Source organism: Parasphingomonas frigoris (assembly GCF_036663815.1).
In the GTDB taxonomy this organism is placed as follows: domain Bacteria; phylum Pseudomonadota; class Alphaproteobacteria; order Sphingomonadales; family Sphingomonadaceae; genus Sphingomonas.
The window spans coordinates 742,903-972,577 of sequence record NZ_JAXOJQ010000001.1; the positions used below are offsets into that span (position 1 = coordinate 742,903).

Sequence of the window (229,675 nt, forward strand, 5' to 3'; positions counted from 1 at the left end):
ACCGACGGTGACTTCGCCCTCGGGATTGGTCACCCGGTCCATGATGTCGGTCCAGCGCGACAGGTCGGGCGCGCTGCCCGGCAGGATGCCGAACGCGTTGAGCACGGCATTGTCGAGGCCCTGCTCGTGATACTGCACCGGCACGGCATAGATGCTCTTGGCGTCGAGCGCCGGGATCACGGCTTCCTTGGGCACGTTGCAGAACAGCGCGATCTTCGCGCGATCGCTGTCAGGCAAAGGCTGCTCGCAACGGCACACCAGCACATCGGGCTGAACGCCCAGCGCAGCAAGCTCGCGCACCGAATGCTGCGTCGGCTTGGTCTTCAACTCGCCGGCCGCGGCGATGTAGGGCACGAGCGTAACGTGGATGCTGACCGAATTGCCGCGGCCCAGATCGTTACGGAGTTGGCGAATCGCTTCGATGAACGGCAGCGACTCGATGTCACCGACGGTGCCGCCGATCTCGCACAGCACGAAATCGAGGTCCTCGATCTCGGTCTGGGCAAACTCCTTGATCGCGTCGGTGACGTGCGGAATGACCTGCACGGTCGCGCCGAGATAGTCGCCGCGCCGTTCGCGCGTGATGATCTGCTGATAGATCCGCCCGCTCGTTACATTGTCGGTCTGGCGCGAGGCGACGCCGGTAAAGCGTTCATAATGCCCGAGATCGAGGTCGGTTTCGGCACCGTCGTCGGTCACATAGACTTCGCCATGCTGGTACGGCGACATCGTGCCGGGATCGACGTTGAGATAGGGATCGAACTTGCGGATCCGCACGCGATAGCCGCGTGCCTGGAGCAAAGCAGCGAGGCTCGCTGCCATAAGACCCTTGCCAAGCGACGAGACCACGCCGCCGGTGATAAAGATAAACCGCGCCATGGGAGAAAAGGCCTAGCGTCAAACGGGGTGGCGCGGCAAGCGCGCGACTCCGACAATGTTGGTAAAGTGCGCGGCCGGTCGCACGACGCGACGTGGCCGCACGCGACTTATTGAGCGAGCGGGACTGCGCTGTTGCCGACCGGCGCGGCGCTGTTCGGCGCGGGCTGGAGCGCGTTGCGCGCGCCCGAGGCGAACGGCACGTTCGGGTCGACCGGGGCCGACTGCGGCTGGATCGGCGCGGTGACCGCAGCGGGCTTGGCGCCCGCATCGACCTTCACCGACTTACCCTGCGCCGCCAGCACCGCGAGCAGGATGCTCAACGCGATGAACAGGCCGCCGAGGATCGAAGTTGCCCGCGTCAGGAAATCGGCGGCACCGCGCGCCGACATCAGCCCCGACGGGCTGCCGCCCATGCCGAGCCCGCCGCCCTCGGAGCGCTGCATCAAAACGACCGTCACCAGCCCGAGGGCGATGACGAAATGGACCACGAGGAGGAACTGGAACAGAAACATGAAGCGGGCTGATTCCTTGAGGACGCTTTGGCAGCGAAGCCGGGCACATAGGCGAGGTAAGCCCGACGATCAACAGGCGCGCGTCGTCACCAACCGTCAACATTTCGCCATCGAACTGAAACCTGTTTCCGTGCGGGACGTTAAGCACCCAGGAATATCCCCAATCCTGGGGATTTGCCGAGTTATTTGCGGACACTTGCCGTGGCTTTACACACAGATCATGCGCTCGCCGAATGGATGCAGACGCTGGTCGATTATGTTCGGTCGGGTGAACCCGACCTGACCAATCGGCAGATGGCGTTGCTGCTCGTCGTCTACCTCAAACCAGGGCCGCATACGGTGCGCGGTTTGGCCGCGATGCTCAATGTATCGAAGCCTGTCGTCACGCGCGCCTTGAACAGGCTCGGTACCCTGGGCTATCTGCGCCGCCAACGGGACGATAATGACAAGCGTAACATCTTTGTTGCGCGCACGTCCGAGGGGGCAAGTTTTCTTGACGAGTTCGGCCAATTCATCGGCGACAGTACGCCCCAGCCCGCACGCCAGCGGCTCGTCCGACACGCCTCCGCGTAAGAGTTTCGCGCTGTCGGGCCATTCGGTTGCGCTCGATCCGCGGACCTGTGCGGTGCGGCGCGATCTCGCCGACATCCGCCTCGCCGATCGCGTATTCGCGCCGCATTACGCGTCGTGCGTGCAACGCGTGTTGATCGCTGCTACCGGATTGCGCGAAGGCGCTGATCAGGAGTCCGCCGTGCTGACCGAGCTCAATCAAGGAGACGTGTTCGAGGTGCTCGAATTCGTCAAAGGCCGGGCCTGGGGGCGTGCCCCCGGCGCCGGACTGGTCGGCTATGTCGATGCCGCCGCCTTGTCGTGGCCGGCGGAATGAGCGTCTCGGTCTTCATCGACGGCGCTGCCGGCACCACCGGCCTCGAGATTCGCGAGCGGCTCGCCGGGCGCGACGACATCAGCCTGGTGCTGCTCGACGATGCCCGCCGCAAGGATCCGCGCGCCCGCGCGGAAGCGCTCAACGACAGCGATTTCGTGATCCTGTGCCTGCCCGACGACGCTGCGCGCGAGGCGGTCGGCCTGATCGCCAACGATCGCACCCGCGTCATCGACGCTTCGACCGCGTATCGCACCGCCGATAGCTGGAGCTATGGCTTTGCCGAACTCGAGCCGGGGCAGCACGCCGCGATCGCCGAGGCCAAGCGCGTGACCAATCCCGGCTGCTACCCGACCGGTTTCCTCGCGCTCGTCCGCCCGCTGGTCCGCGCCGGGTTGCTGCCGGTCGATTGGGGCGTCAGCGTCAATGCGGTGTCGGGCTATTCCGGCGGCGGCAAGGCGATGATCGCCGACTATGAAGGCGTCAATCCGCCCCCGGCGACGCGCGCCTATGCGCTCGGGCTCGCGCACAAGCACGTCCCCGAGATGCAGAAGCATGCCCGGCTCGAACATCCGCCGATCTTCACCCCGGCGGTCGCCAACACCTATCGCGGGATGATCGTCGAGGTGCCGCTCGCTCTGCATCTCTTTCCACGGCGGCCATCGCTCCACGTCTGCGAGGCCGTGCTGCGCGAAGCCTATCCCGAAGGCGGGCTGATCCAGGTCGCCGACGGGCAGGTCGACAGCGTGCAGATCGAGGACGATGCTGGCACCGACCGCCTCACGCTGCGTGTCTGCGGGAATCCCGATCGGGGCCAGGCGCGCCTGATCGCGACGCTCGACAATCTCGGCAAGGGGGCGGCGGGCGCGGCGGTGCAGAACCTCAATATCATGGCGGGATTCGATCCGCTCGCCGGATTGACGGTCTAGCATAGCAATTCATCTTGGCGGCGCGCGCGTCGCTCAGTAGGGGGTGCGCTTCCCCCCAGGAGCTCGATTTTCGCATGGTCAACCGCACGCCCGTCGGCAAACTCCTTCTGTTCGGTGCGACCGGCGACCTTGCGCAACGCATGCTGTTGCCGTCGCTCTATGGCCTGCATGCCGACGGTTTGCTGCCCGAGGGGCTGACGATCACCGGCACTGCGCGCTCGGAGAATAGCGACGAGAGCTACCGCAAGTTCGCCAAGGAAGCGCTCGAGAAGTTCGTTCCCAAGGACCGGATGGACGCCAAGGCGATCAAGACGTTCCTCGAGCGCGTTCAGTACCAGGCGCTCGATGCCACCGACATGGCGCACTACAAGGAGCTCGCGGCCAAGGTGGGCGATGTGGCCGGCGGCCTCGCGATCTTCCTGTCGACGGCGCCGTCCTTGTTCGAGCCCGTCATCCGCGGGCTCGAATCGGCCGGCCTCGCCGGCGACACGGTCCGCATCGGGCTGGAGAAGCCGCTCGGCTACGATCTCGCCTCGAGCCGCGAGATCAACGACACCGTCGCGACCGCATTCCCCGAGGAGCGGACCTTCCGGATCGATCACTATCTCGGCAAGGAGACGGTGCAGAACATCCTGGCCTTGCGCTTCGGCAATTCCTTCTTCGAGCCGGTGTGGAACGCGCGCGGGATCGACAACGTCCAGATCACGATCTCGGAAACGGTCGGGCTCGAGGAGCGTGCGGCCTATTATGACGGCGCGGGCGCGTTGCGCGACATGGTCGCCAATCACATGCTCCAGTTGCTCGCCCTGATTGCGATGGAACCCCCTGCCCGCTTCGACGGCAATGCGATCCGTGACGAGAAGGCCAAGGTGTTCCGTTCGCTGCGTACGATCCAGCCCGAGGAGGCGCCCCGCGACACCGTCACCGGCCAATATGGCGCGGGCGCGAGCGGCGGCGAGATCGTCAAGGGCTATATCGACGAGCTCGAGAAGCCTTCGACCACCGAGACCTTCGTCGCGATCAAGGCGCATGTCGACAATTGGCGCTGGCAGGGCGTGCCCTTCTACCTGCGCACCGGCAAGCGCATGCCGACGCGGCGCTCCGAGATCGCGATCCAGTTCAAGCCCGTGCCGCATTCGATGTTCTCGAACCGCGGCGGGCTGCTCCAGCCGAACGTCTTGGTGATCCGGTTGCAGCCCGAGGAATATGTCCAGCTGCTGGTGATGGCGAAGGAGCCGGGGCTCGACCGCGACGGGATCCGATTGCGCGAAGTGCCGCTGAACCTCAGCCTCGACGCCGAATTCGCGGGCTCGCGCCGGCGGATCGCGTATGAGCGGCTGCTGCTCGATCTGATCGAGGGCGACCAGACGCTGTTCGTGCGCCGCGACGAGGTCGAGGCGCAGTGGACCTGGATCGACGCGATCCGCGCGGGTTGGGTTGCGAATGACATGAAGCCGAAGAGCTATGCTTCGGGCAGCTGGGGCCCGAGCGCGGCGATCGCGCTGACCGAGCGCGACGGGGTGACCTGGCTGGACGAATAGAGAATCTCCCTCTCCCGCTTGCGGGAGAGGGCAAGCGAGCGCAGCGAAGCGAGGGAGAGGGCAGTGACGCGGACGCTGGTTCGTGTGGCACGCCCCTCTCCCCGACCCTCTCCCGCAAGCGGGAGAGGGAGAAGGAAAAGAAAGAAAAGACATGAGCGACGAACACGAAATCGAATGGTGGGACTATGAAGACGCCGAGGAGATGGCTGCTGCCGTCGCCGGCGATATCGGATTCATCATCGACAGCGCGATCGATGCGCGCGGCGCTGCCGTCATCGCGCTGTCGGGCGGCAAGACGCCGATCCCGATCTACGCCAAGCTCGCCGCCGCCAAGCACGACTGGAAGCGCGTGACGATCGTCCCCGTCGACGAGCGCATCGTGCCGCTGGGCGATCCGCTGTCGAACGTCACGATGATCGCCAAGGCGTTCCTCCCCAAGGGCGCGCGCGTGATGCCGATCGTCCCGACCGCGACCGCCGACTACAAGGCCGCCGGCCGCTCGGCCGATGCGCTGATGCAGGATCTGCACTGGCCGCTCGACCTGTGCCTGCTCGGCGTCGGCGCCGACGGCCATACCGCCTCGATCTTCCCCGGCCCCGATTATGACGAAGCGCTGTCGGGCCCGAACGAACGCCGCGCGCTCGGCGTGATGCCCGATCCCCTCCCCCCGGAAGCCCCGGTTGCCCGCGTCACGCTCAGCCGCGCCGCGATCGTCTCGGCGCGTGCGCTGATCATCGCAGTGACGGGCGACGCCAAGAAATCGGTGATCGAGGCCGCGATCAAGCAGGGGCCGTCGTCGAAATATCCGATCGGACGCGTGCTTGCCGATGCCGAGCTGCCGGTGGATATTCACTGGGCCGCCGAATGATCTCCAACCCCTCCCCGGGAAGATTGTCGTGACCCTCCATCCTGAAATCGCCGCGGTCACCGACCGCATCATCACCCGCTCCAAGCCGACGCGCGACGCCTATCTGTCGCTGATCGGCCGGGCGCGCGACACGCATATCGAGCGGCCCGCGATGGGCTGCGCCAACGCCGCGCATGCCTATGCCGGCACCGAGGAGGATCGCCCCGCGCTCACCGCCGCCAAGGCGATGAACATCGGGATCGTCACCTCGTATAACGACATGCTCTCGGCACATGCGCCTTACTATCGCTACCCCGAGCAGATGAAGATCTGGGCGCGCGAAGCCGGGGCGACCGCGCAGGTCGCCGGCGGCGTGCCGGCGATGTGCGACGGCGTGACGCAGGGCTATGCCGGCATGGAGCTGTCGCTGTTCAGCCGCGACACGATCGCGCTCTCGACCGCCATCGCGCTCAGCCACGGCATGTTCGAAGGCGCGGCGCTGCTCGGCATCTGCGACAAGATCGTGCCCGGCCTGCTGATGGGAGCGCTGCGCTTCGGTCATTTGCCGATGGTGCTGATTCCAGCAGGGCCGATGCCCTCGGGCCTCGCCAACAAGGCCAAGGTCGAGGTCCGGGAAGCCTATGCCGAGGGCAAGGTCGGCCGCGACGCATTGCTCGAGGCCGAGATCGGCGCCTACCATTCGAAGGGCACCTGCACCTTCTTCGGCACCGCCAATTCGAACCAGATGATGATGGAGATGATGGGCCTGCACATGCCCGGCGCCGCCTTCATCAATCCCGGTACCAAGCTGCGCCAGGAGCTCACGCGCGCGGCTGTCCACCGCGTCACGCAGATCGGCTGGCACGGCGACAGCTATCGCCCGATCGGCCTGTGCGTCGATGAGAAAGCGATCGTCAACGCGGCGATCGGCCTGCTCGCGACCGGCGGATCGACCAATCATCTGCTGCATTTGCCGGCGATCGCCGCCTGCGCCGGGATCGTCATCGACTGGGAGGATTTCGATCGCCTGTCGAAGGCCGTCCCGCTCGTCGCGCGCGTCTATCCCAATGGCGCGGCCGACGTGAACGGCTTCGAGGATGCCGGCGGCATGCCCTACGTCATCCGCGAACTCGCCGATGCCGGCCTGCTCCACCGCGACCTGATGACCGTCGCGAGCGCGGACATGACCGATTACGGCCGCAAGCCGCAGCTCGACGACGCTGGTACGCTCAACTGGGTCGATCCCGGTCCGAGCGGCGACGAGACGATCGTGCGCACCCCTGCGGCGCCGTTCGCGCCCGAGGGCGGCTTCCGCATCCTCACCGGTAATCTCGGCCGCGCGTGCATCAAGGTGTCGGCGGTCGAGCGCGATCGCTGGACGATCGAGGCCCCCGCCGCGGTGTTCCACGACCAGGCTGCGGTGATCGCCGCATTCCAGGCGGGCGAACTGACGCGCGACGTCGTCGTGGTGATGCGCTTCCAGGGCCCGCGCGCCAACGGCATGCCCGAACTGCACAAGCTCACGCCGGCGCTCGGCGTGCTGCAGAACCGCGGCTTCCGGGTGGCGCTCGTCACCGACGGGCGGATGTCGGGCGCGAGCGGCAAGGTGCCCGCGGCGATCCATTGCTCGCCCGAGGCTTTGGGCGACGGCCCGCTGTCGCGCGTGCAGGACGGCGACATCATACGGCTCGATGCCGAGGCGGGTGTGCTCGAGGCTTTGGTCGATCCGGTGGAGTGGGCCGCGCGTGTTCCAGCGACCGCTCCGCCCGAGGCCGATGGCATGGGCCGCGAACTCTTCGGCCTGTTCCGCGCCAACGCCAACGAGGCCGAACGCGGCGCGTCGCCCTTGCTGACGGGCATGGGGTGGTAAAGGTCGATGCCCTTCTAAAGCTCCTCCCCTAAAAGGGGAGGGGCGTAATCTGGTCGCCGGTCACGCGCGCCTTGACGGAGAGAGATAGAATGGAAGTCGTTTCGGTCGATATTGGCGGCACCCACGCACGCTTCGCGATTGCCGAGGTCGAAGGCGGCCGGGTGGTCGAGCTCGGCGAACCAGTGACGCTCAAGACCGCGGAATATGCCGGTTTCCAGACCGCGTGGGAGGCGTTCGGCGCGCAATCGGGCCGTGACCTGCCGCGCGCCGCCGCGATCGCGGTCGCCTCGCCGATCAGCGGGGACGTGATCAAGCTGACCAACAATCCGTGGGTGATCCGCCCGCCGCTGATCAAGGAACGGCTGCACGTCGACAGTTTCGTGCTGATCAACGATTTCGGCGCGGTCGGCCAGGCGGTCGCGCAGGTCGATCATGGCGACTTCCTGCATCTGTGCGGCCCCGACGTGCCCTTCCCCGATCACGGCGTGATCACGGTCTGCGGTCCGGGCACCGGGCTCGGCGTGGCGCAGGTGCTGCGCACGGCCGAGCGTTACCATGTGCTCGAGACCGAGGGTGGGCATATCGATTTCGCGCCGCTCGACGGGATCGAGGATGCCTTGGTTAAGCGCCTGCGCCAGAATTACACGCGCGTCTCGGCCGAGCGGATCGTCTCGGGCCCCGGCATCGTCGCGATCTACGAAACGCTCGCCGATATCGAGCATCGTTCGATCACCCGGCTCGACGACAAGGCGATCTGGTCCGCCGCGCTGGAGGATGGCGACAGCCTCGCCGTCACCGCGCTCGACCGCTTCTGCCTGAGCCTCGGCGCGGTGGCGGGCGATCTCGCGCTGGCGCACGGCGCCAACGGCGTGGTGATCGCCGGCGGCCTCGGGCTGCGGCTCAAGGACCATTTCCGCAAGTCGGGCTTTGCCGAGCGCTTCGCGGCCAAGGGGCGCTTCCAGAACCGCATGTCGACGATCCCCGTCAAACTCATCACCTATCCGCAGCCCGGCCTCTTCGGCGCAGCGGCCGCTTATGCGCAGGAGTATACACGATGACCGCTGTCCCCACGATTACCGATATCATGCAGACCAGTGCCGTCATCCCGGTGCTGGTGATCGACGATGCCGCAACCGCGCGTCCGCTCGCCGAGGCGCTGGTCGCCGGCGGGCTCAAGGTGCTCGAGGTCACGCTGCGCACCCCCGCCGCGCTCGACGCGATCCGCGAGATGAAGAAAGTCCCGGGCGCGATCGTCGGCGCTGGCACGGTGGTCAATCCCGACCAGTTCGCCCAGGCGGTCGAAGCCGGCGCGGAGTTCATCGTCTCGCCCGGGCTAACCGAGCGCCTTGCGCGGCCGATCATCGCGAGCGGCGTCCCGTTCCTGCCCGGGATTGCCAATGCCGCCGACATCATGCTCGGCCTGGATCTGGGGCTGACCCACTTCAAATTCTTCCCGGCCGAAGCGAATGGCGGGCTCAAGGCGCTCAAGGCGCTGGCCGCTCCTTTCTACCAGTGCCGCTTCTGCCCGACTGGCGGGATCAGCGAAGCGAGCGCGCCGGAATGGCTCGGCTTTGCGCCGGTGCTGTGCGTCGGTGGCAGCTGGATCACCCCCAAGGGCGCGTCGATGGCCGAGGTCGAGACGCTCGCGCGGGCGGCGAACGGCTTGCGCGGCTGAACCGCTCTTTCCGCCTTCCCGCCGTGGTGTCAGGCGGGAGGGCGCCGGCCCGTCTTCATCGCGACGCGCGGTGGCACGGTGCGAAGTACCCTACCGGCTTCCTCGGCCTCGGCGAGGGAGCGGAAGGTGACGTCGAGCCAGCGATCCTCCAGTGGCGAATACAGTCCCCATTGTGCGCCACGCTCGCCGTTCGCGCGCGACGCCGCGATAAAGTTTTCATGCCCCGTCATGAATGTGCAATATCATCAAACCTCGGGGCGCACCATCGACCCGCTAGCCGTGGCCCAGCAGCGCCGGCTCGGCCGGATGCAGCTTCTCGAAGAACAGCGACAAGGCCCCCGCGATCGCGGTCGCGCTCTGCTCGACCTGGCTGGCATCCGAGCGGACGTGTCGCGCCCAGCCCTCGACCGCGACTGCCGCGGCGGACACATCGGCGACCCGCCCGCTGACGACATCGAGATCGGACGCCGCCCCGGTGACGTTGCGATTGATGATGGACCCGCTTTGCGCCTGCTCGTCGATCGTCACCGCCAGGACGTTCGAGCCGTGCGCGATCTCGGCGATCCGCTCGCCGATCCGGGCAAGACCCTCGCTTGCGTCGTGCGCGGCGCCCTGCATCGTCGCGATCTTCTCGGCGATCTCGTCCGCGGCGCGCGCTGACTTGCCGGCGAGCATCTTGACCTCGCCCGCCACGACCGAGAAACCCCTGCCGGCGTCCCCGACGCGCGCCGCCTCGATCGTCGCGTTGAGTGCGAGCAGATTGGTCTGTTTGGCAATGCCGCCGATCACGTCGACGATGTTGCCGACCGTCATCGCATTGCGCTGCACCAGCGCCATCTGTTCGGCCAGCAGTGCCACGTCGGCGGTCGCCTCGGCGGTGAGTTCGGCCGATTGGCGCGTGCTCTTGCTCGACTGGCCGAGTGCGGTCATAAATTGCGTCGTCGCGACCGCTATGTCGGTCGCGCCATCGACCGCGCGGGTCACCGCCGCGCGGACTTCGCCGAGTTCGCTGCTGGCGCGCGCCGAATGCCCTGTCAGTTCGCTCGAAGTGTCGAGCAGTTGCGCGGCGGACGAGCGCAGTCCCTCGAGCGCTTCGGCGATCTGGCGTTCCAGATGCTTGGCCGAAAGCCCGATCGTGCGATTGCGCAGCGCCTCGGCCGCTTCCGCTTGCCGTTCGGCCTGTGCGCGGTCGAGCGCGGCGCGCGCGTCGCGGCCGGCCTGCGCCGCGTTCTGCGCCTGCAGCCGGGAACGTTCGAGGACCGAGGCGCGAAACACTTCGATCGCGCGTGCCATCCGGCCAATCTCGTCCTGCCGATCGACATGCGGGGTACGCCCCTCGGTGTCGCCCGCGGCAATTCGCCCCATGTCTGCCTCGATATCCGCCAGCGGTCGCACGACGGTCCGGCGGACAATCATGAAGGTCGTCGTCGCGGCCAGGCCAAAGAGGCTGATGCTGGCGATGAGACTGACAATCTGGTCCTGCCGCTCGAGATAGCGGCTACGCGCCAGCAGTCGCTTCACGAGCTGCTCCTGATCGATGATCAAGGCATCGGCGATGGTCGAGGCGGCGCGTTCGTTGGGCCGGACCTGCTTGCGAAAATCGTCCAGCGCCTGCGCGGTGTCGCCGCGGGCAGCCGCGGTCGCCACTGCCGAAAGCCAATCGAGCACGATCGCCTGGCTCCGCAGATAGGCTGCCCGCTGATTGCCGTGGCCGAACGCGGGGTTGCGCACCAGCGTGCCGAGCAAGTCCCGCATCTGCGTCGATCGATGACCGAACTTGCCCTGGATGACGCGGAGCTCGCCGCGATCCCGCTCGATCAGCAGGTTGAGCGCGTCGCGTTGCAGCGACCGGCTGAGCGAGCGCACCTCGATCAGCCCGACATGGACAGTTTCGCTGCGGTCGAGCGCTTCGCGTGCCGCCTCGAGCCGCTGCCCCGTGCCGAGGCTGATCAGCCCCAGCAGGCCGACGAGGCAGAGCATCAGGAAAACAGGAACCATCAGCCGAGCGACCATGCTCTGCGACCAGAGTGTTAGGGGATGTTTAGCCATACCGCGAGCCGGTACCGGCTGCTTCTTAACCGCATATGACAGTTGAGAAATTTGTCGCGGCTCCGCCGCTAGATCCCGTGCGCTGCGCGATAGGCGCGCCATTTGGCGACGTTGGCGTTATGCTGTTCCAGCGTGTCGGCGAAGACATGACCGCCCGATCCGTCCGCGACGAAATAGAGCGCATTGGATGCGGCCGGATTGAGCACCGCGTCGATCGATGCGCGCCCGGGATTGCAGATCGGCCCGGCGGGTAGACCGACCATCGCATAGGTGTTGTAGGCATTCACGGCATGCACCTCGGACAGCAGGATCTTGCGCCCGAGCGGCCGGCCCTTGGTGATCGGATAGATGATCGTCGGATCGGCCTGCAGCATCATACCGCGCTTCAACCGGTTCGAATAGACCGCCGCGACCATCGCGCGCTCGCTCGGCTTGCCGGTTTCCTTCTCGACGATCGAGGCGAGGATCAGCGCCTGTTCGGGGGTCGTTACCGCAAGCCCCGGCGCGCGCTTCGCCCAGGCGGCGGCGAGGTAGCGTTTGCGCACGCTCTGCATCCGCTTGAGGATGAAGCTGCGCTCGTCGCCGCGCTGGAAGGCGTAGCTGTCGGGCAGCACGCTGCCTTCCTCGGGAATGGCGACGGTGCCCTTCAGTTCGGTCGCACGGTCGAGCGCGTCCTTGACCATCACTGACGGCCACCCTTCCGGGATCGTCACGAAGCGCTGGATCGTCTTGGTGCCCTGCAGCACCTTGAGGATATCGGCCTGGCTGAGATGCGCGGGAATGCGATATTCGCCCGCCTTGATCGGTGCGTCGGCGCCGAACAGCTTGGCGAACAGGCGAAAGCGGGTCGCCGACGCGATCGCGCCCGATTTCTCGAGTACGACAGATGCGCCTGCCAGGCTCGTACCGGGCGTGATCTGCACGCTGATCGGGCGCTTGAGCTGGCCGCGCCCGCCCCACATCTGCACGACGACGAGCAGCGCGCCGATTGCGGCAAGGCCAAGGAGCAGTCCGATGCATCCAACCTTGCGCATGCCGCTATCCTTGCTTCGCGTCGAGCGGCGGACCGGACGCCGTGCGCCATGCTTCGGTGAGCGCACGGCGCGCCCTCACATCGCGCGCATGACGAGGCTGGCATTCGTCCCGCCGAAGCCGAACGAATTGTTGAGCACCGCTTTGACCGAACGCTTCTTGGCGACATGCGGCACGAGGTCCACGCCGACGCAATTGGGGCTCGGATTGTCGAGGTTGAGCGTTGGCGGCACGATCTGGTCGCGCATCGCGAGAATGCAGAAGATGCTCTCGACCGCGCCCGCCCCGCCGAGCAAATGCCCGATCGCCGACTTGGTCGAACTCATCGACATCGTCTGGATGTTGTCGCCGAACAGGCGGCGCACCGCGTTCAGTTCGAGCTCGTCGCCGAGCGGGGTCGAGGTGCCGTGCGCGTTGATATAATCTATGTCGGAAAGTTGCAGCCCCGACTTGCGCAGTGCCATCTCCATCGAGCGGAACGCGCCCGAACCCTCGGGATGCGGTGCGGTGACGTGATAGGCATCGCCCGACAGGCCGTAGCCGATCACTTCGGCATAGATCTTGGCGCCGCGCGCCTTGGCATGCTCATATTCCTCGAGGCAGACGACGCCCGCGCCCTCGCCCATCACGAAGCCATCACGGTCCTTGTCATAGGGTCGGCTGCCCTTTTCGGGGGTCGCATTGAAGTTGGTCGAGAGCGCGCGCGCCTGCGAGAAGCCGGCGATGCCCAAGGGGCAGATCGCGCCTTCGGCACCGCCCGCCAGCATCACGTCGGCATCGTCCATCGCGATCATGCGCGCGGCATCGCCGATCGAATGCGCGCCGGTCGAGCAAGCGGTGACGACGGCGTGGTTGGGCCCCATCAGGCCGTATTTGATCTGCACCTGGCCGGTGATCAGGTTGATCAGGCGACCGTGGACGAAGTGCGGGGAAACGCGACGTGGCCCCTTTTCGTGCAGCACGATCGATTCGCTGGCGATTCCCGGCAGGCCGCCGATGCCGGCGCCGATCGAGCAGCCGGCGCGATATTTCTGCTCCTGCGTCATGTCGAGCAGGCCGGCGTCTTCGAGCGCCTGGCCGGCCGCATCGATCCCGTAGATGATGAAGGGATCGACCTGACGCTGGACCTTGTGGTCGACGCGCTTGTTCGGGTCGAAGCCGTAGGGATGGTCGGCGGGCTTAACCTCGCACGCGATGGTGCAGGCATAATCGGTCGCGTCGAAGCGCGTGATCGTCCCCGCGCCCGATTTAGCCGCAAGGATATTCGCCCAGGCGGTTTCGACATCGGCGCCGAGCGGCGTCACGAGCCCCAGTCCGGTTACGACAACACGCCGCATGGCCATCTCCGTGTAAATTCTTGGTCTTCGTAAATGGGAACGGCCCCCAGCCCCCGGTCATTGCCCTGGGACGGGGAGCCGCTCCTGTAGATCAGCCATGCGGCCGCGCTAAAAGCGCTGGGCTCAGCTCTTGTGCTCGTCGATGAAGGTGATCGCGTCCTTGACGGTCGTGATCTTCTCGGCAGCATCGTCGGGGATTTCGACTTCGAATTCTTCTTCGAAAGCCATCACGAGCTCGACGATGTCGAGGCTGTCCGCGCCCAGATCGTCGATGAAGCTCGCATCCTCGGTCACCTTGTCGGCTTCGACGCCGAGATGCTCGACGACGATTTTCTTAACGCGGTCTGCGGTCTCGCTCATTGTATCGTCCCTCTATCGATGGGGGTGTTGGAATTTCCTGAACGCACGTAGAACGCGCGTCCCAGGCTTGCAAGTAGGGACGCTCAGATCATCGCCATGCCGCCATTGACGTGCAACGTCTGACCCGTGACGTAGCCCGCCTCACGGCTGGAGAGATAGACGACGGCGGCGCCAATGTCTGCCCCCGCGCCCATTTTTCCCATCGGAATACGCGCGTTGAGCGCCTCTTTCTGCGCATCGGGCAGCGTTTCGGTCATCGGCGAGGCGATGAAGCCGGGCGCGACGCAATTGACGGTGATCCCGCGGCTGGCGAGTTCCTGCGCGAGTGCCTTCGACATCGCGGTGAGCGCACCCTTGGAGGCGGCGTAATTGGCCTGTCCCGGGTTTCCCGTCGTTCCGACGACCGATGTGATCGACACGATTCGCCCGAAGCGCGCCTTCATCATCGGACGTGCCGAGGCGCGCGCGAGCCGGAACGCGGCTTCGAGGTTGACGCGGATCACTTGGTCCCATTCGTCATCCTTCATCCGCATGACGAGATTGTCGCGCGTGATGCCTCCATTGTTGACGAGAATGTCGAGCTTGCCGCCGAGCGCCTCGACCGCGGCCGGCACGAGCGCATCGACCGCTGCGCCATCCGACAGGTCGCACGGCAGCGCGACGTGATCGCCGCCGAGGCTGTCGCGGAACGCCTCGAGCTTGGCGACATTGGACCCGGAAACCGCCAACCGCGCGCCCTGCGCGGCGAGCGCCTGCGCGATTGCCGAGCCGATCCCGCCGGAGGCTCCGGTCACGAGCGCGGTCATGCCTGTAAGGTCGAACATCAGTCTCTCTCCTTCTTGCCTGCCACCACCGGGGGCGGCCGGGCGATCACATCGCTTTGATCGCGGCCTCGATCTCGTCCATCGTCACGAGACTGACCCCATCGATCTCGGGCGCGATGCGCTTGACCATCGGGGTGAGCGCCTTGCGTCCGAATTCGACGGTCTGCTCGACCCCCGCCGCTGCCATCGCCAGCACCGACTCGCGCCAGCGCACCATCCCGGTGACCTGCTCGACCAACAGTCGGCGGATCGTATCGGGATCGCTCACCGGCGCCGCGGTGACGTTGGCGAAGATCGGCAGAAGCGGCGCATCGACGCGCGCACTGGCCAGTGCGGCTTCCATCGCCTCTGCCGCCGGACGCATCAGCGGGCAATGAAATGGCGCCGATACGTTCAGCACGACCGCGCGCTTGGCGCCCATGTCCTTGGCCAGTCCGACGGCGCGCTCGATCGCGCCCCGGTGCCCCGAAATCACCACCTGCGAGGGATCGTTGTCGTTGGCGACGGTGCAGACCTCGCCCTCGGCGGCAGCCGCGGCGATAGCTCGTGCGATATCGACGTCGGCCCCGAGCAAGGCCGCCATTGCGCCCATCCCGACCGGCACTGCCGCCTGCATCGCCTGCCCGCGCAGCTTGAGCAACTTGGCGGTGGTCGTCAGGTCGATCGCGCCGGCTGCGCACAAGGCGCTATATTCACCCAGCGAATGGCCCGCGACATAATCGGCCTTGTCTGCGAGGCGCAGATTGCCCTCCGCCTCGAACACGCGCAGCGTCGCCAGAGCGTTGGCCATGATCGCCGGTTGGGCGTTCTCGGTCAGTTGGAGTTCCTCTTCCGGTCCCTCGCGCATCAGGCGGAAGAGATTCTGCCCGAGCGCGTCGTCGACTTCCTGAAACACCGCGCGCGCGACCGCGCTGGCTTCGGCCAGCGCCTTGCCCATGCCGACCGACTGACTTCCCTGTCCGGGAAAAATGAACGCACGCATCTTCATACTCCTTATGGGGTGCGCGGTTAGGCGCTCGGCCGAAGCCGCGTCAAGCAGCAGGCCGACCCGGCCAAGCTGAACGAGACCGTTCCGGCCGGGACATTTTGCGACCGTTTCGGGTTCTGAACGCCACGGATGCGCGACAAACGCTTCCTAGATTGTGTTCGACGCCGGGAGTTAAGGCGCCGTCCGAAACAAGGAGTTCTATCGTGAACAAGTTCATTCTCGCCGCATTGGCGGCATCGTCGATGCTCAGCCCGCTTGCCGCCACCGGCGCATCGGCCCAGCAGCGCGACGAACGCCGCACCACAGTGATCCGCCAGCAGCCCAACGGGCGCACCGTCGTCACCGAGCGTCGCGTGGTTCGGCCGCAGCAGGGTCGTCGCTGGGCACGCGGCCAGCGCTTCGATCGCCGCTATGCCAGCAACTATCAGGAAGTCCGCGATTGGCGCCAGTATCGCGGCCGGCGCCTCTACGCCCCGCCGCGCGGCTATCACTGGGTCCGCTCGGGTAACGATGCCGTCTTGGTCGCGCTCAGCGGCGGCCTGATCGGCGCAGTGCTCGGCGGCGCGTTCAACTAAGACCCGCGAACCGGCGCGGAAGGCTTGCCTTCCGCGCCGATTTCGCTATGGCACGCCGATCGGGGTGGAGAGCGCACGCTTTCCGCCCCGGTTGCCATTGAGATGGCAGACGTGACGACGATAGCCGGAGGGGCGTTTCGCATGGTGCGGGCGTCAGCGATCGGCCAAGAATGAAAGACGAGACACATGGCTCTATACGAGCACGTGTTCCTTGCGCGCCAGGATCTGGCACAGGCGCAGGTGGACGCTCTGGCGGAAATCGCCACCAAGATTGTCAACGACAATGAAGGTCGGGTCGTCAAGACCGAGAATTGGGGTCTGCGTAGCCTCGCGTACAAGATCGCGAAGAACCGCAAGGCGCACTACGTCATGCTCGAGATCGATGCCCCGGGCAACGTGATCGCCGAGCTGGAGCGCCAGACGCAGATCAACGAAGACATCATCCGCTACATGACCGTCAAGATCGATGCCTCGGAAGAAGGCCCGAGCGTCATGATGCGCAAGTCGGACCGCGACCGTGAGCGTCGTGGTGATCGCGAAGGCGGCCGTGAAGGTCGTGGCGATCGTCCCGACCGCGGCGATCGTGAAGATCGCCCCCGCCGCAGCTTCGACGGCGAATAAGGGAGTTATAGACAATGGCACGCCCATTTTTCCGCCGCCGCAAGTCCTGCCCGTTCTCGGCCAAAGACGCCCCCCGGATCGACTATAAGGACGTCCGGTTGCTCCAGGGCTTCGTGTCCGAGCGTGGCAAGATCGTTCCCAGCCGCATCACTTCGGTGAGCGGCAAGAAGCAGCGTGAGCTCGCCCAGGCGATCAAGCGTTCGCGCCATCTGGGCCTGCTGCCCTACATCGTTAAGTAAGGGGCCCAACAGATGGATATCATCCTGCTGGAACGCGTCGAGAAGCTCGGCAACATCGGCGACGTCGTCAAGGTGAAGGACGGGTTCGCCCGCAACTTCCTCCTGCCGAACAAGAAGGCGCTCCGGTCTAACGAAGCCAACCGCAAGGTCTTCGAGAAGAACCGTGAGAAGATCGTCGCCGACAACGCTGCAAAGCGTGGCGAGGCCGAGGTCGAAGCCAAGACGATCGACGGCATCACGCTGACGCTGATCCGCCAGTCGTCGAACACCGGTCAGCTCTACGGTTCGGTCGCAGTGCGCGATCTGATCGACGGGCTCGAGGCCGAAGGCCACAAGGTGCCGAAGTCGTCGATCGTGCTCAACAAGCCGATCAAGGCGATTGGCCTCTATGAGGTCAAGGTTTCGCTGCACCCGGAAGTGTCGGTGACGATCAAGGTCAATATCGCACGTTCGCCGGAAGAGGCGAAGATGCAGGCCGAGGGCGTCAACGTCATGGAAGCGATGTTCGAGAAGGACGAGGCCGGTTTCGTCGAGGATTACGATCCCAACGCCGAGCCTGGTGCGACTGCCGAAGTCGCTGCAGACGAGCCGGAAGCGCCCGCGCAAGCGTAAGCGTTTCGATCGAATGCAACAGAAAAGGGCCGTCCGGAGAAATCCGGGCGGCCCTTTTCGTATGTTCTGCCCCGCCGCTTGCGAGGACGGGGCGGATGGAACGTCTAGCCGGTGACCGCGCAAGCGCCGACGAGTGCGGCGAACGGGATCAGGGCGAGGAAAACCGGGAGAACTTTAGCCATCGGATCGGTCGCTTTGCTGTACGGTGCTGCAGGGGGATACCGCTAAAATGCGCGGCTCCGCCAAAGGTTCAGCTTGCCGAAAGCTTTTCTGGTTTTCACCCCTCGGCCGACGCGCCGCCGGGCTCGCCTTTGGCCAGGACCCAGCGCAACGCCTCGTCATAGGTCGAGACGAAATGCGCGAAGGGCTGCGAGAAGACGCGCCGGACCTGCAGTCGCGCGAGCATCGTTCCGGTAACAATGGCAACACCGCGTGCGCGCTGCATCCGCGTCAGATGCTGCGCCATCGCGCCGATCATGTCCTGCGACTGCACCGGGCACTGCGAGACATCGATGATCAGCGCATAGGAGTCGAACCGCGCTTCGGTGACCTGCGCGATGAGATCGGAGACGAGCCGCGCGGTATCGGCGACCTCGAGCATGCCATGCATGTCGATCTTGACCAGCGCATGCCCGCGGTCGACGGTGATCTTGTACATTGGCGCCTCCGCGACGAGCCGTAGCCGGCCAGGCCTTGAAAAGCCGTTGATGCGGGCACCGGGGGAAACCCCTATTTACGACCGAACAGCTTCTCGATGTCGCCATGCGCCAGCTTCACCCAGGTCGGCCGGCCATGGTTGCACTGCCCCGAATGCGGGGTGACCTCCATCTCGCGGAGCAGCGCGTTCATCTCGGCGACCGACAGGATCCGCCCGGCGCGGACCGAGCCGTGGCATGCCATCGTCGCGGCGACATGGTCGAGACGTTCGCGCAGCGACAGCGCCTCGTCGAAGGCGGCGAGCTCGTCGGCAAGATCGGTGACGAGGCCGGTGACGTCACTTTGCCCGAGCATTGCGGGTACGCCGCGCACCAGCATCGCGCGCGGGCCGAAGCGGTCGAGGTCGAGGCCGAACTCGCTGAGCTCGGCGGCGCGCGCCTCGAGCCGGTCGCAGGCGGGTTCGTCGAGCTCGATCACTTCGGGAAGCAGCAGCGCCTGGCTGGCGACTCCGCCGCTCGCCATCGCCTTGCGCATCCGTTCGAGCACGAGCCGTTCGTGCGCGGCATGCTGGTCGACGAGGATCAGGCCGTCGGGGCTTTCGGCGACGATGTAGGTTTTCGCGACCTGGCCGCGCGCGACGCCGAGCGGGAATTCGGTCGTCTCGGGCGGCGGCGCGTAGGCCGGCTCGGCGCGGGCTTGCGGCGGCGGGGTGAAGAAGCTGCGGCGGTCGTTTAACGCGTACGAGCGCTGATCGAGGGCAAGCCCCTCCCTTTCAGGGGAGGGGTTGGGGTGGGGCCGTGCCGAGAACGCTAGCCCTGACTCGCGGAATGGCCCCACCCCCAACCCCTCCCCTGAAGGAGAGGGGCTTTGCTCCTGCGTCCACGCCGCGAGCGCACTTTGCGGCGCCGATTGGCTCCGGTGACCGGCTTCGTCCAACGCCCGCCGCAGCCCGCTGACGATCAGCCCGCGCACCAGCGCCGGCTCGCGAAAGCGCACCTCGGTCTTGGCGGGGTGGACGTTGACGTCGACCGCATCGGGCGGAACGTCGAGGAACAATGCCACCACGGCATGCCGGTCGCGCGGCATCATCTCGGCATAGGCGCCGCGGATCGCGCCGATCAGCAGCCGGTCCTTCACCGGGCGGCCGTTGACGAACAGATATTGATGGTCCGCCACGCCGCGGTTGAAGGTCGGCAGCCCGGCGATCCCGCCCAGCCCGATCCCTTCGCGGACGAAGTCGATCCCGACGCCATTGTCGACCAGCCCACGATCGGTCAGCGCGGCGACGCGGTCGGGCAAGGTCTCGCCCGCGCTGACGCTGAGCGAACGCCGCCCGTCATGCTCGACCGAGAAGCCGATGTCGGGCCGCGCCATCGCGAGCCGCTTGACGACGTCGAGGCACGCCGCGAACTCGCTGCGGGGCGAGCGCAGGAACTTGCGCCGCGCCGGCACCCGCTCGAACAGCCCCTCTACCCGCACCCGCGTGCCCGGTGGAATCGCGGCGGGCGATTCGGACACCACCACGCCATTGTCGACCACCCGCGCCCAGCCCTCATGCCCCCGCACCCGGCTCTCGAGCGTCATCCGCGCGACGCTTGCGATCGAGGGCAACGCCTCGCCGCGAAAGCCGAGCGTGCTGACGTTTTCGATCGCCTCGTCGGGCAGCTTCGAGGTGGCGTGCCGCTCGAGCGCCAGCGCCATGTCGGCCGGCGTCATGCCGCAGCCGTCGTCGGTCACCTCGACCAGGTCGGTTCCGCCGCCCGCCAGGCGTACCGCGATGCGCGTCGCGCCTGCGTCGACCGCATTTTCGACCAGTTCCTTCAACGCGCTGGCGGGCCTTTCGACCACTTCACCGGCAGCGATGCGATTGACGAGATGTTCAGGCAGGCGGCGTATTGACATGGCCTAGGCTCTAGCCCAATCGCAGGCCTCCCGCGACCCGCATTCCACCACGTAACAGAGCGGTTTCACCGCCGCCCTGAACGCCTTGGTTGTAAGCGACGTCACGATATTGTGCGACCTGTCGGCAGTTCACTAAGTCCGGCGTGAAACGGAACGATCCATGGGCTTTTTCTCGAATCTCTTCCGCTTTTCCTCCCATGACATGGCGATCGATCTGGGGACCGCCAACACGGTGGTCTATCTGCGCGGCAAGGGCATCGTGCTCAACGAACCGTCGGTCGTCGCGGTCGAGACCTTGAACGGCGTCAAGCGCGTCAAGGCGGTCGGCGACGACGCCAAGCTGATGATGGGCAAGACCCCCGACAGCATCCAGGCGATCCGCCCGCTGCGCGATGGCGTCATCGCCGACATCGACGTCGCCGAGCAGATGATCAAGCACTTCATCCATAAGGTGCATGGCGGCCAACGCCGCTTCATGCGCTGGCCGCAGATCGTGATCTGCGTGCCGTCGGGTTCGACCTCGGTCGAGCGCCGCGCGATCCGCGATGCCGCGTCGAACGCCGGCGCCTCACAGGTCTGGCTGATCGAGGAGCCGATGGCCGCCGCGATCGGCGCCGACATGCCCGTTACCGAGCCGATCGGTTCGATGGTCGTCGATATCGGCGGCGGCACGACCGAAGTCGCGGTGCTCTCGCTGCGCGGCCTTGCCTACACCACGTCGGTGCGCGTCGGTGGCGACAAGATGGACGAGGCGATCGTCTCCTACGTCCGCCGCAACCACAACCTCCTGATTGGCGACGCCACGGCCGAGCGGATCAAGCAGGAAGTCGGCGTCGCCAAGCCGCCGGCGGACGGCATCGGGCTCACGATCCACGTCAAGGGTCGCGATCTCGTCAATGGCGTGCCCAAGGAAATCCAGATCAACCAGGGCCAGATCGCGGAAGCGCTCAGTGAGCCGGTTGGCCAGATCGTCGAGGGCGTCCGCATCGCGCTCGAGAATACCGCGCCCGAGCTCGCTGCCGACATCGTCGACCAGGGCATCGTGCTCACCGGCGGCGGCGCGCTGCTCAAGGGAATCGACGAAGTGCTCCGCGACGAGACCGGCCTGCCCGTCACGATCGCCGACGATCCCCTCACCTGCGTCGCGCTCGGCACGGGTCGCGCGCTCGAGGATCCGGTCTTCCGGGGCGTCCTGCACAGCGCCTGACGCGCTGAAATGACGCGTCGCGCGGCCTGGATGGTGGGATATCCCCTACTCAGGCCGCGTCAGTTCGCGTAAGGCGAACGCAGTTTTCATAGCTGGCCCTCGGGCTTTTGGATGGGGGTAAAATGGCGCCGCCTCGCAATCGGCGTCCGGGTTTTTCGCGGCGGGCGCAATACAGCCTTTTTGCAGGATATGTCGTCGCCGTGGCGGGTGCGCTCGTCGGGGCGGTGCTGCTCGCGCTGTCGACGCTCGATCCGGTCGCCTTCGCCGTGCTGCGCGCCAGTGTCGCAGAAGTGACGACGCCGGTATCCTCGGGAATTTCGGGCGTGGGCCGCTGGTTCGGCGGCATTCCCGGCGCGATCGGCGATTATATCGCGGTGCGTGGCGAAAATGCGGTGCTGCGCAAGCGACTGTCCGACCAACATGCGCTGTTCATGCGCGCACGCACGCTCAATTATGACAACCGCCGCCTGCTCGCCTTGCTCCACGTGCGCGAGGGGATCACAGAGCCGGTGGTTGCCGCCCGCATCGTCAGTTCGTCGGCGTCAAGCACGCGCCGCTTCGGCATCCTCAACGCCGGATCGTGGCAGGGCATCGCCTCGGGCCAGCCGGTGCGCGGACCCGAAGGCTTGATCGGGCGAGTCGTCGAAACAGGGCCGAACACCGCACGCGTGCTGTTGCTGACCGATCCCGAGAGCGTCGTGCCGGTGCGCCGCACCCGCGACGGCATTCCCGCGCTCGCCACCGGGCGCGGCGACGGGCTGATCGACGTGAAGTCGGTCGCGCTCACCGCCACCGATTTCGGCCCGGGCGACGTGTTCGTGACGACTGGCGTCGGCGGCATCTATCCGCCCAACGTGCCCGTCGCACGCGTCCAGCGGCGCGGCCGCGACGCCGCGATCGCGCGCAGCTTCGCGCAGCCCGACACGGTCGACTATGCGCTGGTGCAGCGCGCCTTCATGCCGCCGCCCCCGCCGATCGCGGTCCCTGCCCCACCGCCCAAGCCCGCCGCCAAGCCGCCGGTGGCGAAGAAGAAGCCGTGAGCGCGTGATGAGGCAGGTCCGCGGCCCGTTCGACGAAGCGCCCGACCGGAGCTTCCAGCGCTTCGTGCCCGCGCTGTCGGTGCTCGTCGGTTCGTCGCTGACACTGTGGCCCGTGGTGGCGAGCTTTCCGTTCCTTCCGCCGTTCGGCCTGCTGATGCTGCTCGGCTGGCGGCTGGTGCGGCCCGAAAGCCTGCGCATCTGGGCGCCGCTGCCGCTCGGCCTGTTCGACGATCTCGTCAGCGGCCAGCCGCTCGGCAGCGCAATGCTGTTCTGGACGCTGTCCTTCTTCATGATCGACCTCGTCGACCAGCGGGTCGTCTATCGCGACTTCTGGCAGGATTGGCTCGTCGCGGCCGGGTCGATCAGCTTCTGCCTGATTCTCGGACGGCTCGTCGCGACCCCGCTCGCCGCGCATGTCGACACCACGCTGCTGCTGCAGATCGCGGTGTCGGTGTTGCTGTTCCCGCTTGCGGCCCGTATCTGTGCGATGCTGGCGGGAGAGGAAGACGAGGCATGAGCGGCGCCGCCTTCAAGCCGACGACCCGGATGGCGACCGAGGCCTCGCAAAGTTACAGTTTTTCGCGGCGCACGGTCCTGCTCGGCGCCGCGCAAGGAACGCTGGGGCTGGTGCTCGCCGGGCGCATGGCGTGGCTCGCGGTGGTCGAGAACGAGCAATATACGCTCAAATCGGAGAGCAACCGCGTCAACATGACGCTGGTGCCGCCACGGCGCGGCTGGATCGTCGATCGCCACGGCGCGCCGATCGCCAACAATCGCACCGATTTCCGCGTCGACATCATCCCCGACCGGCTCGAGAATAAGGACCATGTCCTCGCGCTGCTGCGCGACCTGCTAAAGCTGCCGCCCGAGGAGATGGACCGGCTCGTCGCCGATCTCGAGCATGCCGCCGGGTTCCAGCCAGTCCAGGTCGCCGAGAATCTCGACTGGGAGCGTTTCGCAGCGGTCAGCGTCCGGCTGCCCGAACTTCCCGGCGTCGCGCCCACGCGCGGTTTCTCGCGCAGCTATCCGGCGGGCGCGGCGGTCGCGCATCTCACCGGCTATGTCGGCGCCGCCTCGGCCGAGCAATATAAGAAGACGCGCGACCCGCTGATGGTCACGCCCGGCTTCAAGCTCGGCAAGGATGGGCTCGAAAAGACGCTCGAGAAGGAATTGCGCGGCGTCGCCGGGCAGAAGCGCGTCGAGGTCACCGCGCGCGGCAAGCTCGTCGCCGAGCTCGCCACCAAGCCCGACCAGCCCGGCGCCAATGCGCGGCTGACGATCGACGTCGGCCTCCAGGACTATGCCGCGCGCCGGCTCGGCACCCAGTCGGGGTCGGTTGTCGTGATCGACGTCGCGACCGGCGAGATGCTGGCGATGGTGTCGATGCCCGCCTACGATCCGAACAGCTTCTCCGACGGGATCAGCCATCTCGAATGGAAGATGCTGTCGGAAAACGACCATGTGCCGTTGATGAACAAGGTGCTGCAGGGGCTCTATCCGCCGGGCTCGACGGTCAAGCCGATGAACGGGCTCGCCTTGCTCGGAGCGGGCGTCCCGGCGTCCGACCGGGTTGTCTGCTCGGGCGCGCTGCGCGTCGGCACCGGCATCTTCCATTGCCACAAGAAGAGCGGGCACGGTGCGCTCGACCTCAAGAATGCGATCATGCAAAGCTGCGACATCTATTTCTACGAGATGATCCGGCGGCTCGGTTACGATCATGTCGCCCCCGTCGCGCGCTCGCTCGGGCTCGGGCAGAAGTTCGAGCTGCCGTTCAACAGCCAGCGCTACGGGACCGTGCCCGACACCGCGTGGAAGCTGCGTCGCTACAAGCAGCAATGGACCGTCGCCGATTCGCTCAATGCCTCGATCGGCCAGGGCTATGTGCTGAGCAATCCGCTCCAGCTCGCGGTGATGGCGTCGCGCCTGGCCTCGGGCCGCGCACTCCAGCCGACGATCCTCGCGGCCCACGTCCGGCGCGACGTCCCCAACCTGCCCTTTCAGCCAGATCATCTGCAGACGATCCACGAGGCGATGTGGGGCGTGGTCAATGGCGGCGGCACCGGCGGTGCGGCGCGGATGCTGATCCCGGGCGTCGCGCTGGCGGGCAAGACCGGCACCGCGCAGGTCCGCCGCATCACGATGGCCGAGCGCGCCGGCGGCGTCCTCAAGAATGGCGCCCTGCCGTTCAAGATGCGCGACCACGCCCTGTTCCAGGGCTTTGCGCCGCATGACAAGCCGCGTTACGCCATCGCCGTGGTGCTCGAACATGGCGGCCACACCGTGCGCAACCTCGATACGCCGGCAATCGCGCGCGACGTCATGACCTATCTGTTCGATCGCGAGCGCGCGATGGCCTCGCTCGTCGAAGGCGAAGCGACCTGGGGCGGCGATATCCGCACGCGGATGGCGGCGGAGAATGCCGCCTACCGCGCCGCGGCCAACGCTCCGCCGCTCGCAGTCGGCGCGCAGACCGAACGTGACGCGACCGCACCGACCGAAGCGCCGGCGGTCACCGCCGCCGCCGCTGCCGACGTCGCGACTGCGGAGGCTCTCGCCAACAGCCAGGCGACCGGCAACACCGTCGCCGAGGACGGCACGACCGAGCGAGACTTGCCATGAGTGGCCTCAACTTCGTCCCCGCTCCGCTGGCGCAACTGCCGTGGAAGATCCTGCTGCTGGTGCTCACGATCGGCTGCTTCGACCTGCTCGTACTCTATTCGGCCGCTGGCGGCAGTGTCCGGCCGTGGGCGCTTTCCCAGGGCATCCGTTTTTTCGTGTTCCTGGCGGGCGCGATGGTCTTGTCGCGCATCCCCGAGCGCTATTGGAGCGGGGGCGCGATCCCCGCCTATGTCGTGCTGTGCATCATGCTCGTGCTGGTCGAGCTGGTCGGCGCGATCCGCGGTGGCGGGCAGCGCTGGCTCGATCTCGGGATCGGCTTCCGCCTGCAGCCGTCCGAGCTGATGAAGCCGTGCATCGTGCTCGCCTGCGCCAAATTCTACGATCTGCTCCCGCCCAACGAGACGCGACGCTTCGGGGCGATCTGGCCGGCGGCATTGCTGATCCTGGTGCCCGCGGCGTTGGTGATGAAGCAGCCCGATCTCGGCACCGCGCTGATGATCATGATTGGCGGCGTGACGGTGATGTTCCTCGCCGGGGTGCCGCTGCGGCTGTTCATTGGCGGCGCGCTGGGGCTGAGCGTGGCGATCCCGTTCGCGGTCAATTTCGTGCTGCACGGCTATCAGCGCAACCGCATCCTGGTGTTCCTCGATCCGGAAAGCGATCCGCTCGGAATCGGCTACCACATCAGCCAGTCGAAGATCGCGATCGGTTCCGGCGGGGTGTTCGGCAAGGGCTTCCTCAACGGCACCCAGAGCCATCTCGACTATCTCCCCGAGGGGCATACCGATTTCGCGCTGGCGACGATGATGGAGGAATGGGGCCTGATCGGCGGGGTGTTGCTGATCATTGCCTTCCTGCTAATCGTCCGCTGGGGCCTGTCGGCGGCGCTGCAGGCGCAATCGCGCTTCGCCAAGCTGGCCGCGGCGGGGCTCGCCGCGACGATTTTCTATTATGTCGCGATCAACATGGCGATGGTGATGGGGCTCGCCCCGGTGGTCGGCGTGCCCCTCCCGCTGATCAGCAACGGCGGATCGAGCCAGATGACCTTCATGATCTGCTTGGGCATCCTCATGTCGATCGATCGCACCAACCGCAAGGCGCCGACGCGCTGGTGACGCCGTGTGCTCGAGGTCCTCGGGCGGCGAATGAAGTTTTTTGCTGCACTCGCGCAAAAAGGGTTTGCATCCCGCCGCGACGCTGCTAATCGACCGCCTCCCGCAGCGGCGGCGCCACCAAGCGCCCTTGAAATCGCCGGGACTTTGGACGCATAGCTCAGTTGGTAGAGCAGCTGACTCTTAATCAGCGGGTCCTTGGTTCGAGCCCAAGTGCGTCCACCATTTCTCATTGTCGCAGCCCCCGATGTGCGCAACGGTCTTCTGTTGCGGTAGCGGGTGTCATGCGACGTTACGAGACGTCTTGGCGCTAGACCACCCAAGCGCTCGAAGCGCTCCGATCAGGCGATCCGTCCTGGCGGGGCTCAGCCCGCCTTGGTCTCGCGCTTGTATGCATCGAGGTAATGGTCGAGCCGCTCTTCCTTGGCCTTGTCCCAGATGCCGTTGAGCCGCTTGGGCGAATCGTAGGAGAAGGTGAAGCCGTAGCGCCCGGGATAGTCGATCTGGAGCTCGAACCCGCCGAGCACGTCGCCCGCCGCCTTGCGCTGCGTGTAGAGCGCGACGATCGCCGCCTGCGCCTCTGCGCTGAGCGAGAATTGCGGATCGCTCAGTTCGCCGTCGGCATCGCGCGTTACCGCGAACGCGACGGTGTCGAACTGATAGCCGTCGTCCGCCTCGGCTATCTCGACATCGGCGACGATCCGCTCCCACTGCGCAACCGGGGCGCCGCGGGCGATCTCGGTGACGATCCGGTCCTGCAGAGCGGTCATGTCCATGGCTGGTCCCTCATTTGTTGACGAAGCTCTGCTCGCGCCATTTGCCGCCGTTGACGCGATACGAGCCGATGATCTGATCGGGCCGATTGGTCGCGTTGCTATCGCCATACTCGGCCCGGATCTTCACTTCCACCCGATTGCCCGGCTGGGCAGCGATATCGGCGACAGTGTTCTCGAAGCGTTTGTACGCGCCGGTATTGAGATTGGGGAGCCCGTCGCCGATCGGTTTGCCGTTGCCCGGCACCACGTTGAGCCGATTGGTCTGCGCCCCGAAGCGGTCGGCGATGAGGTGGAAGCCGACATCGGTCGGCTTGCCCTCGTGCCCGATCTGCGTCTGCAGCGCGTTGTCGTTGCGGCCGGCGGGGGCGAGGCTGATCTGGCCCTCGGCGCTGCTGACCCGACCGCCTGCGTCGGTGGTATAGGCATAGCTGCCGAATTCGTAGCGCGTATTGGGCAGCGCGTGGTTCGCGGCGGCGTTGAAGTCGGCGGCGCTGGTGAAGCTGCGCACCGCGACCTTCTCGCCGGCGCGGGCCACGTCGTCGCCATGCTTGGCGGTGGCGCGTGCGATGTCGCCGCCGGCGTCGGCAACCTTCTCGCCGCCGCGCAGCAGCCCCTTCGCGGCATCGCCGACGCCCGGGATGATACCGATCGCGGAGGTGGCGAGATTGGCCCAGCCGCCCGATTTGCCCTGCACGATCTGCCCGACCGCGGCGCCCATGTCGCGGACATCGGCGATCTGCCCCGCGACGGGAACGAACCCCATCACGACCTGCCCTGCGGTCTTCGACCAGCTGTCGTTGCTGCTGAGGTCGCCCGCGAACGCGCCCTCGAAGAACGACCCGATTCCCTCTTGCGAAGGTGGAGGCGTCGGTGCGGGGTCGGTGGCATGTAGCGCGGCGGCGAATTGTCCGCGCTCGACCGGGCTCATCGCGGCATCGAGCGCCGTCGTCAGCCGTGCGGTTTCGGCGGGGTCGCTCGCCGCCTGCGCCGTCACCGCGGCGGCAAGGCTCACTGTATCGAGCGCGCCGCGCATGCGGTTGGCCGCGAGGAGCGCGCCGGCGATATCCGGCGGCGCTGCGCCGCGCGCCGCGCCGGTGGCGCCACCCGCGCCGGTTGCTTCCACACCCATGATGGTCTCCTGTCCGCGCCGGCCCGCCGCAGCGAAGCCGTTCGACGCCGCGACAAGACCAGATCGCGCGTGGGCGCGCCCTCCCCGTTTCGACTATGCGCGCTAGTCGATGCGACTAGCGCGCAGTCGGCGCCGCCACGCTACTCCCACCGCAGCAGGTTTTCCGAAAGGCGTCGCGATGCTCCAGTCCGTAACGGCCGCTCAAGCGATCCGCCCGACGTCGGTCAGCGGAACAGCGCCCGATGACCCTCCCGGCGCATCCTATCTCCGCGACTGGCGCAGCGGGCCGGCTACACTTCCGCCGGCGCTGCTGCGCGCTCCGCCACCGACCGCCGCAAACGACACCGGGCTGGCGACGCGCGCGCGGGAAAACGCGCTGCTCTCGGCCGACGTCTACCGCGCGACTCCGACGCCGCCACCGGGCTTTCATGTCGCGGACGCCGCGGCGCTCGACAAGCTCGGCCTGACCCCGACGATGCTCGAGCAGCCCGGCTCGAGCTTTCGCGCGCGCGTCTATGTCGCTGGCGACGGCGCCGACCAGCGCTATGTCGTCGCGTTTCGCGGGTCGCAGGACGGCGAGGACTGGAAGAACAATGCCGAGCAGGCGCTCGGCCTCAATTCGGTCGCCTATGGCAAGGCGCTGCAGATCGGCCGGGTGCTCGCACGCAGCGATGCCGCGGTGACGCTGACCGGCCATTCGCTCGGCGGTGGCCTCGCCTCGGCCGCGGCGATCGCTGCGGGCCGCGACGCCGACACATTTAACGCCGCCGGGCTGACCGACAAGACGATCGCCAGCGCGCGCAGCGCCGGCCCGGCGACCGCCGCGCAGGTCCAGGCCTATCATGTCCCCGGCGAGATCCTGACGACGCTCCAGCAGGGCGGCGATCGCGCGCTGGCGGGCGTGGTGTTCGGGCCGCTCGGCGCGGCGCTGGGCGACCTGCCCGAGGCTTACGGCGTCGAGCATACGCTGCCCAACGTCCGCCCGGCGGGCGCGAGCTTCGTCGACGGGCTCAACCCGGTCGCACGTCACGGCATGGACTGGGTCCTTGCCGGGACCGGCGCGTTACGTGATTGACGGGGCCGGAGGTTCGGGCCGGAGGTTCAGGGATGCCGAAGCATGGACGGTTTACGCTCTTCCCCTTGCTCGCCGCGGCCGCGCTGATGGCCGGATGCAGCGAGAGCGCGGCGCGCTGTTTCGCGCCTGACACGGTGCTGCCGCAGCGCGCGGCGACGCTCGCCGACCCGCGCCTCGGCCAATCGGCGCGCGATCTCGCCGAGGCGCTGTTCGATCGCGACCTGCCGCGCGCGACGCGCCTGCTCGACCGCGATCCGGCGCTCGCCAAGGTCGGTTTCGGCGCGCATTTCGACATGCTGGTGGTCGCGCTGTCGACCTGCGATCACCAGGCGGTAGACCTCCTGCTCGCCAAGGGGGCCGCGCCCGATGGCGTGACGCCGGGGATACCGCTGGTCTATGCGCTGCGTGCCGAAGCGCCGTGGTTTGCGGAGCGGCTGTTGCGCGCGGGCGCGGCGGCGACCCCGGCGCGCGACGCGACCGGGCCGATCAACACCGCCATCGCGCTCAATTCGCTCGACGGTGTGCGGATGCTGCTCGATTTCCACGCCGACCCCAATGTCGCCGAGCGCACCGGCAACCGCCCGCTGCATACCGCGCTCGACATGGAGCGCTTCCGCATCGCCGAACTGCTGCTCGATCGCGGCGGCGACCCCTGGGCGATCGACGTCGGCGGTGCGAACCTCGCGACTTCGACGCACACGCCAATGCTCACGGCCGACGCCGCCGAGGCTGCGGCGCAACGTCGGCTTGCATCGCGCGTGACCAAACTCGGCTGGCCCGACCCCGCGCCTAGCCCGCGCGAGATCCGCGTGCTCGCGCTCGCGGGCAAATGGCCCCCCGCCGCTGCGCGGGCCAAGGGGGCGGCGGCGGTGCCGGCGCGTGTGCTCGAGACGATCCGGCCGAATACCGCGCCGGGGGCGAAGCCTCAGCCCTGATCGGGCGCGACGCTCAGCGCGCCGACCTCGAGCCCGCGATCCGCAAAGCCCTGGCGCAATGCGTCGAGCGCCCCGTCCGACGGCGCGCGCTGCGCGCCGACATAGAGCTCGACATCGAGCGTCCCCGCGGGGTTCTGCACCAGCCGCGCGCCGGTCGTCGGCCAGGTCGCGGGGCCGAACTGGACGCGGACTTCCTTCGATCCCTTGCCGTGCTCGCGCGCCCACAGCTGCGTCATCAATTGCGCGAACGCCGATGGATCGACCTGCGGCGGCGGCGGGCTCGGCAGCGGCACCGCGACCGGCGCGCCCGACTGGCCGAGCAGCGCCAACCCATCGCCGTGCTGCTGCGCCAGTTCGCGATCGAACTGGAGCGCATCGCGCAGCGGATCGCCCGCGAGCGCCGCCGTCCGCGGCGCGTTGGCAGCGACTTCGGCGGCAACTCCGGCGGGCAGCTTGCCCTGCTTGCCCGTCTGCCCGCCCGCCGTGTCCTGGCGCCGCGCGCGCGCGAAGGCGTCGGCCATGGCGCGGACGTCATGTGCGTTGGCCTCCGGGCGGGCCTGGGTCGGGCTCCGCGACGGGTTCGCCGCGGGCGGGCGGCTGCTGCTCGATACGCTGGTCATCGCTTGCTCCTGTCGTCTTCGGCGTCGCGCAGCGTGCGCTCCTCGGCGCGATACGCCGCGCGGCGTTCGAGCGCGCCGACATGCTCGGCCAGCCGATCATGACGCGCCTGTGCGAGGATCAAGGCACGACGCCGCTCGGCTTCGGTCTCGGCGCAGTGCGCGAGCGCATCGGCGGCTTCGTTCGCCGCAGTCCGCGCCAGCGCGTGCGCAAAGAGCGAGCGATCGACCAGAGCGAGACGCAGCTCCGCCGCCGCCGGATCGCGCACCAGATCGGCATGCGCCGTGACGAGCGTCGCGCCGGCGACCTGCGCATCGGCCTCGGCAGTCGCGCAGTCGGCGTCGGCCTGCGCCGTCGCGCGCCGCGCTTCGGCGAGCGCGGTCGCGCTGTGCGCCATGCGCGCCGCGCGCAGCCGCACGAGCATCCGCGCCTGGTCGGCCGCGCTCACCCGGCGACCCCGCGCAATTGCAGCACCGCGGTCGCGAAGGGTTCGGTGACGTGCGTTTCCTGGCGGAGCAGCGCGTCGATCTCGGGCTTGGCGGCGATCGCCTTGTCGGCGAGCGGATCGCAGCCAGGCTTATACTCGCCGACCTGGACGAGGAATTCGATGTCGCGATGCTTGGCGAGCAGCGCGCGCACGCGCAGCGCGGCGGCGTGGTGCTCGGGCGACACCAGCCGCGGGAACAACCGGCTGAGGCTGTCGAGCACTTCGATCGCCGGATAATGCCCCGCCGCGCCGAGCTTGCGCGACAGCACGATATGCCCGTCGAGGATCGAGCGCACTTCCTCGCCGACGGGATCGCCGCCCTCCTCATCCTCGAGCAGCACGGTGTAGACCCCGGTGATCGAGCCGACCGCATCGGTCCCGGCGCGCTCAAACAGCCGCGGCAGCTCGGCGAAGACCGACGGCGGGAAGCCGCGCCGCACCGACGGCTCGCCCGCGGCGAGCCCGATCTCGCGCAGCGCGCGCGCAAAGCGCGTCGCCGAATCCATCAGCAGCAGCACCGATCGGCCCTCGGAGCGGAAGCCCTCGGCGATCGCGGTGGCATGGTGCGCGGCGCGGACGCGCTCCATCGCCGGCCGGTCGGAGGTGGCGCAGACGATCACCGCGCGCGCGAGGCCGTCGGGGCCGAGGCTGTCCTCGATGAACTCGCGGACTTCGCGCCCGCGCTCGCCGATCATCGCGATCACGATGACATCGGCGTTCGAGAAGCGCGCGAGCATCCCGAGCAGCGTCGACTTGCCGCCGCCCGCCGCCGCGAACACGCCGATGCGCTGCCCCGCGCCGATCGTCAGCAGCGTGTCGATCGCGCGGACGCCGGTGGCGAGCGGGGTGTCGATCAGCGCGCGCTCCATCGGCTGCGGCGCGACCGCATGGAGCGGGCGGCGCTTCATCCCGCGCGCGACGGGGCCCTTGCCGTCGATCGGCTGGCCGCGCCCGTCGAGCACGCGGCCGAGCAGCGCGTCGCCGTACGGCACGCTGTCCTCGCCCGCGCGGACGATCACCTCGGCATCAACCGACAGGCCGCGCACGTCGCCGAGCGGGGTGAGGATCGCGGCGGTGCCGATGATGCCGACGACTTCGGCCGCGACGACGAGGCCGGTGGCGGGTTCGATGATCTCGCACGCCTGCCCGATCCGCGCGTCGATCCCGGTGACCTTGAGCGTCGTGCCGATCGCCTCGACCAGCCGCCCGCGACGCTCGACTGTGGTCGCGCGACGGAGATTGTCGAGCAGATGGTCGACGCCCTGTGCGCCGCGCTCGGCCTGCTCGCCCGGCAGCTCAGCGTTCATGCCGCGCCTCCGCCCAAGCCTTGTCAATCTGCGCCAATTGCGTCTCGAGGCCGGCATGCGTCCGGCCGAGCGGCGTCTCGACGATGCAATCGCCGGGCGCGAGCGTCGCATCGGCCTCGACCGCGAGCGCGCTGCGCTCGCTCAGCCGCGCGCGCACCGCCTCGGCATCGCGCGGCGCGACCTTGACGATCGCGGCGGTGTCGGCGGCGAGCGAGGCGGTGGCGCGATCGGCGATCGCGGCGACGAACGCTTCCTCGCCGATATCGGCGGCGATCCGCCGCACGACCTCGATCGCAAGCGTGGCGATCTCGTCACGGCGCGTGGCACGCTGCTCGGCATCGCGCACGACGAGGCGGAACAGCTCGGCGCGGGTCTCGGCCTCGGCGGCGGCGCGCCCTTCCTGCCGCCCGCGCTCGAAGCCCTCGGCATGTCCGGCTTCGTCCGCCTGCGCCGCCCGTCGCGCGCTGTCATCGTACAGCGCACCCGCGCGGGTGAGCAGAGCGAGCGCGCTCGCGAAGGCGGGGACGTCGCTCGCCGCAACGATCGGGTCGTCGGCCAATGCAGTGGTGGCGGCATCGGCATGGAGAATGAGGTAGGTCATACGGTCTCCGGCGCGCTCAGCGCGCGGGCGACGCACGCCAGCGCAATCGCAGGCGCAACGTCGTCCAAGCGATCGCCCGATGGCACGACCAGCCCGCGCAGCGCCACTGGCAGGCTCGCGCGGAGCAGCGAAGCGCCGCGCGCGGCAAGATGGTCGGCGTCGACGATCGGCAGGACCATCGTCGGATCGACGATTTCGCCGATCGCCCAGTCGACGGCCGCCTCACCCGCAACCGTCGCGATCCCCCCGAGCCATGCGCCGTCGATCGACTTCGCGAGATGCGGGGCGATCGACACCAGCGCCGCGAGCCGCCCGATCCGCCGCTGCGCCGCACGCGGCAGCCGGAGCCACGCAGGCGCGAGCGCAAGGTCGCTGATCGCCACCGCCGCCTCGTCGGTGCCGTCGAGACGGCGCAGCAACGCCGCGCCGCGCCGTGCCGCGGGTCCGCCGTCGCGCGCCGCCAGATCGGTGGCGATCGCGCTGATCTGGCGCCGCGCGAGCGCGCTCACGATCCGCTCTCCTGCTCGACGATCGCGCGCCGCCGCCGCCGCTGATGCCAGCGGCGGAACCCGGGATAGCCGATCAGCCCGCCGAGCAGCAGCACGCCGCCGATCGCGATCGGCAGCAAATTGCCCGAGCCGGGATCGGCCTGCACCGCCGAGATCGGCAGCGGCTGCGCCGGGAAGGTCTCGACGGAGACGTTCTCGTATTTCAGCCCCTCGATCGAGGTGACGACGAGCGCCTTGATCTTGCCGACCTGCGCCTCGACGTTGGTGCCGGGGCGATATTTGACGAAGACCGAGGCCGACGACGGCTGCTTGGCGTCGGCCAGCGGCTGCGCCTCGGGCAAAGCGAGATGGACCCGCGCCTGGACGACGCCGTCGATCTCCGAAATCGTGTGGGCGAGTTCCTGGCTCAGCCCGAAGGCGAGCCGCGCGCGCTCCTCGGTCGGCGAGGAGACGAACCCTTCCTTCTTGAACACCGTGCCGAGCGTCGCGAAATCGTCGCGCGGATAGCCCTGCGACTGGAGCACCGCGACGGCGCGACCGAAATCGCCCTCGGCGGTCTCGATCGACCAGCCGGTTTCGCCTTTCTCCTGTTTCGAAGCGCTGATCCCGGCGCGTTGCAGCGCGGCGACCATCTCGTTCGCCTGCGCTTCGGTGAGCTTGCTGTAGAGCTCCTGGCGACCGCACCCCGCCAGCGCGAGCGACAGCGCGATCAGCAGCCCGGTGGCCCTGCCCCATGATCGCACTGTCATGTCGTCGCTCCTCGAAATGCGGCCGCAGGCAGGGTCACGATTGCTGGCGGAACAGCTGTTGCACGCCGTCCGACGTGCGATTGGCGATGTTCGAGGTCAGCTGGCAGTGGAACATGAATTCATGACACTGCATCGTCAGCTTGACGACTTCGCCCGGGGTCATCGTCGATCCCGCCGCGGTGGCCTTGTTGGCGTAATCGGACACCGACTTGGCCTCGCCATTCACCTTTTCGAGCTGCGAGAACATCTTCTGCAGCATCGGCGACGTGGCATCCGGACCAGAGACGGGGCTGACGCCGGCGGCGGAGGTGAGCGAGCCCTGGAAGCTCGTCGCATCCGCCACCGACACGTTGGGGCCGGCCTGGATCGTTTCGGTCATGGGGGGCAGCGGTGCCGCGCCGGCCCCCGCTGCGATGGCTTCGATCGACATCGTCGCTCTCCCTTAACCCTTGCGTGCCATCGTCTCGAGCGCCTTGCCGACGCTGTCGATCGAGCTCGACGAGCTGTTCGCCATGAAGCTCATGCGCATCGTCTCGGCGGTCAGCTTGGTGATCGCGGAGGGATTGTCGGCGCCGTCGCCGATCCCGCTCGACATCTGCTCGATCTTCGCCGCCTCGCCGTCGAGCGTCTTGCCCCACGCCTGCGACAGCGCCTCGAACCAGGTGCCGCTGCTGTCGTCGCCGCTGCTCGAGCGGTTGCTCGTCACCGGGGCTGCGGCCATCATGCTCAGGCCGCTGGATACTGGAATGCTCGTCATCGCGTCGTTCCTTCTCTCTTGCGTTGGCGTTCAAAAGGACAGGCGGGTCTGCCTGCCGTTCTTCTCCAGGAGCACGGTCTGCGCCTGAATTCCGACGAGTCGGTGTCCGCTCGGCATCATCGCGCCGGGAAAGTAACGGGCTCCGTCGTTGGTTTGGATATAGGCCGGGTCGCCCGCGACGACGGTCGAGACCGTCTTCGTGGCGTCGGCGACGGTGCGCAGCGGCGCCTCGTCGTCGGGGATGAGATCGTCCTGCAGGCGGATCTTCTGCACCGCAGGCACGTCGCTGCGCACCGCCGAGATCAGCTTGACGCGCTGATCGCGCGTCAACTGCGTGGTGTGCAGCTCGATGTCGCTGAGCCCGAGCGGCCGGGCGGTCGCCTTGACGCCGTGGATCCGCGCGATGTCGGCGGTGGCGGTCGCGAGATCCTGCGCGGTCTGGACATCGACGCTGCCGCCGGTACGCAGATCGGCGAGCACGTCCTGCGCCTTGGTCCGATCGGTCTCGGCGCCGACCACGCCGCGCACGAGGACGCCGCCGGTCGCGCTGTCGTTGCTCGTCCGCAATTGCGGCAGGCCCACGCGCGCGAGCGCCCGGTCGACGCGCGTCGCCGGATCGCTGCGCAAGCCGAGCGCGACGAGCGTCCCCGGCCCGAGCGCGCCGGCGACCAGCAACAGCGCGGCGACCGCGGCGATCGCGCCGAGCCGCCAGCCGTGGAAGGTATCGCCGAGCCGGTCGCCGACGCGCTCGACCAGCGCCATCGCCTGATCGCGCGAACTCTCGGCGGGTGCGGGGAGCGACGGGACCGCATTGGCGAGATCGGACGCCTCGCCCCAGCGCGGGCTTTCCGCCTCGCCCCAGGCAATCGCCACGCCGCCGATCGAAAACGGGATATAGGCGGGCAGCGGCGCGGTCTGCCCCGCGGCTAGCGTCGAGCCGAGCAACGCCGCCTCGCCGCTCAGGATCGTGATCTGCACGCCGGTCGCGGCGATCACCAGATCGATCGCGATCCCCTTTGTCGCGGGATCGCGAATGACGACGTCCTGCCAGAACTGATACCCGATCGAAATCGTGCCTTCGGCAGGCAGCGTCTTACTGGTCCCGGTCAGTCGGCCGTTCAGGATGCGCAGGACCGGATCGCTCGTATCGCTCATTTGGGTCGCCCCTCATTTGCTAGAGACTTCAACACGCTAGGGTCGGCAACGGTTCCGGATCCGGACAAGATCGCTTGCGCCGGCACCGCGCTGGTCGAGACCGCGGTCGGTCCGACGCGTTGCGACAACGTCACGACGCGCGGGGTGATCAGGAACATCCGCTCGGTGCGCCCGCGATCGCGGTAGCGCGTCTTGAACAGTTCGCCGAGCAGCGGAATGTCGCCGACCAGCGGCACCTTCGTGACGCGATCGGTATCGGCATCGACCGTCATCCCGCCGAGCAGCAGGCTTTCGCCGTCGAGCACCATCGCCTGGGTCGACACGCTCGCGCGTTCGACGATCGGGATGTTCTCGACCACCGAGGTCGGGCTGATCGACCCATCCTCGATATTGACGAGCACGCGGATCCGCGTCTGGTTGTGATCGCGGAAGACGTGCGGGTTGACGCGCAGCGTGGTCCCCGCGGTGACGTTGAACAGGTCGACCTCCTCGCGCCCGGCGACGCGGACGTAGAAGGTGCGCGTCCGGTCGAACACCGCCTCGACGTTGGACAGCGTCATCACCTGCGGGCGCGAGACGACGCGTGCGGCGCCCTTCTGCTCGAGCGCAGTGATGCGGCCGAGGAACTCGCGCTGGCTGCCGATGATCGTCGAGATCGTGCCGCCTGCCGCCCGCGGGGTGATCGCGTTGAGATTGTCGCGCAGCGACTGGTTGGTCGGCGACAGCGCGAGATCGCCCGAGGTGCCGTCGCCGAGCAGCGCGCCGAACCCACCCGCAGCGAAGCGCCAGTTGATCCCGAGCTGGCGCATCTTGTCGGTGTTGATGTCGATGATCGTCGCCTCGATCTCGATCAGCTGCGGCTCGACGTCGAGCGCGCTGATCAGCGAATCGTACGAGGCGATCCGCTCGGGCACGTCGCGCACGATCAGCGCGTTGAGATAGGGGTTGGCCTCGATCCGCACGATGTCCTGCGACAGCGGCGCGCCGCCGCCATCGTCGACGGTGCCGGATTCGCTTGGCAGGCCGAGCACCGGGGTCTGCGCATAGTTGGGCGCGACCGCATCGAGCCCCTGCCCCTTGAGCCGCGGCTGGCTCTGCCGGATCGGGCGCGAGCCGTAGCCGCCATTGGCGCTCGTCTGGCGCCGGTCGAGCACGAGGTTCTGGACGATCGTGGCGAGCCCCGGCACACGCACTTCGCGGCCGCCGGCCGATACCGTGGTGTCCTCGGCGCGGGCATATTTGAGGTAATAGACGCGGAATTCGAGCGGTACGACGCCCTCGCCGCTGATCGTCGGATTGCCCGGCGACGGTGGCACGCCGTTCGCGGCGCGCGCTTCGCCACCGGCGGCGAGCGCGGTGATCTGTTCGATGAAGCGCGGGACGCCGCTCACCACCAGGCTGCCGTCGGCCGACGGGCGCAGGACATTGCGCGCATCGGGCAGCCGCTGCTGCCCCGCCTGGCGCACGACGCGCGCCGCGACCGCCGGCGTGAGGTTGAGCGTCGTCTGCGTCAGTTCGCTCGTCGCATAGACGTAGATCGCAGTGCCGTCATAATAGCCGATCAGGCCGAACGCCTTGGCGACATCGCCGAACACCTTGTCGATCTGGCCGGTGAAGGTGCCGTTGATCGTCCCGGTCAGCTTGGGGCTGGTCACGACCGGCCGGCCGATCCGGCCAAACAGATCGCGGATGAAGGCGCCAATCGGCTGTTCGCGCGCGGCGATCGAAACGTCGCTCTGCGCGGCGGGCAGGCGTTGCGCGACCGCGGCGCCGCCGCCGGTAGTGGCGAGCGCTGCGACGAGGGCGGCAAATACGGGGGCTTTTTCGAACTTCACAAAGATCCTTCCCTGTTCAGGCCGCGGCTGCGGCGGCGTCGTCTTGGGCGGCGTCGGAAAGATGAGCGCGCGGGGTGTCGGTAAGCACCGGCTGCGGCAGGCCGAGCTGGCCGCGCACGTCGAGCCGAACGGTCGGCGACAATTCGTTGAAGGCGAGCACCGGCAGGTCGAACAATGCGGGCTCGACCAGCTTGCGCAGTGCGCGGCGCGCCTCGATCGCGGTGACGAGGACGCGGGCGCCGGTTTCGTCGATCGTCGCGGCGATCGTTTCGAGCAGGTCGCGCACCACTTCTGGCTGCAACGCGAGCCGCTCGACGCCGTCGATGATCCGCGTCGCCTCGCGCACCATCGTCTCGAGCTCGGGCGAGACGACCAGCGCCGCGAGCACGCCGTCGCGCGCATATTGGTCGAGCAGGTAGCGTTTCAGCGCAACACGGGTGAGGTCGGCGATCCGCGGCACTTCGCGCTCCTGCGCGGCGGCCTCGGTCAGCCCTTCGAGCACGTCGCGCATGTTGCGCAACGGCACTTCCTCCTCGGCGAGGCGGCGCAGCACTTCGGCGATCTTGGCGGCGGGCACCGCGCGCACCGCTTCCTTGACGACTTCGGGGTAATCGTCGCCGGTCCGGTTGAGCAGGCCGACCGCTTCCTGCACGCCGAGAAACAGCGCGAGGTGACGGCGCAGCAGCCGCTCGACGGCGGCGACGATCGCCGCCTGATCGGCGGCGTGGCCGCTGCCGATCGGGACCTCGAAGGCGAGCAGCTGCCATGCGTCGGTCTCGGGTTGCGCGACGAAATGGATCGCCAGCTTGGGCAACGGCACGCCGCTGCGATGCTGGAGGTCGTCGAGCATCGCCGTCAGCCGCTCGGTCAGCGCACGCGCGTCGGCGTCGGCGAGCGGACGGCTGCCGAGTTCGAGCAGCAGCGGCACGACCGGGCGCGGCGCGCGCGGCTCGGCGAGCAGCGTCTGCGCGCGCGGCTCCTCCTTGCCGCGCAGCAGCACAGTGCGCAGCGGCCCGGCGTAGCGCAGCACATACGGCCGCGAGCGCGGGTGCATCGTCGCCCCGGCGACGCCCGCCGCGGTCCCGAGCAGGAGGAAGACCGTGCTCGGAAAGCCCGGCACCAGTGCCATCAGGAAGCAGATCACCCCGACGAAGATCAGCACGCGCGGATTGGCGGAGAGCTGCTTGTGGATCGCCTCGCCGAGATTGGCGCCATCCTCCTCGTCGGTCGAGCGCGTGACGATCAGCCCGGCCGCCATCGCGCCGAGCAAGGCGGGAATCTGCGCGACCAGGCCTTCGCCGATCGTCAGGATCGAATATTTCGAGGTGGCCGCGCCGATATCGAGCCCTTGCTGGAGCACGCCGATCGCGAGGCCGCCGATCAAATTGACGACGACGATGACGATCGACGCCATCGCGTCGCCCTTCACGAACTTCATCGCACCGTCGAGGCTGCCGTGGAGCTTGCTTTCCTGCTCGAGGATGCGGCGGCGGCGGCGGGCATCGTCCTTGTCGATCAGCCCCGAGCGCAAGTCACTGTCGATCGACAATTGCTTGCCCGGCATCGAATCGAGGCTGAAGCGCGCCGCGACCTCGGCAACGCGCTCGGCGCCCTTGGCGATAACGATGAACTGCACGACGGTGATGATCAGAAACACGACCAGCCCGACGACGAGATTGCCCCCCGCGACGAGCTTGCCGAAGGTCTGGATGATGTCGCCGGCATGGCCGTGCGTCAGGATCATCCGCGTCGTGGCGATCGACAGCGCAAGGCGGAACAGCGTCGAGACGAGCAGGATCGAGGGAAAGGCCGAAAAGTCGAGCGGTGTGCGGATGTAGAGCGTCGTCAGCAGCAGCATCACGCCGAAGGTGATGTTGAGCCCGACCAGGGTGTCGATCACGAAGGTCGGCATCGGCAGGATCATCAGCGCGACGATCGCGATCACGCCACCCACCACCGACAGCTCGGCGGCGCGCGCCGACAGACCGACCTTGGTCACGGCCTCGTTCGAGGCGAGATACGACTGGATGCTCATCGCGGCCTCTAGCGCTGTGCGCGACTGGCGGCGTAGCGACCGAGCACCGTGCGGACATACCCTTGCGTCTCGCGATAGCGCGGCACGCGGCGCCCCGCCTTGAGCACCGCGCCGGGGCCGGCGTTGTACGCGGCAACGACAAGCGGGACATCGTTCCCGAGCCGCGACTGGAGATGCTTGAGGTAGCGCGCGCCGGTGGTCAGCGCGAGGCCGGGGTTGGTCAGCATCGCGCGCGGTTCGGCGACGCCCATGCCGCGCGCGGTGGCGGGCATCACCTGCATCAGCCCCAGCGCGCCCTTGGACGAGATCGCCCCGGCACGGCCGCGCGATTCAGCATGGACGATCGCCGCGAGCAGATTGGGATCGACGCGGTAACGATAGCCGACCGCCTGGACCATCCGGTCGGGCGCGGCATAGCCTGCGGCGGCGCGGTAAAGCGCAATCGGCGCGGGCCGGATGCGCATCCCGCGGATCGTAACAGCGGCGGTCTGCGGCGCGTCGTCATCCGACAGCGGAGCAACCGTGGGCGACGCCATTGCTGCAGCGGCTACGGGATCGCACAGTTGCGCCGCTTCGCTAAACTTGTCGGCGACACGTCCTGTTGCACAGTCCTTCGCAACCGCAGGAACTGCCATAAAACTGTAAAGAAATACCGCGCCGCAGCAAAAGGGATAACAAGACGTTATCGAAGTCGGCAGCTTACGCATCGTTCCGCTCCTTGCATTCTTGCGACCCGTGCAGCGTGCATGGGTCCCTCCAATGGTGTCGCGGTCCTGCGAATCCGTTCGTCTCCGTCCGGTGCGTCATATGTGGACTGTCCGTCGCCACAATGCAGCCATGATTCTTTTCGGTTGATCGTGAAAATCGTCCGGCTCGTCACGCTAGACCTGCAGTTGGTCGTACTGCGTTGCAATCGGGCAATATTCCGGCGCGCCCGGAGATCCGTGGGTTTCGGCCCGATTACGAAATCTTATCCTACTTTATATGACTCGCTCAAGACACCGGCCCACCCGGACCTCGGGTTGACTTAGGTTGCACACATTGGGAAAATTGCCGCGGTTCGAAGCGGTTGGTCCTGCGGTCGAATCATTCGGCGCCCGGGGTTCCCCCGGAATCGGCGTCTTACGTCTCCGTCCGTCGCACGGTCGCACGCGCCTTTCCTGGCGCGGGCAGCCGAACCGGGAGCTGTGTATGGCGGACAAGAACCAGGGCGGTGAGAAGACCGAACAGCCGACACAAAAGCGGCTCGAGGACGCGCGCAAGAAGGGCGACATCGCCAAGTCGAAGGACGTCACCGGCACGGCCGTGCTGTTCGTATGGCTGCTCGTGCTCGTCTTCGGCGCAGGCTTTGCCGGGGCGCGGATCACTGCGCTGTTCGACACCGCCTTTGCGATGATCGCGCGCGGCGAGCCGTTTGCGGCCGCAGTCGGATCGCTCGGCTGGAGCGCGCTGGCGGCGCTGTTGTTGCTGACGGCGATCGCGCTGGTCCCCGCCGCGGTGACCGGGGTGCTCGCCGAATTCCTCCAGGCCGGCGGCATCTTTAGCGTCAAGAAGCTCACCCCGTCGTTCGACAAGATGAATCCCGCCGAAGGGATCAAGCGCATGTTCAGCGCAGACAATCTGGTCGAGCTCGCCAAGACACTGGTCAAGGCGACGCTGATCCTGTGCGTCTGCTGGCTGGTGCTGCGCGGGTCGCTCGCCAACATCATCGACAATAGCGGCCCGATCCTCGCGCCGGCGCCCGGCGAGGACGGCCGCGCCGCCGCCGCCGCGGTGCTCGGCTCGAACGGCGTTATGCTGCGCACGATTCTGCTGTGGACGTTCGGCATCTTCCTGCTCGTCGCAGTGATCGATTTCGCGTGGCAGCGGCATTCGTACATCAAGAAGATGATGATGAGCCTGCGCGACATCCGCGACGAGCATAAGGAAAACGAAGGCGACCCGATGATCAAGGCGCAGCGCCGTGCGCTGCACGAGGAATGGTCGAGCCAGAATGCGGTTGGCGCCGCGCGCGGTGCGAGCGTGCTGGTGGTCAACCCGACGCATATCGCGATCGCGATCGACTATGATCCGCAGAGCTGCCCGGTGCCGATCATGACCGGCAAGGGCGAAGGCCCGCTTGCCCAGGCGATGCGCGCCGCGGCCGAGGAGGCCGAGGTACCGATCGTCCGCTATGTCAGCGTCGCGCGCCGGCTCTACGAGGATGGCGTCGTGGACGACGTGATCCCGCGCAGCATGTTCGATGCGATCGCGCAGATCGTGCTGTGGGCGCAGAAGGTCCGCACCGAGGGCGGCGCGCGTGTCACCGAAATGGACAGCGAGCCGACTGGCCGCAGCGCGGGAGCACAATGATGGATTCGACAATCGGCACCGCGCTTTCGGGGCTTGTCGGGACGGTCGTCGCGCTGGCGATCGTGCTGGGGCTCGCCTGGATCTCGCTCAAGGCGCTGCGCCAGTGGCAGGATCGCGGGCTCGGCGGCAACGCCCCCGATCCCGGGCAGCAGCTGCGCTTCATCCGCGCGCTCCCGGTCGGGCAGCGCGAGCGCGTGATGCTGATCGAGGCGCGCGGCGAAGTGATGCTGATCGGCGTCTCCGGCGGCGCGGTGACGCTGCTGCGCAATTGGGGCGAGACGGGCTCCCCGCCGACGCTCGAGGACGACCCGATGCCCACCGATGCGCGGCCCCAGCCAGCGATCGTGGCGGGACCGGCGGCATGATCAGCCCGACCTCCGCCCGCGCCAATCTGCGCCGGATCGAGCCCGACCGCGCGCGGACGCAATCGGCGCTGATCGGCGCGTTCAACAATCGCCATGTCGCCGAGCTGCGGCTGTCGGCGCGGATCGCGCACGAGCGCGACCGGCACGCCGCCGACCGCTGGATCGGCTTCGAGACACGTGCGGGCGCGGTGGCGGTCGCCCCTTTGCTCGTCGACGGCACGCTCGCCCGGATGACGGTGCGCGGCGGCGAGCCCGACGGCGTTGCCGCAGCGACCACGCTCGGGCGGATCGAACCGCTCGTCGCCGCCGCCGAAACGGTGCTGGGCGCCGAACTCCATCCCGACGCCTTGCTCGCCAGCGCCGCCGATGACGCGGTGACGGTGTGCCTCGACGCGCACGATGCGCGCGGGCTGATCGTCCACCGCGTGCTGCTCGCGGTGCCGAGCGGCGCCACGATCCGGCCGCTCGACGCGCCGGCGCTGCTGCCGTCGATCGGCATGCGGCTGCGGCTGCGCTGGAGCGCACGGATCGCGCTCCCCGCAGTACGCGCGGCGCGCCTCGCCACGCTGGCGCGCGGCGATTTGATCCTTGCCGGCATCGGCGCGCCGGTCGCGCAGCTGTCACTGCCCGCGCGGCGCGGCGAGTGGCGCGCGACGCTCGATTGGCGCGCCCGAAGCTTCGTCCTGGAACGACATCCGCAACAAGGGGATACATCTGTGATCAGTGGGTTGGACGAACACATACCGCAGCCGGCGGCGGGGGGCGATGCCGCCGCGGCCGATTGGGGCGATCTGCGCATCCCCCTCGCGATGGAGTTCGACGGCGGCGGGATGACCGCGGCAGACCTGGCGGCGCTGGGGCAAGGCAGCGTCCTGCCGCTGCCGTCGCACGGCGGGACGCTCGCGGTGCGCGTCGTCGCGGGCGAGCAGATCATCGCCGATGGCGAGCTGGTCGCGCTCGGCGAAGGGTTCGGCGTGCTGATCACCGGGCTTCGCGCCCCCGTCGCGGCCTAGACCCGTGGATCTCTCCACCTTCACGCCGGGCTCGGCGCTGGTCGTCGTCGTCGCGCTCGCGCTCGCGCCGTTCTTCGCGGTGATGGTGACGTCGTTCACCAAGATCGTCGTCACGCTCAGCCTGTTGCGCAATGCGCTGGGCCTCCAGCAAGTGCCGCCCAACATCGTGCTCAACGGTCTCGCGCTGATCCTGACCTTCTACGTCATGTACCCGGTCGTCGAGCAGATGCAGGACGCGATGGCGAAACCGGCCGGCGTCACCGCCCCTGCCCCGACCAATTCGACCGCGACGATGCTAGCCGCGGTCGAGGCGGGCAAGGAACCGCTGCGCGCCTTCCTGCTCAAACATAGCGATCCGCGCGAACGCGTCTTCTTCCTGAAGACCGCGCAGCGCGTCGGCAATCCGAACCGCGCCTCGGCGCTGACTGAGCGCGACTTTTTGATCGTCGTCCCGGCCTTCGTCGTGAAGGAATTGTCGCTCGCCTTCCAGATCGGCTTTTTGATCTTCCTGCCGTTCCTGGTGATCGACCTGGTGATCTCGAACATCCTGCTCGCGATGGGCATGATGATGCTCTCGCCCACGACGATATCGCTACCCTTCAAGCTGCTGCTGTTCGTGCTGGTCGATGGCTGGGTGAAGATCGCGCACGGGCTGGTGCTGTCCTATGTGTAAAGGGGCCCCGCGATGAACGGCGATTTCGTCAGCCTCACCAACGATGCGCTATGGCTCGTGCTGATCCTGTCGGCGCCGCCGATCATCGTCGCCTCGGTCGCCGGGCTGCTCGTCGCGATCGTCCAGGCGGCGACGCAGGCCCAGGAACAGACGCTGCAATATACCGTCAAGTTCTTCGCGATCGTGCTGACGCTGTTCCTCACCGCGTCGCTGCTGGCGTCGTCGCTGTATCGCTTCAGCGACCGCATCTTCAGCGAATTTCCCGCGATGATCCACGGCTAGGACGTGGAAAGCTGGACCGGCCCCCTGCTCCTGCTCGGCGTATCGACCGCGCGGATTGCGATCGCCTTTTTGCTGCTGCCGATGTTCTCCTCTGACACGGTGCCGACTCTGGTGCGCAATTCGATCTTCGTCGCGCTCGGACTGGTGTCGATCACGCTCCAGCCGCCGCTCGACATCGCGCAGATCAGCGCCGCCGGCTGGGCCGGGATCTTCGCCAAGGAAGCCTTTGTCGGGCTGCTGATCGGCTTCTTCTTCGGCTCGGTACTGTGGGCGCTCGAGGCGGCGGGGCAGATCATCGACACCAAGGTCGGCGCGACGATGGCGCAGATCGTCGATCCGCTGTCGGGGCACCAGACCTCGCTCAACGGCGCGCTGATGGCGCGGCTCGCCAATATCGTGTTCATCTCGACCGGCGGGCTCGCGCTGGTCGTCCAGGTGATCATGGAAAGCTACGCGATCTGGCCGATCGCGGCGCCGCTGCCGCGGCTCGATGGCGGTGGGCTGCAGCTGTTCGAGGGCGAATTCGGGCGGCTGATGGTGCTGGCGACGCTGTTCGCCGCGCCGGTGCTGACCGTGCTGTTCCTGATCGACGCCGCGCTCGGGCTGATCAACCGCTTCGCGCAACAGCTCAACGTCTTCACGCTGTCGATGTCGATCAAGGCGTTCGCCGCTACCGCGCTGATCCTGATGCTGCTCGGCTCCTACACCACCGCGATCGTTCGCGACGTCGCGAGCCGCCCCAATTACATCCTGCAACTGCTGAAAGCGGCACAACGGTGATCCCCGCCGCGGCGCCTTCGGACGAGGAGCGGCTCGTCGCGCTCGCCGCGCTGCTGCGGCGCGCCGATGCGCTGCCCTCGGCGCCTTCGCCCGTCGCGCTCGGCGAGCATATGGTCGAGGCGGCGCGCGTACCCGCGCGGCACCGCGAGACGCTGCTGCGCCTGACCCCGACCGAATTGACGGTGATCCGCTTTCTCGGCTGGGGCCGGTCGAACGGCGACATCGCGACGCTGATGCTGATCTCCGAAAACACCGTGCGCGTCCATTTGTCGAACGTCAGCCGCAAGCTCGAGCTCGACGGGATGCGCGAGCTCGCGGCGCTCGCCGGCATGCTGTTCTACCCGGCGGACTGACCCCGCGCGAGGCGCTAGTCTTTTCGACTAGCCCGCCTAGTCGGAACGCTGAGCGCGGTGTGCGACACGGCGTGCTTTAAGATCGGGTGTCGGGAGGATGGCTCTCGTCGAGGATCACCCGCGAAGGCCGGATCGTCCGGCCCCTCGCACCAGGAGAATGACCATGAGCATCTTCAGCGGTATCACCAATGTCGTCAATCCCGCCAACATCCTGCTGGCGGCATCGGGCCCGGCGGGTTGGGCGACCATCGCGGCGCGCTCGCTGATGGCGAGCGTCGGCCAGGCGGTCATCCAGGGGCTGGCCGAAAAGCTCGGCCTGCCGCAGACGACGATCGATCTCGCGCAGGGCGCGTTCTCCGGCTCGATCGGCGATTTCCAGGGCGCCGCGCAGAACCTCTCCGACGCCGCGTCGGGCTTCGCCGCCGCCGCCGGCGGCTCGCCCGCCGAGCAGGGCGATTTCTCGCGCGAAGTCGACGACGCGGTGAACCAGCTGGTCAGCCAGCTCGCCGACGGTGACGACGCCAAGGCGGCGCGCTGTGGCGGCAAGGGCGGCGGCGGCAGCTGGCTGATGGCGCTCGCCGAGGCGCTCGGCCACAAGCTCGACAAGATGGCGAACGAGATGTCCAACATGGCCGACCAGATCACCGACAAGACCCCGTCGGCGACCGCCAAGTTCGGCGCGAAGACGCAGGAATTTAGCATCCTGATGAATGCCGCGACCAACGCGATCAAGACCGTCGGCGAAGCCGAGGCGAATACCGCGCGCAAGGGCTAACGCCGCGCGCAACCGCCACCCCCGCGTTCGCGTTGGGGTGGCAAGCCGGCAGGGGAAGGCGTTTGCCCTCCCCTGCCGGACGCTGTTTGGACCGAACGAAGAGGAGACTCCCGATGACCCGGTATCGATTGCGCGCCACGCTGCTGCTCTGCCTTGCGAGCGCCCCCGCCGCCCCCGCGGCGGCGCAGGTTACCGGGGTGTTCGACATGGGACAGCTGACGGGCAGTTTGAGCATGGACGCCGTGACCCTCGCCGAGGAGAGACGGTCGGGCACGGGGCGCTATGCGCATTCCGCGCCGCGTCGCGCTGGCCCGGTCGCGCGGGCGAACCTGACCTATCGGCCAAACGCCGCACTTCGCCAGAAGCATTTCGCGCAGTTCGTCGCCAAGGCGCGGCGACAGGATCCAGCCGGCGCGGCCAAGCTGCAGCAGGTGCTCGCCACCGAGAACGTGATCGGCAAGGTCCAGGCGGGGATCGCGCCTTATGGCATGTCGACCAACAACGTCGCCGATGCGTCGGCGGTCTATCTCGCTTATGCCTGGATGGCGACGCGCGCCGACGATCGCGACCCGACGCGCGCGCAGATGCTCGGCCTGCGCAACCAGCTCGCCACCGCAATGGCGAACAATCCCGGCTTCGCGCGCGCGAGCGACGCGACCAAGCAGGAGGTCGCCGACGCCAATCTGGTGCAGGGCCTGATGGCGGGCCAGCTGGCGGCGCTCGCCAAGCGCGATCCGGCGGCGCGGGGTCGCATCCGCAGCGCGGTCGCCCAGGGCGCGCGGACGACCTACGGCCTCGATCTGTTGTCGCTCGATCTGACAGCGCAAGGTCTGAGGCCCTGACGCCCGGTCGCGCCGCGCGTGGCTAATCGTTGCGATTATGGTGTCGCGGCGCGCGGTACGGCAGGAAGGCTGTAGAACCCCCCCCCGGGGTATTCCCACGAAGGAAGCAGGCGATGAGCATCGCGATTGGAGTGACCACAGGACTGGGCAAGAGCGTCGCGCTCGAGATCGCGAGCCCGTCCGAGCGCCGCACCGATTCGGCCTGCGCCGCGCAGGACGCCGCGACCGAAACCCAGTCGCAGAGCGCGCCGCGCACGCACGGCGGACAGCGTTCGGCACTCGACGCGCTGCTCGACACGCCGGGTCCGCTCGATCGCTTCGCCCCCGCACAGGATCGGACATGACCATGATCAGCGGAATCGACCGGATCGGCGCGGTCCCCGCGCTCGGCGGCTTCGGCGCCAACCCGCCGCGCGACGCGCAGAGCATTGCCGCGAGCGCGATCGGCGAGATCGGCCAGCGCGTGCTGGCCTGGGTCGGCGCGAGCGGCGGCAGTGCCGACGCCGCCGGACTGCTCGGCGACGCTACCGGTGTCGCGGCGCGCTTCAGCCCCGAAGTGGCGGCGCTCGCGCGCGGCGGCGACATCTACGGCCTCGGCGCGCTCGCCGGCGAGATCACCGCGCAGCTCGGCGCGACGCCGACGCAGGAGGGCGATCTGTGCCGCGCGCTGCAGGATTTCACGCGCGCCGCGGTCGTGCAGGTCGCTGGGCTGTCGGGGGCCGCAGGGGATCGCCAGATCGGGGGGATCCGCGACGCGTTCGCCGCCGCGATCGCGCACGATGCTGTCGGCGGCATCGACGGCGTGGTGGCGCGGCTCGATACCGCGGCGGGCGTGCTCACCCGCCAGAACGGCTAGCGCAGGTGGCGATCGCGGCATCCTCGAGCCGGTCGTTCGACCGATCGGCGGAGGCGGCGACGCTTGCCGCGCGCGAGGATCGCGCCGCAGCCGAGGGCGCCAACAGCACGCTCGGCGCGTTGCTCGGGCGCGTTTCGCCGCTCGACCGGTTGCTCGCCGATGCCGGGCCGCTCGGCAAGTTCCGCGCCGATCGCAACTATACCTTGCCCGCGGGGACATCGGCGCTGACGGTGCGGATCGCCGATGCGATCGACCATGCCGCCGCGACAATCGGACGGCCCGCCGAACGGATGTACGGAGCCGCGCCGATTGGCCCTGCCGCGATCGTGCCCGCGCGCGCGATAGATCCGAGCGCCGTGCCAGCGGATCATACTCACGCCGCGTCATCGGTCGCCAACGTGCGGATCGTCGATCCGCGCCCGGCGGTGATGACCGACGCCTGTTCCCCTCCATCGCACGATGCGCCGCGGAACCAGCCCGGGCGTGACGCGTAGGATCAGCACCCAACAAGGCGAAACGACCATGCGGCAATTCCTGCGCTTGATCCTCCTGCCCGTCATCGCCGCCGCGGTGCCCGCTGGCGCGCAAAGCGCGAAGCGCGCGACTACGGCGCTCACCGTCGTGCCGCTCGGCAGCGAACAGGCGCTGCAACTCGGCAAGGCGGTGATCGCGCGGCCGTTCGGCGCACAACTCGTCGACCGGATCGAGATCGTCGGCAGCTATGCGGCAGGGCGCACGCACTATTATCTCGTCCGCGGCGACGGCGGGACCGAATGCCCGGCGCGCTATCTCGTCGTCGCGGCGGCGCGCGGCGAGACGCCCGTGACCTCGTCGCCGTTCGGCACTTGCAGCGGCGGCGCGACCGGTCGGCTGGCGAGCGGCCGCTTGACCGTCACCTTGCCCTCCGCCCCCGGTGCGCGCACGCTGGTGCGCTTCGGCTATATGCGCGGCATCATGCGGCCGCTTGACCCGATCCTGGTTGGGGATCGCAACGAAGCTGGTCCGGTCGCGCGGTGCGGCGTTCCCGCCGCCGACGCGATTGATCCGGTCGGCGACGGCCTCGACCGCGACTTTCCCGATGTGTTTCGCCGGACGGGGGAGTTGCGCAAGGTGGTGATCACGCCGCTCGAGATGCGCGACATCGTCGCCAATCTCGCGTGCCTGTCGGCACTGCCCGGCGCCGAGCCGCGCGTGCCGCAAGCCGCAACCGCGTTGTTCGCCAGCCGTACGCATGGCGCGCTCGCCTTCACCACGCTCGATACGATCGCGCGCTCGGCCGAGGCCGATCCGGGCCTGCGCGCGTCGGTGCGCAGCTTCGGCTCGCAGATGCGCTACTTCGTCGGCCGGCGCGAGCCGCTATAGGGCACCGCGCGAAGCACCAAGTGGTTGAACCAGGCGATCGACCTTGCTCAGACCCTGTCCGCGTGCGTTTGACGCTAGCGCGCGCTGCTCAACTCGGCCGAGTCGGGCACGACTTTCGGCCCTTTCGGATTGTCCGCATCGCTGACGACATCGAACAGCAGCGTCGCGGGTCGGCCGCGCTGCCACCCCGTAAGCTCGGTTGCGTGACCGTCGCCGAACGCCTGCCCGGTGCGCGCGCCCTTGGCGGGAACGAAGCGGGGCTTGCGATCCACCGCGATCACGCCGTCCCCCATCCGCACGACAGCCGTGCGATCGGTGGCATCACTCGAGCCCGACCCATACTGGTTGATCGTGACCAGCAGGCGCCCACCGTCGGGGGACAGGCAATCGGCCTTGCCGGTGTTGGGAAGGCTCAGCGCGTGGTCTTCGCGTCCGACATTCCAGGTCCAGAGCAGGCGGCCGTCCTTCGCGAACCGCCGCAGCCGCGTGAAGGGACGCACGCTGGCGGCCCACCCACACGGGCCCGACCGCGCCTGCGAGCGGGAGAGGATCGATTGCTCCGAGCGTTTTCGGTCCGCGTCGTCGACCATCCGGTCAGCGACGATCCGCCCCCCGGACTTCACGATGCCGGTCAGCGAGGTAATCGCCCCAGGCGTCCCCTCGACCTTCCACACCGAGGTCGACGGGGCGACCGCCGCGGCAGCCAACAGAAGCAGCGCGAGCCCCATCAGCGCGTGCCGACGAACGAGCCGGGCGCAGCGCTGAGCGTGGAGCCCTGACCGACGATGCGGTCGTAGCGTTCGATCGGGGCCGTCATCTTGGACGCCTCGCGCTGTGCCTGATACGCGCTCATGATCTTCGGCTCATACTCCACGCGCTGGTCCGCCGTCCATTGCGCCGGATCGGCGGGAGCCTTGGGGTTGGCGGCGTAGAAGGTGTCGAGCGCCTTGCCGAAGCTGCTTGCGACCCGGCTCGGCCGGTTGACGCTCTGGTCGAGCACCAGCGCCGCGCCCTGCTCGGAGGTGAGATAGTCGGAGATCGGGCGGGTGTAGGGCGTACCGCCCTTGACCGCCTTATAGGCCGTTCCCGTCGGAACCACCGCGATCGCGGTATCGAGACGGCGCTTGAAGTCGCCGATCTGTTGCGCCTGGAAGGCAGGGTCGCGCCCGGCCTGGAGCAGCGGTACCAGCGCGGCGTTCCAATGGTCGGGTGCCGAGCGGTCCTTGATATAGGCGCGGGTCTCGGCGGGAGTTTTCGGTGTGCCGTCGGGGCTGAAGGTCATCGTATAATCGTCGGCGGTCGTGCCCTTGCCGGTGTGCGCGACGCTCCAGCCCGTGTCGGTGAACAGCGCTTTGTACTTGGCGGGATCGACCTGCGAGAAATCATAGACCTGCTTGGCGAGCTCGCCGGTGCCGCTCGCGTTCACCGTCTTCTGCATCGCGCCGACCGATACCGTTTCGCTGTCATAGGCCTGGACCGAATCGAGCTTGCCCTCGTTCGCCGCCATGCGGCCGATGACGCGCTGTTCCGACGGCGTCACCGTGCCGGCCTGCACCAGGCCCGGCCAGGCGGGGCTCGAGCCGACCGCGTTGGTCGGGTCCGACTGGGCGCGCAGGGTGAAGGTCGGACCGTCGCCATAGGGGCTGGTGGTCCAGTGGGGCAGCTCGTACTTGAGCGTCTGCGCGACGCGCGACAGGTCGCCGGTTCGGCTTGCCTTGACCATCTCGTGCTCGATTGCCTTGCGATCGGCCGGATGCGCCTGGATGTGGAGCGCGATCGCGTCGACGTCGCCGGTGCGCGCCAGCGTCTTGAGGTCCGGCGGCGGGCTGGCCGCAACGGATGCGCCCTTGCCGAGCGTCGCGCCGTTCGCGGGCGAAGTGGTGATCCCGAACATGGTGCGACCTCCCGTGCGTTCTTGCGAGGGATACGAGTCATGCAGCGGGCGGGAAATAGTCGCTATGACTAGACCGTCGCCCCTGACAGGCCGCCAATCCGCGACACGCGCCCGCGATCAATGCCCTTCCGGCGCGCTGGCAACAAACGTGCTGGACGCTGTATCACGACCCAGCTTACCGGTGGGCCGATCAGCCACCAGCCCGCTCGAAGAGGATGACCGTCACCGGCCGCTTCGCCGCGGCCGCGAGCGGCGGCTGTACGATGACGGCGAAACCCTGACCCGGCCTACCAAAGCCGAACGCGTCCCCCCCAGCCCCCAAGCCATCCCGCGCGATCGGCAGCGCGGACAAACCGGTCGCCTTCGCCTGCTCGGCATAATAGTCGCGCACCTGCGCCCCGTCGAGCTGCGCCGGGGCCAGATAGGTTGTCTCGCTCAGCGACTTGCCCGAAGCCGGGCCGACCTGCCGCAAGACGCGACCGATCATCCGATCGCGCGCAACCGCGGCGGCGGTGCCCAACGGATCCTCGGCGGGCTGTTCGAAGCTCGTCGGGGGTGGCGGCACGCGCATGGCTTTCTCCTCGCTGCATCCGGTCAGCGCGACCAGCGCCAAGACCGCGGCGGCACGCGCTATCACGGATTGGCAAGCCGCTGGACACGGCTCAGCGTCGTGTTGAACGCGTTGGCAATGTCGTCGCCGACACCGAGCTCGGCCGTCGCCGGATTGGTCGGCAGCGCGGCGCGCTCGAGCTGCGTCGCGGCACTGCTGCCGGGATCCTGGATCGCCGCCCGGACCGCGAACTGGACCCATTCCTTGGCGACGCTCGCGGTGGTGCCGACCGCGAGCGCGGCTGGGCCGCCGACCTTGGCCTTGTCGACCACCGTCAGCGCCGATTTGAGAACTGCGGTGACCATTTCCTGCTGCGCCTTCACGTCCTTCGAAATCGATGCGGTGGCACTATACGTGCTGCCCACGAAATAGCCCAGCGCGCCGGCGTTTTCGCGTCGCTCCTGTCCGTTCGATCCGGGGACGGTGGTGACGACATCGAGCCGCCCGACGGCGTTCTCGTTGAGACCGTTCCCCAATTGCAGACGCGCCATCTGACGGCCGAGCGTGTCGGTCTGACCGCTGTTGAGCAACTGCTTGGCATAGGCGGCGAGATCCGATCCGTCGGCGGTTTCCTGATTGTAGGCGAGCTCGCGCACCACGCCGCTGGTGTCGCTGTCGATCAGCTTGGTCAGGCCGCTGGTGATCTCGCTCAACGCCGCATCCTTGCCGACCACCGTCAGGCCCCCGAACACGCTGTTCGAATCGCGCACCGACCGCATCGTATCGACGCCGGCGTCGAACAGCCGCGCCTTGAGATCGGCATTGCCGATGCTCGATGCGGCCCCCAGCACGCCGCGCAGGCCCGCCGTATCCCAGGACAGCGAATTGGCCGATCCCGCCGACGATGCGGTGCTGTTGAGCGTGGCATCGACCCCGGCGCGCATCACCGCACGGGTTTGCGCCGGGTCGAGCGCGCGAAACCCCGCCTCGGCCTGCGCCCCGCGCAAGCTGCCGAGGACGGTCGCCACACCCGCCGCCTCGGCATCGCTGTCATGGCTCACCGAACCGCCGAAGCCGGCGCTCGAATAACCCGTGCTGTCGGTCGTGCGACTTGCCTCGGCGCGGATATAGTCGACCTTGGCCGCCGCGCTGGCGTGGCTGGCGATCGCGCTGGCGAATTCGCCGACCCGGGCGTGCCCATCCGCGCCGTTCGCATCAGTGCTTGCTAATGCGTTGCTGACGCGCGCGAGGCTGGTACCGTCGAGCTTGGCGGCAAGATCGTTGAACACGTCCTTGCGTTCGCTGGCCGACCAGCCGCCATTGCCGAACCAGCTGCCATCGGTTCCTTCGCGCGCCAGTGTGTCGAGCTGTCCGGTGCGTGACAATTCGTCGATCACCGCATCGGTGTCCGTCGCCGAGAGGCCCTTCAGCCGGGCGGCGATGTCGTTGACCTCGTCATGCGTGACAGTGTTGAATACGCCACTCGAATCGAGCTTGGCGCGGATGTCATTGACGGCGGATTGTTGGACTGGCGTAACCATCGCTCTCTCTCCCAGGCGATAAACCCTGTGCCGACCCTATCGCCCAGTTCGCCGGACAAGGCTCTACGCGTTTCGACTATTCGCGCGGCTAGAGTGGCGCGCGCAGGCTCGCATAGCGGCGCCCCTGCGACCAGAAGCTGCACATCGAAGCGCGGCACGGCTGCGACCGGAACACGCGGCTCTGCCCCCGACAGCGCGTACAGGCACGCGAGATTGGCAACGATCCGCGGCATCTTGACCGGCGCGATCGACACCTGGCGCACTGTCCCCGAACGCAGCAACGCCTCAGGGAAATCCGGGTCGAGCGGGCGCCGATCGCGTTGATCGCGTCGACCGCGGGAATGCCGAGCGCGCCGCATTGCCGACTTCGCTGCGCACACCACCGACCACCGGGCCGAGGGGCTGCATCACACCGCGACGATAGTTGAAGCGCACCAGCGCGCGTCCGGCAGGGCCCGCGGCGTGACCATCCAGCAACGCGATGTCTGTCGCTGTCGCATAGAGGACCCATAAAGCGACATTCGGCCCGCTTTCGCGCTCGCGAACTGCGGACGCCCTCTGTGGATGGCTCCCGCGTTGCAAGTGTAATTCGACGATCTGACTTAGGGTCGGGTGCAGTTCTCTGTTCGGCCTGCTGGTGCAGCCGTTGAAGGCCTGCTGGCCCTGATAGGGTCCGCGAGCTAGGACCCATTTCGTTCAACAGGCTATGACGCCTTGGACGTCCGTTGGGTTGTCCCCGCCCCCAGTCTGACCGGTTCGGCATCCCATCGCATAGCGCTTACAACATCGCGAAGCTGGTCTCCTTTGTCTCGGCGGTTTCCAGCTAATCGTCATGCCGCTAGCCTGGCGGATGCCGGGCTTGGTATGCCTCCCCGCGAACCATGTTCGCCCAGACCACCCGGGCGGTGTGGTTCGCCATGGCGACGGTGGCTACCCGTACGGGCTTGCGCGCAAACAAGGCCACGAGCCGCGGGTCGGCTGTCTCCGGCTTACGCTTCAAGCGTTTGATGAGCGCGGCAAGCGCCGTTGCCCCGATTGGACAGATGCCGGGGATCGACATGAGACGGCAGGCTGTATCGTTCGCCCGCTGCCAGGCGAGTAGATCCAGGTCAATCTCCCGAACCTAGGCATGGGTGTCGAGTGCCTGCTGCGACAAAGGTCCGGCGATCTTTGCTCCCTCCTTCGCAGCTTGGCCGGATGGTCGCCGCCAACCAATGGTGGTCTATCGAGACGTTCTCGATGGCCGAGCGCGCAACTGGCGCCGCTTCCGATATCATTGAACGACGGTGTCGGGCTCTCCTCGGCAAGCATGCCGATTTTCATTCAAAACTCAGCTTGCGCGTTGATGGAGCGGCACTTCACGGCGCTGGCCGTACGAGCTTGCCCATGTAGCTCGTCGTCGGACGACACTTCGTTTATGAATGGATAAGACGCGGCGACCGAAGCCCTTCAGGCCTAAATGATGCGCCATCGTGGCCAATTAAGCGGAAGCCGCGCAAGGAGGGCGGCTTCCGCTTAAATGGTGATCGGTGACTAGAAGGCGTAATCCAGGCGTACGCCGACAGTGCGACGCCCCTCGCCGGCCACCGTCTGCAGATAGCTGCCGGTCGGACCGAACGGCAGCGGCCTGAGGCGGGCGATGAACAGCTGGTCGGTCAGGTTGCGCCCATAGACGCTGATCCGCATCCGCCCGTCCAGCGCGCCGACGCCAAGCGTGCCGTTGAGCAGACCATAAGCCGGCATACGCGTGCCGGGATCCCCGGCAACGCTCAGCGTGCTCGCGCGGTGTGACCAGTTCAGGCTGCTGAACAGCTTTAGCGTCTCGGTCAGCCGCGGCTCGTAATTGACGCCGAGATTGTAGACGACACGCGGCGCGAGGATCACGTCGGTATCGGTCGCATCGTTGATCGTCGTCGCGCCCTGGCGGTAGCAGCCCGGGCCCGCCGCGGCGTTGATCGGCTGGTTCGCGTAGCAGCCGACCAGGAAGCCCTTATATTGCGAGTGGTTGTACGTCATGTTCGCGCTGAGCGTGAGATCACGCGTCGCCCGGAAGTTGGTGCTGAGCTCAAACCCGCGCGCCTCGACTTTCGGCGCGTTGCCGAGCAGACCGAGATAGTCGCCGCTCGGCTGCAGGATGAAGGTGTTGGCCTGGAAATTGTAGAAGTTAGTGATGTAGCCCGTCAGATTGACCGTCAGGCGTCGATTGAGGAACTGCGACTTGATGCCTGCCTCGAACGAGTCGACGTTCTCCTGCTGGACAGGGCGCAGCACACCCCGGCTGGTGCCGATAGCGGGCGCCTTGTAGCCGCGCGCATAGGTCGCATAGACCATGATGTCGCGGGTCGGCTTGTACTGGATCGTGCCCTTGCCGGTGAAGGCAGTCGCCTTGGCCGACCCGCCGACCGCAGGGGGGATGGTGCCGAGATAGGTGTAGGGGGCGTCGGTCGTCGGGGCGTAATCGCCGCGCACATCGTCATGCGTCAGGCGGAAGCCGCCGATCAGCGTCAGTTCCTTGCTGAGGTGCAGATTGCCTTCGCCGAACGCCGCATAGCTGCGCTGCTCCGAGCCGTACGCCGACCCCGAACCGACCGGATTGATATAGGTCAGCGCCGGCAGATCGGTGCGATTGCGCTTGCCGGCCTGCGCCTCGAACGCCGTCGCGTTCTGGCGGTAATAGAACAGGCCGAGGATGTAGTCGAAGGTCTTGCCCTTGGGCGAGTTCAGCCGCAGTTCCTGCGAGAACTGGTTCGCCTTCAGCCGGTTGCGGTTGAGCGTGTAGAAATCGGTGGCAGTATAATCGGGATCGTTGAAATTGCCGCTGCGCTGTTCCTTGTACGCAGTGATCGAAGTCAGCGTGTAGTCGCCAAGCGAGGCGGTGATGTTCTCCGAAATGCCCTTCTGCTCGACATAGCCGTACCACGGATTGTTGGCGAGATAGGTCTGGTTCCCGGTTCCGGCCGCAAAGCCGTATTGCGCGAACAGCGTCGCATAATCGAGGTTGGTCTGCGAGGTCGGCGACGGCGGCGTCGCGTAGGCGGTCAGGCTGCGGACGTTCTCGATGATGTTGTAGCCATCGTCCTTATGGTCGAAATATTCGGCAGTGGTGATCGCCTGGATGTCGGGCGTCGGCTGCCACAGCAGCTTGCCGCGCAGCGCAACGTCGCGATAGCCGCCTTCCTTGGTCTTGGTGAAGGCGTTGAACAGATAGCCGTCGCGCTTCTGATAGGTGCCCGAAAAGCGCGCCGCGAGCGTCTCGCTGATCGGCAAATTGACGGTGTTCTCGATCTGAGTCTCGTTGTCGGTGCCGTAGCGCACCGAGCCCTTGACGCTGGTCACGCCGAGCTGCGGCTTGCCGGTCACGACGAACACGACGCCCGCCGATGCGTTCTTGCCGAACAGCGTGCCCTGCGGCCCCTCGAGCACTTCGACGCGCTCGACATCGGCGAAGGTGTTGAAGCCGATCGAGCGCGGCAGGCCCTGCACGACGTCGTCGAGAACCACCGAGACCGACTTTTCGAGATTGTAGTCGAAGCTCTGGCTGCCGAAACCGCGGATCGAGAAGCCTGCCCCTTGCGAATTGTTGAAGGTTAGCGAGGGCACGACATATTGCAGATCGGACGCCGAGGTGTAGCCCGACTTGGCAAGCGCTTCGCCGCTGACCGCGGTGATCGCGACCGCGACATCCTGCAGGCGCTCGGCGCGGCGCGTGCCGGTGACGATGATGTCGGCGCCGGCCGCATCGGGCGCGACGGGGCCTGCGGTCGCGGCCTCGGGGGCGGCGACGACGGGATCCTGCGTTGCGGGCGGGATCAGCGTCTGTGCGGTCGCGATCGACGCCAGGCCGGTGGTACCGAGCAGAGCCGCGGCGAAGCCGGTGCGGACGATCGAAGTGCGGGTCATCATGTCGTGTTCCTCTCCTGAGGTTTCTGTTTTTGGACGCAAGTTTAGATCTCCGGGATCGCGTGCGCGCGACCCCGGCAGTGCGGTGATTTTCGACGAGGGGGCGGTGCCGACCGCGCGGGGCTCAGACGCGATCCACGCGATGCGGATGCGAAAAAAGCCTGTGCCGGTGTCGGTGCGGTGTCGGTCCGTCTCCCCTGGCGACCGGCCTCCACGGGCTGGTCTTCGCGGTCATCTCTATTGAACGGGCGGCATGTGTCAATCTGAAATTTCAGATCAGACCTGACAAATTTCTCCCGCCCGGGGGAGGATTCAGGCGCCCCTACACTCGAAGCTTACCAGTGCCACAACGTCCCGTCCTCGAGGCGCGCCACGTCGAGATAGGCGCGCTTGTAGGGATAGCGCGCTGCCAGCTCTTCGTTGAACTCGACACCGTGGCCCGGCTTTTCCCCGCTCAGCAGATAGCCGTCCTCGAGCCGCCATTCGTGCGGGAACACCTCCTGCGCCTCGGGCGGATGGAAGGCATATTCCTGGATGCCGAAATTGGGCACCCAGCGGTCGAGATGCAGCGCCGCGCCCATCGTGATCGGCGACATGTCGGCCGCGCCGTGGCTGCCGAGCCGGACATGATGCAGCCCGGCGAGATCGGCGATACGGCGGACGTGGGTGATCCCGCCGGCATGGACCGGCGTGGTCCGAATGAAGTCGATCAGCCCTTCCTCGAGCAGCGTACGGCAATCGTGGATCGAGTTGAACACCTCACCCACCGCAAGCGGCGTCGTGCTGTGCTGGCGGATCATGCGGAACGCCTCCTGATTTTCCGCGGCGACGAGATCCTCGAGCCAGAAAAGGTCGAACTCCTCGACCGACTTGGCGAGCCGGGCGGCCTCCTGCGGGGTCAGTCGATGGTGCGCGTCGTGCAGCAGATGCAGATCTTCGCCAACCACGTTGCGGACATGGTCGAGCAAGCGCGGCATGTGGCGAAGATAGCGCGGGGTGTCCCACAGCGTCTCGCGCGGGCGCTCATACGCCTGCGGTGCAACGCCGACCTTGTCGACGCCGTAGGTGACCGGCATGCCGGGGATCGCGCTCTGCACGCGGACCGCCTTGAAGCCGCGCTGGGTCAGCGCGACGACCTTGTCGGCGGTTTCCTCGATCGTCTCGCCCGCGGCATGGCTGTAGCTCAGCATCTTCTCGCGGCTAGCACCGCCGAGCAGCTGGTAGAGCGGCATGTTGGCGGCCTTGGCCTTGATGTCCCACAAGGCGACGTCGATCGCGGCGATCGCTGCCATACCGATCGGCCCGCGACGCCAATACGCGCCGCGATAGAAATACTGCCACGTGTCCTCGATCGCGCTGGCATCGCGCCCTATCAATGCGGGGACAAGGTGGTCGGTCAGGTACGAGGCCACCGCCAGTTCGCGCCCGTTGACGGTCGCGTCGCCGATGCCGGTGATGCCGGCGTCGGTCTCGATCTTGAGCGTGACGAAGTTGCGGCCAGGCGAACAGACGAACACCTGCGCATTGGTGATTTTCATCGGAAGAAGGATCCTGAGGTCAGAGAGGTTTTGGGGTTGGATTGGAAGCCGGCTCGGGAATCGGCGCGACGCTTCCCATGACGACGGTGAAGAAGAACACGCCGACCGCGAGCACGCCGCCCGCAAGCAGGAAGGCGCCGCTGAACGAGTGCGTCGTGGCGACGATCAGGCCGGTCGCGGCAGGGGCAACGATGCCGCTGATGCTGTTCATGAAGTTCATGATCCCGCCGATCGTCCCTGCCCCGCCGCGCGGCGCGATCAACGATGGCAGCGACCAGCTCGCCGGTGCTGCGGCGGCGAGACCGCTCAGCGACAGGGTGATCCACGCGATCGCCCAATAGGGATCGTGCGTCAGCCCCGCCCCGACAACCGACAGACCGGTCACCATACCCGCGACGATGATCGACTTGCGGACCTTGGTCTCGTTCCAGCCGCGCCCGACGAGATGGTCGATCAGCCAGCCGCCGACCACCAGATCGGACACCGTCGCGAACAGCCACGGCACGATCGTGAAGCCCGCCGACGACAGCAGATCCATCTTCATTTCCTGAACGAGATACCCCGGCAACCAGAAGATGAAGAAGGCGAAGGCATAGCCGTAACAGGCGAAGCCGATGCTCAGCCCCCAGATCTTCCGGCGCCGCAGAAGGTAGCCGAGCAGCGACAGGCCGCCGGCGCTCGCTTGCCCCTCTTCGGTGGCGCCACCAGCAACGATGTAGCGGCGCTCCTCGGCGCTCAGCCGGGTGTCTTCGCCAGGCTCGCGATACAGTCGGCGGAAGAGCAGGAAATAGAGCAACGAGAGGAATCCGGTGGCGATGAACGCCCCGCGCCAGCCGAGCGTGACGACCAGCAGCGCCACCACCGGGATGGCGATGACATTGGAGAATTTGGCGGCGGCATCGAACATCGCGGTCGCGAAACTGCGCTCGCTGCGCGGAAACCAATAGCCGACCGCCTTGGCATTGGCGGGGAACGCCGGCGCCTCCGCGATGCCGAGTAGCAACCGCGCGACGAACAGGCTGCCGACGCCGATCGCGGCGCTGGTGACGAACGAGGCAAGCCCCCACAGCACGATGCTGATCGTCATCACCCGACGCACGCCATAGCGATCGAGCAGCAACCCGACCGGGATCTGCAGCGCGCCATAGGTCCAGCCGAACGCGCCAAGCAGCAGCCCGACGGTCAGGCTGTCGATTGCAAAATCCTTCTGGATCGCGGGCGCCGCGACGGTGAGGATCACGCGGTCGAAATAATTGACGATGACGCCGACGCCGAGCAGCGACGCAATCATCCAACGACGTTTACCTGCCGGTTTCAGGGTCGCCAGCGTGGCCGTTGCCATCTTCCGAATCTCTCCCATCACGTGCATCGTTGGTCTGAAATTTCAGTTTGGATAGGAGTACACCGCTTGGCTGTAAAGCCCGGATGCGCCAAAAGGCACGACAGATTGCGCCTGAGCTGGTGGGCGACGGGGAATTCGGCGTTGCAGAACTTGAGTCTATCGCAACAGGCCTATGACCGCCTAGAAGCGCTGATCGTCACCACCGACCTTGCGCCGGGCGCACGCACGACGCTGGGCGAACTCGAACGCCTGTCCGGTTTCGGCCGCACCCCCGTCCACGATGCGGTCAAGCGCCTCTCGACCGCGCGACTGGTCCATGTCCAGCCGCGCTCGGGACTGCGCATCGCACCGCTGGACCTTGAGGAGGAGCGACTGTTGCTGCCGGTGCGAATCGAAATGGAAGCAATCGCCTGCAAACTCGCCGCGCAACGCGCCGATGCCGATCATATCGCACAATTGTCGGCGGCCGCGGAAACGCTTCGCACCGGTCGCGATGGCATGACGCTCGCCGAGTTTAATCTGGTCGACAGCGAGCTGAATGCGATAATCCTAGCAGCCTCGGGCGAGATGATGCTCGGCAACACCTTGCAGCCACTACAGACGCTCTACCGGCGCTCGGGCTGGCTTTTCCAGACCTTTGTCGCGCCTGACGGCGCGATCGCCGACATCGTCACCGCGCACCTCGACCTGCTCGACATCATCATCAGCCGCGACCCGGTCGCCGCCGAGCATATGGTGCGCGCCATGCTGTCGGAGGTCTACTCCTCCCTGCAAAAGCTACAGAAATTCAAAATTGCTGAACGGTATGTCTGACGCGCTACCGCTGCGCTTCGGCGCGGCCTGCATTTCAGGGCGTCCTTTCCCTCTCTTTAGAAGTGCAAGGAACTCTCGCTGCTCCGTGCACACTGTAACGGCGACTGCCGCCCTACATTGACGAAAGATCTGACCCAATCATGGACGCTCGGCGCCATCCTTGCGCTTCCCAACTCGGGACACGCATCCATCAGTTCGCGATCACCCTGCAGCGGCGCTGAAATGTCGAGCTTTGGGACAAAGCTGTCGTTCGCAAGGCCGATAGCCAATCCCTGCTCCCGGCAGGAGCGGACTTTCGCGGGTCTCGAGCATCTGCATGGGGATGCTCCGGATTAGGTTTATCGAATGTCGCCCGAAACGGTGCTAAGCGCAGCGGATGACCAACGACGCGCTCGCGGACTGCCTCCCTACGTCGAACGCTCCAAGGTGGACCGACGAACAGCGCGAAGCTGCGCTACGGGCGTACGACATTCTCGACACACCAATCGAAAGCGATTTCGACGACATCGCGAAACTGGCATCGGAGGCGCTGAACGCGCCGATCGCGGTGGTGAACCTGATTTCGAACGATCGACAATGGTTCAAAGCAGAAGTCGGGATCGGCGCCCGCGAGCTCCCGATGGACGTGTCGATCTGCAAGTACGCGCTCCTCGAAGACGATCTGCTGGTTATCCCGGACACGCGCTTGGATCCTCGTGTGGATCGCAACCCATTGGTCACTCCGGACGATGGGCTGAGGTTCTACGCTGGTGCCTTGCTCAGAACGCCCGCGGGCATTCCAATCGGGACGGTGTGCGTTCTCGACCGATCGCCTCGCCCGAAAGGGATTACCGCGTTCCAGCGTCTGACGCTTGAGGTTCTCGCACGGCAGGTGATGACGCAGCTGGAACTACGCCGCGCACTGACCCACCAGCGCAAGACTGATCAACGCCACCGCCTGATCGTCGACAGCGCCATCGATTACGGCATCATAACGATGGACTTGCATGGGCTTATTACGAGCTGGAACATCGGTGCCTGCCGCTTGATGGGCTGGGAAGAGATCGAGATGGTCGGACGCCCGTGCGGCGACTTCTTCACGCCGGAAGACCGCGAACATGGTGTGCCGGCCAAGGAAATGGGTTCGGCGCTCACCAATGGCCGCGGAGTCGACGAGCGCTGGCACATGAGGAAGGACGACAGCCAGTTCTGGGCAAGCGGCGAAATGATGCCGCTGACCGATGATGACGACAAGCCTATCGGCTTCCTCAAGATACTGCGTGATCGCACGGTTCAGCGGGAAGCGCACGAAGCGCTTGAAGATAGCGAGATCCGAACCCGTTTGGCGCTCGAGGCTGGAGGCCTTGGTGCTTGGCAATCGTCGCCGAGCTTGCGTGAAATGACGTGGGACGCCCGCACACGCGAACTCCTTGGGCACAGCGCGGAAGAGCCGCTGGACTATGAAACGTCGTTCCTCGCGCGGGTACATCCTAGCGATCGGGCGCATGTGGTTGCCGCGAATGCCGCGGCCGTTGCCCCTGATGGCGATGGCACGACGGACATAGAATATCGCACGATCAGCGCGGTCGACGGCAAAGAGAGATGGGTCAACGCCAGAGGCGCGCTCGTAAGAGGCCCTGACGGAGGCAAGAGATTTGTCGGCACCGTCCGCGACATAACAACCGAAAAAGAGGCTGAAGCCCATCGCGTCTTGCTGACCGGCGAACTGCAGCACCGCATCAAAAATACGATGGCGGTCGTGCAGTCGATCGTCAGCCAGTCGCTGCGGAATGTCTCGACGCCAGAGGAGGCGCGGGATGCCATCAGCGAGCGATTGACGACCCTGGGGCACGCTCATGATCTGCTCGTCCAGTCGAGCTGGACGGCAGCGCCAATGGCGATGATCGTAGAAGGAGCGACGCGCCTGCACGGTGCGAAGCCTGGCCGAATCCTGATTTCGGGCCCTGAAATTCAGTTGAACGCAAAAGCTGCGCTCGCCTTCTCGATGTCGCTTCATGAACTCTCGACGAACGCCGCGAAGTACGGCGCGTTGTCGAACGAGGTGGGGCACGTCGAGCTAGGGTGGACGACGATCGAGCTGGAAGATGGGGAGAGCGCGCTGCTAGTGCGGTGGCAGGAATACGGCGGGCCGCCGGTAAATCTTCCGACGAGTACTGGCTTCGGCTCCCGTCTCATGCGTGGTCTGGCCAGGGACATGGGAGGCGTCGCAAAGCTCGAATACGAGCCCGAGGGCGTGGTCTGGACACTGGATTCCAATCTGGCAGCGATAACAGGCCCGATTGACGACTAATGCCAGACGTTGCCGAACGCCGCACAAACGGCACGGGCGTTGATCGGCTTGCTCAGTACAACGCCGGGAGGATCACAGCGCATCTGGCAGCGCTGGTACGACCATCAGCCGGACAAGCACGCCGCGTTGCGCGAGATGCTGATGCAGCGCGACCCAGTCGCCATCCTTGCTGCGGGACGCTTCCAATCGCGCTGATCGCCCCGATCGTAGTTTGGCAAAGGCAAGTGGGGAGTGCGAAACCGCGGCGACGACCCATTAGCCGCGAGGCGGCCAGGCAGCATTCTCTCCGTAGCGGCCGATCGCACTAATTTAGCGGCCCCTTTGGTAGCTGACATTCGAAGCGATCAGAGAACGGGCTCACCGACTTGCGCAGCGAAGTCGATCAGGTACATTTGCTCTGATTTCCGGGGGGAAACGATGCCGTACCGTCATGCACATTGGTGGGTGTTGGCCCTCTTCCCGCTGATCGGTGTCGCTTTTTGGCCGGGCTATCTGGGCCAATTTGCTCACGCGCCCTTCGCGCTTCATGCACATGGCCTGACGGCGACTGCGTGGCTTGTTCTGCTAGCGGTGCAGAGCTGGTCGATCCATGCACGCAAACCCGGGTGGCACAGAGCAACGGGTCTCGCCACATTCGTCATATTGCCGCTATTTGCTGCGGCTGGGCCGTTGGCGCTGCAGGGCATGGCAATCCTCTGGCGAACGAGCGCCGACCCGTTCCACGCCGCTTATGGCGCGCAGCTTGTCATCGCGGATATGATAGCCGGGCCCTCGGTCGTCATGATGGTTGCCTATGCCTTCGTGCAGCGGCGACACGTTGGCGCGCACGCCGCAGCGATGCTTGCGACTGCTCTGCTGGTCTTGCCGCCGATAATCGGACGCATCTTTCCTGACGTTCCAGGATTTCCGCATGGAGGTTGGGCGGGATTCGCAGGGTTCCGGCTGGCGTTTCAGCTCGCTGAAGGGTTGACGCTCCTGATCGCTGTCCGGCTGGCCAGCCGCAGGCCTGCTGGACGCGTGGGGTTCGGTCTCGCAGCTGCCTCGACCGCTGCGCAAATGATCGGGTTTGAGACAATAGCCAGAACCAAGATTTGGGACCGCTGGGTAGTTGCGCTCACCGAAATTCCGACCGCACCCATGGCTTTGGCAGCAGGGCTTATAACGGCTGCGCTCCTATGGTGGGCTTGGCGGAAGGCGCGTTCGCAGACAAGGCGACCAATAAGCAATTCAGGTGCGGGTGAGGCCGTCTAAGCGGCACATCGCCGGACCGAGATGCAAAGGCGGCCCTGGGGAATCGGGTACGCGCGCTCGTGCCGATGGATCTCGTCCGCCTGCGCGACATCGGGCCGGTCGATCCTACCCAGCAATATGTCGGCTTGTTCACCGTTTCGCCCGAAGGCCAGAGAGCGGCCTTCCAGCTTCGCCTGGTGGCCCCGCGACCAACAGCTTCTGCGTGGCGATGCTGGTGGTCGAGCTCCGCACAAGGGGAAGAGTACAGTTGGTTGACCGTGGTGGCGGCCTTGGCGCTGGTCTCGCAACGTCAGTGCGTGACCGCCGAATTGAGCTGATGCGATAGCGTCCAGAGACGATCTGCATTGCCGGGATCGAGCGCGTATGCGGCGTAACCACCGGAGAAGTCGGTCGGACACCTCGCGACCTGCTCGGCTTCGTTGCAATCCTCGAAATAGCGACCGCTGATGCCGTCCAACAGCGGCGACCCCGCCAACGACACGCTTGTTGCGGCCCCCTGCTCAGGTGCCCGTCGACGCACGACGGGCGTTTTAGCCGGCCGGTATGCTTCTGCAGCATGATTGCTCCTGGAACGATATGAGGCGCGTGACTCACCACTCGATCAATGCCGAGACGATGTCGCGTAAGACGGTGTTCGATCGCGAGTAATTGCCGCGAAGCGATCATACCCTGCCTGACCAACGTTTGGTCGAAGACCATTCGGTCGATGCACGACCCCGCCGTGCCTGGCTCTCACTTTTGCTAACGGCAACTCTCTCCGCAACGCCCCGCGCCCGCGCTAATGAATGCTAACATCGCGGATGCAAATGGGCGTCCCGGCCTCAGCGCCGAACGAGCGCTGGGATGTCGTCGACGGCAACTCCACGTGAGGACACGGATCATGCGGACGCTCAGGATCGAAGCGCAGGTGGAATACCCGAACACCTCATGGCCACATCGAGCGCGTCTTCCCCTTTCAAGGATCATCCTGCTGGGTGCCACCGTTAGCCTGATCGCGGTCACCAGCAGCGCGTCTTCTTTTCCTGCGACGCGGGCGTCCGAGAATATTCCGGTCGAACGGCTTCACTTCTATCAGTCCAAGGAAGGGCTGACTTTCGCCAAAGCCTGGGGCGATCCTGCCGCCGGGCCGCACAGCAACTACATCATGCTCCCCGGCAGCTACGCCAGCCCGCTGCACGTGCATACGTCGGACTATTATGGCGTCGTCGTGTCGGGCGTCGTGACGAACGAACGTCGCGCTCAGCCAGATCGGCCGCTGCGGCCGGGCTCCTACTGGTTTCAACGCGGTGGCGAGCCCCACACGACGAAATGCCTGTCCCGGGAAGAGTGCCTGATCTTCGTTACATCGCACGGTAGTTTCGACATCCGGGTGGTTCCCGATCCCGCGCCAGCAGGGCAAACCCCCGCTCGCAAGCCATGAGATCGTTCGGCGCTCCAGCGCGGCGGTCGCGTCGCGCGGCACTCAAGGACTGCTGGGCGACAGAGGCGCCCGCCCCCCGGCCAAAGCCAAGGTATTTCGAATATCTTCCGGTCGGCTTCTTCGGCTCGGTCATGGGTCTGACCGGTCTCAGCATCGCGTGGAAGCTGGCGTCACAAGCCTATCAGGTGTCGGAATGGATTTCGGGCGGCATCGCCCTGTTGGCAATGGTGTGGTTCATCGTGCTGGCGACCGCCTATGGCATCAAGGCGCTCACCGCCTTCGATGTGGTGCGCGGCGAATTCCGCCATCCGGTCGCGGGAAACCTGTTCGGCACGATCCTCGTCAGCCTGCTGCTGCTGCCCATCGTGCTGGCGCCCGTCTTTCGGTCGGCGGCCCAGATTATTTGGTGCGTCGGCGCAGTGGGCATGGTGGGATTCGCCTGGCTGATGGTCGATCGCTGGATGGGCGAGCGCCAGCAAGTCGCGCAGGCCACCCCCGCGTGGATCGTCCCGGTCGTCGGGCTGATCGACGTGCCGCTCGCCGTCCCGAGCCTGAACCTGCCCGCGGCACATGGCGTGACAGTCGCCTGCATGGCGATTGGCCTGTTCTTCGCCATTCCGCTCTTCACGATCCTGTTTTCTCGGTTGCTGTTCGAGGAGCCCCTGTTGTTGCCGCTCCAGCCGATGTTGCTGATCCTGGTTGCGCCGTTCGCGGTCGGATTCTCCTCCTACGTCGCGACCAACGGACAGGTCGACCTCTTCGCCGAGGGGCTGTACTGGATCATGCTGTTCCTGCTCGCGGTCCTGCTGGGCAGGCTGCGCCAGCTTTTGCACTGCTGCCCGTTCCGTGTCGCTTGGTGGTCCGTCAGTTTCCCGCTCGCCGCCGCTGCCGCGAGCGCAGTTCGCTTCGCCATGGCCCGGCCGAGTCTCGTCGCAGATTCGATCGCCTGGGGGTTGCTGGCGTTGGCCACTACCGTGATCGCCGCGCTCGCCATCCGGACCGTCGTCGGCATCGCTCGAGGCGAACTGAAGGCTCTCAGCCAATGATGCCGAAAAATGATCGATCGTGACCGCAGGCGATTCCGGGAAGTGGCGACGCTTTCGATCGGCGCGGCGCCGCTGGGCGTTACTGCCGACACCGCCGCCTTCACTCCCGATCCCGCACATCTACCGGCATCGGAAACGCCGGCACCGTTCGCCGAATCGCGAAGGCTCACGATGGAGGGCGACGCTAATCACCCGCCGCACGCGAACGACCGAGCTTACCTGTTTCTTATAGATTGCCCGCAACACATCACGCCACGCTTTACCGACGTCGAACTCGAGGAAGCCTTGGCACCGTTACGGCAGAAGATGCAGGCGCTCAAAGCCGAGGTCACAATGCTGCGAGCCCGTACCGATTAGACGAAGCCGGCGTGGTCGAGTGAGCCCGCGCTCCGATCGTTCAAGCCGGCGGATGCGCGGCGACGGCATCGAGCGTCCGCGTGGAGTAGATGATCGCCGCTCCGGCGTTGATCGCGACCGCGACACCGAGCGCTTCCGCGATTTCCTCGCGCGTCGCCCCGAGCTTGAGCGCGGCATCGACATGGCTGGTGATGCATCCGTCGCACCGCAGGCTGATGGCGACGGCGATAGCGATGAGCTCGCGCGTCTTCGCATCGAGATGGCCGGTCTTGGCACCCGCGCCGCTCAGCGTCCCGTAGCCGCGGACCGTATCCGGGCTGAGCTTCGCGAGATCGCCGACACCGGCGATGATCTGTTCGCGGTACATGTTCCAGTCGAGCATCGGCATCATACGATCCTTTATCGGAGCCCCCGCACGCCGTTCCGACCGTGGCGGCGTGCGGGTTGGCAGCTTCAGCGTTTGGTGACGTTGCGATCGAGGAAATCGTGGATCAACGGCGCCATTTCATCGAGCTTGTCCTCGAGCGCGAAGTGCCCCGAATCGATCATATGCAGCTCTGCCTTCGGCAAGTCGCGGAGGTAGGGCGTTGCGCCAGTTGCCGGGAAGATCTTGTCGTTTTTCCCCCAGACAATGATCGTCGGCGGCTTATACTGGCGGAAAAAGGCCTGGAATTGCGGATAGAGCGGCACGTTGGTACCGTAATCCTTGAACAGGTCGAGCTGGATGTCGAGATTGCCTGGCCGATCGAGCAAGGCCTGGTCGTGGCTCCAATTATCCGGGTCGATGTGAGACAGGTCGCTCATGCCGTCGGTATATTGGAACTTGGTCGTCTTGAGCGTCATCAGCCCTTCGAGCGCCTTCCGGTGCTCGGGCGTGTCGCCGCCCCAATAGGCCTTGATCGGATTCCAGAACAGGCCGAGCCCCTCTTCATAAGCATTGCCGTTCTGGACTATCAGCGCGCTGACGCGCTCGGGATGCTTCAGCGCGAGCCGATAGCCGACCGGCGCGCCGTAATCCATGACGTAGAGCGCGTAGCGCTTGATCCCCTTCTGCGCGAGCAAGCCGTCGACGATCTCGGCGTAATGCGCGAAGGTATAGGCGAATGCCTTGTGGTCGGGTGCCCCGCTCTCGCCGTAGCCGGGATAGTCGGGCGCGATCACATGATATTTGTCGGCGAGCAGCGGGATCAAGTTGCGGAACATGTGCGACGACGTCGGGAAGCCGTGCAGGAGCAACACGACCGGCGCGTTCGCGGGCCCCGCCTCGCGATAGAAGACGTCGACGCCATCGACTTTGGTAGTGTGATACTTGGTCATGACGACCGGCGCCATGCTTGCCGTGGCGGTGGGCCTTGCCTGCGCGGCGGGAGCGAACGGCGCGGCGCCGGAAACCAGCAGCGCAACGGCACTGATCGCCAAGCCGGGATATCGTAGATTTTTCATGACAAGTCTCTCTTTCGTTCTAGCTTGAGGGAAGGCGCAGGACGCCAAACGAGCCGAATTTCAAAGCCGGGGGCAGTGGGCTGGGCCGCGCGAAAGACGTTCGCGAAGCATCGCCTGGCCGGTGGCTAGAGGATAGGCATGATGCCGAAGTGGCGCCCGTGAGCACCAGCCAGCGGTCGTTAGATGTCGCGAGCGTCGTTGACGGGACGGGCGTGCCGGTACGCCCTCTGGCAACACGGCGGTCGCGGAGGGGCGATTTACTTTAGGGCTTTCAGAGCCGAAGCCGGAAGATCAGACTGTCTCGATCGGGGAATGCATAGCCCGGCGGCAAATCCGCTCGTGCGCACGGCTCGAACCCAGCCCGGCGGTAAAAGGCATGCGAACGCGTTGCGATTGACGGCGTATCGAGAAAGATGTCCTCATAATCCCGCGCGATGGCTGCGCCAAGGAGCGCATCAAACAAGGCCTTTGCTGGTCCGCCCGCCCCCCGGTGACTTTTCGATACGAAAAATTTCTTCAATGCCCCCCGCCGGCCGTGATCGAGTAACCCGATGGTGCCAACCACTTTGCCGTCGCAAAGTGCGATCCAGAACCCGCCACTGCGATACGAGGTCGCGACGTCGAGGAGGTCCGGCTGGTCCGCGATAGAGAGGTCGAGCCCCGCCTCGTAGTTTTGAATCGAGAGGATAAGCGCGGCAATCTCGTGGTCGCGACCGCCGAAATATCCTAGAATTTCGTACATCAAACCCCCGCCTGCAACTCGCGTCGATGCTCAAGCCCGGGTAGCGACCGAGACACGGAAGCTGTCCTCGAACATCAGAAAATGGGAAATTCGACGGTCGGAAACTGTGAGGACAATCGCGAACTGCGTCTCGATAAGGTGATCGGTTGCGCTGACGACACTTGCCAGCGCTCCGAGGATCACAGCCTTGCTGCCGTTTGTGACAATGTCGCGCACTTCGAACTGCCGGGGTTTCAGCAATCGGCGGCTTTCATCGATGAATTGGCGGACGGCACTGAGCCCGACCTTCCGGCCGATCCAAGGCAGCGCATCATCGTCGCCAGGGACCTCGAATATGACGTCGTGATGAAACATCTCTGCAATCGCATCGGCGGACGCACCCGTCCCGATCGCAGTCAGCAAATCCTCGGCAACGGTACGAATCTCGTCGGTCATCCTGTCTGTCCTCTGGCTTGGGTCGCGGCCAAGCTAGGCCCAAGAAAGCGAGGTGGGGCGAGAGAAGATGCGTGAGGCGTCGTTAGAAGATGCGCGCTGCACGAGCGCCCATCGCTCGCGAGTTACGCTTTCACGGCACCGCGGCTTGGCCCGGATCTACGCGATTTGCCGTCGGCTCATATCCTCTAACAAGACGCCGCTGGGCGCTGCGGCCATATCGGGGCCACCGCTGCGGCTGGCCAGCCACGCTACCAGACCATGCTCACCAAAAGGAATCGACCGATGCGCCCTTGGCTAATGACAGTGTCCCTTATCGCCATGCTTTCGATGCAGGCCACCGCACCGGCGTTGGCAGCCGAGAAGGAGACGGGCTCCAAACCGACGATCGTGCTCGTGCATGGTGCGTTTGCGGGATCGTCGAGCTGGAACGGCGTGGTCGCCGACCTCAAGCGCGACCATTACCCGGTCATCGCCGCCGCCAATCCGCTGCGCAGCGTGAAAGGTGATGCAGAATATGTCGCGATGATCGTCGCGAACGTCAAAGGGCCGGTGGTGCTGGTCGGTCACTCGTACGGCGGCGAAGTCATCTCGGTGGCGGCGGCCGGGCGGCCCAACGTAAAGGCGCTGGTGTTCGTGGCCGGTTACGCGCCCGAGGTAGGGGAAAGCGGGGTTTCGCTCAGCACCAAATTTCCAACCGGCACGTTGGGCGAGACCCTTGCCCCGCCGGTCAAGCTGGCGGACGGAACCAGCGACTTGTACAGCGATCAAAGCCGCTACTGGAAGCAATTCGCCGCCGACGTCCCCCAGGCCGATGCGGTCGCCATGGCGGTGACCCAGCGCCCCGTGACGCAGGAGGCGCTTGGCGAGCCGGTCGCGGCGCGGTCCTGGCGCGACGTGCCGTCATGGTTCGTGTGGGGAGCGCTCGATCGCAATATTCCGGCTGCGCTCCATGCCTTCATGGCGAAGCGCGCTAGCGCCCGCGAAGCCGTCGAAATTGCCGGCGCGTCGCACGTTGTGATGATCTCGCATCCGCATGAGGTCGCGAAAATGATCGAACGGGCGGCCGAAGCGCAGTAATCAGCCGAGGCGCCGTCGACACTACATTCGGCGGCCGCTTGATTTCGACGCGGCCGACCAGTGCGCGAGATGCATCGGACCGGCGCCCTTGACGAGCCTGAGCACGCGCAAAGAAGCTACAGGTCGATAATGCCGCGTCTGAGTGCCTCCATCACGGCCCGCGTTCGATCGTCGACGCCAAGCTTGCCGAAGATGCTGCGCATGTGCGTTTTCACAGTGTCCTCAGTGATCGACAATTGCCAGGCGATCGCCTTGTTCGCATTACCTTCCGCCGCAAGGCGCAGCACCGCGGTTTCACGCTCGGTCAAGGACTCTTCGCCGGCGCGAAGCGCCATTTCCTGCGCAATTTCGGCAGAGATATAACGCCTGCCGACATGGACGGCGCGGATCGCAGCAAGCAGTTCGGTGCGAAGCGAGCTCTTCAGAAGATAGGCCATCGCGCCAGATTTGATCGCGCGTGCCGCCTGGACATCGCCCTGATAGGTCGTGAGCACGATGATCCGCGCGTCGCGCCAACCGGCGCGGATCGCGTTAATCGCCTCGAGCCCGCCCATCCCCGGCATTTGCAGATCCATCAACGTCACATGCGGCCGCAATCGCTCGAACGCCTCGATCGCCTCGGTCCCGCTCGAGGCCTCCCCCACCATCTCCATGTCGCTTTCCAGCTCGACGATCGCGGCGATACCCTGGCGCAACGCCGGATGATCATCGACGCTGAGGATGCGGATCAGATCGGCTGTGGAGGTGTTCACGATGATCCTTTCTCAACGCCAGAAGGCGAGAGCCCATCGCCGCCGCGGCCGAGAATAAGCGGTCTTTGCCGGCACCGATACCAGCACCTCGGTCCCGTCGCCTTCGCGGCTAACCACCGAGAAAGTACCGCCGATGCGACGCGCACGCTCGCGCATGCCGACAAGGCCGTAATGGCCCGGCCGTTTGCCCTGCGACGCGACCTCACGCGACAAGCCGACGCCGTTGTCGCGTATGCCGAGCCGGATAAGATTCGCACGATAGCTGACGATAATTTCAATCACCGAGGCATGGGCGTGCTCGAACGCATTGCGCAATGCCTCGTCGCCAAGCCGCTGGAGTTCGTCCTGCGCCAGCGCATGGAGCGCCCGCGGCCTTCCCTCCACGGTCAGCTTGAAACGGGTTGCGCGCGATGCACCGAGCTTGTCCGCCAGTGCCACCCAGCCCTCTGTAAAATCCTCGTCAGGATTGTCGATCCGCAGTTCGCGAACCCGGTTACGCCCCTCGACCAGCGCGCCATCGGCACTCGAAAGCGCGCGCTCCAAGACGGCGCGCGCGGTGTCCCCGGGTGTCATTCGGTTGGCGGCGGCCTGAAACTGCAGGACCAACCCTTGAAAGGTTTGCAGCAATGTGTCGTGCAACTCGCGCGCAATGCGCTCTCGCTCGGCTAGCCGCACGCCCATCGTGGTTTGCATTCGCGCGGTCAGCTGCTGGACTCTAACCCTGTAGGCCCACCACAACAGGATTAAGCCAAGCAACAGGCAAAGCGCCTTGAACCATCCTGTCTGGTAGAAGGCCGGCGCAACGGTGATGAGCAAGGTCGCACCCTTGCGGCTCCATACGCCGTCGGTGTTGGCCGCGATCACGGTGAAGCGATATTGGCCGGGCGCGAGGTTGCCGTAGACGGCTTCGCGGCGCCGGCCCGGGTCGACCCAATTGTCGTCATAGCCCTCGAGTTTGTAGCGAAAGCGCACGCGCTCTGCGACCGACACGCCGGGTGCGGAATAGTCGATCGTGATATTCGCGCGCCCCGCTGGAAGATCGATAGCGACCGGGTCGAAATATTTGGTGGCGCCGCTTGTCAGCGAAGAAATGACGACTGGCGGCGGCGTATTGCTACGCTTAATCTCCTTCGGATCGATTACTACCACGCCGTCACTGGTGAGGAACCGAATGACACCGTCGCCCCCTTCTAAGATCTGTTGGCCCCAGATTCCGTTCTTTTGCCCTTTGCCCACCAATCCCTCGGCGGCGTCAATCAAGTCATAGGGGAGTTGTGCGGCTGAATCTTCAAACGCATGGTCGAGGTCGCTGGTCCTGACGCGAACGATGCCCGCGGGTGACTGCATCCACGTATCACCGCTGCGAGTCTGCGCGAGCGCTCGCAGCTTTGTCAGCCACGGGAAGCGACTGGCATCGATCGTCCGGAGCGCGTTTCCACGAACCCTAGCCAGGCCGCGCGACCCGCTGATGAGCAGGTCCCGTGTGCCACTGTTGACGCTGTAAATTGTACCGACGCGAAAGGCCGAGGCCTTTAGCATTGTCAGTTTTTGCGGATCGAGCAGCATGAGCCCTGTGCCACCAAGCCGGAGGATGGCAACGCCCCAAGGGGTGGAGCTGATACCACCCGGCGTCAATGGCGGACCGGGAACCGTCTTATCGTGCCATCCGACATCGTCTCGCCAAGACAGGCTGTTACTATATGTCCACAAGCGGCCCCGTGCATCACCGGCACAGCCGCCAAGCTCCCCTTTGGGGGCCAGCCCAAAGGGCGTCACACGGTTCGGCCCAAGCCGCAGCAAAGTCCCGGGTATCATGGTGATCACCGAACCATCGAACCGTCGACAAGGAGGAGTGATTTCGCCGGAAAGCTTCGAGATTTGCTTGACCTTGCCGTCGGGCCCGATCGCGTGAATCCCGATATCGTCTTCGATAAAGGTGGTGCCACCCGCATCGGTTTCACCGCCATACCCAGACGAGAGCGGACCCAACCCGCCTTGCGTCCGCACGACGGCCTTGCGCATCTTGTCCAGGCCGCCATTCGTCCCGACCCACACATTGTCTTCCCGATCGACCAGAATCGCGACCGTGGAGTCAGATGTCAGGCCGTCGGCGGCCTCATAAGAAGCGAGATGCGAGCGCGCAGATGGGTCGTTCAACTGTGTTGCCGAGACCTTGAAGATGCCTCGCAAGGCGCTCAATCCCCAAAAATTACCGCTCTGATCGAACGAAAACCGCGGTGATCTTCCGGTGCTCGCTCCGCCGAGCGGTCTCGCTGGGTCGGTTGCGCCGCCGGGATAATCTGGCAGGGGGCGCAAACCCAATTGATCACTCAGCCAGCGTCGTCCGTCCGGACCTTGCCCGATCCGGTACCGGCCGGGCGCTACGATGGCGGGGGTCGGTATGAAGCGCTGGCTACCAAGCGGACGGTATGAAATCCGGCCCTCTTGGGCAATCCAGGTTATGCCCTGCCGATCGACGAACAAGTGGAAGATTTGCCCGCGGACTCCCTGCTCTTCCCCGACCTCCTGCCATTTGCCGGCCTTGTATAGCGACAGCGCTTGCGTGCTGCGCCCGCTTACAACCCACATGCCGCCCCTACGATCCTCGGTAATGGCGGTGACAAATTCGGGGGGATTGGGCATGTGCAGATCGTAAAGCCGCCCCTTTCGATACAGCGCGACGGCACCGGGGCGATAGCCGATCCACACGTCGCCATTGGGCGAAGCATGCACGATCAGCGGTTCGAATTCGCCGAGTTCAGGATCGCTCAGGGCCGGCATTTTTTCAAAAGAGATGCCGTCGAAACGGTACAAGCCATCGACGCCGGTCATCCAGATGAAGCCATCGGACGATTGTGCTAAACTCCGTACAGACGATGGGGCACCGTCGTCCACTGTCCAGCTGCTGTGTTTGTATCCCTCGATCTTTTGCGCGTGGACCGACGCCGACATCAGCAGAGCGCTGCACATAGCGACCATACGATAGGCCAGTAGTATCAGACGCATATCGCTCGGCACCCTCCCACACATGTCTATCTGCTGGGAGGCTTGTCGCGTGTCGCCCCCGAAAGGGTGAGCGCGCGCTACCTCTTTGGCAGTTTACGAAAGCGATGCCGCATGGAGTAGCGGATGGGGATGAAACACATCCTTTTCGCCTTTCCCGCCGGTGCCGCTGGCGTGGCGCTCGTGTTGTTTCGCCTATCGGCCGCAGTGTGCATCGCTTCGGCGGGTGCCAAAATGCCGCACGACGATACAAAAGTCGCCGCGTTGGCGTATCTCATATCGCTCGGCATGATGGCGGGATTTCCGATGCGCCTGATTGCGGTCGCGTGCGCGATCCTCGCCGCCGTCATCGCCTCGAGCGTGCAAATCTATCCGATCGCGTACTCGGTGGCGTTCATCCTGAGCATGCTGGCATTGGCGTTGATCGGACCCGGGGCCTATTCGGTCGATGCCTTCTTATTCGGGCGGCGAACGGTCCATCTGCCGGGCTGACCCGCTCCCGGCGCTAGGATGTGCCGGATAGCGGGTTGATCCTACAAAGCGAGCATCGCCTGCGCGAACGCCTCACGCCAACATATTCTAAATTCTTGTTCGTCGCGGCCAAAAGCGGCGATGAAGGATGGGTGGCGACGGGCCACCGCGGGCATGGCCTAAGGGGCCATAGGATGCGCTTGGGGCGGGCATATCCGGCGTTTCCTTGCTCACCATTGCTGTGGCGCTATGGGTTGCGCCGTGTACGGCACAATCGACGACGTCGCCTCAAGCCGAAAGCACCATCCGAAGCAGCCGGCCCGTAGCCGTGAGCGCGATCTACACCGGCGATGCCAATGCCGATATCAGCGGCGGAGCAGCGACCGGAACCGCCTATCTGCATCGGATTGGACTGATCGGCGATATCGACGTGCAATCCGCGTTCGGCTGGCGCGGCGCGCGCGCGCATGTCAGCGTGCATTCGATCATCGGCACTGGGCCGTCGGCGTATCGCGTCGGCAATGTTCTGACCGTCAGCGGGATCGATGCAGAGCCCGCCCTGCGGCTGTTCAACCTGTGGATCGACCAGAAACCAGGCGACCGGATGACGCTTCGCGTGGGGCAGTTCAACGCCGATCAAAGCTTTGCGATCAGCGCCACCGCCAGCCTGTTCGTCAAATCCAGCTTCGGCTGGCCGGGCAGCTTCGCGGCCGACTTGTCGAGCGGCGGGCCGGCCTATCCGCTTGCCGCCCCAGGCGCGTCGCTGTCGGTGACCGTCGCCAAGCACACGGCCATGCGCCTGGCGGCGTTCGTGGGAGACCCGGCCGGGCCGGGGGACGGCGATCCGCAACGGCGCGATCTGCACGGCTTCGCGCGCGTCGCGGCAAGCCCCGGGAACCGCAACGTGATCGATCTGTACGGCGATGCCGGGCTGACTTTGACGGGCGCGCTGCGCTCGCGCCCTGACGACATCGTCGGGGTGGGAATTGCGGTTGCGCGCCTGTCTCCCGACCTGCGCGCCTTGCATCTGGATAGCTGTGCGATCGCAGGGGTTTCCTGCCATGCGCCGGCGGCTGAAGACCGCGATCATCCCGTCGGCGGTCATGGCCGCGACTGTGGTCACGCTATGTATTCGTCGGCGAAGCGCGCTTCCACGTCGGCCATCTTCATCGCCAGATAGGTCGGCGTAAAGAAGTCCTTGGTGAATAAAATATTAGCGAAAGCGACGATCCATCGGTCGTAATAGGCTGGCTTCTTCGACGCCGCCGATTCTGCGGAGATGCCTTCCCATGATCCAGTAAGTTGCCGTGTGTCGCCGCAAGCCTATGCGAGGTGAGAAGATGGGCCGGAACGGCGGCGTCCGCCCGCGCTCCAATCGGCCCGACACCATCTCGCATCGCCTAACGGATGCTCATTCGCCTCGCTGCGTCGATCGTGGCGATAGGTGAATCCACCGTCAGATCTGGAGATGATGATGCACGACCGCCCCCCACTTCCGCCTTTCACGACCGTCGAGGATGCGGAGCAGAAAGTGCGCCTTGCCGAGGACGCCTGGAACACGCGTGACCCCGAGTTCGTGGCGACCGCGTACACGCCGGACTCCCATTGGCGGAACCGGACCGAGTTTCTCACCGGCCGTCCGGCGATCATCGCGTTCCTCGCGCGCAAATGGGAGACCGAACATCAGTATCGACTGATCAAGGAGCTGTGGGGCTATCACGGCAATCGGATGGCAGTGCGCTTCGCCTATGAATGGCAAGATGCCGACGGGGCCTGGTCACGATCGTACGGCAACGAGCTTTGGGAATTCGACGAGCACGGCCTGATGCGTCGGCGCCACGCCAGCATCAACGATCTCGCCATTAGCGAGCGCGAACGGCTTTTCGATTGGCCGCTCGGCCGGCGGCCCGACTATTACCCGGGCCTGACCGCCTTGAACCTTTGACCCATAGCGGCATGCCCCTGTCCCCGCTCGATGGCGTTGCGCATGTGGTTCAGCTCGCGCTAACGCCGGTGTTTCTGCTCAGTGGCTTGGCGACGATGCTCAACGTGTTCACCACGCGGCTGGGCCGAGTGGCGGATCGTGCCGACCTGCCCGCTGACGATTCCACGCAGCGGCAGTTGCAGCGATTGCGACTAAGGTCACGAATCCTCGACGCCGCCGTGTTGCTAGCGGCACTTGCCGGTGTTTTGACGTGTTGCGCGGCGCTGACGCTATTCCTGGGGGCCCTGCGCAACGCTGGCGATGGCAAGCTGCTGTTCGGCTTGTTCGGCGGCGCGTTGGCCTGCTTGATCCTGGCGCTCACCGCATTCTCGGTCGAAACGATCCTGTCCGGGCGCTCCGTTCGCGAGCAGACAAAACGCAGGCCGTGAGGGCGAACGCGTCAGAAGTGCCCGATCGGAGCGCCGTTGTGGGTGCCCCGCAAGCGTCAGTCGAACAGGTTTGATGCGGCAGGGTCGCTGGCCGAAAATGTCTCCTCGAGCGCTTCGTCCAAAGCGGCCTCCGCCCGCGCGTCGCCTTCGACCTGGGCTGGATCGAGCCCGGGCGTTTCGGCATCGGACGGCACAATTTCTGGTGAGGGCATGCCAGCCGTTCCTATTGCTAATCATCGCGCCGAGCATAGGGCAAATCGCTCATAATCGGCATGAATTGTTACCAGATTCCGGCAGTAAATCGGGACTGGCCCCTTCTAACGACCGCTCACGACGCTTCACTGTAACAGAGGCGACCCTCGACCTTACTGTCGTGGCCGAACAATTTCGGCAGACAGGAGGATCTTTATGAAAACGACCTCGCAATCGTCGGTAGGAAAAGCGTTGGCCGTATTGGCGGCCACGACACTCACCTCCGCCGCAGTCTGGGCCAGCCCCTATTCGATGATCAATGCCGCTGCGGCTGCCGACCCGATCGTCACGACGAAGCTGCGCGGGGGCATGTCGATGCTATCGGGATCGGGGGGGAATATCACTGTTCTGACCGGGCCTAGGGGAATGCTCCTGGTCGATGCCGGGATTGCCGTGTCCAAGCCCAAGATCGAGGCCGCACTGCGCAGGGCCGGCAAGGGGCCGGTCCGCTATGTCATCAATACGCATTGGCATTGGGACCATACCGACGGCAACGCCTGGCTGCGCCGCGCCGGCGCGACGATCATCGCCGACCGACAGGCGCGCCATCGCTTGACCGAGACGCTTCGAGTGGTGGAATGGGAACACACCTTCACCCCGATCGCGCCGGCCGATTTGCCCAGCCATATCCTCTCGCGTGATACGGTGCTGCGCTTCGGCACCGAAAGCATCGCGATCCGCCAGTACGGCCTAGGGCATACCGATGACGACATGTCGGTCTACTTCCGGCGCGCCGACGTCTTGTCGACCGGCGACACGTTCTGGAACGGCATCTATCCCTTCATCGATTATGTCGGCGGCGGCAGCATCGACGGCGCGATCCGCGCGGCGAATGCAAATCTCGTGCTTTCCAAGCCCGGTACACAGGTCGTCCCCGGACACGGTCCGCTCGGCAACCACGCGCAATTGATCGCCTTTCGCGACATGCTGGTGACGGTCCGCGCCAAGGTCGCCGCGCTCAAGAAGCGCGGGTTGTCGGAAGACCAAACGGTCGCCGCACGGCCGACCGCGGCGCTCGACGCGAAATGGGGCGGCGGGGTCATCAACGGCGCGCTTTTCACGCGGTTGGTGTACCACGGGGTTTGACGAGCGCTGCAGTGGAGAGCGAAAGTGACCGACCCCGTCATGCTGGCGCACGTCAAAGGCGGGGCCGGGATATTCGCCGCGCTCGATCAAAGCGGCGGGTCCACGGCCGGCGCGCTCGAGGCTTACGGATTAGCGGCGGGCAGTTGGTCGGGCGACGAGGACATGTTCGCGCTGATCCACGCAATGCGCGTGCGCATCATGACCGCACCGAGCTTCGACGGCCGCCACGTGCTGGGCGCGATCCTGTTCGAACGCACGATGGACGGGCTCGCTGAGGGCCAGCCTATCCCGGCATATTTGCGCAATCGCGGGGTCGTGCCGTTCCTCAAGATCGACCAAGGGCTCGAGCTTGAAGCCGATGGCGTCCGCTTGATGAAGCCGATCCCCGGACTTGCCGATCTGCTCGCTCGCGCCAAATCGCTCGGCGTGTTCGGAACCAAAATGCGATCGGTCGTCAATCGAGCGGAAACAGCCGGGATCGCCGCGATCGTCGCCCAGCAATTCCAGCTCGCCCGACAGGTCGCCGAAGCTGGGCTGATGCCGATCCTCGAGCCCGAGATATCGATCGACGCGCTCGACCGTACTGCAGCCGAGCGAAGCTTGATGGCCGAGATCACCAGGCACCTCGAAACGTTGACCGCTGACCAACAGGTGATGCTGAAACTGACCATTCCGGCAATCCCCGACACCTATGCACCGCTGGTCGGCCATCACCGCGTCGCCCGCGTCGTCGCATTGTCGGGCGGCCTGTCGCGCGACGAAGCTTGCGAGCGCCTGGCGCACAACCACGGCGTCATTGCGAGCTTCTCACGCGCGCTGCTCGAAGATCTCGATCACGGGATGGACGACTCAGCGTTCGACGGTGCGCTGGGTGCCGCGATCGATCAGATCTACGCCGCATCGACGGTAAAGCGCGCGCCTTAGGGTAGGCCGCCGCTCGACCTCGCAGCAACTCACGGCTGCTGGTGGCGTCTTCCTGTCGCACCGCCCTCGCCCGGCATAATCTCCAGGTAATGGCTGACCGACCAGTCGTCGATGGAGTTGCTCATGGCACCCGACCCGCGCGCCTTTCCGGCGACATCTCGTAAACGGGCATTGGTCGGCGCGACCGGCCTGCTCGCCATGGGTGCGCTCGATATCGTGTCGCAAGCCTATAGCGCCGCAACAGCGGCCCCGCGCTCGGCCCTTCCCATCAGCCGGCCGGTGGAGGCCGCTTCGCCCGCGACCGTGAAGGCATGACCAGGTCGTTACCCTCCGCTCTGATCGCGATCGACGACGAGCCGGCGCCGCGGCTGATCATCGATCCGCCGCTCGCCGCACCCCTCGCCGAGGGACGCGTGTTCATCCAGTATCGCGCCGAACATCTGCGCGTCGTGCCCGTGTTCGGCGTCGGCGCGCTGGATGTGTCGCCGCGGATCGGCCATGTCCACGTGACGGTCGACGAGGCGCCCTGGCACTTCATCGATGCGAGCGGCGAGACGATCGTCGTGGTCGGCCTGGCACCCGGCGAGCATCAGGTGCTGGTAGAACTTGCCGACCCGACCCACCGAGTCATTGATCGTCAGCTCGTCCGCTTCCGCGTTCCCGGGCGACCGACCATCCCACGCCACTGATCACATCAAGAGTGAAGGAAGACCCATGCCTACAGTGACCACCAACGACGGTGCCGAGATCTTCTACAAGGATTGGGGTCAGGGCCCGGTCGTGATGTTTTCGCATGGATGGCCGCTCAGCGCAGACGCGTGGGAGGACCAGCTCTTCACCCTCGCCTCGCACGGCTACCGCGCGATCGCGCATGACCGTCGCGGTCATGGCCGGTCGAGCCAGACGTGGGACGGGAACGACATGGACACCTATGCCGACGACATGGCGGCGGTAGTGCAAACACTCGATCTGCACGACGTGACGCATGTCGGCCATTCGACCGGCGGCGGCGAAGTGACGCGCTATATCGGCCGGCACGGGACGGCGCGCGTCAAGGCGGCGGTGCTGGTCTCGGCGATCCCGCCGACGATGCTCAAGACCGAGCGCAACCCCGGGGGCTTGCCGATCGGCGTGTTCGATGACATCCGCAAAGGTGTAGCCACCGACCGCTCGCAATTCTATCGCGACCTCGCCGAGCCGTTCTTCAGCGCCAACCGCCCCGGCTCGACCGTGACGCAAGGAATCAAGGACGCGTTCTGGCTGCAATCGATGCAGGCCGGACTGAAGGGGTCGTATGACTGCGTCAAGCAGTTCTCCGAAAGCGTGTTCTACGACGACCTGGCGAAGTTCGACGTGCCGACGTTGATCATCCACGGCGACGACGACCAGATCGTGCCGATCGACGATGCCGGGCGCATGACGGTCGACCTCGTTAAGGGTGCGGTGCTGAAGGTTTATCCCGGCGCCCCGCACGGCCTGATGGTCACGCACCGTGACCGCTTCAATGCCGATTTGCTCGAGTTCCTGAAGGGCTGATCCAGCCGCCGCGCCGTCGGGTAGCCCCAGGCGGCGCGGCGCGCACGCGATAGCGCAATTGATGAGGAGACCGCGTGTGGGTGACTCTATCCAAGTCTCGACGCCGGACGGTGCGTTCGCTGCGTATCGCGCCGCGCCCGCGAATTTGCCGGCGCCCGCCGTGGTGGTGCTGCACGAGGTGTTCGGCGTGAACGCCGACATCCGACAAACCTGCGACGAGCTCGCAACGCATGGCTTCCTCGCGATCGCCCCGGATCTATTCTGGCGACAGCAGCCCGACGTCGATCTGGACGTCCGTTCGGAAGCCGACTGGAACACCGGCCTCGCGCTATACCGAGCCTATGATCGCGATCTCGGCGTCGGCGATATCGCCGCTACGATACGCGTCGCTGCGTCGATCGATGGCGCGTCAGGCAAGGTCGGCGTGCTTGGATATTGCCTGGGCGGGTTGATGACCTTCCTTGCCGCAGCGCGTACGCACGTCGATGCAGCGGTCGCCTTCCACGGCGCCGAGACCGAGAAATATCTCGACGAAGCCCCCGCCATCACCGCGCCGATGCTGCTTCACCTGGCGGGCGAGGATGAGTTCATGCCCGAATCGGCGCGACAAGCGATTGCGTCCGCGCTGGCGATGCACGCCAACGTGCGCGTGTTCACCTATACGGGGAGCCACAATGCGTTTTCGCGCCACAACGGCGCGCATTACGACGCGAAAGCCGCCGCGCTTGCCAATCAACGGACATGGTCGTTCCTGTCCGCCATGCTCCAGGGCACGGCCGCGCCGCCCGCCTGAGGCGATTATTTGGGCAAGGGATCGAAGAACAGAAAGAGCGAGGCGATCCGGCCATCCTCCACCACGACAAAGTCGGTACCGGCGTAAACCGGCGCTTGGCCGGGCGGGCCCGACACCCAACTAATGCGGCCGGCCGCGCCGTTCAGCGTCGCCGGCTCGGCAATCTCCGCGTAGCGATAGTCGGGATGCGTGGCGCGGACGTCGCCGGCGACACGGTCGATCGCGTCGCGGCCCGAATAGACTCCGTCGGGCGCCTGAAAAACGGCATTCTCGGTATAAAGCTCGGCGATCGCCGCGCGGCGCCGGACCGGGTCGCCTTCGCCGAACACCTCGTGGAGATTGCGTCGCAGAAGGTCTGCAATGCTATCGGGCATGATCTCGTCCTCTGGGTTGGCGGCCATCAGCCGACTAGGATGGCATGTCGAGCGCCTGCGCGCCGGAGATGAAGAAGATCGAACCCGAACGCGCGACGATTCGCAAGGCCAGTGCCTCGCTGAGCACGGCTTGGAAGGCATCGCTGCGGAAATGCTCGTCGAGTGCTTCCTGGCTGGCCCATCCCTCGGTGAGGTGAAAGATGTTCGGGTCGGCAACGTCGCGTGCGGCGTTGAGAAAGACGTTGCCCGGGCGACGCTTCGCTTGTTCGGCCATGCGCGCCGCAATCCGCTGGAAGGCTTCGGCGTCGGCGGGATCGAGGACATAATTCGCGACGATCAGAAAGGCGGGCGTTGCATTAGCGTCGACCATGGTCAGATCCCTTCTCGGTCCAGCGTGGGCTGTCCTCCCGCGCCTCGGCATGCCTAGGCGGCGGCCAGTCGGGCTGGGGCGACCGTAAACGCCGCCACTTCCTCGACCGACTTGAAGCTGAGCACGCTGATCTTCAAAGCGCGCAACAGCGTGGTCATCGCGTTGCGCTCCGCGGCATCCGGCTCGACGATGAAAATGAAACTTGCCGCTGTCGCGCCCAGCGTCGATTCAGGCGCAACGGCGATCCTCTTCTGCGGCAAGGTCGGCGCCAGCAGGGCATCCTCGTCATCGGCGAAGATGTAGCCCCGGCCAGGAATGGTCTTTATCCGGTCACGTTCGGGTCCGAGTGCCTTGCGCAGCACGCCCATTTGGAAGCGCAGGTTGCTCTCGTCGACGAAGGTGGACGGCCACACTTCTCGAACGATCTCCTCTTTGGTGACGAGCTTGCCGCGCGAGCGAAGCAGGACGACCAGCAGATCGAACGCCCGGCTGCCGAGCGGCACAGCGGTTAAACCAAGTTTCAAGGCGCGCGCTCCAGGACACACGGTGAAGGCGCCGAACTGCATTGTTCGCGCTTCAGCGGTGTCGACGAAATCCTCCGTGGGTCGCACGGCCGGTGGGATGGTGTCGAAGTCAACGCCGTCGATCGCTACCTGTGCCATCTGCTTGCTCCTGCCTGATGTGGCAAAAGATGGCCAATGATCCGTAATGGAGAAAGTCTATCGGGGGGACACACCCGCTACACTTTCGTGCGGGTCGAGCCGCCGGGGTGGGGCAACGCGCTTGCTCTCCAATCCGCCGTCCACCGCGCGAAATGCCCGTCACTAGGGAAGATTTTGCCGATCCACTTGCAAGGCGCAAGCAAATCCAGTGGATTTCAACGCCATTTGGGCTAGGTGTACATAGTCCATTTGGGGGCTGCGAGTTTACCCTCGCGACTTAACGTCATCACCTGACAGGCTTAAGAGAAGGGTGGTAATGCGGATTGGACGGGTCTTGACCACGTTCATTGCAGTGTTTGGGATGGCCTCCGTCATGCCCTCGCGTTCGCTTGGCGGCGATTTGCTCGTCTCGCAATACAAACATACGCGCTGGACTGTCGACGACGGCGCGCCGTCGCCGATCAACGCCCTTGCCCAGGGCCGAGACGGCTACCTTTATATCGGCGCGGGTGAGGGCCTGTACCGCTTCGACGGCAACAGCTTCGAGATGATCCCTCCGGACAAAGAGCATCGCGACCGCGGCAGCGTCATGGCGTTGCTCGCCGCGAAGGACGGGAGCATTTGGGTCGGTTATGGCGCTGGCGGCGTCGCACGCTATGCGGCGGGAGCGTTGCGCGACACCAATGTCCCGCACCCGATCGACGTGATGCGACTGGCGCAGACCAGTGACGGCGCGATCTGGGCGCTTCTCGGCCGAACCGAGCGGCCCCTGGTACGGTTTTTCCGGGGACGATGGGCCGAAATCGGTCGCGATTGGGGACTACCGGATAAGCAAGGAGCAGATTTAATGACTGCCCGCGACGGCTCGCTTTGGATCAGTTCGCCCAAAGCGATCTATTTTCTGCGTACGGGCACGACCAGATTCGTCGAAGCATCCTTCCATCCTGTTGGGTACGGGGCCCTGGCACAGGACCGCGATGGTAGGATTTGGGTCTCGGACCAAACAACGGCGCGCGCGCTATCGAGTCCGATTTCGACGCGGCATTTCTATCCCGTCCCCTATGGTCCACGCAGGCGGCATGCATTGTTTGACCGCGAAGGTGCTTTGTGGGGCAACACGTCGGTCGGTGGCATCTACAAGGTAAGCTCGCCAAATGTGGTCGGGGAAAGCTCGTCGCAGGCGGCCGCCTCGCGACTGGACCGCTTCAGAGAAAAGGATTCGCTGACTTCGGACCAAGCTAACGCGATTCTGGAAGATCGCGAAGGCAGTCTGTGGGTCGGCACGCAAGTCGGGCTCGACCGCTTTCGATCGGTCCCGATCGTGTCGGAAGCGCTGCTGACGCTGGTTCCCCAATGGGGTGATGTGCTGCTGGGTGCGGCCAATGGCGACGTCTATTTAGGCCAGCACGACGGCGTTTACCGTGCCCGCCCCGGGGAAAAGCCGGAACCGGTACTGCTCGGTGCGGGCGAAGCGGAAGCGATGTGCCAAGGGGAGGACGGAATGCTGTGGTTTGTCATGCAGCAGCGGATCGTCCGTTTCGGCACGCGGCCGTTGGAAAACATTCGCAAACCTGCCAGCCGACAAGCGCTGATCGACTGCGCGGTCGACCATCGCGGCCATCTGTACGTCACCTCGGCAGAAGGAGCTTTTGAACGGACAAGGGGTGGATGGCGACTATTTGCGGCCGATCGGGGCGACCTCACCGACGGAGCGATGCCCATCATCTCGAGGACAGACGGCAAATTGCTGACCTACGTCTCGAACCGATCGCTCAGGCTCTACGATCCGCCGAACATGACCGACATCGTGTTGCACAGGCCCGCGGCACTCCGCAATCTCAAGACACTTTATCAGCGACCGGATGCGATCCTGTTGGGCGGCGCATTCGGCTTGGCCAAGTGGCACGGGAAACGCTTCGATTTCCTGACGAGTCGGCGTGTCCCAGCGCTCAGAAACGTCTTCGGCATCGCCCCCACGCCCGATGGCTACACCTGGTTGATGGCGCGCCGCCATATCGTCCGAATTGCCACCGCCGACCTTGACCACGCGTTCGCTGACCCAAACTGGATCCCTCCGGTCCTTGCGCTCGATTATTTCGATGGGCTGCCGGGTATCGGCGTTCGCGACGGGAAGCGCGACGCGGTGCGCGGCGGGGACGGCCGCATCTGGTTCTCGACGACCGCCGGGATCGTTTGGATTGATCCAGCCCGCTTGCCGCACAACCCGCGGCCGCCGCCCGTTGCGATCAGTGCGGTACATGTTGACGGTCGGACATATCACGATCCGCAGTCGGTCGAAATTCGCCCCGGTATCAAGCGCCTGACCCTCGACTTCAGCGCGCTGAGCCTGAGCATTCCGCAACGGGTGCGCGTTCGCTATCACTTGGAAGGCGCCGATGCCGGATGGGTCGAGGCCGGCAAGCTGCGGAATGCGACCTACACCAATCTTCGCCCAGGTCAGTACCGTTTCCATGTGATCGCCGCCAATGAAGACGGCGTTTGGAATCAAAGGGGAGCGACGCTTAAACTGGTCGTCCTGCCGACCTTCTTCGAATCGCAAATCTTTACGGCACTTTGCGTCGCTGCGGGATTATGCCTCCTGTGGCTGGCATACGTCATTCGCACGCGCCAGTTGACAGCCCGTGTGCGCGACAGACTGGCGGTTCAGCTGAACGAGCGCGAACGGATCGCGCGCGAGCTTCATGACACACTGCTCCAAGGATTTCAGGGTCTGGTCCTCCGTTTCCAAGCCGTGGCAAATCGCATGTCATCCGACAGCGCCTTGCGAGCATCGATTGATGACGCGCTGCAGCACGCGGAAACCATCATCACGGAGGGTCGAAACCGTGTGATCGACTTGCGCTTTGCGGACAATGATGCAGATTTGGCGAGTGAGATCGTTGAGGCCACTTCGCAGCCTGCAGGGGGCCCCGCCCCGCCCATTTCTGTCATGATAAAGGGACGGGTCCGCCCGCTGGTTTCAATCGTTCGCGAGGAATTGTTGCGAATTTCGCAGGAGGCGGTCCGCAACGCAGTCCAGCATTCCAGCGCGTCGCGCATCGAGGTCGCGGTCCAATATGGCCGCCAAGTCCAGTTGAGCGTGAAGGACAACGGCAGGGGCCTGCCGGCGGAAGTCGCCACCGCGGGCAGCCGCCCGGGCCATTTCGGCTTGGTCGGCATGCGTGAACGCGCGGAACGGACCGGCGGCAAGTTCACGATCGTCAGCCTACCGCGCCAGGGCACCGAAGTTTATGTGACCGTGCCGGGGCGGCTCGCCTATCATGCCCGCCGTACCCGAGAGTAGCGCAACCATGCCGACCAGTCTGCAGATGCGCCCCATCCGGGTCATGACGGTCGATGATCATCCGGCCTTGCGCGACGGTGTCGCGACGATGCTGCAGCATGAGACGGACATGGTCGTCGTCGCGGAGGCGGAGAACGGCGCCGAGGGGGTCGCAATGTTCGAGGAAGCGCGACCCGACGTGACGCTTATGGACCTCCAGATGCCCGTCATGGACGGGGTCGAGGCGATCCGGCGAATTCGTGCATTGGCTCCGACCGCCCGGATCATCGTCCTCACGACCTATGCCGGTGACGTGCAGGCGGTGCAGGCGTTGAAAGCCGGGGCTGCAAGCTACCTGCTGAAAAGCACTTTACGACGCGAGCTGCTGGATGCGATCCGCGCGGTGCACGCCGGGCGGCGATATCTGCCAGACCACATCGCCCAGGAGATCGCGTTGCATTCGGCCGACAATGTGCTGACGCAACGTGAATTGGGCGTCCTGCAACTCGTCGCCGAGGGTAAATCGAACAAGGTCATCGCTTGGGAGCTGGCCATCTCTGACGACACCGTCAAAGCACATCTCCGCAGCATCTTTGCGAAACTCGACGTAAATGACCGAACACATGCGGTGACCGTGGCCCTTCGGCGCGGCGCGATCCACCTCCGCTGACGAAGCGACGGCAGCGTCATCAGGCCGTCCAGCCGTATGCTGGCATCGTCAAATGTCTTCTAACGACAGCTACCTTCGGCCGGTAGAAGGTCTGCCCTAAATTGCATCTTTCCACCCCTGATCCCGGCGAGCGCTCGGCTTGCGCGGGCCAAAGAAGGAACGCTCCAATGCCCGATCGTCTCAACGGCAAGGTCGCGGTGATTACCGGCGCGTCGACCGGTATCGGCCTCGCCACCGCGAAGGTATTTGCGGCCGAGGGCGCACGGATTTTCATCACCGGTCGACGCAAAGCGGCGCTCGATCGCGCGGTCGATGAAATTGGTCACAACGCGACGAGTATTCAAGCCGACTCTGCCAACCTCGACGATCTGGACCGACTGTACGGTCGCGTGAAAGCGGAGGTGGGCCGCATCGACATCCTGTTCGCCAATGCCGGCGGCGGCGGTCTGCTTCCGCTCGGCCAGATCACCGAGGAACAAGTCGATGATACTTTCGGCCGCAACGTTAAGGGCGTGATCTTCACCGTCCAAAAGGCACTGCCGTTGATGGGCGAAGGTGGCTCAATCCTCCTGACCGGCTCGACTGCGGGATCGGGTGGCACGGCCGCCTTCAGCGTCTACTCGGCATCGAAGGCGGCGGTCCGCAATTTGGCGCGCAGTTGGGCACTCGATCTCAAGGGCAGCGGGATCCGCGTCAACGTTATCAGCCCCGGCCCGGTGCGGACTCCTGGCCTGGTTGAGCTCGCTGGCGAGGATGCCGCGCGCCAGCAGGATTTGCTCGATCATTTCGCAACGCTCATCCCGCTGGGGCGAGTTGGTGAAGCTGAGGAGATCGCAAAGGCTGCCCTCTTCCTCGCTTCGGACGATGCAAGCTTCGTGAACGGCGCCGAGCTGTTCGCGGATGGCGGGGCGGCCCAGGTCTGATCCCCGCGCGCACGCGACTGAGGCCGCCACCCACTCGGTCGGGCGTCTATATCCATCGCCATCGAACGACCGAGCCTGACCCGTTCAAGGAGTATTGATATGAGAGCGTCTCACAAATGGCTCGCAGCGGTCGCAGCGACGATTGTGCTGACAGGCGCTATAACCGGCGCGGCTTCGACCGCGTCATCGCAGGCACCTAGGAATGTGTCGCCCGTGTTCGGCGTTTCGTTGCCGGCTGGGTACCGCCAATGGCAAGTGGTCAGCGTCGCCCATGAGGCCGGTGGCCTGAACGATGTCCGCGTGATCCTTGGCAACGACGTGGCGATGAAGGCCTTTCGGGAAGGCCGACGGCCCTTCCCGGACGGAACGACGATCGCGCGCGTGGCGTGGAAACTCGTTGCGTCCGATCGCAACAACGCGATCTTCGGAAAGCCGCAGTCGTTCGTCGCTGGCGATGCGACCAACGTTCAAATCGTCGTCAAGAATTCAAGGAAGTATGCGGCGACCGGCGGCTGGGGCTATGGCCAGTTCGAAAACGGAAAGGCCAATCCCGACATGGCCCTGATGCGAACGTGTTTCGCCTGCCACACTAAATTGCCACGGTCAGAGGATTTTATTTTCACCGACTATTCCCGCTGACGCCCTTTGGGGACGCAGACATCGAAGGAATCGCGCTGCCCTGCTTGCCCGTTTTACCTATGTCAGTGGCCCGCATCGATGCCGAACCTGCTTGATGGCGCCCGGCAAGCGGATCGTAACGACGGTACCCGCACCGACGCGGCTTTGGAGTTCGGCCGATCCGCCAGCCTCGCGGGCGAACTCGGCGACCATTGCCAGACCAAGGCCTGAGCTCTGCCCCGGCGCGCCTGTCGTGAATCTCGGCTCGAACGCCCTCGCCGCAATTTCAGGGGACATGCCACACCCACTGTCGACGATCCGAAGAACGGCCCATGGGAGATCGTGCAGAGTCTGGGCGTCGCGCGTGGCGCTGATCCGAATGAGCCCGCCACTTGGCATCGCTCGCTTTGCATTTACGATGATGTTCAAGATGGCGTCGTCTAGGGCATCCGGATCGCAATAAACGTCCGGCACGTCTTCGGCGACGCGATGCTCGATGACGATGTTGGAGCCGGCCGACAACAAGGCTGGACCAGACAGCATGGCAAGCTGTTCGGCGATCGACACTAGACGTTCCGTCACTTCCCGATGCGTTTTAGTATCCACGATCGCACGGCTTAGGCGGCTTGCGCGTTCGACCGCTAATATTGCGTAGCCGAAAACCTCATCTAGCCGTGTTGCGGTATCGCCTTGGATAGAACGGCGAATGACGTTCAAGGCGCTTTCGACCACTTGAAGTTGATTGCATAAGTCATGCGCTGCATGGCCAGCGGCCCCATGCTTGCGCCGCAGATGTCCGCTTTGAGATTGGTATCCGGCCCGGTCGCTCATCACATCATCTCGCTTGAAGCTTAGGGGATGATGCTTGGCTACCGCCGCCAGTTGCGCCGCGCGAGTTAGATCGCATGAGGCGCGGCGAGGATCAGAGACAGTCGCAGAAGGTCAGAGGTTGATGATACCCCGCTTGATCGCGATCGTGAGGGCGTGTGTGCGGTCGGTGACGCCAAGCTTGCCAGAGATGCTACGCATATGCGCCTTTACGGTGTCTTCGGAGATGGCGAGGGTTGAGCTGAGCGCATTCCTTGCGCCGGGCGTTTCGATGCTACCTGCGGGCGGGCCGGCTGCGGTCGACATCTGGTCGTGGGCGGACGGGCTGCTTTCATGGTCATTCGGGTAGAAAGCGGCTGGTCTGCTTTGGGACGGGGGATTGCGGGAAGCGGACGTTCGTTGTTGCAATTTAAAGCGGCAGCCAAGAATCTGCGGCCTACCTCGGGCGCTGGACTAGTGCGGCTACTTGGAGTGATCCCGGAGTAGATCAATGAACGCCCGCATTCCCGCTCTCATATGGCGGGACGGGGGGTAGTAGAAGTAGAGGCCTGGATATTCCGGCGTCCACTGGTCAAGGAGTTGGATAAGTCGTCCGTCGCGCAGCGCCTCGCGAGCATTCCATTCGTTAACATAGGCGATGCCAGCGCCGGCCACGACTGCACGCAGGATCAGCCGGTCGCTCGTCAGCGTGAGCGGACCTTCAACTTCTACGGTCACGACCTCCTGGTGGCGTTCGAACTCCCACCGATAGAGTGTTCCGCCCGGAAGACGGTATCGAATGCAGCTATGCTCCTTAAGATCAGAGGGAGACTTTGGTGGCGACCTTCCTTCCAAATAAGTCGGTGCCGCGACCACGACGTGTCGCTGAGCCGGCCCGACAGGAACTGCGATCATGTCCTGTGGCACCATGTCGCGCAGCCGCAAACCTGCGTCGAACCCATCGGACACGATATCCACCAGTCGTCCATCGGTGACGATCTCGACACGCATCTCGGGATACTGTCGCATGAAGGCGAGGACTATTGGCTCGATTATCTGCTCCCCTGCTCCCTCCGACGTGTTGATCCGAAGCAAGCCCGTTGGCCGACTACGCTGATCATTGGCCTCTGCCATCGCGTCGGCAATCTCGCGCATCGCGGGAATGATGCGGGTCAGGAATTGCTGGCCTGCATCCGTGGTCGACACGCTCCTCGTCGTGCGGTTGAACAGCCGGACGCCGAGACGCTGCTCCAGGCCCGCCACAGCATGGCTAAGCGCGGATGCCGATACGCCCAACTCCCGGGCCGCCGCCCGAAAGTTCTTGTGCGTCGCTACCGCCGCTACTGCGTTTAGCTCGGTCAATCCTGCCGTCGACATTGTTCGATCTCGCTCACCAGATCATGCAACAACAGACATGTTATCATTACAATCCAGGGAATTATATCGTCATCATCGCGGCGCAAAATCGCGTCAACGCAATCAGCTTACGAGGAAGTCATGCAGCGTCTCATCACACCCTTCGGATTTCATTCGACCGCTGCGGAAGTCGCCGGTGACGTCGACCTTATGGGGAAGCGGATCGTGATTACCGGCGGCGCGGCCGGGATCGGCCTTGAAACAGCTCGCGTGCTCGCGCTGGCCGGCGCCGAGATAACGTTGGCGGTGCGGCGCCCATCCGCAGCAGAGCGTGTCGCTGAAGACCTGCGTCAGCAAACCGGTAATGTGGCGATCGCCGTACGACCGCTCGATGTGTCCGATCTCCGCTCGGTCCGCGACTTCGTGGAGGGCTGGGATGGCCCGCTCCATGTCCTTATTAACAATGCAGGTATCATGGCCGTCCCGGAACTCGAGCGAACGCCGCAAGGGTTCGAACTTCAATTCGGCACGAACTATCTGGGCCACTTCGCGCTGGCACTTGGGTTACACCGCTCTCTGGCTGCGGCGAAAGGCTCGCGGGTGGTCTCCGTCAGCTCCAGTGGGCACTTCTTCTCCCCGGTCATTTTCGATGATCTGGGCTTCGACTTTGTGCCTTACACCCCGATCGGCGCTTACGGACAATCCAAGTCGGCGGCCGCGCTGCTGTCGGTCGGTATCACCCAGCATTGGGCCAACGATGGCATCCTTTCGAACGCACTTAACCCTGGTGCCATTGCGACGGGGTTACAGAAACACACCGGGGGCCTAAAAACGCCCGTGGAGCGCCGTAAAACGGTCGAACAAGGGGCCGCGACGACCGTGCTGCTCGCCGCTTCTCCACTCCTGCATGATGTAGGCGGCCGCTATTTCGAGGACTGCAACGAAGCGGAGCGAGTTGCCAAACGTCCAACCGACTTCACCGGCGGATATGCCGGTTACGCGCTCGATACAGACAATGCCGCAAGACTATGGCGTGTTTCCCAGCGCCTGATCGAGGACGCGCGCCGATGAACGGGGACGTGGTGCATCGGGTCGGTTTCGTCGGATTGGGCGACCAAGGTGGTCCAATGGCGGTAGCGATCACCGGAGCTGGCTTCTCGCTCCATGCCTGGGCAAGAAGCCCGCGCTCCTACGACGCTATCTCCGACGTCCCATTCGAACGGCATGCCGATCTCGCATCACTGGCGGCCAACGTGGATGTGCTGGCGCTGTGCCTACGCGACGATCAGGACATCGACGATCTGATCGAGCACAACCGATTGGTCGAGGCGGTTCGGCCAGGTTCGGTCGTCGTAAATCACGGTACCGGCGATCCAAAGCAGAACGAACGTTTTGGCGTGTTATTTGCTGGGCGAGATGTGGCCTATCTCGATGCACCGGTCAGTGGCGGGCGGCTCGGTGCCATAGCGCACGCACTGACGACGATCGTAGGTGGCGACCAGGCGGCATTCGAACGATGCAAACCGGTCTTCGAAAGCTTCTCCCGCAAGGTAGCCCACATGGGGCCGGTCGGAACTGGTCAACTTACAAAGCTGCTAAACAACGCCCTCACGATGACGAATCTCAAAAATGCAGCAGACGTCTTCGATCTTGCGCGCCGGCTCGGGATCGATCTTCCCTTGTTTCAGGATGTGATCGCCGTGAGCAGCGGCTCAAGCGCCATCCTTCAAGCGATCGGCACGCAAATCGATACGCACGCGGCGGGGCATCTCCGGGGTCTAATGCGTAAAGACATCCAGCATTTCGCGGATGCCGTCCGCGACCGGGGGCTCGATCCATCTGCACTGTTCAACAGAGGTCTGAGCGGTGCGGACAACGTGGTGGATCTCGTCACTAAACTTCAACGCCCCTTGTCCAGCGCCGCTTAAGTGGACGCGGCGGTTTGCGATCCTGTTGAGCGAGGAGAGGCGAGGCTGTGCGATATCAAGCGATACGAAGATGGGCGGGATGCTGAAATCGCGGCATTGATTTTCTCATCCGTGGCACGAGCGAACGCCTGAAGTTGTGCTTCTGCCGGGAGCTGCCGTCTCAGGGCGCCGACTTGATTGGCGGCTAAGTCCCAAAGCCGGTCGTCCCAGACGTGGATGTGGATGCAACATGAGCTCATGACAGCCAGTTGCGATGGAGCTATTTTGGGCCGGCGTTAGTTGGGTTTACCCGTCGCTTAAGCTGCTTAGTTGTTTATAATGATCGAACGCGAATGCAAATAAGTGTTCTATTTTGTTAGTATAATGACGCACTCTTAATCAGCGGGTCTTTGGTTCGAGGCCAAGTGCATCCACCATTTTCCTCTTCGTATGCCAGTGCCTTGCGGGGCATATTTCACCACATACCGCGTGGGTTTACCCGGCCGTGCGGGTGATTTTGTGTCGTTGATTTCGGACGCATTCTGCGCCTTCTCTTGAGGCCCCGGATGCGGCCTGAAAATCAGCTGAGCGGCATAAGGCGAGAGGTGTTTCACCGACATTTGGGCATAGCGGAAGGATCGCTCGCGCCAGCTCGGAATACCGAGCTTCTCGAAGAGGATGGTTGATCAAGAACGTGGCAGCTCCCCCACATACCGATCGTTAATCGAGATACGGGCAAAAGCGCGCCTCTTTGAGGAGCGCCCTAGTCACGCCGCATTGTAGCCAGCTTGTTCGAAAAGAACTGGACCACGGCGTTATCAAAGCTCTCGTGAAATGCTGCCCGGTCGAACCCCGATCCGCTTACGCAGATCTGCGGCATTGAGCCAGGATCGGCACAGGGTGCCAGGAAGTCGAAGTGACCGGCGCCCGGTACGGCATGGAACTCGGGCCGGTTCGGCAATGCTGCCTTGACCGCATCCGCATAGAATGGCGCCGGGAGAATATGATCATCGTCAGCGCGCCAAAGCTGGACCGGCATTCGAATGGCGGCGAGGCCGGCATGGTCGAAGGCAAAGCCAAGGGCAGGAGCGGCAACGACAATAGCCTTTAGGCGCGCATCCCGTAGGTCCGGCCACGGCGCGGTAACCCGGCGTGGCTGTGCCTTTAAAAGCGTACAATCGAAGAAGTTCGGATGTGCGGCGCAATGATCGGAGAGGCGGCTTAGGTCCGGGCGCCCACCGGCCGCGGCCAGCACCGTGAAACCACCGGATGAAAAACCGAACGCACCGATACGACCCGGGTCGATCGCGGCATGACCCGGCCATGCCCGTACCATGTAGGAGATCGTGGCGCTAAGTGCGGCGGGGCGTTCCTCGATACGGGTCGCCCTGCTGTTGTCGCGCCAGTTATCGCCGGGGTGGGTTAAAGCCGCAACGATGAAGCCGGCACGAGCGAGCGCCACGGCGGTATCGACGTGGCCGGCGAAATCGCCACCGGTTCCGTGCGATATGACCACTAACGGATATTTGCCGACCGGCACGGGAGCCCCGATCACTACGTTTTGAGTGTAGAGGCCCAGCCGTTGATGAGAGGATGTGCCCGATGCGGGATACCAGACGCCAACCTCGTTGCCGTCCGAGGTCACCACGCGCTCGAAACCAGCTTGTGTCGATTGGGCCTCCGCTGCCGGCGCTGCGGCGGTGAGACAAAGTGCGGCAAAGACTAGACGTAAAGACATGGCGGACTCCGTGGTGGATTGGGTTCTGATGATCTGACCCAAGCTCCGCTGGAAGCCGGCTTTCGCCAATGGGCGAACGGGTTCGCCAGTCGGCAAATGGGCTTCGCTCGCGAGCGTCCTCGCGGTAAGAGAGGACGTGACGCGCTCCATTCCCTTCCTTCGCGCGATCAGCGACCGGGCAATGCCGACGGTGCGCTGGATCGGCCCAACCGTCGCCGTTGGTGGTCTGCTGGCTGTTCTGGGACCGTTCGGCAGCTACATGAACGGCGGTCCCGGCCGACTTTTTTGCTACTGGATCGGCGCCACGCTGCTCGGCCTGCTGCTGTATGGCTCGGCATACAGGATCGTCAGTACCGCAACGCGGCCACGGTCCGGGCAATGGTTGATGGCCTTGATCGGGGCAACGCTGCTCGCCAGCGTTCCCGAAGCCTTGGCGACGCGGGTTGCGGCATTCTGGCTGTGGCCCGATCTGGCGCGTTTTAACCTGCCGCTGCCACTGTGGTTCGCGCAGACGACAGCGATCGGCCTCATTGCCATGGCTGGCGTGAGCATAGTTCTGCGTAGCGCCAAATACGTGTCAGAAGATGACCCTGTGCCGTCATCGGCCGTCGCGACAATCTCGGCAGCTGCAACGGTTGCGACGCCGTTGGGCGGAGATGTGTTGGCGCTACAAATGGAAGACCATTACGTCCGCGTGCATCGGCTCGGCGGCTCAGAGCTGATCCTGATGCCCTTGGCTCGTGCGATCGAGTCGGTGCATGCGCAAGGCCTGCGAACGCATCGGTCGTGGTGGGTCGCGAGCCATGCCGTCGCGGCCGTGGAGGGTAACGCTCGTTCCATGCGCCTCTTGCTATCGAACGGTGTGGTCGCACCTGTCGCCCGATCCGCCATTACGCACCTCAAGGCTGCGGGATGGATTGCAGCGGCGCAGGGTAGCGACCGCTCGCCGACGTGAACACGATCGGCTCAAGCATATCATGAGCACGTAGGTCGGCTTTCCCGAACAGAGCCCATAGCGGGACAGTTGCCCTCATAGGTCGTTCTAGCAGCCGTCAGAAATATCCACTTGCCTGAAATTGCCGCTCAGAGAGCTCGTTCTGCTGCTTGGGCTGGGGCGGTTTGGATCGAGCATCTTTTGCGGACAGGCGCCGAGCGCGAGGAGCGCCTGCACTTCTTCAGCGAGCTCAACGACCGACTATTGCGGTCGTCAGACACCTGGCATGCGATGCGCGTGCCTCGGAACTGCGCGGGCGCACTCTGGACCGTAGCGCTGCGCCTACGCCTACGCCTACGCCTACGCGGACGTCGATCGCGACGGCGACCGTAGAGCTTTGGCTTCCGGTGAGGGCGGAGGAAACGCCGGTCGACATGGTCGTCGAGAAGGCCGTTTCGCAGTAGGCAAGCGCGGGCGAAGCGGCGATGCGATCGATCGGCGAGGGCTTTCGATTCGATGTGCTCGTGACGGACCACCTGATGCCGGGGATCACGGCCACCGAACTCGCTTACGCAGTGCGAGACCAAGCCCCCGAGCGTGCCGTGCTCACCGTGTCGGGCTACGCGGAAACAACGGGATCGACGCCACCCTTCCCCGGCTGACGAAACCGTTCCGTAGGGACGAGCTTGCCGTGAGCCTGAGCCGGCTGCGAGGCTGACAGGCGCGGCTCGACCCACAAGGCGACATTCGCGCCCCTCCAGCGCAGGCGAACGTGGCGAATTGAGTAGCCGTCGCCAAAACCGCCCCCATCTAAGCCGCCCCGAAAAGCAAAAACGTGGCTGGAAAAGGCAACCTTCAATCAATGCCGCCGAGCACGCGGCTGATCCGCCGATCCGGGATCAGCCACAAGGCGATGACCGCGACGTACAGTCCAATCGCAAGCCAACGGCTGACGAAGGCCAACGGCACCGCCAGCGCATAGAGCGCGATGCTCCCCCACCCCTTCCAGTCGGAACCGATCGCCCTTGCGACCGCGGAGCTTTTGCCGTTGCAAGCGATGATTGCCCGTTCGGTCAGCGAATAACCGATAGCGGCGAGCCCGAGGACGATTCCATAGGCGGCGGTCGCACCGGCGGCGAACTCGCTCTCGTCGAGCCAGCGGATGACGAACGGCACCAGGCTCAGCCAGAACAACAGGAACAAATTGGCCCACAACACCCGACCGTCGATGCGCTCGACCGCATGGAACATGTGGTGATGGTTGTTCCAATAGAGCCCGACGTTCACGAAGCTCAGCAGATACGCCAGCAGGATGGGTGCGCTCCCCGCCAGCGCGCTCAGATCGCCCGTTTCGGGGACTTTCAGCTCAAGCACCATGATCGTGATGATGATCGCCACGACGCCATCGGTAAAAGCCTCGAGCCTTGCCGGTCCCATGCGACGTACGCCCATATTCGCTCCCTGCCGATCTTGGTGATGCGAACCGCATAACAGCTCGATTTTCGGAAGTCCCACCGGCGGCGGACCACCCCGTCCGAATATGTTCGTTCTGCACAAATAGCGTTTCGGTTCGCCAATCGCGCCAGAAGCAGGGCGTCCATTCCCCATCGTTGCAACCTCCCCTGTCGCAACCGCAAAGGATTAGGACCAGTCCATGCCAGACATGATGCGCGATGTTTCGCGGCGAGCTGTCGTCATCGGCACGGCAACCGCGGCTGCGGCAAGCCTGCTGCCAGCCACGGCCTTTGCCCGATCCTCGCAAGCCCCCCACCCCAACGGAGTATTCAAAATGAGCAGCGGATTCATCAAGACCAAGGACGGCATCGACATCTTCTACAAGGACTGGGGTCCCAAGACCGCCCAGCCGATCGTGTTTCACCATGGCTGGCCGTTATCGTCGGACGACTGGGACACGCAGATGCTGTTCTTTCTTGCCGAGGGCTACCGCGTCGTCGCGCACGATCGCCGCGGCCATGGTCGCTCGTTGCAGGCCGATACCGGCAACGACATGGACCATTACGCCGCCGATGCCTCTGCCGTGGCCGAGCATCTCGACCTGAAGAACGCAGTGCATATCGGCCATTCGACGGGGGGCGGCGAAGTTGCGCGCTATGTCGCGCAGTATGGCCAGCCGCAGGGGCGCGTCGCCAAGGCGGTGCTGGTCAGCGCGGTTCCGCCGATGATGCTCAAGACCGCGAGCAATCCGGGCGGCCTGCCGATCTCGGTATTCGACGGGCTGCGCAAGGCGCTCGCCGCGAACCGCTCGCAATTCTATCTCGATCTCGCCTCGGGGCCGTTTTACGGCTTCAACCGGCCGAGCGAGACCGTGTCGCCGGGCATCGTCCAGAATTGGTGGCGTCAGGGGATGATGGGCGGTGCGCTGGCGCACTATGACGGCATCAAGGCTTTTTCCGAAACCGACCAGACCGCCGACCTCAAGGCGATCACCGTGCCGACGCTCGTGCTGCAGGGCGACGACGACCAGATTGTGCCCTACGAAAACGCTGCGGTGTTGCAGGCCAAGCTGCTCAAGAACGCCACGCTGAAAATCTACAAGGGCTATCCGCACGGCATGCTGACGACGCATGCCGATGTCATCAATCCCGATTTGCTGACGTTCGTGAAGGGCTGATCGCCTCGATCGGACGCGCGGGAGGGACGATCGTCGCCCTCCCGCTCAGCGAAACGCGACGCGCGCCGGGATCGTCAGCTTGATCTGCGTGCCGGAGCCCGGGTCGGACTGTATCACCAGCGCCCCACCAAGCGCCGAGGCTCGCTCGCGCATGCCGACCAGCCCGTAATGTCCCGGGCGGTGGCCCGTTTCGCGGACGTCGGACGGGAGACCCACACCGTCGTCGGACACGGTAATGAGGAGCTTGTCGGAGCTCGATCGGATCGCGACGATCAGATGATCGGCAGACGCATGCCGCACCGCATTGGCGAGCGCTTCGCGGACGATCTGGGCGATCTCGTCCGCCACCGGCGCGCATACCGGACTCAAGCCACCGTCTACGTCGACAGTCCAGGCCAGCGGCGGAGGCACGATGGTCTCGGCGATCGCGGTGAGCACGGCAGGCAGTACGACCGGCTCCATCGTCTCGCGCAGCGATCGGACACGATCGCGGCCGTCCACCAGCACATCGTCGGCACGTTCCAGCGCGCCTTCGAGGCTTGTCCTCGCGCGGTCCCCATGCGGCAGCAGTTCGACCACCGTCTGGAACCGCAGCATCAGGCCCTGGAATCCTTGCAGCAATGTATCGTGCAGCTCGCGGGCGATCCGCTCGCGCTCGGCCAGCTGGACCTCGAAGCGACCGCGTGCCCGATCGGCGATGGCTCGAACGCGGCGGCGATACAGCAGCCACAGCAGGACCAAGGCAATCGCGATGCAGACGAACAGAAACGCATGGGTTTGGTAAAGATGTGGTGCGATCTTGAAGGTGAGCGTGTCGCCCTCGCGATTCCAGACGCCGTCATTGTTGGCGGCTATCACGTGGAACCGATACGAGCCGGGGCCAAGGTTGGTGTAGAGCGCCTCGCGCGCTGCGCCGGCGTCGATCCAGTCGCGATCGACACCCTCCATCCGGTAGCGAAAGCGGTTGGCGGTCGCGTTGGTGAGGCTGAGCGCAGTGTAGCGGATCCGGACATGATTGGTGCCCGGCGGGAACACCAGCGCCCGCTTACCCGGTGCGTGTTCCTGCCCACCCGCGTCGAGCGAACGGATCTGAACCGTCGGCGGCAACCGGTTTCGCGACAGATGGCCAGGGTCGATGATCGCCAGACCTTTGTTGGTCGCGAACCAGAGCCGTCCCGCGGCGTCCTGGCCGATATCGTTCGTCTCGACCATGTTCGAGCGGGCGCGGAAATCCTCCTGATAGCCGAACCGCTCGTAGGCGATCGGCACGCCGGGATGCGCAAACGCCCGATCGAGCGACACGGTCGACATCCGGATGATGCCGTCCGCCCCGATCACCCAGGTCGATCCGTCCGCCGTTTGCACGAGCCCGGTCAGGCCGGCCAGAAACGGATAGGTTCTGTCCCGAAGCGACGCGAGCCGCCGGCCGTCATACCGCGCCAGCCCCTGATCGCCGACCACCAGCAACCCCTTGCGACTGGGTATCCATGTCGCGGTCCTCCCGGTGACCTGGTCCTTGCTGCGCCACAGCAGCGTCTCGACGCCGTCGCGCAGGCGGGAAACCCCTTGCGCGATCCGCCCGAAGATGACGCCGCCCGCGCCATCCGACCGGATGCGGTGGATCGATCCGCCGGGCGTTCCGGGCGGTGCTGGGACCGTCTGCAACCGCGATCCGACAAGGCGATAGAGCTGGTCGAACCCCGTCTGGAACACGCCAGCAGTGTCCAGAGTGCAGGTGATCGACAGCGGGCCCGAGACCGGACTCGCCTTTGCGAGCTTGCCCGCCGGATCGAGGTCGAGCAGATATTTGCCTTGCATTCCGATGACGAGCAGGCGGCGATCGTCGCCGCACAGCACGCCGATATCGGGCTCGCGAAAGATCAGGTCGGGTGTCCCGGCTCGGCCGATCCGGTACACGCCGGAAAGCCCGGCCACGAACAGATTGCGAGACTTGGCGCTTCCGACGAAACCCGAAACGATCGCCTCGGTCTGCGCGGGCTGGACGATGTTGCTCGGCGAGAACCGGTCGAGCCCCGACTCGGTCCCGATCCAGATATTGCCTTCGCGATCCTCGAGCACTGCCATCGTCAGGGCCGCGGTCAGGCCCTGCTTGGCGGTGAACAGTTCGACGCTGTCGGTTGCCGCGGGGCGCTGCAACGCCGCAGCCGATATGCGACCCAATCCCGCATCCTGCCCGGTGATCCAGAGGTTACCGCCGTGATCGAAGATCGCACGCTCGACAATATAGGGCGTCGTTACCCTGCCGAGCGGGAATGCGGATTTGTGGTGACCGACCGATCCGATCTGCGTGCCCGAGCGAACCCACACCCCGCCCGCGCGATCCTGCGAAAGCGTGCTGGACCCGGCGATCGCCACGCCGGTATCCTCGAAGCGGGTGCCGCCCGGTCTGAGGCGCAGCAGTCGGGGAACGAGCGACAGATAAATGCCGCCAGGCGTGCTGAGAATATCGCCCATCGCGCTTGGCGGCACGCCCTGCTTGGGGCCGAACGCGGTCCATTTGCCCGCCAGCAATCGATTGAGGACCAGCTTCCCCATCGAATCCGACGCCACCCAGATCGCCCCGTCCTGCCCCTCGACGATGCTGTTGACGCCACCCACGGGCGCCCAGGGGTTCGCATCCTGCAAAACGCCGCCGCGGACCACGGAAATGCCCCCGAAGTCATAGCCGACCCAGATATCGCCGTTGCGCGCCGCCAGCAGCGCGGTGACCTGGGGCGAACGATAGCGGTTCTGGTCGATCGGCACGATGCGTTCGAAAACGATCCCGTCGAACCGGCACAGACCCGTCGCCGTCCCGAGCCAGAGATAGCCGTCATGGCCCTGCACGATCGCACGGATATTGCCCGGAGCACCGTCGCCGAGGGTCCAGCGCGAATGCCGCATCTGCGCGATGCCGCTAGCCGGATTGAGCGCAGATGCGCTGCTGACGATCAGGAAACAGCACAGCATGCCAAACAGCGTGCGGGCGACCGCTCGGCCGCTCGCGAAGCGGAGCAGGCCCGAATGCACGATCACGGAGACTTTACTCAGCAGAGCCATGTCGATCACCGTTGCGCCTGGGAAACGTTTAAATGCAAGCGCTCATCGCCTCGCTACCTGCCAGCCGGCCTCTCGGCATGCGAACGGGTCGAGACGTGGAGCCGTAAACGTCGCAATAGTCCAAATTCTGTCAGCCCTGTCCACGAGACATCGCCAGGATTGTGATAGCCGCTGGCGTAGGTCCGCATCGGATCCACGGGAGAACAGGATGCCGCCGATGGACAGCCGTGCCGACGACGCGGCGACGATCGGGGTTTGGCGGGGTGTCCGCATCGACGTTGCGCCGCGCGATGCGGTGAGCGTCGATGTGGCGATCGCCAGCGCGGGGGTCTTCATGCGCGAGATCGGGCGCACCCGGCCCGATGGCGGGCTGGGAAATCTCGATACAGCGCTGGGCGGCGCAATCACGCGGTTGCGCGCGGACGGGATCTTCCGCGGCGACCTGGGCGAGGTGCTCACCCTTTCGGCGCCGGCGCACCCTATTCATGCGACGACCGTGCTCGCCATCGGCCTCGGCGATCCCGCACTCTGGATGCCCGCGACGATGCGCCACGCGGTGGCGACCGCAGTGCGCGAAGCGATCCGGCTCGAGGCGGCATCGGCGGCCTTTGCGCCGAGCCTGCTCGACAGCGGCCTAGCTCCGGACGGCCTCGCCGGAACGCCCGATGCCATGCTCGCTGGCCTTCTCGATGCGCTGGCCGACGATCGGCCGCAGGTTCTTTCACGCTGGGTTTTTTGCGTCGGCGCGGCGCGGTTCGAGGCGATGTCCGAGACGTTTCGAACAGCGTACGAACGGCTTAGCTTGCCCTGACGCAGGGCGCGCTTGCCATCCGCAGTGCCCGCGGCGCAGGGTAGCAGCACTCCGTCCCGTCACCTTCAGGAGTTCGCCTTGCAACCCTCCCCGCCAATCCGGATCATGATCGTCGACGATCATCCCTTCCTCCGCGAAGGCGTCAAAGCCGTGATCGAAACGCAGGCCGATCTGGCGGTCGTCGCCGAGGCCGAGTCTGGCGAACAGGCGCTTGCGCTTTATCCAACGCATTTTCCCGATATCGTCCTGATGGATTTGCAGATGCCGGGCATCGGCGGCGTCGACACGATCGCCGCGATGCGGAGCAACTGGCCCCAGGCGCGGATCGTCGTGCTGACGACGTATTCGGGCGACGCGCAGGCGTTGCGCGCGCTCCGCGCGGGGGCAGCCGGCTATCTGCTCAAGAGCACGTTGCGCAAGGAATTGCTCGACACGATCCGCTCGGTACATGCCGGCGGCAAGCATATGAACGCGCAGGTTGCGTCGAGCATCGCGTTCCACGTCGTCGAGGACGCACTCACAGAACGCGAGATCGGCGTACTGTCGCTGGCGGCAGCGGGCAATTCGAACAAGCAGATCGCCGCCAAGCTGGCCGTCACGGAGGAAACCGTGAAGGGCCACATGAAGCTGATCTTTGCAAAACTCGGCGCTTCCGATCGCACGCATGCGGTGACGATCGCAGCCAAGCGCGGGATCATCGAGCTCTGATCGGAAGCGCAAGGCCGCCCCACTAAAGAGGGGGCGCCAACCGCCCCGGCCGGGGCGCAGCCGATTGATACGCTTCCGTTATGCTCCTTCGCACAGACTGCGACGGAGACCCCAGGCGATGCTGCATACCCTTCCTCCGGCGACCGCCGTCACGCGCGGATTCGTGCCAACCGTCGCTGCCAGCCTGCTCGCCAACGCGGTCAGCACGCTCGATCATAACCCGGATGTGGCGCGACAGTATCTCGAGCGGCTTGCGGCGATGTTTGCGTACGATCCCGCGCCTGGCGCCCACACCCCGGTCCCGAACGCGGCGCCGGTCAAGGGCGGGCTCGCCGCATGGCAGCTTCGCGGCGTTGTCCAGCATATCGACGCTCACCTGGGTTCGACGATCGGGGTGGATGCGCTCGCCGACGTCGCGCGACTCAGCACCGGGCATTTCTGCCGCGCCTTCAAGGTGACGACGGGCGAGACCCCGCACGCATTCCTGATCCGCCAGCGTGTCCGCCGCGCACAGACGCTGATGCTGCAGACCGACGATACGCTCAGCCATATCGCCTACGCCTGCGGGCTTACCGACCAGGCGCACCTGAGCCGGCTGTTCCGCCGCGTGGTCGGCGTGACCCCGCTCACCTGGCGCCGCACCTGGCAGGCGCGCTGACCGATTTTTCCAACGGGAGACTGACCATGACTATCACTGCCGCCGCGACACCGGGTGCGTCGCTGCTGTCGCCAACCGATCACCTGCTCGTGCTGATAGATTTCCAGTCGCAGATGGCGTTTGCGACCAAGTCGATCTCGACCGAATTGCTGCGCAACAATGCAGCGCTGATCAGCCATGCCGCGGCGGTGTTCGACGTGCCGACGATCCTGACGACGGTCGCGGTCGACAGCTTTTCCGGGCCGATGTTCAGCGAAATCACCGACGCTTTCCCGGGCGAGCCGCTGCTCGACCGCACTTCGATGAACACCTGGGAAGACGCCGCGGTGATCGCCGAGGTGAACAAGATCGGCAAGGCGCGGATCGTGTTCGCGGGGCTGTGGACTGGCGTGTGCATCGTCGGCCCGGTCGCGTCGGCGATCGCGCAGGGGTTCGAGGCGTATTTCATCGCCGATGCGTGCGGCGACGTCTCGGTCGAGGCGCATGAGCGCGCGGTGCAGCGGATGATCCAGCTCGGTGCGGTGCCGATGACATCGATCCAGTATCTGCTCGAGTTGCAGCGCGATTGGGCGCGGACCGAAACCTACGACTCGGTGACCGGGATCGCGCGCAAGTTCGGCGGTGCTTATGGGCTCGGTATTACCTACGCCAAGACGATGTTCGGCGCCTCCGAAGGCGGGCATTGAGGTCGTGCGGCCGTATCTGATCTCGCTCGCCGCCGGCCTGTTCGTCGGCGTGATCTATGCGCTGTTGAAGGTACGGTCGCCGGCCCCGCCGACGATCGCGCTGATCGGGCTCGCCGGCATATTGCTCGGCGAGCAGGCGGTGCCGCTTGCGAAAAGCCTTTGGGCGAGCCGCGACAAGGCCGCCGCGATCCGGGCGGCGTGCACCGACCATGTGTTCGGGATGCTGCCCGGCCACCAGCACGACGACGCGGCGTGATCCTCGCATGATCCTTGACCGCCGCACGACCATCCTCGGCGGGGCAGCCGCAACGCTCGCCCCGCTGCTTGCCGGCAACCGGAGACCCAGCATGTCCGACCTGATTATCCTCAATGCGAAGGTGACGACGCTCGACCGCGAGAACCCGCAAGCGCAGGCCGTCGCCATCCGCAACGGCGCGTTCCTCGCGGTCGGATCCGAGCAGGAGGTTCGCGCCGCCGCTCCCGATGCGACGATCATCGATGCCGGCGGGCGGCGGGTGATTCCGGGGCTGATCGACAGCCACATGCACATCATCCGCGGCGGGCTGAACTATAATCTCGAGCTGCGCTGGGACGGCGTGCCAAGCCTCGCCGATGCGATGGCGATGCTCAAGCGGCAGGTCGACAATACCCCTGCCCCGCAATGGGTGCGCGTGGTGGGAGGCTTCACCGAGCACCAGTTCGCCGAGAAGCGCCTGCCGACGATCGCCGAGCTCAACGCGGTCGCGCCCGACACGCCGGTGTTCATCCTGCATTTGTACGATCGCGCGCTGCTCAACGCCGCGGCCTTGCGGGTCGTCGGCTATACCAAGGACACGCCCAACCCGCCCGGTGGCGAGATCGTCCGCGATGCGGCGGGTAATCCGACCGGGCTGCTGCTCGCGCATCCCAACGCGACGATCCTCTATGCGACGCTTGCCAAGGGGCCGAAGCTGCCGCCCGAGTACCAGCTCAATTCGACGCGCCACTTCATGCGCGAGATGAATTCGCTCGGTGTTACCGGCGTGATCGATGCCGGTGGCGGGTTCCAGAACTATCCCGATGATTACGAGATCATCGAGAAGTTGCACGCCGACGACCAGCTGACGCTGCGGATCAGCTACAACCTCTTCACGCAGAAGCCGAAGGAGGAGCTCGCCGACTTCCAGGGCTGGGTGAAGCAGGTCACGCCGGGCCAGGGCGACGATACGTATCGCCACAACGGTGCGGGCGAGATGCTCGTCTATTCCGCCGCCGACTTCGAGGATTTCCGGGTCGAGCGCCCCGATATGCCACCGAGCATGGAGGGCGATCTCGAACCCGTCATCCGGCTGCTGGCTGAGCATAAATGGCCGTGGCGGCTGCACGCGACCTACGACCAGACGATCGGCCGCGCGCTCGATGTGTACGAGAAGGTCGCGAAGGACATTCCGTTCGACGGGATCAACTGGTTCTTCGACCATGCCGAGACGATCAGCGACCGCAACATCGACCGGATCGCAGCGCTCGGCGGCGGCATCGCGGTGCAGCACCGCATGGCCTATCAGGGCGAGGATTTCGTCGAGCGCTATGGCGCCAAAGCGGCCGAACGCACGCCGCCGATCGCCAAGATGCTCGCTGCCGGGCTGCATGTCGGCGCCGGCACCGATGCGACGCGTGTCGCGAGCTACAATCCGTGGGTCTCGCTCAACTGGCTGGTGACGGGCAAGACCGTCGGCGGCCTTGGCCTCTACCCCGGCGCGAACCGCGTCAGCCGCGAGAAGGCGCTGGCGATGTGGACACACCAGAACACCTGGTTCTCGAACGAGGTCGGCAAGAAGGGGCGGATCAAGGCAGGGCAACTCGCCGATCTCGCCATCCTGTCGGGCGACTATCTGAGCGTCCCCGAAAGCGAGATTCCGCATCTGCGCTCGGTCCTCACGCTGCTCGGTGGAAAGGTGGTGTTCGGCGAGGGCGACTATGCGCCGCTTGCCCCGTCGCTGCCCAAGCCGATGCCCGACTGGTCGCCGGTCGCGACGTTCGGCGGCTACCACCGCACGCCCGAGGCCTCGGCCAAGCTCGCCGCGGCCTGTGGCTGCGCCAGCGGCTGCTCGGTCCACGGCCACGACCATGCCGCCGCGCTCGGCCGCGAGGTGCCGGTCGCCGATGTGCAGAGCTTCTGGGGTGCGTTCGGCTGCGGCTGCTGGGCGGTGTGATCATGAAAGGGAGAACAACGATGCGACGTTTCGCGATACTGTTTGCAGCGGCGCTGGTCGCCGCGGCGCCTGCCGGCGCGCGCCAGGCACCCGCCAGCACCGACCAAGCCGTCGGCCCGCAATATGACACCACGCACGTCTATGTCGCGCCGGAGGATTTCGACCGTTTCGTGGCGAGCTTCGTCGCGACATTCGGCGGCACGACCAGCAAGCAGGGTGTGTTCCAGGTGACGCCGACGCCAAGCCAGACGATGTCGCAACTGATCCTCACGCCCGCCGGCACCGTATCGGTGTTCGGGTTCAAGACGTCGATCCCCTACCCCTTCGGGCATGAGCGGACGGGCTATCTCGTGCGCGATCTGGATGTCGCCACCGCCGCCGCGCGCAAGCATGGCGCGACCCGGCTTGTGTCGGTCTTCCCCGACCCGATCGGTCGCGATGTGCTCGTGCAGTGGCCGGGGGGCGTCAACATGCAGCTCTATTGGCACACCGCGACGCCGAACTATCCGGCGCTTGCAACAGTGCCGGAAAACCGCATCTATCTTACCCCGGACGCCGCAGACGCGTTCGTGAAGGCGTGGCTCGGTTATTCCAAAGGCCGGATCGTCTCCGACGACACGACCGCGCCTGGCGCTGCGATCGGCCAGCTGGCGAAGTCGTATCGCCGCATCCGGATCGCATCGGGCTATGGCAAGATGGCGGTGATCGTCTCGGACGGGCAACTGCCCTGGCCCTATGGCCACGACATGACCGGCTACGAGGTCGCCGACCTGAGCGCGACGCTGGCCAAGGCGAGTGCTGCGGGTGCGGAAACGCTGGTCCCCACGCACCCCGACGGCGACCGGCAGGCCGCGATCGTGCGCTTCCCGGGCGGCTATATCGCCGAGATCCACGGCAGCGCGGCCCGCTAGCCGGATGCGCACCCCCTCCCCCGCCTTCGTGACCGCCATCCTGAACTGGCGCTGGACGAGCCTGGTTGCGCGCCTTGCGCTGGTGAGTGCGTATCTCCTGGGGGCCGTCGTGAAGCTCGGCGACTGGCCGGGCGCGGTCGCCGAGCAAGCGCATTTCGGGCTGCATCCGCCCGCGCTCTGGGCGGGCATAACGATCGCGGTCGAGCTCGTCGGCGCGGTCCTGATCCTGTCGGGCCGGTGCGTCTGGCTGGGCGCGGGAATGTTGGGCATCTTCACGCTGCTCGCGGCGATCACCGCCAACGCCTTCTGGGGGATGCCCGCGGGACCGGACCGCTTCATGGCGACGAACGCCTTCTTCGAGCATCTCGGGCTGATCGCCGGCTTCGTGCTCGTCGCGCGCCCCGCGCCTTTGCCCGGTGCGTAGATGGAGCCTCGCCCTCGCGCTCACCGCTGCGCCGGCGGCGGCGCAGGACGGCGAACCGTGGCAGCCGCCGACGCTCACCACGACCCGCTACGACGAACAATGGTCGACGCTCGCGGATCCCGCAGAGCGTACCGGGCGATGGACCGAACGGTTCAAATATATCCCGCTCGCGCCCGACGCCTATCTCACCACGGGGATCGAACTGCGCCTGCGCAACGAGGACTATCGGGCGAACCTGTGGGGCGCCGCCGCCGCGCCAGACGACGGCTATCTGTGGGCGCGCGCGGTGCCCTATGCCGATCTCCACGTCGGCCGGGTTCGCGGGTTCGTGCAAGCCATCGCCGCCTATGCCGTCGGCGTGCGTCCGTCCGCCGGCCCGATCGACCAGACCGGCGCCGACCTGCTCCAGGGATTTGCCGACATCCGCCTGGGCGATGCGGAGACGGGATCCTTTACGGGGACCGGCGTGACGCTGCGCGGTGGCCGGCAAATGCTTTCGCTCGGGAGCGAACGGCTGGTCGGTACGCGCTACGGCCCGAACGTGCCGCTCGCCTTCGACGGCTTTCGCGCGCTGGCGACCATCAACGGAGCGACCATCAGTCTGCTTGCGGTCAAGCCCGTCCAGCCCGGCCTCGCCTCGCTCGACGATCGCATCTCGCGCACCAAGTCGCTCTGGGGGATGTACCTGACGCGACCCGGGCTCGACCTCTATTATCTCGGGTATCGCAACAGCGCCGCGCATTTCGGCCTGCGGACCGGACGCGAGCGGCGGCACAGCCTGGGCGTTCGCAGCTTCGGCAGTGCGGCCGACTGGCATTGGAACGTCGAGGGCGTTGCGCAATTCGGCAGCTTCGCCGGCGGACCGATCGCGGCGTGGACGCTCGGCGCCGAACTCGGTCGCCGCTTTCCGCACACGCCACTCGCCCCCGACGCGGTCCTGCGCGTCAATGTCGTCAGCGGCGATCGCCACCCCGACGACACCCGGCTCGGCACGTTCAACGCGCTGTTCCCCAAAGGCAAATATTTCGGCGAGCTGTCCCCCGTCGGCCCCTACAACATCATCAGCGCCAATCCGCGCGTTGCCGTCGCGCTCGGCAAGACGGTCTCCGCCAGCCTCGCCGCGATGGCCTATTGGCGCTATTCGCGCGGCGACGGCGTGTACGACATTCCCGGAAACCTCCTGCGCGCGCCCGGCACTTCGCGCGCCAGCTTCATCGGCAAGGAAGTCGAGGCCACGCTGGCCTGGCAAGCAACGCCCGAACTCGAGCTGTCGACCTCGCTCTCGGCGTTCGGACCCGGCGGTTTCATCCGCGACACCGGCCCCGCCAGAACCATTGCGCTGCTCGGCCTCGAAGCTAATTTCCGTTTCTGATCCGCATCATGGAGCCCCAGATGGCAGATACGCCGACACCTCTTCGCGATCCTCGCGTGCCCTTGCTCCTGCTGCTGTCGGTCACGACCGGGCTGGTCGACGCCGCCAGCGTGCTCGGGCTCGGCAAGGTCTTCACCGCCAACATGACCGGCAATGTTGTGTTTTTAGGGTTCGCGGCATCGGGCGCGCCGGGATTTCGGGTGGCGCCCTTCGTCGTGGCGCTGGCGAGCTTCATGCTGGGCGCCGCCATCGCGGGTCGGATCGGCCGGCCTGATACCCGCGGCTCCGAACGCCGCTGGTTGATGACCTCGGCGATAATCGAGACGCTCTTGTTGTGGCTCGCCGCAGCGGCCGCGATCGGGTTCGATATCGCGACGCAATCACCCGAACCACGGCTGTTCGCGATCATCGCGCTCACCGGCCTCGCGATGGGCTATCGCAACGCCACCATCCGGCAATTGAAGGTCGCCGATCTCACGACCACGGTCCTCACGCTCACGCTGACGGGCCTTGGTGCGGATTCGAGTCCAGCGGGCGGGGGTAATGCGAATTGGCGACGACGGATCGGTGCCGTTGTAGCGGTCTTCACCGGTGCCGCGATCGGCGCCTATCTCCTGTCGCATAGCGGGCTCGCCGCCCCGCTCGCTCTAGCCGGTAGCTTGGTGCTTCTATCGACGCTCGCCCACGCGTGGCGCTTCGGCCAGCGGGCGTCCGGCCGAGTATAGGCTGCCCTGTCTTGCTCGCGTGCCGCCGGCACACGAAAAGTTAGCCACTTCCATCGGCATACTTGCTGTATTATGCCACTAGTACGGTTGTAATCTGAGGGACGATATATGGTGCGGTTATGGAGGTTGGCGGCGATGATCGCTGCGGTCGCAGGCGCGTCGACCGCAACGGCTCAAGCCTATCGTCCGTTTGATACGGGCCGGCTGAAGGGGCCGCATTCCGGACCGCAAAACCAGTTGCTGGTGCTCGGCAGCATGCATCTATCGGGTATGCCCGCGGCCTTCCGGCCCGAACAACTAGACCCTGTCCTCGACAAGCTGACGGCCTGGCGCCCCCAGGCGATCGCCATCGAGGCAGTGTCCGGCTCGCAATGCGATTTCATGCGGCACTACCCCGACCACTACAAGGACAGCGTCGAAAGCTACTGCTGGGACCCCGCCCCCGCCGCCAAGGCGACGGGGCTCGACGTGCCGTCGGCGACAGCCGCCTGGAGCCGCCTGCTCGCCGCCTGGCCCGCGACGCCGTCGGCGGCCGACCGTCGACGCCTCGCCGCATTGTTCCTCGCCGGCGGCGAAGGGGCTAGCGCGCTGGTCCAATGGCTGCGCCTCCCGGAGAACGAACGCCATGTCGGCGAGGGCCTGGATGCGACCCTGGTCGCACGGCTTGAGCGGCTACGCACGCGGAATGACGAAAGCCTGTCGATCGCAGCCGCATTGGCCGCCCGGCTCGGACTCGAACGCGTTTACGCGATGGACGACCACACCGCCGACGCGCCCGTTACCGATGAAAAAGGCTACGAAGCCGTGATCACGAAGGCCTGGGACAATCCCGCCAGCGCCAAGCGCAAGGCAATGGATGCAGCGCTGACCGCCAGGCTCGGGCAACCGGGCACCATGCTTGCCATGTACCGCGCCTTCAATCGCGCCGACCAGGCGAAGCAGATTTTCGCCAGCGACTTCGGTGCCGCGCTGGAAGAATCGTCGAAGGAACGCTTCGGCCGTGGCTATGTTGGTTATTGGGAGACGCGCAACTTGCGTATGGCGTCGAACATCCGCGATATGTTCGGAGTGCAACCAGGCATTCGTGGCCTCGTGGTCGTCGGCGCCTCGCACAAGCCGTATCTCGAAAACTATTTAAACCAGATGCACGACATGACGGTAGTCGACGCGGAGGCCGTGCTCCGCTGATCACCCACGCTTGAGCACAAAAGCAGACGCTCGTGGTGGCTGACGTGAACGACCGCGTCTGGGAATGGAGGTTCCACGGGCGTTGCGATCCTCGAAAGCAGGCTTGCCAATCCTCGTCCTGACTGCTCGCGACGCTATAGCGGATCGAGTTCGAGGCCTTGATGAAGGCGCCGACGATTATCTATCGAAACCGTTCGACGGGGCCGAGTCGAGAGCGCGAGTGCGCGCGTGGCTGGTCAGGTAGTGCCACGGGAACGCCTGGCGGGGTTCGGAGCAGATAACGATTGCGCTGACACACCATCATCGCCTGCAAAAATGTTTTGTATTTGTTCCCATGATGGACATGACCCCACTATTTGGCGCCGGCAGGCGCTATCGGGCCGGCTGAGCGGCTTGGCTGTGCGGTCTCAACCGAGCCTCGCCGAGGTCCGGGTCGCCGAGCCCGCAGCGACGATGTCGGTGCCAACTGTCGTCCATCCTTTTTTCGATCGAATAAGGATCGAGCTGCCGTCCGGCGTCCTTCCGCGATGATCCCACTTGCCCCTTCGACGCGGATATTGCTGAGGTGCGGCACCACGGATATGCGCAAGCGGTTCGACGGCCCGGCGGTGCTGGTACATCCGACATTGCAGCAGAACCGTTCATATCGGCAATGCAACCCTGAACCGACCACCGCCCGCCTCGTTTGCAATGCAGCGCACGTCGCCACCGTGTTGCCGTGCAATCTGACGGACGAGGCTGAGACCGAGGCCATATCCGCCATCAGACTCGCTGGCCCCGCATACCCTGTAGAACGGCGCGAAGATGGCCTCACATTCGCTCGGCGGGACGCCTGCACCACTATCGCGGACCTCGAGCGCGATCTCCGTTGCAGAGGCGCTCAGCGTGACGTGGATCGGCGTCCCTCCGCCGTGGCGCTGCGCGTTTTCGAGGAGATTGCGGACCATCCGCCGGAGGAGAACCGTGTCGCCGGACATCTCCAGCCGCTCTCCAGCGAACTGCGCGCTTGCCCGCGCGCACTCTTCGGCAACGAGCGCGGTCAGGTCCACGGCCGTTGGCCGATGCTCCCGGTGTGACATGCCATCGAGGCGGCTTGCCAGCAGGACTTCCTCGACCAACTGGTCGAGCTCTACCACGTTGCGCGCCAGCTCGGCGCGGACTGCGGCGGACGGTGCCTCGGCCAACAGCTCGATCGCCATGCGGATCCGCGCCAGCGGAGATCGCAGTTCGTGGGAGGCATTGGCCAGCAAGATCCGCTGTGCGCGCATCAACGCCTCGATACGCCCAGCCGATTGGTTGAAGCTCATGGCCAGTTGCGCAACCTCGTCGCGCCCCTCGACGGCGACCCGGCTCGATAGGTCACCCGCCCCCCAAGCATCGACGCTGGCCTGAAGCCGCTCCAGCCGGCGGGTGAGCCGGCGCACCACGGGGAACGCAGCGACCGCCACGACCACCGCAATCGCCAGCAGCAACGCTAGCATGGCGAGATGGCCGCGGAAGCCCAGCATGGCCGCCGGCGCCGCGCCGTAGCGCAGGTGCGCCAGTCCAAAGAGAATAGCCGCCACGGTGAGGCTCGCCAGCAGCGCGAGATAGATCCGCCAATACAGGCGCTGCATCAGGCGGGGGCGGCCGTTGCTACCATGCAGCCCGTCAGACTCAACCATCCTGCACCCGTGCGAAAACGTAGCCCGACCCGCGCACGGTGATGATCCGCCGGGGCTGCCTGGGATCATCTTCGATGGCGGCACGCAGCCGTCCGATATGAACATCGATCGATCGGTCGAATGGCTCATGGCTGCCACCCTTCAGCGCGTCGATAAGCTGGTCGCGCGACAGTACGCGACCGGCGCGTTCGGCGAGCACCGCAAGCAGATCGAACTGATAGCCGGTCAGCATGCACCGCTGGCCATCCAGCTGCGCCAAGCGCGCATCGCGGTCTATCTCGAGCCTCCCGAACCGCAACCGCGGCAGACTGTCCGCGGCCGCCAAAGCCGGTCGGCGCAGCACCGCGCGCAGCCTGGCCAGTAGCTCGCGCGGTTCGAACGGTTTGGGAAGATAGTCATCAGCGCCCAATTCCAGGCCGATCACGCGGTCAAACGGATCGCCCTTGGCCGTGAGCATCACGATCGGCACCGCGCCTACCGGCGACGGGAGTGCGCGAACGCGCCGGCAGATGTCGAGCCCGTCGCTGTCGGGGAGCATCAGGTCCAGCAGAACTGCCGCGAACTCGTCACGCTCGCGATCGCGCAAGGCGGCCAACCCGGCCGCCCCGGTCGGGGCGTGCGCGACGACATAGCCGTGCTGGGCGAGATAGGTCTCCACCATCGCCGCCAGGCGGTGATCGTCTTCGATCATCAGGATGTGCTGAAAAATGGCCTTGGCCTTGAGGATGATGCAAAAGTCCAGCAGACCATACAGGCTTCGCGCACCGCGCGAAGCCTGAAGGCCAGGTCCGGCGATTGATTGCCGTCAGCGACCCGCGTCGACCGAGAGGTAAGCGATCTCAACCGCTTTTGTCGCATGGGCGGCGGCAATCCGGTCGATTTGCGCTGCCGCGCGGGCGATCGCCCTTCGATTGCAGCGCATAGCGTCCAGCTTCACCGCCAATGACGGAACACCTTGGGTGTCGCATACCCGACGCGCTGCCGCGCGGATGCGCCGCTGAAGCGTTGCCTTGCCGGCTTGGCCGAGCAGGTCGAGATCGGCAAAGCTAACGCGTTCTATCGAGGTTTGGCTGGGCGAAAGCTTCAGCGGAGCGGCACTGGCTTGGGCCGAAACAGCCAGGATGCACACCCCGACCGAGAAGGGGCTCACAGTCCCGCGCCCGTGTTACGGGCCGCGAGATGAGCGGCCAATCGGACGCGCTGTGCTGGTGTCAGCACGTCGGCGGCGTCGGCCAGCCCCCGGACGATCCGTTGCGAGACACGGTCCGCCTGCTGCATCTGCTCCTGGCGCAGCACCTCCAACCCGGCGCGATCGACCGTCGACTGCATCAACAGGACGTGTGCCCGTTTGTGTGCAGTCCGGAACTGCGCATGGAAGGTGCCGAGATCGGTATGGACCGAATGTGCGATGACCTTCAGCTGGGCCCTTTGCTTAGGCGTGCCGTCGGGCAAGATTTCCGTGAAGAGTTTGTCGAAATGCGCCTCGATGACCGCAGGATCCGCTGTCGCCGAATGGCCATGCAATCCGTGTAGGGCCGGCCCCGCCCAGGCGAGACCAGCACCGGTGATCGCTGCGGCGCCGGCCGCGGTGGCCAGCAGCCCAGCAAGTATCGGGCGTTGGTTGAAATATCGGTTCATCGTGCTGCGCTCCATCCAAGTCGGCCGACGAAATTTTCGTCGGCCGCTCTGCAATGGCGACGCGCCTTGGTTCCAGGATGTGCGCCGGGTAAAGTTTTGCAAAGTTCAAGCGCCAGCGAGTGGCGATCCAAGATCCTTCCTGGCGCGCCGCCAGACATTAGCGCTGTCGAACTATGAGGCCGAAAAGAACCGCCGATCGCAACCGTCTCCAGGTCACGGTCATCGGATCTTAGGATACCTGTCGGGTTCCACGGCACCTTGCCATAACGCACGCATGCGAGACGGCTACGCGCCGATCGTCTGTTTCTCAGCCCGTTGGCGCGTCTGGAAGGCGGATCCAATGCATTGGGGGAGCGACGATACCTCACAACCCGTGCCCGGACGTTGCGCTACCAATCGTCGTCCCTGCCCGCGTCGCCGACCAGCGGCTGGCCGATCTATCGCCCGCCGCGGTGATCTGATCGGCTTTTCTGGTCGCAGAAGTTACCGAACCAGCCCCTCACGCGGTTCGACGAGCAGTGGGCTAAGTGCGCTACCCATAAGCTTGGCGTCGACCTGAGCGGGGCAGCCTGTGCGATCAGCCACGAGCAGGATCGGCTACTCTCCTGCGAACCTGCGCTTCGGTCCGCCGAGGATTGGCACCAGCACGCGCAACACCTTCAGCCTGATGGTGGGGAGCATCGCAGCGCCGCCGCGATGCTCCATTGCCGTTACCAGAGTTTGGCGCTGATGCCGGCGCGGAGGGTGCGACCCCAGGAGTTGTAGTACCAGGGATAGGTGTTCTGGAACGCGGTGGTGTCCCTGGCCCCCTGACCGATGATCGGCGGGTCCTTGTCGAACAGGTTCTGGGTGTTGAACCACACGCGCACGCGATCGGTGACCGGATAGCTGATCGACAGGTCGAACAGGCTCTGTGCGGCCAGGCGCGGAATCAGCGGATAGGTGTCCGTGGTGCCCGAGTCCGGCTTGGGGCCCAGCACTGGATTGCTCGAGAGCTTGGCGTTCTTCGTCGGCGCGGCATAGCGCCACGCCAGGCTGATCGTTCCTTTCCACGGCATGTCCCAGCCGATGTTCGCGAAGTGGCGGTACCTGGGGGTCAGGTCGCGGCAGAAGAATCCGAAATAGCCGAGGCAGGAGTAGACCTGGGTACCCGGCGCGAACTGCCGGTCGTTCGCGAGGTTGAAGGTGCCGTTCAGCCCGAGGTTGAGACGGCCCAGCTCCATGCCGAATATGCGCTTCGACAGATGGATCGGATAATAAAGCGAGAAATCGATGCCCTGGGTCTTGAGGAAGCCTGAATTGTTGTAGCGGGCATTAATCTCGGTGACCCTCCCCGACGTCGGATCACGGGTGATCAGGCCACAGAAAAAGGCCGTCTGCTGGTTGAAGCACTGATCCGCGATCAGGTCGGTGCGGACCCATTCGAACGCGCCGTCTATCTTGATCGAGAAATAATCGACCGACGCGTTGAAGCCGGGGAGGAACTTAGGCTGCATCACCACGCCGGCGGTGATGCTGGTCGATGTCTCCGGCTTGAGATCCGGATTGCCGCCGGGGCGGAACTGGGTCTGGCAGTAGCCGGCCGCGTCACAATTGCCCGGGACGGCAAGATTGTCATACTGCGTCCGGGTCATCCCGGTCCCGGCGCATTGCTCGAAGCTCAGTCGTTCGCGGCGCGGGTCGCCGTTGCTCGGCGTGGCGGCCGTAGCGCAGCGATCCTCGAATCCCATCTGATACGGCACAGACCCCTGCAGTCGTTCCAGGTAGCCGCGGCGGACCGCACGATTGACGCTCGCCCGGAAGCCGAGGCCGGCGTAGGGCCGATAGACGATATCGGCCTTCCAGGTCTTCACCAGATCGTCCAGCGAACGGTAGCGCGACAGGCGATAGGCGCCGCTGATCGTCAGGTCCTCCAGCAACGGCTTTTTCTGGACGATCGGCACCGACAGCTCGCCGCCCAATTCGTCGACGACGTCGGTGCCCGCATATTTGGACCACCAGGCAAACGCGCCGGAGCCCTGCTCGGTAATACGGTTCCAGCGGTGCTCCACCACGAGGGCGACGCCGATGCCCTCCTCCGCCCACGGGCTCTTGATGCCGTAGCGCGCGAGCGATCCCGAAACCGAGGCATTGGCGACGATCTGTTCCTGCAACACTCGGCTCTCACCGGTCGACGTCAGATAGGACCATACCGCCGGATTGGGGCCCTTGGAGCTGAAGCCGTCGAGCGGGACGCAGCTCGGATCGGTACCGTCGACGACCGATTGGCAGGTCGGCACGCCGTTGACGCTTACGACCTGCATCGCCCGCTTGAACAGCTCGGTCTTGCCGCCGTCGAAGATGTTGGTGCCGGTATATTTCTCGACGCGCTTTGAGCGCTGCAAGCCTATGTCGAAATGCAGGTCATCGACCAGCGTGCCGGACAGATGGCCCGCCGCGCGCCAGGTGTTGGTCTGGTAGCGATACTCGCCGGTATTGTCCGGCCGATAGACGTTCATCCACATCTGAGCCGATTTGCCGGCCACGCCCGCATCGGCACCGCAAGCGAGCTGCTGTTGTTGCGCGCTCATGAACGGGTTGTCGCAAGGCATCTGGAAGTCAGGCGAGTAGAACCAGTCGTTGAACTGCACCTCGCCGCCCGACTGGTCGTAACTGTAGAGGAAGCTGCTGTCGAACTTCACCGTCGGGGCGATATCGAAGCTGAAGAACCCGCCCGTGTTTACCCGGCGGACATCGCGCTGCAGCCAATCCTTCTGCGGTGTGCGCTTGATGTCAGCAGTGTCATAGGGACGCCAGTTGCGAGAGCCGTCCTTGGCGTTGGTATATTCGCCGCCGTTGACGAAGAACCAATTGTACGGGTTCGCTTCGTTAAAACCGCACGACCACTGGTCGTTGGTCTGGAAGCCCGAGGCGGGCTGTGGGTTCTGGAACATCGGGCAAGCGGTGTGGTCGAACATCCCGATCTCAATGGGCTGCAGACGGTTATAGGTCGCAAAGACGCTGATGTTGCCGCGGCCCGCGGCGAAATTCTGACCTGCCGCCAGGCTTCCGAAATAGGCCTCGCCGCCGAACACGTGGCGCGGTGGACGCGCATAGCCGGCCTCGTCGAGCAGGTTGAGCATGAACGTGTTGTCGTTCGTGCTCTGCTGCGCGCTTGCTTCGAAATTGAGCTGGATGCCCGTGAAGCGCCGCTTCACGATGTAGTTGACGACACCGGCCACCGCGTCCGACCCGTAGACCGCTGAGGCGCCGCCGGTGAGGACATCGACACGCTCGATCAACGGGGCTGGAATGACGTTGGCATCATTGTCCATGCGATCGCCGTTGAGCAGCACCAGCGTTCTGCCCGAGCCGAGCCCACGCAGGCTGATCCGGGCAGGTCCGGCGCGCGGATCGCTGCTGCTGCCGCGGTCGCCGATCATCGGTGTGATCTGCGGCATCGCGCTCAGTGTATCGCTCAGGCGTCCGAGGCCGCGCTCGCCGATCATGTCCTTGTCGATCACCGCGATCGGGGCGGCGGTCGTCATGTTCGTGCGGCGGATCCGCGAACCGGTAACGAGGATGACTTCGGGAAGCTGCGGGGGAACCCTATCGTCAGCGACGGTGACGATGTCTGGCCGTTCCTTTGACGTCGTCTTCTGCGCGTCCGACGCATCGCTTACACTGGATTGTGACCACGCCGGCGTGCTGGTCATGATCGCCAATACGCTGACACCTATGCCCCACATGGATCGCATAACACCCCCCTTTTTTCCCACAGTATTCGGTATACGATACTTTTTATCGGGCGGCTGTAAAGTGTTACGTAATAGAAAATTGTAGCTGATCTACGTTTGGCAAAAGATTGCGACTTGCTGGAGGCATCTGACTCGACAGAGGGCGATCAGAGGCGTGCGGGCCAAAACTGCTCAAGAACGAGTGTTAGTCGTTCGATCCTCATTGTTTGGCTGGAATGGAAATCCCGCGGATAAACGCGTCTCGAACCAGTATACAAGGCATCGGTCGGCCGTCGACGTGGGACCATTAGAATCATCTGAACGTCGCGCCGGCTTTGAAACCGAACCTGGCACATACCCTCTGCTCGCTTGGTCACGTGACGCTCAGAACAGAACCGTCGTATGTGGGCGAAAATAAGCTGGCTTGGCAGGTACACGGGCATTTAGGGGACGGATCGTAGGTACTTCCGGCAAGATTATCTAAAGGATCGTCCACCTTTGCCCGTTGCACGCCAAAAGCGGCTGCCCATCACGGCCCACCACAGCCACCGAGGGGACCTGAACCAACGTCCGGTTCGGGGAGGCGGCTTATCCGCCGTAAATATCTGAAATCGGGCGGTATCAGCCATGAAGCGGCCGAGCCGCTCGCGTCCAAGCGCGGACATCCTTGCGATGGAGTTACGATATCAGCGGCCTGCGCACAGGGAGCAGGTTATTTTGCATCGGCCGATCTCCGGTTTCGCTGCCGTTCTCTTGCCATGCAAACCCGTGAATTCCGCATCATGATTGCGCGAAAATGGCCGTACTATCTGACCTACCAAGTTGCAGCAGCCCCCCCTCCCGAGATGGGCCACTGAATAAATATATTCTGGCAATACAAGTGAATGGCCGATCGCCCTTCTAGGATAGGGATATGCAAAGGGCGAGCGATGAAGCTCCTGCAGGTCACTCAGGGGTATTTTCATGACGCGACTCTTTAATTCGGCCTGCCATCTTGCGATCATCGTTTCCGGTTTTGCAGCTGTACAAGCCCATGCAGAAGCTCGGGCCTCGGAAACCGTTTCAACTCCCGTCAAGCTTCCGGCAACTGAGTCTGTTGTTGCAGACGACGGACCTGGGGGATTGATGGTCGCAGCGCAAAAACGATCCGAGCCGCTTGAAAAGGTGCCGGTCGCGATCACCGTCGTCCGCAGCGATGCCATGACACGTCTGTCGACCAATACTATCGAAGACACACAAAAGCTCATCGCGGCGTTGACGTACGTCAAGGGCGCTACCAGCCTCAATTCCGCACTGTTTCTGCGCGGGCTTGGTACGGTCAGCAGCTCGATTGCCGCCGAACCGAGCGTGACCACCGTGGTCGACGGCGTCGTGCTTGCGCGTGCCGGTGAAAGCTTCGGCGATCTGTATGATCTGGACCGGATCGAGGTCCTGCGTGGGCCGCAGGGTACGCTGTTCGGCAAGAATGCGTCTGCGGGAGCGCTCAACATCGTGACCAGAGAACCCGGCAAGACGTTTGGTGGCTATGGTGAGGTGGGCGCGTTCCAGGGCGGAGAGTATAAGACAAAGGCCAGTATCGGTGGCCCGATCGGCGACAATTGGCGGGCCGGTGTCAGCGGGTTCTTTAGCGATTATAAGGGCAACATCTCGGACAAGACCGTCGGCGGCAAGATCAATGGCTACACGCATTATGGCGCGCGTGCTATGGTGATCGGCGATGTTACCGAGAAGCTGCACGTCAAGCTGATCGCGGACTATCGCAGGGCTGACGACGATTGCTGCGGGTTCGTCATCGGCGCGCTCAACGCTGCCCCATCGGCCTCCCAAGCGGCGGTGCAAAGCATTCTAGCCCCTGCACTCGGGGGAGCTACCCGCGAAAGCGTTCAGGTGACGCCCAATCGAACCAAGGAGGTGACCTATGGCGCTTCGTTGCAGGCTGATCTGACCGTTGGCGCGCATACACTGACGTCTATCACGTCGGGGCGCCAGTGGAACAACACGGAAGTCCGCAACGGCGATTGGGTCGACCAACTGTACCTCAATGTGCCGCTGATCCGCGACCTGGGTCCGCAACGCTCGAAGACGTTCACGCAGGAATTGCGCCTGACCTCCCCCACCGGTGGCTTCATCGATTACGTGGTCGGCGCATTCTATTATCAGGCGGTCGCAGACCGTACCTATACCCGCTCCAACACCTATTGCACCGCTACAACCGCCATTCGGCAGGCGAACGGCCTGACGCCGTGTCCGACCGATCAATCGACGATCCTCAACCCCGTCGGTGTCGCTGCGTTCGGCTCTAAGTTTTACAACGCAGCCGCGTACGGCCAGGCGAACTGGCATTTCACCCCGCGGCTACATGCGGTCACGGGTCTGCGCTACACTTATGACAAGGTGGAAGCCTATCATACGCGGACCAATAACTACAGCGGCAGCAGCTTTCCCGGTGTCGGCGTCCCGGCAGGAATCGGCAGCAGTTTCGATGCGAATGTCGCCACCGGTGGGGTGTTCAATGGCACGCCGTGGACCGGCAAGACGAGCGCAAAGAACCTTTCGGGTAAGGCAGCGCTGCAATATTACGTGACGCCTGGCAACATGCTCTACGGAAGTTTCGGACTTGGCTACAAAGGCCCCGCGTTCAATACCTTTTTCAACATGAGCGCTGGCAATACCGCGCCGATATCGCCTGAAACGTCAAAGGCTTTCGAGGTAGGGCTCAAGAGCAACTTCAATAACGGTCGTCTCATTTTCTACGTTGATGGATTTTATACCAAGGTCAAAAACTACCAGGCGAATTACCCGACCACATTCAATGGTGCCGTCATCTCCACGATCATCAATGCAGGTGATGTCTCTACGCGCGGAGCAGAGATCGGCTTGTTGTACCGGCCGAATCGCCAACTGACCATCAGCGGCGGATACAGCTATACCGACGCCCAGGTGGACCAGTTTCTAGTGCCGCCAGCGGCGCAGGCAGCCAATACCATCACATCCGGTACGCCACTGGCGTTTGCCCCCAAGAACAAGGGGAATTTTGGGGCGACCTATACCGCCCTGCCCCGAAACCTGCCGTTCGCGCTCGAATTCAGCGGACTGGTATCCTACACCGACAAGCAGGTTTCGACGTTGGCGCCGAGAAATACCGCTGCCCAGATGGTGGCATTCGAGAACCTCACTCTCAGACCCCATACCCAGGTCGATATCACCCTGGCGGCGGTTGATCTGGCCAAGCGCTATCGCCTCGGGTTCGTCGTCACCAACTTGCTCGACGCGCACTATGCCTCGACGATCGTTGCCGGCGGGCCGGGCGGATCGTACCTTTACCAGATCCCACGCGATTCCGATCGCTACTTGGGAGTCGTTCTCCGCCGCAACTTCTGATCGCACGCGTGTTCTGGCCCCTGTACATTATGGGGCCACAGAGTCCGGTAGGCTTTTGTAGACCGGTTGCCGTACGGGTTCAGGGCAACCGGTTTATGAAAGCCAGGAACGGAACGTCCCTGTCACCGTTTTGGTTAGCTATCGAACCGAACTCCCGGCCCCACCTTACCGTTAGCGAGGTTGCACTGGGAGCAGCCGGATACGGACCATCGCCAAGCGATCGTCCGGAATAATGCCGAGACGTTCATCGCCGTTGATGATCCGAGTCGCTTGCCAGTGCGCATCGATGAAGCTTCCCTCTTCGACGTGATCTACTTCTGAAAGGTGGCCGTTCTTCGAAAAATCGGCGGTGAACCCCTTGCCCACCAAGAGGAAGGTGTCGTTGCCCTCATAGATGACGAGCCCGAACGGCCGTGCGTCACCGGGAGCGGGACGGCTCGAAGGGCCTTCCGTTTCACTCGGCAGTGGCTGAGGCGGGGGCGGTGGCTGCAGACCAACATCCAGCAGCATTCGCTTCAGCAGCGACTGCGTCTGCTGGACAATGATCGAATACCCGCCGAGCTTGATCTCGGACGGCTTGCCGTCGTCCAGAAGAACACCCGCGATACGTCCCTCGGACTGCGCCTTGGTAATGACGGCGTCCATCGGGTTGAGGAGCGCCAGTGCCTGGGATAATTGCCCATCGACCCGCCCATCTTCGATTCCGAAGATCGAGTAGCCGAGCGCGCGATGCGCACCCACCGCCCAGAACAGGTCGCCGGTCTTGAACTGGCTTTCCGGAACGAACAGTGGGTTGCCGGCGTGATCATAATCGGCAAGCGGTCCCTTTGCGTCGGGGACGTAGATATCGGGCGCGAGCATGTCGATCGACGGCGCGGCCGCCTTCCAGACGTCGAGAACACGCTTTGCAGGGCCGCCGCTTGGATAAAGACCGGCACGATCCTGATTCTGCTGCGGGCCGAGCCACGCGTTGACATACATGGGGAGATTGAGCGCTTGTTTTCCCGCGCCGGCCAAAGCCTCCATATACTGTCCGAAATGCCACGCCATGAAGACCTCGTCGGCCTCCCAATCGGTGCCGAAGACTTCCGCCCAGCTTCCCGCCGAGCGATTGCCGCCGCGCGCCCACAGTGCGGCGAGCTCGGGTTTGAGGTCGGCCTTGTGGGCGGACAAGTACCGCATCAGCGCCGAGGGGACCGGTTGCTTCCACGCCGCTTGCGCCAACGGCGATCGATCCCGACTGTCGCGCAGCAGCCCGCTTTCGTTGTTCACCTGCACCATGACAACACGGTGATCGGTGTCGACCTTCGCCAGATGCGCCATCAGCGCGACGAACGCGGTGCGATCGGCCTTCATCAAATCGGGTGAGAAAACCGACAGCACCGGCTTCGGCATCGCTCCTTCATAAGTGAAGGCCTCCTTCATCTGCGCGTTGGCGATCGCACGCGGGAACCGACTCGTGTCGCGTCGCACCCATATCGGAGCATAGGTCGAACTGGCGTTCTTGAACGCCCCGAACCAGATCAGCACCAGGCGCATGTCGTGGCGGCGCGCTTGGGCGATCTGGGCGTCGACCGCGGTGTAATCAAATCGGCCTTCGCTCGGTTCAAAGTCCTCCCAGCTGACCGTTCCGATCACGGTCCGGACATGCATACGCTGAAGCTTGTCCCAGATCGGTTCCATATAGGCGACGCTGGAAGCGCTAGAGTTATGCAACTCCCCACCAAGCGCCAGATAGGGTTTCCCGTCGACGATGAGCTGCCGATTCTTGATGACCGGAAGGTCGCCTGCGGCAGCGGGTGAAGCGGCCGCAAGAGCCCACAAAAGCAGGCTGGAGCGTTTCGGGATGCTCGTCATAAAGCTTTCACTTTCGTAGTCCGGTCAAGCAGCGGTGCCGCCGCTCTTCACCCTATGGCGATCTATCTGCTTTCGCGCGCGACGATGCGGGTCAGGACGCTCGCGCTCGGCTTCGGCGTTCTTCGGAATGTAGCGCGATCAACGGCAACCAAGCCAAACCTCGCTTTATCGCTGCCACCCCACTCGTAATTGTCGAGCAGGGACCAGTGGATGTAGCCCTCGACCGGAATGCCGTCGGCGATGGCGGCCCGCAGGTGCGTCAACGCCGCGGGGATGAGGTTTGCGCGCAGGCGATCGTCGGTCGTCCCTAGCCCGTGTTCGGTCACGAGGATCGGGAGATTGGTCTGCGCATGGACGTAGCGGACTGCGTTGGCCAACGATGCGGGATAGATTTCCGCGCCGCCATAGGTGCGCGGAGTACCGCTGGGCGACGGCAGCTTGCCGTGACCATCCCACACCGCGCGTTCGTAATTCTGGACACCGACATAGTCGTCGTTGCGGGCCGCCCTGAGCCAAGGACCGTAAAACGTCTCGCGCCGCGCGTCGCGCACGCTGTCGACCCCGACCGCCTGATCGTCGAGCACCGCCAATGTGACCCCGACCCGAAGGCTCGGCCGAAGTGCCTTGATCGCGTCCCGCCCGAGTTTGTGCGCAGCGAGCAGACCTTGCGTTATCGACGCGACGTCTTCGGGCAGTACGGTATTGCCGACAGTGAAACGCTCGGTGCCGCTCGCTTTGGCGCAGGCCTGCAGGCTCGCGCGGAGCGCTGCCCAAAAGGGGGCTGGCAATACCGATTGCAGCAACAGCGCGTTATTGGGCTCGTTCAAGGTCGCGACATAGCGGAGGCCGTCGCCCAGATGTCGGATCGCACGGTCGCAATAGCGGGCGAACAGCGCAGGGGCGTCGGGGTTCAGCCAACCGCCTCGCGCCGCGAACCAACGCGGCGTGGTGAAATGGGACAGCGTCACCACCGGGCTCAACCCGCGCACGTGGCACCCTTCGATCATCGCTTTGTAATGGTCGAGCATCGCCAGCGAGAACTGCCCGTCTTCGGGCTCGATGCGCGGCCATTCGATCGAGAAGCGATAGCTGTTGAGGCCGAGGCTTTTGACGAGATCGAGATCGGTTCGCCACAGCTCGAAGCTGTTGCACGCGTCCCCCGAAGGCGCCGCCGCCAGCGACGGCTTGACGGTTTCGAGCAGCCATTGGTCGGCGTTGACATTGTTGCCTTCGACCTGGTGCCCGGCGGTGGCGGCGCCCCAGAGAAACCCCGCCGGGAAGCGTGCGACGCCGGCCGCAAGGGATTCGGCTCGGACCGCCGAGGTCGCCAGCGTAGCAAGCGATGCCGAGATCGCCGTCCGACGATTGATCATTGATGCCGACCCTTGCGATTGCGATCCGCCGGCGCGACGCCGCGTGCGGGCACGCCGCGCCAGCGGTAATGAAGCGGATACAGCGGCGCGCGCGAATCCGCCGGTCTGCCTGGGTCCTGCGTTTCGACCGCGGCCATGCTCGATGGCAATTCGAACGGCAGCCGGCCTTCCGCGCGGACCTTGCCGCTCAGCACGTCGAGCAATGCCGCGTCCGATGTCCCGAAACTCGCGAAGAGCGTGACGCCCAGATCACCCAACGGCGCGAGAATCGCCGGACGGTCGAGATAGACGTCGACAATCGTCGGCTTCTTCGACGCGGCGGCGCGCACCGTTGCGAGGTCGGCGGAATCAGCCGGGAAAGCAAGACTGCCCTCGTGCTGCATGCTCCCGAAGAAATAGCCGGGATGCAGTGTCTGATAGGGGGCAGCGAGACGGATCACGGCGACATCGGCATCCTCGATACGCGACACCACCTCGAACCCGGCAGTGCGAGCGGCGTTTGCTTCCATCCCCCGAAGGAACAGCCGCGTTCGGCCCGGGATCAGCCGGACTGGCGAGCGATCCTCTAGCATCACCATCGAGCGCGCCTGGGCGCGGCGCCCGGCAACGTGGCTCGCGGGCGCGCCCGCGATGCGCTCGGCGTCGGCGACGTCGACGAACGGGCGTTCGAACAGCCCGAGCTCGAACCGCTGGATGAGGATACGCGTCACCGCCGTGTCGATGCGACGCACGGGCACGAGCCCCTGCTCGACCGCCGCGACGATCGGCGCCGGATCGGGCTCGCCGCCGATCTGATCGACGCCCGCGAGGATCGTCTTGGCGAACCGCTGCGGACGCGTCAGCCGCTCGACACCCCACGCAGTCGAGATGCTCTCGACGCCGGGGCGCTGACCGGCGGGATAGCCGTCATGGCACAAGGCGGCGCAGTCGGCGGTGATCGCCCAATCGGACAGCACTACCCCGTCGAAGCGGTGCTGCAGCCGCAACAACCCATCGATCATGACGTCGCTGAAACCTGCGCCGAACGCGCCCGCGGGGCGTCCGCCGATCTTCAGATCGCTGAAGATCGAATAGGCTGGCATCACACCCGACACATGGACGGCAAAGGCGGCCTCGAACGGCCTTACGTGCGTGGCGAGTTCGCTCGGTTTGAGGGCCGAGAAGCGACCGTAGTAATTGTGTGAATCCAGCCCGTCGCGTTGCGCGCCATAGCCGACCCAATGCTTGACGACGCTTGCGACGCCGTCCTTCGTGACGCCGCTCGCACTCCCCTGCACGCCGGTGATATAGGCCGCCACCATCGCCGATGCTGTGGCCGGATCCTCCCCGAACGTGCCGTTGATGCGCGGCCAGCGCGGCTCGGTGGCGAGATCGGCCTGGGGCGACAGCGCCAGCGCGAAGCCTACCGCGCGATAATCGCGGCGGACGATGTCGCCATATTCCCGCACAACCGCGGGATCGCCGAGCGCGCCGAGCCCGGTAAAGTCGGGCCACTGGCTAAAGCCGCCGGTGCCGACGCTGGCACCGAAGGTCTTCTGGAAGCCGTGGCGCGGATCGGTGACGATCAGCGCGGGGATGCCGAGCCGGCTGGCCTCGGTCTCCCGCTGCAGCGCGTTGGCGGATTCGGCCAAATCATGGATCGACATCGCCGTCATCGCGCTGAATGCCGAGACGTGCTTGGCGGTCACGAAGGCGTGCGCCGCCAGCATGTCGTAGCCGGTCGAGATCTGCCCGAACGGCGCATTGCCCGCCAATACGGGGATGACCATCAGCCCGGCCTTTTCGGCGAGCGTCATGCGCGTTACCAGATCCGCGGCGCGCACCGACGGCGCGAGGCGCCAATCCTCATACGGATGGAGCCGGCCGTTGCGGTCGAGGTCGCGGAAGCTGCGACCATCGACCTGCAGTAGCGGGACGCCCTGCGACGACAGTTTCGGCTGGTCCGGCGCTGCCGACATCGCTGCGCTAGACGCCACGCCGGCAAGGCACGTCGCCAGTAGCAGCAACCGAGCATGGGACGATCTCAGCACGTCGCGCCTCATGCGAGGGCACGATAGCGAAAGGATCGGAAACGGACCTCCCCCGCGCCCGCCGAATAAAGCGCCGGCCGCAGCTGCGCGAGATCATCGACGGTATTGGCCTGATAGCCCGAGACTTCGCTGCGAACGCCGTGGCGCGTCCAGGTCGCGCCATCAAGACTGTAAGAGAAGGTGACGATGTGCCGATCGTTGACGATGCGAAGATGCAGCCGACGCGTGGCCGGCGCGGGCTCCTGCCAATAGCTCGCCTTGCCGCCACGCCAGCTCGTCATCCGCATGCCGTCGATTCCCATGCCGAGAAACAGGCGATCGTCGAAGAAGAGCAGCAGCCCACCCTGCGCCGCCCCGACGATCTCGCAGTCGACGGCGATCTCATACGCGTGATCGCCGACGATCTGCGTGAGTGGCGCGCAATCGCGCGGGTCGCTCCCTTTCCCCGTGATGACGAGCGCTCCCGCATCCAGCCGCGCGCGCGCGACATTTTCGGGTGCGCCATAGAAGGTCCAGCGCGTGCCGAGCGCCAACGTGCGGAAGTCGTCCGAGCCGGGGAGGCCATGCGGCACGGCGAGTGCGCGCGGGCGCGGCAAGGGGCGCGCGAGATCGCCGCCCGTTGCGCGGAACCAGCCGTCGTCGGTCCATTCGATCGGGTCGAGCAGCGTCTGCCGGCCAAGCCCGGGAAAGCCGTTCTCATAGCCGTGATAGACCAGATACCATTGCCCGCCGGGTCCCTCGACTGCAGTAGCATGTCCGCGCGACCACCAGCGCTCGCGCGCGTCGGCGGTGCGGACGATCGGATTGTGCGGGCAGTTCTCCCACGGCCCATTCACTGACCGCGAGCGCGCGACGATCACCATATGTCCGGTCGGCGGGCCGCCGGTCCCGCCGACCGCGCTCACCAGATAGAAATAGTCGCCGCGCCGAACCAGTTTAGGCCCCTCGAGCGCATAGCTCTCGACGATCCAGTCGTCGGGATAGCGCCACCCGCCATAGACTTTCTCGATCGGCCCCGCGGTGGCGAGACCATCAGCGCGGAGCTTGACCCGATTGATCCCCGACAGGAAGAGATATCGCACGCCATCCTCGCCGACGACATGGCCGGGATCGATCAACCCGCCAATGCCGAGGTCGATCGGCTCGCTCCACGGCCCCAGCATCGACTCCGCATGGATCACATAGATGTTGGCGAAGCTCTTGAGGTCTCGTGACCACGGCGCCTTCATGAACGGGATGTAGATGTAATAGCGCCCGGCATGCTTAACGAGATCGACCGCGAAGACCGTACCGAGCGGTTTCATCAGCGCGGGACCGACCGGGCGCCAGTTCACCAGATCGCGCGAGTGCCAGATGAGCAGCCCGGGGGCGGCATCGAACGAAGAGTGCGTCATCCAATAATCGTCGCCATCCTTGAGGATGGTCGGATCGGGATGGTCCCCCGCGAGGATCGGGTTGAGGAAGGTGCCGTCCCCGCGATCGGCCTTGCGCTGGCCCTCGAGACCCTTGGGCCAAGACAGGCCCGCCCGAGCGACGACCGGCAGCACTGCGCTCCCGGCCAACAACGCCCGGCGCGTCGTCATGCCGCGAGGCTCAGCGTCTTCGCATCGGTGTTGATCGCCGGGAACGGCAGATATGACACGCGCAGCCGTTGGGATAGAGTCACGGCATGCTCGCCCGCACCGAGTGCGTCGGGCCAGACGACCGAAATCGTCGCCACCGCACCAAAGTTCCAGCGGCGCTCGAACGCCTGCTCCATTTGGTCGAGCGTCAGCGGGCCGCCGCCTTCGTCGAAGCGCACCGCCTCGCGCGGGACGGGCGTGTCGTCGATCGTGATCGCCAGATCCTCGACCATCGAAAGCCCGAGACCGCGATAATAGCCGAGCCTTGCATCGAAGGCGAAACCATCCGGGGTCGCGCGAAGACTGTCGTCAACGATCAGATATTTGTCGAACATGTCAGCGCTCCCCGCCGTTGGCGATCAATCTCGTGAACATGGCGTGCTGGCGGCGGACCTGCTCGCGGCTGTCGACCGGCATGACGTCCTGGATCCAGCGATTGCCCTCATATTCGCTCGACAGATAACCAGACCAGCCGGCCTTCTGAAGCACCGGAATGACCTCGTCATAGGCGATCGACGGATCGGTCGCGTCGGCATTCATCTCGTAGAACTTGGCCTGGATGTGCCGGAAATAGGGCGCATATTCCGCCAGCCGCTTGGGGTTGGCGTAGGGCGCGTGGCGCAGCGTCTCGGCCATCGCGATCTCGGCCTTGTTGCCGCCCATCTTCACCGCGACTTCGTAGATCGTGTATTCCGCCATGATCTTCTGGTCGTGCTGATCAACGATGAACTGCGTGACCTCAGGCCGCGCGCCCTGACGTTCGAACCGGCCACGGAACACCGGGGGGTAGTGCTTCATGAAGATGCCCATGTCGGGCAGGATGCCGAGATGCTTGGTGCCAAGCTTGTCGGCGACATCGATCGTGCGCAGGATCCAGGCATGTTCGAGGTGCCACGGCGCATGGACCTCGACCCCCATATGCACGTCGAGGTCCTCGGCGTAGGGCACGCAGCGTTCGAGGATGTCGGGGCGCACGAACACCAGGATGCGCATGTTGCGGATGCCGAGCCGGTGGCACAGCGTCAGGTCGCGACGGATCGACTCGACCTGCTCGTCGTCGGTCATCATGCGGTCCTTGCGCCGCTTGGTGTCGAGGAACATGTCGTAGCAGCTGAGCTCGCAGCTGTGCTTGGCGGCAGTCTCCTGCCACCAGGCGACTTCGGCGTCGGTGACATTGGGGAAGCTCGGCATGTTCTGCTCGGGCAGCACCTCGATGCCCGTCGCGCCGATCGAGGCAGCGAAGGCGATCGCGTCCTCGACCGTCATCTGCTTGAGAAACAACTCCTCCTGGAAGCTGTAGAGGCTGACGCCCCGTTTGATCGTGCCTGGCATTATGCGTTCGCCTTTCGGTGGTTCTGATGTGGTGCCGCGTCGCGATCGGCGAGGATCAGCTCGGCGGCGCGCCAGCCCAGCATCATCGCCGGGCCGTTGGTGTTGCCCGATGGCGGCGTCGGCATCGCCGAGCAATCGACGACGCGAAGCCCCGCGACGCCCCGCACGCGCAGCCGCGTGTCGAGCACGGCGTCGTCGCCCGTACCCATCCGGCACGTGCCGGTCGCGTGGACGCCGGGGCTGACCAGCCGCTTCAGCGCCTCGCCGATCTCCTCGTCGCTCTGGCAGTCTTCGCCGGGCACGACCTCATGCTCGATGAAATGGCTGAGCGCAGGCTGCGCGGCAAAACGCCGCATCAAGCGCAACATCTCGACGAGCAACACGCGATCGCCCGGATCACCCCACCAGTTCGCGTCGATATGCACCGGATCGGCGATGTCGCCCGAGGTGATCGCTACGCTGCCGCGCGTCTTGGGCCGAAGATAATAGCCGTTGAGCGTGAGTCCCGGCTTGTCCTCGAGCGCACCGCGGCCGGGGTCGGCCTTGATCTCGGCGCTCGAGCGCATCGAGAACGGGCCGACGCCGAACTGCACGTCGGGCCAGTCGGCCGGCGCTTGCATCGATACCAAAGCGGTCAGTTCGGGCGAGGTGTAGGCCATCAGCCCGGTCCGCGTGGTGTAATATTGCGCGACATGGCGCATCAGCCGCCAGCCGTGGAACTCGTGGTTGAAGCCGCGATCGTTCTTCATCCGGAACGAGATCGAGAACATCACGTGATCGACCATGTTGCGCCCGACCGCAGGCGACTCGGCGACCAGCGGAACGCCCGCCGCGGCCAGGACGTCGGCTGGGCCGACGCCCGACACCTGGAGCAGCTTTGGGCTCTGCAGGACGCCGGCGGAGACGATCGTCTCGTTTGCGGTTGCTTCGTGCACGACATCGTCGATGCGATAGCGCACCCCCGTCGCGCGGCGCCCGTCGAACAGGATGCGCTCGACCAGCGCGTCGGTCAGCACCGTCAGGTTCGCACGCCGCATCGCTGGCTTGAGGAACGCGCGATAGGCCGAGGCGCGGCGTCCGCGGCGATCGACCGTCGCCTGGGTATAGCCGATGCCCTGCGTGCCCGGCGTGTTGATATCGGGCAGCACCGGGATGCCCATCTCGACCGCCGCCTTGAGCGAAGCGTCGAGCACAGGCGTGCGATACGGCAGTTCGGTGATCTGGAGCGGCCCCCCGCGCCCGCGTGATCGATCCGCATGGCGGTAGCGATAGCTTTCCATCTCGCCATAGCAGCGCTCGACTTCGCTCCACGACCACTCGGCAAGTCCGAGGTCGCGCCACGAATCGTAATCCGCGGGCATCCCGCGCAGATACCAAGTGCCGTTGGTAGAACTCGATCCGCCGAGCCCGCGCCCGTAGGACCAGACTTCGTTGGCGGGGCGATCGTCCTGCGCCTTGACCGGGAAGTGCCAGAAATAGCCAGGCTTGCCCCACATCTTCATGAAGGCGCGCGGCATGTTGACGAGTTCGGTGTCATTGCGACCGCCCGCCTCAATCAGCAGGACGCGGCTGCGGCCGTCGGCGCTAAGCCGGTCGGCGAGCACGCAGCCCGACGAGCCGGCGCCGACGATGATATAGTCGAAATGGGTCGTGTCGGATGTCGTCATGTACTCAAACCTGTGCTGGACGCGGCGCGCGAGCGCCCATCGCCGGGAGAAGCGTCACGGCGAACATCGCCAGGGTGATGATGCCCACCACGACCATCGCCGGCTGGAGCCCGCCGCTCACCTGCGACAGCGCGGTGATGAGCGGCGGGCAGAGGAAGGTGCCGGCAAAGAAGGCGGTGACCCAGATGCCAAGGCCGCGTCCACGCTGTTCGGGCGGCAGGATCGCCTGGCCCCAGGCGAGCAGCGAAGGGATGATGATGCCCGCGCCGAATTGCTGGATCGTGGCACCGAGCGCGACCATGCCATAGCCCTGCGCCAGCCCGATCACGACCTGGCCCGCACCGATGAATGCGGCGGCGATGCCGAGATGTCGTGCGATCGGCAGGCGGTGCAGGCGGCGATAAGCGATCGCGCCGAAGATGAAGGCGATGCTCGTCGCCGACTGGATGATCCCGACCCGCGTCGCGGACCCCGCGCCGCGATCGGTCAGGACCTGTGCGACGTGCAGCGGTTCGGCATAATAGAGCACCGACGTGACGAGTGTCACCGCGCCGATCAGCAGCGCCTGCCGCACGGGATACCCCAGACGCGGCGCCGCCGCGTCGTCTCCGTGCCGCAGGACGGCAGGTTCGTCGATGAACAGCATCGCCATGATCAGGCCCGGGATCGCCGCCGCGTAGATGAAGAACGGACCACGCCAGCCGATGTCGGCCAGCGCACCGCCCGCCGCGATCAGCACAGTTCCCGCGATCGAAATCGAGACGCCGACCCAGGCCACCCAGCGGTGACGCTGCTCGCCGAAATAATCGCCGATCAGCGCGCTTGAGACGGTGACGACGAACGCCTCGGCGATGCCGAGCACCGCGCGACTGGCGACGATCAGCGTAAGGTCGGTGACGATAACCGGCACCATGCCGGCCAGCACGTAGAGCAGCATGCCGCCCTGGAAAGTACGACGGCGCCCGATACGGTCGGCCAGAGCCCCGGCAAAGGGCGAGGTCAGCGCGACCATCAGCGCCGGGATCGTGACGATCATCGGAACGAGCCACGCGGCATTGGGCACGCCGCCGAACTGCGCAAACAGCTTTGGGATCGCGGGAAATAGCGAGACGATCGCCATCACCGGCAGGATCTGCGCGTAGACGAGCGTGATGCCTTTGGCGGTGGTGCCATAGCCGCGGGTCGCGCTCATGCCGAAATCTTCATATCGATTCCCATCAGCCGTGCATTGAGCGCACGATCGCTGCTCGCCGCGGCGAAATCGTCGAATGCGTGATCGGTCACGCGGATGATGTGCCGATCGATGAACGGCGCTCCCTCGGCGGCGCCCTGTTCGGGATGCTTCAGCGCGCATTCCCATTCGAGCACGGCCCACCCGGCGAAGTCATATTGCGCCATCTTCGAGAAGATCTGCGCGAAATCGACCTGCCCGTCGCCAAGCGAGCGAAAGCGCCCCGGGCGATCGACCCACGACTGATACCCGCCATACACCCCCGAGCGCCCGTTCGGCCGGTATTCAGCGTCCTTGACGTGGAAGCAGCGGATTCGCGCGTGATAGATGTCGAGAAAGGCGAGATAGTCGAGCTGTTGCAGGACCAAATGGCTCGGATCGTACAGCATCGTCGCGCGAGCGTGGCCATCCACCGCATCGATGAAGCGCTCGAACGTCACGCCGTCGTGCAGATCCTCGCCCGGATGGATTTCATAGGCGAGATCGACGCCATTTTCTTCGAATGTGTCCAGGATCGGCCGCCAGCGTCGCGCCAGTTCGGCGAACGCATCCTCGACCAGTCCGGTCGGGCGCTGCGGCCACGGGTACAGATACGGCCAGGCGAGCGCGCCCGAAAAAGTCGCATGCGCGGCCAGTCCGAGGTGGCGGCTGGCGCGCGCGGCGAACCTGAGCTGATCGACCGCCCACGCCTGACGCGCCGCAGGATTGCCGCGAACCTCGGGGGCGGCAAAGGCGTCGAACTGCGCGTCATAGGCGGGATGGACCGCGACCAACTGGCCCTGGAGGTGCGTCGAAAGCTCGGTGACCGCCAGTCCCTTTTCGGCGAGCATCCCGGCGATATCGTCGCAATACGCCTTGCTGTCGGCGGCGCGTGCGAGATCGAACAGGCGCGCGTCCCAGGTCGGAATTTGCACGCCCTTATAACCGAGCCCCGCCGCCCAATCGGCCATCGCGGCGAGCGAATTAAACGGCGCGGCGTCGCCGGCGAACTGCGCCAGGAAGATGCCCGGGCCCTTGATCGTGCGCATGTGTGTCAGACCTCGAATTCGATCCAACCGGCGTTTGCACGGCTGGAGGTGACGGCCAGATGGATCAGCGCCATGCCGCGCATGCCGTCGGCTATGCCCGGCAGCAAGCTACCGCGCTCGCCCCGCAACTCGCGCGCGAAATCGCGATACAGGTTGGCGAAGGCCTCGAGATATCCCTCGGGATGACCACCCGGCGTGCGCGTCGCGGAGCGTGCGTCTGGCCCGAGCGTCGCGTCGCCCGCCTGGACGAGCTCGGTCCGGCCATCAGCGTGATGCAGCGTCAGGGTGTTGGGCCGCTCCTGCGCCCAATCGAGCGCGCCGCGATCGCCATAGACGCGCAGCCGAAGCCCGTTGCGTTCGCCCAGCATGACCTGCGAGGCGAGCAGAAGCCCGCGCGCGCCATTGTCGAACCCGAGCAGGATTTGACAATCGTCGTCGAGCAAACGCCCCGGCACCACGCTCGCCAGATCCGCCAGCAGCCGCACGACGCGCAAGCCGGTGACGAATTCCGCGAGGTGGAAGGCATGAACCCCGATATCGGCGATCGCCCCGCCCTCGCCCGCACGCGCCGGATCGACACGCCACTCGGCCTGCTTGCCAGTCGCTTCACCCGCGAGCCATCCTTGCGGATATTCGACGACCACCTTGCGGATCGTGCCGAGCGCGCCAGCCGCCACGCGCGCGCGTGCCTCGCGGACCAGCGGGTACCCCGAATAGGTATAGGTCAGCCCGAACGGCCGATTGCACGCCGCGACAACGCCCGCGAGCTCGCGCGCTTCCGCGAAGGTCGCCGTCGCGGGCTTGTCGCAGATCACCGCGATACCGGCTTCGAGCGCGGCGCGCGCGGCCGGAAGATGGTGATGATTGGGCGAACAGATGGTGACGAAGTCGATCCCGTCGGCGCGTGCGCGCTCCCCGGCCAGCATCGTCGCGACGTCGGGGTAAGCGCGAGACGAGTCGATGCGATACGCCTCCCCCGCCGCGCGCGAACGCGCCGCATCACGGCTGAACGCCCCCGCGACAAGCTCGATCTCGCGGTCGAGCTCGGCGGCGATGCGGTGGACGGGGCCGATGAACGCCCCCGGCCCGCCGCCGACCATGCCCATTCTCAAGCGGCGCATGATGCGACCTCACATCGCGGGTCCGAAGGCGTGGACGACCCGAGCATTCAGAAGTTGAAGCCGAAGCGCGCGCCGATCGTGCGGACCGAATTATAGCCGAACTGCTGGATGTAGGAGGCAATTCCGACGGTGGCATCGCCGGCCTCGAGATCCTTGTAGTTCGGGTAAACGACGTTCGTGCAGTTCTTGCAGAAGATCGCCGCGTTCCAGTGATCCCCGCGAACGCCGATGCTGCCGCCGAGCAGATCGATCGCCGCAGTGCCCGCGCCGGGGGCGCCGCTCACGGTGAAGTTGATCGACGAGCGGTGATAGTAATTGCCCTCGATGAACGCCGAAAGCCCGTTAGCGATCGGCCGCTGCAACGTCGCGCCGGCGGTCGCCGAAAATTTCGGCGAACTGGGGGTCGTCAGCCCGCCAGCGTTGAACGTCCCGTCCGCGCCGCAATTCGCCTGACCGGGATAGCATTGCGCCCCGGCGAAGGAGTCGAACTGCGAATCGAGGAAGGTCGCCGACCCGTTGAGCGTGAGCGCCGGGACAGGACGCGCGACAGCGGTCACTTCGACGCCTTGATTAGTCACGCTCGCCGCATTCTTCGTCAAGAAGGTGCGCAGCACCGTATCGAACGCCTGCGCCTGATAGTTACGCAACTTGTTGCGGAACGCGCTGATGTTAAGCGTGAGCTTGCGGTCGAACAGCGTCGACTTCACACCCGCCTCGAAGCTGCCCGATGTTTCGGGCCGGATCGTCAGGTCCGACGTCACAGTTGGCGGCGTGTCGTTGAACCCGGGGCCCTTGTAGCCTCGCGCATAGGTCGCATACAGCATGATCTGCTGGGTAGGATTGTACTGCACCCCGCCGCGCCAGCTGAAATTGGTGTTGCTATACTCCTGCGCGAAGCGGCCGGATGCACCGAACGCGAAGAAATAGGACCGCTGGTTCTGCAGCAGGTCGATCGTCACCTTGTCGTGCGTCACGCGGCCGCCGGCGATCAGCCGCAAGCCGTTGGTCACTTCGTAGGTCAGCTGCCCGAAGCCGGCGTAGCTCGTCGTCCCGAGCGAATATTGCTTGTCGGTGCCCAGGAAATAGGCGTTGTTCACCGAGCAATTCGGCGGCCCGCCCGGCCGCACCGTAGCGCCGACGCAGAACGGGAATTGCGGCAACAAGAAGCCAGGCAGGAAGTTCGAGCCCCCGCGGGCGGCGGTGCCATCGACGGTCGAGCGGAAGAAGAACAGACCCGCCTGGCCGCTGAGCCGCGACCCGCTCGGCAACGCCACGCGAAGCTCGTTCGAATATTGATTGTACTTCGAGGTGCTGGTGTTCTGGTTGAGACCATCGGCACCGGTCGAATCACCGTCGGCCTGGAGCGCAAAATTGTAGAAGCGCCACGCTGCGATGTTCGAGATCTCGACCCCGCCGTCGGTGGTAAAGCTGACCTTGCCCTGCGCGCCGCCGTTCCGCAGATCGCGATATCCCGCGGCATCCGAGCCGACGTCGAAATTGTTGCGGCCCGGCTTGATGCCGTCCGCCGCGAGCGCGGGCGCATCGGTACTGCCTGGCGCCAGCGTGGCATAGCTCGCGTCGGAGAAACCCGAAACGCCATGCTGCTCGTTATAATCGCCGATGAGATAGATCGAGAGGTTGTTGGTCGGCTTGAGCAGATATTTGGCGCGCACGCCATATTGCCGCACATCGTCCTCGTAGCGGCCGGTGGCGACGTCGACGTGGCGCGTCAGCGAATCCTGATAATTGTACAACCCGCTCACGCGGAGCGCGGAATTCTCCGACACCGGCAGGTTAAGTGTCGTGCGGACGATCGCCCCCTGCCCCGAGCGCGGCCGGGAATCGAGCTCGACGTCGAAATCGGCGCCGACATGGTTGAGTTCGGGCGCGCGCGTCGTGATGTTGATGAGACCCGCGGACGCATTCTTGCCGAACAGCAGACCTTGCGGTCCGTTGAGCACTTCGACCTGCGCCACGTCGAGGAAGCTATTACCCCCGGCAAGCGGGCGGCCGATGTTCACCTCATCGATCGCAGTCGCAACGCTCGGATCGATCGTCGTCGAGAAGGCGAGCGTCCCGATGCCGCGGATCGCGAAGCTGTTTTCCTTGCCGAGCTGCAAGCTCGGAGTCGCGATGGTGATCTGCGTCGCGTCGTTGAGCGCCTGGCTGCGCAGCGTATCACCGCCGAGCACCGTCACGCTGACCGGAACGTTCTGCAACCGCTCGGGGCGACGCTGCGCGGTGACGACGATATCCTGAACCGCGCCTTCCGCCTGCGCCGTCGCTTCGGGTGCGTTGGCAACGGGCGGTGCGGCCGGGGAGGTAGTCGCCTGCGCCCAGCCGGGGGACGCCGATACCGCGCACAACACGCTCGCGGATGCCAGGAAAAATGCTTTCATTCCAACCCCTCCATGGGAATCGCCGATGCTCTGGGCCGCAGCGTTATTGACGAATTTATGAGAGCGTGAGCAATAACGGAAATTGAACCTTTTGATCCTCGATCATCAATCTGATGAATGGATCCCCGCTCGCCGCACGCTATCGTTGATGGGCCCGCGTGACGCGCTGGTCGATTATGCCGAACAGGTCGCTATCCGCCTGCCGCGCGGTCATCCGCACCGTGTCGCCGAACCGCAGGAACGGCGTGATGTCGCGCGCGGCGATCCGGTCGATCGCGCGCCGCTCGGACAGACAGGTCGAACCGACTGTCTCATGGTCTTCATTGGACACCGTGCCGGATCCGATGATCGTCCCCGCCGGCAGATCACGCGTGCGCGCGGCATGCGCGATCAGGTCGTGGAAGCCGTAGGCCATCGCATCGCCGACCGGGCTGCCGAACCACGCGCCGTTCACCGCGACCGTGAGCGGCAGGCAAACCCGGCCATCGCGCCACGCGTCGCCGAGTGCGTCGGGCGTGACGGCGAACGGCGCCATGCTGCACGCGGGCTTGGCGTTGATCCAGCCGAACCCCGTCTTCATCTCGACCGGCGCGATCGCGCGGAGCGACCAGTCGTTGATCAGCACGATGAGCCGGACGTGGGCGAGCGCATCGTCGGGCGAACACCCCATCGGCACGTCGCCCGTGATGACGCCGAACTCGCCTTCGAAGTCGATACCGTCCGCCTCGGACGCGAACGGCACGTCGGCGGTCGCCGCCAGGAAGCGATGCGACATGCCCTGATACATCAAGGGACGATCGCTTTCGATCGGCGGCAAGCCGAACGCCTGCTGCATCAGCGCGCCATGCGTCGGGAAGGCCGATCCGTCGAGCCACTGCCACGCCCGCGGGAGCGGCGCGGCGAGCGAACCCGCGGCGAACGTATCGCCCTGACCGGCCTCGAGACGATGGGACAAGGCCCGCAGCGCCGGCTCGACCGCGTCCCACGCATCGAGCGCGGCTTGCAGGGTCGGTGCGATCTCGCTCGCGCGCAGCAGACGCCGTCCATCACGCGAAATAACGACGAGCCTGCCGTCGCGGCTGCCGTCCTCATAGCTCGCAAGCTTCATGCGTCGTCCTCGAACAGCGCGACCGCGCGGGTCCAGCCTGCCGACCCGCGCTTGATCTTCGCGGGGAAACACGAGACGGTGAAGCCGAAGTCGGGCAGCTGGTCGAGGTTGGTCAGCTTCTCCATATGGCAATAGCCGATATCGCGACCCGCCTTGTGCCCCTCCCAGATCAGCGACGTGTCCCCGGTCTCCGCGACCTTGCGCGCGGTGTGCGCGAACGGCGCGTCCCAGCTCCACGCGTCGGTTCCGGAGACGCGCACGCCGCGGCTGGTCAGCCACATCGTCGCTTCATAGCCGATCCCGCACCCGCGCCCGAGGAAATCGGGGCCGCCGAGCGCCGCGCCGGCGGCGGTGTTGACCAGAACGATGTCGAGCGGCTGGAGCGTATAGCCGATCCGGTCGAATTCGGCGGCCATTTCCGCGGCGGTCACGACATGGCCGTCGGGCGCATCGCGGAAATCGAGCTTCACGCCCGGCCGAAAGCACCAGTCGAGCGGCACCTCGTCGATCGTGATCGCAGGTTTGCCGCCGTCCATCGTCGGATGATAATGCCACGGCGCGTCGAGGTGCGTGCCGTTGTGCGTGGTGAGCGTCAGCGTTTCGGACGCTGCGAAGCCCAGGCCGCCGGGCACTTGCTCCGCCGTCACCCCGGGGAAGAAGGTCTGCAGTTCGGCGACGGTCTGGCCATGCGTCTGGTACGCGATCGTGGGGCGCATGAACGGCGGATCGGTCACCACATCGGGATCGAGCGTGATCGAGAGATCGAGGAACCGACGGGTCATGCGGCATGCCCTCCGAGGGTTTCGGCGAACCAGTCGGAAAGGAGGTCGCGCCCATAGGCCATGTTGTCCGCGCCGACATGTTCGACGCCGCCCTCGCGCGCAGTGAAGATCACCTTTTCGCGGCGCGGCGAATTGACCAGTTGGTCGTAGAGATCGTCGGCATATTTCGGGCTGATCTGCCGGTCGTTGGCACCGTGCGTCACGAGAAAGGGCACGCGGATGCGGTCGATATGGCCGTTGAGGTTCATCTCCGCCGAGCGCGCCAGGAAATCGTCCTGATCCTTCGCGCCGAACGCCCAGTGCACGTGCGCCCAATAATGCGGGATTGGATTTTCGCCCTCGCGCGCCATGCGCTTGTCCTGCACCTCGCGCCAATTGTGGTTCGCGCCCCACACCGCGCCGCTCGCGAAGCGCGGCTCATAGGCGACCGCGCGCGGCGCGAAATGGCCGCCGAGCGAAATGCCGGTCATGCCGATCCGCGCTGGATCGACCGCGTCCTGCTGTTCGAGCCAGTCGACCGCGGCGCTCGCCCAGCTCTCGCTGTGCGGATCGACCGGGAGATGCTGCAGCCGCAGCGCCTCGCCCGATCCGGGCTGGTCGACGGACAAGGTGGAGATGCCGCGGCGCGCGAGTTCATGCGGGAGCCGCGTCCACCACAGCAGCTCCTTGCAGCTGTCGAGCCCGTTGCAGAACACCACCGCGGGCTTGCGGCCGGCACCCGGCGCGCGCGTCCACAAGGCCGGCATCGTGCCCTGCGCCAACGGCACCTCCACGCGTTCGCGATTGAGCCCGCCGAGCGCAGTCGAGCGATCGAAGGTCTCGCGCGCCCGCGCATAGGTCTTGGCCCGATCGGGCGCACCGTGCCCCTGCATCCGCTCGGCGGTGAACAGATAGAGCGCGGCCCGCTCGAGCTTGTTCGACGCGGACAAGGACCGCCCCTTGGCGAGGTCCTCCTCGGCCAGCGCGACGAGCTTCTCGCCCATCGCCGCCCATTGCTTCATGAACTGCGGCGTATTCGCGTCGGCCCCCGATGCCGCGGCATCGCGGATCGGCTGGCACATGTCGATGATCTCGCCGATCTGCCCGCCCGATTCCATCGCGATCGCGACCGAAAGGTTCCAGATGTAGTTCGGAAAATATTCGAAGAGCGCCATCGCTCAGGCGTCCGCTGGCTGGAACAGCCCGGCATCGGCCTTGGGATGCGGCATCGTCTGCGGGCCGCCGACGCCGATACCCCATTGGTCCATCGTGCCGGGCCCCGGCGCATGCACCTTGTCCACATGCGTCTCGAAATCGACCTCTTCGACCTCGGAGGTATATTCGACCGCGAAGCCGCCCGGCGTAGTGAAATAGCTGAACGTGTTGTTGCCGGCGGTGTGGCGGCCGGGCCCCCAGCGCAGGTCGGTCCCCGCCGCCTTAAGCCGACGGATGCCCGCCATCATGTCGTCCACCGTCAGCATGTCATAGGCCACATGGTTGAGGCAGGGCGGCCCCGGCAGGATCGCGAGGCGATGATGCACCGTATTGCAGCGCAGGAAGCACATGAAGTCGCCGAGCCAGTCGGACACCTTGAACCCGAGCACCTCGACGAAGAACCGCACCATCGCCTTATGATCGGGCGAATGCAGCACGATATGGCTGATCTTCTGCGGAATGCCTTCCCAGCGGACGAGCGTGCGCGGTTCACGGCGCTCGACCCCGGCCGAAATCTCGAACGGAAGGCCATCGGGCGAGAAGAAGCGGAAGCCATAGCCGCCGCCCAGGCTGCTGAGCGCGCGCGGGGCGAAGATGATGCGACAACCGGCCGCGACGACCTTGTCGTGCAGCGCATCGACATCGCCATCGCTGTCGGCGGCGAGCGCGATCACGTCGATCCGCTCGACCGCATTCTCGCGCAACCGCACGACATAGCGCTCGTCATGGCCGGCCGCGGCGAAATGGACCATTCCGTCGGCATCGGCGACTTCGACCAGCTTCCAGTCGTCGCGATAGAAAGCGCGCTCGGCAGCAAGGTCGGGGACGCCGTAGCCGACGTAGCGGATTTCGGTCACTCTGCTCATTGGGATTCTCCTGAAATTCTACGTGTGGCTCAGATCGGCTGCGAAACTTCGACGAACATCGCGCGCGTCGCGGCGGCATTGTCCATCAGCGGACCCTTGCCGATCTGGCCGAGGCAGATCGCGAGCGACGCCTCGACGATGTAGCGGCAGCGATCGAGACGGCGGTCCTCGAACGCCTCAAACGCCGCGACCGGATCATCGGCCGCGACCAGCTCCTCCGACAGCACGATCGCATCCTCGATCGCCATGCCGGCGCCCTGTCCGAGATGCGGCGTGGTCGCGTGGACGGCATCGCCGATCAGGACGATACGGCCCTTGTGCCACGGCCCGTCGATGAACAGCCACTCGAGCGGCTTGTACACCACCGCCGCATCGTCGGTGATATGCTCGACCAGCGCGCGCAGGTCGGGCGCCGGGATCTTGGCGAGACGCTCGCGCATCGCCGCGGCGAGCCCTTCGGTGTCGAGCCACGGATTGTCGGGTTCGGGCGTGGTGACGTACATGTACATCAGCGCGTCCGACAGCGGCACGAGACCCACGCCGGTCGGCCCCTCATATGCCCATAGTCCGGCGACGTCAGGGTGCCGCGGCAGATTGTAGCGCCATACCGCCTGACCGGTGAAGACCGGCACCGGAGCGTCTGGAAAGATCGACTGGCGGGTCTGCGAATAGAGCCCGTCGGCGCCGACGACGAGATCGTAGCGCCCGGTCGTCCCGTCGCTGAATGTGGCATCGACGCCTGCGCCATCATCGACAAGGCTGGTCGCGGTCACCCCGAGCCGGACGGTCGCCCCGGCGCCGATCGTGCGGTCGCCGAGCACCTTGTGCAACGCGGGACGCCCGATCCCGACATTGGGGGGATAGCCCGGGACCAACCCCGGCGTCGGAATACGCGCGACCTCGACCCCGGTCGGGATCCGTACCGATACGTGATCGAAGCCAAACCCCGCCGCGACATAGTCGTCGAGCAGATCGAGCTGCTTCATCGCCCGCACGACGTTCGACTGCTGGATAATGCCGACGCCATAGACCGACCAGGTCGCATCGCGCTCGATCACGTCGACCTCGAAGCCCTTGCCGCGCAGAGCTATCGCGGCGGTCAGGCCCCCGATCCCACCGCCGATCACAAGGATATGCGCGCTCTTCACGCGAGCGCCCGACACGCTGCGATCGATCCGGCAACCGCGGTCGCGCCGGCGCCCTGGTCTTGGCGAAACCCTGCCACACATTCTCTCCCGTTTACGCCGCTAGCGGGCGCGAGAAGAGAATTGACACACGCGGACCATAAATAGAAATCACTTGATTTGATATAAAATCAGTTGCGTGGTGAATGGATGAGACTGGAACGCTTCGACCTGAACCTGCTCGTCGCCCTCAACGTCTTGCTCGAGGAAAACAGCGTGACGCGCGCTGCGCAGCGGCTTAGCCTCACCCAGCCGGCGATGAGCGCGGCGTTGCGGCGGCTGCGCGAGTCGTTCAACGACGACCTGCTGGTCGCCAACGGCAAGCGCATGGTGCCGACTCCGCACGCGCAAAGCCTGGCACCGATGGTTGCCCAGCTCATCGTCGCGGCGCAGGCCCTGATCTCAAGCTCGACCCTGTTCGACCCGGTGACCTCGCACCGCGTATTCCGTATCGCCGCTTCGGACTATATCACCGCGATCGTCCTGCGGCCGCTGCTCAGCGAGCTCGCCGATGTAGCACCGCACGTCCGCATCCAGATCGTGCCGCTCGGCCCGGGGGTCGAAGCCGAAATGGACCGCGGTGCGATCGACTGCGTCATCTCGCCCGAACAGTTTCAGAGCCAAGGACAACCGCAGGAACTTCTCTTTACCGAACGCCACGTGCTGCTCGGCTGGTCACGCAACCCGATCTTCGCCGCGCCGATCACGCAGGAAGCCTATGATCAGGCCGGCCACGTTACGGTCGAATTGTCGAATGCGCGTGCGTTTGTCGAGGAACAGGTGCGGGCATTGGGCGATCATCGTCGAATCGAGGTCGTCGCCTCGTCCTTCACGATTGTGCCGTGGCTTCTCCCGGGCACCAACCGCATCGCGCTAGTGCACGAGCGACTGGCGCGCTTGTTCGTCGATAAGCTCGAACTGGCGATTGCCGACCCGCCCTTCGCAATCCCGCCGATGCGCGAACTCTTGCAAACGCACCGATCCCGTGCCGCCGACGGCGGATTGGTGTGGTTGCGGGAGCGCCTCCATTTCCATGCCGCTTCCTAGCGGCTCCGCGCTTGGAGCGTTTCTCTCGGCATCTTCGTCCTAAGATTTTGAATAGCGGCCATAATCGTTGGGCGATATGCCCCGCGTGCCGACGCTCTTCTGATCTATCGTGCTTTTGACGTCCCTCCGGTTTTTTCCTCCAGTTTGAGCGAGAGTTTTCCGGCCCTTTAGAGCCTGCGGGCGAGGAGCTGGATATGAGGACGTCGACGTATACTGATGAGCAGATTGCCTTCGCATTGAAGCAGGCGAACGCCGGCACGCCGGTGCCATCATGCCGCGATCCCATGGCGGCCGTCGTGGCGACACTTCAGGTGTACGCAATTGGCACACGTCCGGAACGGACATTCCTTGCAAAAGGCTTAACCGAGGATCAACCTGCCTGAAAATAATAATTGAGGGGTCAGCCATGAACGAATCGAACGACGCTTTCGAGTTTCCAATGCTGCGAAAAGGCATCGATTTTACGGTCGTCGTTCCACGCGAAGCGATCGAAGGCACGACCGGGCGGGCAATGCAGCTCGAAGATCGCAAGCGCTGGCTCAACGACAACATGGATCTCGTGTCGATGACCGCAGACCGGATCCGGCCATTGCGGACCCCGCGCGGCGCCCGAGTGATTGTGGAGAGCAGGCACGTCATCGCGCAGGGCGTCCCGATAGGCGCGTAGCCGCGCACCATCGGCTCCAATTTTCACCCTCCCAGCTCCTGCAGCACCCAGGTGGGTACGCCGTTTGCCAGAGCGACCTAGCCCAGGCATGCCGCAGGTGGTGCCAGCGAACGTTGGTGGTCCCTGCAAGTGTGAGTGCAGCTCGCCAGTGTTTCGTGTTCACCTACCCGATCCTCGGCGCCACCCTTCTGCGGCGCGTCGATGACAAATCGGGGAGCACTCGACCTGACGGCAGCAGGCAAAATCGGGGAAGGATACACCTGGTCCACTGTGTCCGGATCGACCGAGCGGGCGACGCCTCCGAGCGTAAAGCTTGGCGGCGAAAGCGGAAATTCGAGATCGGCATAGGCCGCCATTTTTTGCGTCCGCACATTGGCCTCAGCCCGCAAAACGCCAGCACGCCGACACGGATGATATCCGCCAGTGCGGGCATCCGGTCCTCGCGCCAGATTGGGTGTTCCGACACTACCGCGCGCAGCGGCTCGATAACAAATGTCATTTTTTTCATGTGCTTATAAATTAGAAGCCAGTATTGGAGGCTGTGCGGTGGCTTGAGGCAGACCCACGGTTTTCGAAGACCAGACGCCCGATCGTAGATCGAGATGCTCGAGCTTTGCGGACCGCACGACAGGGCCATATCAACCGGCGTTTCGACAGGGATATGGCGCGGTAAGCGCGCGTCATCGGGGAGCAGTTATGAAGCGTTGGATCGTGGTGGGCGCGCTGATCGGCATCGTGGGTCGGGCGCAGGCGTCCGAAACGCCATCGTACCAACCTGCCCCGGCATGGGTGAAGCCTGCGCCGACGCCGACCATCGCCGCCTCGGGGGAGGACGCACCCGTGCTGCTGATCGCGGATAACCAGCAGCGGTTCGCCGATGGCACGGTGTGGGACTATCGGGAAATCGCAAGCCGCGCGATTTCCGCCCAGGCGCTGGCGCAGATCGGCACGGTGAAGCTGACGTGGCTGCCTGACCATGGCGATCTCGTCGTCCACCGCGTCGACATCCTGCGGAATGGCGCGCGGATCGATGTACTCAAGGGGGGCAGCCGCTTCACCGTGCTGCGCCGCGAGCAGCAACTCGAGCAGATGCAGATCAACGGCCTGCTCACCGCTACCATGGCCGTCGAAGGCCTGCAGATCGGCGACGTGCTCGACGTCGCCTATTCGGTCACGACCCGCGATCCGTCGCTGCGCGGCAATGTACAGACGGTGGCGCCGGTGATCAGCCAGCCGGTCAAGGTCGGCTTCGCCCGCACGCGCTTGCTCTGGCCCGCTGGCGCGCCGGTCCATTGGAAGGCGTATCCGGTCGGGGCTGATCCTACCGTGAGCACTGCGGGCGGCTGGACCGAGCTGGTCTTCGCACTGCCGTTGCCCAAGCAGCCCGAGCTGCCGCGCGATGTGCCGGCGCGCTACATCCACCCGCCGATCGTCGAGGCCAGCAGCTTCACGGATTGGGCCGCGGTATCGCGCGTCATGGCGCCGCTCTACGCCACCGGCGGACTGGTCGCCCCCGGCAGCGCGCTGGCCGGTGAAATCGCCGCCATCGCCTCCGCCGATGCCGATCCAATGCGTCGCGCGACGCTCGCGCTCGCGTTGGTGCAGGGCAAGGTGCGCTACCTGTTCCGCGGCATGGACAACGGCAACTATGTCCCGCAATCGCCGGCACGGACCTGGGAGCTGCGCTATGGCGACTGCAAGGCGAAGACGCTGCTGCTCCTCGCCGTGCTGCGCGGGCTCGGCATCGAAGCGGAACCGGTGCTGGCGAACCTCGGCGCGGGCGGCCTGATCGCCGAGCGGCTGCCCTCGGCCGGTGCGTTCAATCATGTGCTGGTGCGCGCGACGATCGCCGGTCGCACGCTATGGCTCGACGGAACCGGGCGCGGCACGACGAGCGAAGACATCGCCGATGTGCCGGCTCTCCACTGGGTCCTGCCGGTGCGCGCCGGAGGGTCGGATCTCTTGCCCGTGCCCGCCGTCGCACATGCGCGTGCCGACCAGACGGCCACGCTCGACCTCGATGCGAGCGCCGGCATCGACCTGCCCGCGCCCTTCACGACGACCATCACCTTTCACGGCGGGCTCGCCGACGCACTCCGCACCGCGGTCGCGCAAGCTGCCAAGGAGAACCGCGACAAATTGCTCGACGGAATGGCCGGCAAGGTGCCCGGGGTCCGGATCGTAGCCACCCACCGGTTTACTTTCGATCAGGCGACAGGATCCGCGACGGTGACGCTCGAGGGCGTCGCGGTGCCGCAATGGCGCCGCGAGGATCGTCTTTACCGATTGAATCTCGTCGATGGGGTCGGGAACGTCGAATTCGCCCCTGATCGCTCGCGCCCTGCCTGGCGTGATCTGCCGGCTTCCACGGGCGAGCCCAACACGCAGCTCAGCACCTTCCGGCTCCGCTTGCCCGACGGCGGCAAGCCGTTCACGCTCGAAGGGGACCAGGCGGTCGATCTCGACATTGCCGGACGTCAAATCCACGGACAGGCCACGCTGGCGGGTGGCACGGTGCTCGTCGAGCGGAGAGTCGCCTCGTCGGGCGCGGAGATTGCGGCCAAGGACATTCCGGCCACGCGCGCGCGGCTCGCGGTGGCGCAAAACCGAGCGCTGCGGGTCAGCACAGCGCAAGACTATCCCGCGCCATGGGCGGCGGTGGAAGCATCCAGGCGCGGGCACCGGTTCGACCGGGCCGAGGCGCTGTACGCCACCTATGTCGCCGACCGGCCCGACGAGGCCGGCCGCTATGTCGCGCGCGCGGCGTTCTTCGCCTCGATCTTCGAGCGATCAAAAGCGCTGGCGGATCTCGACAAGGCGATCGGCATCGAGGCATCGGGCCCTTCGTATCGCATGCGCGCCTTCGTGCGCGAGCAGCTCGGGCAGGACACGGAGGCCGTCTCCGACCTTCGGGCGGCGCTCGAACTCGACCCCGGATCGCATCCGATCGTCGCGCAACTGGCGCGACTGCTGTCCCAACACGGTGGCAAGGATCAAGCGCTTCAGCTGGTGCAGGAGCATATCGACCAGGGCGGCGTGGAGAAGCCCGACTTCCTGGAAACCAAGGCCGAGATCCTCGCGAACAGCGGCGACAAGGCTGGCGCGATCGCACTGATGGATGCGGCAATCGCGATCAAGCCCGCCAGCGCGCCGTTCTTCAATCAGCGATGCTGGATCAAAGGAACGCTCAACACCGCGCTCGACACCGGATTGGCAGACTGTACGCGGTCAATCGAGCTCAGCGGTGCCGATACCGGGACGGCGCTCGACAGCCGCGCGATGATCTACTTCCGCCTGTCGCGCTTCGACGCGGCGCTGGCCGATCTCGACGCCGCGCTTGCCCTGCGTCCGGCGGCGGCCGCGAGTCTGTTCATGCGCAGCGTGGTGCGGGCCCGATTGGGCAATCGCGCGGGCGCCGCCAGCGATCTTGCGGCCGCCCGTCTGCTGGCCCCGCGTATCGACGAAACCTATGCCAGGTACGGGATCAAGCCTGCCTGATCCCGCCGTGCTGATAGCCCCGAGGAGAGCCGTATGGTTCGACACAAAACCGCAATCCTTTTGAGCTGCCTCGCCGTCGGTCCCCCTCTTGCAGCGCCGCCTGCCGCCGCCCAGACCCCAACGGCCTCCGCTGAGGTTCCCATCCGCGAGGTCGATCTATCCGACGGAACGCGGCGCTACGTGGTCGCGATCGAGGTGGATGCGCATCCCATCGACGCTGGTCTCGATACCGGCTCGGTTGGCCTGCGCGTGCTGCCCGGCGTTGTCGATCCTGCCGCGACGAAGGAAGTGGGACCGGTCCAACGATATGGTTACGGCGTTGGCACGACCCTCGAGGGTCCCGTGGTTCGCACAGAGGTTTCGGTCGGCGGCCTGCGCGCAGCCGGCCGCTGGCAAGCGATACGTGCGATCGGATGTAGTGCTGCCCGTCCCGATTGCCCTGCTGCGCACGTCGATCGGCGCAGGTTCGGGATCCAGGGCAATGGCCTCCCCGGCGAGGGGTTTCGCGCCATACTCGGTGTCGGCTTGGGACGCGCCGACGTGCCCAATCCCTTCCAGGAGATTGGCGCGCACCGCTGGATTATCGAACTTCCCAGACCGGGGGAGCCGTCGAGCGGGCGCTTGATCCTCAATCCGAGCGACGAACAGAGTGTCGGGTTCGCGCCGCTCGCGTTGGCGGACACGCACCGAACACGAGTAAATGATGCCGTGCGAGCCTGTTTGCAGCACGATGGCGGAAAGCCCATTTGCGCGCCGACGCTGATCGACAGCGGGGCGCCAGGGCTCGAACTCGTCAATCACAGCGCCGACCGCGGCTGGACCGAGGGCACGGCCGCGCAGCTGACCTTTGGGGACACTGCCGATACGGAGTCGATGGGAGTCCGCTTCACCGTCGGTCGCCGGACGCAAGCATCCCGGTTCTCTGCCGTAACCGATCCGCGGGTGGATGGGGTGCGGATCCGATCGGGCCTGCTGACCTATTTCGCCTATGACATTCTCTATGATGCCGATCACGGCACACTCGCGATCAAGGCGCGTCCGGCATATCGGGATGGTGTCATCGCGGTCGATAGCGGGCACGCACATTGACCCAACCCCGGCTGTTCTCGCGGCCGTCGAGCGAACCTCAGGAGAATGCTGTGCGAAGCGGATTCTCGTCGATGCTGCCGCCTCGGCTCAATGACAACTTCCGACAGAAGCCGGCGTTCGCAATCAGGGCGTTCAACGGCGTTGCCGGCTCGGGGCGCTCGACGCCTTAGCTGCCTCGTACACCTTGAGAGCCGTTGGCAGAATGGCTCAGCCAGGCCCCGCACACATCGCCCTAGCTCAACCCCGCCGCGCCGCGACGATCGGACCGCCGCGGCCCGCCTGGAGCAGCAGTGCGACGTTCGTCCCCGCGACGGTGGGCGGCAGCCGGAAGCGCGCGGCGGTGCCGGTCCATGTTCCAAGCGGGATCAGCTCGCGAACGATGTTGCGGTGGGGCAACGTCCGCCCGCCATTCTCGCCCGCGCGGATCGCAACCTGGATCGTCCGCGGATCGTAGCGGACGAGCCATAGTGTGGCAGGCGCCGCGACCTTGCCCGCCGGAATCGTGACGTTTGCCCCATCGATCAGGATCGCCGGACCGCTTGGCGCCGCGTGTGCGCGGGCGATCACCGCATCGACTTCGGCGGCGCGGCTGCCCACGATCGCAGTCCGGCCGCCGACGATCATCTGCGGGGTCGAGACGTTGGAGCGCCCGCCACTGCGCGCATACTCCCACTGCCGTGCGGTGAAGGCTGGCTTGGCGAACGTGTCTTTCCAGCCGAGCTGATCCCAATAGGTCACCGCGAAGTTGAGCGCGATCACGTCCGGGCGCGCGGCCAGTGCGTTGAGCACGACGTCGGCCGCTGGGCATGACGAACAACCCTGGCTTTGGAACAGTTCGACCACCACCGGCGGTTGTTGAGGCGCTGCTGCGAGTGTCGGCGACGCGAGCACGAGTCCGCAGAGCGGCAGTATCATACGCATGGCATATCCTTTGTCGTGACGTGAGCAATCAATCCGTCGGCGAACCATCGGCGGAGCGTCGCGCCGGCCTGCGCGCTACCACGTCCATCGCTTCGTGCGTGTAGGGTGCGAGTGCGCACGGAACAGTCTCCGAAAGGTCGTGGCCGGAAGCGGCTCTCAATCCATTCGGGCGGGCTCTGCGCGCGGTTACATCGCGCCCGAATACATTACCAGCGCAGCAAGCGCGGCCCCGTCAGCGCACCGATCGCCGTGGCGACGAGCATGCCGAGCGAATACCAGATCAGGACGAACAACGCCGAGACCTCGGGACAATGCAGACCGTACAGCGTCGCCGCCCAGCCACCCGCTGCAAGCCCCGCGACGGCGCCGGTCAAGCGCAGCCGCGTCGGCGCAAGCTGGCGGAAGGCGACGATCAGTCCGGCAAACACTGGCGCCGAAAGGATCGTTATGTTGCGCGTGCAGACGTGCCAGCTCTGCCCCTGCCACAGCGCTGTCCAGTCGCCGCCCGGGGTGGTGGCGAGTTCGATCATCGCCAGCATCGCGAGAAGTCCCACTAGCGGCGCCAACCATGCCAGCCAGCGCGGTCGCGTCGCCTCGGGATGCGCGAGATGCAAAATTGCCAGCACGGCGATCGCGCCGATCGCGATCGTGTATCCCGCCTTCATCCAGAAAGCGAAGCCGTGTATCGCACCGCCCAGATCGGGCCTCAGCCCGAGCCAGCCCGCCACCAGCGCCATCGTGATGATTGCCCCACCGGCAATGCCCAACCCGACCCGGCGCGCCGCGGCGCCCCGCGGTACCGCACGAAGATTGCCCGAAAGCGATGCAATGAGGTCCTCGGTGCGCATCAGTTGCTGCCCTTGAGGCGCTTGGCTAGCGCCAGCAAGCCGCGATGTACCGAAACCTTCACGTCAGACTCGCCAATCGCGCCGCGCTCGGCCGCTTCGGTGACACTCAAGCCCTCGAGCTTCGTCTGGCGGATGATCCGCGCCTGCTTGGGCGAGAGTTCGCGGAGCAGACGATCGACATCCATCCGCGCTGAGATCACCGCCTCGAACCCTTCGCTGACGAGAATGTCCTCGAGCCCCTCGAGCGGCACGGTAGCGCGCGTCCGGCGGAAATGGTCGATCATCTTGTAGCGCGCGATCGCATAGGCCCAGGCCGTGAAGACACGGTCCCGGTCATAGCTCGCGCGGCGGGTGTGGAGCGCTATCATCGTATCTTGCACCAGATCCTCGACGTCGGCGTCGGCACCGCGAAGGCGCCGCGAGAAAAACGAGCGCAACATCGGTACGAGCGCTTCGAGCAAGGCGGCATAGGCCCGGGAATCTCCATCGAGCCCCCCGATCATCCATGTCCTGAGCTGATCTTCGCTCGCCCTCACGTGCACTCCCGAACAGGCATTCGTGGCGATCGCGCGATTGGTTACACCGAGCAGTGCCGGCGTCCCAAAGACAGAAGATCGGAACGCTGCTGTAACCGTGTCGCGATCGTCGGCGAACCTTAATTCGTGACCCGCCCTCATCGGCTCCCAGGGTCACCGTGCGGCGGCCGCCCCTCGGACCGCCGCACGTCGGGGCCGATATTCGCCGATATTCGAAGGACCACGCGATGACCAAGAGCACCGCCACGCTCGCCGCCGCGCTCGCGCTTAGCATCCCTTCCGTGATATGTCCGTTTGAGATTGGCAGGATTGACCCATAGGCGGTCAGTCCGAGCGCATTTCTCGCTCCCCAACCTCGGCCACTCGTTTATCCGCGGCGGCGGCCGATTGCCCTGGTCAGGCGCAGCTGATGGACTGGCAGGGGCCGCGAAAAGCTCTGCGCGGCCTGAAGGTCATCGGATAGCAGGCTTCTGTTCCGTTCCGCGTCCTGTTAGCACTGCACCTTCTTCGCGAAAGGCACTTCATGCGTCCTACCCCTGCCCTGCTCGCCCTGATGCTCGTCGCCGGCTCCGGTGCTGCCGCTCAGCCTGCATCGACGCCAGCCCTGACAGCAGCAGTCAAGGCGTCGACGCGCTCGCCTGCCAACATCGCGCGCGATCGCTATCGCCACCCCGTCGAAACGCTGGGCTTCTTCCGCGTCAAGCCGACGGACACGGTGGTCGAGATCTGGCCGAGCGGTGGCTGGTACACCGAGATCCTCGGTCCCTATCTGGCCGCGCGCGGGACGCTCTATGCGGCCGGGCCGAACGACAAGGGGCTCGCTGCCGTCAAGGCCAAGCAGTCTGCCTCGCCGGCTGCTTACCGCTCCCTGAAGTTCGCCACCTTCCCAGCCGGGCCGGGCACGACCCCGGTGCCCGCCGGCAGCGCCGACGTCGTCCTGACCTTTCGCAACGTCCATAACTGGCGCTTCGGCGCGACCGACCAGACACAGGCGGCTTTCGACCAGATGTTCGCGATGCTCAAACCCGGCGGCACGCTGGGCGTTGTCGAACATCATTTGCCCGAGGCGTCCGGCGCGATCGAGGAAGCCCGCAGCGGTTACATGAAACGGTCGTCGGTCATCGCCTATGCCACCAAAGCCGGCTTCAGGCTTGCCGGCGAGAGCGCGATCAACGCCAATTCGCGGGACACGCACAACTACCCCAAGGGGGTGTGGACACTGCCCCCGGGCTTCGCGGAGGGGGATAAAGATCGGGCGCGTTACGCTGCCATCGGCGAGAGCGACAGGATGACCCTGAAGTTCATCAAGCCAAAGTGACCACCTGGCCCAAGAGATAAGTCGCTACGATCGAGGCACCGTAAGGTGGATCGCAACGCGACCATCCGCCGGTTGAAGGTCACCGTTCTCCCGACCACCCTCCTCACGCGCCCGCCGATGGGCCTTGGTGCGGATTCGCGTTCAGCGGGCGGCGTCACCGCCAATTGGCAGCGACGGATCGGTGCAACCGTAGCGGTCTTCACCGGTGTCGCGACCGGCGCCGATCTTCTGTCGCCTCTTGGGCTGGCCGCTCCGCTCGGTCCAGCCGGTCGCTTGGTGCTTCTGGCGACGCTCGCCCACGCTTGGCGCTTTCCGTGACGCGTGACCCCGCCGCACTTTCTCAATCCGACGGGGTGTCCCGGCCTACAGTGTCAAAAGCGCCCGGACAGGACGCCACGAGCAGCCTAAGGAGGCTGACGACTATGATACTGCTTAATTACCAGAAACTAAATCTAGGTTTACTGGAAATTGACGAGTAGGGTCGCCAATCAGGGGAAACAAAATGACCGATGTATTGGCCGAGTCCGAAGCCCAAAAAGATGGCGAAGAAGCGGTCGACGTATTTCGGCAGAATCTTGGCCCGTTCGTCGTTGCCGCCGAAAAGACTCGTATGCCGATGGTTTTTACAGACGAAGAGCCGGGCCATCCCATCATCTTCGCAAATGACGCCTTTCTATTGCTCACGGGCTACGCCCGCGAGGAGTTGCTCGGCAAGAGCTTTCAATCGCTGCTGGCCGCATGTGTCGATGCGGAAACCATGCCGATCATAGAATCGGCCTTTCGCGGTGAGTGCGAAGGTCAACCCGAAATTCACTACAAGCGCAAAGATGACAGTGAGTTCTGGGCCTCGCTGTTCATCAGCCCGGTGTGCAACGAAAGCGGAACCGTTGTGCAGCAATTCGTTTCGCTGGTCGACCTGACCAAACACCGACAAGATAACGCGCGGTGCAAAATGTTGATCGATGAACTTAATCATCGGGTGAAGAACACGCTGTCCACGGTACAATCAATTGTTACACAGGCACTCCGCAAGCCAGCCGACCCTGCCGCGATTGGCGAAGCGATCGAGTTGCGCGTCCTCGCATTGTCAAGGTCCCATGACCTGCTCACAAGTGCCAATTGGGAAGGTGCTGGCCTGCTTGATCTGGTCAACACGGCTCTCCATCCGTTCGAGGTCGTTGCCGGACACGCCGAGCGTTTCACGATCAGCGGCGAGAACGTCCATCTTTCGCCAAAGGCCACGCTCTCCCTGGCCATCGCCTTTCACGAGCTTGCCACCAACGCTGTCAAATATGGTGCCTTCTCGAACGACGCAGGGAAGGTCGATATTTCCTGGACTGTGACACCAGCGGCCAAAGGGAAACGACTTTTGCTTCGATGGCGGGAATGCGACGGACCGGAGGTGAGCCCGCCAGCCCATAGAGGGTTTGGGTCTTGGGTGATCGAGCGTGGATTAGCGCACGAGCTGGGTGGCGAAGTGACCCTCGACTATCTGCGCCACGGCGTGGCGTGTACAATCGACATCCCCATGCCAGCGGCTGTGGACGAATGACGGACCTCCTCACCGGTCGACGCATCCTGGCGGTGGAGGACGAGATGCTCGTCCTCATGAACATAGAGACCGCGCTCAAGGATTTCGGCTGCTCGACAATCTGCTCCGCCAGCAGCGTCGTCGAGGCGCTCGCACTCCTCGCGAGACAAAGCTTTGACGCGGCGATCCTCGACGTCAATTTGGGCGGGGAGAAAAGCTATCAGGTCGCTGATGCGCTGGTCCGGCTTGGCGTGCCTTTCGTCTTCTCGACCGGTTACAGCGATCATGGCGTTCGTATCGATCTTGAAGACCGTCCCGTGCTTCGAAAGCCCTACACCCGAGCGGCGCTGTACGCTGCGTTCGCGCGGTTGATCCCCGACGCACCATTGCCGGCGGCGGCATAAGTCTCGAGAAAAGTGTATCCAATGACCTTACCCGCGGCGTTGATCATGGTTTCTTCCTGGCTGGCTGGGACTGATGTGTCGGGCCAGTCAGGGGAACGCGATCTCCTGCGCCAGCAGGAGATCCTTGCCGAGTTTGGTGAACTGGCGTTGCGATCAGAGAGCCTTGATCAGATCCTGACCGAGGCATGCAGGCTAGTCGGCGAGGCGCTCGAAACCGACCTTGCGAAAGTGATGGAGCTACAAGCAGGCGGCGAAACGCTCCTCGTGCGGGCCGGCGTCGGTTGGAAATCGGACGTGATTGGCCAGGTGATCGTCGAGGCTTCGCCAGGCTCATCGGAAGGGTTCGCGCTGAGCACCGGCCATCCGGCCATTTCCGATGACATCGCAACCGAAACGCGGTTCGAATACGCAGATTTCATCAAAAACAACGGCGTGAGGGCCATCGTCAGCGTCATCATTCTTGGCGCCGAGAACAAGCCACCGTTCGGCATTCTCCAAGTCGACAGCAAGGTGCCGCGGCATTTCAGCGAACGGGATACCCGTTTCCTGCGTGGCTACGCGAACTTGATCGCGGCCGCGGTCGACCGCCTGCGCGTGGCAGGTGAAACGCACGTGACACAGGCCACGCTCGTGTCCAGAGAGGCCGAACTGTATGCTTTGAATGAGACGCTTGAGGAGCGTGTCGCGCTCCGTACCGCCGCGCTGGCCGCTGAGCAGGCGTCGAGGCAAGAAGCGCAGGAGGAACTGAGACAGCTCAACCGCGACTTGGACATACGCGTCAACGAACGAACCGCGCGGTTACGGGAGAGTAACGAGCGCCTGCAACTGCTAGACCAGATAACGCAGGCAATCGGCCAGCGCCAGGATGTCGAGAGCATTCTTCAGGTGGTGGTGCTCACGCTCCAGGATCGGTTGCCCGCCGACTTCGTGTGCGTTTGCCGTTACGACCGAGTGAGAAAATTGCTCACCGTTTCTCATATCGGCTCCAAGAGTAATTTTTCCAGCAATCAGCTTGAAGTCGCCGAAGGTGCTTCCATTGCCGTCGATCATAGCGACCTGTCCCGCTGCGTAGCAGGCGAAGTGGTTTATCAGCCAGATATCTCGGATGTTGATTTCCCGTTCGCGACACTCCTTTCGCGAAAAGGGCTGCGATCCATGGTGTTGGCGCCGCTGATGAATGAAGGGACTGTGTTTGGGATTTTGGTGGTGGCGCGCCGTAAGAGTGACGACCTTCTCGGCGTCGATTGCGAGTTTTTACGGCAGGTCGGTGAACATGTCGGCTTGGCCGCCCATCAGTCCCAGCTCCATGACAGTCTTCAACAGGCTTATGATGACCTGAAACAATCGCAGCAAATGGTGGTCGAGCGGGAGCGGCTGCGGGCGATCGGACAAATGGCGAGTGGCATTGCGCACGACATCAACAATGCGATCTCACCCGTTTCGATCTACAATCACTTGCTGCTGGAAGATGAGGCCGAGCTTGCGCCGAAGGTGCGCGATCACCTTCAGCTGGTCGGACGAGTCATCAAGGACATTTCGGCGACCGTCGGTCGTCTTCGCGAATTCTACCGTCCGGAAGATGCTGCGGCCGAGCTGGAGTTGGTCGATTTAAACGCATTGGTGCCTCAGGTCGTCGAACTGACCAGGGCACGCTGGAGTGACATGCCCCAGCAGCGCGGCGCCGTGATCAAAGTCTCGACCGCGCTCGAAACTGATCTGCCCCCGATCATGGGGAATCCTTCGGAATTGCGTGAGGCGATGACGAACTTGATCTTCAACGCCGTTGACGCGCTACCCGAAGGCGGCACCATCACGATCCGAACCGAAGCGTTACGTCCTGCGGTTGGCGCGAAACCGATGGTGCGGCTCGAGATCGGCGACACTGGCGTTGGAATGGACGCAGAGACCCGCACGCGCTGCCTAGAGGCCTTCTTCACCACCAAGGGCGAACGCGGCACGGGACTGGGGCTCGCAATGGTCCAGCACGCAGCACAGCGCCATAAGGCGCGGCTCGATATCATCACGACGCCCGGCGCTGGCACGCGCATACAGCTCGACTTTTTTGCCGCAGCTGAAGGAAGTGCCGGCAAGGCGTCCGCTCCGCCGCGGGCAGAAACGAGACCGTTACGCCTCCTGCTGATTGACGACGATCCCGCCGTGCTCTCCGCGACAGCGACCATCCTCGGGCTTTATGGTCACGCCATTACCGTGGCCGATGGCGGCCAAGCGGGTATCGATGCGCTGCGCAGCGCTTTGAAAGCCGGTGAGTGCTTCGATGTGATCGTCACCGATCTCGGCATGCCCTATGTCGGGGGCAACCAGGTCGCGCTTGCCGCCAAGGAGATATTTCCCGATACGCCGGTCGTGCTGTTGACCGGATGGGGACAGCGCATGGCGACCGGTGACCAGAACCCCGCGCACGTCGATTACGTGCTGTCCAAGCCGGCGGACCTTGACGAGTTGCGGGAGGTTTTCGCCCAGCTCACGAATCCCAAGCTCGAAAGCGGTAAGCGCGCCTAACCGCTCCGAGCGTCGATCAGCCGCGCAGGCGATGCAAACTCCACGATCCCAGATATCTTGCCATTCTCCACGCGATCCGCGCTACGGCACTTCAGCGCTCGTGACGTTGGCTGAGCGCTATCCACGCCGCAATGCCGTCAAGACCCCGAAAGTCGTCTACGCTACGCACGTCGACCAGCGGATAGGCCACCCGCACCATATCGGCGAGCGCGGTTCCCGGACCGAGTTCGAGAACCCGGCGGACTCCGCGTTCGATCAGCGCCTCCAATGTCGCCGCCCAATCGATCGTCGTGTCGATCTGCGCCGCGAGGCCGGGCACGCCGCGGCCACCGCTGACGATCGACGCGTCGGCTGCGCCGATGACGGTTCGGCCCGGCTGGGGGCGCCCTGGCGTCGATACATCCAACGCCGCGCGGAACGGCGCGACCGCGCGCGACAGGCGCGGCGTGTGCGATGCGACGTGCACGGCGATCGGTCGCGCGGCCAGCGCACCGTGTTCCAGCGCCGCGTCGCAGCAGCGTGCGACATCGCCGCGCGCACCGCCGAAGACGAACAGCAAGCCCGGATTGACGATCGCGATGGCGCAATCGCATTGGTCCACCAGCGCCTCCACCTGACCGCGCGACAGGCCGCGCACGAAGCCAAGGCCGTCATCGCTGCCGCCCGCCGCATTCATGGCTTCGGCGCGAACGGCGGTGAGCAGCAACGTGCGTTGCGCCGGCCAGATTCCGGCCACGCCCCACGCGGTCATCTCGCCGACGCTGTACCCCGCGATCAGCATCGCTTCGATCGGCGGAAGGCACGCGGCGGCGGCCAGCCCGCGCGCGACGCACAGGATCTGGCTCGTCCGGTTGTCGTACAGCGCGGCGTCGTCGACGGTGCGCGGGAGGGTCCGGACGTCCCCTCCCAACAGCGCACTGGCCTCAGCAAGGATCGGGGCGGCGGCCGGCCGATCGACGAACAGGTCGAACATAGTGCGATCCTGGCGCCCCTGTCCGGAACACAGCAGCGCGAGCGTCATCGACGAGCCTCGACGAACAGCGCCATCGCCAGCAGGTCCGCGCAACCACCCGGGCTCAGCCGACGCTCGACGAATGCACGGTGAACCGCGATCGCCCGCGCGCGCCAGTCAGTGGTCTGAACACTTCCGGCATCCAAGAACGCGCGCGCCGCCGCCTGCGCAAACGCCAGTCCATCCGCGCCGCCACGATAGAGGAGATTGGTGTCGTCCACGCCGACGATCAGCGCCATCAAGGCATGGACGCGCTGGGCCTCCGGGACGTCGGTCAGATGACGCGCCGCCGCCAGTGCCGGCAACGCTGTGCTGTAGAGCGACGGGAAGCCAGCCGCCGCCTCGGCGCGCGCACCGCCGGTCGCATGACGGCGCGCGACGGTGCTGCCATGGCTGTGCAGCGGCACCGGTCCGCGCAGGATCGCCGTGCCCCAGCGATGCGCGACGATCCCGCCCAGCGTGCCGGCGACGCCATAGCGCGCGTGGAACCCGGCGGCCGCGCAGAGCAACCCCATCCCGAAGATCGCGCCGCGATGCGTATTCACGCCGCCGGTCGCCGCCATCATCGCGTGTTCGGCAGCGATTCCGATCGCGCGCAGGCGGTCCATGTCCGCGCCCGCCGCGCCCGCCTCCGCCAAGTCCGCAAGGAACGGTCGCAGCGCATCCGCGCTGTGGTTCATCATCGCGGCGTCCATATCGTCATGCGCACCGCTGTCGACCGGGCTGACGAGGCCAGGCTTTGGATAGGTCGCGATCTCGAGCTTGAGGCAGGCGGTGGCGACGTGGGCGATCTCCGCGCCTAATGCGACCGATGCCGGACGGACGAGCGCGATCATGCGAACACCGCCGCACGCGCGATGATCCGGTGGCCGTCCATCGCCTTGACCAGCAGTTCGGGTCCGCCCGCCCCCCACTCGCGCCACTGGATCGCGAGGCCGGCCGGCGTGACGAACTCACCATCCAGCCGCATCGGCGCTGCCGCGTCGATCTGCGCGATCGGTGCCAGCCGCGCGGCGGCCCTTGCATCGGCCACCTCCCACAGCAGGTCGAGATCCGATGTCGCAGAGAGATAGGAGAGACCCGTAAGATACGCCCACGCGAGGCTGCCGAAGCATCGCGTCGCGTGGTCGAGCGCGACGATTTCCGCGATTGCTGATTGCCACTCGGCCGGCGCGTGTGCGGCCGCATCGACCAGCAGGGGCGGCGGACCGTCGGACAAGATCGCCGCGGGCGGCACGGCGAACGCCAGGCGCTGTTTGCCGAGCGATGGCGGCAGCGGCAGGCCAAGCGGCACCAATCCTGCGCCGTCGTCGCATAGCGGACGGCGCGCGATCAGCGGACGCCCCGCCGCGATCCAATCGACGATCTCCGGGACCTTATCCCACACGAGATGCGCCGCGAGAATGTCCGGCCAGTGCGCTGCGTCGAGATAGACCAAGCGGTGGCGATCGAGGCGCATCAGCGATCCGCGATCGCGAGAACCTCGCCGGCGATCACCGCCGCCTTGGACCGCCCCTGCCGCGCCGCGCCCAGCGTGGCGCGGTCGTCGCCGGTGCGCGGGGTCGCCAGCAGCACCGTCAGCTGGTCGCTCAGGCTCCGCCCGGGGTCCCAGACCTCGGCGATACCGCCGACGCTGACGAGATTGTCGAGGCCCGGCGCGAAGACCGGCGTCGCCTTCGCCTTTTCCTCCAGTAATTCTATCGGCAGCTTCGTGACGCGCGCCATCGAGGGCAGGTCCATGACCTCGGGATTCGCGCCGGGCAGTGCGACGAGCGTGCCGCAGGCGAGCGCGGTCGCGATGAACGCGCCCGCCGCGCTGCCGCCGTACAATAGCCCGACCGTGCGGTGGCCCTGCGCCTCGGCGAGCAACAGCGACTTGGCGAGATGCGCAAGATATTCGCTGAGGCCGAGCAGTTCGTCGCGCCGGCTCATTCGCTGACTGGCGGTGTCGACGAGGAACAGGATCGGCGCCGCATCGTCGGTCGCCGCAATCTCGAGCACTGCGGCAGACAGCCGGATCGCCTGGTCGATACCGATCGGCGCGCCTCCGGTCGCGCCGATGACGTGCACAATACCGCCCTCCAGCGTACCACGCCCGAACAGCAGGTCGCCTTCCGCTGTGACAGCGTGGCCAGCGGGGAACAGCGAAGTGAGACTCTCAGCGGGCGTCATCGGCGCTCTCCCGATATATGGCGGCCAGCGCCTCGAAGCTGGCGGCGGACATGTCGGGGATCGCCTGCCAATCGTCGATGCCGAGCGCCTGCCAGATGTCGGTCGCATCAGGCGCCTCGCCGAACCGCGCGATCCGGCGTTCGAGCCGGGCCTGTTCGGCCATCAGCGTGTCCGCGTCGAGCCTTGCCGGACGCGCCAGCGCCGAAAGCGCAGCAGCGCGGAACGCCGCGGCATCGTCGTCGACGAACACGTCCGCGCCGCCGATCAGCGTGCGGTGCTTGCCCCCCATCGTCCGCCACACGAAACCACGGTCGCGCGAATCGAATTCCTCGACACCCTTGTTGGTCTCGATCACCTCGGGCCCGCTGACGCTGATCCGCCCCTGTTCCGACACGATCAGTGTCGAACAGCAGCCCGCGATCAGTCCGCCGCCGCCATAGCAGCCGGCGCGCCCGCCGATCAGCCCGACGACGCGCACCCCTGCCATACGCGCCTCCGCAACCGCGCGCATGATCTCGGCGATCGCGATCTCGCCGGCATTGGCCTCCTGCAACCGAACGCCGCCGGTATCGAACGCGATCACGACGTCGCGCTGCAACGCCTTGGCGGCGCGGAGCAGCCCGGTCAGCTTTGCGCCGTGCACCTCGCCGAACGCGCCGCCCATGAAGCGGCCCTCCTGCGCGGCGACCAGCACGGGCGTACCGTCGATCGTCGCTGCGCCGACCACGATGCCGTCGTCGAACTGCGCGGGCAGGTCGAAGATGCTCAGATGCGGGCTGATCTCGCGGCGTTCGGGGCCGATGAACTCGGCGAAGCTCGCAGCGTCGACCAGCGCGGCGATCCGCTCGCGCGCACTGGCTTCATACCAGCTTTGGCGGGCGTTGCTCATGCCTCGGGCTCCTCGATCATCCGCACGCCCTGCGCCAGACGCAGCGACACCGTGTCGGGCCGCGCGCCGCCATCGTTAATCGCGATCCGCAAGCCGCCCGCGGCACGCCGCGCGACGAAATCCGCGGTGACCGCATCCCACAGATCGCGAAAGCCGTGCGCCGCGGTGGTGACCTCGATGACGCACCGGTCGCTCACGTCGCTGCGTTCGAGCAAAACCTCGAGATTGCCCGAGGCGACGACGCCGACCAGCGCCATTGCGCGCGTGCCGATCGCCGGCGTCGGCGCGGCGATATCGAAATGGAGAATTTCCATGGGCTAGTCTCCTTACCAGTTCCGGAACCGGCTCGGCGGCCGGTACAGCCCGCCAGACGCGAGCATGAGATCCTTGATCGAGCGCGCCGCCAGCATGTTGCGGTTCGCGTCGAGCGGATCGATGCCGAGATCCTCGGGCCGCTGGATGATTTTCCGCGCGCGCAACCGCTCGACCATTGCCTTGTCGCGTCCGCGGCCGATCTCGGTGAACCCGGCGACCCCGCGGATCGCCTGTTCGCGCTCGTCCGCAGTGCGACACAGCAGCAGGTTGGCGATGCCTTCCTCGGTCACGATGTGCGTGGTGTCGTCGGCATAGACCATGATCGGCGCCAGATCGAGATCGAGCTTTTCGGCCAGTTCGAGCGCGCCGAGCTTCTCGACGAACAGCGGGGCATTACCCTCGCCGAAGGTCTCGCCGATCTGCACGACGAGCTTGCGTCCGCGCCGGAGCGGTGCGGGTGTGTCGGGGTCGGCTTCTGCGCCCGCCTGCAGCCACGGCGCGCTCGGGTGGCGCCGACCGCGCGCATCGGACCCCATGTTGGGCGCGCCGCCAAAGCCCGCAATGCGGTTTGCGGTGATCGTCGAGCTATGGCCCGCCAGGTCGATCTGCAGCGTCGAGCCGATGAACATGTCGCATGCGTACAGCCCGGCGGTCTGGCTGAAGGCGCGGTTCGAGCGCAGCGATCCATCGGGGCCGGTAAAGAAGATATCGGGCCGCGCGGCGAGATAATCCTCCATCCCGACCTCGGACCCGAAGCAGTGCACTTGCTCGACCCACCCCGCCTCGATCGCGGGGATCAGCGTCGGGTGCGGGTTGAGCGCCCAATGCGTGCAGATCTTGCCCTTGAGCCCGAGCTTTTCGCCATAGGTCGGCAGCAGCAGCTCGATTGCCGCGGTATTGAAGCCGATCCCGTGGTTGAGGCGGCGCACGCCGTAAGGTTCGTACAACCCCTTGATCGCCATCATCGCGGTCAGGATCTGCGTTTCGGTCATCGCGGCGGGGTCGCGCGTGAACAGCGGCTCGACATAGAAGGGCCGCCCCGCGTCGAGCACGAAATGGACCTGGTCGCCGGGGATATCGATGCGCGGGAGCGTATCGACGATCTCGCCGACCTGCGCGATCACGAGGCCGCTGCCGAAGCTCGTCGCCTCGACCACAGTCGGCGTGTCCTCGGTATTGGGGCCCGTATAGAGATTGCCGTGGCGATCGGCGCTGACCGCGGCGATCAGCGCGACCTGCGGCGTCAGGTCGACGAAATAGCGTGCGAACAGCTCGAGGTAGGTGTGGATCGCGCCGAGCTCGATCTTGCCGCCGAACAGCATCTTGGCGATCCGCGCCGATTGCGGCCCCGAATAGGAGAAGTCGAGCCGCTTCGCGATGCCGCTTTCGAAGATGTCGAGATGTTCGGGCAGCACGACGCCCGACTGCACCATGTGGAGATCATGGATCCGCGCCGGATCGACGGCAGCAAGGCCACGCGCGAGCACGTCGGCCTGTTTCTGGTTGTCGCCCTCGATGCAGACGCGGTCGCTCGGTCGCAGTATGGCCTCGAGGAAATCGACGAGACGCGCTGGGTCGATCGTCTTGCCCGTGGCGAAGGCGCTGCCGGCCGCGATCCGCTCCTCGCGCAGCGTCTTGCGCGTATTCCACTGCCGCATCGCAACGCCTCCTGATCCGCATTCTTTGGGCTTCTTGTATTCGCTATTGCCCTGAATGCAAGCGTGTGCATACTTAGCACATGAAACGGCGATAGACCGAATACATTGAGAGGATCCGCAATGGCCGCCCCGCTACCCTCTTCCCGCGCCGCAACGGATGGCGGCGCATGATCGCCGGCGTAGCCTTGCTCGCGATCTGCACGCTGATCGGCCAGCTGCTCGGCGAATGGTTCGGCGTACTACTGGGCGTAAAGGCCAATGTCGGAGGCGTCGGTATCGCGATGATCCTGCTCATCGTCGCGCGGATGTGGCTGAAGAGCCGTGGCCGGTATCAGGACGGCGTGTCGCGCGGCATCGGCTTCTGGGCCGCGCTCTATATCCCGATCGTCGTCGCGATGGCGGCGCAACAGGATGTCGTCGCCGCCGTCGAAGGCGGGCCGGTCGTCCTCATCGCCGGCGTCGGTGCGCTGCTCGTCTGCTTCAGCGCGGTCGCGCTGATCAGCCGGATGTCGGGCCCATCGGAAACGATGGACGAGATCGAGGCGCGCGAAGCCCGCGAGGCCGAGCTTGCCGCGGTCGCAGTCGCCCCCGCCCCCGCCCCGCAGCGCTGAGGACCACGCCATGGACATGATCACCAAGGTCCTCACCGCCAATGCGCTGGTCACCGCGTTTGCGGTCATCGGCATCGTCATGTGGCTGTCGAACCAGCTCTCGGCCAAACTCACGATGGGGCGCGTCCACGGGTCGGCGATCGCGATCCTGATCGGTCTCGCGCTCGCCTTCTGGGGCGGCTTGGCGACGGGCGGACACAAGGGGCTGGCGGATCTGCCGATGCTCGCCGGGATCGGCCTGATGGGCGGCGCGATGCTGCGCGACTTCGCGATCGTGGCGACGGCGTGCGAGGTGGACGTCGCGCAGGCGAAGAAAGCCGGCCTGATCGGTATCGTCGCGTTGCTGCTCGGCACGCTGTTGCCGTTCATCGTCGGCGCGGTCGTCGCAGCCGCGTTCGGCTATACCGACGCCGTTTCGATGACGACGATCGGCGCCGGTGCCGTGACCTATATCGTCGGCCCCGTGACGGGCGCGGCGATCGGGGCGTCGTCGCCGGTCATCGCGCTGTCGATCGCGACCGGCGTGTTCAAGGCGGTGATGGTGATGGTCGGCACGCCGCTCGTTGCGGGGCTGATCGGGCTCAACAACCCGCGCAGCGCGATGGTGTTCGGCGGCCTGATGGGCACCGTCAGCGGCGTGTCGGGCGGGCTTGCCGCGACCGATCGCCGGCTGGTGCCGTACGGCGCGCTGACCGCGACCTTCCATACCGGGCTCGGATGCCTGATCGCGCCGTCGCTGCTATACTTGATCGTCCGTGCAATCGTCGGGGGCTGAGCATGGCTGACACCGACCTCGACGATACCGGATTGCTTTCCGACCGGATCCGCAACGCGCTGACCGACGCGATTTCGTCGGGCGAGCTTGCCCCCGGCACGATGCTCGACGAGCAGCAGCTCGCCGCCCGCTACGGCGCGTCGCGCACCCCGGTGCGCGAAGCGCTGCGCCAGCTCGCGACGAGCGGGATGGTCGAAGTCCGCCCGCGCCGCGGGGTCATCGTCCGCCACGTCACGTCGGACGAGGTGATGGACATGTTCGAGACGATGGCCGAGCTGGAGGCGACGTGCGTGCGCCTCGCGACCTACCGCATCACCCCGCTCGAGCGCAGCCGGTTGCTGCGCATCCACGAAGCCAGCGAGGCCGCGGTCGAGAGCGGCGATGTCGATGCCTATGACGCGCTCAACCGCGAGTTTCACGAAGCGATCTACCGCGCCGCGCATAACGACTTCCTCGCCGAACAGACGATGGCGGTGCGCACCCGGCTCAACGCCTTCCGTCGCATGCAGTTGCGCCAGGCGCGTCGCCTCTCGGTTTCGCGCGACGAGCATGACGCGGTGATGCATGCGATCGCGCAAGGCGATGGCGACGAAGCCGCGCGCCGGATGCGCGCACACATGCTCAACGCCGCCAGCGCGCTCGACAGCTATATCGCGCAGCAGGACGCGGCACTTTGCAACCCCGTAAAGCCCTGAGGCTTGCACGACCATCGTAGCGCCCACGACCGACCAGGACTGCGCGGGCTGATCAAGGAAGACGGTGCCGGCGCAGGGTGCCACGGCCTGCGCGGCCAAGGCGATCATGGGCATCGGTGAACCAGGCGCAAGATGGCTCAAAGCCCGTATTGAGGACATGCTTGGGCGATGCGACGGCCCTCGCGTGGGAGAAGCAGCGCGTGCAGGATTCGCCCATTTCAGGTCATGCGACACCGTGTGTTGCGGCCTGGACCCTGCCCACCTCGAGGAACAGACATGACACATACGACCCATGACATCGTCGATACCGCCGTAGCCGCAGGTTCCTTCAAGACGCTGGTCGCGGCCGTCACGGCCGCCGGCCTGGTCGATACGCTGAAGGGCGACGGGCCGTTCACCGTGTTCGCGCCGTCGGACGACGCGTTCGCAGCGTTGCCCGCGGGCACCGTCGACAATTTGGTGAAGCCAGAGAATAAGGACAAGCTGACCGCAATCCTGCTGCTGCACGTGCTTCCGGGCAAGGTGATGGCAGCCGATGTCGCGGGCAAGGTGCTCGACCCCGCCACCGCCGGCGGCGCGACGGTGCATGTCGACGGCACCGACGGTGTCACCGTCGATGGTGCCAAGGTCTTGACCGCGGACATCGACTGCACGAACGGCGTCATCCACGTCATCGACACCGTGCTGCTGCCCAAGGGTTGATCTCGGAGCCCAGCGACCGGGGGAAGCAACGCCCCCGGTCGCTGGCAAGGTCGCCATCGAACCGAACTGGACTACGCATGATCACCCCCGCCATGAGGATCGGCATCGTCGGCGCAGGGATTGCAGGGCTTTCCTGCGCCGAGCTGCTCCAGGTCGCGGGCCACGCGGTCAGGGTATTCGACAAGGGCCGCGGGCCTGGCGGGCGGATGGCGACGCGGCGTGTCGCATCGCCCTCCGGCGACGTCGCGTTCGACCATGGCGCACAATATTTCACGGCGCGCGACCCGGGCTTCGCGGCGGCGGTGACGGGCTGGCAAGCGTCCGGGGTCGTGGCCCGCTGGCCAAGCGCAGGGGACGACGCCTGGGTTGGAACGCCGGGAATGAGCACGGTCGTAAAAGCGCTGTCGCAGCCGTTGGATATCCAGTGGAACACTCGCGTCGACGCGCTGCGCCGCTCCGACCGCGCATGGTTCCTCGATTCCGTCGCCGACGATCCATTCGACGCGCTGATCGTCGCGACCCCAGCCGAGCAGGCGGCGCCGTTGCTGGTGGCGCACGACCCGGCAATGGCCGCGATGGCGCAAGCGTCTCCGTCTGCGCCATGCTGGACGGCAATGGTCGCGTTCGACGAACGGATCGCCATTACCGAGGATATCCTGCGCGACACCGGCATCATCGGCTGGGCGGCGCGCAACAGCGCCAAACCCGGCCGAAGTGGTACCGAGGCGTGGGTCATCCAGGCAACGGCGGACTGGTCGCGCGAGCATCTCGAAGACGACGAGACCAGCGTGGTCGATGCGCTGCTCTCAGCCTTGGCGGCGCACGCGACGCGGGCGCTGCCCGCGCCCGTCGTGCGGATCGGCCATCGCTGGCGCTATGCGCGCGTGAAAGCCACGCAGCACGGCGTGCTGTGGAACGATGCCACGCGGATCGGCGCGGTCGGCGACTGGCTGCTCGCCCCGCGGATCGAAAGCGCATGGCTGTCCGGACGGATGCTGGCCGACCGGATCCTCTCGGCCGGTCGTTAGGCGGGCATCCCCGCGACGATCCGCGGATCGACGGCATAGTCGCGCGCGATTTCGCGGGCGGTCATCTTGGCCGACATCATCACTGACGGCGTCCCCCCGCCCGGCTGCGTCCCCTGCCCGACGAGGTACAGGTTGGTGATATCCTCGCTGCGGTTGTGCGGACGGAAGAAGGCGGTCTGCGTCAGTCGCGGCTCGACCCCGAAGCCGTTGCCGGCATAGGCGCCGAGCGTCTGCTCGAAATAGTCGGGGGTGACGAAGCTGCGATAGACCAGCCGCTCGCGCAGGCCCGGAATATAGCCGCGGTCATCGAGGAAATTGAGCACCTTCTCGGCAAACCCTTCGCCGACCGCATCCCAGTCGATGTCGCCCAGCGTGTTGGGCACCGGGATCAGCGTATAGGCGGCGTGATACCCTTCAGGGGCCAGGCTCGGGTCGGTCAGCGTCGGGACATGCAGATATTGCGAGAAGTCCTCGGCGAGGATCTTGCGTTCGAAGATGTCGGTCAGCAGTTCCTCGTAGCGCGGCCCGAGGATGATGTTGTGGTGCCGGACGTCGGGGTCGCCCTCGCGCTTCTCATAGCCGAAATAGATGACCATCAGCGACATGCTCTGCTTGCGGAACTTGACCACGGCATCGCGATTGATCCGGCGGTGCGCCGTGTCGATCAGCTTGAGATAGGTCGTCGCATAATCGGCGTTCGAGACGACGAGATCGGCTTTCAGCGTCTCGCCCGATTCGAGCGTCACGCCGGTCGCGACGCGCTGACGCCCGCGCTTCTCGACATCGATCCGCGCGACCTTTGCACCCAGCTGCACCGTGCCGCCCAGTTCCTCGAACTTGACGACCAGCGCCTTCACCAGCGCGCCGGTGCCGCCCATCGCGTAATGGACGCCCCAGGTCTTCTCGACGAAGTGGATCATCGCATAGATGGCGGGCACCTTGAGCGGATTGCCGCCGATCAGCAGCGGCTCGAAACTGAACACCTGCCGCATCTTGTCGCTCTTGAAATAGGTCTTGATGAGCGAGAAGAGCGGCTGGACGGCGCCGAGCTTGAGCAGGTCGGGCACCACCTTGAGCATCGACCCGAGGCTGCCGAAATAGGTATACCCCAGCTCGAGGAACCCGCGCTGGAAGATCGCGCGCGCCGCCTCGTGGAAGCGGTCGTAGCCGTCGAGGTCCTCGGGCGCGAGCCGCGCGATCTGCGCGCGCACGTTCACCGGGTCGGCGTCGTAATCGAAGAAGGTGCCGTCGTCGAAATAGATGCGGTAGAAGGGCAGCACCGGGACGATGTCGAGATAGCGGCTGGTATTGGGCCCGCCGCTGATGCCCGACACGATCCGCTGGCCATCGCCCAGCACGTCGTCGGGGAAATCGGGCGCGGTCAGCATCGCCACGTCGCGCTCGAGCGAGAACAGTTCCTCGATGAAATGCGGCACGGTCAGCACCGTCGGCCCCATGTCGAAGGTGAACCCCTCGGCGCGCCGGACGTAGGCGCGCCCGCCGACATCGTCGAGCTGCTCGACGATGCGGGTGTCGAAGCCGAGGCTCTGCAAGCGGATCGCGCAGGCGATGCCGCCGATGCCGGAGCCGATCACGATGGCGGTACGTCGGGTCATGGGATCAGGGTCTCTTCTTGAGTGAAAGCAACGGCAGGCAGCCGTCCTTCGAGCCAGTGCGAGAGCATCAAATGCGGCACCGCGACCGATGCCAACAGCTGAAAAGCTTCGGCCACGAGTATTGGCGCGACGCTCGACGGCGCCATCGATCGCACCGCCCACCAGCCGAGAATGGCGAGGCCCGACAGCAGCGCACCGGTGCCAAGCCACTGCCCGAGGGGCATGTCGCGCAACATCGCGCGGGTCTGCTTGAGGTGCCGCGGCGAATGCAGGAAAACAAAGAACAGCGCGAAGCCCGCCACCGGCGGCAAAACCAGCAACAGACCGAAGCACAGTGCCATAGCCAGCGCCCAGTGCCGGCTCCCATTGCGCCACGCAGCCGCAATCCCCACCGCGGTCACCAGCAACGCAACAGGTGCCGCCGCGACGATGATCTGCGCGATCACGGTCGCGCGCGGATCGCTCATCGCGACGAACAGCTCCGATACCTCAGCGGGGTGGCCGATCGCGGTGGCCGCGATCACCGCCGCTCCCGCTGCGAACCGCAGCAGCGGCTCCTCGAGCATCTGCCAATCCTCGCCGAAATGCACTGCGGCGACCGCCAAGAAAAGGATCAGTGCCACCAGCGGCACGGTCAACCATAGCAACGCCATCAGCAGCGCGATCGAAGCATAGCCACAGACCGCGAGTCCGACGCCCAATCCGCCAAGCGCGACCGAACGCCGCAACAGCGCGATGTCATACGCCCCGTGCGGCAGCCCGCCGCCGATGAACACGAGTGTCGCGGCCGCCACAGCCGCCGGCTGCCCGAGGGGCACCCCGAGCAGCGCCGCGACGATCAGCGCCGTCGCCGCGAGCCAATAGGCCGGATACACGACATCGCCGCGCCCCACAGGGACACGGCGACGCAGGGGCGCTGGGTGGTAGGTAAGCGCAGTCATCGTATCAGGCGGCATAGCCCTTATGGCCGTCGGTCTCGGCTTCGGACTTGCGGACCGCGATCAGGAAGATCAGGATTCCGAGGCCGGCCTTGGCGACGATATCAGCGATCGTATAACCGATCTGGATCGTCGTGGACGCGGTGCCGCCGGTCAGCCCGGCATAGGGCGCCATATAGACGATCGGGTAGAAACCCCACGACGCGAAGGTCAGCAAGCGTGCCTTCCGCACGAGGTCCTGCGCGCCCGCAGGCTGCTGCTTGATCGACGCACCGAGGCCGCTGAACAATTCCCACACGATGTAGAGGAACGGGATCGCCGACAGCGTACCCCAGATCGCGCGCGTCGGAATGTCGCTGGCGATTTCACCGGGGTAGCCGAGCACGATCATCAGCGCTGCCGCCGACCCGAGGCGGATCGCCTTGGACGACGTCTCCTCGCGCGACAGCCGCATCACGAGCACCAGCTCGATCAGCAGCAGCGGAACGGTCAACAGCCAGTCGACGTAGCGATAGGCATCGTTGAACGCGAAACCCGTCGCGGTGACAACACCATCCTTGAAGGTATAGGCAGCGTTCCAGCTCTCGAAGATCCGGAAGTAGTGATAAGCGGCGATCCCGGTGACCAGCCCCGAGATGGTGAGCGCAGTCCGATAGGCAGGGGCAACCTGTCCGCGACTGAGCCAGAGGAAGGCAGTGGCGGCGCCCATCGCCGCGAAGGTGAAGGAAAACGCATTGTAGACGAGCGAGAATTGGAAGGGCGTGACGATATCCATCGAAGTCTCCGTCGCATTGATCCGCGGCACGAATGCGCCGGGCAGGGAAGATCCGGTCCCTCGCTCAAATCCGCTGAGACGGACCTGTATCTCCCCGAATATGTCGCCACAGCAGCACCAGAAGGGCGAGGGTGAGCCTAACCGCACGCGAATGGCTGAAGACGTACGGCAATGCCGCTGTGGCGACCCCTACCTTCTAGGCTGACGCCGGTTTTCCGCCGATACGGGCTTTGGGCCGTATCGAAGTCGTGGGCCTTTATAGGCCGGCTTCGACGGCGAGCCGGATAAGGTCGGCGGTCGTATTGAGCTCGAGGCGGCTCATCAGGATAGCCCGGTGCATCTTGACGGTCTTTTCCGAGAGGTTGAGCTCGGCCGCGATCTGCTTGTTGAGCAGGCCGTTCGCGACGAGCTTCAGCACCTGCCCCTGGCGTGGCGACAACGCCTTGACCATCTCCGCCGCGCGAATGCGGCGCATGCTCGACGGCGTCGCCGCGGCGGTATCGATCTCGATCTGCGATCCCAGGAAATACAGCAATGCGTCATTCTCGTCGTAGATCGGCGCGACGAGAACGGCATTGCGAAACGGCTGGCCGTTGCGCTTGTAGTTCAAGATCTCGACCAAAACCGGACGATGCTCGCGCACGCCACGCCGGATCTCCTCGGTCAGCCAAGGTTCGGTCGCCGGCCCCGACAGGAAGCGACAGTTGCGCCCGACGACATCCTCGACCGGATACCCGGTAAGCTCACAGAACGCATCGTTGCACGCGACGATCGGATTGTCGGGCAACCGCGGATCGCTGATTACCGAAGGGATTGGGCTATCGGCGACCAAACGCAGATGACGGTCCCGCGAGGGAAGGAAATCGGTCTGTTGTGCCATGTCAGCTGCGAGTCTGATCCATATCGACCTGCATACCGGCGGCGCGATGGTGTGGCACTCGAATTGTTGACCATGACCTACGAACGCAAACCGTTGCTTCACCGGTCCAATCTATTCAAGCCGGACCGTGGCATCGCGCGATGTCAAGCATGAGACATGGAACGGTCCCAAGTTGGGCTGGTTTGCGATCCGGCCGCCAGCTGAGAGTGACTTCGCCACGCGACGACCCAAGAACCGACGCTCGGAAGGACCGGCTCGCCCCACGATAGCGGCCATGCGGCCCCGTTGAAGATTCTGCTTTGTTTCGCCGTCTGCTGGAGGCAGGTTGAGCGCATGGATTGTAAGCCGACGCTAAGGACCGCTCGGTCTCACCGCGGTTCGTGGGATGCAAGCGCTCGCTGATGGAGACGGAGACGGAGACGCTGGCATCCCGTACGCCCCAGCCTACGGTACGGCGCCGTGTCTGTCTGCTCGGTGCGACCGGTACAATCGGTCGCGCGACTGCCGCCGCCCTCGTGAAGCAGGGGCACGATGTGGTTGCTTTCGTCCGTGCCAAAAGCCGCGACCGGACGCTTGCTTCAGCAGACCGCGCCAGCTCGTTCGATGGCGTCACGGTGAGGATCGTGGACTACGCCAATCCCGCATCGCTGTTTCATGCCGGGTTTGGCGGCGAGCAATTCGACGCAGTGGTGTCGTGCATGGCCTCGCGCACAGGCGAGCCCAACGACGCCTGGGCGATCGATCATCGCGCACATCTGACCGCCCTGGAGGCGGCGCAGCAGGCCGGCGTCACCCACTTCGTGCTGCTGTCGGCCATTTGCGTGCAAAAGCCGCTACTTGCTTTCCAGAATGCCAAGTTGGCATTCGAAGCGGCGCTGATCGAATCCGGCCTGCGCTATTCGATCGTGCGGCCCACCGCCTATTTCAAATCCCTGTCGGGCCAGATCGAACGCGTGCGCAATGGGCGGCCCTTTCTGATCTTCGGCGACGGCACTCTGACGGCCTGCAAGCCGATCAGCGACCAAGATTTGGGCGCCTACATCGCGGCGTGCCTGGAGGTCGAGGAGCGCTGGAACCGGATACTGCCGATCGGTGGCCCGGGCGACGCGATCACGCCGCGGCAGCAAGGCGAGGCGCTGTTCGCGCTGCTCGGGCGCACGCCCCGCTTTCGCTCGGTTCCCGTCACGTTGCTCGACGCTATTGTCGGCGGCCTGTCCGCGATTGGCCGCGTTGCCCCGCCGGTCGCGGCCAAGGCCGAGCTGGCCCGGATCGGGCGATATTACGCGACCGAATCCATGCTGGTGCTGGATTCCGCGACCGGCCGATACGACCCAGCGGCCACGCCATCGACCGGCAGCCAGACCTTGTTCGACTATTACCGCGCAGTGTTGGATGGCGAGGCCGCGCCGGAACGCGGCGATCACGCTGTGTTCTGAGACGACGTTGAGGGCGTTTCTCTTGTCAATGTGCGGGGCACGGTAATCCTCGAGACGAGCGTCGGCTAAACATCTAGCGAGGCCGATCGTGGCGGCGCCGCGAAAGTATGCGCACACGATATCGGCCGCTTGAGCCGACGGCTGAGACCATCCTTCCGGCAATGCCGGTACGCCACAGCATCGACGCACCGCTGTCGACCTTTCCTAGCGAAGGCCGTTCGCGCCGTTTGTGAGAACAGAAACAGCGCGCGCCATCTCCGCCCCTTCCTGCGACGCCAAGATCCGTACGACGACAGGTCCGTTTGTGACGGCAGAATCCAGCGAAACACCCGCCCAACCGAGGTCCGCGCAGATCATGGAGCGGACGACGGCGTCGTTTTCACCAATCCCGCCGGTGAAGACGATCATGTCCGCGCCGCCCAAGGAGGCGATCATAGCGGCAATCTGCTTTGCAACCGAGCGGCAGAAAGCGGCGATCGCCAAGGCTGCATCGGCGTTGGTCGCGGCGACAGCGTGCAGCTCGCGCAGGTCGCCCGACACGTTGGAGATACCGAGCAACCCCGAGTGGCGATCGACCATATCCTCGATGCCGACCGCATCCATGCCCCGCTCGCGCATCAGATACAGCAGCAGGCCAGGGTCGAGATCCCCGGAACGCGTCGCCATGACGATGCCGCCCGACGGCGTCAGGCCCATGCTGGTATCGATCGATCTCCCGGACCGGACGGCGGTTATGCTGGCACCGCTTCCGAGGTGAGCAATGACAAGCCGCTCGGGCAGCTCCCGCCCGAGCTGGTGGACGATCGATTGGCAGGACAGGCCATGGAAGCCATAGCGCCGTACGCCACTCGCCCGGAACATCTTCGGGATCGGCAGAACTGCGGCAACCGCCTCCAGCCCCTTGTGGAAGCCGGTGTCGAAACAGGCGATCTGCGGTACGTCCGGATACCGTGCCTGGGCCGCGCGGATCAGCGCAAGCGCCGCCGGGCCGTGCAGCGGCGCGAACGCCGTTGCCCGCTCCAGCCGTGCGAGGACGTCGGCATCGATCGCGACAGGATCGAACAGGTCCGTCCCACCATGGACGATGCGGTGCCCGATCGCCGTGGGCCGCGCGCCGTCCAGAGCGGCATCGATCCGCTCGACCATATCGGTGGGCTGCGCACCCTCCACTTCCCCCGACGTGCGCTCCTCGACCCCGTCCGGTCCGGCCGCGTAGAAGCCGAACTTGAGCGAGGAAGACCCCTCGTTGAGCGTGAGGATGCCGGTCCGCCCCATGCCCTCCACCGCGCTCACCGCCGCCATTGCCAGTCGCGGATCTCCGGCAGGTCGTCTCCCGCTTCATAGACATGCAGCTTGTGCCGTTCGATCAGCGCCCAATAGCGTGCCGTCTCATCAGGCACGCGGTCGCGCAACCGGGGGATGCGCTCGATCGCGTCGAGCGCCAGGCGGTAGCGGTCGAGATCGTTGAGCACGACCATGTCGAACGGCGTCGTTGTCGTACCCTCGTCCTTGTACCCGCGAACATGGATGTTGTGATGGTTGGTCCGGCGGTACGTGAGTTTGTGGATCAGCGCGGGATAGCCGTGGAAGGCGAAGATCACCGGCTTGTCGGTCGTGAACAGCGCATCGAACGCGCGCTCGTCGAGCCCATGCGGATGCTCGGACCGCGGCTGGAGCACCATCAGATCGACGACGTTGACCACGCGGATGCGGATATCGGGCGCGTAGGTGCGCAGCAGCATCACCGCCGCCATCGTCTCCAGCGTCGGCACGTCGCCAGAACAGGCCATCACGACATCGGGCTCGCCTTCATCGCTGGCCCATTCCCAGATCCCGGCACCGGCGGTGCAGTGGCGGATGGCATCATCGATGCCCAGCCAATTTGCCTCGGGCTGCTTGCCGGCCACGATCACGTTCACGTAATTCCGGCTGCGCAGGCAGTGATCCGCCACCGACAACAAGCAATTGGCGTCGGGTGGCAGGTAGATCCGCACCACGTCGGCCTTCTTGCTCGCGACATGGTCGAGGAAGCCGGGGTCCTGGTGCGACAGGCCGTTGTGGTCCTGCCGCCAGACATGCGAGGTCAGCAGATAATTGAGCGACGCGATCGGCTTGCGCCACGCGATGGTGCGCGTGACCTTCAGCCACTTCGCGTGCTGGTTGAACATCGAGTCGACGATGTGCACGAACGCCTCGTAACACGAGAACAGGCCGTGACGGCCGGTGAGCAGATAGCCCTCGAGCCAGCCCTGGCAAAGATGCTCGCTCAACACCTCCATCACGCGGCCTTCGCGGCTGAGATCGGTGTCGTTCGGCTGCGTGTCGGCCATCCACGCCTTGCCCGTCACTTCATACACCGCCTGCAAGCGGTTCGACGCAGTCTCGTCGGGGCCGAACAGGCGGAAATTGCCGGCGTCGGCGTTGAGCGCCATGACGTCGCGCAGATACCCGCCCAACGCTGCGGTCGCCGCGGCCTTCACCGTGCCCGGCGCCGACTGTGCAATCGCGTAATCTCGAAAATCCGGCAGCGAGAGCGGCCGCATCATCTCGCCGCCATTGGCATGCGGGTTCGATCCCATGCGCCGATGGCCCGTCGGCGCGAGCGTGGCAAATTCCTCGCGGAACTTGCCGGCCGCATCGAACAGCTCTTCGGGGCGGTAGCTGCGCATCCATGCTTCGAGCTTGTGGAGATGCTCGGGATCCTTGAAGTCCGCGATCGGCACCTGATGCGCCCGCCACGTGCCCTCGACGGGCTTGCCATCGACCACCTTCGGTCCGGTCCAGCCCTTGGGTGTCTTCAGCACGATCATCGGCCAGCGCGGTCGCCCGCCGACTTCCCCGCCCGCTCGCGCCGCGGACTGGATCGCAGCGATGCGATCGAACACCGTGTCGAGCGTAGCGGCCAGCAGCTGATGCACCTCGGCCGGATCGTCGCCCTCGACGTAGTGCGGCTCATAACCATAGCCGCGCATCAGGTCGGTCAATTCCTCGCGACCGATCCGCGCCAACACAGTGGGATTGGCGATCTTGAAGCCGTTGAGATGCAGGATCGGCAGCACCGCGCCGTCGCGCGCGGGATTGAGGAACTTGTTGCTGTGCCAGCTGGTCGCCAGCGCGCCGGTTTCCGCCTCGCCGTCACCAACCACGCAGGCGGCAATCAACCCCGGATTGTCGAACACCGCGCCAAACGCGTGGGCGAGCGAATAGCCGAGTTCGCCGCCCTCGTGGATCGATCCCGGCGTTTCGGGGGCGACGTGGCTGGGGATGCCCCCCGGCCAGGAGAATTGCCGGAAGAGCCGGTTCATCCCGCCGCGGCTGCGTTCGATCGCAGGATAGCGCTCGGTGTAGGACCCTTCGAGATAGGTGTTGGCAACCAGCCCCGGACCGCCATGCCCCGGGCCGATGATCGCGATCATATCGAGGTCGCGTTCGACAATCACCCGGTTGAGGTGGACGTAGAGCATATTCAGCCCCGGCGTCGTACCCCAATGGCCAAGCAGCCGGGCCTTCACGTGGTCGATCGCGAGCGGTTCATCGAGCAGCGGATTGCTGCGCAGATAAATCTGTCCGACCGACAAATAGTTCGCCGCTCGCCAGTACCCATCCATTCGACGGAGCATGTCCTCGGAAAGTGGACGCTCAATTGCCATCGCCGAAACCGTCGCGGTGGGAGGATCAGCCGGGCGTGATGCACCGTTCGTCATAGCGATTGTCCTCCGCGCGTGTTTTGCGCGACAACCGGCGTAGCAGAAATGCGGATCGTATGTGGGTTTCTCTTGTGCGCCTAGCCCGGCAGACGGCCGCCTCGTCTGACTTTACTCCTAGAGTTCGGTGGCGCGACGCGCGCGAAGATGGGCTGGGGGTCCGCTCAGCTTGCTCGCGAGCGCGTCGCGGTCTTCGGCATGCAAGCAGTGGAATACGGTGCGCGCCTCCCTGGAGCCAGACCGGCACCGGACCCGCGCGGGGACAGCTGTCGATGCCGCGGTCGCTCGCCTCGTAAATCTACGTAAAGCCCAACCGTCACGCGCGCTGCATGCTTTCCGACAGGAGGAGGTAGGCATGATCAAGACAATTCTCGCGATCGTCGAAGGCCCGGTTCGCGGTACCGGCTTTATCGATGCGGTCCTCGGCCTCGCCGAATATCGCCAGGCGCATGTGATATTCGATATCCTGACCGCAGCGCCCCTGCTGTCGGCAAACCTTGCCCCGCTCGGCACACTCTACACATTGCCGGGCGAGCTCCGGCAGTTGACCCGCGAGCATGCCAGCAGCCTCCGCACGCTGCTGCCGCCCGGCAGCCAGGCCGAGGTGGTTTCGCATTGCGACGATGTCGGCTGGATTCCGGGCGACCTTCGGGCGACCGCGCCGCTCGCGGACATGATCGTCATCGGTCCGGGCGATGCCTGGTCGATCGACTGGTTGCGCCGTCGCACGATCGAGACCGTGTTGGTGGCCTCGGGCACCCCAGTGCTGCTGCTGCCGCCTGGGCGCTCGCTGCGCTCGGTCGAGCACGCCGTGCTCGGCTGGAAGCCCGAACCAGCCGCGATGCGGGCGCTGCATCATCTCGTCGCGCTTGCTGCCCCCGGCGCGCGCATCGATGTCGTCGCGGTCAAGCATGGGCTCGACGATCTCCCGGAAACCGTGCTCGACCCGGTCGTCGCGCTCCTGTCCCGTCACGGCTTCAGCGTCAAGGGGCATGCGCTCGACCGGAGCGAAACGCCGCAGGAGCGGCTGACCAGCTTCGCGCTCGATCGCGGTGCCGATCTGCTGGTCGTCGGCGGCTTTGCGCATTCCCGAGTGCGCGAAATCCTGCTCGGCGGCGTCACGCGCAGCCTGATCGGAGATCCCCGCCTCCCCGTCCTCATGGTGCACTGAATGCTCATCGCCGCGTCGCCACCGGTCAAGAGCGACCGCAGCGGGCTGTCCGCGACGGCCGCTGCCGAACGGCTGGCGCACGACGGTCCGAACGAACTGCCGAGCGCCGGCCAACGCTCGGTGCTGCGCATCGTCTTGGAAGTCCTGCGCGAGCCGATGCTGGCGCTGCTGCTCGCCGGCGGCGTCACCTATCTGCTGCTCGGCGATCGCACCGAAGCGCTGATCCTGCTCGCCTTCGCCACCTTCTCGATCGTGGTGACGGTGGTCCAGGAAAGCCGCACCGAGCATGTGCTCGATGCGTTGCGCGATCTCTCTGCCCCGCGCGCGCGTGTCGTCCGCGATGGCGCGCGGCAGCGCATCGCCAGTCGCGACGTGGTGCGCGACGATCTACTCGTGCTCGACCAGGGCGACAGGATCGCCGCCGACGCACTGCTGCTCGAGGCGGCCGACCTCCAGACCGATGAATCGCTCCTCACCGGAGAATCGATGCCCGTCGGCAAGGTCGCCGCGCCCGATGCGGCAACCGCCGAGCCGCGCCGCCCCGGGGGAGACGGATCGCCGCTCGTCTATTCGGGGTCGCTCGTCGCGCGCGGCAGCGGCCTCGCGCGCGTGCTGGCGACGGGGCCGCGCAGCGAGATCGGCCGGATCGGCCAGTCGCTGGCGATGCTCGAGACCGAGGCGCCACGCCTGCGCCGTGAGACGAGCAGAATCGTGATGTGGTGCGGTATCGGGGGCGGCGCGGTCGCGCTGCTGGTGGTGCTGTTGGTCGGGCTGCTGCGCGGCGGCTGGATCGAGGCGTTGCTGGCAGGGATCGCGATCGGCATGGCGATGCTGCCCGAGGAATTTCCGGTCGTGCTGACGGTCTTCCTCGCGATGGGCGCGTGGCGGATCGGCGCGGTCGGCGTGCTCACGCGCCGCGCCGCCGCGATCGAAACGCTCGGATCGGCGACGGTGTTGTGCACCGACAAGACCGGCACGCTCACCGAAAATCGCATGTCGGTCGCCGAGCTCTGGCTGCCGTCGGGCGCGACACTCGCGCTCTCCGACACCCCGGTAATGCCGCCCTATCACGACCTGCTCGCCACCGCCGCGCTCGCCAGCGCGGTCGAGCCGGGCGACCCGATGGAAATCGCACTGCACGCGGCGCGGTCTGCCGTCACCGCGCTGTCGCCCCCGACCGGAGCGCTGAAGCACGCTTATGCGCTGCGTCCAGAGCTGCTGGCGATGTCGAACGTGTGGGAGGATCGCGGCGCGCTGCGGATCGCGGCGAAGGGTGCGCCCGAGGCAATCGCCAAATTGTGTCGCCTCGCTCCAGATGAGCACGCGGCGATGACGGCCGCGGTCGAGGCAATGGCGGTGCGCGGCATTCGCGTCCTCGCCGTCGCCACCGCCACCCCGCCGGACCGCGACTGGGCGGCAAGCCAGCACGGCTATTACTAAACGCTGCTCGGGCTGGTCGGGCTGGCCGATCCGATCCGCGCGAGCGTGCCGCACGCGGTTGCCGAGTGCCGCCGGGCGGGAATCCGGGTGGTGATGATCACCGGCGACTATGCCGCCACCGCGCGGTCGATCGCGCGGCAGGCCGGGATTGCAGAGGGCGACGTCCTGACCGGCGCCGAGCTGGCGACGCTCGACGACACCCGGTTGGCGGCGCGGCTGCCGTCGGTGACGGTGTTTGCGCGGATCCTGCCCGAGCAAAAGCTGCGCATCGTCGAAGCCTTCAAGGCCGCGGGCGAGACCGTCGCGATGACCGGGGACGGCGTCAACGACGCACCCTCGCTCAAGGCGGCGCACATCGGCGTGGCGATGGGCAAGCGCGGGACGGACGTGGCGCGCGAAGCCGCTGCGATCGTGCTGCTCGAGGACGATTTCGGGTCGATCGTCCAATCCGTGCGGCTGGGGCGGCGGATCTACGACAATATCCGCAAGGCAATGGCGTTCATCTTCGCGGTTCACGTGCCGATCGCGGGGCTCGCGCTGCTGCCGCTGGTCTTCGGCATGCCGATCCTGTTCGGACCGATCCATATCGCCCTGCTCGAAATGGTGGTCGATCCGGTCTGCGCGCTGGTGTTCGAAGCCGAGCGCGACGAGAACGACGTGATGCTGCGACCGCCGCGCGCGCCGTCCGAAGCGCTGTTCTCACTGCCGATGATCGTGTGGAGCGTGTTTCAGGGCGGGCTTGCCTTTGCCATGCTGGCGACGGTGTTGTTCGTCGAGGTGCGATCCGGAATGGCCGAGCAAGAGCTCCGCGCCTTGATCTTTTTCGCCTTGGTCGCCGAACTTCTCGCATTGATCCTGGTCAATCGGTCGTTCGCCGCGTCGCTGCGCGAGGCGCTGCTGCGGCACAATGCAGCGCTCCGCTATGTCGTTGCCGCCATCGTCGGCGTGACCGGGCTGATCCTCTTCCTGCCGCGTGCGCAAGCGCTGCTGAAGTTCGGCGCGATCGCATGGAGCGACATGGCGCTGGCGCTTGGCATGGGCGTCGTACTGTTGATGCTGCTCGAAACGTGCAAGCCGCTGGTCCGCCAGATGATCGAGCGCTTTGCGCCGATTTCACCGGCATCCGCGCGCGCGATCCGGCCGACGTCGGATTCGAGCCGATCGCGATCCGCAAAGACGCGCGGAGGGGCACCCCGTTCGGTTTCGAATCCGACGAATTCCTCTTGGTAAACGACGCGCAGCGCTTCGATGGCGCAACCTTCGCCTCGCAGCGCGTGCAGCCGCCGACGGGCGTGAAACTCGACAGCCGGTGCGCAGACGCGCCCGAACACCCCCGCGCACAGGCCGGCGAAGCCGGACCCGACACTCACGATGCCCTGGCTATCGCTGATCATCGCCGCAGCTCCCGGCATGTGGCAAATCCAGCGTGAGGGTTCCGGGCCGCACGGGCGATGCCCTGCTCGTGAAGCTACCGATGGCGAAAAGGCGGACGACTTGCTTGGATCGTTCATCACCGCGCTGCTGCGCGGGCACGGCGGAGGGCGGAGCATGAACAGGCGGACATTGTTGACCGGCGCGGGGAGCGCGGTGGCCGCGGCGGGCATCGGATTCGGCGCCATCATCTGCGGCGAAGGATCGATGGCGGACTACGATGCGGCCGCCGCGCAAAGCCGCACCCCGCTGATCGCCGAGCCCGGCCATGCGCCGCTGATTCGCGCGGCGACACTCGCGGCGAACGGTCACAATGCGCAGCCCTGGCGCTTCCGCACCGAAGCGCGCACGATCGCCATTCTTCCCGACTTCGCGCGGCGCACGCCCGTGGTCGATCCCGACGATCATCATCTGTATGTCAGCCTTGGCTGTGCCGCCGAAAATCTCGTGCTCGCCGCGCGGGCATCGGGCCGACCGGGCGATCTGGGAAGCACCGGCGACGGCCCGGCGCTGCGCTACGATTTCACGCTCGGCCGCGCGGAGCCAAGTCCCTTGCACGGCGCGATCACGCGACGGCAATCGACCCGCGCGCTGTACGACGGACGCGCGGTGCCACCGGGTGATCTCGCGCGCCTCGACGCCGCCGGCACGGCGCCCGAGGTGAATCTCGTTTTGCTGACCGAGCGCGCCAGGATCGATCCGGTGCGGGATCTCGTGCTCGCCGGCAATCGCGTGCAGATGCAGGACCAGGCTTTCATGCGCGAACTGAAGGCATGGCTGCGCTTCAATCCGCGCGCGGCGTTGCGGCACCGCGACGGCTTGTTTTCGCGCACGAGCGGCAACCCCGTCCTGCCAACTTGGCTCGGCGGCCCGGCGGTCGATCTGCTGCTTTCCGCAGACGCCGAAAACGCAACCTACGCGCAACAAATCCCGTCGTCAGCCGGGCTGGCGGTGTTCTTCGGCGACCGCGCGGACCCCGCGCATTGGATCGCGGTGGGACGGGCTTGCCAGCGCTTCGCCCTGACCGCCACCAGCCTCGGCCTCAAGCACGCATTCCTCAACCAGCCGGTCGAAGTGGCGTTTCTGCGCGCCGAACTGGCGAAATGCGTCGGCGCGGCGGGACATCGGCCCGACATCGTAATGCGTTTCGGCTACGGTCCCGACAGGCCCTTTTCGCTACGCCGCCCGGTCGCCGCAGTGCTTGCATAGCGCCGTCAGGTTCCAACCGTATACGGGGTAACACGAATGGTGGCGGCCGCGCTGCAGGGCGATTGTGCAGGCCAGACCCGCATGGCGCCGACAACCGAGACGATGATGAGCGGTCGACCCCCATTGCCATTCCAGCGTCGAGATCGGGACCAAGGCGCTCGCGGCCCGGATAGCGGAACGCGGCGGACCTTCGTCGCGATCGCCGGCCTGGCCGCCCTGCTCGCCACGTCGCTGGCGCGGGCGGCGGTACCGACGGCCGCGCTGGGGCGCTTGATCGAACTGCCGATCCGCTCAAGCGTCCTTGCATCGCGCAGCGTGCGGGTGTGGCTGCCCGACGGCTATGATCACAGCGCCTGGGCCTATCCCGTCCTCTACGTGCCCGATGCGGAGAGCCTGTTCGCGCAGGCACCCGGTCCAAGGATCGGCGACGCCGGTATCGACGAGCATATCGTCGGCCTCGCCTTCGCGGGGGAGATCCGCACGCCGATCGTCGTCGCAATCGGTCGCTCGCCGCAGCATGCTCGCGAATATGCCCCCGCCGCACCCTTGGCGCTGCTGCCGGCTCCGCTCCGCACGAAGGCGATCGCCAGTCTTGGCGGGATGCCGCTTTCGGACGCCTATCTGCACTTCGTCACGGCTGAATTGAAGCCACTGGTCGACCGCACCTTTCGCGCCTTGCCGGGTGCAGCCGACACCGCAATCCTCGGCAGAGGCGCGGCGGGCAATCTCGCGCTCTATGCGCTCATGCGGTTTCCGCACGTGTTCGGTAATGCGGGGTGTCTGTCCGACCGGACGGCGATGTTCGATCCCGCCTCGAGCGCCCCCCATGCGGCGCTGGCCGAGGTCGCCGCGCGCTATTTCGAGACCGCCCTCCCCCGCGCCGGCAGCCACCGCCTCTATCTCGATTTCGACAACCTTGCCGGCGACCCGGCGGTGACGCAGCTCCTACGCGCCTGCACCGATGCGGCGCGCGCCAAGGGCTATGTCGAAGGTCTCGACCTGGTCAGCGCGCTGCGGACGGTCGCAAGCGACAATCCCTGGCGCGACACGGATCAGACCGACATCGCGCTGACATTGTTGCTGAAGAGCCGGTGCCCGCCGATGCGGCAAGGTCGCTCGGATTGAGCGCGCATACGCCCCGGGCCCGGATCGGCGCGACTGTCCTGGCGCGCGCGGCGATGCAGGTCGCGGCGCTGGCGATCTGGACGGCTTCCGTCGCGCACGGGCAGTCGGTACCCGCGACCGGTCCGCTCAACGCGGGGTCGGTGCTCGACGCGGTCAGGCAGCTCAAGCCCGGCGAATTCATCTGGGCGCCGCAGGTCGCGCCGGCTGGCCCGGCGCTGCTGATCGTCAATATCGCGACGCAACGCGCCGTGCTCTATCGCAATGGCCTGCCGATCGCGGTGACGACGGTCTCGACCGGCAAGCCCGGGCATCGCACCCCGACCGGCGTGTTTACAGTCCTGCAAAAGCAGGTGAAGCATTTTTCGAGCCTCTACGACGCTGCGCCGATGCCCTATATGCAGCGCCTGACCTGGGACGGCGTCGCACTGCACGGCGGGAGCCTCCCGGGCTATCCCGCGTCCCACGGCTGCATCCGCCTGCCCAAGGTTTTGGCGCATTTGCTATATGGCGAAACCCGGCTGGGCATGACGGTGATGATTGTCGACGCAGACCTCTTGCCGATGGTCTCGCCGATCGACGATCCACTGGGCGCAGCCGAGCCGGCGGCTGCCCCGACCGCCGCAAATGCCTACGTCTGGCACCCGGCGACATCGCCGGCCGGGCCCGTTTCGATCATCGTGAGTTCGGCCGATCAAACGATGCTCGTCCTGCGCAACGGCAAGGTGATCGGATCGGCAGTAACGCTGTTCGACGTCCCGCTCACGCGGCCGTGGCTGTTCTTGCTTCAGACGGTCGATTCATTGGGGCGGCATTGGGAGCGGGTGGCGCTCCCCGGCCAGGATGGCGACCCGCCGACGCCACCGTTGCCCGAGACGTTCCATATCGACGAGGCCTTTCGCCAGCGCCTTGGGCCGGTGCTGACGCCGGGAACGACCGTCATCCTGACCCCCGACCCGATCCGCACCGGCAAGACCGTGACGGCCGAGCTTCTTCGCGGTGAATGAGCTGCTCAATCGGCGTGCGGTGGCGCGATACGCCGTGATCAGACGACCGATTCCTTTGGGAGACCCAAGAACCGTCCGGTAACCGGTGCGGAAAATCTCATCCATAACAGAGGCATACGGTTGGTATGCTGCGGCCCTCACGCTATTTGCAAGAACAGCGGAGCGAGGCTGCTTTGGTCGATCGTGAATTTGTCGCGATGCCCTTGGGTTGTGAACTGCGATCCGGGAGACGTCGATGTCGCGGATCAGCAATTACACGATCATGGCGGATCTCGATCATGCCGAAACCTTGCTTCTGCACGGCTACAGCGGCGCGTGGGATATCGTGACGCACGACGCCGCGCGATCGCTTCGACAGCGACGCAAGGACGCGCCGTTCATCATGCCCGGCAAACTGCATCGGGGAGACGTATGGCCCGCTTCACTACCCCCGCCCGGAAGATCGAGGCCAAGACGATCCCCGGTCTCGTGCGCGAATTGACCGTGATCGACGCACATATTTCGGACATCCGGGCGCGGCTCGACACGGCGGCCAAGCTGTCGCCGGTCGGTGACAATTCCGTATGCATCATCGACATCACCTGTTGCATCATCGACTGCAGCAAATGCACGCCTGACGACATGTCGATCTACGAGAATCCGGCGACGATCCTCGAACACTTCATCTTCCGTTTGCGCGGCCAGGAAAAGGTGCTCGACGCGCCGGTCTATTACCTGCCGGAAGGCAGCGCGCGTGCGGCCTTCGCCGTCGGTCATGCCGCGCTCCAGATTCCGGGCGGACATGCCGCGGGCCATCTGGTGGGCCTCGCCGGCGAACTGTTCGAAAAGGCGACGCTGGAGCGCAAGCACATCGCCGCGACCGCGCCGGTGATCGCGGCGGTGCCCGCCGCCGCGCATTGAGCCCGGGCGACGGCCCTCAACCGTTCGGGATGTCCTGCTCGATCCAGCCGGTGCGCGCGACCCAGGCTATCCGCTCGTAGATCGGTCGCGTTGCGATCGCGTTGAAGGCGTAGCCGGCGTCGCCATCGACCGGCGGGCGGGCGTTAATCCCCGTGGCGGCGCCCGCCTAAGCCTGCGACGTGGCGCGGGTCCGCCTATTCTGCCGCATCGACACGACGTCCTGTGCCTCGTCCAGCGCGAACACCACATCCGCCCGCTCGGGCAACGCGACGAACATGGACCGCGTCAAGCGTTCGTAATGGCTGACGAAGCGCCGCACTTCGGCGTCGTCCATTACCTTCGCCGCATCCGGTGCGCGCGCGCGCAGCTTGTGTTCCTGCAGCAGGCGATTGCGCACGACGCAGCCAAACGTCGGGGGCAGGAGCATCACCAAGCGGTCGATCCGCGCGAACCATTCCGCATAGGCGCCACCCAGGGCGTCGTTGACGTGGCGGCGCCAAACCCCGTCCCCGTCGCATTCGCGTTCGAGCGCGTTGATCGGCGCGGCCAGTGCTTGCGGCGTCTGTGGCGTGGCGCCGACGCACCAGCCTTCGAACAGCACGATATCCACCGCCCCGTGATGGCGGCTCCATTCGGCCTGCGGCAGGCGATCGTCGAGCGCCTTGCTGAAGTGGGGCACCAGCGTGTCGTGCCCCGCCGCCAGATGATCGATCACCGACATGCCGAGCCGCGCATCGTGCGTACCCGGCACGCCGCGGGTCCCGAGCAGCGGGTGAACCTCGCGCGCCAGCCGGAGGCGCTCCGGCCGGGTCAGATACAGATCGTCGAGGGATACCGTGACCGCGGAGAGCCCCACTTCGGGCAGTAGCGCCGCCTCGAGGAATCGGCACACAGTGGACTTGCCGCTGCCCTGCGCGCCGTTGATGCCGACGATCAAGGGACGCCCGGCCTCCGCGCGCCATCCCGCGATCTGCTGCGCCAGCGGCCGCCACCAGCGCTCGACGATCATGGCATAGGCCGGCGGCAGCTGCTCGGCAGCGATGAGCGCGTCCAGTGCGCTGTTCATCCAAAGTGCTCCCGCGGTTCGCGCCCCGCCTGCCAATCCCCGACATCGGCGATCGCGCGCGGGCCCATCGCGTGGCGCGGTGCACGCGTGACGCTGCCGAGCTGCGCGAGCAGGACGGTGTTGGGCACATCACGCGACCGTCGCGACACGCTAGGCTCCCCGACGAACACGCCAGTCTCGCACCGGCGATGCGTCCGTACTCGGCGCCTCCAGCGAGGCGGCCGCATCGATCACGTCGCCTGGGACGGAATTAATCAAGATCGCCCGCGCGGGCAAGCTGATCGCCGACATGTTGCGCGCCGCCGCCGGATTGCTATAAATATCGACAGTAAGGCTTACCCATATTTGCGCCAATGACCCGTCGCGGCCGCCCTGGGCCCCGGGCTCAATCAGGACGGATGAGGACATGGCAGGTAAGGCGATCGGTTGGCGCGAAGCTGCGGCCTGGCTGTCGGAGATTGTGGGACCCGATGTGCCGTACCTGCGGCTGGCGATGGTCTACGGCGTCGCGATCAGCCTCTTGTCGCTCGCCACGCCGATTTCGGTGCAACTGCTGATCAACAGCGTGGCGAATACCGCGCTCCCTGCACCGCTGTGGACGCTGGCAGGGTTGCTGCTACTGCTGCTCCTGTTGGTCGCGGGTCTCAGTGCGCTGCGCTTCTGGGTGATGGCGCTGTTCGAGCGCCGCTTCTTCGCCCGCGTCGTCGCCGAGATCACGGTGCGCGCGGTGCACGCGCAAAACCCGTTCTTCGTCGACCAGAATCGCGGCGACCTGTTCAACCGCTATTTCGACCTGGTGGTGGTGCAGAAGGCGGTGCCGAGCCTGGTCATCGGTGCCTTCACCATCCTGCTACAATCCGCCGTTGGGCTGGTCGTCACGAGTTTCTACCATCCCTTCTTCCTCGCGTTCAACGCCCTGCTGCTGCTGCTCGTCCTGACGATCTGGCTGCTCTGGTCGCGCGGGTCGATCCGCTCGGCGGTCGCGCTGAGCCATGCCAAGCACGACGCAGCGCGCTGGCTCGAAAGCGTCGGCGCCTCGAACGGCTTCTACAAATCGAGCCGCCACCTCGATTTCGCGATGGATCGCTCCGAAGCCGTCACCGCGACTTATGTCGACCGCCACCAGCGCTATTTCCGCTACAGTTTCACGCAGACCGTCGCCTTCCTGCTGCTCTACGCCTTTGCCAGTGCGGCCCTGCTCGCGCTCGGGGGCAATCTGATCCTTGCCGGCGAATTGTCGATCGGCCAGCTGGTGGCTGCCGAGCTGATCCTCAGCGGGGTGTTCTACGGCATTTCGCAGCTCGGCTGGTATCTCGACACGCTGTACGACTTCGTCGCCAGCGCCGAGGAACTGTCGCAGCTGTTTGCGATTCCGCAGGAGCAGGCCGTCGCAGCGGCGGGGCAGGCCCCGGCCGACGGCGCGGTCCGGCTCGAGGGTGTCGAGATCGAGGAGGCGCGTTTCGACTTTGCGCTGGCGGCGGGGGAGCAGCTCGTGACGGTGGCCGATGGCGGTGCCGAGCGCCTGCTGGCAATGGTGCTCAAGCGCCACAGCATGCCCGGGCGCGGGCTGGTCACGGTCGGCGGCGCGGACCTCGCGACGTTCGACATGTATCTCCTGCGCTCCGAGGTAATGGTGCTCGATCGCCCGACCATCGTCGAGGTGACGATCCGCGAGTATCTTTCGCTCGGCATCGCACCGCCGCTGTCGGACACGATGCTCTACGCGCTCGAGGCGGTCGGCCTGCGCGAGCGGATCGCGCGGTTCCCGCACGGTCTCGACACGCCGCTCGCGGGATCGGGCTATCCGCTGTCGATCGGCGAGGTGATGGCGCTGAAGCTCGCCAACGCGCTGCTCGTCCGCCCGCGCGTACTGATGTTGTCGCAACTCTACGATCTGATCCCGGCGACACGGCTGACCGACGTGCTGCGTCGGCTGAAGGCGGCGAACACGACGGTCCTGCTGTGCACCGGCCGTCCTGAGGACATCACGCTCGACGGCTGGTTCCGCCTCGAACCGCACCGACAGCGACGCTTCGCGACGCGCGAGGCGCTGATCGCCGATACGCGGAGTGCTGCGCAGACGGGGAGCGACAATGCCGTATCGGCCTGACCGCATCGCGCACTTCCCGACACTGGCGGCGATGCGCGCGCCGCGTGTGGCGGTCGCGCTCGCCTGGATGCTCCTGCTCGGGATCGGCATCGCTGTGGCGATCATGGCGCTGGTGCCGTGGGTGCAGACCGCCAGCGGCACGGGCCAAGTCGTCGCGCTCGATCCCGACGACCGCCAGCAGCAGGTGACCGCGTTCGTCCCCGGCCGCGTCGAGCGCTGGTACGTCCAGGACGGGCAGCATGTCGCCAAGGGCGACCCGATCGCGCGCGTCGTCGATCTCGATCCCGACCTGCTGTCGCGTCTCGGCGCCGAGCGCGCGCAGGTCCAGGCCGAGATCGCCGCGATCGAGCAGGGCCGTGCGGTCGCCGGAATCGACGTGCGCCGCACCGGCCAGTTGTTCACCGAAGGACTCGCGTCACGCCGCGACTATGAACAGACGCAGATCAAGGTCGCCGACGCCGGCGCCAAGCTCGCCGAGGCGCGTGCTAAGCTCAACCGGATCGACATCCAGCTCAACCGCCAGTCGGCGCAGCTGGTGCGCGCGCCGCGCGATGGCCGCGTGCAACAGCTCAACGCCGCGACCGGCGGGGCGATGGTGTCGCCCGGCACGGTGCTCGCGGTGATCGCGCCCGAACGCGTCGAGCGCGCGGTCGAGCTCTACGTCGATGGCCGCGACATGCCGCTGGTGCGCGCCGGCCATCCGGTCCGGCTCGAATTCGAAGGGTGGCCGGCGATCCAGTTCAGCGGCTGGCCGTCGGTCGCGCAGGGCATGTTCGACGGCCGCGTCCGCGCGATCGATCCCAATGCCGCGCCCGATGGCCTGTTCCGCATCCTGATCGAACCCGCGCCGGGCAAGCCCGCCTGGCCGACCCGCGACTATGTCCGGCCCGGCGGCAAGGTGCGCGGCTGGGTGCAGGGCGAGACGGTGCTCGTCGGGTACGAGCTCTGGCGCCAGCTAAACGACTTCCCGCTCGAGTTCGGGCGTCGACCCGCTGCGCCTTCGAAGGGCGACCCGAAGGGTGCGGCCAAGGCAGAGCCGTCGAAGGATGCGGCCGGCGAGGAAGGTGGCAAGAAATGATCCGCCTGTTCCTGTCCCTGTTCGCTCTGCTGTGCCCGCTCGCAGCGATGGCCCAGGTCGCGCCGCTGACGCTGGACGAGGTTCTGCGGTCGTCCGCGCGGTCGGCTCCGCAGATTGTCGAGGCGCTCGCGCGGGTGCGGCAGGCGGAAGGTCGTTCGCTGACGGCGGAGGGCGCGTTCGATACGGTGTTCGAGGTCGACGGCCGGTCGCGCGTGGCGGGATATTATGACGGCAGCGTCGTCGAAGGCCGCGCGACGCGGCCGCTCACCGCCAATGGCGGCTATGTCTATGGCGGCTACCGCGCCTCACGCGGGAGCTTCCCGGTCTATGAGGACCAGGCCTACACCAATCGGCTGGGCGAAGCGAAGGTCGGCGCGCTGTTCGCCTTGCTGCGCGATCGCGTCGTCGACGAGCGGCGGACGCGGCGCAGCGTCGCGGGCGGCGATATCGACATCGCGCGGTTCGAGGCGGCGATGGTCGCGATCGGGGTACAACGGCGCGCGGTTGACACCTATCAGGCATGGGTCGCGGCGGGCTTGCGGCTGCGCGCGTATCGCGACTTGCTCGATTTCGCCGAACGCCGTCGCAGCGCGATCTCGCGCCAGATTACGCTGGGCGCGCGGCCCGAGATCCTGCTCGTCGAGAACGACCAGAACCTCGTCCGGCGCCGCGCGCTCACCGTGCGGGCGGAACAGGATCTTGCGACGGCGGCCAACGCCCTCTCCTTCCACCTGCGCGATGACGCCGGCGCGCCGCTACTGGTGTCAGCCGAGCGGCTGCCGACCGATGCCAGCGCGCTCGCCGGAATTGCCTTGGCGGGCAACCGCACCGAGCCGCTGCGTCGGCCGGACTATCGCGCGATCCTGACGCGGATCGACCAGTCGACTGCCCGGCTGATGCTCGCGGAGAACGACCTGTCGCCGCGGCTCGATCTACGCGGAGAGGTGGGCAAGGATTTCGGCGCGGTCGGGCTCGGCGGGCCGAGCCGGACCCCGCTCGATGCCGCGGTCGGCTTCCGCTTCAGCGTGCCGTTGCAGAACCGCGCCGCCAAGGGGCGCGTTGCCGAAGCCCGCGCCGAGATCGACGCGCTGACGCACCGCAGCCGCTTCCTGCGCGACCAGATCGCCATCGAGGTCGAAGGGATCGTCATCGCGGTGGGCGCGACCGAACGCCTCGCGGCGATCGCCGACGAGGAGCAGCGCCTCGCCGAGCGCCTCGCCGCCGCCGAGCGCCGGCGCTTCGAGCTCGGATCGGGCGACTTCTTTCTCGTCAATCAACGCGAGGAAACCGCGACCGACGCACGCGTCCGGCTGATCGACGCGCAGGCGCGGATCGCGGCGGCGCGCGCGGAGCTGGCAGCGGCGACCGCCGATCGCGCGGCGTTGGGGCTGGCGGATTGAGCAGCGCCGCAGCGCCAACGCTGGAACGTGGCGACGGGCGGGGTGCGGTGGAGCGCGATGCCGGGCGGACCGACCTTTCCGCGGTCATCGGCTGACGCGCCCCGGTACGGGCGGCGCTGCACGCCGCCGAGCGCGCATCAGCCGACGGAGCGCTACCGCGCGGACGGCTATAGCGCTGGACCGTGCGCGAAGCTGAGCACGCGCCGGATCCGCACCTGCCCTGCGGCAAATTGCCAGACGACGGCAAACCGCGCTTCCCCGTCGAGATGCTCGGCTTGGCCTTGCATCTGGGCATAGAAGCGATGCCGCCCGGTCGAAATCGCGCCGAAGCCGGGAATCGGGTCGTACGACAGCGAGCCAGCAACGGCCTCGCGACGGACGCGCAAGCCCGGCGTGCCACAGGGGCCGTCCATGAGCGATTTCACCACCGCGGCGCGGCTGATCGTCGCGCCCGTCTTGTCATGATAGAATTCGACATCCGGCGTGAACATCCGCCCCATTCGCGTCCGATCGCAGGCGTTGAACGCCGCCCAGAAAGCGGTGTCCGCCGCCCTGACCGCTTGCTCGGCAAGGGGCGGAGGCGCGGGTGAGGTCACGCGAGCGGCCAGTGCGGCGATAATCCCGAGATACCCCATTTCGCTCTCCAATCCCTACTGTATTATTATACTAATACAGTAAGGATTGGAGAGCGTCAGCGCCTGCTTCCCGCTTTTCCGGAACGTGCGCGGCGCACGGCCAGCGCACCGCTGTTGACGATATCCTCGCGCACGAGCTTGCGCCACCGCTCGAACCGCGCGGGATCCAGATCGCCCTGCCCCATCGCGGCCTGGATCGCGCAGCCGGGCTCGTCGGCATGCGCGCAATTGGTGAACCGGCAGGTGAGCGCCACCGCCGTAACGTCGTCGAACACCTCGGTCACGCCGGCGGCCACCTCAGCCATGCCGAGTTCGCGCATTCCGGGCGTGTCGACGAGCCAGCCGCCCCCGTCCGCGTCCCCGCACTCCCCGGCAAGCCGATGCATTTCGCGGACGGTCGTGGTGTGCCGGCCCTTGCCGTCGTCGGCACGGACCGCCTGTGTCGCGGCCTTGTCCGACCCCGTCAGCGTGTTGACGAGAGTCGACTTGCCGACACCCGAAGAGCCGACCAGCGCCACCGTCTCGCCCAATCCGCAATAGCGGGCAAGCCGCGTGGCGATCGTCAGGTCGCGCCCGTCGACACATTCGACCTGCAACCCCGACTGGAGCGCGCGCGCCGCCGCCACGAACTGTTCGGGCTCGGCGCAAAGATCGGCTTTCGTCAGGACGACGACCGGCCGGACGCCGACCTCGCGCGCGAGCACGAGATAGCGTTCGATCCGCGCGACGTTGAAATCCTGGTTGCACGACGTGACGATGAACAGCGTGTCGACGTTGGCGGCGAGCAGCTGCGTGCGACGGTCGTTCCCCGGTGCAGGCCGCTTGAACAGGCTCGTCCGCGCGAGAATGCGTACCAGCGTCTGGCTGCTCCGGTCGATCAGCAGCCAGTCGCCGACGGTCGGCCGATCCTCCGCTCCGCCCGGCACCGGAAGGCTCGACGCGATCGAGCCGTCGAACGCCTCGCCCGACACCGTCACCCGGCCGCGATGAACCGACAGGACGCGTGCGGGCTGGCAATGATCGCGCTCTTCGGCCGAGACCTGCACGCTGAAGAAGGGTTTCCAGCCAAGCCGCGCGAGCGTGCCGTCGGGCGTTTCCGTCATCGCTGCAGGAGACTCAAAGATCGTCCGTTCGATCGGCAGCCGGCGCACCCTGTTCGGCCGCGCGCTTGTCCGATTTGGCCTGCGCCTTCTTGGCGGATTCCGCCGCCTTGGTCTTTTCGCGCTCGCGGCGCTCGAAATCATAATTTGGCTTGCGTGGTATGTCCGTCGCTCCAGTCGTCCGAGGCGAGCGCGAGCACGGCGCTCTGCCCTGGCCTCCTCCCCTGGCTACACGACTCAAACGCTCGCGGCTAGGCGCGCGCTGCACCGCGGCGATGCGACATGGAGCCAGATGACAGGCGACGGCTTTTCCCCTAGAGGATTCGCAATGCTTCGAACGCTCTGGTCCCTGGTCCTCGTCATGATCGCGTCATCGCTGATGATCAGCGCGACCGTTCACGCGCGCGAACTTCCCGGGCCGGTGTCGATCGAGTGCAGCGGTACCGTGCATAGCGACGGCGACACCGATCAGTCGCCGGGCGATAGCGACACTGCGATCTCGCACCATCATGGCACGTGCCATGGCGCATCGCTGGACGTGCCGGCGACCGGGACGCTTCCGACGCTGATGCCTGCGAACGGCCTGCGGGCGGCCTACGCGCCGGACAACGCGCCGGCGTCGCGTGCGGTCGACCCGGCGCTGAGGCCCCCCGCCACCGCCTGACGACATCCGCCGGCCGGCATTCGCCGGTCCGACCGTTTCTGTCAGGATCATCCTTCCATGAAAAAGAGGTTCGCGGCCGTAGTGGCCGCGGCATGCTCCGCTGCGATGGCGCAGGCGCAGCAGGTACCGGCACGACCAGCGTCGGCACCGGTTGGGGCTACACCGCGGGCGGAGCAGCCGATCTTCACGCTGGACCAGGCCGTCGCCGTCGCCGGCGGCGTGGCGCCCGCCGGCGCCGCTGCGCAGGCTGCGATCGCGGAGGCGCAGGCCGGGCGCACGATGGCCGGGCTGCGGCCCAACCCCGTCCTCCAGGGACAGGTCGAGAACATCGTCGGTTCGGGCCCGTATCGCGGGCTGCGCAGCGCCGAGACGACGATCGGTGTCGCCCTCCCGATCGAGCTGGGCGGCAAGCGCAGCGCCCGCATGGCCGCCGCGAGCGCGCAGCTCTCACGGGCCGAGCTGCACGCAGCGATCGTCGCGGCCGATACCCGGTTGCAGGTGACGCAGCTCTATGTCGCGGCGATCGCGGGCGAGCGCCGGCTTGCGACTGCGCGCGACCAGGCGCGCATTGCCGGGGACGTGCTCCGCGGCGCCGCGGTTCGCGTTCAGGCGGGGCGCGCATCGCCGCTCGAGCGGCAGCGCGCCGACGTCGCCCGAATCAACGCCGAAGCCATGGTCGAACGGCTGGCCCGGCTCAGCGCGGCGGCGCGGACCAACCTCGCACGGCGCCTCGGACGCCCGATCGACGCGCCGCTCGATGCCGGACTCCTCGATCGTGTTCCGGCGGTCGCCGTCGGACCCGCCGAGCCGCCCCGGATCGACGGCACGTTGGCGCTCGCCGCGGCCGACGCCGATCTGTCGATCGCGAGCGCCGGCATCCGGCTCGCGCGCGCCAACCGCGTCCCGGACATCACTGTCGGACCCGGGTTGCGGCGGCTGGCGGCGACCAACGACACGGCAGCGGTGTTCGCGATCTCGATCCCCATCCCGATGTTCAACACCGGTCGTGCCGCCATCACGCAGGCGACCGCGGAACGGACCCGCGCCGAGGCGGTGCGGCGCGTGACCGCGCTGGATGTCGAGCAAGCGATCGCCGATGCGCAGGTCGACGTCGAGAATGCCGCGACCTCGGCACGCGCGACGGCTGGCCCAGCGCTCGCGGCCGCGAACGAAGCTGCCCGCATCGCGCGGATCGGCTATCGCGAGGGCAAGTTCGGCCAGCTCGATCTGCTCGATGCCGAACGCACGCTCGCCGAGACCCGCATCGCGGTGATCGACGCGCTTGCCACCTATCACCTCGCCCGTGCGCAGCTCGAACGCCTGACCGCGCCTGCACCGGCCGTCCTGTCCGGGGGATCCGACCAATGACGACCGTTTCGACGCGGGGTTTCCTGCCGCTCCTCCTCGCGCTGTCGCTCGCCGCGTGTGGCGGCGGCGCCGACACGAGGGATGCAGCGCGTGCCGAACCCGACGGCAACGCCGCCGCGCATGCCGACGAGGGCGCCGTGATGCTGTCGGCGGACCAGATCGCCGCGGCGGGTATCCAGATCGGCCGCCCGCTGACCGGCGGCGCGGGCACGATCGACCTGCCCGCGACGATCGAAGGCGATCCGCAGGGCATGCAGGTCGTATCTGCGGCGATCGGCGGGCGCGTCGTCGCACTGACGCGCAATCTCGGCCAGTCGGTCGGGCGCGGCGAGACGATCGCGGTGATCGAAAGCCGCGAGGCCGCGCAGCTCAAGGGCGAGGTCGAGGCGTCTCGGGCCCGGCTCGCGCTCGCCACCTCCAATCTCGCGCGCGAGCAGCGGCTGTTCGCGCAATCGGTATCGCCCGAACAGGACCTCATCGCCGCCCGAACCGCGGCGATCGAGGCGCGGATCGCCTACCGGCAGGCGCAGAGCCAGCTATCGGCGGCGGGCGGCGGCGGCGGTGGGCTCAACCGGCTCGGCATCGCTGCGCCGATCGCGGGGCAGATCATCGCCCGACCGGTCGTGCTGGGGCAGACCGTGGCGGCGGAAAGCGAACTCTATCGCATCGCCAACCTCGCCCGCGTCTCGCTCTCGCTCAATCTAAAGCCGCAGGATGCGGGCCGGGTGAAACCGGGCGCGCTCGTCACGGTTACGGCGCCGGGGCGACAGGCACGCGCCCGGATCAGCTTCATATCCCCCGCGCTCGATCCACGAACGCGGCAGGTGCCGGTCATCGCGACGCTCGACAACACCGCCGGTCAGTGGCGCGTCGGCGAACCCGTCACCGCCGCGATCGCGCTCGGCGACAGCGGTGCGAACAGCGCAGTCCGGGTGCCGACCACGGCGGTTCAGACGATCGCGGGGGCGTCGGTCGTGTTCGTCCGCACGCGTGGTGGGTTTCAGGCGACCCGGGTCACGCTCGGCGATGCCGCGGGCGATACCGTCATCGTCCGCTCCGGCCTGACCGGCCAGGAGCGGATCGCCACCACCGGCAGCTTCACGCTCAAGGCCGATCTCGGCAAGGGCGAAGCGGCGCACGAGGAGTGATGGCGTGATCGGTCATATCGTCACCTGGGCGGTCGAGAAGCGCTGGCTCGTCCTGCTCCTCACCGCCATCGTCGCCATCATCGGCGGCTATTCGCTCTATCGGCTGCCGATCGACGCGGTGCCCGACATCACCAACAACCAGGTGCAAATCAACGTCCGCGCGCCCGCGCTCTCGCCCGAACTGGTCGAGAAGCAGGTCTCATTCCCGATCGAGACCGCGCTCGCCGGCATCCCCGGTCTCGCCAACACGCGCTCGCTCAGCCGCAACGGCTTTGCGCAAATCACCGCTGTGTTCGAGGATTCGACCGACATCTACTTCGCCCGCCAGCAGGTCGGCGAGCGATTGCAGGGCGTCTCCGAAAGCCTGCCCGATGGCGTGAACCCGGAGATGGGGCCGATCGCGACGGGGCTTGGCGAAGTCTATATGTGGACCGTACGGCTCGACCATCGCGCCGACGACCGGCACCGTCCCGGCGAACCGGGGCAGCAGCCCGACGGCAGCTACATCACGCCCGAAGGCGAACGGCTGACCAGCGAAGCGGACAAGGCGACCTATCTGCGGACCACGCAGGACTGGATCGTCACGCCGCTGTTGAAGAACACGCCCGGTCTCGCCGGGGTCGATGCGATCGGTGGCTATGCCAAGCAGTATCTCGTCGTGCCCGACACGCAGCAGCTCGCGGCGCTCGGCATCTCGCTGAGCGATCTCGGCACCGCACTCGAAAAGAACAATAGGAGTATCGGCGGCGGCTTCGTCAACCGCAACGGCGAAGGCCTGGCGGTCCGATCCGACGCGCTGATCCGCAACGCGGCGGACCTCGCGCGCACCGTCGTCGCGACACGCGAGGGCGTGCCGATTCCGCTCGATCAGGTCGCGACCGTCCGAACGGGCCAGGCGATCCGGATGGGCTCGGCGTCGGAGAACGGGACCGAGGTCGTCGTCGGCACCGCGATCATGCGGATCGGCCAGAACAGCCGGACCGTCGCGACCGCGGTCGCCGATCGGCTCAAGGCAATCAATGCCTCGCTGCCGCCCGACGTGGTGGTCCAGCCGGTGCTCGATCGCACCGCGCTGGTCAACGCAACGATCGGGACCGTTGCCAGGAACCTCTCCGAGGGCGCGCTGCTGGTCGTCGTCGTGCTGTTCCTGCTGCTCGGCAATGTCCGCGCTGCCGCGATCGCGGCAGCGGTCATCCCGGTCACGATGGTGCTGACCGGGTTCGGCATGTTGCACCTCGGTGTTTCGGCCAATTTGATGAGCCTGGGCGCACTCGACTTCGGGCTGATCGTCGATGGCGCGGTGATCATCGTCGAGAATGCCCTGAGGCGGCTCGCCGAGCGACAGCATCGCGCGGGCCGCCTGCTGGGGCTAGAGGAACGGCTGGACGCGGTCGCGACCGCAGCCCGCGAGATGATCCGCCCTTCGGTTTATGGCCAGGCGATCATCATCCTCGTCTATGTGCCGCTGCTCACGCTCTCCGGGGTCGAGGGAAAGACGTTCGTGCCGATGGCGCTGACCGTCATCATCGCCTTGCTGTTCGCCTTCCTCCTCTCGCTGACTTTCGTGCCCGCAGCGATCGCCTGTCTGCTGTCGCGCAGGGTGAACGAGGAGGACGGCCGGGTCGTCGCGTGGCTCAAGCGGCGCTACGCGCCTGGGCTCGCGCGGGCGATGCAGCGGCCGTCGCTCACGATCGGCGCGGGGCTGGCCAGCCTGGTGCTGGCGGCGCTGGCCTTCACGACGCTGGGGCGGGTGTTCCTGCCGCAGCTCGACGAGGGCGATCTGCTCATTCAGGCGCTGCGTATCCCGGCGACGTCGGTCGAGCAAAGCCAGACGATGCAGGCGCCCCTCGAGCGGATGGTAGCGAAACAGCCCGAGGTGCGGTTCGTCTTTTCGAAGACGGGCACGGCCGAGCTCGCCTCGGACCCGATGCCACCCAACGCGACCGACATGTTCGTGATCCTCAAACCGCGTAACCAATGGCCCGACCCCAAGCTCGCCAAGGCCGACCTAGTCGCGCGGCTGGAAACCAAGCTCGGGACATTCCCCGGCAACGCCTACGAGATCACGCAACCGATCCAGATGCGCTTCAACGAGCTGATCGCCGGCGTGCGCGGCGACGTCGCGGTCAAGGTGTTCGGCGACGACGTCACCGCGATGAACCGCACCGCGGACCAGATCGCCGACATCCTGCGCGCGACACGCGGCGCGGCCGACGTGAAGGTGGAACAGACGACCGGCCTCCCGATGCTCGACATTCGCGTCGATCGCGACGCGATGGCGCGCGTCGGCGTCACCGCGCAGGATGTCCAGGACACGATCACCGCCACGCTCGGCGGTCGCGCGGCGGGCGTCATCTTCGAGGGCGATCGGCGCTTTCCGGTCGTCATCCGCCTTACCGACGCGGAACGGGCCGATCTCGGGCTGCTCGAACAGGTGCAGGTGCCGGTCGCCGGCGGTGGCTATGTGCCGCTGTCGAGCGTCGCCGCGATCCGGGTCGTCGACGGCCCGAACCAGATCAGCCGCGAGAACGGCAAGCGCCGTGTCGTCGTGCAGGCGAACGTGCGCGGCCGCGACGTCGGCGGCGTCGTGGCCGAGGCGCAGGCCGCGGTGGCGCGCGGGGTCCGCCTGCCCGCCGGCACCTATCTCGAATGGGGCGGTCAGTTCGAATCGCTCGCATCCGCCAGCCAGCGGCTCCGGCTCGTCATACCCGCCTGCTTCGCGCTGATCCTGCTGTTGCTCTACGGCGCCTTGCGGTCGGTGCGCGATGCCGCGATCGTCTTTACCGGCGTGCCGTTCGCGCTGGTCGGCGGCATCCTCCTGCTGTTCGCCCGCGGCATGGATTTCTCGATCTCGGCCGCGGTGGGCTTCATCGCTTTGTCCGGGATAGCAGGGCTGAACGGCCTCGTGATGGTCAGCGCGGTGCAGGATCTGGTCCGCGCGGGCATGGACCGTGCCGAGGCCGCGCGGACAGGCGCGCTCCAGCGGTTGCGCCCGGTCGTCATGACCGCGCTCGTCGCCAGCCTTGGCTTCGTCCCGATGGCGTTCGCGACCGGCGCCGGCGCGGAAGTGCAGAAGCCGCTGGCGACGGTCGTCATCGGCGGGCTGATCTCGGCGACGCTGCTGACGCTGTTCGTGTTGCCGACGCTGTACGCCCGCTTCGGCCAGCGCGCGGACGACCGCGGCGTTGCGGCCAGCCCCGACGCTCGGAACGCCTGACGACCAGCCCTATCGCTTGAGAAACGCACCGATGCCCGCGAGCGCAAGCGAGTCGGCCGGAACCGCGGTCTGCGTGAAGCTCAGGCGAATCCACCGCGCCGACCGCGCTGTGCCGAACGCGATCCGCTGCGTCGCCAGCGCATAGGCGATATTCGGAAGTTCGCCCGCCGCCGCGAGCTCCCAGCGCTCACCATCGAGGCTGGTCTCGCAACGATAATCGCGCGGCGGCGCCACGCCTTTGGCGATCGTCCGCGATGGCGTTACGCTTATCCCGGCGAGCGCTGCCACCGCGCCCATGTCGATCGTCACGCTGGCGGGCCGGCCCGGCACCGGCGCCGGCACCGTCCAGCGCGTCGCCGCGTCGTCATCGAGCAACGCCTCGGCGCCAGGGCTTGAGGCGGTCACGACCCGCCAGCCCGCGCTCGACAGCGTCGTCGCATCGTGCGCGCGCACCGGCACGACCGCGGCCGGCTGGACTTGCAGAAACAGCGCGACCTCGCTGATCGCCGGGCAGACCGGCGCCGCGACGATGCGGAGACGTACCCGCCGCGCCGTGATCGGCTGCGGCAGCCGGATGATGCGCTGCGGTCCGATCGCCTCATGCTCGGCAAGCGTCCGCCATGCGCCGTCGACCTCGGCATCGACCGCAAAGCGCGTGACGCGCGCGCCGAGTGGCAGATATTCGCTGAGCCGGATCAGGTCGAAGCGCCGCCCCGGCGGCAGATCGAGCGTCAGGCTCGGGGTCGTCACCGCGTCGCCGCTCGACCAATAGCTTTCGCGCCGGCCGTCGAGCACGCGCGCGGCGGCGAAGGCCGGGCCGCGCGTGTCGCTCGCGGTCGCGATCGCGCCGTGTGCGAGGTCGCGCGCATAGGTCGCCGCCTGCGCCGCACCGAAGGCGCGCAGCACCGCGACGTCGCCATCGGCCAAACGCCCGCGCCGATCGGGCGGCAAATTGAGGTTGAGGTTGGTGCCGCGCCCGACCGAGGTGTCGTAAAGTTGCAGCAACTCCGCGGGCGTCTTGACCTTGGCATCCTCGTCGGCGTGGTAGAACCAGCCGGGGCGGATCGACACGTCGGTCTCGGCCGGCCACCACAAGGCGCCGCCGCGCACGCCGCTATTGCCATCGGACTGGACGTAGGGATGGTTCGGCATCGTCGGCCAGCACGGATCGCCCGCGACGCCGTCCTCGTTGCCGACCCAGCGCAGGTCGGCGCCGAGCGGGTCGAAGGTACACGCCATCGGCTGATACTGATGCACCAGCGCGACTGTTTTGGGCCAGTCGTAATAGGCCGGCGCATCGATCTTGCGGGTCTCGCGCGCGCCCCCATAATAGCCGTCGCCGCCATTGGCGCCGTCGAACCAGAATTCGAACAGCTCGCCATAGCGCGTGCAGAGCTCGACGATCTGCTTGCGGAAATAGTCGACATAGGCCGGCCGGCCGTATTCGGGATGATGCCGGTCCCACGGCGAGAGATAGAGGCCGAAAGCGAGCCCGGCGCGGCGGGTCGCCGCCGCCATCTCGCCGACCACGTCGCCCTTGCCCTGCTTGTAGGGCGTGTTGCGGATGCAGCGCTCGGTCAGATGCGTCGGCCACAGGCAGAAGCCGTCATGATGCTTGGCGGTGAGGATGATGCCCGTCATGCCGGCCGCCTTGGCCGCCGCGACGATCTGGTCGGGCGAAAAGTCGGTCGGGTCGAACAGCGCCGGATCTTCGTCGCCATACCCCCATTCCTTGTCGGTGAAGGTGTTGATCGAGAAATGGACGAAGGCATATTGCCCGCGTGCGTGCCAGGCGAGCTGACGCTTCGACGGCGTCGCGCCCCACGGCTGCGGCGGTGCCACCGCACCCTTGGCGAGCGCGGGGACGGCAGTGGCGGTGGCAGTGGCGGCAAGGCCGGAGGCAAGCACGCCGCGGCGCGAAGGACGGATCACGGGTATCTCCAAAATCAGGCAGGGTGGCCAAACGAGGGCGGGCGATCGGCGCGCGCTTCGCCGAAGCGCGGATTGGGCTTCGCCGACATGGTGAAGCGCAGCGTGCCGCCCCCCGCCAGCGTGCGATGGTCGATCCAGCTTTTGCGCCACGGCACGCCGTTCCACGCGACCGCGGCGACATAGGGCCTGTCGGCGCGGTTGCCGGGCGCCTCGATCACCAGCCATTTGTCGCCGAGCCGCATGACCGCGCGCTCGAACAAGGGCGAACCGAAGACATAGGCCGCCTCGACCGGGTCGACCGGATAGAAGCCCAGCGCCGAGAAGACGAACCACGCGCTCATCTGCCCGCAATCGTCATTGCCGATGATGCCGTCGGGGTCGTTGCGATACATCTCGGTGCAGAGCCGCCGCACCAGGCGCTGCGTCTTCCACGGCTGGCCGACATAGGCATAGAGATAGGGGGCGTGCTGATCGGGCTCGTTGCCATGCGCATATTGGCCGACCAGGCCGGAAATGTCGGGCGGGGCGTTGGCGGGCAAGGTCGACGGCGCGGAGAAGAGCGCGTCGAGCTTCGCCGCAAACGCCGCATCGCCGCCGCCCTGCGCGATCCGGCCATAGATGTCGTGCTGGTTGAGAAAGGTCGCCTGCCAGCCATTGGCCTCGGTATAGTCGCGATAGTCCGTCGTGTGGCCGAGCTGGATCGGATCGTAGGGCGACCACCAGCTGCCATCGGCAAAGCGCGGCCGCGCAAAGCCCGTGCCGGTGTCGATGACGTTCTTCCAATTGCCCGATCGCCGCAGCAGCCGGTCGGCGTCTTCGCCTGCCCCGGCCGCGCGCGCGATGTGCGACGAGGCCCAGTCGTCATAGGCATATTCCTGGGTGCGGCTGACGCTCTCGTCGACCGCGTCGGCGGGCACATAGCCGAGCCGGTCGTACAGCTCGCGGCCGCGGCTGTTGTTGCGATCGGGCGCGGTGAAGTCGAAGCTGCGCTTGGCGATCGCGGGCCAGGCGGCGGCATAGTCGGCGGGCACGCCCTTGGCCCGCGCTTCGGCGAGCGGGACGACGCCGTGCCAGCCGATCATCGTCCCCGTCTCCTTGCCCTGCAACGGCCAGACCAACGGGCCATAGCGCGATTGCGTGGTCTGGCGGATCAGGTCGTCGATCAGGCTCTTGGTGCGCGCTGGGTCGATCAGCGTGAGCAGCGGATGCAGCGCGCGATACGTGTCCCATAGCGACCAGCTGCTATAGGCCGCACCGCCGGCGGGCACGGTGTGGACTTGCCCGTCGAGCCCGGCATAGCGCCCGTCGACATCGGAGAAGAGCGTCGGCGCGAGCTGCGCGTGATACAGCGCGGTCGCCAGGATCGCGCGCTGGTCGGCGCTGCCACCGGTGACGCGCACCGCATCGAGCGCCTTCGCCCACTTTGCGCGGGCGGCATGGGCGACAGCATCGAAATTCCAGTCCCTGGCCTCGCTGGCCAGGTTCGCCCGCGCGCCGGCGACGTCCACGCCCGAAATCGCGCAGCGCAGCACGATCGGTGCGGCGCCGGCATCGTCCCAGTGCAGCACCATCTTCAGCCGCTTGCCCGCGACCTGCCGCGTGCCATCGGGCTGCGCGACATCGGCATCGCCGAAGAAACTGACGCGGTCGGGCCGGCGCGAAGCTTGCAGCGCGAAGTGGATGCGCCGCCCCTTCGCCCAGCGGAACACCCGGCGCCCGCCGGTGATCGTCCCGTCGCCGTCGATCGCGAGGCTGGCCTCGTCAATCAGCGGCGCGGCGCCGGTCGCATCGCCGATGAGATGCGACAAGTCGATCAGGACATGCCCTGCCCCCTTGGGGAAGGTATAGCGGTGCCAGCCGGTGCGCTCGGTCACCGTCAGCTCGGCCCGCACGCCCGATTCGAGCGCGACGCGGTAGAAGCCGGGCTCCGCCCGCTCGTCCGAGAAGCGCTGGCGATAGCCCGCGTCGGGGTCGGACAACGGCCCCGGCTCGAGCTGCACCGGCTCGGTCCCCGGCATCACCAGCACGTCGAGCATGTCACCGATCCCGGTGCCCGACAGATGGGTATGGCTGAACCCCATGATCGAGCCGTCGCCATGGTGATAGCCCGAGCAGGTCGCCCAGCGCTCGACATCGGTATCGGGGCCGAGCTGGACCATGCCGAACGGCAGCGTCGGGCCGGGATAGGTATGCCCGTCGCCGCCGGTGCCGATCAGCAGATTGGGCGCATCTCCGGTGCTACGCGCCGCGCCGCGCCCGGGCAGCGTGCTCGCGAAAAGCGCCAGCGCGGAGCTCCCGAGCAGGGTCCGTCGGTCGATCGTCATAGCAGCTGCCCCAGCAACGCGGGTCGGGCGGTGGCGAGCCGCACGATCAGTTCGCCGAACAGGCCATTGGCCCAGGCGAACCAGCGCCGCGTGAAGCGCGCGGGATCGTCCTGGTCGAAGCTTTCGTGGATGAAGCCGGTGCCGGCGTCGCTGTCGCGCAACGTCTTGAGGCAGCGCAGGATGACCGCCGGATCGTCGCTCGACAGGGCGCGGACGATCAGCGACATCGGCCAGATCTGGCGCAGGCCGACATGCGGGCCGCCGATCCCCTCGCCGGCCGAGCCGCGGAAGAAATAGGGGTTGGCATCGCTCCATGCCGCATCGCGCGTGCGCCGCCACAGCGGATCGCGCGGAGCAGCGCAGCCGAGATAGGCGAGCCCCGACAGCGACGGGACATTGGCATCGTCCATGAACAGCGCGTTGCCGAAGCCGTCGACTTCATATGCCCAGACCTCGCGCCCGTCGCGCAGCCGCATCCGGCCATACGCCCGCAGCGCATGCTCGACTTCGTCCGCCAGCGCGCGCGCATCGGCGGCGAGCTTTGCGTCCCGTCGCGCGCCGGTCGCCACCGTCGCCAGCTCGCGCAAGGCGGTGACGGCGAACAGGTTGGACGGGATGAGGAACGGATAGACACAGGCATCGTCCGAGGGCCGGAACGCGCTGTGGATCAGCCCCACGGCACGCGACGGATTGCCCCACCCCTCGAGCGGCACCGTCTCGATATTGCGATCCGAGGCGCGCAGGAAGCGGTACGGTCCCGGCCCGTCCTTGCGCTGCTGCGCGCGGAAGGTGGCGACGCTCAACCGGGCAGCGGCGGCCCACTGCGCATCGAACGGCGCCGGATCGTGCGTCGCCTGCCAATAGCCGTGCGCGAGCCGCATCGGGTAGCAGAGCGAGTCGATCTCCCATTTGCGCTCGGCGACGCCCGGCTTCATCTCGGTGCGGTCGTGCAGCGCCCAGTCGAGATCGGTCTTCGCGCCCGGATCTTCGAGGAAGGCATTGGCATAGGGGTCGATCAGGATCGAACGCGCCTGCCGCGCGATCAGGCCGCGGAACAGCGTAGCGAGAGCGGGGTCGCCGCGCACGAGATGGAGATAGGGCGTCAGCTGCGCCGAGGAATCGCGCAGCCACAGACAGGGTATGTCGCCGGTGATGACGAACGCGTCGGGTGCGCCGTCGACCACGCCCATCCGCACCGTCGTGTCGAGCGTGTTGGGGTAACAGTTGGCGAACATCCAGCGCAGCTTGGGGTCGGCGATCAGCGTGCTGACGCGCACGATCTCGCGCTCGACCGCGGGGCTGACGAACGAGCGCGCGGCAGCGGCGGGACGCAGGCTCGCGAAAGCCGGCGCGGCGCGGGCGGGCGCCGCCGCCAGCGCGACGCCGCCCAATCCCACGCCCAGCGCATCGCGGCGGGTGAGCGTCACTTCGGCAAGACCTGGCGCGTGCCGGTGATCACGAGATCGACCCACACGCCGGGCGCCCCATTTGGCTGACTGCCCGGCTGCCCGCCGCCGAGGAACAGGCGATACGCGCCCGGCTCGACCGCGCGCGTCCCGTCGCGTGCGACCAGGCTGAGGCGGCGCGGATCGAGCGTGAAGCTGGCCTCGCCTTGCTTGCCGGGTGCGAGCGCGAGGCGGGTGAAGCCGACGAGTTGGCGCTGCAGGACCGGCGTGGTCAGCCCGCCCCCTGCCCCGGCCGGCGGGACGAGATAGGCCTGCACCACCTCCTCGCCCGCCCGCGCGCCGACGTTGCGGACGCGGATGCGGATCGACGTGCTCTGCCCGGCGACGACGCTGACGCGCGCGACCGGCGCGGCATAGGCGAAGCGCGTGTAGCTCAAGCCGTGGCCGAAGCCCCACAGCGGGGTGCCGGTGAAATAGCGATAGGTGCGCTCCTTCATCCCGTAATCGACGAACGCCGGCAGGTCGTTGGTGCTGGCGTAGAAGGTCACCGGCAGCCGCCCCGAGGGGTTGTTGCGCCCGGCGAGGGTCTCGGCGATCGCGGTGCCGCCCGCTTCGCCCGGATACCAGGCGGCGAGGATCGCATCGGCGGCCTGCGGGTCGAGCGCAACCGCGCTGCCGCTGGTCAGGACGATTACCAGCGGCTTGCCCGTCGCCTTGAGCGCGTCGAGCAGGCGGCGCTGCGCAAACGGCAGCGCAATGTCGGTGCGGTCGCCGCCGACGAAGCCCGGCACGCTGACCGACAGCGCTTCGCCTTCGAGATCGGGCGAAAGGCCGACCACCGCCACCACCACGTCGGCGTCCTTCGCCGCGGCAACCGCCTCGCTGCGCAACGCGTCGGCCGGTGGCTCCCACAGCAAGCGGATGCCTTCATCCTCACTGCTGTGATCGAGCTCGAGCTTGAACGACAGCGCGCGGCCGTCGCTGGTCAGCGGTATTTCGATCCGACCCTTCGCTACCGCACCCGTCGCGAGCGGACGTCCGTCGATCCACAGCCGCACGGCATCGTGCGCCTTGCAATATTTCCAGCAGGCCGGCACGTCGACGACGAGACGGTACGCCCCCGGCCCCGACGGGACGAGCTCGCCCGACCAGCGCGCGCTCCACGTCGCGCCGAGCCCCGCGACGGGCGCCGCGCGATTGAAGTCGAGATCGATCCGCCGTTCGTGCCGCGTCACCAGCGGCGGGCCGGTGAGATCATGCGTCGCGAAATAGTCTGCCCGCAGGCCTGCGGCCTCGTCCGCCCGAAGCGCCGTCTCGGGCACCAGCACCGGCGCGCCATCGGCGAGCACCGACCCCTGGGCATAGCGCACATTCCCCGCGCCGAACGCGCGACGGATGCCGTCGAGCGGGGTGACGGGGGCGATCGCAGTGCCGTGGTAATTGCCCTGCAACACGCCGAGATCATCGGCATCGGCGCCGATCACCGCGATCCGCACTCCGGGTTTGAGCGGGAGGCGGTCGCCACGATTCTGCAGCAGCACGATCGACTTGCGCGCCGCCTCGAGTGCGGTCGCCTGATGCGCGGGGGTCGCGACCTGATCGGGTGCGATCCGCGACCACGGGCTGGTCGCGCCATAAGCGATGCCAAGCGCGCGCCGTGCCGCCTGGGTGCGCGCCAGCGCGGTGTCGATCTCGCTTTCGCTCACCAGTCCGCGCCGCAGCGCCGCCGGCAGCGCGGCATAGGTCGAGCCGCAGTTGAGATCGGTCCCGCCCCTGAGCGACGCCGCCGCGGCACCCGCCGCATCGAGCCGGTAATGATGGAACAGCTGGACGTTGCCGACCGCATCGCAGTCCGACACGGTGAAGCCGGTAAACCCCCAGTCGTGCCGCAACCGCTCGACCAGCAGCGGAGCGCTGGCGCAGGCCGGAACGCCGTGGATCGCATTGTACGCACACATCAGCGACCCCGCCTTGCCCTCGGTGATCGCCGCGCGGAACGCGGGGAAATAGGTCGCCTCGAGGTCCTGCGGCGAGGGATCGACGTCGAAGCCGTCGCGCCCCGCTTCGGGGCCGCTATGGACCGCGAAATGCTTGGGCGTGGCGATGACCTTGGGGTGCGCCGGGTCGGGCCCCTGCAGGCCGGTGACGAAGGCGACGCCGAGCCGCCCGGTCAGATACGGGTCCTCGCCATAGGTCTCCTGCCCCCGCCCCCAGCGCGGATCGCGGAAGATGTTGATGTTGGGCGACCAGATCGTCAGCCCCTCGTAGATCCGCCGCTCGGCATCGACCGGTCGCGCGTTGAACTTGGCGCGCGCCTCGGTCGCGACCACGTCGCCGATGCGCTTGACGAGCGGCGCGTCCCACGTTGCCGCCATGCCGATCGCCTGCGGGAAGACGGTCGCATGGCCATCTCGCGCCAGGCCATGCAGCCCTTCGCTCCACCAGTCATAGGCCGGCAGCCCGGCCTTGGGATCGGCGGGCGCGCTGCTTTGCAGCTGCGCCGCTTTGTCCTCGGGCGTCATCGCCGCGGGATCGAGCTGTGCGGCTTGTGCCGCGAGCAACAACCAGATCATCGGCGCGACCCCAAAGAGCGCAGCGTCAGCGCCCGTGCCAACGCAGCAGGCGAGGCCGCCGACGCGACGCTGACGGTGCGGCTTTCGCCGGGGAGCAGGTCGAACCCGTCATCGGACGGCTGCGCGCCGACCGCGCCGAAATCGAGCATCACTGCGCGGGCGAGCGCCGTCGCGGTGACGGTAAGGTCGCGCCCATGCCAGGTCGCGTGCAATCCGGGATCGGGATAAGCCATGTCCTTGGGCACCCCGCGCTCGATAATTGCGCGGCTGACCGGGGCGTCGCCGACCAGCAATTCGGCCACCGCATAGCTCGTTTTGGCGTCGGCCCCGGCGAACAGCGTGGCATCGTCGATCCGCGCCGCCTCGGTGGCGGAGAGCGGCGGCAGCGTGACGGCAGCGCCTTGCTCGGCGAGCAGCCGGCCGGCCATGTCGAACGCCCGGATGCGCCAGCGCGCGGGCGTCGGCGCGGTCGCGTCGGACACGAGGGCAAGCCGGGTCGCCCCGCCGACATGCTCGGCGACGATCACCTGCGGCGCGAAGAACCGACGCGCGGCATAGTGGAGCAGTTTCCAGCGGCCGGCATGATCGATGCTCGACCAGGAAATCGCCGGCCAGACATCGTTGAGCTGCCAGTAGAGCGAGCCCATCGTCACCGGGCGGCACGCGCGGTGATGCAGCGCCGCCAGCGCGATCGCCTCGGCCTGGTTGACCTGGCTGAGATAGACGAAATCGCCGAGATCCCTGGGCTCGCCGAGCCGGTCGTGGATGTAGAGCCGCAGCCGCGAGTTGCCCTCGCCCGCCAGGAACTTTTGGTGCGCCTTCAGCACCGGACTGTCCGGGGTCAGCACGCCCGGCCCGGCGAAGTCGCGGATCGTCGCCATGTCGGGCATCGCCTGGAAGCCATATTCCGACATGAAGCGCGGGCACGCATCGAGATAGAGCTCGACCGGCTTCGAGCCCGACCACACGTCCCAGAAATGGCGGTCGCCCGCCGCATCGGTATCGACCGGCCCTTCGTAATCGGTCGACGGCGAGCCCGGCCAATAGGGCGTCCCCGGCGAGCGGGTCAGCACCGCGTCGCGCAGCACGCGATCGAACAGCACCGCCATCCCGGCGCCGACGCGCTCCTGCTCGTCGGGCCCGACGGCGCGCTTATAGGCCTTGCGGTCGGACCAATTCTCCCAGCCCGACAGCACCTCGTTGCCGCCCGCCCACAAGACGATCGAGGGGTGAGTGCCGAGCCGCTCGACCTGCTGCTCCGCCTCGATGCGGACGTTGTCGCGGAACGCGGCGTCGGGCGGCGTGACGGCGCCGCCGAACATGAAGTCCTGCCACACCATCAGCCCGAGCTCGTCGGCCATGTCGTAAAAGGCGTCGTCGAGATAATAGCCACCGCCCCAGACGCGCAGCATGTTCATGTTGGCGTCGCGCGCGGCGAGCAGCAGCGGGCGCATCGTCGCGGCATTGGTGCGCGTCGGCAAGCTGTCGAACGGGATCAGGTTGGCGCCCTTGGCGAAGATCGGCGTGCCGTTGACGCGAAACCCCATCGCGCCGCGCTCGCGGATCAGCTCGACCGTGCGCAGGCCGATCCGCCGTTCGGCCGTGTCGGTCGCAGCGCCGTCCTGTTCGAGCGTCGCCGCCACGCGGTAGAGCGGTTGCGCCCCATAGCCCACCGGCTGCCAGCGCTGCGGCTGCGCGACGGTAAGCGGCAGCGTCACCGCATTGTCCCCCGCCGCCAGCGTGACGCGCTGGGTCACCTCCTGCCGGGCACCGTCCGGCCCCGTCAGCACCACGCGCAGCGTCGCCGCTCCGGCACGATCCGCCTGCACCGTCGCGCGCGCCGACAACCGCGCCTCGGCGTCGTTCAGCGCATCCTGGTCGACGCGCAGCGTGTCGATCCGCGCGCTGTCCCACGCCTCGAGCCGGACCGGACGCCACGGCCCGATCGTGATGATCCGCGGACCCCAGTCCCACCCGTAATTGTATTTCGGCTTGCGGATATAGGGCGACGTCTGGCGCCCGCCGGGATCATCGCCAAACGCCGAGTCATATTCGCCCGGCAGCGGCCGCTTCGCCGCCAGCACGACCGGCGCGAGCGCGCGGATCGGCGCGGCGATGGTGATCAGGATCGTGTTCGCGCCGGGCTTGAGATAGCGCTTGGCGTCGATCCGCCAACGGCGATGCGCATTATCGACGCGGAGCACGGCCTGCCCGTTGATCGTCACCGTCGCGAAGGTGTCGAGCCCGTCGAACACGAGATCGAGATGATCGCGCGCCAGCAAGGCCGGCGTCGCGACGAGGGTATGGCGATACTGCCAGTCGGTCCGCCCGACCCATTGGATCGCGGCTTCGTTCGTCGCCAAAAACGGATCGGGCACGCGGCGCTGCGCGATCAGATCCTGCTGGATGCTGCCGGGCACATGCACCGCGAACCAGCGCGCCTCGCGCCGGTGTGCGGCGACCGCGTCGGTATCGCCGGGTGCGATCCGCGCCTGCCATCCGCTGTCGAGCGTGATCGCCTGACGGGGTGCTGCGCCGACGAAGCTCGCGCTCGACAGCAACGCCGCCAGCGCCATGCCGTGGAGGAGCGCGCGCATCAGCGCGTCTCCCGCAGCTGAACATCGGCGACCGCATAATAGGGTTCGGCGACCGGCGAGGTGAACTGGAAGCACAGGTCGCGATCCCCCGCCATCGGCGGCAGCGCGCCCGAGAAGGTCAGCAGTGTCGGCGCCGTCGCCGGATCGGGCAAGGGGAAGCTCGCCGCCACCACCGGCGCGGGCGCGTCCTTGTCGGGCGGGCCCTTGCGCCCGGCCTGGCAACCGGCGAGCACGACCAACTCGCCATGCGCGGTCACATTGTAATGCTCGCGCACCGCCGACGCTTCGTGCGCCAGCCCGTAATGCCGGGCGAGCCGCGCGACCTGCACCGTGAAGCCCTTCGCCACGTCGAGCGGTGCCGCCGGATATGCGCTGCATGTATCGAACAGGTTGATGTTGAACACCGGCGCATTGCCCTGCGCCTCCGACGTCAACGGCACGCGCAGGCCGAGCGCGCCGCGCGGGCACGCCACAAGATCGGACGCCGAACGATGGAGCAGCGCCGCACGGTCGGTCGCAAACGCCCGCGCGCCGGCGATCGCGACGCCGTCCTCGCCGAACGCCGCAGCGCGGATCGTCGCGCCGGACGCGAGCGCCAGCGGCGCGGCATAGGCGGGCGAGCGGGCCGTCGGCGCGCTGCCGTCGAGCGTGTAGCGGATCGTGCCGGCGGGTGCCTGCGTCGCCAGCGCGACGCTCAGCTTGCCGCTCCGCAGCGCATCGCCGCGCGTCCCCTGCAGGCGATAGGTCACGGCAAAGGCGCTGTCGGCCACCTCGACCCCGCCCTGCCGCCAGCGCAGCACCTGCGGTTGCAGGCGCGCGACGAAGCCGGGAAAGTCGCGCGGCGCGGTCGACCAGGTCGTCTCGGCCAGCGCGGCGGCGCGCGGGAAGATGGCGTGCTGCACCTGATACGGCGTGACGAGATACTCGCTCCACGCATTGCCCTGCGCCCCGAGCACATGCTTGGCCTTGGCGGCATCGATCCCGGCGGGCATCGGCTCATAGGCATAGACATCGGCGAGCGTCTGGATCGACAGGCGGCCGGGCGGCTCGTCGGCCTGATCGCTTTGCAGGCTGTCGAAATACAGCGTCGGCGCAGGCGTCAGCACGACGTCATGCCCCTGGTTCGCGGCATCGACCGCGCCCTTCTCGCCCCGCCACGACATCACCGAGGCCGATGGCGGCAGGCCGCCTTCGAGGATCTCGTCCCAACCGATCAGCCGCCGCCCCTTGCTCGCGAGATAGCGACCGAAGGTGTCGATCATCCAGCTCTGCAGCGCATTCTCGTCCTTGAGACCAAGCGTCTTCATTTGCGCCTGGACGCGTGGCGAGCGCTGCCATTGATCCTTGACCGCTTCGTCGCCACCGAGATGGACGAAGCTACCGGGGAAGACGGCGATCAGTTCGTCGAGCACGTTCTCGACAAAGGCCACGCCCTTGGGACCGGGATCGAACAGATACGGATTGACGCCCCAATCGTGGCTCACCGCGGGCCGGTCGCCGAGCACGCCCATTTCGGGATAGGCCGCGACGAGCGCTTGCGCGTGGCCAGGCAAGTCGATCTCGGGAACGATCGTGATGCTGCGCTCGGCGGCGTAACGCACCAGCGCGCGTAGCTCTGCCTGGGTGTAGAAGCCGCCGACGCGCGTCGTCGGCGCCGGTCCGCCGGTGCTGGGGCCCTTCCTCCACGCGCCGATCTCGGTCAGCTTGGGATAGCGCTTGACCTCGAAGCGCCAGCCCTGGTCGTCGGTGAGATGCAGATGGAGCGTGTTGAGCTTCACCGCCGCCATCTGGTCGACGATCCGGTAGAGCGACGGCAGCGGCTGGAAGTGCCGTGCGGGATCGATCATCAACCCGCGCCAGGCAAAGCGCGGCGCATCGCGAATGTCGAGCAGCGGCACCGCGACCGCACCGCCGCGCGCGCCATCGGGGCTGAGCAATTGCGCCAGCGTCATCGCGCCGTAGACCAGACCGGCATGCGTCGCCGCGGCGATGCGGATGCCCCGCGCGTCGACCGTCAGCCGATAGCCCTCAGCGCCGACCACTGCGGGGTCTCGCTCGAACCGGATCGGTGCTGCGTCGCGCGTAATGCGCAGCGCGAGGCCGCGTGTGTTGGCGACCTGCGCGACCAGCAGTTGCGCGGCGCCTGCGGCATCCGCGTCGCCCGCCGGAACGGTGATTCCCGCCCCAGCAGCCACCGTGAAACTGCCAGCGCCGCGAACAATGCTGGCGGGCATGGGAAGGAGCGGCAACGCTGCTTGCTGGGCCGCGAGCAGCGCCGGGGTGACCGCGACCGCCGCGACGGCGAGACGAGCGATCCGTCGCATGGCGCGCTGGCTCTTGCTGCGCGTCCCGTTCGTCATCGACCGTCCCCCATTGCGACGCGACAGCGCGTGCTCTTATGGTGAAGTGTAACCAATATAAGTCCACTTGCAAGCGCGACAAAACAGCCGAAGTGGCTCCGTTTGCGCAATCCCGGCAGTGCGCTACGCCTGAGCAAGAATACCAATCTGGATTCGGACCAAACCCGATTGCTCAGCAGCCATCGACGCATTAGGCTCGCCTCTACGCCTGCGCCGCGGCCCGTCACGCAGGCGGGGGCCGGCACGGGGCATGAGGGACGGACTTTGGAATTTTCGCAACAGATCGGCCATTTCCGCAAGGGCAATCCCGCGCCGCTCTACCTCCAGCTGCAGCATCTCATCCGCGAAGCGATCGGCCAGGACCTGTTGGCGCAAGGCGACGCGATCCCCGCCGAGCGCGATCTCGCCACCGAATATGCGATCTCGCGCATCACCGTGCGCAAGGCGATCGGCGGGTTGGTCGAAGAGGGATTGCTCACGCGCCGACGTGGCGCGGGCACTTTCGTCACCGGCCGCGTCGAGAAGAACTTCTCAAAACTGTCGTCTTTCTCCGAGGACATGGCGGCGCGCGGCAAGACCGCCTCGACCAATTGGATCAGCCGCGCCGCCGGCACCGTCGATCCCGAGGAAGCGATGTCGCTCGGCCTGTCGCCCGGTACGCCGGTCTATCGCTTCCACCGCATCCGGCTTGCCGACGACCAGCCGATGGCGCTCGAATTCTCGACCATCGCCGGCTATTGCCTGCCCAATATCGGTGCGGTCGAGGATTCGCTCTACACCGCGCTGGAAAAGGCCGGCAGCCGCCCGGTGCGCGCGTTGCAGCGGCTGCGCGCCGTGCCGTTCGGCACGGAACATGCGCGGATGCTCGGTGTCGATCCAGGGCAACCCGGTCTTCTGATCGAGCGCCGCGGGTTCCTCAAGGACGGCCGCGCCGCAGAATTCACTCGCTCTTACTATCGCGGCGACGCCTATGATTTCGTCGCCGAACTGTCCGACATCTGAGCCACGCGCGCACCGCCCGTATGAACCGTCGCCAACTCCTGCTCGGCAGCGCCGCCGGGGTCGCGAGCGCTGGCCTTCCCGCCACCGCCTTCGCGCGCTTGCCGGTGCTCGGTGCCGCGGGTGCGCTGCCGATGCCGGCGCCGGGCACGTCGCTGCCCGATCTGCTGCCAAACCCCGATCCGAGCCGCATCCGGCTCGAACGCGGCTGGCGCTTCCATGAGGGCGATGTCGCCGCGCCGCCGCTGACGACGCACGAGGCGACCTATCTCAGCGTCAAGGCCGGCAATGCGCAGGGCGCCGCGGCGATGGCGTATGACGATTCGGACTGGCCCGCCGTGCGGCTCCCCCACGACTGGGCGGCCGCACAGCCGTTCCTCGCGAGCGCCAACATCTCGCAAGGCTATCGCGCGCGTGGGATCGGATGGTACCGCCGCACCCTGACGCTCGCGCCCGGGGATCGCGGCAAGCGGATCGAGCTGCACTTCGACGGCATCGCGACGCACGCGACGATCTGGGTCAATGGCAGCGTCGTCGCGCATAGCTGGTCGGGCTATAGCAGCGTGATCATCGACATGACGCCGTTCGCGCGCTTCGGCGACGAGGAGAATGTGATCGCGGTGCGCGTCGACGCCGACGCGATGGAAGGCTGGTGGTACGAGGGCGCCGGCATCTACCGCCATGCCTGGCTGGTGCGCCGCGCCGCCGTGGCGATCGCCACCGATGGCGTCCATGCCGATCCGCGGCGCACCGATGGCGATCGCTGGCAGCTTCCGGTCGCGGTCTCGCTCGACAGCGTTGCGGCAGACACCGCGGCGGTCACGGTCGAAGTCCAGCTGCTCGATGCGGCCGGCGCGACGGTCGCGCAGGCATCGGCAGACACATCGGTCGCGCCGCTCGACACCGACAGCGCCGCGCTCACGCTCAATGTCGTCGCCCCTTCTTTGTGGTCGGTGGAGCAGCCGCAACTCTACACCCTCCATGTCCGGCTCCGCCAAAATGGCCTGATGCTGGACGAACGCCGCATCGCGATCGGCTTCCGCAGCATCCGCTTCGATCCCGACCGCGGCTTCTTCCTCAACGATCGGTCGGTCAAACTCAAAGGCGTCTGCCTCCACCAGGACCATGCCGGCGTCGGTGTGGCCGTGCCCGATACGCTGCTGCGCTGGCGGCTCGGGCGGCTGAAGGCGATGGGCTGCAATGCAATCCGCTGCTCGCACGGCGCCCCCGCCGCCGAACTGCTCGATCTCGCCGACCGGATGGGCTTCCTAGTGATGGACGAGAACCGCCTGTTCAATCCTGCCCCCGACTATCTCGCGCAGCTCGAATGGCTGGTGCGGCGCGACCGCAACCATCCCAGCGTCATCCTGTGGTCGGTGTTCAACGAGGAGCCGATGCAGGCGAGCGAGGCCGGGGTGGCGATGCTGCGCCGCATGGTCCACGCCGTGCGCGCGCTCGACGACAGCCGGCCCGTCACCGCCGCGCTGAACGGGTCGTTTTTCGATCCCGTCACGGTGGCGAACGTCGTCGATGTCACCGGCTTCAATTATTATCAGGACGATTACGACCGCTATCACAAGCGCTTCCCCACGCGCGCTATGACGAGCTCCGAGGACACCAGCGCCTATGAGACGCGCGGCGCCTTCGCCGACGATCCCGCCGCGCATGTCGCCTCATCCTACGATGTCGCCGCCGCGAGCTGGGGCGACACGCATCGTGGATCGTGGAAGAAGATCGCCGATCGGCCCTTCGTCGCCGGCGGCTTCACCTGGACCGGGTTCGATTATCACGGCGAGCCCACGCCGTTCAGCTGGCCGACGATCAGCAGCGTGTTCGGTATCATGGATCTGTGCGGCTTTCCCAAGACCGCGTTCGACATCCATCGCGCGGTGTGGGTCGACGATGCACCGGTGGTCAGCCTGACCCCGCACTGGAGCTGGCCGGGCCGCGAGGGCAATCCGATCGCGGTGCTCGTGATGAGCAATGCCGAGCAGGTGACGCTTACGCTCAACGGCCTCGCTCTCGGCACGCAAGCGGTCGATCGGCTGATGGGCAATAGCTGGACGGTGCCGTATGCGCCCGGCCGGATCGAAGTCGTCGCGCGCCGCGCCGGGCGGATCGTCGCGCGCGCGGCGCACGAGACGGTCGGGCCGCCGGTCGCGCTGCGGCTCACCCCGGCGCGCAGCGTGATGGCGGGCGATGGCGAGGATGCGCAGCCGATCACGATCGACGCGGTCGATGCGCGCGGACGGCATGTCCCGACCGCCAATCTTGCGGTGCAACTTGCGGTGTCGGGTGCGGCGATCATCGGGCTCGGTAATGGCGACCCCAACTGCCACGAGCCCGAGCAGTCCGCCGCGCATGCCGGCGCACGATCGCTGTTCAACGGGCTGGCGCAGCTGATCGTCCGCGGCGATGTCGGGCGCGGGCGGGTGCTGGTCGAGGCACGCGCCGACGGCCTGAAGCCCGCGCGGCTGTCGATAGACCGCCTCGCCATCGCGCCACCGCCGCAAGTCGCGGTGACGGTCCGCGTGCAGCGGATCTCTCAGTGGCGTCGCTCGATGCGCTTTTCGGACCGCCCATCGCCCGATCTGGCGCCTACAGATGGTGATAATAACAGCTGGGCGTTCGTCCGCGCAGGCACGCCGACCCCGCCCGATACGGCCGGCGGCTGGCAGCTCTATCGCGCGACGGTCGAGCCATGGCGCGCGGTGGCGGCCGGCGGCGGCACATTGCGCTTCGCGTCCGTCGCCGGGCGCGCCGAGCTGTGGATCGACGGGCAGCGCGTCGCTGAGAAGGGCCCGGGAACCGCTGCGCTCACGGGGCAGATGCCCGCAGGCGCGGGGCGGCGACATATCGTGCTGCTGGTCCAGGCCGAGCGTGACACCGCATCGGGTCTGCTCGGCCCGGTGACGCTCGCCGCCGATTAGGTCAGCCGACCACCAGCGCGGCCAGTGCGGTCTCATCGCCAAGCAGATGCACGAGCCCGGGCGCCGGTCGCGCGATCCCGTGCCGCCCAAGCGCGCCGAGCGCCGCAGCATTCGCCGCTGCGTCGTCGCGCAGTGCGATCCGCAACCGGCCATGATGCCGTGAACAGCCAGCGACATTGCCCGCACCGCCGAGCGCCGCGATCAAGCGCTCGGACAGCACCAGCGGCGCTGCCGCTTGCGCCACCGGCGTCGCCACAGCGATGTCGCCCATCGCCAGCGCATCGCGGATCTCGACCGCCACCAGATCGGCGATCGGGCCCAGCACGACTTGCAGCGCGGTCGCAGAGGGGCGGATCACCCCACGCGCGCCCAGCGCCTTCAACGCCGCCTCGTCGACCGCGGCCTGATCGCGCACCACCAGCCGCAGGCGCGTCGTGCAGGCGCTGACCGTGGTGAGGTTCGCGCTACCGCCGAGCGCCTGCGCAAACGCGCCGCCGCGCCCCCCCGCAGCCACAGGCCGCGCACTGACTGCCGTATCGAGCCGTGGCTCGCGCCCCGGCGTCGGCAAGTCGAAGCGCCGGATGAAGAAGCGGAACAGCCCGTAATAGAGCAGGAAATACACCGCCCCGACCGGCAACAGCAGCAGCGGCCGCGTCGCCTTGCCGTAATTGAGCACATAATCGAGCAACCCGGCCGAGAAACCGAAGCCGAGTTTCACGCCGAGCAGATCCATCACCGCCATCGACAGCCCGGTGAGCAGCGCGTGGAGGACGTACAGCACCGGCGCGAGGAACATGAAGCTGAACTCGATCGGCTCGGTCACCCCGGTCAACGCCGAGGTCAGCGCCAGGCTGAACAGCATCCCGCCGACGGCCTTGCGCCGGTCGGGCGCGGCGGCGTGATACATTGCCAGACACGCGGCGGGCAGCCCGAACATCATCACCGGGAAGAACCCCGCCATGAAGCTCCCCGCGCTCGGGTCGCCTGCGAAGAAGCGCCGCAAATCGCCGGTCGTGCCATGCCAGTCGCCGACGACGAACCAGGCGACGTTGTTAAGGACGTGGTGCAGCCCGGTCACCAGCAGCAGCCGGTTCAGCACGCCGAACGCGAACACGCCGGGCGCCCCGGCGCTGGTCGCGGCAAAACTCAGCGCGTCGATCCCGCCGCTGATCGTCTGGAAGCCGAAGCCGACCACCATCGCCAGCGCTAGCCCGGCGAGCCCCGCCACGATCGGCACGAAACGGCGCCCACCGAAGAAAGCGAGATATTCGGGCAGCTTGATCGTCGCGAACCGATTGTAGAACAGGCCACCCACCAGCCCCGAGAGAATGCCGATCGGAACGTCGAGCCGCGCCATCACCTTGGCCTTCCACGCCGTGACCGCGAGATCGATCGACGCGCCGGTGAACCCGGCGGCGGCCTCTGGCGGGATGGTCAGCAAGGTCTTGCCCGCCTCGGTCGTCACCAGGAAGCAGGTCACGCCGGCGAGGCATGCCGCGCCATTGCCGTCGCGCGCAAAACCGGTCGCCACGCCGATCGCGAACAGCAGGCCGAGATGCTCGAAGATCGCCTGCCCCGCCGCGCCGACGAACGGCAGGCCGTGGAGATCGGGCTGGCCGAGCCGCAGCAGGAGCCCGGCAATCGGCAGAACGGCGATCGGCAGCATCAGCGCCCGACCGAGTGGCTGGAGCGCGCCGAGGATCGATTTCATGCGGGCATCTCCTGGGGGGCGAAGGCGCGCGCCAAGGCGCGGACGTGATCGGCCGAACTGCACTCAAGCGCCTGCGCCGCGTGGGTGCGGCATGCGGCGAGCGTGAGGCCGGCGACCAGCGCCTTGATCGTCGGAATCATCCCCGGCGTAGCGGACAATTCGGTCACGCCGAGCCCGAGCAGGATCGGCACCGTGAGCGGATCGGAGGCGAGCCCGCCGCACACCCCGGTCCAGCGCGCATGGCGCGCGCCACCCCGACACGTCTCGCCGATCAGCCGCAGGACGGCGGGGTGGAGCCCGTCGAGCGCACTCGCAACCGCCGGATTGGCGCGGTCCATCGCCAGCGTATATTGCGTCAGGTCGTTGGTGCCGATCGACAGGAAATCCGCCTCGCGCGCGAGCAGGTCGGCGGTGATTGCCGCCGCCGGGGTTTCGACCATGATACCCAGCGCAACGGGCTCGGTGATCCCCAGTTCATGGCAGAGCCGGTCGACCACGCCACGCACCACGCGGAGCTCCTCAATCCGCGCCACCATCGGCAGCATGATCCGGCACTGGCCGATCGGCCGCACCGCCAGGATCGCGCGCAGCTGGTCTTCGAGCAGGTCGGGATGCGCCAATCCGACGCGGATACCGCGCAGGCCGAGCGCCGGATTCTCCTCGGGCGCGATCGACAGATAGGGCGCGGGCTTGTCGCCGCCGATGTCGAGCAACCGCACGATCAAGGGCCGCCCCTCGAGCGCATCGGCGATCGCCTGATACTCGGCGGTCTGTTCGGACACGCTCGGCGGCGTTGCGCGCTCGAGGAACAGGAATTCGGTGCGCAGCAACCCGCAGCCTTCGGCGCCGTTCGCCACTGCCGGAGCGGCCTCGGCGCGATTGCCGAGGTTGGCGACCACTTCGATCCGGACGCCATCGGCGGTGTGGCACAGCGTATGCGCACGCGCGAGCGCGTCGGCGCGACGCGTCGCGGCAACGGCCTGTGCCCGTTCCGCTTCGGCGACGTGCTCGGCCGAGGGTGCGGTGTGCAACAGGCCGGCCGAGGCATCGAGGATCACGCGCGTGCCCTCGGCCACGCCCTGCAAACCCGCACCGATCGCGACCAGCGCGGGCACGCCGGTCGCCGCAGCGAGGATCGCGACATGCGAGGTCGGCCCGCCCTTGGCCACGCACAGACCGGCCAGCCCCGCGCCGGCCGCCAGAAAGTCGGAGGGCATCAGATCGTCGGCAAGCAGGATCGTCCCGGCGGGGTATTCGACCATGCCCGACTCAGCCCCGGCGAGCCGGGCCAGCAATTGTCGTTCAAGATCGAGCAAATCATCGGCGCGCTCGGCGAGGCGGGGATCGCCGCCGCGGCGCAATGCGTCGGCCTGCGGCCGGATCGCGCTGCGCCACGCATGGCCGGCGCTTTCGCCGCGCGCGATCCCGGCGTGTGTCGCATCGAGCAACGCCGGGTCGCCAAGTAGCGCGGCATGCGCGTCAAGAATGGCGCGCGCCGCGCCGCTCGCCGCGACCGACCGATCGGCGATCTCGCCGGTCAGCGCGGCATGTGCGGCGCGGAATGCGGCTTCCTCGGCAGCAATACCGACGCCTTCGACGGCAACCTCGCGGTCGATCGCACGGTGATGCCGCACCGTCCCGATGGCGATGCCGGGCGCCGCAGTGACACCGGCCAGCGCACCGTCGGGCACGTCGCGGGGCATGACCACGGCCGGCGCCGACGGTGCCGCTACCGGCTCATCCATCCCACTCTCGATAAGGCCGACCAGCGCATCGAGCGCCGCCAGCGAATCCTGCCCGCTCGCGATCAGCCGCACGGTGTCACCCTGCGCGATGGCGAGCGCGAGCAGCGCGGTCGGGCTCGTGGCCTGAGCCCGCTGCCCGTCTTTCTCGAGTGTAATAGTCGCCGCGAAACTGCGCGCGAGCATCGCGATCCGTCCAGCGGGGCGCGCGTGAATGCCGTGCGGCAGCGCGATCTGGAGCAGGCGCATCTCGGTCGGCCCCGCCATATCCGCAAGTGGCGCCGCGTCACCGCCGCCGCTCAACGTCATCAACGGCGCACCGACTTCGATCAGGCCGATATCGGCGTTGCGCTCGACCGTGATCCCGGCGCCCTCGACGAGCAGGATCGGCGTCACCACCGCGCGCGCCTCGCGCACCAGCAGGTCGAGATCGAAGTCGATCAGCGGATCGCCCTCGGCGACCACATCGCCGACCGCGACATGCGGGGTAAAGCCGCGCCCGCCCAGCGCTACGCTGTCGATCCCGAGATGGATCAAGATCTGCGCGCCGTTATCGGCTTCCAGCGTCACCGCATGGTGCGTCGCCTGCAAGCCGACGATGCGCCCGGCGCACGGCGCGAACAGGCAAGAGCCGGTCGGATCGATCGCGATCCCATCGCCGAGCATCCGGCCGGCGAACACCGCGTCGGGAACGTCCTCCAGCGCGGTGACCCAGCCTTGCAGCGGTGCGGACAGCAGGATCGGCGCCATGGTCTCTCCTAGAACGGTGAATCGCGGTCAGGCCGAAACGGGTTCGCGCGGCGCGTGTGCAGCGGTCTCGCCGGCGATCACCGTCGCCACCGCGTGGAAGTCGGCATCGAGTTGCACCCAATCGGCGCGCCGCCCGGTGGCGATCGTGCCGCGTTCGCGCGACAGGCCGAGGAACGCCGACGGATTGGTCGCCGCCATCGCTGCGGCCTGTTCCGCGGGCACGCCGAGACGCCTTACCGTGTTGCGCACCGCGCCCGCCATATCGAGGTCCGATCCGGCGAGCGTACCGTCGGCGCCGACGCAACGTCCACCCTCGACGTGGATCTCGCGCCCTTGCAGCACGAAGCTCTTGGACGCCGCGTTGACGCACGGCATCGCGTCGGACACCAGCATCATCCGGTCGCCCGGCCGCGCGCGCAGCGCGATCCGCAGCACGGCATCGTCGACATGGAAGCCGTCCACGATCAGCCCGCAATACACTTCGCTGTCGTCGAGCGCGGCACCGACCACGCCCGGCGCGCGGTGGACGAGCGGGGACATCGCGTTGAACAGATGGGTCACCCCGGTCACCCCGGCGGCGAACCCGGTGGTCGCCTCGGCATAGGTCGCGTCGCTATGCCCCAGGCTGACCAGCACGCCGGCCCGCGCCAGCGCGGTAATGCGCTCGGCCGGCGCGAGCTCGGGCGCGAGCGTCACCATCACCTGCCCGCGCCGCGGCGCGAGCAGCAAGTCCATCAGCGCATCGTCGAGCGCACCGAAATGCTTGGGATCGTGGATCCCCTTGCGCGCGATATTGATCACCGGCCCTTCAATATGCGTGCCGAGCACGCCGGGCACGCCGGCGACGATCGCCGCATCGGTCGCTTCGAGCGCCTGCGCGATCGCTTCGTGCGTGTCGCTGATCAGCGTCGGCAGGAATGCGGTGGTGCCGAACGGGCGATGCGCGTCGCCGATCGCGGCGATGCCCTCGACGCTCAGCGCATCGTTGAACAGCACCCCGCCGCCGCCGTTGACCTGCGTGTCGACGAAGCCGGGCATCAGCCAACCACCGTCGAGATCGATCGCACCAGGACCGGCGCGGTCGACGATCGCGACGATGACACCGCCCTCGACGTCGACCATCGCGTCGCGGAGCACTCCGCGCGACGTGACGATATGACCGTTGACGAACGAATGCGAGCTCATAGCGTAATGGTTACCTTGCTGAGGTGGCTTGGCGCGTCGGGATCATAGCCGCGCGCCCGCGCGAGCGCATCGACCATGCGATAGCAGCGCTGGATCATCAGGATCGGCTCGATTGCGGGATGGCCGTGCAGCGCTGGCGCCGCGGCGGCATCGCACAGCGCGACGTTCGCGCCGCGCGCGGCAAATTCGGCCGCGACCGCCCGGACGTCATCGCCCGCCCGGTCGGATGTGGCGAAGGCCAGGATCGGGAACCCCGCGCCGACGATTGCCATTGGACCGTGCCGCACTTCTGCCGCGCTGAACGCCTCGGCGTGCAGCCCGCAGGTTTCCTTGAGCTTGAGCGCAGCCTCCTGCGCGATGCCGAGCCCCAGCCCGCGACCGATCACGAACAGGTTGGTCGCTGGCCGCAGCATCGCCACGGCCTCCGCCCAGTCGAGCGTCCAGGCGTGCGACAGCGTCTCCGGAAGCCGCGCGACCGCGTCCTGCAACGCCGCATCCTCGCGCCACGCCGCCACCAGAGCGGCGAGCGCGGCAAGCGCGGAGATATACGATTTGGTCGCCGCGACAGACCGCTCGACCCAGGCCGATAGCGGCACCAGCGTATCCGCCATTTTGGCGAGCGGCGAGTCGACATCGTTGACCAGCGCCACGACGTGGCCGCCGGCTGCCTGCTGTGCCGCCACAGTGGTCAACAGGTCAGTGCTCCGCCCGCTCTGCGAGATCGCGATGCACAGCGCCCGCCCCGCCGCCGCCGGCGCGTGATAGACCGAGGCGACCGAGGGTGCGGCCGAGGCAACGGGCACGCCGAGATAGGTCTCGATCAGATATTTGCCGTAGGTCGCGGCATGGTCGGACGAGCCGCGCGCGCACGTCACCACGACCGCCGGCGGCGCAGCGCGCAGCCGCGCGCCGAGCGCGGCAAAGGTCGCTGCATTGGCCGAGAGCATCCGCGCGACGGCGTTGCCCGCGTCGGCGGCTTCCTGGAACATCAAAGTAACGCCCGCAGGCGGTGGAGAATTGGTTTCGTGCATGGCCGATCCATCTGCAAGGCCAGGCTGGATAGGTTGTATATTGGTATTACTCAAGGGGCGGACCGTAACTTTTCCGCGAGCGCCGAGACCTGCGCGACATCGGTGTCGCCTGCTTGCGGACCAAGGAAGCCGAAGCGGCGTTCGGGGAGGTCCTCGACGACATCGTAGAGCGTACGCGCCGAGGCGTGGATTTCGCGGATTCCGGTGGCGAGGATCGCCGGCACGACAGCGGGCGTAACCCCGCTCCCGGCGAGCAAGATTATCCGCCCGGCCGCTCGCATATGCAGTGCGGCGAGCGTCGCCACGCCGTCGATCGCGCGCGGCGCGCAGCCCGAAGTGAGAATCCGCTCGAACCCCAGCGCGATCGCTTGCTCGAGCGCCGCCGCCGGATCAGGCACCAGATCGAACGCGCGATGCAGTGTGAGCGATAGCGGTACGCCCCGCGCCGCGCCAAGCGCGCGAGCCTGTGCGATCCACTTCGCCAGCACGGTCGTATCGAGGCGATAGTCGGGGGTCGACGCGCCGATCACCACCCCCGCAAGCCCGGCCTCGGCAGCATCGCGAATATCATCGGCAATCAGCGCCTGCTCGGCCGGACCATAGACGAACCCGCCCGCACGCGGCCGCGCCAGGAGATGCGCCGGCAAGGGCGCCTCCGCAGCCGCACGGATCAGCGAGCCTGGCGGTGTGAGCCCCCCTACCGAAAGCGCCGCGCACAGTTCGATCCGATCAGCACCACCCGCGATCGACGCGCCGATCCCGGCGACGGTCTCGACGCACACTTCGAGCATGACCCGGTCCTTCACCCTTTGCAGCCTAAGCCTGGAACAGCGACGCCGCTTTGTGGATCACCGTATGTCCGGCCACGTCGGTCACGGCATAGGTGAACCCCGGCAGCAAACAAAAGGCCCCAACATTCCCGCGCGGATCGAGCGCGAGGAATCCGACCTGCACGCCGCGGATCGCGGCGCCGCGCATCGTCGCGATGTGGCGTACCACTTCCTCGCATGCCGCTTGCGGCGAGCGCCCCGCGCGCATCGAGGCGATCACGCGCGCACTGCCCGCGACACGGGTCACTTCTTCGCCGAGACCCGTCGACGTCGCGCCGCCGACGCCCGCCTCGACGAACAGCCCGCTACCGACCTGCGGCGAATCGCCGACTCGCCCGCGCATCTTGAATGCCATGCCCGAGGTGGTGCAGGCGCCCGCCAGCCGGCCACGCGCATCGCGCGCGAGCAAGCCGATCGTGTCATGATCGAGCGCCCCGCCGGGCGTATGGAAGGGCGCATTCTCGCTGTTCGCCTGCGGGCTATAATGCGCGGTCTTGAGCCACTCTCGCCACGCCTTCTCGGATTCGGGGGTCAGCAGCGTCTGTTGCGGAAAACCCTGATCCTTGGCGAAGCGCGTCGCGCCGGCGCCGACCAGCAGCGTGTGCGGCGTCTTCTCCATCACCCGTCGCGCGACCGAAATGGCGTGCATCGTATCCTCGAGCGCGGCGACCGCGCCGACTTGCCCGGTGTCGTCCATGATGACCGCGTCGAGCGTCACATGCCCGTCACGGTCGGGATAGCCGCTATAGCCGACCGAGTGATTGTTGGGGTCGGCCTCGGGCACCATCGCACCCGCCTCGACCGCATCGAGCAGCGAGCCGCCACTCCGCAGCCGCGCGAACGCCGCGTCATTGGCGGCGGCGCCAAAATCCCAGGTCGACACGACCTGCGCGCCCGCTGGCGCACCGGCGCCGGTCGCAGCCAGAGCCTTCGCGGCCGGCACGGCGCCTGCCGCGGCGCCAAGCATCGCGAGCAGCGATCTTCTACTGGTCATTTCATCCCCTGCCTCTGTCGGAACGTGGCGATCATGACACATGCGGCACAAATGTCAAAAGAGGTTCGCTCTGGTATCATTTAGGTATTGACCGTCGCGAAAATTGAATAGAACCTATGAGCAGGATGGGGGCACGCCAAATGCGGCCCGCAGCGCGAATTAGGGGAAATTGCATGATGTTTCGACATTCCGTATCGTTGGGCGCACTCGGAGCGGCGCTCGCCTTTGCTACCCCCGCGTTCGCGCAGCAGGCCCCGGTCGATCCGACATCTAGCGCAGACCAGGCATCGGCGACCCGCGCCGCGGCAATCACCGGCCAGACCGCGCCACAAGAGACCGGCGCCGACATCATGGTCACCGGCACGCGCATTCCCTCGCGCCCCAACATCGCCTCCGCCGCGCCGATCACGTCGGTGACCTCCGCCGACATCAAGGCGCAGTCGCCAAGCAACATCGAGGAAGTGCTCAACCGCCTCCCGCAGATCGCGCCCGACAGTCAGCAGAACTATCAGGATTCGGACGGTCGCCAGCGGATCAAGCTGCGCAGCCTCGGTTTCGAGCGCACGCTGGTGCTGGTCGACGGCAAGCGGCTCGGCACGCAGAACGGCGAAGACGCCGGCATCATCCCGGTCTCGCTGATCGAGCGCGTCGACGTGCTGACCGGCGGCGCCTCGTCGGTCTATGGCTCGGACGCGGTCGCGGGCGTGGTCAACTTCATCCTCAAGCCCGACTTCAAGGGTATTCGGGTCGACGCCAACTACAATTTCTACAACCATATCAACCGCACCAACATCGTCACCCAGCAGGCGCAGAAAAACGGCTTTCCGTACAACACCGGCATGGTCACCGATGGCGGCCGCGCCGACGTGACGTTGACCGCCGGCACCGCCTTGTTCGACGACAAGCTCAAGGTCTCGGGCTTCGTCAACTACAAGCACGCCGATCTGGTACCCTATGGCAATCGTTCGACCTCGGCGTGCCAGCTCATCCAGACCGGCAAGGACGGCCCGCTCAGCTGCTCGCTGTCGAGCTATTCTAAGAGCGGCTATATCTCGCCGCGCTCGGGCGCGAACAACGGCACCGCCTATATCAACAATCCCGATGGCTCGCGGACCTTCGTGCCCTATGGCCCGGGCCCCAACAACGCCGCGAACCCATATGACAATTACTCGTATCAGCGCGCCGACGAGCGCGTGAATGCCGGCGGCTTCGCGTCGCTCAAGCTGTCGCCCGAGATCGAGCTGTACGGTTCGGGCCTGTGGTTCCGCGACAAGTCGACCAACAACGTGCCGGCGCGCGTGTTCGCCTACACCAGCTATGGCTCGACGCCGTATCAGGTGAACTGCAACAACCCGTATCTGTCGGGCTCTCAGGCAACTGCGCTGTGCGGCGCCGCGGCGGGCACCAGCGCGATGGTCCCGCTCGAAATTCGCTATCGTCTCAACGCACCCGACTTGGTCGACACCTATATCAACACTGGCGTCCGCGCGACGGGCGGCGTCCGCGGCAAGATCGGTACGGCGTGGACCTATGATGTCGGTGGCGTCTACGCGCGCAACCAGCAGGACTGGATGCCGGCAACGCTGCCGAGCTTCGATCGCATCAACCAGGCGCTCAACGTCGTCAACGTCGGCGGCACGCCGACCTGCGCGGTTGGCGCGGCGGCCGGCTGCGTTCCGTTCGACGCGTTCAGCGCGGGCAACGCCAACCAGGCGTTCGTCAACTTCATCTCGGGTGGCGTCGCTCCCGAAAAGCAGCGCACGGTCAATACCCTGACCAACGTGCTCGCCAACGTGACCGGCGACCTTGGCAAATACGGCATCATCTCGCCCTTCGCCGAGCAGGGCCTCGCCTTCGCGGCAGGCGTCGAATATCGCGAGGACCGCCTGACCTCGGTCGGCAACGCGGCGTTCCGCGCCGATTATGGTGGGTCGGATTCGAACCTGAGCCAGCATGTCTGGGAAGGCAATATCGAGCTCCAGGCGCCGCTCGTCCAGCACAAGCCCTTCATCGAGCAGTTGCAGGTCAATGGCGGCTTCCGCCTGTCGAAGTACAATACCAATCCCGACAAATTCAACACCTGGAAGCTCGAGGGTCTCTATTCGCCGGTCCGCGATATCGTCCTGCGGGCCTCGTTCAACAAGGCGCAGCGCGCTCCGACGGTGACCGAGACCTATCAGGCGACCAACATCAACTTCAGCAAGCAGGGCGGCTCGCAGAACGATTTCTGCGCCCCCGTCCCGCGCCTGATCGCCGATCCGGCCAACCCCGGCCAGACGATCACCACCACTGCGCCGCTCGCGTCGCAGGCGGTGTGCCGCGCGACCGGCCTGTCCGACGCGATGTATGGTAGCGCGCTGCTGCTGTGCCCGGACAACCAGTGCACCGTGCGGTCGGGCGGCTTCACCGCTGCCCCCGAGACTGCTTACACACAGACCTATGGCATCATACTCAAGCCGAGCTTCATTCCTGGCCTGGTGCTGTCGGTCGATCGCTACCGGATCAAGATCAACAACTCGCTCGGCTACAATGACGACAGCTATTACACCGATGGCTGCATGCGCTCGAATGGCGACCCGTTCTTCTGCTCGGGGATCGTCCGTGCCGCCAACGGGACGTTGTACGCGACCGCCAACACCAACCCGACTAGCGGCTTCATCCGCGCCGGCACGACCAATTATTACTTCTCGATCTCGCGCGGCTATGATTTCCAGGGACAGTATGGCGTGCGTCTGGGCTCGGTCGGCAAGCTCGACATGAGCTTCAACGGCTCGCTCACCACCTTTGCCGGTGGCCAGGATTCGCCGCTGCAGCCGCAGCGCAACTGCGCGGGCTATTATGGCAATGGCTGCAGCCAGCTGCTGCCGAAGTGGAGCCACGGGCTGCGCACGACCTACACGACGCCCAACGGCGTGTTCAATGCCTCGTTCAACTGGCGCTATGTGGGTTCATTGACGAGTGCCAACAATTCAGGCGATCCTGCAATCGGCGGCACGCCCGACCGCGCGCAGACGACCTTCTATCGGATCGCTCCAATCAGCTATTTCGATCTTGCGCTGACCTTCAACATCGCCAAGCGCTACAGCCTGCGTCTCATCTCGAACAACCTGCTCGACAAGTCGGCGCCGATCCTGCCAAATTCGTACGACATCAGCCTCGCGCGCAGCAACACCATCCCGGCGCGTTACGACAGCCTGGGCCGCAACATCGCAATCGGCTTCACCGCCAACTTCTGACGCATGCGTGTAGGGGCGTCGGAGCGCCCCTACGCTTTCCAAGCTTGCCTCCAGAGAAAGCGGCCCAGCGTGCCCCGCATCGGGCAACCGGGCGAGCGCCGTTCGACGGCGATCCCGATGCGCTACGGCGCCAGATGATGATCTGGCCGCCGTTGACCGGTCGGGCGACGGGCTTACTGTAACCCCATGGTTGTTCGTTACCGCTTGCCTTCGGACGGATCCGATCGCCCGCCGCACGGGTGTGAGCGACACCCGGCGCATCGCGGGCGCGCCGCGAAGAGCAGCTGGCCGACAGGGTTCGCACCAGCGAGGGGAGTGCGATGAAGGTCTGTCTATCCACGCTTGCGCTGCTGCTCGCCGCGCCCAGCTTTGCGCAGGGACCGGCTGCCGTGCCCGTTCCGGTTGCCACCCCATCCCCGGCCCTCCCGCGCGTCGTGCTGGAGACGAGCGCCGGGCGGGTGGTGATCGAACTGGAAACGGTAAAGGCGCCGCTTTCCGCCGGCAACTTCCTCAAATATGTCGACCAGAAGAAGCTCGACGGCACCGAATTCTACCGAACGGTGAAAGCCGCCGATCATTTCGGCTTCGTGCAGTTCGGTGCGAAAGGTGAACCCAAGCGCCTGCTCCCGCCGATCGCGCACGAACCGACGACGCAAACCGGCCTGCACCACACCGATGGCACGATCTCGCTCGCCCGGCTCGATCCGGGCACCGGACGCAGCGAATTCACGATCAGCGTCGGCGACCAGACCCACTCGCTCGACGCCGGTCAGGGGCAGCCCGCGGACAATCTCGGCTATGCGGCGTTCGGCCACGTCGTCGAAGGGATGGCGGTGATCGTCGGCATAATGGACGCGCCGATCTCGCCGACCGCCACACAGCGCGGTGTTTTCAAGGGCGAAGTGCCGGTGGCACCGGTGACGCTCGTCACCGCCCGGCGAGCAAAACCTTGAGCGCACCCGGTCGCGCGGTGCATGCTGTCCGACCTCGCTACAAATGACCAGAGAGGTTGGCACACAGGTCAGACAACCCCTCACCTCTGGTCACGCCATTCAATTTTTTGTCACCGTGGATACTGAAGGATTTTCGTTCGCCGCGGCGACAGAATCCGGACTTCCAGCAAGGCTGGAAGCAAAGGGGCCGATCTCGGAGACGCACCAGCGCAAGCAGGCGTTCGACGTGCTGGCATCGTGGTCTCCTTGGTAGAAAAGGTGCGGCGAGCCCGATACGCTGGACCCGCCGCTGACACTCAGCGCAGCCGGCGGCGGGTTGCCGCGGTTGCACCGAAACCGGAAGCTGCCGCGCCGATCAGCAGGGCGAGCACGAGGACGAACGACGTCCCCGCAGCCGCGCCGGCTGCCGTGTCCGTGGCGGACTTGGCGGACGCGATCGTCTCGTTCTTGGTGCGGACGAAATGCTGCTTGGCGCGCGTCACCTGGGCCTGCGCCTCGGGACGGCTGATCCTGCGCTGCGCGGCGACGATATCGACGATGCGGCTCTCGGCCTTCTGACCATCGGTGCCGCCACGCGCCAGCGCGGGCAGCTGCTTGGCGATTTCCTTCTGCGCCTGCTCGGGCGTCATCTGGGCCGGATCGCTGGGCGCGTCGGACAGATAGGCTGCGGCTTCGCTCCGAATATCGCCCTCATCCAGCCCCGCAACCGAAGCGGCCTTCGGCGCGACCGCACCGACCGTGCTGCCTGCAGCACCGGCAACCGCGCCGACCGTGCGGAACGCACCGCCGATGATCCCGCCGACGGCCGAGGTCAGCAGATACAGCGTGAGGATCAGCGTCACGCCCCAGACGACCAGCCCATGGACCAGCGCGTCGAAGCGATCGTGGATGCCGGCCACGCGCGCCGCGGCATAGCCGCCCGCACCGAGCGCCACGATCGTGGTGATCAGCCAGTAGATACCGGCACCGATGCCGAACCCGGCGGCCCCGGGCGTCGTCCCCTCGACCGGATCGACCAGCGTCAGGCCGATCCCCGCACCGAGGATGCCGAGGACGAGTTGCACCGCGACCGCGATCACCACGCCGGCGAAGATCGCGCCCCAGGAAATTCGGGTCGGGCTCTTCCCGAGATATGCTTCATCGATCGGCGCGAGGCCGCTATTTGCGTGGGTCGCCATGGTAACTCCTGTTTGGATGACTGTATCGCCGCGGTCAGCGCCGCGTGGATTTCTCGATTTCGGAAGCGGCGGCAGCGCCGGCTTCCTTTTCGGCGGCACCGCGCGCGCGGGCGGAATCGTCGCCGATCAGCTTGCCGATCGCTTCCTGCACCGAGCCTTTGGCTTCGCGGGTTGCGGCGGCCTTGGCCGGGTCGGTGGCCGATGTTCGCTTGCCGGGGCGCTGCGTCGTCATGCAGCCACCCCTTGGTCCTGCTTCTGGATCGCGACGCCCTGCCCGTCGAAACCGCGCGCACGCGCCCACGCGACTGCGGCAATGCGACGGTTGACGCCG

Annotated in this window: 213 protein-coding genes, 1 tRNA gene and 1 pseudogene (2 of these 215 running past the window's edge); 108 read left to right on the forward strand and 107 right to left on the reverse strand. The window is 66.2% G+C overall.

Features of this window, described 5'->3' with window-relative positions; genetic code table 11:
- On the reverse strand, positions 1-879 hold the 5' portion of the coding sequence (gene pyrG / locus U1872_RS03450) for a CTP synthase (RefSeq protein WP_332791458.1). 756 nt of this gene lie to the left of the window's left edge; only the first 879 of its 1,635 coding nucleotides appear in the window; the start codon lies at positions 877-879; the stop codon falls past the left edge of the window.
- A gap of 107 nt (positions 880-986) precedes the next feature.
- A complete protein-coding gene (gene secG / locus U1872_RS03455) occupies positions 987-1,391 on the reverse strand; it encodes a preprotein translocase subunit SecG (RefSeq protein ID WP_332791459.1) in 405 nt (134 codons plus the stop codon).
- A 237-nt stretch (positions 1,392-1,628) separates the two neighbouring features.
- Between secG and U1872_RS03460 the strand changes: the two genes are divergently transcribed.
- The 8 genes from U1872_RS03460 to eda all read left to right on the forward strand — a co-directional run bounded on the left by U1872_RS03460 (position 1,629) and on the right by eda (position 9,136).
- Positions 1,629-1,964 (forward strand): MarR family transcriptional regulator, encoded by a 336-nt coding sequence (locus U1872_RS03460; RefSeq protein ID WP_332791820.1) that lies wholly within the window; start codon positions 1,629-1,631, stop codon positions 1,962-1,964.
- Positions 1,965-2,016: 52 nt separating this feature from the next.
- On the forward strand, positions 2,017-2,277 hold the full coding sequence (locus U1872_RS03465; RefSeq protein ID WP_332791460.1) for an SH3 domain-containing protein: 261 nt from the start codon (positions 2,017-2,019) through the stop codon (positions 2,275-2,277).
- Positions 2,274-3,203, forward strand: coding sequence for an N-acetyl-gamma-glutamyl-phosphate reductase (gene argC, locus U1872_RS03470; RefSeq protein WP_332791461.1), 930 nt, complete (start codon positions 2,274-2,276; stop codon positions 3,201-3,203). Before U1872_RS03465 ends, argC begins: the two co-directional genes overlap by 4 nt.
- A gap of 74 nt (positions 3,204-3,277) precedes the next feature.
- A complete protein-coding gene (gene zwf / locus U1872_RS03475) occupies positions 3,278-4,744 on the forward strand; it encodes a glucose-6-phosphate dehydrogenase (protein ID WP_332791462.1) in 1,467 nt (488 codons plus the stop codon).
- Positions 4,745-4,895: 151 nt separating this feature from the next.
- Positions 4,896-5,612, forward strand: a complete 717-nt coding sequence (gene pgl, locus U1872_RS03480; RefSeq protein ID WP_332791463.1) for a 6-phosphogluconolactonase — start codon at positions 4,896-4,898, stop codon at positions 5,610-5,612.
- Positions 5,613-5,640: 28 nt separating this feature from the next.
- The gene (gene edd / locus U1872_RS03485; protein ID WP_332791464.1) at positions 5,641-7,461 is read left to right on the forward strand and encodes a phosphogluconate dehydratase; all 1,821 of its coding nucleotides are present in this window, start codon (positions 5,641-5,643) and stop codon (positions 7,459-7,461) included.
- A gap of 89 nt (positions 7,462-7,550) precedes the next feature.
- Complete coding sequence (glk, locus tag U1872_RS03490; RefSeq protein ID WP_332791465.1) at positions 7,551-8,519, forward strand: glucokinase; 969 nt, start codon at positions 7,551-7,553, stop codon at positions 8,517-8,519.
- The gene (eda, locus tag U1872_RS03495; RefSeq protein WP_332791466.1) at positions 8,516-9,136 is read left to right on the forward strand and encodes a bifunctional 4-hydroxy-2-oxoglutarate aldolase/2-dehydro-3-deoxy-phosphogluconate aldolase; all 621 of its coding nucleotides are present in this window, start codon (positions 8,516-8,518) and stop codon (positions 9,134-9,136) included. Before glk ends, eda begins: the two co-directional genes overlap by 4 nt.
- A 29-nt stretch (positions 9,137-9,165) precedes the next feature.
- Here eda and U1872_RS03500 read toward each other — a convergent pair whose 3' ends face one another.
- From U1872_RS03500 to fabD, 7 genes are all read right to left on the reverse strand, one after another.
- The gene (locus U1872_RS03500) at positions 9,166-9,366 is read right to left on the reverse strand and encodes a hypothetical protein (RefSeq protein WP_332791467.1); all 201 of its coding nucleotides are present in this window, start codon (positions 9,364-9,366) and stop codon (positions 9,166-9,168) included.
- 43 nt (positions 9,367-9,409) lie between these two features.
- A complete protein-coding gene (locus tag U1872_RS03505; protein ID WP_332791468.1) occupies positions 9,410-11,134 on the reverse strand; it encodes a methyl-accepting chemotaxis protein in 1,725 nt (574 codons plus the stop codon).
- A gap of 119 nt (positions 11,135-11,253) precedes the next feature.
- Positions 11,254-12,219, reverse strand: coding sequence for an endolytic transglycosylase MltG (gene mltG / locus U1872_RS03510; RefSeq protein WP_332791469.1), 966 nt, complete (start codon positions 12,217-12,219; stop codon positions 11,254-11,256).
- A gap of 75 nt (positions 12,220-12,294) precedes the next feature.
- On the reverse strand, positions 12,295-13,554 hold the full coding sequence (fabF, locus tag U1872_RS03515) for a beta-ketoacyl-ACP synthase II (protein WP_332791470.1): 1,260 nt from the start codon (positions 13,552-13,554) through the stop codon (positions 12,295-12,297).
- 123 nt (positions 13,555-13,677) lie between these two features.
- On the reverse strand, positions 13,678-13,914 hold the full coding sequence (locus tag U1872_RS03520) for an acyl carrier protein (RefSeq protein WP_010186338.1): 237 nt from the start codon (positions 13,912-13,914) through the stop codon (positions 13,678-13,680).
- A gap of 83 nt (positions 13,915-13,997) precedes the next feature.
- Positions 13,998-14,738, reverse strand: a complete 741-nt coding sequence (gene fabG, locus U1872_RS03525; protein ID WP_332791471.1) for a 3-oxoacyl-[acyl-carrier-protein] reductase — start codon at positions 14,736-14,738, stop codon at positions 13,998-14,000.
- A gap of 46 nt (positions 14,739-14,784) precedes the next feature.
- Positions 14,785-15,720 carry an ACP S-malonyltransferase gene (fabD, locus tag U1872_RS03530; RefSeq protein WP_332791472.1) on the reverse strand — a complete coding sequence of 312 codons (936 nt, stop codon included), beginning with the start codon at positions 15,718-15,720 and terminating at the stop codon, positions 14,785-14,787.
- Between the two features lie 209 nt (positions 15,721-15,929).
- On the opposite strand from fabD, the gene U1872_RS03535 reads away from it, so the two are divergent.
- The 4 genes from U1872_RS03535 (at position 15,930) to rplI (ending at position 17,773) form a co-directional block, all read left to right on the forward strand.
- Positions 15,930-16,301 carry an RcnB family protein gene (locus U1872_RS03535; protein ID WP_332791473.1) on the forward strand — a complete coding sequence of 124 codons (372 nt, stop codon included), beginning with the start codon at positions 15,930-15,932 and terminating at the stop codon, positions 16,299-16,301.
- A 186-nt stretch (positions 16,302-16,487) separates the two neighbouring features.
- On the forward strand, positions 16,488-16,922 hold the full coding sequence (rpsF, locus tag U1872_RS03540; protein ID WP_133188028.1) for a 30S ribosomal protein S6: 435 nt from the start codon (positions 16,488-16,490) through the stop codon (positions 16,920-16,922).
- Between the two features lie 14 nt (positions 16,923-16,936).
- Entirely contained in the window at positions 16,937-17,161 is a 225-nt protein-coding gene (gene rpsR / locus U1872_RS03545; RefSeq protein WP_010186331.1) for a 30S ribosomal protein S18, read from the forward strand.
- A gap of 12 nt (positions 17,162-17,173) precedes the next feature.
- A complete protein-coding gene (gene rplI, locus U1872_RS03550; protein WP_332791474.1) occupies positions 17,174-17,773 on the forward strand; it encodes a 50S ribosomal protein L9 in 600 nt (199 codons plus the stop codon).
- A 277-nt stretch (positions 17,774-18,050) separates the two neighbouring features.
- On the opposite strand, the gene U1872_RS03555 is transcribed toward rplI, so the two are convergent.
- Both U1872_RS03555 and mutL read right to left on the reverse strand, forming a co-directional pair.
- Positions 18,051-18,431 (reverse strand): hypothetical protein, encoded by a 381-nt coding sequence (locus U1872_RS03555; RefSeq protein WP_332791475.1) that lies wholly within the window; start codon positions 18,429-18,431, stop codon positions 18,051-18,053.
- Positions 18,432-18,502: 71 nt separating this feature from the next.
- On the reverse strand, positions 18,503-20,332 hold the full coding sequence (mutL, locus tag U1872_RS03560) for a DNA mismatch repair endonuclease MutL (RefSeq protein WP_332791476.1): 1,830 nt from the start codon (positions 20,330-20,332) through the stop codon (positions 18,503-18,505).
- A 160-nt stretch (positions 20,333-20,492) separates the two neighbouring features.
- Here mutL and U1872_RS03565 point away from each other — a divergent pair, with 160 nt between their 5' ends.
- The 6 genes from U1872_RS03565 (at position 20,493) to U1872_RS03590 (ending at position 26,535) form a co-directional block, all read left to right on the forward strand.
- Positions 20,493-21,539, forward strand: a complete 1,047-nt coding sequence (locus U1872_RS03565) for a rod shape-determining protein (RefSeq protein WP_332791477.1) — start codon at positions 20,493-20,495, stop codon at positions 21,537-21,539.
- A 200-nt stretch (positions 21,540-21,739) separates the two neighbouring features.
- Complete coding sequence (locus U1872_RS03570) at positions 21,740-22,579, forward strand: rod shape-determining protein MreC (protein WP_443025308.1); 840 nt, start codon at positions 21,740-21,742, stop codon at positions 22,577-22,579.
- Positions 22,580-22,586: 7 nt separating this feature from the next.
- Positions 22,587-23,096 (forward strand): rod shape-determining protein MreD, encoded by a 510-nt coding sequence (gene mreD / locus U1872_RS03575; protein WP_332791479.1) that lies wholly within the window; start codon positions 22,587-22,589, stop codon positions 23,094-23,096.
- A complete protein-coding gene (gene mrdA, locus U1872_RS03580; RefSeq protein WP_332791480.1) occupies positions 23,093-25,198 on the forward strand; it encodes a penicillin-binding protein 2 in 2,106 nt (701 codons plus the stop codon). Before mreD ends, mrdA begins: the two co-directional genes overlap by 4 nt.
- Positions 25,195-26,313: a rod shape-determining protein RodA gene (rodA, locus tag U1872_RS03585; RefSeq protein WP_332791481.1), complete on the forward strand. Its 1,119-nt coding sequence runs from the start codon at positions 25,195-25,197 to the stop codon at positions 26,311-26,313. Before mrdA ends, rodA begins: the two co-directional genes overlap by 4 nt.
- A 146-nt stretch (positions 26,314-26,459) precedes the next feature.
- Positions 26,460-26,535: transfer RNA gene (locus U1872_RS03590), tRNA-Lys, on the forward strand.
- Positions 26,536-26,675: 140 nt separating this feature from the next.
- Here the strand turns inward: U1872_RS03590 and U1872_RS03595 are convergent.
- Both U1872_RS03595 and U1872_RS03600 read right to left on the reverse strand, forming a co-directional pair.
- Positions 26,676-27,086, reverse strand: a complete 411-nt coding sequence (locus U1872_RS03595; protein ID WP_332791482.1) for a hypothetical protein — start codon at positions 27,084-27,086, stop codon at positions 26,676-26,678.
- A 10-nt stretch (positions 27,087-27,096) separates the two neighbouring features.
- The gene (locus tag U1872_RS03600) at positions 27,097-28,215 is read right to left on the reverse strand and encodes a DNA/RNA non-specific endonuclease (RefSeq protein WP_332791483.1); all 1,119 of its coding nucleotides are present in this window, start codon (positions 28,213-28,215) and stop codon (positions 27,097-27,099) included.
- Between the two features lie 178 nt (positions 28,216-28,393).
- Between U1872_RS03600 and U1872_RS03605 the strand changes: the two genes are divergently transcribed.
- Positions 28,394-29,290: a Tle-like phospholipase domain-containing protein gene (locus tag U1872_RS03605; protein WP_332791484.1), complete on the forward strand. Its 897-nt coding sequence runs from the start codon at positions 28,394-28,396 to the stop codon at positions 29,288-29,290.
- A gap of 32 nt (positions 29,291-29,322) precedes the next feature.
- Positions 29,323-30,225 carry an ankyrin repeat domain-containing protein gene (locus U1872_RS03610; protein ID WP_332791485.1) on the forward strand — a complete coding sequence of 301 codons (903 nt, stop codon included), beginning with the start codon at positions 29,323-29,325 and terminating at the stop codon, positions 30,223-30,225.
- Here U1872_RS03610 and U1872_RS03615 read toward each other — a convergent pair.
- The 12 genes from U1872_RS03615 to U1872_RS03670 are packed head-to-tail and all read right to left on the reverse strand — an operon-like array spanning position 30,216 to position 40,814.
- Entirely contained in the window at positions 30,216-30,845 is a 630-nt protein-coding gene (locus U1872_RS03615) for a hypothetical protein (RefSeq protein ID WP_332791486.1), read from the reverse strand. The genes U1872_RS03610 and U1872_RS03615 overlap by 10 nt on opposite strands.
- A complete protein-coding gene (locus U1872_RS03620) occupies positions 30,842-31,291 on the reverse strand; it encodes a hypothetical protein (protein WP_332791487.1) in 450 nt (149 codons plus the stop codon). The genes U1872_RS03615 and U1872_RS03620 overlap by 4 nt, the downstream gene beginning before the upstream one ends.
- Entirely contained in the window at positions 31,288-32,637 is a 1,350-nt protein-coding gene (locus U1872_RS03625; protein WP_332791488.1) for a FliI/YscN family ATPase, read from the reverse strand. Before U1872_RS03625 ends, U1872_RS03620 begins: the two co-directional genes overlap by 4 nt.
- Entirely contained in the window at positions 32,627-33,238 is a 612-nt protein-coding gene (locus U1872_RS03630) for a FliH/SctL family protein (RefSeq protein WP_332791489.1), read from the reverse strand. The genes U1872_RS03625 and U1872_RS03630 overlap by 11 nt, the downstream gene beginning before the upstream one ends.
- Positions 33,235-33,747 (reverse strand): hypothetical protein, encoded by a 513-nt coding sequence (locus tag U1872_RS03635; RefSeq protein WP_332791490.1) that lies wholly within the window; start codon positions 33,745-33,747, stop codon positions 33,235-33,237. The genes U1872_RS03630 and U1872_RS03635 overlap by 4 nt, the downstream gene beginning before the upstream one ends.
- A complete protein-coding gene (gene sctJ / locus U1872_RS03640) occupies positions 33,744-34,496 on the reverse strand; it encodes a type III secretion system inner membrane ring lipoprotein SctJ (protein ID WP_332791491.1) in 753 nt (250 codons plus the stop codon). The genes U1872_RS03635 and sctJ overlap by 4 nt, the downstream gene beginning before the upstream one ends.
- Positions 34,497-34,530: 34 nt before the next feature.
- Positions 34,531-34,926, reverse strand: a complete 396-nt coding sequence (locus tag U1872_RS03645; RefSeq protein ID WP_332791492.1) for an EscF/YscF/HrpA family type III secretion system needle major subunit — start codon at positions 34,924-34,926, stop codon at positions 34,531-34,533.
- A 12-nt stretch (positions 34,927-34,938) separates the two neighbouring features.
- Positions 34,939-35,253, reverse strand: coding sequence for a hypothetical protein (locus U1872_RS03650; RefSeq protein WP_332791493.1), 315 nt, complete (start codon positions 35,251-35,253; stop codon positions 34,939-34,941).
- Positions 35,254-35,283: 30 nt separating this feature from the next.
- On the reverse strand, positions 35,284-36,408 hold the full coding sequence (locus U1872_RS03655) for a SctD/MshK family protein (RefSeq protein ID WP_332791494.1): 1,125 nt from the start codon (positions 36,406-36,408) through the stop codon (positions 35,284-35,286).
- On the reverse strand, positions 36,405-38,243 hold the full coding sequence (gene sctC, locus U1872_RS03660; RefSeq protein ID WP_332791495.1) for a type III secretion system outer membrane ring subunit SctC: 1,839 nt from the start codon (positions 38,241-38,243) through the stop codon (positions 36,405-36,407). The genes U1872_RS03655 and sctC overlap by 4 nt, the downstream gene beginning before the upstream one ends.
- Positions 38,244-38,259: 16 nt before the next feature.
- On the reverse strand, positions 38,260-40,278 hold the full coding sequence (locus tag U1872_RS03665) for an FHIPEP family type III secretion protein (protein ID WP_332791496.1): 2,019 nt from the start codon (positions 40,276-40,278) through the stop codon (positions 38,260-38,262).
- A gap of 8 nt (positions 40,279-40,286) precedes the next feature.
- On the reverse strand, positions 40,287-40,814 hold the full coding sequence (locus U1872_RS03670; RefSeq protein WP_332791497.1) for a lytic transglycosylase domain-containing protein: 528 nt from the start codon (positions 40,812-40,814) through the stop codon (positions 40,287-40,289).
- 655 nt (positions 40,815-41,469) lie between these two features.
- Between U1872_RS03670 and U1872_RS03675 the strand changes: the two genes are divergently transcribed.
- The 13 genes from U1872_RS03675 to U1872_RS03735 all read left to right on the forward strand — a co-directional run bounded on the left by U1872_RS03675 (position 41,470) and on the right by U1872_RS03735 (position 49,931).
- Positions 41,470-42,630, forward strand: a complete 1,161-nt coding sequence (locus tag U1872_RS03675; protein WP_332791498.1) for an EscU/YscU/HrcU family type III secretion system export apparatus switch protein — start codon at positions 41,470-41,472, stop codon at positions 42,628-42,630.
- On the forward strand, positions 42,627-42,995 hold the full coding sequence (locus U1872_RS03680) for a FliO/MopB family protein (protein ID WP_332791499.1): 369 nt from the start codon (positions 42,627-42,629) through the stop codon (positions 42,993-42,995). The genes U1872_RS03675 and U1872_RS03680 overlap by 4 nt, the downstream gene beginning before the upstream one ends.
- Positions 42,992-44,008: a FliM/FliN family flagellar motor switch protein gene (locus tag U1872_RS03685; protein WP_332791500.1), complete on the forward strand. Its 1,017-nt coding sequence runs from the start codon at positions 42,992-42,994 to the stop codon at positions 44,006-44,008. Before U1872_RS03680 ends, U1872_RS03685 begins: the two co-directional genes overlap by 4 nt.
- 4 nt (positions 44,009-44,012) lie before the next feature.
- Positions 44,013-44,681: a type III secretion system export apparatus subunit SctR gene (gene sctR / locus U1872_RS03690; RefSeq protein ID WP_332791501.1), complete on the forward strand. Its 669-nt coding sequence runs from the start codon at positions 44,013-44,015 to the stop codon at positions 44,679-44,681.
- A 12-nt stretch (positions 44,682-44,693) separates the two neighbouring features.
- Positions 44,694-44,963: a type III secretion system export apparatus subunit SctS gene (sctS, locus tag U1872_RS03695; RefSeq protein ID WP_332791502.1), complete on the forward strand. Its 270-nt coding sequence runs from the start codon at positions 44,694-44,696 to the stop codon at positions 44,961-44,963.
- A 3-nt stretch (positions 44,964-44,966) separates the two neighbouring features.
- The gene (gene sctT / locus U1872_RS03700) at positions 44,967-45,743 is read left to right on the forward strand and encodes a type III secretion system export apparatus subunit SctT (protein WP_332791503.1); all 777 of its coding nucleotides are present in this window, start codon (positions 44,967-44,969) and stop codon (positions 45,741-45,743) included.
- Positions 45,740-46,096: a LuxR C-terminal-related transcriptional regulator gene (locus tag U1872_RS03705; protein ID WP_332791504.1), complete on the forward strand. Its 357-nt coding sequence runs from the start codon at positions 45,740-45,742 to the stop codon at positions 46,094-46,096. The genes sctT and U1872_RS03705 overlap by 4 nt, the downstream gene beginning before the upstream one ends.
- A 163-nt stretch (positions 46,097-46,259) precedes the next feature.
- Positions 46,260-46,871, forward strand: coding sequence for a hypothetical protein (locus U1872_RS03710; RefSeq protein WP_332791505.1), 612 nt, complete (start codon positions 46,260-46,262; stop codon positions 46,869-46,871).
- Positions 46,872-46,984: 113 nt separating this feature from the next.
- On the forward strand, positions 46,985-47,713 hold the full coding sequence (locus U1872_RS03715) for a DUF6683 family protein (RefSeq protein WP_332791506.1): 729 nt from the start codon (positions 46,985-46,987) through the stop codon (positions 47,711-47,713).
- A 113-nt stretch (positions 47,714-47,826) separates the two neighbouring features.
- A complete protein-coding gene (locus U1872_RS03720; protein ID WP_332791507.1) occupies positions 47,827-48,057 on the forward strand; it encodes a hypothetical protein in 231 nt (76 codons plus the stop codon).
- Complete coding sequence (locus U1872_RS03725) at positions 48,054-48,569, forward strand: hypothetical protein (RefSeq protein WP_332791508.1); 516 nt, start codon at positions 48,054-48,056, stop codon at positions 48,567-48,569. The genes U1872_RS03720 and U1872_RS03725 overlap by 4 nt, the downstream gene beginning before the upstream one ends.
- A 5-nt stretch (positions 48,570-48,574) precedes the next feature.
- Positions 48,575-49,063, forward strand: coding sequence for a hypothetical protein (locus U1872_RS03730; protein WP_332791509.1), 489 nt, complete (start codon positions 48,575-48,577; stop codon positions 49,061-49,063).
- A 28-nt stretch (positions 49,064-49,091) separates the two neighbouring features.
- Positions 49,092-49,931, forward strand: coding sequence for a hypothetical protein (locus U1872_RS03735; RefSeq protein ID WP_332791510.1), 840 nt, complete (start codon positions 49,092-49,094; stop codon positions 49,929-49,931).
- A 74-nt stretch (positions 49,932-50,005) separates the two neighbouring features.
- On the opposite strand, the gene U1872_RS03740 is transcribed toward U1872_RS03735, so the two are convergent.
- The 8 genes and pseudogenes from U1872_RS03740 to U1872_RS03770 all read right to left on the reverse strand — a co-directional run bounded on the left by U1872_RS03740 (position 50,006) and on the right by U1872_RS03770 (position 60,696).
- The gene (locus tag U1872_RS03740; protein ID WP_332791511.1) at positions 50,006-50,659 is read right to left on the reverse strand and encodes a hypothetical protein; all 654 of its coding nucleotides are present in this window, start codon (positions 50,657-50,659) and stop codon (positions 50,006-50,008) included.
- Entirely contained in the window at positions 50,659-51,825 is a 1,167-nt protein-coding gene (locus tag U1872_RS03745; RefSeq protein ID WP_332791512.1) for a hypothetical protein, read from the reverse strand. Before U1872_RS03745 ends, U1872_RS03740 begins: the two co-directional genes overlap by 1 nt.
- Before the next feature lie 190 nt (positions 51,826-52,015).
- Positions 52,016-52,462 carry a hypothetical protein gene (locus U1872_RS03750; RefSeq protein WP_332791513.1) on the reverse strand — a complete coding sequence of 149 codons (447 nt, stop codon included), beginning with the start codon at positions 52,460-52,462 and terminating at the stop codon, positions 52,016-52,018.
- Positions 52,459-53,916 (reverse strand): hypothetical protein, encoded by a 1,458-nt coding sequence (locus tag U1872_RS03755; RefSeq protein WP_332791514.1) that lies wholly within the window; start codon positions 53,914-53,916, stop codon positions 52,459-52,461. Before U1872_RS03755 ends, U1872_RS03750 begins: the two co-directional genes overlap by 4 nt.
- A gap of 1,326 nt (positions 53,917-55,242) precedes the next feature.
- Positions 55,243-55,335: pseudogene (locus U1872_RS22835) on the reverse strand (TA system antitoxin ParD family protein); the annotation flags it as partial.
- 114 nt (positions 55,336-55,449) lie between these two features.
- A complete protein-coding gene (locus tag U1872_RS03760; RefSeq protein ID WP_332791515.1) occupies positions 55,450-57,819 on the reverse strand; it encodes a TonB-dependent receptor in 2,370 nt (789 codons plus the stop codon).
- A 332-nt stretch (positions 57,820-58,151) separates the two neighbouring features.
- Positions 58,152-59,354: a D-mannonate dehydratase ManD gene (gene manD / locus U1872_RS03765; protein ID WP_332791516.1), complete on the reverse strand. Its 1,203-nt coding sequence runs from the start codon at positions 59,352-59,354 to the stop codon at positions 58,152-58,154.
- A gap of 19 nt (positions 59,355-59,373) precedes the next feature.
- Positions 59,374-60,696, reverse strand: coding sequence for an MFS transporter (locus U1872_RS03770; RefSeq protein ID WP_332791517.1), 1,323 nt, complete (start codon positions 60,694-60,696; stop codon positions 59,374-59,376).
- Between the two features lie 21 nt (positions 60,697-60,717).
- Here U1872_RS03770 and U1872_RS03775 point away from each other — a divergent pair, with 21 nt between their 5' ends.
- The 5 genes from U1872_RS03775 (at position 60,718) to U1872_RS03795 (ending at position 65,367) form a co-directional block, all read left to right on the forward strand.
- Positions 60,718-61,509: a GntR family transcriptional regulator gene (locus tag U1872_RS03775; RefSeq protein WP_332791518.1), complete on the forward strand. Its 792-nt coding sequence runs from the start codon at positions 60,718-60,720 to the stop codon at positions 61,507-61,509.
- A gap of 376 nt (positions 61,510-61,885) precedes the next feature.
- The gene (locus tag U1872_RS03780; RefSeq protein ID WP_332791519.1) at positions 61,886-63,799 is read left to right on the forward strand and encodes a PAS domain S-box protein; all 1,914 of its coding nucleotides are present in this window, start codon (positions 61,886-61,888) and stop codon (positions 63,797-63,799) included.
- A gap of 39 nt (positions 63,800-63,838) precedes the next feature.
- Positions 63,839-63,994, forward strand: a complete 156-nt coding sequence (locus tag U1872_RS03785) for a hypothetical protein (protein ID WP_332791520.1) — start codon at positions 63,839-63,841, stop codon at positions 63,992-63,994.
- A 222-nt stretch (positions 63,995-64,216) separates the two neighbouring features.
- A complete protein-coding gene (locus tag U1872_RS03790; protein ID WP_332791521.1) occupies positions 64,217-65,050 on the forward strand; it encodes a hypothetical protein in 834 nt (277 codons plus the stop codon).
- Between the two features lie 65 nt (positions 65,051-65,115).
- The gene (locus tag U1872_RS03795; RefSeq protein ID WP_332791522.1) at positions 65,116-65,367 is read left to right on the forward strand and encodes a hypothetical protein; all 252 of its coding nucleotides are present in this window, start codon (positions 65,116-65,118) and stop codon (positions 65,365-65,367) included.
- On the opposite strand, the gene U1872_RS03800 is transcribed toward U1872_RS03795, so the two are convergent.
- The gene (locus tag U1872_RS03800; RefSeq protein ID WP_332791523.1) at positions 65,340-65,507 is read right to left on the reverse strand and encodes a hypothetical protein; all 168 of its coding nucleotides are present in this window, start codon (positions 65,505-65,507) and stop codon (positions 65,340-65,342) included. The genes U1872_RS03795 and U1872_RS03800 overlap by 28 nt on opposite strands.
- 423 nt (positions 65,508-65,930) lie before the next feature.
- Here U1872_RS03800 and U1872_RS03805 point away from each other — a divergent pair, with 423 nt between their 5' ends.
- Genes U1872_RS03805 through U1872_RS03815 form a run of 3 tightly spaced genes read left to right on the forward strand, consistent with a single transcriptional unit; the run spans position 65,931 to position 67,873 of the window.
- Entirely contained in the window at positions 65,931-66,470 is a 540-nt protein-coding gene (locus U1872_RS03805; RefSeq protein ID WP_332791524.1) for a DUF4437 domain-containing protein, read from the forward strand.
- Positions 66,467-67,516, forward strand: a complete 1,050-nt coding sequence (locus tag U1872_RS03810; protein ID WP_332791525.1) for an SLAC1 anion channel family protein — start codon at positions 66,467-66,469, stop codon at positions 67,514-67,516. The genes U1872_RS03805 and U1872_RS03810 overlap by 4 nt, the downstream gene beginning before the upstream one ends.
- Before the next feature lie 9 nt (positions 67,517-67,525).
- Positions 67,526-67,873, forward strand: coding sequence for a hypothetical protein (locus U1872_RS03815; RefSeq protein ID WP_332791526.1), 348 nt, complete (start codon positions 67,526-67,528; stop codon positions 67,871-67,873).
- Between the two features lie 40 nt (positions 67,874-67,913).
- Here U1872_RS03815 and U1872_RS03820 read toward each other — a convergent pair whose 3' ends face one another.
- The 4 genes from U1872_RS03820 to U1872_RS03835 all read right to left on the reverse strand — a co-directional run bounded on the left by U1872_RS03820 (position 67,914) and on the right by U1872_RS03835 (position 70,493).
- The gene (locus tag U1872_RS03820) at positions 67,914-68,261 is read right to left on the reverse strand and encodes a carboxymuconolactone decarboxylase family protein (protein WP_443025311.1); all 348 of its coding nucleotides are present in this window, start codon (positions 68,259-68,261) and stop codon (positions 67,914-67,916) included.
- Between the two features lie 65 nt (positions 68,262-68,326).
- Positions 68,327-69,316 (reverse strand): alpha/beta fold hydrolase, encoded by a 990-nt coding sequence (locus tag U1872_RS03825; protein ID WP_332791527.1) that lies wholly within the window; start codon positions 69,314-69,316, stop codon positions 68,327-68,329.
- Positions 69,317-69,587: 271 nt separating this feature from the next.
- Positions 69,588-70,058: a GNAT family N-acetyltransferase gene (locus U1872_RS03830; protein WP_332791528.1), complete on the reverse strand. Its 471-nt coding sequence runs from the start codon at positions 70,056-70,058 to the stop codon at positions 69,588-69,590.
- 30 nt (positions 70,059-70,088) lie between these two features.
- Positions 70,089-70,493 (reverse strand): nuclear transport factor 2 family protein, encoded by a 405-nt coding sequence (locus U1872_RS03835; protein WP_332791529.1) that lies wholly within the window; start codon positions 70,491-70,493, stop codon positions 70,089-70,091.
- Between the two features lie 327 nt (positions 70,494-70,820).
- Between U1872_RS03835 and U1872_RS03840 the strand changes: the two genes are divergently transcribed.
- Positions 70,821-71,570 (forward strand): alpha/beta fold hydrolase, encoded by a 750-nt coding sequence (locus U1872_RS03840; RefSeq protein ID WP_332791822.1) that lies wholly within the window; start codon positions 70,821-70,823, stop codon positions 71,568-71,570.
- Between the two features lie 116 nt (positions 71,571-71,686).
- Here the strand turns inward: U1872_RS03840 and U1872_RS03845 are convergent, their stop codons facing one another.
- Entirely contained in the window at positions 71,687-72,322 is a 636-nt protein-coding gene (locus U1872_RS03845) for a response regulator (protein ID WP_332791530.1), read from the reverse strand.
- A gap of 12 nt (positions 72,323-72,334) precedes the next feature.
- The gene (locus U1872_RS03850) at positions 72,335-75,154 is read right to left on the reverse strand and encodes a sensor histidine kinase (RefSeq protein ID WP_332791531.1); all 2,820 of its coding nucleotides are present in this window, start codon (positions 75,152-75,154) and stop codon (positions 72,335-72,337) included.
- A 303-nt stretch (positions 75,155-75,457) separates the two neighbouring features.
- On the opposite strand from U1872_RS03850, the gene U1872_RS03855 reads away from it, so the two are divergent.
- From U1872_RS03855 to U1872_RS03870, 4 genes are all read left to right on the forward strand, one after another.
- Positions 75,458-75,817 (forward strand): hypothetical protein, encoded by a 360-nt coding sequence (locus U1872_RS03855; RefSeq protein WP_332791532.1) that lies wholly within the window; start codon positions 75,458-75,460, stop codon positions 75,815-75,817.
- A gap of 307 nt (positions 75,818-76,124) precedes the next feature.
- On the forward strand, positions 76,125-76,976 hold the full coding sequence (locus U1872_RS03860) for a carbohydrate porin (RefSeq protein WP_332791533.1): 852 nt from the start codon (positions 76,125-76,127) through the stop codon (positions 76,974-76,976).
- A gap of 291 nt (positions 76,977-77,267) precedes the next feature.
- The gene (locus tag U1872_RS03865; RefSeq protein ID WP_332791823.1) at positions 77,268-77,741 is read left to right on the forward strand and encodes a nuclear transport factor 2 family protein; all 474 of its coding nucleotides are present in this window, start codon (positions 77,268-77,270) and stop codon (positions 77,739-77,741) included.
- 11 nt (positions 77,742-77,752) lie between these two features.
- Entirely contained in the window at positions 77,753-78,169 is a 417-nt protein-coding gene (locus U1872_RS03870) for a DUF2721 domain-containing protein (protein ID WP_332791534.1), read from the forward strand.
- Between the two features lie 56 nt (positions 78,170-78,225).
- Here the strand turns inward: U1872_RS03870 and U1872_RS03875 are convergent, their stop codons facing one another.
- The gene (locus tag U1872_RS03875; RefSeq protein ID WP_332791535.1) at positions 78,226-78,381 is read right to left on the reverse strand and encodes a hypothetical protein; all 156 of its coding nucleotides are present in this window, start codon (positions 78,379-78,381) and stop codon (positions 78,226-78,228) included.
- A 232-nt stretch (positions 78,382-78,613) separates the two neighbouring features.
- Here U1872_RS03875 and U1872_RS03880 point away from each other — a divergent pair, with 232 nt between their 5' ends.
- The 6 genes from U1872_RS03880 to U1872_RS03905 all read left to right on the forward strand — a co-directional run bounded on the left by U1872_RS03880 (position 78,614) and on the right by U1872_RS03905 (position 82,760).
- Positions 78,614-79,507: an MBL fold metallo-hydrolase gene (locus U1872_RS03880; RefSeq protein ID WP_332791536.1), complete on the forward strand. Its 894-nt coding sequence runs from the start codon at positions 78,614-78,616 to the stop codon at positions 79,505-79,507.
- 24 nt (positions 79,508-79,531) lie between these two features.
- Complete coding sequence (locus U1872_RS03885; RefSeq protein WP_332791537.1) at positions 79,532-80,431, forward strand: fructose bisphosphate aldolase; 900 nt, start codon at positions 79,532-79,534, stop codon at positions 80,429-80,431.
- A gap of 123 nt (positions 80,432-80,554) precedes the next feature.
- The gene (locus U1872_RS03890) at positions 80,555-80,746 is read left to right on the forward strand and encodes a hypothetical protein (RefSeq protein ID WP_332791538.1); all 192 of its coding nucleotides are present in this window, start codon (positions 80,555-80,557) and stop codon (positions 80,744-80,746) included.
- On the forward strand, positions 80,743-81,120 hold the full coding sequence (locus U1872_RS03895) for a DUF6130 family protein (RefSeq protein ID WP_332791539.1): 378 nt from the start codon (positions 80,743-80,745) through the stop codon (positions 81,118-81,120). Before U1872_RS03890 ends, U1872_RS03895 begins: the two co-directional genes overlap by 4 nt.
- A gap of 25 nt (positions 81,121-81,145) precedes the next feature.
- The gene (locus U1872_RS03900; RefSeq protein WP_332791540.1) at positions 81,146-81,967 is read left to right on the forward strand and encodes an alpha/beta fold hydrolase; all 822 of its coding nucleotides are present in this window, start codon (positions 81,146-81,148) and stop codon (positions 81,965-81,967) included.
- A gap of 76 nt (positions 81,968-82,043) precedes the next feature.
- Positions 82,044-82,760 carry a dienelactone hydrolase family protein gene (locus U1872_RS03905; RefSeq protein ID WP_332791541.1) on the forward strand — a complete coding sequence of 239 codons (717 nt, stop codon included), beginning with the start codon at positions 82,044-82,046 and terminating at the stop codon, positions 82,758-82,760.
- Between the two features lie 5 nt (positions 82,761-82,765).
- Here the strand turns inward: U1872_RS03905 and U1872_RS03910 are convergent, their stop codons facing one another.
- Genes U1872_RS03910 through U1872_RS03920 form a run of 3 tightly spaced genes read right to left on the reverse strand, consistent with a single transcriptional unit; the run spans position 82,766 to position 84,166 of the window.
- Positions 82,766-83,134 (reverse strand): nuclear transport factor 2 family protein, encoded by a 369-nt coding sequence (locus U1872_RS03910; protein ID WP_332791542.1) that lies wholly within the window; start codon positions 83,132-83,134, stop codon positions 82,766-82,768.
- 34 nt (positions 83,135-83,168) lie between these two features.
- Positions 83,169-83,504 (reverse strand): putative quinol monooxygenase, encoded by a 336-nt coding sequence (locus U1872_RS03915; protein WP_332791543.1) that lies wholly within the window; start codon positions 83,502-83,504, stop codon positions 83,169-83,171.
- A 53-nt stretch (positions 83,505-83,557) separates the two neighbouring features.
- A complete protein-coding gene (locus U1872_RS03920; RefSeq protein ID WP_332791544.1) occupies positions 83,558-84,166 on the reverse strand; it encodes a winged helix-turn-helix domain-containing protein in 609 nt (202 codons plus the stop codon).
- A 334-nt stretch (positions 84,167-84,500) separates the two neighbouring features.
- Between U1872_RS03920 and U1872_RS03925 the strand changes: the two genes are divergently transcribed.
- The 4 genes from U1872_RS03925 to U1872_RS03940 all read left to right on the forward strand — a co-directional run bounded on the left by U1872_RS03925 (position 84,501) and on the right by U1872_RS03940 (position 89,681).
- A complete protein-coding gene (locus U1872_RS03925) occupies positions 84,501-87,470 on the forward strand; it encodes a sensor histidine kinase (protein ID WP_332791545.1) in 2,970 nt (989 codons plus the stop codon).
- Positions 87,471-87,477: 7 nt separating this feature from the next.
- Positions 87,478-88,119 carry a response regulator gene (locus U1872_RS03930; RefSeq protein ID WP_332791546.1) on the forward strand — a complete coding sequence of 214 codons (642 nt, stop codon included), beginning with the start codon at positions 87,478-87,480 and terminating at the stop codon, positions 88,117-88,119.
- Positions 88,120-88,286: 167 nt separating this feature from the next.
- A complete protein-coding gene (locus U1872_RS03935) occupies positions 88,287-89,042 on the forward strand; it encodes an SDR family NAD(P)-dependent oxidoreductase (protein WP_332791547.1) in 756 nt (251 codons plus the stop codon).
- Positions 89,043-89,255: 213 nt separating this feature from the next.
- On the forward strand, positions 89,256-89,681 hold the full coding sequence (locus tag U1872_RS03940; protein WP_332791548.1) for a cytochrome P460 family protein: 426 nt from the start codon (positions 89,256-89,258) through the stop codon (positions 89,679-89,681).
- A 57-nt stretch (positions 89,682-89,738) separates the two neighbouring features.
- Here U1872_RS03940 and U1872_RS03945 read toward each other — a convergent pair whose 3' ends face one another.
- The 3 genes from U1872_RS03945 to U1872_RS03955 form a co-directional block, all read right to left on the reverse strand.
- Positions 89,739-90,491, reverse strand: a complete 753-nt coding sequence (locus U1872_RS03945; RefSeq protein ID WP_332791549.1) for a sensor histidine kinase — start codon at positions 90,489-90,491, stop codon at positions 89,739-89,741.
- Between the two features lie 111 nt (positions 90,492-90,602).
- On the reverse strand, positions 90,603-90,794 hold the full coding sequence (locus tag U1872_RS03950) for a LuxR C-terminal-related transcriptional regulator (RefSeq protein WP_332791550.1): 192 nt from the start codon (positions 90,792-90,794) through the stop codon (positions 90,603-90,605).
- A gap of 156 nt (positions 90,795-90,950) precedes the next feature.
- Entirely contained in the window at positions 90,951-91,844 is an 894-nt protein-coding gene (locus U1872_RS03955) for a LysR family transcriptional regulator (RefSeq protein WP_332791551.1), read from the reverse strand.
- A gap of 120 nt (positions 91,845-91,964) precedes the next feature.
- On the opposite strand from U1872_RS03955, the gene U1872_RS03960 reads away from it, so the two are divergent.
- Both U1872_RS03960 and U1872_RS03965 read left to right on the forward strand, forming a co-directional pair.
- Positions 91,965-92,894 (forward strand): SDR family NAD(P)-dependent oxidoreductase, encoded by a 930-nt coding sequence (locus tag U1872_RS03960; RefSeq protein WP_332791552.1) that lies wholly within the window; start codon positions 91,965-91,967, stop codon positions 92,892-92,894.
- Positions 92,891-93,751, forward strand: a complete 861-nt coding sequence (locus tag U1872_RS03965) for an NAD(P)-dependent oxidoreductase (protein WP_332791553.1) — start codon at positions 92,891-92,893, stop codon at positions 93,749-93,751. Before U1872_RS03960 ends, U1872_RS03965 begins: the two co-directional genes overlap by 4 nt.
- Positions 93,752-94,493: 742 nt before the next feature.
- Here U1872_RS03965 and U1872_RS03970 read toward each other — a convergent pair.
- Together U1872_RS03970 and cas5 are read right to left on the reverse strand one after the other, a co-directional pair.
- Positions 94,494-95,468 (reverse strand): alpha/beta hydrolase family protein, encoded by a 975-nt coding sequence (locus U1872_RS03970; protein WP_443025331.1) that lies wholly within the window; start codon positions 95,466-95,468, stop codon positions 94,494-94,496.
- Positions 95,453-95,566 (reverse strand): CRISPR-associated protein Cas5, encoded by a 114-nt coding sequence (cas5, locus tag U1872_RS22840; RefSeq protein WP_443025332.1) that lies wholly within the window; start codon positions 95,564-95,566, stop codon positions 95,453-95,455. The genes U1872_RS03970 and cas5 overlap by 16 nt, the downstream gene beginning before the upstream one ends.
- A 38-nt stretch (positions 95,567-95,604) precedes the next feature.
- Between cas5 and U1872_RS03975 the strand changes: the two genes are divergently transcribed.
- A complete protein-coding gene (locus U1872_RS03975) occupies positions 95,605-96,423 on the forward strand; it encodes a LytTR family DNA-binding domain-containing protein (RefSeq protein ID WP_332791555.1) in 819 nt (272 codons plus the stop codon).
- 518 nt (positions 96,424-96,941) lie between these two features.
- Positions 96,942-97,064 carry a hypothetical protein gene (locus U1872_RS03980; RefSeq protein ID WP_332791556.1) on the forward strand — a complete coding sequence of 41 codons (123 nt, stop codon included), beginning with the start codon at positions 96,942-96,944 and terminating at the stop codon, positions 97,062-97,064.
- Between the two features lie 193 nt (positions 97,065-97,257).
- Here U1872_RS03980 and U1872_RS03985 read toward each other — a convergent pair whose 3' ends face one another.
- The gene (locus U1872_RS03985; protein ID WP_332791557.1) at positions 97,258-97,854 is read right to left on the reverse strand and encodes a TMEM175 family protein; all 597 of its coding nucleotides are present in this window, start codon (positions 97,852-97,854) and stop codon (positions 97,258-97,260) included.
- A 337-nt stretch (positions 97,855-98,191) separates the two neighbouring features.
- Here U1872_RS03985 and U1872_RS03990 point away from each other — a divergent pair, with 337 nt between their 5' ends.
- Positions 98,192-99,034, forward strand: a complete 843-nt coding sequence (locus U1872_RS03990; protein ID WP_332791558.1) for an alpha/beta fold hydrolase — start codon at positions 98,192-98,194, stop codon at positions 99,032-99,034.
- 45 nt (positions 99,035-99,079) lie between these two features.
- Here U1872_RS03990 and U1872_RS03995 read toward each other — a convergent pair whose 3' ends face one another.
- Positions 99,080-102,094, reverse strand: a complete 3,015-nt coding sequence (locus U1872_RS03995) for a sensor histidine kinase (RefSeq protein WP_332791824.1) — start codon at positions 102,092-102,094, stop codon at positions 99,080-99,082.
- 217 nt (positions 102,095-102,311) lie between these two features.
- Between U1872_RS03995 and U1872_RS04000 the strand changes: the two genes are divergently transcribed.
- The 12 genes from U1872_RS04000 (at position 102,312) to U1872_RS04055 (ending at position 112,013) form a co-directional block, all read left to right on the forward strand.
- Positions 102,312-102,905 (forward strand): M17 family peptidase N-terminal domain-containing protein, encoded by a 594-nt coding sequence (locus U1872_RS04000; protein ID WP_332791559.1) that lies wholly within the window; start codon positions 102,312-102,314, stop codon positions 102,903-102,905.
- Positions 102,906-102,983: 78 nt separating this feature from the next.
- Positions 102,984-103,613 carry a response regulator gene (locus tag U1872_RS04005; protein ID WP_443025314.1) on the forward strand — a complete coding sequence of 210 codons (630 nt, stop codon included), beginning with the start codon at positions 102,984-102,986 and terminating at the stop codon, positions 103,611-103,613.
- Positions 103,614-103,731: 118 nt separating this feature from the next.
- A complete protein-coding gene (locus tag U1872_RS04010) occupies positions 103,732-104,271 on the forward strand; it encodes a helix-turn-helix domain-containing protein (RefSeq protein ID WP_332791560.1) in 540 nt (179 codons plus the stop codon).
- A 26-nt stretch (positions 104,272-104,297) separates the two neighbouring features.
- Positions 104,298-104,957, forward strand: a complete 660-nt coding sequence (locus tag U1872_RS04015) for a hydrolase (protein WP_332791561.1) — start codon at positions 104,298-104,300, stop codon at positions 104,955-104,957.
- Positions 104,958-104,961: 4 nt separating this feature from the next.
- Positions 104,962-105,213, forward strand: coding sequence for a XapX domain-containing protein (locus tag U1872_RS04020; RefSeq protein WP_332791562.1), 252 nt, complete (start codon positions 104,962-104,964; stop codon positions 105,211-105,213).
- Between the two features lie 91 nt (positions 105,214-105,304).
- Entirely contained in the window at positions 105,305-107,149 is a 1,845-nt protein-coding gene (locus tag U1872_RS04025; protein ID WP_332791563.1) for an amidohydrolase, read from the forward strand.
- 20 nt (positions 107,150-107,169) lie between these two features.
- Positions 107,170-108,060, forward strand: coding sequence for a VOC family protein (locus U1872_RS04030; RefSeq protein WP_332791564.1), 891 nt, complete (start codon positions 107,170-107,172; stop codon positions 108,058-108,060).
- 4 nt (positions 108,061-108,064) lie between these two features.
- Positions 108,065-108,484: a DoxX family protein gene (locus tag U1872_RS04035; RefSeq protein ID WP_332791565.1), complete on the forward strand. Its 420-nt coding sequence runs from the start codon at positions 108,065-108,067 to the stop codon at positions 108,482-108,484.
- Positions 108,477-109,856 (forward strand): alginate export family protein, encoded by a 1,380-nt coding sequence (locus tag U1872_RS04040; RefSeq protein ID WP_332791566.1) that lies wholly within the window; start codon positions 108,477-108,479, stop codon positions 109,854-109,856. Before U1872_RS04035 ends, U1872_RS04040 begins: the two co-directional genes overlap by 8 nt.
- Before the next feature lie 20 nt (positions 109,857-109,876).
- A complete protein-coding gene (locus U1872_RS04045; protein ID WP_332791567.1) occupies positions 109,877-110,581 on the forward strand; it encodes a YoaK family protein in 705 nt (234 codons plus the stop codon).
- 135 nt (positions 110,582-110,716) lie between these two features.
- A complete protein-coding gene (locus U1872_RS04050; protein ID WP_332791568.1) occupies positions 110,717-111,769 on the forward strand; it encodes a DUF5694 domain-containing protein in 1,053 nt (350 codons plus the stop codon).
- A gap of 64 nt (positions 111,770-111,833) precedes the next feature.
- A complete protein-coding gene (locus U1872_RS04055) occupies positions 111,834-112,013 on the forward strand; it encodes a response regulator (protein WP_332791569.1) in 180 nt (59 codons plus the stop codon).
- A gap of 397 nt (positions 112,014-112,410) precedes the next feature.
- On the opposite strand, the gene U1872_RS04060 is transcribed toward U1872_RS04055, so the two are convergent.
- The 5 genes from U1872_RS04060 to U1872_RS04080 all read right to left on the reverse strand — a co-directional run bounded on the left by U1872_RS04060 (position 112,411) and on the right by U1872_RS04080 (position 118,808).
- Positions 112,411-113,433 carry a sensor histidine kinase gene (locus U1872_RS04060; RefSeq protein WP_332791570.1) on the reverse strand — a complete coding sequence of 341 codons (1,023 nt, stop codon included), beginning with the start codon at positions 113,431-113,433 and terminating at the stop codon, positions 112,411-112,413.
- Entirely contained in the window at positions 113,426-114,124 is a 699-nt protein-coding gene (locus U1872_RS04065; RefSeq protein WP_332791571.1) for a winged helix-turn-helix domain-containing protein, read from the reverse strand. Before U1872_RS04065 ends, U1872_RS04060 begins: the two co-directional genes overlap by 8 nt.
- Positions 114,125-114,238: 114 nt before the next feature.
- A complete protein-coding gene (locus U1872_RS04070) occupies positions 114,239-114,583 on the reverse strand; it encodes a UrcA family protein (protein ID WP_332791572.1) in 345 nt (114 codons plus the stop codon).
- Positions 114,580-115,071 carry a periplasmic heavy metal sensor gene (locus tag U1872_RS04075; protein ID WP_332791573.1) on the reverse strand — a complete coding sequence of 164 codons (492 nt, stop codon included), beginning with the start codon at positions 115,069-115,071 and terminating at the stop codon, positions 114,580-114,582. The genes U1872_RS04070 and U1872_RS04075 overlap by 4 nt, the downstream gene beginning before the upstream one ends.
- 710 nt (positions 115,072-115,781) lie before the next feature.
- Positions 115,782-118,808: a TonB-dependent receptor domain-containing protein gene (locus U1872_RS04080; protein WP_332791574.1), complete on the reverse strand. Its 3,027-nt coding sequence runs from the start codon at positions 118,806-118,808 to the stop codon at positions 115,782-115,784.
- A 942-nt stretch (positions 118,809-119,750) separates the two neighbouring features.
- On the opposite strand from U1872_RS04080, the gene U1872_RS04085 reads away from it, so the two are divergent.
- On the forward strand, positions 119,751-122,168 hold the full coding sequence (locus U1872_RS04085) for a TonB-dependent receptor (RefSeq protein ID WP_332791575.1): 2,418 nt from the start codon (positions 119,751-119,753) through the stop codon (positions 122,166-122,168).
- A 171-nt stretch (positions 122,169-122,339) separates the two neighbouring features.
- Here U1872_RS04085 and U1872_RS04090 read toward each other — a convergent pair whose 3' ends face one another.
- The 16 genes from U1872_RS04090 to U1872_RS04165 form a co-directional block, all read right to left on the reverse strand.
- The gene (locus U1872_RS04090) at positions 122,340-124,025 is read right to left on the reverse strand and encodes a GH35 family beta-galactosidase (RefSeq protein WP_332791576.1); all 1,686 of its coding nucleotides are present in this window, start codon (positions 124,023-124,025) and stop codon (positions 122,340-122,342) included.
- A gap of 62 nt (positions 124,026-124,087) precedes the next feature.
- Entirely contained in the window at positions 124,088-125,398 is a 1,311-nt protein-coding gene (locus U1872_RS04095; RefSeq protein ID WP_332791577.1) for a glycoside hydrolase family 1 protein, read from the reverse strand.
- Positions 125,395-127,356 (reverse strand): glycoside hydrolase family 3 protein, encoded by a 1,962-nt coding sequence (locus U1872_RS04100; RefSeq protein WP_332791578.1) that lies wholly within the window; start codon positions 127,354-127,356, stop codon positions 125,395-125,397. Before U1872_RS04100 ends, U1872_RS04095 begins: the two co-directional genes overlap by 4 nt.
- Positions 127,357-127,436: 80 nt before the next feature.
- The gene (locus tag U1872_RS04105) at positions 127,437-129,011 is read right to left on the reverse strand and encodes a family 43 glycosylhydrolase (RefSeq protein WP_332791579.1); all 1,575 of its coding nucleotides are present in this window, start codon (positions 129,009-129,011) and stop codon (positions 127,437-127,439) included.
- On the reverse strand, positions 129,008-129,385 hold the full coding sequence (locus tag U1872_RS04110) for a C-glycoside deglycosidase beta subunit domain-containing protein (RefSeq protein WP_332791580.1): 378 nt from the start codon (positions 129,383-129,385) through the stop codon (positions 129,008-129,010). Before U1872_RS04110 ends, U1872_RS04105 begins: the two co-directional genes overlap by 4 nt.
- A 1-nt stretch (position 129,386) precedes the next feature.
- A complete protein-coding gene (locus tag U1872_RS04115) occupies positions 129,387-130,382 on the reverse strand; it encodes a sugar phosphate isomerase/epimerase family protein (protein ID WP_332791581.1) in 996 nt (331 codons plus the stop codon).
- Positions 130,382-132,049 (reverse strand): GMC family oxidoreductase, encoded by a 1,668-nt coding sequence (locus tag U1872_RS04120; protein ID WP_332791582.1) that lies wholly within the window; start codon positions 132,047-132,049, stop codon positions 130,382-130,384. The genes U1872_RS04115 and U1872_RS04120 overlap by 1 nt, the downstream gene beginning before the upstream one ends.
- Positions 132,050-132,053: 4 nt before the next feature.
- The gene (locus tag U1872_RS04125; protein WP_332791583.1) at positions 132,054-133,241 is read right to left on the reverse strand and encodes an MFS transporter; all 1,188 of its coding nucleotides are present in this window, start codon (positions 133,239-133,241) and stop codon (positions 132,054-132,056) included.
- Positions 133,238-134,308 carry a sugar phosphate isomerase/epimerase family protein gene (locus U1872_RS04130; RefSeq protein ID WP_332791584.1) on the reverse strand — a complete coding sequence of 357 codons (1,071 nt, stop codon included), beginning with the start codon at positions 134,306-134,308 and terminating at the stop codon, positions 133,238-133,240. Before U1872_RS04130 ends, U1872_RS04125 begins: the two co-directional genes overlap by 4 nt.
- A gap of 5 nt (positions 134,309-134,313) precedes the next feature.
- The gene (locus tag U1872_RS04135) at positions 134,314-135,429 is read right to left on the reverse strand and encodes a Gfo/Idh/MocA family protein (protein WP_332791585.1); all 1,116 of its coding nucleotides are present in this window, start codon (positions 135,427-135,429) and stop codon (positions 134,314-134,316) included.
- 47 nt (positions 135,430-135,476) lie between these two features.
- Complete coding sequence (locus U1872_RS04140; RefSeq protein WP_332791586.1) at positions 135,477-137,828, reverse strand: TonB-dependent receptor; 2,352 nt, start codon at positions 137,826-137,828, stop codon at positions 135,477-135,479.
- 139 nt (positions 137,829-137,967) lie between these two features.
- Positions 137,968-138,936 carry a fumarylacetoacetate hydrolase family protein gene (locus tag U1872_RS04145; RefSeq protein ID WP_332791587.1) on the reverse strand — a complete coding sequence of 323 codons (969 nt, stop codon included), beginning with the start codon at positions 138,934-138,936 and terminating at the stop codon, positions 137,968-137,970.
- Positions 138,933-139,718 (reverse strand): cyclase family protein, encoded by a 786-nt coding sequence (locus U1872_RS04150; RefSeq protein ID WP_332791588.1) that lies wholly within the window; start codon positions 139,716-139,718, stop codon positions 138,933-138,935. The genes U1872_RS04145 and U1872_RS04150 overlap by 4 nt, the downstream gene beginning before the upstream one ends.
- A complete protein-coding gene (locus U1872_RS04155; protein ID WP_332791589.1) occupies positions 139,715-140,872 on the reverse strand; it encodes an alpha/beta hydrolase family protein in 1,158 nt (385 codons plus the stop codon). The genes U1872_RS04150 and U1872_RS04155 overlap by 4 nt, the downstream gene beginning before the upstream one ends.
- Positions 140,873-140,875: 3 nt before the next feature.
- Entirely contained in the window at positions 140,876-141,778 is a 903-nt protein-coding gene (locus U1872_RS04160; protein WP_332791590.1) for a VOC family protein, read from the reverse strand.
- A gap of 29 nt (positions 141,779-141,807) precedes the next feature.
- Positions 141,808-142,926 (reverse strand): FAD-dependent oxidoreductase, encoded by a 1,119-nt coding sequence (locus tag U1872_RS04165; protein ID WP_332791591.1) that lies wholly within the window; start codon positions 142,924-142,926, stop codon positions 141,808-141,810.
- 186 nt (positions 142,927-143,112) lie between these two features.
- On the opposite strand from U1872_RS04165, the gene U1872_RS04170 reads away from it, so the two are divergent.
- From U1872_RS04170 to U1872_RS04190, 5 genes are all read left to right on the forward strand, one after another.
- Positions 143,113-144,009 carry a LysR family transcriptional regulator gene (locus U1872_RS04170; protein ID WP_332791592.1) on the forward strand — a complete coding sequence of 299 codons (897 nt, stop codon included), beginning with the start codon at positions 143,113-143,115 and terminating at the stop codon, positions 144,007-144,009.
- 194 nt (positions 144,010-144,203) lie between these two features.
- A complete protein-coding gene (locus U1872_RS04175) occupies positions 144,204-144,392 on the forward strand; it encodes a hypothetical protein (protein ID WP_332791593.1) in 189 nt (62 codons plus the stop codon).
- Positions 144,393-144,415: 23 nt separating this feature from the next.
- A complete protein-coding gene (locus U1872_RS04180) occupies positions 144,416-144,676 on the forward strand; it encodes a hypothetical protein (RefSeq protein WP_332791594.1) in 261 nt (86 codons plus the stop codon).
- Positions 144,677-145,372: 696 nt separating this feature from the next.
- Entirely contained in the window at positions 145,373-148,174 is a 2,802-nt protein-coding gene (locus U1872_RS04185) for a DUF3857 domain-containing protein (protein ID WP_332791595.1), read from the forward strand.
- A gap of 33 nt (positions 148,175-148,207) precedes the next feature.
- Positions 148,208-149,263, forward strand: coding sequence for a hypothetical protein (locus U1872_RS04190; protein ID WP_332791596.1), 1,056 nt, complete (start codon positions 148,208-148,210; stop codon positions 149,261-149,263).
- 237 nt (positions 149,264-149,500) lie between these two features.
- Here the strand turns inward: U1872_RS04190 and U1872_RS04195 are convergent, their stop codons facing one another.
- The 3 genes from U1872_RS04195 to U1872_RS04205 form a co-directional block, all read right to left on the reverse strand.
- The gene (locus tag U1872_RS04195; RefSeq protein WP_332791597.1) at positions 149,501-150,184 is read right to left on the reverse strand and encodes a DUF1223 domain-containing protein; all 684 of its coding nucleotides are present in this window, start codon (positions 150,182-150,184) and stop codon (positions 149,501-149,503) included.
- A gap of 206 nt (positions 150,185-150,390) precedes the next feature.
- On the reverse strand, positions 150,391-151,032 hold the full coding sequence (locus U1872_RS04200; protein WP_332791598.1) for an NrsF family protein: 642 nt from the start codon (positions 151,030-151,032) through the stop codon (positions 150,391-150,393).
- On the reverse strand, positions 151,032-151,568 hold the full coding sequence (locus U1872_RS04205) for a sigma-70 family RNA polymerase sigma factor (RefSeq protein WP_332791599.1): 537 nt from the start codon (positions 151,566-151,568) through the stop codon (positions 151,032-151,034). Before U1872_RS04205 ends, U1872_RS04200 begins: the two co-directional genes overlap by 1 nt.
- 553 nt (positions 151,569-152,121) lie before the next feature.
- Here U1872_RS04205 and U1872_RS04210 point away from each other — a divergent pair.
- The 5 genes from U1872_RS04210 (at position 152,122) to U1872_RS04230 (ending at position 157,341) form a co-directional block, all read left to right on the forward strand.
- Positions 152,122-152,886 (forward strand): class I SAM-dependent methyltransferase, encoded by a 765-nt coding sequence (locus tag U1872_RS04210; protein WP_332791600.1) that lies wholly within the window; start codon positions 152,122-152,124, stop codon positions 152,884-152,886.
- Positions 152,887-152,931: 45 nt separating this feature from the next.
- A complete protein-coding gene (locus U1872_RS04215) occupies positions 152,932-153,204 on the forward strand; it encodes a DUF1275 family protein (protein WP_332791601.1) in 273 nt (90 codons plus the stop codon).
- Between the two features lie 184 nt (positions 153,205-153,388).
- The gene (locus U1872_RS04220) at positions 153,389-154,438 is read left to right on the forward strand and encodes an HWE histidine kinase domain-containing protein (RefSeq protein WP_332791602.1); all 1,050 of its coding nucleotides are present in this window, start codon (positions 153,389-153,391) and stop codon (positions 154,436-154,438) included.
- Positions 154,435-154,821: a response regulator gene (locus U1872_RS04225; RefSeq protein WP_332791603.1), complete on the forward strand. Its 387-nt coding sequence runs from the start codon at positions 154,435-154,437 to the stop codon at positions 154,819-154,821. The genes U1872_RS04220 and U1872_RS04225 overlap by 4 nt, the downstream gene beginning before the upstream one ends.
- A 21-nt stretch (positions 154,822-154,842) precedes the next feature.
- Positions 154,843-157,341, forward strand: coding sequence for a GAF domain-containing protein (locus tag U1872_RS04230; protein WP_332791604.1), 2,499 nt, complete (start codon positions 154,843-154,845; stop codon positions 157,339-157,341).
- Between the two features lie 91 nt (positions 157,342-157,432).
- On the opposite strand, the gene U1872_RS04235 is transcribed toward U1872_RS04230, so the two are convergent.
- Genes U1872_RS04235 through mdcA form a run of 7 tightly spaced genes read right to left on the reverse strand, consistent with a single transcriptional unit; the run spans position 157,433 to position 163,387 of the window.
- Positions 157,433-158,314, reverse strand: coding sequence for an ACP S-malonyltransferase (locus U1872_RS04235; RefSeq protein WP_332791605.1), 882 nt, complete (start codon positions 158,312-158,314; stop codon positions 157,433-157,435).
- Positions 158,315-158,358: 44 nt separating this feature from the next.
- Positions 158,359-159,189, reverse strand: coding sequence for a triphosphoribosyl-dephospho-CoA synthase MdcB (mdcB, locus tag U1872_RS04240; protein ID WP_332791606.1), 831 nt, complete (start codon positions 159,187-159,189; stop codon positions 158,359-158,361).
- Entirely contained in the window at positions 159,186-159,812 is a 627-nt protein-coding gene (mdcG, locus tag U1872_RS04245) for a malonate decarboxylase holo-[acyl-carrier-protein] synthase (RefSeq protein ID WP_332791607.1), read from the reverse strand. The genes mdcB and mdcG overlap by 4 nt, the downstream gene beginning before the upstream one ends.
- Positions 159,812-160,525 (reverse strand): biotin-independent malonate decarboxylase subunit gamma, encoded by a 714-nt coding sequence (locus tag U1872_RS04250; protein WP_332791608.1) that lies wholly within the window; start codon positions 160,523-160,525, stop codon positions 159,812-159,814. Before U1872_RS04250 ends, mdcG begins: the two co-directional genes overlap by 1 nt.
- Positions 160,512-161,414: a biotin-independent malonate decarboxylase subunit beta gene (locus U1872_RS04255; protein ID WP_332791609.1), complete on the reverse strand. Its 903-nt coding sequence runs from the start codon at positions 161,412-161,414 to the stop codon at positions 160,512-160,514. The genes U1872_RS04250 and U1872_RS04255 overlap by 14 nt, the downstream gene beginning before the upstream one ends.
- Entirely contained in the window at positions 161,411-161,728 is a 318-nt protein-coding gene (gene mdcC, locus U1872_RS04260; protein ID WP_332791610.1) for a malonate decarboxylase acyl carrier protein, read from the reverse strand. Before mdcC ends, U1872_RS04255 begins: the two co-directional genes overlap by 4 nt.
- A gap of 12 nt (positions 161,729-161,740) precedes the next feature.
- Positions 161,741-163,387: a malonate decarboxylase subunit alpha gene (gene mdcA / locus U1872_RS04265; protein WP_332791611.1), complete on the reverse strand. Its 1,647-nt coding sequence runs from the start codon at positions 163,385-163,387 to the stop codon at positions 161,741-161,743.
- 167 nt (positions 163,388-163,554) lie between these two features.
- Here mdcA and madL point away from each other — a divergent pair, with 167 nt between their 5' ends.
- The 5 genes from madL (at position 163,555) to U1872_RS04290 (ending at position 167,198) form a co-directional block, all read left to right on the forward strand.
- On the forward strand, positions 163,555-163,998 hold the full coding sequence (madL, locus tag U1872_RS04270; RefSeq protein ID WP_332791612.1) for a malonate transporter subunit MadL: 444 nt from the start codon (positions 163,555-163,557) through the stop codon (positions 163,996-163,998).
- Positions 163,999-164,008: 10 nt separating this feature from the next.
- Complete coding sequence (gene madM / locus U1872_RS04275; RefSeq protein ID WP_332791613.1) at positions 164,009-164,773, forward strand: malonate transporter subunit MadM; 765 nt, start codon at positions 164,009-164,011, stop codon at positions 164,771-164,773.
- A 2-nt stretch (positions 164,774-164,775) separates the two neighbouring features.
- On the forward strand, positions 164,776-165,468 hold the full coding sequence (locus tag U1872_RS04280) for a GntR family transcriptional regulator (protein ID WP_332791614.1): 693 nt from the start codon (positions 164,776-164,778) through the stop codon (positions 165,466-165,468).
- Positions 165,469-165,744: 276 nt separating this feature from the next.
- Positions 165,745-166,170 carry a fasciclin domain-containing protein gene (locus tag U1872_RS04285; RefSeq protein WP_332791615.1) on the forward strand — a complete coding sequence of 142 codons (426 nt, stop codon included), beginning with the start codon at positions 165,745-165,747 and terminating at the stop codon, positions 166,168-166,170.
- A 92-nt stretch (positions 166,171-166,262) separates the two neighbouring features.
- Positions 166,263-167,198, forward strand: coding sequence for an NAD(P)/FAD-dependent oxidoreductase (locus U1872_RS04290; RefSeq protein ID WP_332791826.1), 936 nt, complete (start codon positions 166,263-166,265; stop codon positions 167,196-167,198).
- On the opposite strand, the gene crtI is transcribed toward U1872_RS04290, so the two are convergent.
- The 4 genes from crtI to U1872_RS04310 all read right to left on the reverse strand — a co-directional run bounded on the left by crtI (position 167,195) and on the right by U1872_RS04310 (position 171,407).
- Positions 167,195-168,814: a phytoene desaturase family protein gene (crtI, locus tag U1872_RS04295; protein ID WP_332791616.1), complete on the reverse strand. Its 1,620-nt coding sequence runs from the start codon at positions 168,812-168,814 to the stop codon at positions 167,195-167,197. The two genes, U1872_RS04290 and crtI, sit on opposite strands and share 4 nt — an antisense overlap.
- Complete coding sequence (locus U1872_RS04300) at positions 168,811-169,689, reverse strand: Brp/Blh family beta-carotene 15,15'-dioxygenase (RefSeq protein WP_332791617.1); 879 nt, start codon at positions 169,687-169,689, stop codon at positions 168,811-168,813. Before U1872_RS04300 ends, crtI begins: the two co-directional genes overlap by 4 nt.
- 70 nt (positions 169,690-169,759) lie before the next feature.
- Positions 169,760-170,527 carry a bacteriorhodopsin-like gene (locus U1872_RS04305; protein ID WP_332791618.1) on the reverse strand — a complete coding sequence of 256 codons (768 nt, stop codon included), beginning with the start codon at positions 170,525-170,527 and terminating at the stop codon, positions 169,760-169,762.
- Positions 170,528-170,783: 256 nt separating this feature from the next.
- Positions 170,784-171,407 (reverse strand): LuxR C-terminal-related transcriptional regulator, encoded by a 624-nt coding sequence (locus U1872_RS04310; RefSeq protein ID WP_332791619.1) that lies wholly within the window; start codon positions 171,405-171,407, stop codon positions 170,784-170,786.
- Between the two features lie 401 nt (positions 171,408-171,808).
- Between U1872_RS04310 and U1872_RS04315 the strand changes: the two genes are divergently transcribed.
- Positions 171,809-172,843 (forward strand): NAD(P)H-binding protein, encoded by a 1,035-nt coding sequence (locus U1872_RS04315; protein ID WP_332791620.1) that lies wholly within the window; start codon positions 171,809-171,811, stop codon positions 172,841-172,843.
- Positions 172,844-173,047: 204 nt separating this feature from the next.
- Here the strand turns inward: U1872_RS04315 and U1872_RS04320 are convergent, their stop codons facing one another.
- Both U1872_RS04320 and U1872_RS04325 read right to left on the reverse strand, forming a co-directional pair.
- A complete protein-coding gene (locus tag U1872_RS04320) occupies positions 173,048-174,145 on the reverse strand; it encodes an acetate/propionate family kinase (protein WP_332791621.1) in 1,098 nt (365 codons plus the stop codon).
- Entirely contained in the window at positions 174,133-176,493 is a 2,361-nt protein-coding gene (locus U1872_RS04325) for a phosphoketolase family protein (protein ID WP_332791827.1), read from the reverse strand. Before U1872_RS04325 ends, U1872_RS04320 begins: the two co-directional genes overlap by 13 nt.
- Before the next feature lie 409 nt (positions 176,494-176,902).
- On the opposite strand from U1872_RS04325, the gene U1872_RS04330 reads away from it, so the two are divergent.
- From U1872_RS04330 to U1872_RS04360, 7 genes are all read left to right on the forward strand, one after another.
- Complete coding sequence (locus U1872_RS04330; RefSeq protein WP_332791622.1) at positions 176,903-177,718, forward strand: universal stress protein; 816 nt, start codon at positions 176,903-176,905, stop codon at positions 177,716-177,718.
- Positions 177,719-179,158 (forward strand): HAD-IC family P-type ATPase, encoded by a 1,440-nt coding sequence (locus U1872_RS04335; protein ID WP_332791623.1) that lies wholly within the window; start codon positions 177,719-177,721, stop codon positions 179,156-179,158.
- A gap of 45 nt (positions 179,159-179,203) precedes the next feature.
- On the forward strand, positions 179,204-180,388 hold the full coding sequence (locus U1872_RS04340) for an HAD-IC family P-type ATPase (RefSeq protein WP_443025318.1): 1,185 nt from the start codon (positions 179,204-179,206) through the stop codon (positions 180,386-180,388).
- Between the two features lie 318 nt (positions 180,389-180,706).
- On the forward strand, positions 180,707-181,798 hold the full coding sequence (locus tag U1872_RS04345) for an Acg family FMN-binding oxidoreductase (protein ID WP_332791624.1): 1,092 nt from the start codon (positions 180,707-180,709) through the stop codon (positions 181,796-181,798).
- Between the two features lie 81 nt (positions 181,799-181,879).
- Positions 181,880-182,923 (forward strand): alpha/beta hydrolase, encoded by a 1,044-nt coding sequence (locus U1872_RS04350; protein WP_332791625.1) that lies wholly within the window; start codon positions 181,880-181,882, stop codon positions 182,921-182,923.
- Positions 182,920-183,927, forward strand: coding sequence for a L,D-transpeptidase family protein (locus tag U1872_RS04355; protein ID WP_332791626.1), 1,008 nt, complete (start codon positions 182,920-182,922; stop codon positions 183,925-183,927). The genes U1872_RS04350 and U1872_RS04355 overlap by 4 nt, the downstream gene beginning before the upstream one ends.
- A 411-nt stretch (positions 183,928-184,338) precedes the next feature.
- Positions 184,339-184,827: a hypothetical protein gene (locus U1872_RS04360; RefSeq protein ID WP_332791627.1), complete on the forward strand. Its 489-nt coding sequence runs from the start codon at positions 184,339-184,341 to the stop codon at positions 184,825-184,827.
- Positions 184,828-184,993: 166 nt separating this feature from the next.
- Here the strand turns inward: U1872_RS04360 and U1872_RS04365 are convergent, their stop codons facing one another.
- On the reverse strand, positions 184,994-185,893 hold the full coding sequence (locus U1872_RS04365; protein WP_332791628.1) for a kinase: 900 nt from the start codon (positions 185,891-185,893) through the stop codon (positions 184,994-184,996).
- Positions 185,890-186,042, reverse strand: coding sequence for a hypothetical protein (locus U1872_RS04370; RefSeq protein WP_332791629.1), 153 nt, complete (start codon positions 186,040-186,042; stop codon positions 185,890-185,892). The genes U1872_RS04365 and U1872_RS04370 overlap by 4 nt, the downstream gene beginning before the upstream one ends.
- A 257-nt stretch (positions 186,043-186,299) precedes the next feature.
- Between U1872_RS04370 and U1872_RS04375 the strand changes: the two genes are divergently transcribed.
- From U1872_RS04375 to U1872_RS04385, 3 genes are read left to right on the forward strand one after another with little or no spacing between them, the layout of a single operon-like run.
- Positions 186,300-188,003 carry an ATP-binding cassette domain-containing protein gene (locus U1872_RS04375; protein ID WP_332791630.1) on the forward strand — a complete coding sequence of 568 codons (1,704 nt, stop codon included), beginning with the start codon at positions 186,300-186,302 and terminating at the stop codon, positions 188,001-188,003.
- Complete coding sequence (locus U1872_RS04380) at positions 187,987-189,081, forward strand: efflux RND transporter periplasmic adaptor subunit (RefSeq protein WP_332791631.1); 1,095 nt, start codon at positions 187,987-187,989, stop codon at positions 189,079-189,081. Before U1872_RS04375 ends, U1872_RS04380 begins: the two co-directional genes overlap by 17 nt.
- Positions 189,078-190,481: a TolC family protein gene (locus tag U1872_RS04385; protein WP_332791632.1), complete on the forward strand. Its 1,404-nt coding sequence runs from the start codon at positions 189,078-189,080 to the stop codon at positions 190,479-190,481. The genes U1872_RS04380 and U1872_RS04385 overlap by 4 nt, the downstream gene beginning before the upstream one ends.
- A 167-nt stretch (positions 190,482-190,648) precedes the next feature.
- Here the strand turns inward: U1872_RS04385 and U1872_RS04390 are convergent, their stop codons facing one another.
- Positions 190,649-191,116, reverse strand: coding sequence for a nuclear transport factor 2 family protein (locus tag U1872_RS04390; protein WP_332791633.1), 468 nt, complete (start codon positions 191,114-191,116; stop codon positions 190,649-190,651).
- A gap of 56 nt (positions 191,117-191,172) precedes the next feature.
- Complete coding sequence (rsgA, locus tag U1872_RS04395) at positions 191,173-192,219, reverse strand: ribosome small subunit-dependent GTPase A (protein ID WP_332791634.1); 1,047 nt, start codon at positions 192,217-192,219, stop codon at positions 191,173-191,175.
- 325 nt (positions 192,220-192,544) lie between these two features.
- Here rsgA and U1872_RS04400 point away from each other — a divergent pair, with 325 nt between their 5' ends.
- The 4 genes from U1872_RS04400 to U1872_RS04415 are packed head-to-tail and all read left to right on the forward strand — an operon-like array spanning position 192,545 to position 198,613.
- Positions 192,545-192,880, forward strand: a complete 336-nt coding sequence (locus tag U1872_RS04400; RefSeq protein WP_332791635.1) for a hypothetical protein — start codon at positions 192,545-192,547, stop codon at positions 192,878-192,880.
- A 57-nt stretch (positions 192,881-192,937) separates the two neighbouring features.
- Positions 192,938-194,248 carry a TolC family protein gene (locus U1872_RS04405; RefSeq protein ID WP_332791636.1) on the forward strand — a complete coding sequence of 437 codons (1,311 nt, stop codon included), beginning with the start codon at positions 192,938-192,940 and terminating at the stop codon, positions 194,246-194,248.
- Positions 194,245-195,396 (forward strand): efflux RND transporter periplasmic adaptor subunit, encoded by a 1,152-nt coding sequence (locus U1872_RS04410; RefSeq protein ID WP_332791637.1) that lies wholly within the window; start codon positions 194,245-194,247, stop codon positions 195,394-195,396. Before U1872_RS04405 ends, U1872_RS04410 begins: the two co-directional genes overlap by 4 nt.
- 4 nt (positions 195,397-195,400) lie before the next feature.
- Complete coding sequence (locus U1872_RS04415; RefSeq protein ID WP_332791638.1) at positions 195,401-198,613, forward strand: efflux RND transporter permease subunit; 3,213 nt, start codon at positions 195,401-195,403, stop codon at positions 198,611-198,613.
- 9 nt (positions 198,614-198,622) lie between these two features.
- Here the strand turns inward: U1872_RS04415 and U1872_RS04420 are convergent, their stop codons facing one another.
- From U1872_RS04420 to U1872_RS04445, 6 genes are read right to left on the reverse strand one after another with little or no spacing between them, the layout of a single operon-like run.
- Positions 198,623-200,545: an alpha-L-fucosidase gene (locus tag U1872_RS04420; RefSeq protein WP_332791639.1), complete on the reverse strand. Its 1,923-nt coding sequence runs from the start codon at positions 200,543-200,545 to the stop codon at positions 198,623-198,625.
- Positions 200,546-200,559: 14 nt separating this feature from the next.
- Positions 200,560-202,869 (reverse strand): GH92 family glycosyl hydrolase, encoded by a 2,310-nt coding sequence (locus U1872_RS04425; RefSeq protein WP_332791640.1) that lies wholly within the window; start codon positions 202,867-202,869, stop codon positions 200,560-200,562.
- Positions 202,866-204,296, reverse strand: a complete 1,431-nt coding sequence (locus tag U1872_RS04430) for a glycoside hydrolase family 125 protein (protein WP_332791641.1) — start codon at positions 204,294-204,296, stop codon at positions 202,866-202,868. The genes U1872_RS04425 and U1872_RS04430 overlap by 4 nt, the downstream gene beginning before the upstream one ends.
- Positions 204,293-206,848 carry a glycoside hydrolase family 3 C-terminal domain-containing protein gene (locus U1872_RS04435; RefSeq protein ID WP_332791642.1) on the reverse strand — a complete coding sequence of 852 codons (2,556 nt, stop codon included), beginning with the start codon at positions 206,846-206,848 and terminating at the stop codon, positions 204,293-204,295. Before U1872_RS04435 ends, U1872_RS04430 begins: the two co-directional genes overlap by 4 nt.
- Positions 206,845-209,445, reverse strand: a complete 2,601-nt coding sequence (locus U1872_RS04440) for a beta-mannosidase (RefSeq protein WP_332791643.1) — start codon at positions 209,443-209,445, stop codon at positions 206,845-206,847. The genes U1872_RS04435 and U1872_RS04440 overlap by 4 nt, the downstream gene beginning before the upstream one ends.
- Positions 209,445-211,805, reverse strand: a complete 2,361-nt coding sequence (locus tag U1872_RS04445; RefSeq protein WP_332791644.1) for a beta-N-acetylhexosaminidase — start codon at positions 211,803-211,805, stop codon at positions 209,445-209,447. Before U1872_RS04445 ends, U1872_RS04440 begins: the two co-directional genes overlap by 1 nt.
- Positions 211,806-212,069: 264 nt before the next feature.
- Between U1872_RS04445 and U1872_RS04450 the strand changes: the two genes are divergently transcribed.
- Together U1872_RS04450 and galA are read left to right on the forward strand one after the other, a co-directional pair.
- On the forward strand, positions 212,070-212,807 hold the full coding sequence (locus U1872_RS04450) for a GntR family transcriptional regulator (protein ID WP_332791645.1): 738 nt from the start codon (positions 212,070-212,072) through the stop codon (positions 212,805-212,807).
- A 20-nt stretch (positions 212,808-212,827) separates the two neighbouring features.
- On the forward strand, positions 212,828-215,734 hold the full coding sequence (gene galA / locus U1872_RS04455) for a beta-galactosidase GalA (protein WP_332791646.1): 2,907 nt from the start codon (positions 212,828-212,830) through the stop codon (positions 215,732-215,734).
- A gap of 1 nt (position 215,735) precedes the next feature.
- Here galA and nagE read toward each other — a convergent pair whose 3' ends face one another.
- From nagE to U1872_RS04485, 6 genes are read right to left on the reverse strand one after another with little or no spacing between them, the layout of a single operon-like run.
- Entirely contained in the window at positions 215,736-217,445 is a 1,710-nt protein-coding gene (nagE, locus tag U1872_RS04460) for an N-acetylglucosamine-specific PTS transporter subunit IIBC (protein WP_332791647.1), read from the reverse strand.
- Positions 217,442-219,937 carry a phosphoenolpyruvate--protein phosphotransferase gene (gene ptsP, locus U1872_RS04465; protein WP_332791648.1) on the reverse strand — a complete coding sequence of 832 codons (2,496 nt, stop codon included), beginning with the start codon at positions 219,935-219,937 and terminating at the stop codon, positions 217,442-217,444. The genes nagE and ptsP overlap by 4 nt, the downstream gene beginning before the upstream one ends.
- Positions 219,938-219,964: 27 nt before the next feature.
- On the reverse strand, positions 219,965-221,122 hold the full coding sequence (gene nagA / locus U1872_RS04470) for an N-acetylglucosamine-6-phosphate deacetylase (protein ID WP_332791649.1): 1,158 nt from the start codon (positions 221,120-221,122) through the stop codon (positions 219,965-219,967).
- Positions 221,119-222,153, reverse strand: coding sequence for an SIS domain-containing protein (locus U1872_RS04475; RefSeq protein WP_332791650.1), 1,035 nt, complete (start codon positions 222,151-222,153; stop codon positions 221,119-221,121). Before U1872_RS04475 ends, nagA begins: the two co-directional genes overlap by 4 nt.
- A gap of 50 nt (positions 222,154-222,203) precedes the next feature.
- Positions 222,204-222,959, reverse strand: coding sequence for a copper homeostasis protein CutC (locus tag U1872_RS04480; protein ID WP_332791651.1), 756 nt, complete (start codon positions 222,957-222,959; stop codon positions 222,204-222,206).
- 10 nt (positions 222,960-222,969) lie between these two features.
- Positions 222,970-223,977 (reverse strand): glycosylasparaginase, encoded by a 1,008-nt coding sequence (locus U1872_RS04485; RefSeq protein WP_332791652.1) that lies wholly within the window; start codon positions 223,975-223,977, stop codon positions 222,970-222,972.
- Positions 223,978-224,150: 173 nt separating this feature from the next.
- Here U1872_RS04485 and U1872_RS04490 point away from each other — a divergent pair, with 173 nt between their 5' ends.
- The gene (locus U1872_RS04490) at positions 224,151-227,213 is read left to right on the forward strand and encodes a TonB-dependent receptor domain-containing protein (RefSeq protein ID WP_332791653.1); all 3,063 of its coding nucleotides are present in this window, start codon (positions 224,151-224,153) and stop codon (positions 227,211-227,213) included.
- Between the two features lie 320 nt (positions 227,214-227,533).
- A complete protein-coding gene (locus U1872_RS04495) occupies positions 227,534-228,166 on the forward strand; it encodes a peptidylprolyl isomerase (protein WP_332791654.1) in 633 nt (210 codons plus the stop codon).
- Between the two features lie 296 nt (positions 228,167-228,462).
- Here the strand turns inward: U1872_RS04495 and U1872_RS04500 are convergent, their stop codons facing one another.
- The 3 genes in view from U1872_RS04500 to U1872_RS04510 are tightly spaced (at most 34 nt apart) and all read right to left on the reverse strand, a layout consistent with a single transcriptional unit that may run on beyond the window.
- On the reverse strand, positions 228,463-229,344 hold the full coding sequence (locus U1872_RS04500; RefSeq protein ID WP_332791655.1) for a hypothetical protein: 882 nt from the start codon (positions 229,342-229,344) through the stop codon (positions 228,463-228,465).
- A gap of 34 nt (positions 229,345-229,378) precedes the next feature.
- A complete protein-coding gene (locus tag U1872_RS04505; RefSeq protein ID WP_332791656.1) occupies positions 229,379-229,576 on the reverse strand; it encodes a hypothetical protein in 198 nt (65 codons plus the stop codon).
- On the reverse strand, positions 229,573-229,675 hold the 3' end of the coding sequence (locus U1872_RS04510) for a PAS domain S-box protein (RefSeq protein ID WP_332791657.1). 1,418 nt of this gene lie beyond the right edge of the window; only the last 103 of its 1,521 coding nucleotides appear in the window; its start codon lies beyond the right edge, outside the window — the gene reads right to left on this strand; the stop codon is at positions 229,573-229,575. The genes U1872_RS04505 and U1872_RS04510 overlap by 4 nt, the downstream gene beginning before the upstream one ends.

Excerpts from the sequence above, each read along its gene's own strand:
- U1872_RS04145 (WP_332791587.1), bottom strand. The coding sequence starts at position 138,936 with ATGAAGCTTGCGAGCTATGAGGACGGCAGCCGCGACGGCAGGCTCGTC.
- U1872_RS03735 (WP_332791510.1), top strand. The coding sequence starts at position 49,092 with ATGCGGCAATTCCTGCGCTTGATCCTCCTGCCCGTCATCGCCGCCGCG.
- U1872_RS04400 (WP_332791635.1), top strand. The coding sequence starts at position 192,545 with ATGCTTCGAACGCTCTGGTCCCTGGTCCTCGTCATGATCGCGTCATCG.
- U1872_RS03980 (WP_332791556.1), top strand. The coding sequence starts at position 96,942 with ATGCCGGGGATCACGGCCACCGAACTCGCTTACGCAGTGCGAGACCAA.
- U1872_RS04060 (WP_332791570.1), bottom strand. The coding sequence starts at position 113,433 with ATGGTTGAGTCTGACGGGCTGCATGGTAGCAACGGCCGCCCCCGCCTG.
- U1872_RS03825 (WP_332791527.1), bottom strand. The coding sequence starts at position 69,316 with ATGAAAAATCTACGATATCCCGGCTTGGCGATCAGTGCCGTTGCGCTG.
- U1872_RS04405 (WP_332791636.1), top strand. The coding sequence starts at position 192,938 with ATGAAAAAGAGGTTCGCGGCCGTAGTGGCCGCGGCATGCTCCGCTGCG.
- U1872_RS04310 (WP_332791619.1), bottom strand. The coding sequence starts at position 171,407 with ATGGCACAACAGACCGATTTCCTTCCCTCGCGGGACCGTCATCTGCGT.
- U1872_RS04220 (WP_332791602.1), top strand. The coding sequence starts at position 153,389 with ATGACCGATGTATTGGCCGAGTCCGAAGCCCAAAAAGATGGCGAAGAA.
- manD (WP_332791516.1), bottom strand. The coding sequence starts at position 59,354 with ATGAAAATCACCAATGCGCAGGTGTTCGTCTGTTCGCCTGGCCGCAAC.
- U1872_RS04305 (WP_332791618.1), bottom strand. The coding sequence starts at position 170,527 with ATGGATATCGTCACGCCCTTCCAATTCTCGCTCGTCTACAATGCGTTT.
- U1872_RS04130 (WP_332791584.1), bottom strand. The coding sequence starts at position 134,308 with ATGCGCACGATCAAGGGCCCGGGCATCTTCCTGGCGCAGTTCGCCGGC.
- U1872_RS03780 (WP_332791519.1), top strand. The coding sequence starts at position 61,886 with ATGACCAACGACGCGCTCGCGGACTGCCTCCCTACGTCGAACGCTCCA.
- U1872_RS04210 (WP_332791600.1), top strand. The coding sequence starts at position 152,122 with ATGCTCGTCGCCGGCTCCGGTGCTGCCGCTCAGCCTGCATCGACGCCA.
- nagA (WP_332791649.1), bottom strand. The coding sequence starts at position 221,122 with ATGAGCTCGCATTCGTTCGTCAACGGTCATATCGTCACGTCGCGCGGA.
- glk (WP_332791465.1), top strand. The coding sequence starts at position 7,551 with ATGGAAGTCGTTTCGGTCGATATTGGCGGCACCCACGCACGCTTCGCG.
- U1872_RS03950 (WP_332791550.1), bottom strand. The coding sequence starts at position 90,794 with ATGTCGACCGCAGCCGGCCCGCCCGCAGGTAGCATCGAAACGCCCGGC.
- U1872_RS04075 (WP_332791573.1), bottom strand. The coding sequence starts at position 115,071 with ATGAACCGATATTTCAACCAACGCCCGATACTTGCTGGGCTGCTGGCC.
- U1872_RS04325 (WP_332791827.1), bottom strand. The coding sequence starts at position 176,493 with ATGGCAATTGAGCGTCCACTTTCCGAGGACATGCTCCGTCGAATGGAT.
- U1872_RS04280 (WP_332791614.1), top strand. The coding sequence starts at position 164,776 with ATGGCTGACACCGACCTCGACGATACCGGATTGCTTTCCGACCGGATC.
- U1872_RS03840 (WP_332791822.1), top strand. The coding sequence starts at position 70,821 with ATGCAGGCCACCGCACCGGCGTTGGCAGCCGAGAAGGAGACGGGCTCC.
- mdcB (WP_332791606.1), bottom strand. The coding sequence starts at position 159,189 with ATGATCGCGCTCGTCCGTCCGGCATCGGTCGCATTAGGCGCGGAGATC.
- U1872_RS04100 (WP_332791578.1), bottom strand. The coding sequence starts at position 127,356 with ATGTCGGCAGCGCCGGACCAGCCGAAACTGTCGTCGCAGGGCGTCCCG.
- U1872_RS04110 (WP_332791580.1), bottom strand. The coding sequence starts at position 129,385 with ATGTTCGACAAATATCTGATCGTTGACGACAGTCTTCGCGCGACCCCG.
- U1872_RS04115 (WP_332791581.1), bottom strand. The coding sequence starts at position 130,382 with ATGCCAGGCACGATCAAACGGGGCGTCAGCCTCTACAGCTTCCAGGAG.
- U1872_RS04180 (WP_332791594.1), top strand. The coding sequence starts at position 144,416 with ATGAACGAATCGAACGACGCTTTCGAGTTTCCAATGCTGCGAAAAGGC.
- mrdA (WP_332791480.1), top strand. The coding sequence starts at position 23,093 with ATGAGCGGCGCCGCCTTCAAGCCGACGACCCGGATGGCGACCGAGGCC.
- U1872_RS04360 (WP_332791627.1), top strand. The coding sequence starts at position 184,339 with ATGGCCCGCTTCACTACCCCCGCCCGGAAGATCGAGGCCAAGACGATC.
- secG (WP_332791459.1), bottom strand. The coding sequence starts at position 1,391 with ATGTTTCTGTTCCAGTTCCTCCTCGTGGTCCATTTCGTCATCGCCCTC.
- U1872_RS04230 (WP_332791604.1), top strand. The coding sequence starts at position 154,843 with ATGACCTTACCCGCGGCGTTGATCATGGTTTCTTCCTGGCTGGCTGGG.
- U1872_RS04475 (WP_332791650.1), bottom strand. The coding sequence starts at position 222,153 with ATGCACGAAACCAATTCTCCACCGCCTGCGGGCGTTACTTTGATGTTC.
- U1872_RS04385 (WP_332791632.1), top strand. The coding sequence starts at position 189,078 with ATGATCCGCCTGTTCCTGTCCCTGTTCGCTCTGCTGTGCCCGCTCGCA.
- U1872_RS03650 (WP_332791493.1), bottom strand. The coding sequence starts at position 35,253 with ATGACGAGCATTCCAGTATCCAGCGGCCTGAGCATGATGGCCGCAGCC.
- U1872_RS03870 (WP_332791534.1), top strand. The coding sequence starts at position 77,753 with ATGCCCCTGTCCCCGCTCGATGGCGTTGCGCATGTGGTTCAGCTCGCG.
- madM (WP_332791613.1), top strand. The coding sequence starts at position 164,009 with ATGGACATGATCACCAAGGTCCTCACCGCCAATGCGCTGGTCACCGCG.
- U1872_RS03865 (WP_332791823.1), top strand. The coding sequence starts at position 77,268 with ATGATGCACGACCGCCCCCCACTTCCGCCTTTCACGACCGTCGAGGAT.
- U1872_RS04335 (WP_332791623.1), top strand. The coding sequence starts at position 177,719 with ATGCTCATCGCCGCGTCGCCACCGGTCAAGAGCGACCGCAGCGGGCTG.
- rpsF (WP_133188028.1), top strand. The coding sequence starts at position 16,488 with ATGGCTCTATACGAGCACGTGTTCCTTGCGCGCCAGGATCTGGCACAG.
- mdcA (WP_332791611.1), bottom strand. The coding sequence starts at position 163,387 with ATGCGGCAGTGGAATACGCGCAAGACGCTGCGCGAGGAGCGGATCGCG.
- U1872_RS04225 (WP_332791603.1), top strand. The coding sequence starts at position 154,435 with ATGACGGACCTCCTCACCGGTCGACGCATCCTGGCGGTGGAGGACGAG.
- argC (WP_332791461.1), top strand. The coding sequence starts at position 2,274 with ATGAGCGTCTCGGTCTTCATCGACGGCGCTGCCGGCACCACCGGCCTC.
- U1872_RS03680 (WP_332791499.1), top strand. The coding sequence starts at position 42,627 with ATGATGGATTCGACAATCGGCACCGCGCTTTCGGGGCTTGTCGGGACG.
- U1872_RS04030 (WP_332791564.1), top strand. The coding sequence starts at position 107,170 with ATGCGACGTTTCGCGATACTGTTTGCAGCGGCGCTGGTCGCCGCGGCG.
- U1872_RS04440 (WP_332791643.1), bottom strand. The coding sequence starts at position 209,445 with ATGCGCGCGCTCCTCCACGGCATGGCGCTGGCGGCGTTGCTGTCGAGC.
- U1872_RS04095 (WP_332791577.1), bottom strand. The coding sequence starts at position 125,398 with ATGATCAATCGTCGGACGGCGATCTCGGCATCGCTTGCTACGCTGGCG.
- U1872_RS03610 (WP_332791485.1), top strand. The coding sequence starts at position 29,323 with ATGCCGAAGCATGGACGGTTTACGCTCTTCCCCTTGCTCGCCGCGGCC.
- U1872_RS04315 (WP_332791620.1), top strand. The coding sequence starts at position 171,809 with ATGGAGACGGAGACGGAGACGCTGGCATCCCGTACGCCCCAGCCTACG.
- U1872_RS03955 (WP_332791551.1), bottom strand. The coding sequence starts at position 91,844 with ATGTCGACGGCAGGATTGACCGAGCTAAACGCAGTAGCGGCGGTAGCG.
- U1872_RS03675 (WP_332791498.1), top strand. The coding sequence starts at position 41,470 with ATGGCGGACAAGAACCAGGGCGGTGAGAAGACCGAACAGCCGACACAA.
- U1872_RS03920 (WP_332791544.1), bottom strand. The coding sequence starts at position 84,166 with ATGGCACAGGTAGCGATCGACGGCGTTGACTTCGACACCATCCCACCG.
- fabF (WP_332791470.1), bottom strand. The coding sequence starts at position 13,554 with ATGCGGCGTGTTGTCGTAACCGGACTGGGGCTCGTGACGCCGCTCGGC.
- zwf (WP_332791462.1), top strand. The coding sequence starts at position 3,278 with ATGGTCAACCGCACGCCCGTCGGCAAACTCCTTCTGTTCGGTGCGACC.
- galA (WP_332791646.1), top strand. The coding sequence starts at position 212,828 with ATGAACCGTCGCCAACTCCTGCTCGGCAGCGCCGCCGGGGTCGCGAGC.
- U1872_RS03795 (WP_332791522.1), top strand. The coding sequence starts at position 65,116 with ATGGATCTCGTCCGCCTGCGCGACATCGGGCCGGTCGATCCTACCCAG.
- U1872_RS04185 (WP_332791595.1), top strand. The coding sequence starts at position 145,373 with ATGAAGCGTTGGATCGTGGTGGGCGCGCTGATCGGCATCGTGGGTCGG.
- U1872_RS04235 (WP_332791605.1), bottom strand. The coding sequence starts at position 158,314 with ATGTTCGACCTGTTCGTCGATCGGCCGGCCGCCGCCCCGATCCTTGCT.
- rplI (WP_332791474.1), top strand. The coding sequence starts at position 17,174 with ATGGATATCATCCTGCTGGAACGCGTCGAGAAGCTCGGCAACATCGGC.
- crtI (WP_332791616.1), bottom strand. The coding sequence starts at position 168,814 with ATGACCCGACGTACCGCCATCGTGATCGGCTCCGGCATCGGCGGCATC.
- U1872_RS04380 (WP_332791631.1), top strand. The coding sequence starts at position 187,987 with ATGCCGTATCGGCCTGACCGCATCGCGCACTTCCCGACACTGGCGGCG.
- fabD (WP_332791472.1), bottom strand. The coding sequence starts at position 15,720 with ATGCGTGCGTTCATTTTTCCCGGACAGGGAAGTCAGTCGGTCGGCATG.
- U1872_RS03895 (WP_332791539.1), top strand. The coding sequence starts at position 80,743 with ATGACCAGGTCGTTACCCTCCGCTCTGATCGCGATCGACGACGAGCCG.
- U1872_RS04055 (WP_332791569.1), top strand. The coding sequence starts at position 111,834 with ATGGAGGTTCCACGGGCGTTGCGATCCTCGAAAGCAGGCTTGCCAATC.
- U1872_RS03460 (WP_332791820.1), top strand. The coding sequence starts at position 1,629 with ATGCAGACGCTGGTCGATTATGTTCGGTCGGGTGAACCCGACCTGACC.
- rsgA (WP_332791634.1), bottom strand. The coding sequence starts at position 192,219 with ATGACGGAAACGCCCGACGGCACGCTCGCGCGGCTTGGCTGGAAACCC.
- U1872_RS03985 (WP_332791557.1), bottom strand. The coding sequence starts at position 97,854 with ATGGGCGTACGTCGCATGGGACCGGCAAGGCTCGAGGCTTTTACCGAT.
- sctJ (WP_332791491.1), bottom strand. The coding sequence starts at position 34,496 with ATGACAGTGCGATCATGGGGCAGGGCCACCGGGCTGCTGATCGCGCTG.
- U1872_RS04170 (WP_332791592.1), top strand. The coding sequence starts at position 143,113 with ATGAGACTGGAACGCTTCGACCTGAACCTGCTCGTCGCCCTCAACGTC.
- U1872_RS03805 (WP_332791524.1), top strand. The coding sequence starts at position 65,931 with ATGCGGACGCTCAGGATCGAAGCGCAGGTGGAATACCCGAACACCTCA.
- U1872_RS04445 (WP_332791644.1), bottom strand. The coding sequence starts at position 211,805 with ATGACGAACGGGACGCGCAGCAAGAGCCAGCGCGCCATGCGACGGATC.
- U1872_RS03960 (WP_332791552.1), top strand. The coding sequence starts at position 91,965 with ATGCAGCGTCTCATCACACCCTTCGGATTTCATTCGACCGCTGCGGAA.
- U1872_RS03520 (WP_010186338.1), bottom strand. The coding sequence starts at position 13,914 with ATGAGCGAGACCGCAGACCGCGTTAAGAAAATCGTCGTCGAGCATCTC.
- U1872_RS03760 (WP_332791515.1), bottom strand. The coding sequence starts at position 57,819 with ATGATGACCCGCACTTCGATCGTCCGCACCGGCTTCGCCGCGGCTCTG.
- U1872_RS04010 (WP_332791560.1), top strand. The coding sequence starts at position 103,732 with ATGCTGCATACCCTTCCTCCGGCGACCGCCGTCACGCGCGGATTCGTG.
- U1872_RS03935 (WP_332791547.1), top strand. The coding sequence starts at position 88,287 with ATGCCCGATCGTCTCAACGGCAAGGTCGCGGTGATTACCGGCGCGTCG.
- U1872_RS04495 (WP_332791654.1), top strand. The coding sequence starts at position 227,534 with ATGAAGGTCTGTCTATCCACGCTTGCGCTGCTGCTCGCCGCGCCCAGC.
- U1872_RS04250 (WP_332791608.1), bottom strand. The coding sequence starts at position 160,525 with ATGACGCCCGCTGAGAGTCTCACTTCGCTGTTCCCCGCTGGCCACGCT.
- U1872_RS03810 (WP_332791525.1), top strand. The coding sequence starts at position 66,467 with ATGAGATCGTTCGGCGCTCCAGCGCGGCGGTCGCGTCGCGCGGCACTC.
- mdcG (WP_332791607.1), bottom strand. The coding sequence starts at position 159,812 with ATGCGCCTCGATCGCCACCGCTTGGTCTATCTCGACGCAGCGCACTGG.
- U1872_RS04045 (WP_332791567.1), top strand. The coding sequence starts at position 109,877 with ATGGCAGATACGCCGACACCTCTTCGCGATCCTCGCGTGCCCTTGCTC.
- pgl (WP_332791463.1), top strand. The coding sequence starts at position 4,896 with ATGAGCGACGAACACGAAATCGAATGGTGGGACTATGAAGACGCCGAG.
- U1872_RS04435 (WP_332791642.1), bottom strand. The coding sequence starts at position 206,848 with ATGATCTGGTTGTTGCTCGCGGCACAAGCCGCACAGCTCGATCCCGCG.
- U1872_RS03670 (WP_332791497.1), bottom strand. The coding sequence starts at position 40,814 with ATGGCGTCGCCCACGGTTGCTCCGCTGTCGGATGACGACGCGCCGCAG.
- U1872_RS03500 (WP_332791467.1), bottom strand. The coding sequence starts at position 9,366 with ATGACGGGGCATGAAAACTTTATCGCGGCGTCGCGCGCGAACGGCGAG.
- U1872_RS03815 (WP_332791526.1), top strand. The coding sequence starts at position 67,526 with ATGATCGATCGTGACCGCAGGCGATTCCGGGAAGTGGCGACGCTTTCG.
- U1872_RS04035 (WP_332791565.1), top strand. The coding sequence starts at position 108,065 with ATGCGCACCCCCTCCCCCGCCTTCGTGACCGCCATCCTGAACTGGCGC.
- eda (WP_332791466.1), top strand. The coding sequence starts at position 8,516 with ATGACCGCTGTCCCCACGATTACCGATATCATGCAGACCAGTGCCGTC.
- U1872_RS04140 (WP_332791586.1), bottom strand. The coding sequence starts at position 137,828 with ATGAAAGCATTTTTCCTGGCATCCGCGAGCGTGTTGTGCGCGGTATCG.
- U1872_RS04285 (WP_332791615.1), top strand. The coding sequence starts at position 165,745 with ATGACACATACGACCCATGACATCGTCGATACCGCCGTAGCCGCAGGT.
- U1872_RS03645 (WP_332791492.1), bottom strand. The coding sequence starts at position 34,926 with ATGTCGATCGAAGCCATCGCAGCGGGGGCCGGCGCGGCACCGCTGCCC.
- rodA (WP_332791481.1), top strand. The coding sequence starts at position 25,195 with ATGAGTGGCCTCAACTTCGTCCCCGCTCCGCTGGCGCAACTGCCGTGG.
- U1872_RS04065 (WP_332791571.1), bottom strand. The coding sequence starts at position 114,124 with ATGATCGAAGACGATCACCGCCTGGCGGCGATGGTGGAGACCTATCTC.
- rpsR (WP_010186331.1), top strand. The coding sequence starts at position 16,937 with ATGGCACGCCCATTTTTCCGCCGCCGCAAGTCCTGCCCGTTCTCGGCC.
- U1872_RS04105 (WP_332791579.1), bottom strand. The coding sequence starts at position 129,011 with ATGACGACGCGCCGGGCGTTGTTGGCCGGGAGCGCAGTGCTGCCGGTC.
- U1872_RS03830 (WP_332791528.1), bottom strand. The coding sequence starts at position 70,058 with ATGTACGAAATTCTAGGATATTTCGGCGGTCGCGACCACGAGATTGCC.
- U1872_RS03685 (WP_332791500.1), top strand. The coding sequence starts at position 42,992 with ATGATCAGCCCGACCTCCGCCCGCGCCAATCTGCGCCGGATCGAGCCC.
- U1872_RS03715 (WP_332791506.1), top strand. The coding sequence starts at position 46,985 with ATGACCCGGTATCGATTGCGCGCCACGCTGCTGCTCTGCCTTGCGAGC.
- U1872_RS04320 (WP_332791621.1), bottom strand. The coding sequence starts at position 174,145 with ATGGCGGCGGTGAGCGCGGTGGAGGGCATGGGGCGGACCGGCATCCTC.
- U1872_RS04175 (WP_332791593.1), top strand. The coding sequence starts at position 144,204 with ATGAGGACGTCGACGTATACTGATGAGCAGATTGCCTTCGCATTGAAG.
- U1872_RS03505 (WP_332791468.1), bottom strand. The coding sequence starts at position 11,134 with ATGGTTCCTGTTTTCCTGATGCTCTGCCTCGTCGGCCTGCTGGGGCTG.
- U1872_RS03900 (WP_332791540.1), top strand. The coding sequence starts at position 81,146 with ATGCCTACAGTGACCACCAACGACGGTGCCGAGATCTTCTACAAGGAT.
- U1872_RS03710 (WP_332791505.1), top strand. The coding sequence starts at position 46,260 with ATGAGCATCTTCAGCGGTATCACCAATGTCGTCAATCCCGCCAACATC.
- U1872_RS03945 (WP_332791549.1), bottom strand. The coding sequence starts at position 90,491 with ATGAGCGACCGGGCCGGATACCAATCTCAAAGCGGACATCTGCGGCGC.
- U1872_RS04190 (WP_332791596.1), top strand. The coding sequence starts at position 148,208 with ATGGTTCGACACAAAACCGCAATCCTTTTGAGCTGCCTCGCCGTCGGT.
- U1872_RS04015 (WP_332791561.1), top strand. The coding sequence starts at position 104,298 with ATGACTATCACTGCCGCCGCGACACCGGGTGCGTCGCTGCTGTCGCCA.
- mreD (WP_332791479.1), top strand. The coding sequence starts at position 22,587 with ATGAGGCAGGTCCGCGGCCCGTTCGACGAAGCGCCCGACCGGAGCTTC.
- madL (WP_332791612.1), top strand. The coding sequence starts at position 163,555 with ATGATCGCCGGCGTAGCCTTGCTCGCGATCTGCACGCTGATCGGCCAG.
- U1872_RS04000 (WP_332791559.1), top strand. The coding sequence starts at position 102,312 with ATGGACAGCCGTGCCGACGACGCGGCGACGATCGGGGTTTGGCGGGGT.
- U1872_RS03820 (WP_443025311.1), bottom strand. The coding sequence starts at position 68,261 with ATGCCGATGCTCGACTGGAACATGTACCGCGAACAGATCATCGCCGGT.
- U1872_RS03630 (WP_332791489.1), bottom strand. The coding sequence starts at position 33,238 with ATGACCTACCTCATTCTCCATGCCGATGCCGCCACCACTGCATTGGCC.
- U1872_RS03910 (WP_332791542.1), bottom strand. The coding sequence starts at position 83,134 with ATGCCCGATAGCATTGCAGACCTTCTGCGACGCAATCTCCACGAGGTG.
- mdcC (WP_332791610.1), bottom strand. The coding sequence starts at position 161,728 with ATGGAAATTCTCCATTTCGATATCGCCGCGCCGACGCCGGCGATCGGC.
- U1872_RS04500 (WP_332791655.1), bottom strand. The coding sequence starts at position 229,344 with ATGGCGACCCACGCAAATAGCGGCCTCGCGCCGATCGATGAAGCATAT.
- U1872_RS03565 (WP_332791477.1), top strand. The coding sequence starts at position 20,493 with ATGGGCTTTTTCTCGAATCTCTTCCGCTTTTCCTCCCATGACATGGCG.
- U1872_RS03770 (WP_332791517.1), bottom strand. The coding sequence starts at position 60,696 with ATGGCAACGGCCACGCTGGCGACCCTGAAACCGGCAGGTAAACGTCGT.
- U1872_RS04120 (WP_332791582.1), bottom strand. The coding sequence starts at position 132,049 with ATGACGACATCCGACACGACCCATTTCGACTATATCATCGTCGGCGCC.
- U1872_RS04345 (WP_332791624.1), top strand. The coding sequence starts at position 180,707 with ATGAACAGGCGGACATTGTTGACCGGCGCGGGGAGCGCGGTGGCCGCG.
- U1872_RS04350 (WP_332791625.1), top strand. The coding sequence starts at position 181,880 with ATGGCGCCGACAACCGAGACGATGATGAGCGGTCGACCCCCATTGCCA.
- U1872_RS04485 (WP_332791652.1), bottom strand. The coding sequence starts at position 223,977 with ATGACCAGTAGAAGATCGCTGCTCGCGATGCTTGGCGCCGCGGCAGGC.
- U1872_RS03875 (WP_332791535.1), bottom strand. The coding sequence starts at position 78,381 with ATGCCCTCACCAGAAATTGTGCCGTCCGATGCCGAAACGCCCGGGCTC.
- U1872_RS03755 (WP_332791514.1), bottom strand. The coding sequence starts at position 53,916 with ATGGTTACGCCAGTCCAACAATCCGCCGTCAATGACATCCGCGCCAAG.
- U1872_RS04255 (WP_332791609.1), bottom strand. The coding sequence starts at position 161,414 with ATGAGCAACGCCCGCCAAAGCTGGTATGAAGCCAGTGCGCGCGAGCGG.
- U1872_RS03915 (WP_332791543.1), bottom strand. The coding sequence starts at position 83,504 with ATGGTCGACGCTAATGCAACGCCCGCCTTTCTGATCGTCGCGAATTAT.
- U1872_RS03855 (WP_332791532.1), top strand. The coding sequence starts at position 75,458 with ATGAAACACATCCTTTTCGCCTTTCCCGCCGGTGCCGCTGGCGTGGCG.
- U1872_RS04200 (WP_332791598.1), bottom strand. The coding sequence starts at position 151,032 with ATGCGCACCGAGGACCTCATTGCATCGCTTTCGGGCAATCTTCGTGCG.
- U1872_RS03930 (WP_332791546.1), top strand. The coding sequence starts at position 87,478 with ATGCCGACCAGTCTGCAGATGCGCCCCATCCGGGTCATGACGGTCGAT.
- U1872_RS03665 (WP_332791496.1), bottom strand. The coding sequence starts at position 40,278 with ATGAGCATCCAGTCGTATCTCGCCTCGAACGAGGCCGTGACCAAGGTC.
- U1872_RS03990 (WP_332791558.1), top strand. The coding sequence starts at position 98,192 with ATGAGCAGCGGATTCATCAAGACCAAGGACGGCATCGACATCTTCTAC.
- mutL (WP_332791476.1), bottom strand. The coding sequence starts at position 20,332 with ATGTCAATACGCCGCCTGCCTGAACATCTCGTCAATCGCATCGCTGCC.
- U1872_RS04080 (WP_332791574.1), bottom strand. The coding sequence starts at position 118,808 with ATGCGATCCATGTGGGGCATAGGTGTCAGCGTATTGGCGATCATGACC.
- nagE (WP_332791647.1), bottom strand. The coding sequence starts at position 217,445 with ATGAAATCGATCCTCGGCGCGCTCCAGCCACTCGGTCGGGCGCTGATG.
- U1872_RS04085 (WP_332791575.1), top strand. The coding sequence starts at position 119,751 with ATGACGCGACTCTTTAATTCGGCCTGCCATCTTGCGATCATCGTTTCC.
- U1872_RS03720 (WP_332791507.1), top strand. The coding sequence starts at position 47,827 with ATGAGCATCGCGATTGGAGTGACCACAGGACTGGGCAAGAGCGTCGCG.
- U1872_RS04410 (WP_332791637.1), top strand. The coding sequence starts at position 194,245 with ATGACGACCGTTTCGACGCGGGGTTTCCTGCCGCTCCTCCTCGCGCTG.
- U1872_RS03740 (WP_332791511.1), bottom strand. The coding sequence starts at position 50,659 with ATGGGGCTCGCGCTGCTTCTGTTGGCTGCCGCGGCGGTCGCCCCGTCG.
- U1872_RS03655 (WP_332791494.1), bottom strand. The coding sequence starts at position 36,408 with ATGAGCGATACGAGCGATCCGGTCCTGCGCATCCTGAACGGCCGACTG.
- U1872_RS04090 (WP_332791576.1), bottom strand. The coding sequence starts at position 124,025 with ATGACGAGCATCCCGAAACGCTCCAGCCTGCTTTTGTGGGCTCTTGCG.
- U1872_RS03600 (WP_332791483.1), bottom strand. The coding sequence starts at position 28,215 with ATGGGTGTGGAAGCAACCGGCGCGGGTGGCGCCACCGGCGCGGCGCGC.
- U1872_RS04330 (WP_332791622.1), top strand. The coding sequence starts at position 176,903 with ATGATCAAGACAATTCTCGCGATCGTCGAAGGCCCGGTTCGCGGTACC.
- U1872_RS03605 (WP_332791484.1), top strand. The coding sequence starts at position 28,394 with ATGCTCCAGTCCGTAACGGCCGCTCAAGCGATCCGCCCGACGTCGGTC.
- U1872_RS04505 (WP_332791656.1), bottom strand. The coding sequence starts at position 229,576 with ATGACGACGCAGCGCCCCGGCAAGCGAACATCGGCCACCGACCCGGCC.
- U1872_RS03995 (WP_332791824.1), bottom strand. The coding sequence starts at position 102,094 with ATGGCTCTGCTGAGTAAAGTCTCCGTGATCGTGCATTCGGGCCTGCTC.
- U1872_RS03555 (WP_332791475.1), bottom strand. The coding sequence starts at position 18,431 with ATGTACAAGATCACCGTCGACCGCGGGCATGCGCTGGTCAAGATCGAC.
- U1872_RS03850 (WP_332791531.1), bottom strand. The coding sequence starts at position 75,154 with ATGACCGGCGTCGATGGCTTGTACCGTTTCGACGGCATCTCTTTTGAA.
- U1872_RS04160 (WP_332791590.1), bottom strand. The coding sequence starts at position 141,778 with ATGAGCAGAGTGACCGAAATCCGCTACGTCGGCTACGGCGTCCCCGAC.
- U1872_RS04375 (WP_332791630.1), top strand. The coding sequence starts at position 186,300 with ATGGCAGGTAAGGCGATCGGTTGGCGCGAAGCTGCGGCCTGGCTGTCG.
- U1872_RS03965 (WP_332791553.1), top strand. The coding sequence starts at position 92,891 with ATGAACGGGGACGTGGTGCATCGGGTCGGTTTCGTCGGATTGGGCGAC.
- U1872_RS04155 (WP_332791589.1), bottom strand. The coding sequence starts at position 140,872 with ATGGCGCTCTTCGAATATTTTCCGAACTACATCTGGAACCTTTCGGTC.
- U1872_RS04050 (WP_332791568.1), top strand. The coding sequence starts at position 110,717 with ATGATCGCTGCGGTCGCAGGCGCGTCGACCGCAACGGCTCAAGCCTAT.
- U1872_RS04135 (WP_332791585.1), bottom strand. The coding sequence starts at position 135,429 with ATGCGCCGCTTGAGAATGGGCATGGTCGGCGGCGGGCCGGGGGCGTTC.
- fabG (WP_332791471.1), bottom strand. The coding sequence starts at position 14,738 with ATGTTCGACCTTACAGGCATGACCGCGCTCGTGACCGGAGCCTCCGGC.
- U1872_RS04490 (WP_332791653.1), top strand. The coding sequence starts at position 224,151 with ATGATGTTTCGACATTCCGTATCGTTGGGCGCACTCGGAGCGGCGCTC.
- U1872_RS04125 (WP_332791583.1), bottom strand. The coding sequence starts at position 133,241 with ATGAGCGCGACCCGCGGCTATGGCACCACCGCCAAAGGCATCACGCTC.
- U1872_RS04150 (WP_332791588.1), bottom strand. The coding sequence starts at position 139,718 with ATGACCCGTCGGTTCCTCGATCTCTCGATCACGCTCGATCCCGATGTG.
- U1872_RS04290 (WP_332791826.1), top strand. The coding sequence starts at position 166,263 with ATGAGGATCGGCATCGTCGGCGCAGGGATTGCAGGGCTTTCCTGCGCC.
- U1872_RS03625 (WP_332791488.1), bottom strand. The coding sequence starts at position 32,637 with ATGAACGCTGAGCTGCCGGGCGAGCAGGCCGAGCGCGGCGCACAGGGC.
- U1872_RS04025 (WP_332791563.1), top strand. The coding sequence starts at position 105,305 with ATGTCCGACCTGATTATCCTCAATGCGAAGGTGACGACGCTCGACCGC.
- U1872_RS03790 (WP_332791521.1), top strand. The coding sequence starts at position 64,217 with ATGCCGTACCGTCATGCACATTGGTGGGTGTTGGCCCTCTTCCCGCTG.
- U1872_RS04195 (WP_332791597.1), bottom strand. The coding sequence starts at position 150,184 with ATGCGTATGATACTGCCGCTCTGCGGACTCGTGCTCGCGTCGCCGACA.
- U1872_RS04365 (WP_332791628.1), bottom strand. The coding sequence starts at position 185,893 with ATGAACAGCGCACTGGACGCGCTCATCGCTGCCGAGCAGCTGCCGCCG.
- U1872_RS03595 (WP_332791482.1), bottom strand. The coding sequence starts at position 27,086 with ATGGACATGACCGCTCTGCAGGACCGGATCGTCACCGAGATCGCCCGC.
- ptsP (WP_332791648.1), bottom strand. The coding sequence starts at position 219,937 with ATGGCGCCGATCCTGCTGTCCGCACCGCTGCAAGGCTGGGTCACCGCG.
- U1872_RS03725 (WP_332791508.1), top strand. The coding sequence starts at position 48,054 with ATGACCATGATCAGCGGAATCGACCGGATCGGCGCGGTCCCCGCGCTC.
- U1872_RS03745 (WP_332791512.1), bottom strand. The coding sequence starts at position 51,825 with ATGTTCGGGATCACCACTTCGCCCGCGAACGGCGCGACGCTCGGCAAG.
- U1872_RS03970 (WP_443025331.1), bottom strand. The coding sequence starts at position 95,468 with ATGTCTTTACGTCTAGTCTTTGCCGCACTTTGTCTCACCGCCGCAGCG.
- sctS (WP_332791502.1), top strand. The coding sequence starts at position 44,694 with ATGAACGGCGATTTCGTCAGCCTCACCAACGATGCGCTATGGCTCGTG.
- U1872_RS04390 (WP_332791633.1), bottom strand. The coding sequence starts at position 191,116 with ATGGGGTATCTCGGGATTATCGCCGCACTGGCCGCTCGCGTGACCTCA.
- mltG (WP_332791469.1), bottom strand. The coding sequence starts at position 12,219 with ATGCGCAAGGTTGGATGCATCGGACTGCTCCTTGGCCTTGCCGCAATC.
- U1872_RS03615 (WP_332791486.1), bottom strand. The coding sequence starts at position 30,845 with ATGACCAGCGTATCGAGCAGCAGCCGCCCGCCCGCGGCGAACCCGTCG.
- U1872_RS03835 (WP_332791529.1), bottom strand. The coding sequence starts at position 70,493 with ATGACCGACGAGATTCGTACCGTTGCCGAGGATTTGCTGACTGCGATC.
- U1872_RS03890 (WP_332791538.1), top strand. The coding sequence starts at position 80,555 with ATGGCACCCGACCCGCGCGCCTTTCCGGCGACATCTCGTAAACGGGCA.
- U1872_RS04425 (WP_332791640.1), bottom strand. The coding sequence starts at position 202,869 with ATGACGATCGACCGACGGACCCTGCTCGGGAGCTCCGCGCTGGCGCTT.